Source organism: Sporosarcina sp. P26b, assembly GCF_002743245.1.
Taxonomy (GTDB): Bacteria; Bacillota; Bacilli; order Bacillales_A; family Planococcaceae; genus Sporosarcina; species Sporosarcina ureae_C.
Map to the genome: position 1 here is coordinate 1 of NZ_PDYW01000005.1, position 214,575 is coordinate 214,575.

Consider the following 214,575-nt stretch of genomic DNA (forward strand, 5'->3'; position numbering starts at 1 on the left):
AGTACACTGCCAGGGAGGTAAACGTATAGAAATCATACAAGGATTTCTATACAAAAAGGGTTCGATCATCAAAAACCGATGATCGAACCCTTTTTTGGCTCACTTCTGGCTAATTATGTCCCAGCCTCTTTTTACGTTTTTACGTTATGTAAAGACCAAGTTCAATTTTCCTTCTTTCAGTTCCAGTGAAGCATCGAACTTATTGCCATCTGCGGAGGTAAATCCTTTGATGACGTTAGTCTTACCTTTGGTACATAACAATTTGACTTGTGGGACGGTCAGTTTCTTTTTCAAGAACAGACCTGGAAAAGTTTGTTTACAACCGTTTTTATAGTTACTGCAGCCGAAAAACTTTTGATGTTCAATAATCATGCCTTTACCGCATTTTGGACAAGGTGCAACTTCAGTTCGGGTGTACGAGCTCCTTCCTGAAGAAGGGCGTGGCGGCAGCACGATATCAATCGTTTGTTTTTCTAATTGGACGGGTACATCTTCAATCAGCTTTTGTATGAACTTTGTTACGCTGCCGAGGAAGTGCTGCCCCGTACCTTCACCATTGCCGATTTTCTTTAAGTATGTTTCCCACTTTGCGGTCATGGAAGGGCTGGCAAGCAGGCTGCCTTCGATTGTCTGGCAGAGTACGCGTCCTTTATCTGTAATGGATACGATATTCTTGTTTACAGCGATGTATCCGTGTTTTTTGATAGTCTCGATGATGCTGCTTCGTGTTGCTTCTGTTCCGAGACCTTCAATTTCCTTCAGAATATCCGTTTCGCTTTGATCTTCCACTAATTTCCCGCACGTTTTCATCATGGCGATGAGTTGACCTTCCGTATACGGTTTCGGAGGTTGTGTCGCGCCTTCTTTTATACCGATTTCACTTTGAACCGTTTCTTCTTTCGCAAGTGGCGGTAGGGTAGGTTCTTCTGCATCTTTTGCTTTGTTGGGTGCAGCAAAAAGTTCCTTCCAGCCTTTATCGCGCTCTGTTTTACCTGTTGTGAAGAATGGCAATCCGTTGACGTCTGTTATCACTTTCGTTTCAGTATAAAGATAATCCCTATGGAACATGGAGAGTGTAGTGCGTATAACTTCTTCATACAGATTGCGCTCGAGTGGTGACAACTTTGTCAGTGCGGCAGGAGTCGGCAGTTTTTTAGTCGGGATGATCGCATAGTGTTCTTGTACTTTTGAACTGTCAACATAGCGTTTTTTGGGTGTACGTGAAGCAACTTCAAACGGATGTTCTATTAACTTTTGGTAATCTTCAACCGCCTCAACTAAGTAGTTGAATTCACTGGGCGTGATATGACGTGTATCGGTTCTTGGATACGATACTAGTTTTTTCTCGTAGAGCGTCTGCATCGTTTTTAACACGGTTGCGGGACTTGCTTTCCAGCGTCTGTTGGCTGTTGCCTGCAACGTCGAAAGAGAGTGCAGCTGTGGCGGCGGTGTTCGTTTATCAGTATTCGTCAGCTCGCTAATTACACCAGGCGTCCGCTTCGTAATATTGCGGCTGTTTAATGCTTCCGCAATTAATTCACGTTTTGGTTCCTTGAGTTTTGCTTTTCCTTTATACGTACCGTGTTCCGCAGTAAAAATGGCTTCCGCTTCAAAAAATGGTTCAGACACGAAAGTTTCAATTTCGCGTTGACGTTGGTAAATTAAATATACTGTTGGCGATTGTACGCGGCCAATGGGAAACACTTCTTCAATTCCTTTTGCCTTTAGCAGAAGGGTATATAACCGAGAACCATTCATTCCAACTAACCAATCGCTAATTTGACGGGCTTTCGCTTCCTCGTATAGTTGCAGGTCTTTCTTGTTGTCACGTAAATTTTCAAATCCTTTACGCACTTCATCTGCTTCCAGCGAGTTAATCCACAGTCGCTGGATCAATTGATTGCGGGTACCGGTCATATAGTAGATCGAATAAAAGATATTTGATCCTTCTCGATCCACGTCACAGGCATTGATGACAGTATTCGTTCCGCGAATCAATTTCTTCACGACCTGAAACTGTTTATATTTCCCCTGGGCTACCTGAAACTCATAACGCTCGGGTAAGATGGGCAAGCTCCCAAGCGACCAACGTTTCCAGGATGGGTTGTACGTGTGCGGTTCTTTTAATTCCACGAGATGCCCGACACCCCACGTCAAAAAAGCCCCTTCCGGAAATGTCGGGCACGGATTGATTTCCATATAGCCGTCATGTTTTCGAGAAGTGAAAGCATCGGCATACGCTTTTGCCTGGCTTGGTTTTTCGGCTAGGATTACTGGTTTCATGGGGCACCTCTTTCAGATATACAAAGATTAGTTATCCTATAATGATAGCTTATTCAAGGGCGGAGGGCTAGTCTGTAAGTATATTGTTATAGGATGCCTAGTTTTCATTGAACTCAGAAATATTTTGGAACCTAGTGCTCCCTATAAGTACTTCGATATAAAAAAATGTGCGGAATTTATTACTACAAGGAAATACAGCTAAAATAGACGTGCAGGTTATCGCATAATGTAGTGTTTGATTAATTTATTTGAAAGAGAAGCGTGGAAGTCTTCTTCAAGTAAATCATCGTAAGGGTTACTGGGGGATTTTCGTAGGTTCTATACTCCGTAGGTCTTTAGCAGATAGAAAACGGGTACAATTCGGATATATGTATAGATCCGAATTGTACCCGTTCGTACGCTCAAATTATTAAATTGCCGTATGTGAGCTTGTACGTACGATAGGGTGAAAGGGTCGAACGAGTCATGAGTCTGATTCGTTTATTTATCCCTACTTTAGGTACATGATTGCAATAAATCATGCCCAGCCATTAATTTCGAACTAGATAATCAAACGCACTCAAAGCAGAAGTGGCGCCTGATCCCATTGCAATAATGATTTGTTTGTGCGCGCTATCCGAGCAGTCTCCTGCAGCAAATACGCCAGGCACGTTTGTTGCACCGCGCTTATCGACAACAATTTCGCCGAACTTATTACGTTCAACTGAGTCGCCTAGCCAGTCGGTGTTCGGTACGAGACCAATTTGAATGAAGACGCCAGCTAATTCGATATGATGTTCTTCATTTGTGGCACGGTCAATGTACGTAATTCCATTTACACTATCGGTACCTGTAATTTCTTTCGTTTGAACATTTTTCAGTACAGTGACGTTCGAAAGGCTATGAAGACGATCTTGTAAAACAGAATCGGCTTTCAACTCTGAAGCAAACTCAAGAACTGTAACATGCTTTACAATACCAGCAAGGTCAATTGCTGCTTCAATGCCAGAGTTTCCACCGCCAACGACCGCAATATCTTTGCCTTCAAACAATGGACCATCACAATGTGGGCAGTATGCGACCCCTTTATTTCTAAATTCGGCTTCGCCAGGTACACCAATGTCACGCCAACGGGCACCTGTTGAAAGGATAACGGATTTACTCTTTAGAACAGCACCGTTTTCCAGTTCGATTTCAATTAGGTCTTTCTTTTCCAAACGTTTCGCACGCTGTAAATTCATCACGTCTACGTTGTACTCTTTCACGTGTTCTTCAAGACTTGCGGCAAGTTTTGGACCTTCAGTGCGAGTAACACTAATAAAGTTTTCAATCGTAGCCGTGTCCAAAATTTGACCACCAAAACGATCTGCTACAATACCTGTACGAATCCCTTTACGCGCCGCATAAATAGCAGCACTTGCACCTGCAGGACCGCCTCCGACGACGAGCATATCAAACGGCTCTTTATTTTCAAGTTCCGAAGCGTCTGGAGCACTCCCCATTTTGCCAAGGATTTCTTCCAGTGATATACGACCGCCTGAGAATTCTTCCCCGTTTAAAAATACCGTTGGAACAGCCATGATTTTTTTGCTTTCAACTTCTTCTTTGAATGCCGCACCGTCAACCATCGTATGAGTTATGTTAGGGTTTAGGACACTCATAATGTTGAGAGCTTGGACAACTTCAGGACAGTTTTGACAGCTCAAACTTATATACGATTCAAAATGGTATTTACCTTCAACTGCTTTGATTTGATCCATAAGCTTTTGATCAACTTTTGGAGCACGTCCACTTACTTGTAATAAAGCAAGAACTAATGAAGTAAATTCATGTCCAAGTGGGACACCTGCAAAAGTGATGCCAGTATCTTCTCCGATACGATTTATACTAAAACTAGGCGTTCTTTCCAACTCAGTTCTCTCTACTTTAATGTGGGGGGACATCATTTCTAATTCATTCATTAAACCGTTCATGTCATTAGAAACTTGATCAGACCCCGTGCTAACTTTCAGAAGCACGTCATTTTCCATCATTTCGAGGTATTGAGCTAATTGTGCTTTTATATCTGGTTCTAACAAGATTAATCATACTCCTCAATATTTTTATCTTTTAAAAAAAGCGGGGATGCCCCCGCTGTTTAAATTAAATTTTTCCTACAAGGTCTAGGCTTGGTTTAAGTGTTTTGCTGCCTTCTTCCCATTTTGCTGGGCAAACTTCGCCTGGATTGTTACGAACATATTGAGCTGCTTTTATTTTGCCTACAAGAGTGCTTGCGTCACGACCGATGCCGTCAGCATTAATTTCTGCTGCTTGTACAACACCATCTGGGTCAATAATGAATGTACCGCGTTGAGCAAGACCAGCTTCTTCATCTAACACATCAAAGTTACGTGAGATCTTTTGTGATGGGTCACCAATCATAATATATCTAATGCTGCTGATTGCTTCTGAGTGATCATGCCATGCTTTATGTGTAAAGTGTGTATCTGTTGAAACAGAGTACACTTCTACGCCAAGTTCTTTTAGTGTTGCATATTGATTTTGAAGGTCTTCTAGTTCAGTTGGACAAACGAAAGTAAAGTCAGCTGGGTAGAAGCAAACAACGCTCCATTGACCTTTCAAGTTTTCATCCGTAACGTCGATAAACTCTCCGCTACCTGCATTGTAAGCTGAAGCTTTAAATGATTCTACTGTTTTACCAATTTGTGACATAAATAAATTCCTCCTAAATGATATTTATAGCTAGTTTTGGCCATATTGCTAAAATCTAAACCGCATTCACTATAAAAGTTAATCGCCATCAACTAACTATAATAATTCTAATTACATAATCATTATCGTATAAGTATAATTGTTTGTCAACAGTTACACTTTGAATAGGGGATATCATTGATATGTAATGTGTATTTTAAAAGGTTTTACTATTATGAACTACCTGTATTGTTATTGAAAAGGGAAGTTTGTAGCCTTGGATGTAGTTACTATATTATCAATTAAAAAACCTGTTTCTCGATTGGCTCTTGTTTTACAAGTTTATTGAAAACATTCAGTACTAACCTGATTGATTATAGTTAATTGGATCGGATCTTATGGAGGGGAATTGTTTAGAAGGTAGTAGAGGAGCTAACAAAAGAGCGTACTAAAGAAGCGATTAGATCAAATGCTTTTCTAAACGTTGTAACCTTTTCATATTTCATACGACTACTAAATAGAACATATATAAAGGAGCGTGTCTTTCATGAAATTGAATAAAATTATCCCGTTTGCGCTGTCTGCATTGCTTGTAGGAAGTGTAGCGGTGCCTGGAATGACTTTTGCAAAAGAGAATGTGAAGACAGAAATGACATCGGATTTAAAAGCTTTTATTAAAGTGGAAGGAACAATTGAAGGTGTTGAGAAAAATGATGGCTTGACTCTTTATACACTTGATGGAAAAGAAGAACAATTCGTATTGGCTGTGAATGAAGAGACGCTCATTTACGATAATGCCGGAAAAAAGATCAAACTGAAAATAGGAGATAGCGTATCTGCGTATACAGATTCGAATAAACCAATGATCCTGATTTTTCCTCCGCAGTATACACCTGATGTAGTCATTGTGGAAAAGAGTGAAGAAAGCACGGCGGTAGTTGGAATATTTGACGATGAATTGGTCGATCCATACTTGAAATTGCAGCTAAATGTAGATGATAGTTCAGATGTTTCAAGTGCTTCAGGTGATCCAGTGAAGGTGGATGATTTAAAGGGAAACGACTTGCTAGTATTTTATAAAGTGACAACAAGAAGTATTCCTGCGCAGACTTCACCAGAAAAAGTTGTTTTGCTTGATGAGATAGAAGCAGTAGACGAGGATGCTACAGTTGAGCAGATTATCGAAAATGATCAGTACATGGTCGATGGTGTGAAGATGGTTCCTCTACGTCTGCTTGCCGAAAAACTTGGATATGCAGTAGACTCTACGGGTGTTGGTGCCATAGTATCAAAGGGGGCACCATCTTATACGATTACCCGTGGTCAGAAGGAATACGGCTATAATAAATCATTGATGAAGTTTGAAGTAGCGCCAGAGCTTCTCGAACCGAATAAAACGTATGTCCCAGTGGCGCTTATAGAAGAAATGATGAAGTGAATAAATAGAAAAAAGGGAGATGCTCACGGGCTTCTGCCTTTTTCGCTATGTACACGGAGTTACTAAATTTCTAAACAAAGATATTTGGCTTTCCTAGTTTTCATCATGTCGCCTATACGTCCTAGCTATTTATCGCAGCATTAGAACGAAGGTTTTGACAGAAAATATAAACAATTTACTTAAATCTATTGACAAAGATCTCAAGGATATGTAATATAACGTTCAATAGTATATCGCAGACTAAGAGTGGAACTAGTAGAAATGTTTTGTGTCTTTGTAGAGAGCTGATGGTTGGTGGAAATCAGTAGGCGCACATTTTGAACTCATCCATGAGTCACTCCCTGAAAGTTTTACAGTAAGGGATGTCGGTTTCCTCCGTTAATGGGATAGACAGTGATGGCTGTCGATAAGTGGATTTGTCTCATAGGCAGATCAATTAGAGTGGTACCGCGAGTATAACCTCGTCTCTATATTTCGATATAGAGGCGGGGTTTTTTGTTGTTATTTTTTTATAAAAAGGGAGTGCATAGAGATGAGTAGAAAAATTTGGGTATTTGATACGACATTACGCGATGGAGAACAGGTGCCAGGGGCTAAATTGAATCTATATGAAAAAGTGGAGATTGCGCAACAACTCAAAAAGCTTGGTGTCGATATTATCGAAGCCGGATTTCCTGCTTCGTCTCAAGGAGATTTCGATGCGGTGAAAGCTGTCGCGCAGAGGGTAGGCAATACAAACGAGATCATGATCACTGCACTGGCACGCGCAGTCCAAGCAGACATCGATTCAGTATATAACGCAGTAAAGTACGCAGAAAATCCGATGATTCATATGGTGCTGGGTACTTCAGATATTCATGTGGAGAAAAAGTTCAATAAATCAAAAGATCAGATCCTTCAAATAGGTGTTGATGCAGTAAAGTATGCAAAGTCATTAATGCCTCAAGTACAGTATTCAACAGAAGATGCTTCACGCTCAGAATTCGAGTACTTGTGGCATACAATCGAATCCGTCATGAAAGCGGGCGCTACGATGATCAATGTACCTGATACAGTTGGCTTTGCGGAGCCGGAAGAATTTGGGGCATTAATTTACAAATTAAATGATCGCATGAAAAACTTGAACCCAGATGTACTATTAAGTGTCCATTGTCATAATGACTTGGGTATGGCGACTGCCAATACTTTAGCGGCGGTGAAGAACGGTGCAGATAAAGTAGAGTGTACAATTAACGGAATTGGGGAACGAGCAGGAAATGCGGCACTTGAAGAAGTAGTAATGGCATTGAAAACAAGAAGCTCCATTTATAATGTCAATACACAAATCAACACGAAAGAGATTATGAATACATCACGTCTAGTATCTAGCTTCATGGGATTGGATGTGCAAGTGAATAAGGCGATTACAGGAGACAATGCTTTTGCCCATTCGTCCGGAATACACCAGGACGGATTATTGAAATCCCGTGATGCGTATGAAATTGTTCATCCAGAAGATGTAGGACTGGATGATATGGAACTGATTTTAACAGCGCGGTCAGGACGCCATGCGGTGAAAAATGCACTTGAAAAGCTTGGATTTACTCATATGAAACCTGAAGAATTTGAAGGGATTTTTGAAGGGTTCTTACTGTTGGCAGATATGAAAAAGGAAGTATATGATCATGATTTGTATATCATTGTAGAAAATTATTACGAAAAACATGATCAAGACAATGTAACAAATTACAGCGATCATTTCTTTGAATTTGAAGATCTGCAAGTTGTTAGTAACTCAAGTTTCCCATCAGCAAGCGTTAAGATTCGCAAAGGTGAAGAAGTCTTTAAATCGAGTGCTGTTGGAACAGGCCCGATTGATGCGCTATATTCCGCCATTGCAGAAATTACAAATATCCAAGTGAAATTGATTGGATACGATATTAGCAGTGTTTCAAGGGGTAAAGATGCGTTAGGAAAAGTGAAAATCACCATTTCGCATGAAGGAGAAAACTATGTCGCAAAAGCAGCAGACACGGATATTTTGAAAGCGAGTGCACTAGCTTATATAAACGCGATTAATAGTGTCATTGTAGCTGGTATAAAAGAAACGACTATGAAAACGCCTATTGTAAGTATTTAATTCAATATGAAAAGGCAACTATCCGCGGATAGTTGCCTTTTCTCATGCGTAAATATGAAACAAGTATTCCTGTCCATTCTTTACAGGATCCTGTGCAAATTTATAACCGTGGGCGATCGCTTCTTCCGGTACGTTGCGGAAAGAGCCAGGACAATCGGTGATGACTTGCAGTAACTCGCCGTTATTCATACCGTCAAGTGTTTCTAAAGTGTAAATTACAGGGTAGGGACACGACTCGCCGCGCAGATCGAGTGTGAAGTCCGCTTCTATTTCAGTTTGCATGTATATTCATTCCTCTCTTTATTGTTAGCTTACGATGGTAGCGTTTTTCTCCATACACCGTTAATGCATAGAGTCCACCAAGCATGAGCAGCGTAACAGAAATTGCGCCAATTGGGCCTAATGTATCGAGTAAATTGATTTTTGCACCGCTCTTGACCAATACATTATAGACACCAAGGTGATCCCAAGCATAGGCAAGGAATGTTGCCCCGATAATATTGCCCGCAAATACTGGCAAGAACAGTAACTGTCCTTCCATCAAGCGATACATCATACCGGTTTCACAGCCTGACGCCATAACGATGCCAAGTCCGAATAATATGCCGCCGACAAATGTGCTAAGTGCTGCAATTTGCGTGATTGGCGTTAAGTCATAGATGGAAATGACAATGATCGTCAAAATAGAACTGACGGCCATACCCAGAATAATTGCTTTTGCCATAATACTACGTCCGACGAGAAATAAATCACGGAATGCAGACGTGAAACAAATTTGGCCCCGTTCAATCAAAATACCAAAGGCCAGGCCGAAAAGTGCACCAAGGCCAAGCAGTTTTTGTCCGGATGCAAAGAAGTATATAGTGAGTCCGATGTAAAGGACTGCGATTGTTCCACCGACATACGGTTGGATTACACGCTTTTTAAGTTGTGTCGGCTTCGCGTTCCCGCGAATCAAGGAAGGCTTGCCTTTCCACCAACGTGTCTTCGTCAGTTTGGCTCCGAAGAAAGTACCGATGCCTGTTGCCATTATGAAGATCCATGAGTGAAAAGAGAATTGAGGAACGCCTGTAAAGAATGCAGCTAGATTACAGCCGAGTGCCAAGCGTGCACCGAATCCTGCAATAATTCCACCAACTAATCCTTGTACATAACGACGTTTTTGCTGCGGCAATCGGATTTTGAAACTATTGCTAAGCAACACCATAATGAGTGCGCCCGCGAACATTCCCCAGACAATCCAGCCATCTGGTCGGTTCCATGTCGCTCCCTGCAGATGTACCATGTCAAAATATTGCCAGCCTGAGATATCGACTCCAAATATTAATAAGAGATCGCCTCCCAGTCTTGTAAATTCACCAGTTACTGCCCAAACGGTCGAAGTTAAGCCGAAATATACTGCACTAAGAATACCAGCTATCAATAAGACGAGATAAGGGTTCCAATAGCGTTGGAAAATAGGTTGAATCATTTTTTTCATTGGATCGTTGCCCCTTATAAAAGTTCTTTTTCTAGTGTATTCCTAATTGTACAGAAATCAAGTAATAATATACTAATATCAAATAAAACATACGATTACCAGCTTCTATAAAGTGAAGTGGTAATCGTATGTTTTATTTATCAATAACTTTCAAGACCTTGCGGATATCCGCGCGCTCTTCAGGTCGAGGCACATGTTTTGGGTAACCAATCATCAAGGTTCCAACAATTTTCTCATCTGATTTCACATCAATAGCGTCCTTAAATACAGGATCATGTGTCCAGTCGTTCGTACGCCAGATCATGCCGATACCACGTTCCCATGCCGCCAACTGGAAGTTCTGTATCATTGCAGAAACCGCAGCGTAATCTTCATCCCAACGCTTTTTACGTGAATCTTCGGGCATGATGACAACTAAATGCAATGGTATAGTGCGGAAGTAGGCCGCTTTGTTTTTTGCTTTATCTGTCACTTCTCCATCTCTCTTCTGAGAAGTTAGGAATGCTTCTATAAATTTCTCTTTGCCTTCATCCGCATATAATTGGAATCGCCAAGGTTCTGTCAGTTTATGATTGGGTGCCCATTTAGCTACATTCAGTAATTCGATGATCTCGTCTATATCGACTGGGTCAGCACTAAACTTCTTGATCGAGCGTCTACCCATGATCGACTTTTCTACGTCATTCTTTGCTTCATAGCTCATAATTGAAAACTCCTTTTCAATAGATAAAATCCCGCTAAATGAAAATCATTATCATCTACTATACTACCATAAAAAACCCCGCAAGAGCAAAGTAAGCTCTTACGGGGTAAAGATCTTCTTATTTTAAGTAATAAATAGGGGAACCAGGACCAAGATCGATACCTAGTAACATCCAAATGATTAACGTGATACTCCAGAATAGCAAGAAGAACATGGAATAAGGGAACATAACGGAAACGAGCGTACCGATACCCATTTTCTTATCATACTTTTGCGCAAACGCGATGATGATCGCAAAATACGTCATGAGCGGTGAAATGATATTCGTTGAAGAATCCGCCACACGATACGCCATTTGCGTCAATTCAGGAGAATAACCAAGTTGCATCATAATCGGTACGAAGACTGGCGCCATCATGGCCCACTTCGCGGATGCACTGCCGATAAATAAGTTGATGAACGCCGCAATGACGATGAACATCAGTAATAGGGGTATTCCTTTTAAATTAATACTGTCAAGGAAGTTTGCGCCGTAGACTCCTAATACCAAGCCCATATTCGACTCAGAGAAGAATGCAACGAACTGACTCGCTGTAAACGACAGAACAATGAACATACCCATAGCAGCCATCGTCGTAGACATCATAGCTGCGACATCTTTATCATTGCGAATTTCTTTCGTTACTTTACCGTAGACGAGACCCGGTACGAAGAACATGAACGCGATGATCGGCACAAGCGATTTCATGAACGGCGATTTGATGATTGGCATATCCGCTTCATCCCCACGCAATGGAGCACCTGGGAAAGCGACAAGAAGTGCAACGAGTATTCCTGCCACTACAACAGAAACACCAGCCAAAATCAAACCTTTCTTTTCTAGACGAGTTAGTTTTTCAACTTTCTCACGGAATTCACCAGTATATTCACCAAGACGTGGCTCCACAATCTTTTCCGTAACCCACGCACCGACGAATGTCAGAACGATAACGGAAAATGCGATGAAGTAATAGTTCATGGCAATGTTCATACCTTCTGCGTACTCGGGATTGATGATCGCTGCAGACATAATGGTTAATTCACCAAGCAATGCATCGGTACCGGAAAGAAGTAAGTTCGCACTGAACCCACCCGAAACTCCGGCAAATGCTGCGGCTAGACCTGCAAGGGGGTGTCTTCCAAGCGCCGCGAACAATACAGCACCTAGTGGCGGCAAAACAACGTATCCTGCGTCAGAAGCAACACTAGACATTACCCCTGCAAACACTAGTCCGAGGGTGATTAAACGTTTTGGTACGGACATGACAAAGCCGCGAAGCAATGCACTGATCAAGCCCGATCCTTCTGCAACCCCGATACCAAGCATCGTAATCAATACGACACCAAGTGGAGCAAAACCGATGAAGTTATCGGTCATATTCGTAATGATATAGTGTATACCCTCACTGCTAAGGAGATTATGTACTTCAATCATTTCGCCTTCTTTACCTGGATGCTCTGCGCTAACACCGAAGTACGAAACGATTGCGGAGATGACGATTACTAGTAAAGCCAAAAGGGCAAACAATGTAACCGGATGCGGCAAGCGGTTGCCGGTCTTTTCGATCATATCCAAAAACTTCTGGAAAAAACCTTTTTTCTGCGTATTCATGATGATCTCCTTTCGCTTAAAGAATGCTATTCTAACTATCACGAAAAAGTATTAATTTTTCAGACAAAGTCAAGTATATAAGAGAATTGCATTTAGTTAAATGCTTTATTGAAATAATTAAATTGGAAGATTGTTGCGAGTCTTGGGAGAAGGGTGAATAATAAAAAAACGAGAAAAAACCCACCTATAATTAGATGGGTAGAAAGGTATTGTGAACCCTTTTGGTTTACGTTAGAACTCGAAATATTTGAATCGTTATCGTTAGGTCTACAACTTACTTTGGACGTCTCTCTTTAAAACCACGTTTGAAAATCTCTTGTACATTATTGATTGTAACGTAAGCATCCTCGTCCACACTCTCCAAAATCCGTCGTAGCTGTACGATTTCCCCTTGGTTAATGATAATGTATAAAATTGCTTGTTTCTCAAGCGTATAACCGCCACGACCTTCAAGAATGGTGACCCCTCTACCCATCGTAGTGAGCAATTCCTTGCGAATGTCTTCCTGGTGTTTTGAAATAATCATTACAGCTTTTCGATCATCTGCACCGTCTACGATCTTATCAATTACTTTTGCCCCTACATATACCGCTACAAGTGTGAACATTGCCTTTTCTTTACCAATAACAAAAGCAGACAATAAAATGACAGTAATGTCGATAACTAGGACCGCTTTTCCTACACTCCAACCTAGCCACTGCTGAAGCATGCGGGCAACTGTAGTGCCACCTCCAGAAGTTCCACCGACACGGAAAATCAACCCAAGGCCGCCACCTACAAATAAACCAGCGAATAAAGCAGCAAGTAAAGTATCATGGCCCAACTGTTCTCCCCAGTTCTTTGTCAGTTCAAGGAAAATAGACATGAAAATGATTGTGATGACAGTATAAATAATTGTTCGTTTGCTGAAGAACCTATACCCAATCGCAACGAGCACCAAGTTAAGTATGAAACTGACAACGCCAGGTGACCATTCAAATAAATAGTATGTAATGATCGTAATCCCGATGACGCCACCTTCAGATAGCATATTCGGAATCGCAAAATAGTTAATTCCAATTGCGAAGATGAATGATCCTACAATCAAAGCGGCGTAATCCAGTAGTCTTCGTTGCATTCAATCACCCTTCTTTCGAAAAAAGCGACATACTATAGTATGCCACTTTTGTACTTTTATAGATTTTCAACTGTAAAGGTACTATACCTATCGTTCAACCTATTAAAACTTGTAAATTACCAAACACGGGTTGATACTCTTAGTGGTCAGTCAGCATCAATGAAAATTCCTTTAATAACAGGTACACCCTTATCATCTTTGCCGTCATACGTACCGTAAACGGAAACGTCGAAACCTTCCAGAATATCCGTACGTTCTCCAAGTCGGATATCCTTCACATATATGATTTCATCTGAAGATTCGTCTGCAGCGCTTTGTACAGCATAAACTCCTTGGTCAATAGCTGCTACCTTCCCAAGAAACTTCACTTTGGAATTGATGGGTACTTCATCGTTAGCGAACGCGGCATACTCTCGTTCGACTGTATCTTCTTTAAGACCTTCTTCCACACCGTCACTTGTCTGTTTTGTCGGTGCTGTTTCTTCGGTTGGTTCAGTAGATTCAACCGCTTCTTTCGGTTCGTCATTACTACAAGCTACGAGAAAAGCAGCAATTATCATCAGCATAAATAATTTTTTCATGTAAAATCGCCTCCATTAGTAATCATAAGGAACTTTTGCGCAAAAGAAAACCTTTGACTTCAATTGGAGTCATAAAAAGTTTGTGGGAATAGACTATAACAATCGGGTAAACGTAAATAGAAAGGGTGGGGGAGTGAACAAGCTATTTACAAAATCAACTTTCGCACTGATAGTATTAGTTGTGATTTGGGGTGTAAGTTGGCCCATTTATAAATTATCAATTGTTTATGCACCACCGTTATTATTCTCAGGAATGCGTGCACTGCTTGGTGGTAGTCTGATCATATTACTGATGTTCAAGCTACGTGACAGATTACAATGGCGTCAACATTGGCGAAAGTATAGTATTTCAGCTTTGTTTAACACCATCCTATTTTTTGGTTTGCATACGATAGGACTACACTACTTACCGGGTGGGTTATTCTCGGTACTCGTATACTTTCAGCCGGTTCTTCTTGGTTTATTTGCTTGGATGTGGTTGGGAGAGACTATGACGCCAATTAAGGTAACAGGATTATTGATTGGGTTCATCGGCATTATAGTAGTTAGCGCAGAACATTTTACAGCCCAGCTTTCCATACTAGGCGTGGTATTGGGCGTGCTGACGGCATTCTTTTGGGCACTGGGCGTTGTGTATGTCAAGAAAGTCAGTGAGGAAGTCGATGCATATTGGATGGTCGCGATGCAATTTACTATAGGTGGCGTAGTCCTGCTTGTACTTGGTTCCCTGACAGAGAGTTGGTCTGCGATTGAGTGGGAATCGATGTATCTATTCGGCCTCGGATTTGGTGCGACGATGGGAATTCCAGTAGCTTACATCATTTATTACTCTCTCATTCGTGCTGGAGAGGCAAGTAAGGTAGCGGTGTTTACCTTTTTAGTTCCAGTCATTTCAGTGTTCATCAGCACCGTATTTGTCGGTGAACCGATGACGCATACGTTATGGGTTGGCTTGTTGCTCGTCGTTCTCAGTATCTGTTTCGTTAATTATCGTAAGAACGAACCTGTTATACTGCTACATACAGAAAACGAGGAGTGATGGATATGAAAGCAGAAGAATGGATTGAATATTTACAGTTGGAACCTCATCCTGAAGGAGGATTTTATAGATCGACGTATCGGTCGGATCTAAATGCGAATTGTGCGCAAGGTGAGCGACCTATGTATACGAGTATTTATTTTCTTCTTCGTTCAGAAGATGTATCCCATTTTCATCGTCTGCAGTCGGATGAAATCTGGTATTTTCATGGGGGCAGCTCATTAGCGGTACATATGATTACGCCTCAAGGGCTGTATGAAGAGGTATCAGTGGGTCTTGATCTACACAAAGGGGAAATGCCACAATTTATCGTGCCGAAAGATACAATCTTTGGTTCATCGGTGAAAGAGCCTAATACGTTTGCGCTAGTTAGTTGTATGGTATCGCCAGGGTTTGACTTTTCAGGTTTCGAGTTGTTTGAGCGGCATGATCTATTGAAGAAGTATCCTGAATGCGAAGAGATTATTAAAAACTTACGTAAAAACGATCAGAAGTGTGATGCTTCTGATCGTTTTATTTTAACTATTTTTAAATTATCGGGATTATAGTTTTTCAATCGCTTCTGTAATTGGCGTCGATCCACCGATTACCTGAAATTCCTTGCCTATTGTGGAGTCGTTTTCTAGACAGGCGAAGATAACTTCTGCGATATCTTCACGTGGTACTTCTTTAGGCTCGACAGTAGTTGCGGCTTTTACTTTGCCCGTTCCTTTGTCGTTTGTTAAAGCGCCTGGATGAATCATCGTATAGTCAAGGTCAGTCGAGCGTAACCATTCATCTGCATAGTGTTTTGCGACAACGTACGGAGCAAATGATTCCGGTGCTTCCTGGATCGCTTTACGTGTTGTGTCATATGAACTAATCATGATGAAGCGTTTTACATCGGCTTTCTGCGCTGCTTGTATAGTTTTAATAGCGCCGTCAAGGTCGATCATCATAGTTTTATCTGGACCTGTTTTGGGACCGGAGCCTGCTGTGAAGACGATCGCATCTACGCCGTCTGCTGCTTTTACGATGTCGTCCACTTCGCCTTCAAGATCTACAAGCACGGTTTCTGCACCGATTTTCTCAAAATGTTCTGCTTGCTCTTGCTTGCGGATCATGGCTTTCGCTTTCAGTGTATCGCTGTCTTGAATCAATGAAACTAACTGTTTTCCGATCTGACCGTTTGCACCTACAACTAAAACTTTCATGTATTTTCATCCTTTCGATATATAAATATAATAAATGTACCTTCTTACAGTACCCGTAATATCCAAGTCCAAAACTGTACAATGTTTTTCTGGTTGCTATAATACGTGTACGATTACTTATTTATTAGGAGCAGAATGATGAATGTAAAATTAATGTGGCGCCAAATATATCAATCGGAAGCGGCTAGAATTGCCTTTATTGCAATCTTGACAGCTCTGACCGGCGAGTTGAAAGTGATGCCGTTTGACGACGAGATGTTCCGTTTTGCGCTGGGCGGTATAGTATTCTTTTTATTAATCCTTATTTATCCACCTGTCTCTATTTTGCGCACGGGATTTGTTACAGCAGTTACGGTAGTAATATTTCGTGTAATGAAGGAACTATGGCTTGGTGCTGATTTGCTTGAGAGTTTACAAATGCATGTACCTGTCTTTTTGTTTTACTTTATCGTGGCGGTAGGCTGGCATTTTGTCGGTCTTGAAAAGTATAAATCTTTACCACTTCGACTAGGTGCCTTAGCTTTCGTATTTGAAGTAGTGAGCAACACATCAGAGCATGCACTGCGTAACTGGTGGTTACATAGTTCACTGCTTACTGGTAAGGAGTGGGGGATTCTAGTGGGGGTCGCATTATTGCGAAGTTTCTTCACGGTGGGATTATATAGTTCAGTGGCAATATCAAAAGAGAAGCAGCGTGTAGAGGAGATGCTTGGGGTAGGTTCGGAGTTATATGCGGAAGCATTGTATTTACAAAAGTCCATGAACCATATAGAACTAATCACTGCATCGAGTCATGATTTATATCGCAAGCTCAAAAAAGAGAATCAACCCGAACTTAGCACCCAAGCGTTACACATTGCACAGGAGATCCATGAAGTGAAAAAGGATTCTCAGCGAATTTTGGCAGGGTTATCAAAGTGGACAACACGGCAACAAGTAGAAGTGTTTTACCTGTCTGATTTACTCGAAATGGTTGTTACTGCGAATGAAAAGTACAGTGAAATGATCGGTAAGAAATGCACGTTGGAAACAGTAATTGATGGGGACCTTCAAACAAGCCAACATGTCCCTTTGCTCGCTATATTAAATAATTTGACAGCGAATGCTGTAGAGGCCATAGATGAAAAAGGTCAAGTACTCATTACTGTCGAAACCGATGAAGAGTGGGTGCGCTTTAGTGTATGTGACACAGGAAAAGGAATTCCTTTTGAACATGAAGACATCATATTTGAACCAGGGTATACAACGAAATTTACAGATCAAGGAACAGCAGCAACAGGTATCGGGTTATCGCATGTCTGTGCAATTATCGAAAAAATGCAAGGTGCAATTGTGGTAAAGCGTCTCGATCAAGGACTGAATGTACTAGTGGAAATCCCTATGAAATCCATTATGGAGGAGATAGAAGCATGAGATATTTTATCGTAGATGACGACAAAGCAAGCCGTGTGATGCTGAAAAATATTTTGGCAGAGCAAGAAGGAATTGTGATTGGTGAGGCGGAAAGTGGAGTGAAAGCCATTCCTCAAATACTTTCCCTTGCACCAGACGTCGTATTGATCGATTTATTGATGCCTGAACTTGACGGGATCGAAACAATTCAACAGTTGAAAACACAAGGCTATAATGGACAATTCATTATGCTGAGCCAAGTAGTGAACAAAGAAATGGTTGGCGAAGCCTATGAAGTTGGTGTCGAATTCTTCATACATAAGCCAATCAATCAAATAGAAGTGCAAAGCATCGTGCGACGTACAGCGGAACAGTTACGTCTGAAAAACTCCTTATTAACGATTCGGGAATCGCTGGCACAATTCGGTTCTGTTGAACAACCTACAGCACAGCAATCAGTGAAAGATGTTGTTCTAAAGAAGCTACATGATATGGGAATCTTCAGCGATAGCGCGAGTCGCGACATCGTAGCCATCATGGAAGTCTTGAACGGGCAACGAGCTATTCAATTACCGCCTCTAAAGGAACTATATGAAGCTGCGTTGATAAAATTGGGGGTGCCAGATGGAGACATCTCTAAAGAAAGTAAGGCGATGGAGCAAAGAATCCGGCGATCAATTCTTACGGCAATGGAACATTTAGCATCACTTGGCGCGGTAGATTATACAATCGATGAATTCGAATACTATGCCCCACGCTTCTTTGATTTCCAAGAGATTAGTCTGAGAATGAAACAGATTCAAGAAGAAACTATTGACATAAGGCCTGCTAAAGTGAACAGTAAGAAGTTTCTGCATGTATTGTATATGGAGACAATAGAGAAACGAAAATAGTTTTTGTAGGATGTTGTAGAATTTTGTAGGGCTCCCGTAAGATATGAATAAGTTACTGAAAGAAAGCGTTTTCAGAGAACATCTAAGGGGGATTATCGATGAAAAAGATATTTAAATTGTCTTTGGCTTACCAAATATTAATTGGATTGGTTTTAGGTATTGCAGTCGGTGCAATCTTCTATGGTAATCCTAATGTAGAGAGATACTTACAGCCAATTGGCACGATGTTCATCAATATGATTAAGATGATTGTGGTACCTATTATTATTTCCACGCTAGTAATCGGGGTAGCAGGTACAGGTGATATTAAGAAATTAGGTAAACTTGGCGGTAAAACGCTTTTATATTTTGAAATTGTAACAACGATTGCGATTATTGTTGGACTTATGTCAGCTAATATTTTCAAGCCGGGTGAAGGTATCGATATGTCTTCTCTTGAAAAAGGTGACATCTCGCAATATGTAGAAACGACAGAAGAAGTGCAAAATGGCGGCTTCATGGATGTGTTAGTCGGCATCGTACCAAGTAATATTGTAGACTCGATGGCGGATGGCGATATGTTGCCAATCATTTTCTTCTCTGTATTATTCGGATTAGGTGTAGCGGCAATCGGTGAGCGCGGCAAACCGGTACTGGATGTTTTCCAAGGAGTCGCAGACGCAATGTTCTGGGTAACGAATATGATTATGAAATTTGCACCGTTTGGCGTATTCGCGTTAATTGGTGTAACGGTATCTAAATTTGGTTTGGAATCACTCATTCCGATGGGTAAATTAATGGTTCTTGTATATGCAACGATGATATTCTTCATCATCGTCGTGTTGGGCGGGATCGCGAAGATGGTCGGCGTGAACATCTTCCACTTAATGAAAATCCTAAAGGATGAGTTAATTCTAGCATTTTCTACATCCAGTTCAGAAACAGTGTTACCGAAAGTGATGGAGAAAATGCAAAAGTTCGGTTGTCCAAAAGACATCGTATCTTTCGTAGTACCGACTGGCTATTCGTTTAACCTAGACGGATCTACACTTTATCAGGCATTGGCGGCAATGTTTATTGCACAAATGTATGGAATCCAGTTAAGCATTACGGAACAAATTACATTGGTGTTAGTTCTGATGATTACGTCTAAAGGAATTGCGGGCGTCCCTGGTGTTTCATTCGTCGTGTTACTTGCAACGCTCGGAACAGTGGGCATTCCGCTTGAAGGATTGGCGTTCATCGCGGGTATCGACCGTTTGCTAGATATGGCACGTACAGTAGTAAACGTAGTCGGAAACGCACTTGCAACAGTAGTAATGTCGAAGTGGGAAGGTCGCTTTGGTGAGGATACTGAGAAGGTAGAACGCGAACCACAATTTGTCTTTGCAGAAGAGAAGTTAGTTTAATGGAAGGCTGTCCTCGTGAGTGAGGACAGTTTTTTTGTGGAGTTTATGATGTCGGGCAGGCATTGTGACGGCATTCAATTGTAGGAATGCTCGATTTGTTATATGATTAACAGTATGAAATAACAAGAGTGCGGTTTTTACTAAGGAGGAAATGAAGTAATGAGCAATCAGCAAAATGATTTTACGAAATGGTATATCGACACAATCCAGAAAGCGGATTTGATGGATTATACACCAGTGCGCGGATGTATCGCGTTTAAACCGGACGGCTATGAGATCTGGGAGCATATTCAGGATGAAATGAATCGTCGCTTTAAAGAGACGGGTCACCGTAACGCTTATTTCCCAATGCTCATTCCGGAGTCATTTTTTGAAAAAGAAAAAGATCATATCGAAGGATTTTCTCCAGAATTGCCATGGGTAACAGAAGCAGCGGGTGAGAAATTGGAAGAACGTTTGGCGCTACGTCCAACGTCTGAGACGATGATTGGCCATTTGTATTCTGACTGGATCAAGAGCTACCGTGATCTTCCAGTACTGATCAACCAGTGGGCAAACGTATTCCGCTGGGAGAAAAAGACGCTACCATTCATTCGTACGTCTGAATTCTTGTGGCAAGAAGGACATACTGCACACGTAGATGAAGAGGAAGCACGTCATGAAACGATGCAAATGCTGGAAATCTACAAAGAAGTTGTTGAAGACTTACTTGCGATTCCAGTATATGACGGTCAAAAAACACCGTCTGAGCGTTTTGCGGGTGCCATTGATACATTCTCGATTGAAGCGATGATGAAAGATGGTAAAGCGGTACAAGCCGGAACTTCACATTACCTTGGCACAAAGTTTGCGGAAGCATTTGATATCAAATACTTAACAAAAGAAAACAAGCACCAGTTCGTTCATACAACATCTTGGGGAACGTCCACACGCTTGATCGGTTCTGTTATCATGGTACATGGTGACGAGCAAGGTCTCGTATTACCTCCACGCGTTGCACCGACGCAAGTCGTGCTAATTCCAGTAGGACCTTGGAAGAAGAATCCGGCAATCATGGAAAAGCTGGATGAAATCTATGCAGAATTGAAGTCTAAAGGTATTCGCGTACGTCTTGATGATTCAGACCAATCTCCAGGCTTTAAGTTTAACGAGTATGAATTAAAAGGTGTTCCGGTACGTCTAGAACTTGGACCACGTGATCTTGAAAATGACCAAGCGTTGATGAAAGCGCGTGACGGTGGTGAGAAAGTGGCTGTTAGTCTGGCTGAAGCTGTTGCTAGCATCGAGCAAGAATTACAGACGATGCAGAAGCGTTTGCTTGAAAATGCGCGTACGTTCCGTGATGAGAATTCTCATACGAACATCGATACGCTCGATGAGTTAAAGAAGCATATTGAAGATAGTGCAACTAACGAAGAGATCCCTGGTTGGATTCTTGCAGGTTGGTGTGGCGATGATGCATGTGAAGAGCATGTGAAGGATGAGACGAAGTTTACGACACGTAATATTCCGTTCGATCCACCAGCAGAGAAGTCCACTTGTATTAATTGTGGAAATGAGTCGAAGCATACCGTTTGGTTTGCACGTTCTTACTAATAGAGAAATCAAAAGCTGTCCCACGAAGTTTTCGTGGGACAGCTTTTTTCAGTGATGTTTAGTTGGAATGCTGTAAGAGATGACTTTGTGAGTGCGATGGGATGGAAGCCCAGCTGGCGGACGTTTTCCCATGGGCCCGCGGTGAGTCAACCGGTTCGCTAGTGCAAAAATGTGCTCCTAACGCTTCGCTTTGGAATTAGCGTGTAAATTATTGTTTTGTCTTAAATTATTTAAGTTCAATACGGTTTACAACACTTACTTCAATGCACAATAAATAGTATCATCCACTCGCATTGCGAGGGATTGGCGCGTAGGAGGGGCGACTCCGAGAGGATCAGTGGGACAGGTGAAACACCCGCCGGAGCGCAGCGTAGGGGTGTGGTTCACCGCCCACCCTCCGGAAATGAAGTGACCCCTCCGTAGCGCCAATCCCCAACCCAACACCAACGTTCAGCCAATCCCTCTGAAGTTAGTCGTCCAGTTTCAATCCTTTCAACGCATCTGCGAATGGATTGTTTATCGGCTCGTCTTCGTCGTTCTTCTTCAAATACTTCTGCACATCGCGCTTGTTTACTTTGCCTTTTGATGCTTTCTCGCGCCGTTCTTTGAACACCGATAGCTTTTCGCGATAGCCGCATTTGCATGTGAAGATCTGACCATCACCTTCACCACGAAGCTCCATCTTCTTCTTACACTGTGGACAGCGTGCGTTCGTGACGCGTGAGACGTTTTTACGATGGCCGCACTCACGATCTTGACAGACAAGCATTTTGCCGTGTTTGCCGTTTACTTCTAGCATCGGCTTGCCACAGTCAGGACATGATTTTGTTGAGATATTATCATGCTTGAACTTCGCTTCACTAGCTTTAATTTCCGATACAATCTCTTTCGTATAGCCTTTCATCTCATTGATGAAAGCTTTCTTTTTCAGCTGGCCTTTGGCGATTTTCTCTAATTTTAGTTCCCATTCAGCCGTTAGTAAAGGAGATTTTAGTTCGTCTGGTACTAATTCGAGTAATTGTTTCCCTTTATTGGTTACGTGAATATCTTTACCGCGCTTTTCAATTAGGAAGGAGTTGAATAATTTCTCGATAATGTCCGCACGTGTTGCGACCGTTCCGAGTCCGCCTGTAGATTTCAATGTGTCTGCGAGTTTCTTATCCTGTGTGCCCATATATTTCGTTGGATTTTCCATGGCGGATAAAAGAGTTGCCTCATTGAAACGAGCGGGAGGCTTTGTTTGACCGGATGTTTCTTTAATAAGTTTGATGTCGAGCTTATCACCTGCTGTTAGTTTAGGAAGCAATTGCTCTTTTGCATCTTGTTCGATTTCATCTTCATCAAATTGGTTGTCATAGACTTCTTTCCAACCCGCGACTAGAATGGTTTTTCCGCGCGCTGTGAATTTCTCGTCTGCTATTTTTGCATGAACTGTCAGCTGTTCGTATTCATGCGCAGGGAATAAGACAGCCAGGAATCGTTTGACGACTAAGTCATAGATTTTTCGTTCACGGTCCGATAGTTTGTCTCGCAAGACGATTTCTTCAGTCGGAATAATTGCGTGGTGATCAGATACTTTGCTGTCATCAACAAATGATTTGTTCACTTTGATCGGCTTCTTTAATATCTTGTTTGCAAGTGACCGGTATTCTCCTATGCCGACGGTCTTCAAGCGTTCAGGAAGCGTTGCAACGAGATCGCTTGAGAGGAAACGAGAATCCGTTCGTGGATAGGTCAGTATTTTATGTTGCTCATATAATTTTTGCATGATATTCAATGTGTCTTTTGCTGAGTAGCCAAACATTTTATTGGCATCTCGCTGTAATTCCGTCAGATCGTAAAGGCCTGGGGAGAATGTTTTTTTGGCTTTCTTTTCGACATTTTCAATAATTGCAGCTTTGCCGTCCGCTTTTTTGACGATAGCCGACAGTTTATCCCGATCGAATGAACGCGTGTCACCCGTTTTGGAGTCTGCCCATGTCAATTTCAAGTTAGTATCGGATTGAGCCTCGATACCGTAGAATGTTTTTGGACGGAACGTATTAATTTCATCTTCGCGCTGCGCAATGATTGCGACGACAGGCGTCTGAACGCGACCGCAGTTGAGTTGCGCATTGAATTTTGTAGTTAAGGCACGCGTAGCGTTCAGTCCGATGTACCAGTCGGCTTCAGAGCGTGCGACGGCTGCTTCGAATAGATTTTCGTAGTCTTTGCCAGGTTTCAAGTTGGCGAACCCGTCTTTAATTGCTTTGTCCGTGACGGAGGAAATCCATAGACGTTTTACTGGTTTATTGACCTTTGCCTTTTCGATAATCCAGCGTGCAACGAGTTCTCCTTCGCGTCCTGCATCTGTTCCAATAATAATATCAGAAACGTCAGGGCGTACAAGCTGCGACTTCACGGCATTGTATTGTCGGCTCGTTTGTTTGATGACCGTCAGTTTTAAATCCTCGGGCATCATAGGTAGATCATCAAGTTTCCATGTTTTATACTTTGTATCGTAGTTTTCAGGATCAGCGAGCGTCACTAAGTGTCCGAGTGCCCATGTCACGATATATTTATCGCCTTCCAAATAGCCGTTCCCTTTTTTATTGCAGTTCAGCACACGGGCAATATCCCGTGCAACAGATGGCTTTTCCGCCAGTACTACACTTTTTTTCATATGATAAACTCCTTTTTTATATACATATCGAAGAGCTCCTCCAAGCGAATAAGGTGTTGGAAAACCTTATGCTATCTGAAGGAGCTAGTAGTAAAAAGTGTAAACTAGTACTTGAGTTTCGTCAATTAAGCTATATTTGATCGTCGGGAATCAATGAGGAGAATGATAGACTTGTTTCAATCCCGATTCTCTTATAAGTTAAAAAACGCGACTGAGCACATACTTTTTTTGTATACTAGGCATACTACTATAGAAACGAGGGATTTCCATGTCAGAATTAAAAGATCGTTTAATGGCCGATATCCGAACTGCAATGAAGGAAAAAGACACTATGAAGAAAGGTGTCATTAATTTACTGCGTGCAGGTCTACAAAATGAATCGATTGAATTAAAGCGCGAACTGACGAAAGAAGAAGAAATCAAAATCGTTCAGCGTGAGCTTAAGCAAACAAAACAATCGCTTGATGAAGGTCTAAAAGCTAATCGTGAAGATATCGTGGAAGCAGAAAAAGCGAAAATTGCAATTGTGGAATCTTATTTGCCGAAACAGATGAATGTGGAAGAAGTAAAAGAGTTAATTGCTTCATTAGGTATTTCAAAAGAAGCGTCAATGGGTCAGACAATTGGTGTTGTAATGAAGGAAGTGGCGGGACGTGCGGAAGGAAAGACCGTATCGCAGGCCGTGAAAGAGTATTTGCAAAACTGAATTATGGATAAAGAGCCGGTTGACATAAGTTACTTGTCGACCGGCTTTTTCGCGTTTGTAAATGAAGCGCGTAATATATATACTACATCGTATTCTTTTAATTCATCCAAGTAATCATCTTTTTGTTCGTAGAAATCACTGGACAATGCACTAGTCGGTGATCCTGCCGTCGTGGAAGTATAAATGAGACCTGCCAACAACATGTTATCTGAAAGTGGCAATCCTTCTTGCGGATTTGTGTTGAACAGTGACGCCATGTCCTTTAACTCTTCCAACTCTTCCTGATTACTGACACTTGCGGAACCTTTTGCATCACTTACACTCGCGGAGAATAATAGTTCCTGTTCGAGTGTTTGTGTGACTGTCATGATGATACTACCTTTCGTAGATTCGCCAGGCAAAGGAGTTTTTAACTCGCTTATAGGCTCAGCCACTAATTTTCCTTTTTCGTACTTTTCCACCCAAAGAGAAACGTCCGTATACGTCTGATCTGCTGTGTAATCGAACACAAACGCTGTGTTTGTTGCTGTTTCAAGTATTTGTTTTTCACGATCTGTAAGTTCAGGTATCGTCAATTTATTCGTGTCGGTTGCAGCACATGCACTGAGAACTAATAGGCAGCTTAAAATCATTATACTTGTCCATTTTTTCATCGCCTAGGCCTCCTTCTCTATATAATTCATTATAGCATTTTACCGTACTGCCCGTAATAGTTACGTGTTTTTATAGCTTTTAATATAAATGTGTCCAAATTTATCGAATAAGTAATACTTGAATATAAAAGACATAAAAGTTCGGATGGATATTATGGAATTGAAATGACTGTTACATCATATGTAATATAGTGTTTCCAAGGTTTTATCCATTTTAATTTTGAGAAAACGCCACAAATTCAAAGGATGAATTGAATGGATTTATTAGATGTTTTATTATAATTTAAAATAAAAAAGATATTTATTTTATAGACCAATCTTTACTATTTAATAAAACATGATAATGTTGAAAGAGAACAGCCTGCTTGCTTGCTAATAGAAAAGTAGGTAAATGATAAAATGGAGTGGTAATTTTGTTAAAAAGTGCTATGATGGAAAAACAAAAACAACAAGATGGAATTATGCAAATTCCTGAATGGTGGACTTGTCCAGAAGGGCATGAAGAATTACAAAAAGCTGCACATGCGTTAGGCAAGAAAGAATTGCTGCCGCGTGCACTTATTTCTGATCAAGAGAGAAGTTATCCACGTGAAAGTTTACGTGAAGTTGCGAAGTCTGGTTATTCGGCTGTTACCATCCCGGTTGAAGCGGGTGGTCTGAAAGACGGATTCACAGCATTTGCAGTACTTTCCGAAAGCTTTGCGCATTATTGCCCATCTACGACGATGTGCTGGGTTATGCATATGACTACAGCACATACGATCTATGAAGCGGGAACAGAAGAACAGCGTCAGCGTCTATTACCACGCTTGCGTGAAGGACAAATCGGTGGCCTAGCGTTTAGTGAACGAGCGACAGGGGGTCACTTCTGGAATATCGGTAGTAAAGCGATACGAAATGAAAATGGTTACTTGCTGGACGCTGAAAAGTCATTCGTCACAAGTGGTGGAGAAGCAGACTTTTATTTAGTTGCAACGACATCTCCTGAAACGGATAATCCGGATAATTTAATGTTTTTATTGGTCGAAATTGATCAGCCGGGAGTTGAAGCATTCCCGTTCGATGCAATGGGATTACGCGGAAACGCAAGTGGTCCGATGAACTTTAAAGATGTGCAAGTAGCTCTTGAAAACCGTATTGGTGGCGAAGGTGGCATGGGTTATTTCAACGATAACACAATCGACCCTCTTTTCTTACTAGGTTCAGCAGCTTGTTGGGTTGGTATTGCACAAGGCGCTTTGAATATGGCTACAGACGGTGCTAAACGCAGAGTCCACGCAGATACAGGATCATCTGTTACAGATTATCAAGTCATTCGTCATGAGTTGGCGAAGGCGCAGATTAAAGTAGATAGCGCACGTAGTATGTTGTATCGTACAGCAGAAGCGCTAGATCGTTGCAATACGGAAGGCAAAGAGTTATCCGAGTGTTTGTACCCGTTATGGCAGTTGAAGACGCATGCGGCAGACATGGTAATTGATGTTACCAATATGGCGTTGCAAGTGTCAGGTGGCCGCGGTTATATGACAGGCCAAGTGGAAAAGTTCGTGCGTGACGGTCGTGCTGGTGCAATCATGGGACCAACAAACGAAGTGCTGCGCGAATGGATCGGTCGTACAATGATAGAAGTTCCTTGGATGGATTAATTAAATCAAAAAAAACAGTCACCGGCAGAATTTTATCTGCTGGTGACTGTTTTTTATTTAGGCGTAGAAGTGAAAGGCAAGTAGGTAGCGTTTCACCTTTCACTTTTGATTCTTTCTATCTTCACTTCAACAAACCTTGTTCTTTCAAGAATGCTTCTGCTACTTCGTCAGCTTTCGCACCTTCAGAGTTCACTTGGTAGTTCATCTCGCGCATTTCATCGTCTGTTACGATTCCTGCAAGACTGTTCAACGCATCTTCGAGTTCAGGATACTTCTTCAGCGTATCTTTTCGAAGTAGCGGTGCGCCTTGGTATGGCGGGAATAGTTCTTTATCATCTTCGAGCACCGTCATATCATATTCCCGAAGTTCGCTGTCAGTCGAGTAGGCATCCATCAAGTTGATTTCGCCTGCTTCGATTGCTTGATAGCGTAGTTTCGGTTCCATTGTTTTAATGGAGGAAAACGTTATGCCGTAAAGCTTTTGAATTCCAAGATAGCCATCTTCACGATCATTGAACTCCAGTGTAAATCCTGCTTTTACTGCATTTTCCACAGAAGCTAGATCGGACATCGTTTTTAGCCCGTACTCTTCTTGGAATGCTTTGGAAACAGCGAGAGTATAGGTGTTATTGAACGACATCGGTGTCATAAGTGTCATATCAAACTGTTTGTCAAGTCCTTTTCGTGCTTGCTCATATACTTCATCGCGGTCATTGCTGACGGCTTCTTCTTTCAAGAACTCCGATATAGCAGTGCCTGTAAATTCAGGATACAAATCAATGCTTCCTGACTTCAACGCATTAAATACAAATGAAGTTTTGCCGAGCCCTGGCTTTAATTCGACAGATAAATCTGTTTGGTCTTCGATCAACAACTTGTACATATTAATAAGAATTTCAGGTTCTGCACCAAGTTTTGCTCCTATCACTAATTCGTCCTTCTTGCTGCCTCCTATGAATGGTGCGGCAATCATCAAGACGGCGGCAATCACAAAAATTGTAAATGCCGTAATGGCTTTTTTGAATGAAAGACCTTCAAATATCTTCAATACGAAATCAAAGAACAATGCGAGTAATGCGGCTGGTATTGCACCTAGTATGATTAACGAAGGATTATTCCGATCGATTCCGAGTAATATTAAATCTCCGAGTCCACCTGCACCAATCAATGCTGCAAGTGTCGCAGTTCCGATGATGAGCACCATCGATGTACGGATACCCGCCATAATGATCGGCATGGCTAGTGGTAATTCGACTTTCATTAATCGTTTTCGCGTGTTCATACCCATTGCGGTAGCAGCTTCGCGAAGGGAAGGGTCGACTTCTTTAATACCGGTATACGTATTGCGTAAAATAGGCAGCAATGCATAAACTACTAGCGCAATGATGGCCGGCACTTTTCCGATGCCGAATAGTGGGATCAATAACCCTAGAAGTGCCAGTGAAGGTATCGTCTGCATCACAGCACTCACTCCGATGACAGATTCCGCTATTTTTCGCCGATTGGTTAAATAAATCCCCAATGGCACAGCGATCAGCACAGCAATGAGTAAGGAAATTAATGAAATCTGAATATGTTCAATGAGTGCTTCAAGTAATTGTCCACGACGGTCTTGGAAAACATCAAGGAAATTATTCATTGGATGCTCCTCCCTTCACCGCTTGTTCAGCCAAGAAACGAAGAATACCTTCTCGGGTAACCATTCCAATCACTTGTCCATCCTGTTGGATCGCCACTTGATCTTCCGAAGCCAAAAACTGAAGCAATGGGCCCCATTCGGAATTAATTGGAATTGCAAAGGATAGTGACAGGTCTGTTGGAATATCTTCTATATGGTCCCTGATAGAAAATGTTTGTGCAGCAGCGGAAGCTGTAAATTCACGTACGAACGGTGAAGCAGGTTGAATGAGAATTTTCTGAGGTGTATCTACCTGTTCGATTTTTCCTTCGTTCATGATGCAGACACGATCTCCTAGTTTAAACGCTTCCTGTAAATCATGCGTTACGAATACAATGGTCTTTTGGATTCTGCGCTGTAATTCAAGCAAATCATCCTGTAGCTTCAAACGGCTGATTGGGTCTAAGGCGCTGAATGGCTCATCCATCAATAGAATCTCGGGATCTGCAGCAAGTGCACGCACGACACCCACCCGTTGTTGTTGACCACCGGACAGTTCATTCGGTTTACGCTTCCTATAAACATCGGGATCGAGACCAACCATTTCAAGTAATTCAGTTACACGTTCACGGACTTTCTTTTTCTTCCAACCGACGAGTTCGGGTACAACTGCAATATTTTCTTCAATCGTCATATGAGGGAATAAAGCGATTTGCTGTAGCACATAGCCTATTTGCCAGCGCAGCTCATGGATTGGGTAGTCACTAATCCTCTTATCGTCAAGCCAAATTGTGCCTTTTGTAAGTGGGATCAGCCTGTTGATCATTTTGAGTGTTGTGGTTTTTCCGCAACCACTGGGTCCGACCAAAACAAGAAACTCTCCCCGTTTAATTTCTAGATTCACTGAATTCACGACTAAATGTGACATATCATAACTCTTCGAGACTTCTTCAAAACGAATCATTAACATCCCTCCTTTGTTGTTATAATTTTCACATATCACCAGAAAAATAGAAAGTTATATCACTTTAAACAGAATAATAAAAGTTGTGAAGTGTAATATGCTTTTCATTCTCCGTTCATCTGCACAAGATACGATATAAGTATAAAGAAAAATACGGAGGCGCTTGATATGAAAATCGCGTGGAAAGAAATGAAGAAAAGTAAAGCGAAGTTCTTGATTCTAGGATCCATCATATTTTTAGTCAGTTTTTTGACATTTATTATTTCAGGATTAGCGAATGGATTATCACAGGACAACGCGGCGTTGATCAAAGAATTACCGCAAGGGCAGTTTTATTTGGATAAGGATGCAGACACTACGTATAATCTTTCAAAAATAGATGCAGAAGTACAGAAACAAATTCTCATCGATCAACCCGATGCAACTGCATTTTCGGTTCAGATGGGCTTTGTCAATGATTCGGAAGACAAACAGCATAGTGTTGCGTTCGTTGCATCTACCGGCTCGCAGCTGTTTGAAAACGTCAAAGAAGGCGAGATTGTACTGGATAGTACATTGAAAGAAGATGGCATTGAAGTTGGGGACGTCTTAACAAATAATCAATTTAGCGGTGAATTTGTCGTCAAAGGGTTCGTTGACCAGCAAAAATATAGTCACGCACCTGTCGCTTTCATCGACATGACTAACTATCAAGAAATCTATCGTGTAATGGAAATGCAGACGATTTTCATTCCAGGCAAAGATACACCAACACTAAGTGCACTAGATTCATTTTCCAATAAAGAATTTCTGAATGCCATTCCAAGTTACAGTGCGGAACAGATGTCGTTAAATATGATTGTTTGGTTCCTTGTGATCATCAGCGGTATGTTGTTTGCGATTTTCTTCTATATGATGAACGTGCAAAAAATTGGTTTGTACGGAATATTAAAAGCAATCGGCATGAAGACTATGTCATTATTTAAGATGATTTGGTATCAAATGCTTGTGATTACAGCTATTTCACTCGTGCTTTCCATTGCGCTCAGCCAAGCATTTAGCTTTATTGCCCCTGATGGCATGTCATTCCATTTAACAATGGATACCGTCTTGATGCTGTCGGCAGTATTTATGGTAGTCGGTTTTATAGGAGCAACAATTTCTGGATTCCAAGTGAAAAGAATCGAACCACTACAAGCGATTCAACAAGGAGAGATGTAATATGTCTACCTTTACAATTGACGAAGTGAAAAAAACATTTTCTAACGGTGAAATTGAAGAGGAAGTATTAAAGGGTGTAAATTTATCGTTAAAAGAAGGAGAGATCACAGCGTTGGTCGGCCCTTCAGGTTCTGGTAAATCTACCATTCTGACGATTGCGGCTGGATTGCAGAAAGCTTCCGGTGGTGAGATTTTATTCGAAGGAAAAGATATGACAAAAATGAGCCAAGAAGAAATTCGTCATATACGTGCGACAGACTTTGGATTTGTTTTTCAGTCTTCTCACCTAGTTCCGTTCCTAACCGTAGAAGAGCAATTAGAGTTGATGCTCGATGTATCGGAAACGAAAATGAGTAAAAAAGAGCAGACTACAGCCATAGCAGATATTTTAAAGTTAGTCGATATGGAACACCGTAAAGATGCGTATCCTTCTTCGTTATCTGGGGGAGAACGTCAGCGTGTGGCAATTGCGCGTGCAATCATTCATCGTCCTAAAATCTTATTTGCGGATGAACCAACAGCAAGTCTTGATACTAAACGCTCAAAAAGTGTCATGGAATTACTGCAGGAATTAACGCGTACACTGAATTTAACGACGCTGATGGTGACGCATGATGAAGAAATGCTTCCTTACGCAGATCGTATTATTACGATGCGTGACGGCTATATAGTGGAATAAACAATCGACGGCATGACGCCGTCGATTGTTTCGCATTCTGTCACATTTAGTTTAGGCAAATGAACTACTTACACGACAAGGTTTAGTGTTAAACGAAAATGAATATCAGTCATAATCGGGTAGACTGGCATATACAAGTATGATAAGTTAAAAGTGGTATATATGCTAAATAATAGGAAAAAGGAGGAGTGGACATGAAAAGAACAACGGGATTAGCCCTAGGCTTTATTGTCGTAGTTTGTTTAGTCGTTATAGCATTTATGGGCAACCAAATGCGCATGAATAAAGACCAAGCACCAGAAACTACACAGGTAAAAGCTCCGACAGAAGAGGTAGCTGGAATTCAGCACAACCCGCCTTCAATGGACGATGTTCCAGAAGGTAAAGAAGGAGAAGCGATCAAACGCGGCTTCGATTTATTTGATGATACGTCCAATGTCTTACGTTCCGAAGCCGCTTCAGTAGAAGACGGGCTCGCACGAGTGAACGAATTATCTTGTACAAGCTGTCACGCAGGTGCCGGAACTGATGAAGGTGTTTCGTCCATGGTCGGGATGTCCGCAGTGTATCCGATGTATATCGGAAGATCTGGCCAAATGGTTACATTGGAAGAACGAATTAACGGTTGTATGGTAAGAAGTATGGATGGACAGAAATTTGCTGATGACGATGAAGACTTGGATGCAATGGTTGCATACATGACGTATATCTCAGAAGGAATTCCAGTAGGTGCAGAATTAGATTGGCGCCACCAAAACACTCTTGACGATCTACCGACACCAAACGTAGAGAATGGTGAGGACTTGTATCAGCAATCTTGTATTGCATGTCACGGTGAAAACGGTGAGGGAATTGGTTCCAACACAGGCCCGAAACTATGGGGCGAGGGATCATTTAACGACGGAGCAGGAATTGCACGTATGACTAAAATGGCGGGTTATATACAGAAAAACATGCCGGTTGGTCAAGAAGATTCTCTGTCTGACCAAGATGCAAGTGACTTGGCAGCATATGTCCTATCAAAAGATCGTCCTGAATGGAAAAATCACGACAAAGATTGGCCAGACGGCGGCCGTCCGAATGATACAATGACTAAAGAACGCCGCGATCAAATTAAAGATGGAACGATCAACTGGGACGAAGTATTAGCGAAACCTGAAAAGAAATAAGCTCTTCAACGCGTCTGTCAGATAAAGTGGCAGGCGTTTTTTTCTGTGGTAAACTAGTGGAATATAGAACAGAAAAGGGGAAGATATCCATGCAATCACCATTTACATTTGTACACACTGCACCGACGAATGTCTCAGGAAAAATGCCTGCACTATTTTTACTTCATGGAATGGGGAGTCATGAAGAAGACTTGCCGCAGTTAGTCAAAGACTTTAAAGAAACACATCATATTTTCAGTTTAAGAGGACCCGTCGTACATGCACCAGGCTATGCATTCTTCACGAATGAAGAAGAAGGCAAACCTGAACGGAATGTATTTGATAAAGTATTAGTTTATATTCAATCATTTATTCGCGAAGCCATCCAGGAGTACGATCTTGATCCAGAACGTTTAACAGTCGTTGGTTTTAGCCAAGGAGCCGTGTTAGCACAAGCACTTGGATTAACTCTGATCCCATCACTTCGTGGCGTAGTAGCCCTTAGCGGGTATGTACCCGATTTCGTAAAAAATGAATATGCTATACAATCAGTAGAAAATCAGCAAATATTCATTTCTCATGGCGACTTTGATTATGTAATTCCTTCCCAATCAGGAGTCGAAAGCAAGGAATATTTCGAATCACTTGGTGCGAATGTAACATTCAAGACCTATCAAGACGGACATGGAGTTACACCCGAAAATCAACGAGACTTGGTGACGTTTATTCAGTCACTATAATGAGTTGGTCCGATGAAGATTAAACCGTTTTGGGCAATTTTATTGGTAATTGTGCTTATGTGGGCTGGTAATTATATATACGCGGAAAAACATAAGCTCAAGCATCCGGTCTTTCTAAATCACTATCTGGATTTAAACGCGGACTACGAACAGTATATTCCGTTTTATTTTATTACAAATAAAGAAGATACGTCTTTCATTCAAACGGTAGAATTAGGAAGTATTCGTGGAATGCCAGATCAATTCCGTGGAGATAATGGAATAGAAGAAATGGAACAATTCGGTAGGTATTCGCTAAAGAGAGTGTATATCCAATTTAATCCTGAAACATATGTGACTCCCAGTGAGACGAAGAAGTTCGATGAAATGATGGTCTACTTCTCGGAAAATCATACAACGAACTATCCAATAGGGCGAATCGTTTTCCAACCCGAAAAAGAAGAGCGTAATCCTTTGTCCTTTAAGTCGGGCTCATCCGGTGAGTACACAGAGACACGTCTGAATGTGACAGAAGCATTAGCACTAGAATCAGTAAGTACAGCATTTGATGACGCGTTACAAGATCGATTTCACATCAAATTGCAAAATGCAAATAGTAATGAAACCGTACAACCCAATCCAGTAATAGAAAACGCCGAGTGGAATAAAGCGACAGGTAGTGATGTGCGTGAGGTGAATTTTCCTTTGCATTTGGATAAAAGTGACTGGCTGACCGTGAAAAGTTACGCTGAACCTTCACTGCATGCCGCCATGGACGTGAAGATTAATTTGTCTGGTACGACGGAAACCGGCAAACCATTTACTGCACAAGTCGGTCATCTCCAGTACGAACCGGATTTGACGAAAGATTCCATTCAACAAATTATTGACGAGCGAGTGGAGGTGGCCCATCATGAATAAAGCATTCAGGCTGTTTTTCTGGGGCTATCTCTTCGTATTCTTTCGTTTACAAATAGGTATCGACATACTGGCAGCACCGATCGGTTACTATATGATTTATTCGGGAGCAGGACTACTTGCCGAACGATTTCCGATAGCGAAAAAAGTGGAACTTACTGCGTTTATTGGCATGTTGATTTCAGTGCCTGGTGTTTTTGTGAACTTAGGCGAAGTCACAAGTGGTGGTTGGACGTTGTATGCAGAATTCCTCTTCGTCTGGAAAGTAATCGTTGTATATTACTTGTTCAGTACTTGGAAATCCATGACACAACAAACCGGTCAAGCGCATATTCGTAATCGTCTACACATGTCCTATATTTGGTATGTGAGTATTAATTTCTTGATGATGCTGATGACTGCATTTTCATTGAACTTTGGCGATCATGCTTTTTCCACACTTTTTATCGCGACTAGTTTTGCAGTTGTGGCGATGGATATTATTCTTCTATTCCTTATCGCAGCTTTGCGTAGAGTGGATTGGTTAGAATATGAAACAAACAAGACTTCACTAATCCAGTGATGTCTTGTTTGTTTTTCAAATCAATATCTAGTTAATCAACATTGTTCCCTTTATTACACCCGTTTTAACCGCGTTCTAGTTCTCATCGTAAACCGCTGCAACATAGCAGGCCAAGTCATCCCGAACAATACCAAGAATATTCCAAGAAACTGCAGCAGCGTTAGTCTTTCACCAAGCAGCAACATCGAAGCAATAATCGCCACAGGTAACTCCACAGCACTCAAAATGGAAGACATACCGGCACCCACTTTCGGGACTCCGACTGAAAACAGAAATATAGGTAGAACAATGCCAAACACACCTAAAATAGCACCGTAAATCCATAATCCATCGCCTAGCATTCCATTCCATAAAATTTCCGGAGACTGGAAAAATGTAATCGCGATTGCTGCATAAAATGACATCAAAAACAACCGCGTCACGACATCCATCCCAGGAACGGGCTTTTGATTTGCCGTGACGAATGCAGCGAAACTAAATGCCGCAGCAATTCCCCATGCCCATCCTTGCCACGGAATACCGCTCAAGTCTACATCTATCAAGCCTGCAGCCAGAATGGTCCCGCCAAATAAAAACAGGAGTGACACGATTTCGGACTGTTTTGGTAAACGCTTGGCTAATACACACTCATACAACATACCGATCCATGTGAATTGAAACAATAGGACAACTGCTAGCGATGCAGGCATATACTCTACCGATTTGCCGTATACGGTGCCTGTAATCGCAGTAAATAATCCTGCAATCAACACTGGAAAACTACCGCGAAATGTTGGTTTAGAGCGCTTAACAACAATAAATATAATAAGTGCCAAAAGAAATCCTGTATAATATTGGCTCGTCACTGCTTCTGAAGCGGTGAAGCCGTCTTGAATTGCTAATTTAATAATTGTCGATAAAATTCCATAACTAGCAGCCCCAAAAACAACGAGTAGCGGATACATCCACGGTTTCATGTACACAACCTCCATTTCCATCGGATCATAGTATATCACGGAAATAGTCTTTCAGATTGTGTGTTATCCATCTCATTTCCCGGGAAATATCGACAACTACTGCGGACGAATGTGGAAAAGCCGTACAATGCAATTTGCACCGTACGGCTTTTATTAGCGAATCAGTGGGGTGCGCCGTAGTCATCCGACAAGCTGCCGCCACTTAAGCGAGGGGAGTGGTTGATCTTTTCCTTCATCATATCTTTTCTTTGGTCGGGCAACGAGATGGAATCGACCGTTTGCATATCTTCATGCAAATCGAACAGACTAACTGTATTCGTTCGTAGATTTTCGGGATGTGTTTGAATCAGACGATACGTATTCGGATGATAGTGAGGGGCACTATTTTCTTTAGATACCATATCAAATCGCCTCCTATTATGCTTGACGAACCATTTTCAGAAGCATATGCGCCAAGGTATGTTGCTCTTCTTTAGAACCTGAATCCCATAACTCCTGCAATAAATACTGTTCACGGTTACGAGGCTCTTCATTGCGTGATAAATAATTGGCAATAAACGCAGTCGTTTTCGCCAACTGCTCATCGCTTAAGCCAAGACTTTCACCTTTTTCTACTTTGTCAGCAAGATAACCTTTAAAATGATTGAAGTTCTGCAAAATTTGCTCTTTCTTTTCCTCACCCATTTTCGAGATTTCGGCTTCTACGTTGTCTTTTACTCCCACTACTCAACCACTCCTTTTCATCGTGATAACTTTAGCTTGTGCAAGGAGTGAAGAACTATGCATGTGTTAGTTATATGTAAAGTATGTTAAACCATGTGTGAAAATAGTCCTCGATGGGTAGAAGTAAAGCAGAGTGTTAACAAAAGGAGGTGCAAAAATGGCTGATAAACAATATGTGGGTACGTTTCACTCTCTCGATAATGTCCTTTATAAAATAACAGAACTTGAAGCGCAGGGTTTTAAAAAGAATCATATGTGTGCAGTTTCCAACGTGCGCGATGATTTAAAAGTTTTAGAAAGTGATTCTGAAATTGAATTGATTGGACTACAAGACGGTTCAGTTTGGGATCATGCGCGCCGTTTGTTTAATAGTAAGGACGAAATGTTAACGATATTTATTAAAATGGGTTTTTCGAAGCAAGAATCAAAAACATTCTATAATGATTTAAAAGAAGGCGGTATTGCCTTGTTTGTCGATCATTTAACAGATGGGGAACGGACGGAATCTGTAGACTTGCATGATAGTGCTGGACAGCAAACGGATAGCGGTGAAAATCTGGATAGTGATCCAAATGAAGAAGTAGGGAATCCTATTCCAAATAGCCCTCGAATAGGTACAGACCAGTTGTAAAAAAGAAGGATCTCCCATTGTAATGGAAGATCCTTCTTTTTTAATGGGCGTGAAAAAGCCTGCTGATTGAGCAGCAGGCTTACTGTACATAAATTACTTTTCAGGATGCGCTTCGTCATCGCTGAAATGTTCTTTCGCTTCACCAATTTTTTCTTGTGCAGCCCCTTTTGCCTTATCCCATTTACCTTCAGCTTGCATTTTTGTATTGTCAGTTAAATCGCCAACTGTATCTTTTACGCTCCCTTTAAGCTTGTTTCCCATGCCTTTTAATTTATCTTCTGTACCATGATCTTTGTTACTCATACTATCTCCTCCGTTTCGTTGTTACTATATAAATACCCACTTTTCGAACGTGAAAACATGTTTTTATAAACGCCACATATTGGGAAGAACCGGAAACCTTTTTAGGCTCCGGTTTTCAAGTGTCTGCAAATGTCTGGCATTACGGTTTACTGTTCATTCCTGCAAGGTGACTAAATTGCTCCATAAGTTTTTCCCGTGACTGCTTATTTCGCATGAGATATAGTGCGCCAAGTCCGACAGCTGTCATCGCCATTTTGTTCATTTGTCCAACACCTCCGACATACAGTATGGTGCATATTCCGTGTAATATACAAAAAACTAAATATAAAGCAATTGCTTATCTGATTATTTCCTGTTTAATTGACGTTATGATGATATAATTCCAGTATTCGCATTAAACGGACAGGAAGTGTCAACATGAATATACAAGCTAAATCGACAATTCGCGACTTACGATTTTGGCGGATTGTCATTGGTCTCGGTATCGCATCTGTGCTAATCTTTGCTGCGATGTATGCCATCCAACCTTTATTGCCTATATTAACAAAGCAATTTAACGTTTCTGTATCCACTGCGAGTTTGGCCATGTCCATCAACACCATCGGACTGATTTTAGGGCTTGTAGTTCTGGGGTTTTATTCCGATCGTCTTGGTAGATCCGTTTTTGTGAAAGTATCCATTTTACTTACTGCGCTTTTATTCATTCCGATGTTTTTGACTGACTCGTTCACTGTCATACTCATACTGCGATTCCTGCAGGGCTTTGCTATGTCTGGGGTACTTGCGGCAGCACTTGCTTATATCAATGAAGAAATCCATGAACGGTCTGTTAGTTTGGCGACTGCTTTGTATATTTCATTTAATGGGACAGGAGGAATGCTCGGACGTTTTGTGACAGGTTATTTGGCGGAACGTTGGTCGTGGGAACTATCGCTTCAGTTATTAACCGTTGTCGGCATAGTGGTATTTGCTATCTTGGTGTTCTTCTTGCCAAAATCTGCGTACTTCGAGCCAAGTGTAGAGTCGATAAAAAACGATATTCAGGGCTTCGGCTATCATTTGAAGAATCCTGCCTTGCTCGTTGTTTTGGGCTTGGGTATTGTGCTACAACTCAGCTTCACAGGCATGTGGACTTTCCTACCGTTTCATTTAACTGCATCACCTTTTAGCCTGACGCTGGATGAAGTGTCTTATATCTACTTTGCCTATGCATTTGGTATTATCGGGGCTCCAATGGCTGGTTCAATTGCAGTCAAGTATGGTATGAATACTGTGCGCTTTACGGGTGTCCTCTTGTTGGCTATCGGTTGCCTTCTGACTATTGCCGTCAAATTACCTTTGATTATTATCGGATATTGTATAATTTGTTTAGGCTTCTTTTCAGCTCACTCTTTGACAGCGGCTTCAGTCAGCAAGGAGGCGACGCATCATAAAGGAAGTGCGGCGAGTCTATACTTGGTATCTTATTATGTAGGTATGGCAGCGGGTAGTACGCTTGTAACGCCGTTGTGGCAATTTGCGGGTTGGACTGGACTTGCGATGTTTTCGGCTGTCGTACCGGTCGTCTACGTATTGATGATCCGCTTGCGGCGAAAGGTGTTAAGTCGTGCGTGAAGAGTAAACTGGATGCAAGTTGTTATCCAAGTATCGCTTATTTATCATAATTTAGTAGGTTTGAAAAAGTTTATAGGTAGGGAAAACAAAAGAAGTACAAGTAGCGAGCCAGTGACTTTTCTAATACAAAGCCATGTGCTAAATTAGAGAAAAACCTGTGATCATACTATCGAAGTAGCTAGGTTGGTTTTCGACATAGAGGGCTCTACAACGTATACTTAAGCTAACTACATAAAATTTTACGGAAGGGACGTGAAGCTTTGACGAAAAAGGTATGGTTTCAGGTCGGTGTCGGCGTCTTATTGGCGCTATTGATCACCAAGTACTTTTTAGAAGTAAATTATATTTTTAAGCCTGTTGGTATTATCTTACAGACCATTATTATGCCATTGATCTTTGGCGGACTTCTTTATTATATTACAGTACCCATTCAACATTACTTGGAAAAGAAGAACATGCCGCGATGGGGAAGTATCATTACGATTATGCTTATACTTGTAGCTGTTATTTGGATTTTAGTTGCAATTATTGGTCCAATGGTTACGAAACAAGTGAATAACTTAGTGGATAATGGGCCTACTCTTACTCGCCAAATTGAGCAACTAAAAGATCAAGTTCTTAACGAAAAAGATAATCTCCCTGAAGGATTGCAGGATTCTTTGAATTCGGCAGTTGAATCGATTCAAACGTTCGCTGTAACATTTGGAAAATGGCTCGTGCAATTTGTCCAGTCATTCATCCAGGCAGTAGCTTTACTTTTGCTCGTGCCATTCTTCTTCCTGTTTATGTTGAAGGATCATGAAAAATTGGCACCAAGAATTTACAATCTGTTTTCGGGAAAACGACGTTTATGGGTGAAGAAAACGTTAGAGGATATCGATCACATTTTGCGTTCGTATATTCAAGGCCAATTATTAATTAGTGCAATACTAGCAACACTTATTTTGATTGGGTACTCCATTATCGGATTGCAGTATGCTTTATTGTTGGCAATTCTAGCGTTGTTCATGAATATTATTCCGTTTATCGGGCCATGGATTGCGGTAGCGCCTGCTGTAATAATTGCGTATTTACAGGAACCGAAGTTAGTTATTTGGGTTGGAGTCGTTACGTTGGTCGCACAGCAAATCGACAGTAACTTAATTACGCCGAACGTTATGGGGAAATCTCTTGATATTCATCCACTGACCATCATTACGGTGTTGCTAGTAGCGGGAAGTCTCGCAGGATTCCTAGGCATCCTAGTAGCTGTACCTGCTTATGCGGTAGGTAAAGTCATTGTGCAAAACATCTATGAAATGCGAAAAGAAATTAGTGAAGCCGCCACGAAGAATGTATAGCGGCGAACCCGCCTTCTAGTCTTCAGACTGGAAGGTTTTTTGATGAATAATTAAAACAAAATTGCACATCCTAACGAAAACGAGAGGATGTAGCATATGCTGACGGAATTTCCCGTTATTCATACCAATGTGTGGGATGCGATATGGGGTGTGCCAGTCGTTTTGATTGTGGTACTGCTTGCTAAGTGGTTATTTAAAGTACCGCTTACTTGGCTCTCGACGGTATCCACAGTAGTTGCGCTCGGCTTGTCGATATTTATTAGCCATCCGAAAAACTTATCTGCCGGAATCTTCATGGGATTTTTTTATAGTGGTGCGGCAATGGGGATCATCTATTCGATCAAACAATCCTATCATGCCTATCGTAAACGTTAAAAGCAGGCCTTCGCGTAATGAGCGAAAGCCTGCTTTTTCATGGTAATGGACAAAATCCACAGCGCATCAATCCTGGTACATCTTTAGAAAAACAACAAGTTTTGCGTACAGTGGTGTTTAATAAAGCGGACGGTTCTGATCCATTCAAATAGCTTGCGAAACGTGAGTGATCGGCGATACCCGTCCATGTGGTGTCGTCTTTTAGTATGTCTAAATCTTCTCTCGCTTCCATTTCCGATCCAGGATCAGACAATAGCACATGATACTGCCATAGCCAGAAGCCGAAGATGTTTTCCCATAAGGTTAAGGGAGATACGGAGACAGCTGTACGCAATGACGCAATCACTGCGTGTGCATCATCCAGAATCTGTCTAATATGCGATTGGCGATCTTCGTCATCAATCATTTCCCAATCTGAGCTATCTGCAAAAGTGCTGATCGTTTTATTGCCGAACTCTTCTAGAGCGCCAAATTGTAAATCTTCCGCTGATCCGTTCCACATTTCGTCATACGCAGCGAGATTATACAACTGCATAGCGAAAAACATACCGAGTCTGCGAACGAAGAACGAAGTAGCGACGACTTCATTTGGACTTTGACTGACGGTTTGGATCACTTGTACAATACTCTGTACTTTCGAAGGGTCCAGTACATCCGCTAGTGTAAAGACGGGATGTGCTGGTGGATTCAGGTAGATGCTGTAACTATTCAATTCTCTGATTTGGTCTGATGTAAGTGTAGTCATGGTTTCAGTATAATCAATTATTTTGATAGAAACAACTTGAATGCTATGCCTGCCCAACCAGTTTCCTAGGCCTTTACATACAATAGGCAGTGAAGAGGTGGTGAAGGGTGGAGACCCAAGAATTGGCTCGTAATGAATCATTTGAGGTGGAGCAAAGAGAATGGAAGATGCGGCAACGTAAAGAACGCGGCAAGCAGTTGCTGACGATTGTGTCGCCGATATTCTTGCTAGTATTATGGGAAATAATGTCGAGAACAGGTATCTTGGATATTCGTTTTTTCCCACCGCCTAGTACAATTGTGCAAACTTTCTATGACATGATTGTGAGCGGTGCGATGGCGAAGCATGTTGGCGTATCGTTGTATCGAATATTCATCGGATTTCTGGCAGGTGTAATACCAGGTGTTATTGTCGGTTTGCTGATGGGATTATATTCACCGATCCGGCATTTTGTACAGCCGATTGTTATGGCGCTTATGCCTATTCCGACATTGGCGTTATTGCCGATCATTATTATTTTATTCGGAATCGGGGATTTGTCGAAAGTCGTGACGATTGCAGGCAGTGTGTTTTTCCCAGTTGTGATCAACACAGCAGCAGGTGTACTGAACATTGATAAGATTTATTTGGATGTTGCGAGTAACTATCAAACGAGCCAGTGGAATTTCTTCTTCAAAATTGCCCTTCCCGGTGCGTTGCCTGTCATGCTCGAAGGAATCCAGATGGGGCAGGCGATTGCGTTGTTGACGATTGTGGCGGCAGAGATGATGGGAGCGACTTCAGGGATTGGTTATTTGATATGGACGTCCTATAAGGCCTTTTTATTACCCGAAATGTATGTGGGATTAATTCTGATCTCATTTTTCGGTTATTTATTCTCGCTTTTACTGCGTGCGCTTCAAAATAAGTTACTGCCATGGAGGTGAGGGAAATGGAGGGGAAGCCTAAAATTTCAGTAGATGGATTAATGAAATCCTTTTATAAGAAACAAGACAGTGTCGTCGCGCTTGAGAATATTTCCATGACTGTAAAAGACGGTGAGTTCGTTTGTATAGTCGGACCGAGTGGATGTGGCAAGACGACATTACTGCGGATTCTTGCTGGACTTGAACAACCAAGTGTTGGCACTTTTACGATTGAAACAGAATCGAATGATCGGCCTCTGCAATCAATGGTCTTCCAAGAACGTGGGGTTATTCCATGGCTGACGGTACGCGAAAACGTCGCCTTTGGTTTGAAGATGCGTAATTTGCCGAAAGCATTCATTGCTGAACGAACGGACTTTTATTTGAAGAAGACGGGATTGGAGCGATTCGCTTCGCTATATCCAAAGGAATTGTCTGGCGGAATGAAACAACGGGTGAGTATTGCCAGGGCATTCGCAAACGATCCGGAGATTCTATTGATGGATGAACCGTTTGGCGCGCTCGATGAACAGAATCGCTTTATTTTGCAGGAAGAGTTATTGAGTATTTGGGCAGAGACGAAAAAGACGGTGTTGTTCATTACGCATAGTATCGATGAAGCATTGTTGTTAAGTGATCGAATTCTATTGATGGGCGCACAGCCAGGAAAAATTATCGAAGAGATTATCATTGATAAACCTAGACCGAGAAAGATGGAAGATATTCGGAAAGATCCTGAAATGGCAGCGAAATTCATTGAGATTTGGCATCACTTGCAAGAAGAAGTACTGAAATCGAGAGAATAAATGATAAAAGGAGAGATGATGTGGGGAAGTGGATGAAAAAGGCAGGTTTATTCAGCGTATTGTCAGTTGTATTGATAATGGGTGCGTGCTCTCCAAAAGAAGTTGTGAAGCCTGTAGCGAACGATGATAAGCCTATATCCGGTGACTTAGCTCCGCTTGAAAAGCAGGCGAAGGTATTCATTGCGGAAGATGGGGCTGCTTCTGGAGCAGGTTTCTATATTGCGAAGGAAAAGGGGTATTTTGACGACTATAATATACGTGTAGATTTTGCGGACTTTGCCAACAGCGATGATATGTTACCTGCACTAGCTGCCGGAGAAGTGGATATCGCGGGTGGCGTTTCTACAGCATCATTCTTCAACGCGATTGCCCAAGGAATCGATGTTCGGATTATCGCAGATAAAGGCCATAATATGCTTGGCAAGTCCTACTTCAGTTTCGTCATTGGTAATCATATGGTTGATGAAATCAAGGAGTATAGCGACTTCAAAGGAAAGAAAATTGCTGTGTCATCAAGAAATTCGATTGATGGGTATATCTATGAAGAAATGTTAAAGCACGCAGGTTTGACAGAAGACGATGTGGAATATGTCCATATCGCAGACTTTGGTGCGATGCTTGGAGCAATTGATTCAGGAACAATTGATGCTGCATTGAACATTGAACCATTGATCGCACAAGGAATCCACAAAGGTTTCCACGTACGCTTCGGGGACGCGACAGACTATGCACCCGAGTCTCAGATCGCCATGGTATTGGCTTCACCGCAGTTCATGGCCAATAAAGATCTATCGGTGCGCTTCATGGCAGCCTACCTTAAAGGAGTGCGTGACTACAACGACGCGTTCTTTAAGGATCAAGGAAAAGATGAAATTATCGACATCATGGTGAAACATACGGCTTTGAAGGATCATGAATTATGGGAGAGAGTATTCGTAACAGGGCTCGATCCGAACGGTAAGATGTTCATCGACGATATTAAGAAGCAGTATGAGATGTACAAAGCTAATGGCGCTATACGTGGGGAAATCGACTTTGACAAGTCTGTAGATCCATCGCTAGTCGAGCGTGCTATTAAGGAGATAGGGTTATATGAAGAGTGATAGGTAGACAGCTGTCCAGGAAGTCATGATGGGTGTGACTTCATGGACAGTTTTTTGATGTGGAATTAGATAGGCTGGCAGGAGGATTAGCGCTCGGACGTGTTTCGGATGGGACGCCAGCTGGAGCTTCCATCCCATCACACTCACAATGTCCCTTACCATTCGCAAAAGAGGCTCCAATTACAAATTCATCTATAATCTGACAGAAATTCGTGCTAGAATAATACGACTGACTAGCGGAAGCATGGTGAAAGAAATGAGAAAATACATAGGCGAAATCGGATTGACAATCACCGCCATTATCTGGGGGAGCGGCTTTGTGATGAGCGCGCTCGCTTTGGACTACTACACACCGTATCAAATCTTAGCAGTACGCTTCACAATTGGCGCACTATTACTAGCACTCGTATTCCATAAGCGGCTACGCCAACTAAACAAATCCATACTATGGCAAGGAACAGTGCTCGGGATCTTGCTGTACGCAGCATTTGCCCTGCAAACAGTAGGACTTCAATTCACAACACCTTCAAAAAATGCCTTTCTAACGGGTGTGAATGTAGTGATTGTACCGTTTATCGCATTTATCCTATATAAGCGAAAGCTCGACAAATTTGAGTTAGGTGGTGCCGTTTTGGCACTCATCGGAGTAGCAGTATTATCGTTGCAGTGGTCTTCAAGCATAAATATAGGAGACCTGCTGACACTTGGTTGCGCCGTGATGTTCGCATTCCATATCTTCTACACAGGACGATTCGTCAGTTCGGTGGATCCTATTTTGCTGACATTATTGCAAATGACGGTTGCCGCGGTGATCAGCTGTATCACGGTCATTGTAATAGGTGAGACTTCATTCTCGATGGATTCGGCAGCCTTAAGTTCAGTATTGTACTTGGCAGTATTCTCGACGACACTAGCATTTTTGATGCAAACCGTTGCACAGAAGCATCTGTCGGAAACGAAGGCTGCTATTATTTTGTCAACGGAGTCCGTGTGGGGGATGGTCTTTTCCGTGGCCCTAGCTTACGAATTACTGACATTTCGAATGTTTCTCGGCGCATTGATTATCTTTATCGCCATTTTATTATCTGAAGTCAGACCGCAATTATTGCGAAAGCGCATCCCACCACAAATTAAAGAACGTAAAATATGAAAAAAAGGGTTGTCCAACGTGTCATAAACTGACTATCGGACAACCCTTTTCTATGGATTTTTAGTAGCTAATGCAGTTTGATAACTATGCAACGACATGCCTCCGATAATTACTAGCACGCCTACTAATGAAAGAACGCCAGGTAATGGCAAGCTTAGCAACAACATCTCACCAAGCATGGCGAAAATTAATTCGACAGACTGCGTAGCTTCAACTGCCGCTAGTTTTCCTTGATCATGTTGCACCATATCGGTTGCCATGAAGAAGAGAGAGGTGGCTATAACGCCTGAACTCACCGAGACAATCAATGACTGCACCACTTGGCTTGTAGAAGGCAATCCGACCGTCGACCAAGCATATAACGCAAGGATTAACCAAATCGGTATCGTCATCAGTGTCATCGCAAGTACACGTTGGAACATATCAAGACGTCCGCCTACTAGGTTCATCATTTTTCGATTACCAAGTGGATAGGCGAATGCTGCAATGACAAGCGGCAACGTACCGAACATAATAGTTTTCGTCGATACGCTACTCGCATGTGGAATCTGGATCAACACGACACCCACTAAGATGACCAATGAAATTACCAACGATGCTGCAGGAATACGGTGGCGGATTGTGCGGAATCCCCCTGTTTCCGTCTTCGCTTGGAACGTGAAGAAGGGTGCTAGCAAAACCCCAGCCACAATCGTCATTTGCCATGTTCCTGCAACAAGCCATCCCGGACTATAGCCAGCTGAAAACGTCAGCGGACCATAGAATAGAACGAATGCGACGAAACTCCAAATGAAAAAGGACCAGGAGGCAACAGTCATTTCCCGTTTGACGCCATGCAATCCTCTACGCATCGCTACAATGACGAGTAGAAATGGAACCATGAAGAAATAGCGCAGTGAAGCACTCCACATCCAGCTACCGCCATCCAGTTCCATGGATCGATTCAATACAAATGTCACCGCAAAGAATAGTGCGGATAAAATGCCAATCCAAATTGCTTTCATACGCTTAACCGCGTTGTTCTTGAAGTTTCAATGTCTCGATAATAACTTGTGTAGCTTTCACCATATTGTCTGCTGAGATGAATTCGTATTTACCGTGGTAATTTTCGCCGCCCGTAAAGATATTTGGCGTTGGCATTCCCATGTAGGAAAGTTGGGAACCATCTGTACCCCCACGAATGGGTGCGATTTTCGGTTCAATATCAAGACTCCGATAGACATCCGCTACTACATCGACGATTTCCATTACAGGCGTAATTTTCTCACCCATATTGAAGTACTGATCCGTTACTGTTAGCTCTACCGCATGTTGACCGTACTTTTCCTGAAGCTGTGTAGCAGTATCTTGTACAAGTTGCTTGCGAGCTTCAAAAGAATCTCTATCAAAGTCACGGATAATATATTGGTAGGTCGTTTTTTCTACAGAACCATCGATATTCATTAAGTGAATGAAGCCTTCATAATGCTCCGTTTCCTGCGGAATTTCGTGTTGTGGCATTGCTTGCTGGAATTCTGCCGCGATTAGCAAGGAGTTGACCATTTTATCTTTAGCTGTTCCTGGGTGGACATTCGCACCGTGGAAAATCACTTCAACACCTGCCGCGTTAAAACTTTCATACTGTAGTTCCCCAAGTGGTCCGCCGTCCATTGTATAAGCAAAGTCAGCGCCAAAACGTTCTACGTCAAACTTATGTGGACCAAGCCCAATTTCTTCGTCAGGTGTGAAGCCTATGCGTACCTTCCCGTGTTTGATTTCAGGATGCTCGACTAAATAGTGCATCGCTGTCATGATTTCCGCGATTCCAGCTTTATCGTCAGCACCTAGTAAAGTTGTGCCATCTGTCGTAATCAGGGTATGGCCAATGTAGTTGTTGAGCTCTGGAAATGCTTGTACGCTCATAATTGTTGATTCGTTTAATGAGATGTCCTTACCGTCATAGTTATCAATGCGTTGTGGGTTGACGTTCGTACCCGTGTAGTCAGGAGCTGTGTCGATATGCGCCAAGAAGCCGACCGTTGGTAATTGTTTTTCCGTGTTTGATGGCAGCGTACCAAATAGGTAGCCGTTTTCGTCGACTGAGATGTCTTCGAGACCAATATCAGTCATCTCTTTTTCGAGTACCCGCAACAGGTCCCATTGTTTTTCTGTGGACGGTGTTGTGTCCGAAGTAGCGTCGGATTGTGTGTCGATTTTAGCGTAGCGTGTGAGTCGTTCGATTAGTTCTTCTTTCATAAAGCAAGCTCCTCTCCAAGATGCGAATTAATGTTTTCATTTTAACAGAAGGGTGTGAAAATTACGCTTAAAAGGAATAAAAAAAGAACCGAGAATTTCGGTTCTTGGGGAATTATAAAGGTTTAGTTAGTGTTGGGGATGGGGTTTGCGCTCTAGGCGGGTCGCCGCTCCTTGTGCAAAGATTTGCACCAAACGCTTCGCTATTACTCGCAAAAGCCGTCCATCGCTACGGCTCTCGCTCGAATCCCTTGCATAGCAAGTGGTTGAAACTTACCGCTCATTATTAAAATTAGTTTTGATCTAGACCTTGATCTGTCATTGAACTTAAATAAGTTGAAACACAACAATAATTCACACACTATCTACAATGAGCGATATAAGTATCCCCACTCGGTAAGTAGGATTGAAGCGGAAGCTCGGGCCACGCCCTCAGGAAAGCGTCTCCAGCTGGAGCTTCAATCCCTTCGCACTCACTAATTAGCTTACATCTTTAAAGTGTTTAATTTACGACAATCAAGCAAATATATTAATCGTAGTGATGATGATCGGCATCGAGACGACGTCTATGAGGAAGGCGCCTACGATGGGGACGATCAAGAAGGCCTTGCGTGACGGACCATAGCGTCCTGTGACGGCTGCCATGTTCGCCATCGCATTTGGCGTCGCACCCAAACTATGGCCTGCGAAACCAGCGATCATAACGGCTGCGTCGTAATCCTTACCGAGCAAACGGAACAGGACGAAGATCGCAAACAACGCGACGAAGATCACTTGTACAAAGACGATTAGCAACAATGGAAGTGCCAAATCTGCAACTTCCCACAGCTTGATGCTCATTAACGCCATCGATAAGAAAATACCGAGTGAAACGTCGCCGATCAAATTGATGCTTGTCATATGAACCGCATCTTCCTTCACGCGATCCACAATATTACGAACGATAACTGCAACGAACATCGCGCCTACATAACCTGGCATGACGAAACCAGTGGCACTAGAGAACAGATCCCCGATAAATGTACCGCCTGCGATACAAAGAGTAATCAATAACGTCTGTGTTAGGAAGTTATCTGTGTTGATTGGTTTTTCCAATGATTCCACGGAATATGCTTTTTCATGCTCGACTTCCGTAGATTTTAAATCATATTTATTGATCAAGTATTTAACGATTGGACCACCGATTAGACCGCCTGCTACGAGTCCGAAGGTTGCTGCTGCAATACCAACGGATAGGGCTGAATCAATCCCAAGGCTCTCTAATGTTTCCCCGTAAGCAGTAGCACCACCGTGTCCGCCTTCCATCGAGACAGCGCCAGCCATCATACCGATCAACGGGTGTAATCCAAATATATAGGACATGGATACACCAATGACGTTTTGGATCAGTGCTAAGAAGCCACAAGCTACCCAGTAGATCATCAATAGCTTTCCGCCTAGACGAATCAAACGGAAACTAGCACCCAGACCGACTGTTGTGAAAAATGTCAGCATGAATAGATTTTGCAATGAAGTATCTAAAGAAAAACTCACTAAATCAAAGTACTTCAAAATAGTCGCTAAAAACGCGAATAGTAAACCGCCGACAACAGGGGCAGGGATACAGAATTTCTGGAGAAAGCCGACTTTACGGACTAACATCGTACCCAGTGTTAGGAGAGCTAACGCTAAAAACAGCGTAGAAATTTGATTTAGCTCAATTGTCATGTGATTCGACCTCCCAGCAATGCAAAGATTGCTTCATTTGTAAGATAGGCCCCCAGCTTAACCGTTTGATTATGATGATCAAGTGACGGATTTATTTCGGAAATGTCGAATGAAAGTGTTTTCTCATGCGATGCCACCGTTTGAATGAAAGAGCGTACAATCAACGGATCTAATCCGAAGGGAGATGGCGCACTTACACCTGGAGCGAACGCAGAATTCAGGACATCCGAGCACAATGTTAACAAAATAGCGTCTTGTTTATCAATGAATAACTGTATTTTTTGCAATGTATCGTCTAAAGGACTTGTCGAAATTTCTTGTTCTGTGACATATGTCACGCCTTTTGCATCGGCTTCTGCGAATAATGCGTCTGTATTGCCAAATTCTTGAATACCTAGCACAAGGTAGTCAACATGCGGATCGGCGTCGAGCATCTGCTTGAACATCGTGCCTGAAGAAGGTTGTTCATCGTAGCCACGCAAGTCGAAGTGAGCATCAATATTTATTACACCAAGTTTTGCGTCAGGGCCTAGGAAGTCTCGAACTCCTGTATAATGGCCGTAAGCGGTTTCATGTCCGCCACCTAAAATAACGGGCTTCGTATGATGGAGAAGGCTCTTTTGAACGACTGTGCCTAATTCAGCTTGCGCTTGTTCTAGCTGACCGTGCTCACATATGACAGTGCCTACATCAATTATTTGACGGTCAGCAGGCAAACGCCAAGGTAGTTTCGCTAGTTCGTTACGTAGGGCATTCGGTCCTTCTGCAGCACCGAGTCTGCCATTATTTCGACGTACACCTTCTTCGGAAGAAAATCCGATGAGGGTACATGTTTTATTGGTAGCGCTTTCTTTTAATTCGGAAAATTGGATGATTTGATGCATTCGGAATGCAGCTCTGTCGGTCTCACTATCGGTACGACCTGACCAGTATTTTTCATTTGATGGAATTAACAATATACTTCACCCTTTCCAACGTGATATTCTTACTATACTGGTTTGTATTTATTAATTCTAATACATGTTTTTCATATATTCATGCATGCAGGCTATAAGTGGAGGTGAGATGAATGGAATTCAAGCAATTGCGGTATTTTGTCATGGTGGTGCAGCAATCCAGCTTTTCTGAAGCGGCTAAAAAACTTCATCTTTCGCAGCCTTCGCTCAGCAAAGCGATCAAGAATTTGGAGTTAGAAGTCGGATTTCAGTTACTCGAACGAACGACTAAACGTGTCCAACTAACGGAATCAGGTAGCGTAATTTATGAGCGTGCCTTGCAAATTCTTCATGAGGCAGATATTTTACAACAAGAGATTAAAGAGGTGAAGTGGACAGGCAATGGAAGTGTGCAGATCGGGATGATTGAATCCGTGAAGAATTGGCTTCCTTCTATATTACTTGCATATCGCCAGGAGTTTCCATCGATGCATGTGAAGTTAATAGAAGTATTAGGCCGTGGAGATGTTGAGCGAGCGCTCCGTCAGTACGCTGTCCATGTCTGTTTAACCAATCAATTTATAGAAGCTTCGGATATTGTCTCGATACCTTTGTATCGAGAGCAATTAGCAGTTGTCATGCATCCTGAACATCGTCTGGCGAGCAAGGATTCCATTACGCTAGCCGACTTAGAAGATGAGGCATTCATTGTCACGAGTGTTGGGTTGCAAACGAGACAAGATATATTTGCTGCGTTTGCCGAAGAAGGCGTGCGAATGAATATATGTTACGAAGTAGAGCGCTTTGAAACGATTGTAGAACTTGTACGGGAGAATATTGGAATTTCGATTATTCCACAAAAGTATTTTGCGCACGGGCCTGATCCGACCATTGTCATTAAAACAACCAATTCAAAGACGTTAGCCCGTACAGTGTATCTAACTTATTTGGAAAAGCGTTATATGCCACCAGCTATTGAGGTGTTGATCGATAGTATGCAAATGCGGCGAGATTCCTCTGTAAAGTCGAAAGAGGGAGGGGAAACTGAATGAATAAATTTTTATTCGGCATATTAGTCGTTATTACGACCGCTTTAATGGGCTCGTCATTTGCTATTGGGAAAATTGGATTGGAATACTCTTCACCGCTGTTGCTAGTGGCAATGCGGTTTACGATTGCAGGCGTCATCATGGCCGTGGTAGTAAAGATATTAAAAAAACCACACCCGAAAACATTTGGAGAGTGGAAGTGGCTTGTGCTGATTGGTTCATTGCAGACAGCTGCGGTCATGGGATGTATATTTATGGCGCTTCGGACGATCACGTCAGGTGAAACATCTATTTTAACATTTACAAATCCGTTGCTTGTCGTTGTCATCGGGACGCTAGTATTGAAAATACATTACCGCTTGCAACAATGGATTGGTGTTGTTTGTGGTTTGTTTGGGATATTCATTACAATGGGCGGTCATTTAGACTGGAAGATTGGTACAGTGTTAGGGTTTTTATCTGCTGTAGCGTGGGCTTGTGCGACATTGCTCGTCAAAGTACATGGGCATCGTTTTGATACGTGGGTAATGACTGCATATCAAATGCTATTTGGCGGATTGATCTTATTTGTAGCGAGTTATGTACTTGAAGAACCGTTTTTCATAGCGAATCCATTGTCATTAGCGATTTTAGGATGGCTTGCGATTGCCGCATCCATTGTACAGTTTTCTATTTGGTTTTATTTATTACAGACAGGAAATCCCGAGAGAACGAGTGCGTTTTTGTTTTTGGCACCATTCTTCGGGACGTTGTCGGGATGGGTTCTGTTGGATGAGAAGTTATCCATGTCATTGATTTTAGGAGGTATGCTCATCAGTTTGGGAATATTCCTCGTGAACTGGCGTAGCAAACGAGAGCTTAGAAGAGGACTAGTTGACTTGCCATAGACGACAATAAGCTTGAAGCTCGCTGAGAAATGCTTGGACTTCATTCGTCTTAGAACGAGTGCCTGTATAAAAAGCACGTTTAATTGGCGCGACTTTATAATCCAATATGGTTAGATCACCTTGTGCGAGCTCCTGTTTGGAACTGTGGCGCGACAAAATAGCGATGCCCAGCCCGCTAAGAACGGCTTGTTTGATACTTTCTGGCGAGCTCATAATAGTAGGCTGTACTTGGACTCCATACTGTTTAAGCGATTGATCAATTAATAGACGACTAGGATCTTCCGTATCAGGTAAAATCCAATGTGTATTTTGCAAATCTAGGATGGACGAGCTTCTCTTACGTGCAAGCGGGTGTGTAGCAGAGGCAAGAAGTACTAGTTCGTCTTGCATAAATGCTTCAGCCGATGGTAGGTTGTCCAGATCACTGCAACCAACGTCGACTTTATGACTTTTCAGTAATCGCGCAATGTCAGAAGAAGGAGCAGTTGTTAGTTCGAGCCGCATATCGGGATACTTCGCGTGTAGACGAGTGAGTACGTCTGGTAAAATAGCTTGCGAAATAACTGGTGAAGCACCAATACGTAAAGTTCCTTTTAGTGAGGTTGTTTGCGTTAAATCTATATTTGTATGATTAATCAAATCAATCATCTCCAATACACATTTTTATAGTGAATGACTTGTAGTTGTGACTGGTTTTTTTGTGAAAAAATAGCCTTGCAATAATCTGCAAGGCATCGAACACACCATTATTGAACTGTATAATTTTTGTGTGCGACGACAGTCATGTTGGAAGCTGCTCCAATATTTTCAGCGTCTTGTTCAGAAATTTTTACGATGACGGAGTTTTCAAGGATTTTGTGTATAGTCCCGGAAACTTCATAATCATTACGGTTGAAAGATATGACTTCGTCTACATACCGTGATGCTACAAAATCAGAAACTGGACGATCTTTTCGTGGGAATGCCAATCGAATCAACTCCTTCAGTAGTGTGGAATTTAGTCTGTCGCAATTTGTCAGTAAAACAAAACGGAAAATGCGTACAATAGCTTACTAGATCTAGTATAACACATTTCGGGAAATTATTCATCATACTAGAACTTTGTCGATTGGGCAAGTATTTTGTATAATCATTTGATGAAGTAGAAAGTATTGATCGTTATAGATAGAAGCTGACATGTTATACTACATCATATAAACCAATTGGTTGACATTATACCTCTGGGGGTATATTATTAGGATAACATATAGGAGGTTGAGCGATATGGAGTATGATGACAAAGTCAAAAATCGTTTGAAGCGTCTAGAGGGTCAAGTCAAAGGCGTCTTGCGTATGATGGAAGAGGGCAAGGACTGTAAAGAAGTGATCACGCAATTATCAGCCAGTCGTTCTGCTATTGATCGTACAATTGGCGTAATCGTTAGTTCCAACTTGATTGCCTGTATTGAAAACTTAGACGAAGCAGATGAACGTACACATGAATCTATTATTAGTGAAGCCGTGGATCTTCTAGTAAAGAGTCGATGAGCAACATCACTTGACTCTTTTTTTTACAGCATATAATATACCCCCATAGGTATTTATTTAAAATGATTTTCAAATAGAAGGGGACGAGAGCATGACAGAGCAAAAGAAAACAACGATTGTATTATTTAGTGGGGATTACGATAAAGCGATGGCGGCTTATATTATCGCGAACGGCGCAGCGGCATATGATCATGAAGTAACAATTTTCCATACGTTTTGGGGATTGAACGCATTGCGCAAAGATGAACCGATTAAAAGTAATAAAAGTTTCATTGAAAAGGCGTTCGGTAAAATGATGCCGCGTGGAGCAGATAAAATGGGATTATCGCAAATGAACTTTGCAGGAATGGGTCCTAAGATGATCAAGCAAGTAATGAAAAAGCATAACGCGATGACATTACCACAACTGATCGATATGGCAATAGAGCAGGACGTACGATTGATTGCCTGTACGATGACAATGGATTTGCTAGGACTGAATGAAGAAGAGCTTCTACAAGAAGTGGAGTATGGCGGTGTGGCAGCTTACTTAGGTGAGGCGCAAGATGGTCAAGTGAACTTGTTTATTTAATTTTTTTATACAAATAAATACCCCTGGGTGTATAGGAGGAGTACAATGATTCAGTCAGATAACGTGTTAGATGCAAAAGGACTTGCTTGTCCAATGCCGATTGTGAGGACGAGAAAGATGATGAAAGAGATGGATGACGGTCAAGTGCTCGAAGTCCAGTCGACAGATTCAGGGACCACGGCAGATTTACAGGCATGGGCGGAAAGTGTGGGGCATCAATACGTCGGTAATGTGAAAGAAGCTGATGTATGGCGCCACTTCGTACGAAAAGCGGGTCAGGAAGATCAGTCACAAAAAGAATATCCAGTTACAGTCGACAATAATGAGTTGTTAGATCAACTGCAACATCCAGATGCTGTGTTACTAGACGTTCGCGAAGAAGCAGAATACGCATTTGCTCATATACCTGGTGCCCTATCCATACCTCTTGGCCAATTGGATGAACGAATGTCGTACTTCAGTAAAGACAAGAAGCTCTTCGTTGTATGCCGAACAGGTAACCGCAGTGATATGGCATGTCAAAAACTAGTGGCAAAGGGTTTTGAAGATGTCACGAATGTAATTCCTGGTATGTCAAAATGGAATGGTGAAATAGAAAATACAGTAGGGGGTATGAATAAATGAGAATCATTCAATCAAGTGAAGTAGCAAAGCGCGTTATTGCGAAAGAGTCATTATTCATTTTGGATGTTCGAAATGAAACTGCATTTGAAGATTGGAAAATCGAAGGTGACCAAGTGCGCTATTTAAACGTACCGTACTTTGATTTATTGGATGGCATCGAAGAAATTGAAGACCAATTGCCAAAAGATGAGGAGATCCTAGTAGTCTGTGCTAAAGAAGGTTCGTCCGTCATGGTGGCGGAAATCCTTGAAGAAGCAGGCTATTCAGTAGGCTATCTTTCAGGAGGAATGAAAGCGTGGAGCGAGTATTTGGAGCCGGTGAAGATTGCCGATTTGAAATCAGGTGGTGAGCTCTATCAATTCGTCCGTCTTGGTAAAGGGTGTCTTTCCTATATGGTCATATCAGGAGGAGAAGCGGCAATCATTGACGCGACGCGGATGACAGATGTGTTTATGGACTTTGCTACGCAACGCGGTGTGAAGATCACAAATGTACTCGATACGCACTTGCATGCGGATCACATTTCAGGTGGTCGTCAGATTGCAAAAGCAACGGGGGCAACGTACTGGCTACCGCCAAAAGATGCAGAAGAAGTCGTATTTGAATATGCTGCATTAGAAGGCGATACGTCGATTCAAGTAGGTGATACTAAAATTGATATTCAAGCACTTTATTCGCCAGGACACACTATTGGTTCGACTTCATTTATTGTCGATGATAGCTATTTGATGACCGGTGATATTCTGTTCATTGATTCGATTGGACGTCCGGATTTGGCAGGATTGGCAGAAGATTGGGTAGGCGACTTACGTGAGTCCTTGTATAGTCGTTATAAAGAATTGTCAGAAGAACTAACGGTTTTACCGGCTCACTTCATGATTATAGATGAGTTGAATGAAGACGGCAGCGTGTCGGAAAAGCTTGGCGTGTTGTATAAGCAAAACCACGGCTTGAGCATTGAAGATGAAAAAGAGTTCAGAGAATTAGTCACGGGGAACTTGCCTCCGCAACCGAACGCGTATCAGGAAATACGACAGATGAATATGGGGAAAATCCAACCTGACGAAGAAACGCAACGTGAGATGGAGATTGGCCCGAATCGCTGTGCGGTACGGTAAATAGTTATATTAAATCAGCTGTAAAACAATAACCCACATTAAAAGGAGAAGATAAATATGAGTTCAACAACATTTTTAGACGCAAAAGGGCTAGCGTGTCCAATGCCGATCGTACGTGCAAAGAAAGCAATGAAGGATATGCAAACAGGAGATGTTCTGGAGATTCATACGACAGACAAAGGATCGGTATCCGACCTGACAGCATGGGCGGCTTCTGGTAATCATGAAATAAAAGACCAGCAACAAGAGTCCGATGTCTTTAAATTTTGGATCCAAAAAGGGTAAACTTAGGGTAGAGGGAATGGCTGTCTCCCTCTTTCATCAGGAAGAAGGGAGAACATCATGACCATTCCATTTATTATTACGATCTTCCTCATTGGACTCGTCGGCTCGTTCCTTTCCGGAATGATGGGAATCGGGGGCGCGATTGTCAAATATCCAATGTTGTTATTTATTCCTGCACTACTTGGTTTTACTGCGTTTACACCACATGAAGTAGCTGGTATAACTGCAGTTGAAGTATTCTTTGCGTCACTTTCAGGAGTTTTGGCGTACCGAAAAAGTAATCTGATTTTGAAGCCACTTGTTCTTTATATGGGGATTAGTGTGTTGATCGGCAGTGTGATCGGCGGTGCAGGTTCCAGTATGCTATCAGAAGCGACTGTAAATATCGTCTATGGTATTCTGGCTGTGCTTGCGGCAATTATGATGTTTATTCCGAAAAAGGGGTTGGATGATCAGCCGATTGAAGAAATTACATTTAATCGCATCATAGCTTCCAGTGCGGCATTCATTGTTGGATTGGCAGCAGGAATCGTTGGAGCTGGTGGTGCATTTATCATGGTACCGATTATGCTCGTCATCCTAAAGATCCCAACACGCGTTACAATTGCTACATCATTGGCCATCACATTACTATCATCAGTAGGTTCGGCGTCAGGTAAATTTTTCACTGGGCAAGTGCCGTACGGACCTGCTCTCGTCATGATAATCGCAAGCATTATCGCAGCTCCAATCGGTGTGAAAGTCAGCCGTAGAGTAAACACCAAAGTCCTACAAAGCATCCTTGCCGTTCTCATCATGGCATCGGCCGTGAAGATTTGGTGGGATATATTCTAATAAAATCAACATCGCCAGAACATCGTTCATTGAACATGTTTCTGGCGATTTTTAGTGAAGTGGCAAGTGGAAAAACTTCAAACGTCACTAACATTAGATTAACGGCGGTTTCACTGTTCCATTTTTCATGTCAACATGTCAAAACTTATACTAATTTCAAAACATTCTATTAAATTACCTTGCAATAGACTCGGAATAGCCGTATACTATTTTTCAACGATGGAAAACGAATAGACACACTCTTATCAAGAGCGGCGGAGGGATTAGGCCCTGTGATGCCCGGCAACCGGCGAAAGCAAAGGTGCTACTTCCTACAAACTATAAGTAGTTTGGAAGATAAGGGAGGAATAAGCGAAAGCGCAGCCCTCTTCTTATTAGGAAGAAGGGTTTTTTGTGTACCTAAGCTCCCTCTTGCACTTTTCGAGTGTCTAGTTCCAGAGGGCAGCTGCTCGGGACGTTTCGGTCTAAACGAAAAGGAGAAGAACACTCCTTTGTGTTCAGCCCTCCAACGCCTGTCGCAGCTAGGCGCCCTCTGCCACTTTTCGAGTGTTCCATCGATACATGATAAAAAGACATGATAAAAAAGGGGAATGGTTATGACGAATTTACAGCCAGAAACGATTTTATTACATGGAGGGCAAAAGCCGGATCCGGAGTCGGGTTCACGTGCGTTGCCAATTCATCGTACGACTTCTTATGTATTCAGAGACACGGAACATGCTCAAAACTTATTTGCCTTAAAAGAAGCAGGCAATATCTATACACGTATCACGAACCCGACAGTAGCTGTTTTCGAAGAGCGCGTTGCACAGCTTGAAGGAGGGACTGCGGCGGTTGCGTTGTCTTCCGGAATGGCGGCCATTGCGTTCTCTATTATGAACATTGCCGAAGCTGGCGATGAAATTGTTGCAGCTAGCAATCTGTACGGTGGTACATACAACTTATTTGCTGTGACATTACCGCGTTACGGTATTACTGTAAAGTTTGTTGATGCTTCTGACCCGAAGAATTTTGAAGCAGCCATTACGGATAAAACAAAAGCCTTGTTTGCAGAAACTATCGGTAACCCAAGCTTGCAGGTTCTGGATGTGGAAGCTGTTGCGAATATCGCGCATGAAAATGGGATTCCATTGCTTGTCGATAATACATTCCCATCTCCATATGGCTCGAATCCGATTGAATTCGGTGCGGACGTTGTTATTCATTCAGCAACGAAATGGATTGGTGGGCATGGTACGACAATTGGTGGAGTAGCGGTCGATGCAGGTAAATTTGACTGGACGCAAGGAAGATTCCCTGGGTTCACAGAGCCTGATGAGTCTTACCATGGCTTACGTTACGGTATCGACACTGCAGCGGCTGCTTTCGCAACAAAACTGCGTGTGCAATTGCTAAGAGACTTTGGTCCATGTCTAGCTCCTGACAGTGCATTCAACTTGTTGCAAGGCCTAGAAACACTTCATTTACGCGTACCTCGCCACAATGAAAATGCGCAGAAAGTGGCGGCATTCCTGCAAGGTCATGATGCAGTAGAATGGGTGACATATACGGGTCTTGAAGATCATCCTACAGCGGAACTGGCTACTAAACACTTGAAGAACGGGTACGGCTCCATCATTGTATTTGGAATAAAAGGTGGTCGCGATGCAGGTCGCGAAGTTATCGATAATGTGGAGATTTGGTCTCATGTCGCGAACGTTGGGGATGCAAAGTCGTTGATCATCCATCCAGCTTCGACTACACATCAACAGTTATCGGCAGAGGATTTGAAAAACTCGGGTGTAAGCGAAGAACTAATCCGTCTATCAGTCGGATTGGAATCGGCAGAGGATATTATTGCGGATTTGAAACAAGCAATTGAAAAAGCAACAAATTGATATACAAAAAAGGAACACCTCGCAAATTTGCGTTGGTGTTCCTTTTTTTACTTGCGTTTTATTCGTTTTCGTTCATCCTTCAATGATTTGAACAGGGAAGTAACCATCATAATCAGTATAATGGAGAATGGCAAAGCGGCAATAATAATGACGTTTTGCAATGCGTCCAATCCACCCACATAAAGTAGGATAATTGCGATGGAAGATTGAATGACACCCCATACAATTTTTAAATTATTAGGCGGAGTCAATGAACCGTACGACGACTGCATGCCGAGTACAAATGTAGCCGAATCCGCTGAAGTAATGAAGAATGATGTAATCAGCAAGATGGCAATGATGGAAATCACAAATGACCAAGGTAGTCCACTGAACATCTCAAAGATTGTCAGTTCAGTTGCGCTTGAAGCCAGGTCGATAATGCCTGCTTTTTGTGTTTCGATCGCTGTAGTACCGAATGCTGCGAACCAAACCATACTCAATACTGTAGGTACAACCAGTACGCCTATCATGAACTCGCGAATCGTTCTGCCTTTTGAAACGCGTGCAATGAACATACCGACAAATGGTGACCAAGCTATCCACCAAGACCAGTAGAAAAGCGTCCAGTCATTGAGCCATGAACGATTTTCAGGCGTCAGTGGTGCTGTACGGAAACTCATTCGAATCAGATGTTCCAAGTAACCTCCGATAGAATCAGTGAACATGTTGAAGATTAATAATGTTGGGCCGAGCGCGATAATGAAGATTAACAAAGCTAATGCCAATATCATATTGGTATTGGATAAAATTCTTATTCCTTTTCCAAGTCCACTCCATGCGGAAATCATGAATAATACCGTCACTATTGCGATGATGACGAACTGTGACCAGAATCCAATTGGGATATTGAATAAGTAATTGAGTCCGGCGTTAATCTGAACCGCACCGAATCCAAGTGATGTAGCTACACCAAAAACAGTAGCGAATATCGCGAATACGTCAATAACCGTCCCTAGTTTTCCGTCCACACGATCACCAAAGATTGGACGAAGTGTTGCGGAGATTAAGCCGGGTTGCCCTTTACGGAACTGGAAGTACGCTAATGCTAAAGCCGTCATACCGTAAACGGACCACGCATGGAATCCCCAGTGGAAAAATGTTTCGCGCATTGCTTCTTTATAAGCGGCTTTCGTTTCAGGAGCTGTTGTAGCAGGGTCTACTGCATAATGCGATAGTGGTTCTGCTGCCCCATAGAATACAAGACCGATCCCCATACCTGCTGAAAATAACATAGCAAGCCATGAAAATAATGAAAATTGTGGTCTATCCGTGTCTTTCCCCAATCGGATTCTACCGATCGGACTGAATATTAAATATACTGAAACGAAGAACAACATGGAAACAGTCAGTAAATAGTACCAACCAAATGAATCTGAAATAAAGTTCTTTATAGTAGATGTGATTTCTTCGAAGTGCACGGGCGCAATCACGCCGTACCCGACTGCCAATACGACAGCCACTAACGTAATATAGAATGATATCGATACTTTTTTCATATGTCCTCCTTATATTTCATGTAGTCCCACGTTGGAGCTGAATAATTGCATCGTCTTCGTAAAATTACAGACATACACTTAATACTACCCACATTCGTAGCGTGTAAACGTTAAAATTTTTACATGTCCTTTACGGTCTTATTACTACAATGATTCATAGTAAGAAAAATTTTTCTCACGCACAGATGCGGGATTCGACTATATACTGGATTATTTTTACGGAACTTCGTGTCGGATGCATTGTGACAGTGTACAACACTTGGTGAAGAATTTCCACGTATAGCAGTGTGTAGTGTTCGTGTAACGTAGAAAGTACAGCCGTGTTATACTAAAGAAACAAAAGATATGAGGAGGAGACTACCATGCAATATTCACAACCTAAAATGCTTCAGCTTGTAAAACATAGTCCCGAGTTGAACAGACGTTTGAAAGAAATCATGAAAGAACACGAACTTGAAAAAAGCTTTGCTTTAAAAGCACTCTATCACGCAGAAGTGAAAGACGGCGGAGTGTACCAGCGAGATTATCAGGAACTGTAAGCTTTTACTCGATGATATGGCTTGAAATAAAATAAACAGTATTCAAAAAAAGACCAATGAAAGAAATCTTTCATTGGTCTTTTATACTATTCTTTTAAAATAACAAAAAGTAGCAAGCAAGCTTGTGATATACTATTGTAAAATTGAATAGAATATTTTGGTTCTTTACATTACTGTAAAGATGAAAAAGGAAACAGGTGAAATTCCTGTACGGTCCGGCCACTGTAAATGGGAAGTATCTTCAGAATACCACTGGTGAAAAACTGGGAAGGTTGAAGATATGATGATCCATAAGTCAGGAGACTTGCCAAAATAACATGCGTTACGCCTCCCAGGAAGAGGTATGCATATTGTATTGGATGTAATAAGTTAGTAGCTGAAGTCCGTCTATACATAGTGCCCTTGTCTCTTTCTGGAGGCAAGGGCTTTTTTGTGTTCAATTTACCAAACTAGGACGAGGGGGAATTGATTTGTTTAAGCGTTATGTATCCATCATGGCAAGTGTTTTACTAGCAGTAACGATGCTGTTACCTGGAAGTAGTTCAGTTGCTTTAGCTAATACGGAGGTTCAGCAGACTAACACGAGCATGCAAGCTGCTACTTATACGATAGATATAGAAGTAGAAGGCTTGGCGGGTGTGATTTTAAAGGAACCGATTCAAATTACAGAGGGACAAAATGCAATAGATGCGCTGAAGAAAGCATTGGATAGTAAAAGCATAGACTACTCAATCACAGAAAGTGAATGGGGAGCTTATGTATCTTCTATTAATAATGAAGAAGCAGGTTCTTTAGGACATTGGGATGGCTGGATGTACTCGGTTAACGGTAAGGAACCAAATGTCGGTGCATCGGCTTACGTACTAGAGCAACAAGACAAATTACGCTTCTATTATGGACGTTACGCAAGTTTATCTACGTCTGGAAGTATCCAGACAGGCTCAGATTCATCAATTACGGTAAATTTAAAAGGCGATACGTTTACTGATCATGCAACGAATCCAACAAATTGGGTTAGCAATCAGTCGAATGTGGAAATCATTTCAATTACGAAAAAATCAAATCAACAAATAGTCATTCATTTCAAAGGAACATTGGATCAAGGATTCTTTCAAATTACTCCTATAGACAAGGTGACAGTAGGGGGAGGCGCGAATTCATTAACTGTTGAAGTTACTGAGGAATTAACACGAACTCAAGATGCAATTCAAAAAGCGGCAAAACAAATGATGCAAGGTCCAATCCAAAGTGAATGGGAAGCAATTGGATTAACAAAAGCAGGTTTTGATATTCACGCTGATTATGAAGAATCATTTTATAGCAACTTTGAGGATCAAATCTTAAAGAAAACAGGAAAAGGTCGTCTGAAAATAACGGATGTTGAAAGAATAGCAATGGCTGCCGTCGCCATTGGAAAAGATCCAAAGAATGTAAAGCAATTTGACTTAATCGAGAAGATTTACAACAGTGAAAACTGGACTTACCTAGACTCTGATAGCATGACGTATCAAGGTAATAATGGTCCAATCTTTGCACTCATTGCATTGGATACAAAAAACTATTCCGTACCAGAGAATGCCCGTTGGAATCGTGAAAAGATTGTTGCTGAGCTATTGAGAACACAATTAGTAGATGGATCATGGAGTCTTGCAAATGATCCTCCAGGAAAGACTAGCTATGACATTACTGCCATGGCGCTAATAGGATTGGCTCCTTATACGGATCAACCCGCTGTTAAAAATGCAGTGGAACAGGCAGTAAACTTTTTATCAAAGAACCAAGGTGCAACTGGCGGGTTTAATGAGGAGTTTGTAGGCGGTATTTCAAGTGAAGCTACTTCACAAATAATTATTGGATTAACAGCAAATAACATTAATCCTCAAAGTGAAATGTTCACTAAGAATGGTATCAACTTGATCGATCATCTTTTAAGCTTCCAAGCTGAGGATGGTGGTTTCAAACATACAATTGGTGAAAAGGGTTCAAATGGTATGGCAACTGAGCAGGCACTACAAGGTTTAGTTGCGTATGACTTATTTATAAAAGGTGAAGGACGTCTATATGACTTTTCGAAAGAGATTTCACAGACCAACCCTGAAATTGAACAAAATACGGCTATATTAAAAGGTCTATTGAATGGTAGTCTATTAAACATTCAGAAGAGTAAAGATAATATCTGGTCTCCTATAGCACTTGAAAATGCACAAGCCAAAGAAGGATACTTCATCGTTCAAGCTGGAGAAAATGGTACTAAAAAAGAAGTGAAAGTACCGAATGGAACGAAAAAAGTATTCTTAGTCGATAACGATCGTTCATATAAGGATTTTGATATTGCTGTAGTTACGCCGAACAAACCATGGACAATCACATTTAATGAAACGGTAAAGGATTCAGTAGATAACCTTTCAAAAATCTACGTTGAAGATATCCAAGGTAGTAAAGTTCCAGTAAATGTAACGGCGAATGGAAATAAAGTGACTGTTACACCACAATCGAACTATACAAGTGGACAACTTTATTCATTATTTATTGTTGAACCGGTATCGGATAAAGATACAACACTTAAACAAGCAACACGTAAACTATTCATCATCCAATAAGACACTTTTTAAAAGAAGAACATAGGAGGTATGCGTTATTTCTATCATCAAAAATTTCACGAAAATAACAGCAGCATTCGCATTGGCGAGTGCAGCTGTCCTCATGCCGATTGCTCCTTCATTTGCAGAGCAACCGACGCCGATCTATGAAAATCAATCTACACAGACATTACAGCACTCTATTACCATCTCTTCTACAGAGATACCGATGCCTCTTTCTACTGTGGAAGTCCATGAAGGTGACACAGTTCTAAGCGTATTAAAACGCAGCGTAAAGGCTAACGACATAAAAATGAAATATAGAGGCGGCGATGGCGAGACCGCTTATGTTGAATCAATTAATGAAGTAGCCGAATTTGACCGCGGACAAGGCAGCGGCTGGATGTACAGCGTCAACGGTACCTTCCCGAATCGTGGAGCCGGTGTCATTAAGCTTATCCCTGGCGATAAAGTGGAATGGAAATATACGACGGATTTAGGTAAGGATCTAAACGCGGATCTATTCCCGTTCCGTGAAGACTTGGAGCCTAAGATTTCAGTATCAGGAGTGACTTCCGGAACAACCGTTACGAAGTCTACTCTTTCTTTCCAAGTGAACGCAGCTAGTTATTTCGGCACAGCACTTCAGCCGACTGCTACTGTAAATGGTAAGCAAACAGTCGTGACGGGAAATACAGTAAACGCAGTATTGCAAAATGGTGAGAATACTATCGTTTTGAAGGCGACGGATGCGAAGAATGATTCGGTTACGAAAACAATGAAGGTTACGTACGCGCCAACTGCGAAACCTGAACCGAACCCTTCACCAAATCCAAACCCAGTACCTAACCCAAACCCACCAACGGAGCCACCGGTAGTGAAGCCAGAACCGGAAACACCGTCTGCTAAAGATTATGCTCAGCTTGTCACTTCAGCAATCGACAAGGCAAGTGCGCAGATGCTTTCTAGTTCGATCGAAAGTGAATGGCAGGCAATCGGACTTGTGAAAGCAGGTAAGAAAGTTCCGGCTTCTTATAATAAAGCGTTCTATGAAAACCTGAAGGATCAAGTGACAAGCCGATCTGGCAAAGGCCGCATGAAGATTACGGATGTAGAACGTTTAGCGATGGCAGCCGCAGCAATCGGTATTGATCCGATGAACGCAGACGGCAAAGGATTTAATTTAATCGATAAAATCTTAAATAGTGAAAAGCATTTGACAGGCGCAGATAGCCTGACGTATCAAGGGAATAACGGTATTATCTTCGCGTTAATTGCATTGGATGCTAGAAATTATCAAGTGCCAAGCCATTCAAAATGGACGCGTGAAAGTCTAGTTGCAGAACTATTGAAACATCAGAAAGACGATGGTTCATGGAGCCTGTCAACGAGTAAAGAAGGATCAACGAGCTATGATATTACGGCAATGGCGTTAATCGGAATTGCACCGTATACCGATCAGCCGAAAGTTCGTCAAGCGATGGACCGGGCAGTGAAGTTCTTGGCGGATGCACAAGGTCCAACAGGTGGTTTTGATGAAGCATTTGTTGGTGGTATTTCCAGTGAAGCGACGTCACAAGTCATTATCGGCTTGACTGCGAATCAGATCGATCCACGTATGCCCATGTTTACAAAGAACGGCATCAACTTGATCGATCACCTATTGAGTTTCCAAACATCTGACGGTGGATTCCAGCATACAGCAGGTGATAGCCGATCGAATAGCATGGCCACAGAGCAAGCTTTGCAAGCATTAGTAGCATTTGATTTATTCACGAAAAATAAAGGTGTATTGTACGACTTCAAAGATGTACCGGTTCTTCCGGCTCCAAAGCCAGATCCTGAACCAACACCTAACCCAGATCCGAAACCAGATCCAGAACCAAAGCCAGAACCCACTCCGACTCCACAGTTTACGGATGTTACAGGGCACTGGGCAAATGAATATATTAATCAGGCGGTTGAGCAAGGAATCGTAAGCGGTTATGAGGATCATACGTTCAAGCCGAATCAATCATTGACGCGTGCTCAAGCGGTATCTATCATTGTGCGGGCGCTGGACTTGAAGACGGATAAGAAAGCACCATTCTTGGATACGCAAAATTATGCGTCAAGCACGCAAGCACAAATTGCGGCTGCCTACCATAATGGTATTGTGAATGGAAAAGACGGTAAATTTATGCCGGCACAAAAAGTAACGCGTGCTCAAATGGCATTGATGTTATTCCGTGCGTATGAAGTGAAGAACGGTGAAGCGTATACGATTAAGCAAGTAGCGCCTTTCCGTGATATTCATTCATACAATATGGAAGCGATACGGGCGATGACGATGCTATATGATTTGAATATGGCTAAGGGAGAAAAAGGCAACTTCATGCCAAGTAACTCTACGTCTCGTGCACATGCAGTAAAAATGTTAATCGAGTTTTTGAATACAAAATGATCAGGCAATCTTGCATCCACGTGGTGCAAGATTATCTGTCTTTATCGTAGATTGTGTGGAGAGAGAGGGGAAGGGCTGTGGGCAATGGAATACAGGCAATTCACCCTTTCGTAATGTTTTTCTATTATATTTGCATAGGATTTTTTGCGATGTTTTTTAACCACCCGCTCTTTTTGCTGGGGGGCAGTCTTTCATTGATTGCAGTCAATTTATCACATGACGGCGGTCGAGCTATGAAGCAGTGGGCACCGTTGATGATCGTGATGACGGTAGTTATTATTGTGATCAATCCGTTCATTAATTCAAGAGGGACGCATGTGTGGTTTTATATTTTCAGGAAACAAGTGACGTACGAAGCGACGCTATATGGTGTCGTGACGGCACTGTCGCTGTTGATGATACTGCTAGTCTTCGTTTCGCTAAACAATGTGTTGAATGGCAATAAATTATTATACATATTTGCAAGAATCTTACCACGTACCGCTTTTTTGATTATGATGTCGATTCGTTTCGTACCTTTATTGAAACGACGTTTAACGGAAATACAGGATGTACAACGGTTGAAAGGAATGACTATGACACAAGGGACGTTGCGTGAAAGAGCAAAGAGTGGCATGTCGATGTTGCAAATTCTGTTGTCGTGGTCATTGGAAGAAGCTGTAGAAACAGCAGATTCGATGAAAGCAAGAGGCTATGGTTTAGGTAAACGACGACCTTATATCCCCTATCGCATGACGAAATCTGATACGAACTGGTTGAGCTATTTAGTTATATTCTTTGCTTTATGTGTCACGGGTGGGGTGATGGGCTTTGGAAAAATCATGATTTATCCGGAACTAGGTACATTGCATTTGTCGTTCTCTGATTGGATAGTATTCATTTGCGGAATGGCCATTGCGTTGTTTCCAGTATTTGTAGAGGGGAGAGAACAACTGAAATGGAATTATTCAATTTGAAGCACGTCTCGTTTTCTTTTCCTACTACAGATCAGCAAGTGCTATCGGACGTCACACTTTCCGTTAATGAAGGAGAATTCCTCGTTATTGGCGGTGCTAGTGGCAGTGGCAAGACGACTTTATTGAAACTGTTGAAGAGGGAATTGACGCCTGTCGGGAAGCTCGAAGGTGATATTTTGTATAAAAATAAACCGATCAGCGAGTGGGAAGAGAGGCAGATGGTCGAACAAGTAGGCTATGTGTTCCAAGATCCGGACAATCAAATCGTCATGGATGAAGTGATGCAGGAGATTGTCTTTGGGCTAGAAAATTTAGGGTATTCAACGTTTGAAATGCGCAAGCGTGTAGCGGAAATGGTGCATTTTTTCGGAGTAGAGGACTTGCTGAATGCAAAACCTTCCGAGTTGTCTGGTGGCCAGAAGCAATTATTGAATCTATTATCCGTCCTGCTCATGAAGCCCCGTGTACTATTACTCGATGAACCGACATCACAACTTGATCCGGTGGCGGCAAAAGAATTGGTGCTGATGCTAGAGCGATTGAATAAAGAAACTGGCATGACGATCGTATTGGTGGAGCATCGTTTGGAAGAATTATATGCAGTGGCAGATCGTGTCGTTCTGATGGAATCAGGAAAGATTCGATATGAAGGGAATAGTCGACAAGTAATCGGTAATCTGTACGCAGAGGAAGCGTCGCAGTTCTTTCCGTATGTACCTGCTTTTGCACGGCTTTATATGGAAATTGAAGAAAATCCCGTTGTCTCTGCAATACCGCTTACGGTGAAAGAATGTAAACAGTGGATTGGCCGGGAAGAGCGGCAGATCGTGCCTGTTGAATTGCAATCTACCCTATCTAAGAAGCAAATAATACTTGAAATGGATGATGTGTTTTTCCAATATCAAAAGAAAGCGCCTTTTATCTTGAAGAGTTTTACGTTGCGTATTCAAAAAGGCCAGTTCTTTGCGATGGTCGGAGGAAATGGTAGCGGGAAGACGACTGCATTACGTGCAGGTCTTGGCAGTATTAAACCCCAGCGAGGCAAGGTGCGTTTACTTGGGCAAGACATGAAGAAGATGAAGGATTCTGAGTGGCTTGGGAAAATTGCCTACTTACCGCAAAATCCGCGAACGTATTTTGTTCAGCAAACGATTGAAGAAGAGATGCAAACGATTGGGGAGCGCTTAAAGCTATCCGATACGAAAGAACGTATGAATCGTCTGCTTGAGTCGTTTGGGATTTCCCATTTACGTGCGCGTCATCCGTATGATTGTTCAGGTGGCGAAGTTCAGAAAGCGGCCCTTGCCTGTATTTTGATGGGTGAGCCTGAAATGTTGTTCATTGATGAGCCGACTAAGGGGATGGATCCAGTGTCTAAACGACATCTCGGCGAGTTATTATATGGGTTGCAGCAAGACGGACTGACTATTTTCATGGTGACACATGATATCGGCTTTGCAGCGAGTTATGCAGAGCGATGTGCGATGATGTTCGACGGTGAAATAGCAGCAGACGGTACACCAGATGAATTATTCAAAGGCAATTATTTCTACACGACGGCGATTAATCGAGCGACAAGGGAAACTAGGCGGCCGGAAGTGTTGACGTATGAGGAGGCTGCTGCCACATGGGGCGTTCGCGAAAGTATTTATTGATAGTATCGGTCATATTATTGGCGTTACTCGTGATTTCAATTGTCTTCTTTCATTATAAAGCCTATCTTCTATTGAGTATGATTATGATTGCGGCGATTATGATACCTTTCTTTGCTCGTTTTGAGTGGCGGGATGTAGGGGGAAGGGAAGTCGTTTTACTAGCCATGATGGCAGCTATTGCAGCAGTCGGGCGCGTGCCATTTGCAGGACTTCCGAGTATCCAACCGACTTCATTTATTATCATTATGGCAGGATTGGTTTTTGGGGCGGAGTCGGGCTTTATCGTTGGAGCAGTGGCGGCGATTGTTTCGAATTTCTTCCTAGGACAAGGTCCATGGACGCCTTGGCAGATGTACGGATGGGGCATGATGGGGATGACAGCCGGATTATTGCGTAACACGTCATGGATGAAAACGTTATGGGGGAAATGTACATTTGGTTTCATCTGGGGCTATATTTTCGGTTGGATCATGAATATGTGGGTGATTGTTGGAAATATCGAATCGCTGACGTGGAGTTATGTCGTTGGAATCTTCGTTTCGAGTGTCTACTTTGACTTGGCGCATGCTGTATCGAATGTGTTTTTCATTGTAGTGTTTAGTGCCAGTTGGATGAAAATCTTGCGACGAATTCAGGGGAAGTATGGATTGTTGCAGGAACAGCCTGGATAGGAGAGGCTGAGACAAAACCTAATGAAATAGAAAAACCGCGTGAATCCAATTTACCAGCACATTGGGTTCACGCGGTTTTTATTTTGTGCTTATTGTTACTTGGAATAGATTTACTGCTTAAGTCTCAGCACTTTCAAAATGACGATTTACTAGTGCTACATTCTAAATTTAAGGATGATTAATCGGGTGATCCTCTTCAGTCAATGGATTCTTTTTTGCATTGGCATTTTTCTTCTTGGCCGCGTCGTTTTGTCCGACTACATCAAAATCATCGGGACTCAGGTCATAACCGAAACCATATTCCTCACGCATGTTGTTAGCATTGTTCTTGCTGTTCTTGTTGTTCTTGTTCTTGTTTGGCATGTTTGTCACCTCCGTTATAGAAGTGTGGCTCGTTTTTGAAGGATTATGCATGGGCTATGAGCGGTTAACGACGCGCAATGAGCGGTTACTGGTCGTCTATGAGCAGTTAAGCGGATCTATGAGCGTTAGCGCACTGGCTATGATCACTTGCAGGTTTCTAAGAGCGGATGCGGCAAAGCAATGAGCGCAAAGAATTTCATTCGAAAACTTCTTAAGAATTTCTTCATATTTATCCTCGTTCTTTGTTAAGAGTTGGGTGATAGAATGAAGTTATCAGTGAGACGAGGTGACGGACGTGGCGGAATTTACAGTGTTGGTCGCGGATGATGATAAGGAAATTCGTGATGGAATTGAGATTTATTTGAAAAATGAAGGATATCATGTGTTGAAGGCGGAAGATGGACTAGAGGCATTGGCGTTACTACAAAATAATGAAATTCATTTGTTGATATTGGATATTATGATGCCGAATATGGATGGGATAACGGCGACGTTCAAAATACGGGAAATGCAAAATATTCCGATCATCATGCTAAGTGCGAAAGCGGAAGACTCGGATAAGATTCACGGACTTTCGGTTGGCGCTGACGATTATGTCACGAAGCCGTTTCATCCATTGGAACTCATGGCACGCGTGAAATCGCAACTTCGCCGATATGTACGGCTTGGGACGTATGAAGGACAGAAAGTGATTGAAGTCAATGGTCTCGTCTTAAATGAAGAGGCGAAGGAGTTGACGGTGGATGGGACACCGGTTCGGCTGACTCCGATTGAGTTCAAGATTACGGAACTTCTTATGAAACATCCAGGACGTGTGTTTTCGATCAATGAAATATATGAACGCGTATGGAATGAACAAGCGTATAACGCGGAAAATATAGTGGCGGTGCATATTCGGAAAATCCGGGAGAAGATTGAAGTAGATCCGAAAAATCCGCGTTACGTGAAGGTGGTGTGGGGTGTTGGCTATAAAATCGAGAAATAAAAGTGGAATAGTTTGGTCACTGTTTGCGATTGCACTCGCATTCTGCACTCTTATATACTGTGCTTCATTTACGATTGATTTATTCATCAACGGTTTGGACCGAATAAGTTTAGCTACCGATTACTTTGTACGAATTATAAGAGGAGGAAACGCGTGATGAATAAAAATATAAAGCTACTCATTTGGTCAGCGCTTGTGACGCTTGTGTTAATCGCATTGCCGTCTATCATTCATTATGGACCGCAGTTGATTGGGAAATCGTTTACTGATCAAGATGACTTTAAATATCGAATGGAGCAAGTGTACACGAATCTGTCTGAGTCTACTCTGAATCCCGTAGACTTGAAAAAGATGGAGAAGGAACTATATGTCTCAGATGGTGACATCAGTGAGTATCGCGAGCGATATGGTACGCTACCTGAACAGCTGGACAATATCCAGCAACAGTATGCAGATAAGATCACAGAAGCAAAAAAAGATCAAAACGAAACATTGCTGTTAGCGCTCGTCAAAGAGCGGAATATCAAACTAGACGATATTAAGAAGAACTTTGAAAGCGATAGTTATGTAAAAGATAAAATTCGTGCGGAAAAAGCTCAAAAGCTAGAGCGCGCAATAAATGAAACGCAAAGTTATCAAGAAACGAATATTCCAATTGCTTATGATCTAGTCAACACAGAAACAGGCGAACGTTTTACTAGAGGTGATGTCGAAGTGACGTCGCTGTTCACTGAACAATTCAACGATGCACGAGGTTATTTTAAAGCAGATTCAGCTCAGTTTGATAATGGCTATGAATATCCAATGGAGGAAGGAATATCATTTTCCGACGAGGAGATTGCGACGATCAGCAATCCTCCGCAATATTTTGAAGGGACTATTATTATTCCATCAGATGCAGCTGTGTTAGGTTCGCTTGCGGAAGAAAACGATAACTTTATACGTGGGAAGTATATGATCTATGCGCTGTGGGTTATAGGAGCATTAGCGCTGGTGGCGTTGTTCACAGTTATAAAGTTCCGCAAAGAATGGGTGCTTGAGTCGCGATTCGCAACGATGTATAGTCGTTGGAAAATAGATGTGAAAGTAATCCTGTTGTTGCTGACGGGAAGTATATTGGCTCTTTATATACAGTCGGCTATTTACAATGCAATGTATCAATTAACCAGTTTACGACTAGGTGTCATAGGGAACGTAATCGTTAGTTTTGTGCTATTGGGTATTCTATTTACTGCGTTACTGGCATTCCAAGCGACTCATCTAGTTGAACAATATCGGAAGTCGGGAGCACTAGAAAGAGCGTTTCGAGAAAGCTATAGTATGCAATTCATCCGTGATGTACGGGACGTATTCAGCAACCGGTCGATCGGTATCCAGCTGTCCTTACTACTCGTTATATTTTTTCTAGCCGGAATAGGGTTCGTAGGTGGGTTCATGGATCCGGCGCTCATTGTCATTTACATTTTTTGTGTACTGTTTGTTGCCATACCTGCCTTATTTATTTTTGTAAGAAGGGCAGCCTATTTGAATCGGATATTGGCTGCGACAAATGATATGGCGGCGGGTCACCTGACGCAGGCGATTCCAGTCAAAGGCAAATCGCAACTTGCGAAACACGCAGCCAATTTGAATAATTTGCGTGAAGGTGTGCGTGTCTCAATTAATGAGCAAGCAAAAAGTGAACGCTTGAAAACAGAATTGATCACGAATGTTAGTCATGATTTACGAACACCGCTAACTTCTATTATTACGTATACGGATTTATTGAAAGACGAAACGTTGTCGGCAGAAGACCGTGCGAAGTATGTCAGCATTCTAGATCAGAAATCACAGCGCTTGAAAACGCTTATTGAAGATTTATTTGAAGTCTCGAAAATGGCAAGTGGTAATTTGGAAATGGTCAAGCAAAGGGTGGACTTGAATCAGTTGATGCAACAGGCATTGGCGGAACATGCGGAAGAGTTTGCTAAGTCAGATTTGCACATCCGAACTATTTTACCTGACGAACCGGTCTTTGCGATGGTGGACGGTCAAAAATGGTGGAGGGTGCTCGACAATCTGCTGATCAATGTGTGGAAATATTCATTGCCGGGAACGAGAGTGTACGTCAATCTACAGCAAGTTGGATCAAACGCACGCATTATCTTAAAAAACGTCGCTAGATATGAGCTGGGAGATAATACAGATGAGTTATTCGAGCGCTTTAAACGGGGCGATGAATCTAGAAAAACGGAAGGTTCTGGTCTAGGATTGGCAATTGCGCAATCTATTGTCGAGCTACATGGAGGACGAATGGAAGTGGAAGTCGACGGAGATTTGTTCAAAGTAACGATTGATATCATCGGTAGTTAAATGGACACAGAACAAGATGGGAGGAAATTCCTGTTTTGTTCTGTTTTTAAAATTTTAAAAGGATTACGTTTTGTTTGTGGCGAATAAGGGTAAGTATAGGGAGTGCAGTCTATCTATTATTGACCGCATGAAAGGGAGGAATGGTTATATGACAATCGTTGATGGAAAGTATCCAAACAAAAGAGATCTAACTCCAAAAGTTAAAGAGATGGATGAACAAACAGATGCAGTTGAAGGCGTAGTAGTACCTGATGAATTGCCACTTGCGGATCCAGCAGATTCTGATTCAAGCGAATCGTTCAGGGAAAACGCTCAAGATGACTCAGGAGAACATAAACCATCCGCTTACAGTCAAAATAAATCACCGAGCCAAAACTATCATGATCTGACACCGGGTGAGAAATTCCCTTATGGAGATCAGGAAGAATATAATCGTGAATACAACACCGAAGCGCATGACCAGTGGAATCAGCATAAAAATATCAAAAAGCAAGAAGAAAATCAATCGTAAAGTCAGCCTGCCTAAATGCAAGGCTGTTTTTAGATTAGAAGAAGAGGTGGAATGAATGGGTGCATTGCAACAGTTTTCAATGGCAAGAGGGTTTACATTAGGCCTCATTAAACGAGCGGATGAACATGCGTGGGACGCTCAACCAGAGGGCTTTTCTAATACCGTTCAATGGAATGTAGGACATATTTATTCATTGACTGAGGATCTTCTTAACCGTTCAATGAATGACTACCCAGTCGATAAGTTGGAATGGGCAGAGTTTTTTGCGCCAGGAACGAGTCCATCTACTTGGCCAAGCAGTCCTCCAGCAAAAGAGGAGTTAATCGTTGCGATGAAAGGTCAAGGCAAGCGGATTTCGCAACTGAGCGAACTACAGCTAACGCATCGATTGAACACACCCATTTCTATCGGCAAGTTCATTACGTTGGAAACCGTCGATGAAGTTCTGCAGTTTCTAACATGGCATGAAGGTATGCATGCCGGTTTGATTGATGGCCTACTTAAGGCAAATAAATAAAATTAAATATAGCTGTTCAGGAGATCGTAATGGATTTCTTGAACAGCTTTTTTGTGTTGGGTTAGGGATTTATTCAAATAGTAGGTAAGAAGCAAGTCCATTGTCCCCACTACGGCGCTGGTGGATGGCTTTCGCGAGGAGACATAGACAGGAAGTGCGCCTGTCTTTGTCACCTCGCTACGCCTACCACAGTAGTCGCCTTCGTTAGATTATATGTAGGGCAGTTCCTACACTTCCTTCGCAAGAAATACATAATAGATATCACGATGTCACTGACCTTCTTTCTATTAGAACCACAACCGAAATAAATACCACTCAGTAGCGCAGGCACAACTGCGGGGTAGGCCGTGGCCATGAGACAACTGGCAGCACCACCGCCAGCTGGCTCATGGCTGGAGGCAATCCCCCACGTGCCTGCGCGAGTCCAGAAAGTGGACACTCACTAATTGCAGTCCTCAACAACCAGTCGAGCCACGCCCCAAAAATAAGTATCAAAGACCCGTAGCCGCATAGTCTCTTCGCCAACCAAGCTTGCAGGTTGGGTGAGTTACACAATTTAGCATTCTTAGAACCACAACCAAAATAAATCCCCCACGTGCCTGCGCGAGTCCAAAAAGCAGACGCTCCCTGACTTCATAACCCAACAACCAGTCGAGCCACGCCCCAAAAATAAGTATCAAAAACCCGCAACCACATCGTCAACGTTCTTCCGCCAAACCGTTCCTAGTTTCGATACCTACTCACACTCAGCCCTAAGTCTGAGTTAGAAATCCGCTATGGGACCGTCGGAGAAAGCGGGAATTCATTATAAACTAAGGTTACAAATGAAGGGAGGACATCAACATGAAGAAAATTGGTTTATTCTTGCTCGGCATTATCGCAGGCCTGGCAGCCGTATTGAATCTTGGATCCATCGTCGTGCTAGCTGTGACAGGGGCAATCGCGCTCGTTAGCTACCACTACTGGAGAAAGAGTCACTCGATGTTCGCGAAAGTATTTTGGATGACAGTCCTGGTTATTAGCGTCATCAGCTCAATTTCAAACGTCGGTGCATTCATCGGTATCATCGCAGTAATTGGAATCTACTACGTATACCGCAAGTGGAACGACCGTAACGTAAACCCGAACGTCATTTCGGATGATCCATTCACAAACTTTGAACGCCAGTGGAACGAACTTACAAAATAAAAGGAGAGATGCAGTATGAACGCATTTTGGCATAGAGTAAAATATACCGTACAAGAAGATCTCAATAAGTGGATGGACAAGCCACAAAGGAAAGAAAACCCGCTAGAAATGCTCAATCAATATTTTCTGGATGCGCAAAAGCAGACTGCGGAAATTGGTAAGTTGTTGGAACGTCAAGGGAAACTGAAAGAGGAATTGGAAAATGAACGTCAGGATGCAGAGTTAATGGCGATGAAGCGTCGTCATCAATTAGAACTTGCTGAGGAGACAGGAGAAGCTGAATTAATTACGTTTGCGCAAGAAGAAGTGGAAGCGTATGAAGGACGGGTAGCGCGTTTATCGGCAAGCATTCAAGATGCTACACAAGAATTGCTTTCATTGGAACGGAAATTCGAAGAGATGAAGCACCGTGTGAAGGACATGCGTGTTCGTCAACTGCAATTGATGGGCAAAGAGAACGTTACGCGTGCGAAGGAAAAGATGGATCGTTTTGTTAAGCCGGATCAATCATTTTCCACACTCGATGACTTGCATTCATACATCGAAAACCTGGGTAGTGGCAGAAGAACGACGCAATCCCACTCATCGATGGAACAACGATTAGATTCATTAGAGAAATCTAACGCAAAAACTCAAGATATTGTGTAAACTGTAAGAGGAAGCATCACGCTTCCTCTATCGAGAAGGGAGAGAATGGAATGGCTAAAAGGGATTCAACTAAAGTTTCGGTCTACTTGCTTGCTCTATTGGCGATTGCTTTCGTCGAATCGATGCTGTTTTCAAATGGCAATTTCATCTTCCTCCTTCTCGGTTGGGGATTTCTTGATTATGGATATCGGAAACGCGGAAAGTGGACAGCGATAACAGGGATTGTTTTCATCGTCATTGCGCTCCTGACATTGTGGAGTGTGCGACTGCTGATTTTAGTAATTGTCTTGTATATTATTATGAAATTATGGAGAGGCACGCCTGCTAGCGAAGTGTTCGGTAATCTACAGAAACCGAGAGAGAGACGGTCGCAAGGTTTGTGGAGAAATCGATTGTTTTCCATACAGTCAACACCCCTTTCGACGTACGAGTGGGAAGATGTGCATATGCAAGGTTTTTTCGGGGATGTACATGTCGATGTAACGGATACGGTCTTGCCAAGAGGAGCTTCGTTCATTTCGATTCGGCAAATCTTCGGGAAGGTTCTGATTGAATTGCCCTATGATATTCCGGTTCGAATTCATTATGCAACATTATACGGCGAAGCAGAACTTCTAGGAAATGCACCGCAGCAGCTATTCAATGAAAGCGTGCAAGCGTATGATGGATATGAAACGAAGCGTCCGAATGATCCTGAGTTGATTATTTCGGTATTCACTTGGATTGGCGATGTGGAGGTGCGTAGAAAATGAAGGCAATCATTGGTCGCACCATTCTATTGACGTTGACATTCAGCGCAATCGTCGCGGTCTTTTTCTATTTTTTCATTGATGTCACGCTCGTAGAATATCAGTATTTGTTGTTCAATATGGAAGCTGCGGATATGCCCCTCATTGCTTGGTTATTTTCGACGATTTTCATTATTAGCTTGGTGATTGCGGGTTGGATTGGACAGAACGGCAGAACAAAAGAGAATATTATTATCGGGAAATTGCAGGATCTTTACGCAAAGCAGGAATTTACGAAGTCGAATAAAGTGAAGAGGAAGACTAACCGCTCGATTGAACAACTATACGAGGTACTAGAAGCGCAGCGAAATAGTTTGCGCCGTATTACGGATGAACGAGTAGAGACGCAAGACAAACTCATTCAAGAACGTATAATACAAGAGCGCCAGCGATTAGCAAGGGAATTGCATGACTCAGTGTCCCAGCAATTGTTCGCGGCTTCGATGCTGTTGTCGGCACTTGCGGAACAGGCGGAAGAAGGCCCGATTCACAAGCCGTTACTGCAAGTGGAGAAAATGGTTCAGCAAGCACAACTGGAAATGCGTGCGTTGCTTCTTCATTTACGTCCGGCTGCTCTGCATAATCAGACGCTTGCGAAAGGTCTGGAAGAATTATTAAGTGAATTACAGCAAAAAGTGACGTTTGATATTACACATCGTTTAGAGGATATCGAGTTGTCTAAAGGTGCGGAAGATCATTTATTCCGGATTGCTCAGGAAACGTTATCGAATACGCTTCGTCACGCAAAAGCGACAGAAGTGGAGATTTTATTAATCGAACGAGATGGGCTGGCGATTTTACGCGTGCAGGATAATGGCGTCGGATTTAAGCAAGATGACGGCAAAGGCGGTTCGTACGGTTTGCAGAACGTAAAAGAGCGTGCGATTGAGATTGGCGGTAGTTGTAAGATTGTCTCGGTACCATCTCAAGGGACGATTGTGGAAGTGAAGTTACCGATTTTGAAAGGGGAGCTGGCGGATGATTCGAGTGCTGTTGGTGGATGATCATGAAATGGTGCGCATTGGCGTATCGACGTATTTGCAAATGCAACCGGATATCGAAGTGATTGCGGAAGCAGAGAATGGCCAGATCGGAGTAGTGAAAGCGCTGGATTTGCGACCGGATATTATTTTAATGGACATGGTTATGCCAGTCATGAACGGTGCTGAAGCGACGGCTGCGATTATCGAGAAATGGCCCGAAGCGAAAGTGATTATTGTCACCAGTTTCCTTGATGATGATAAATTATATCCTGCACTTGAAGCGGGAGCTGTCAGTTATATTTTGAAGACGTCTAATGCGAAACGTGTGGCAGATGCTATTCGAGATACAGTGCAAGGACAAACGGTGCTTGAGCCTGAAGTGACATCGAAAATGATGACGAAGATGCGCGGTGGTCAAACACATGCCTTGCATGAAGATTTAACCGACCGCGAGCTGGAAGTGTTGTTATTATTAGCTAAGGGCAAATCCAATCAGGAAATAGCGGATGAACTGTTCATCGCGTTAAAAACTGTGAAGACCCATGTCAGTAATCTATTATCCAAATTGGAAGTTCAAGACCGCACACAGGCGGTTATTTATGCGTTTCAAAATAAATTAACGAATTGATAGTCTACAAGTAGAAGTCGCCACATATGAGTAGATAGACGGTGAAGTTGTGGATAAGCATTGATTTCAGCAGGAATAAACTGAAATTACGAACTTCTCCACAAACTATCCACGCGCAATGTGTATAAGTATTCAGTTATATGCAAAATAAAAAAATATGCACATGTGGATAGAAATATTTTTCGGAAACTTATCCACTGTTTGTGTCGTCATGGTAGACTGTATAACAGAAAATAGAATAGCAGAAGGACAGCCTTCGCGGAAAGAGAGTCATATGGAATTATTTGATTTAATTAAAGCGTTGATTTTAGGATTCGTAGAAGGAATGACTGAATTCGCACCCGTATCTTCAACAGGTCATTTGATTATTGTTGATGATATGTGGCTGAAGACGGAAGAGTTCTTAGGAAAGTATCCTGCCATTACATTTAAGATTGTGATTCAGCTCGGATCCATACTAGCTGTAGTCGTTGTATTTTGGAAACGGTTATTTAGTTTAGTCGGTTTGTATAAAGTAGATAGCAATGTCAAGATGAGTGAGCGTTTCAATTTGCTTCACGTTATCGTAGGTATGTTGCCGGCTGTCATTTTCGGTTTTGCGTTTAAGGACTTGATCGATGATTATTTATTCGGCGTGGAAACAGTTATTTTTGCGCTAGTCGCCGGTGCATTTTTGATGATTGCAGCGGATAAGTTTGGACCGAAAAATCCAAGTGTGGTGTCATTGGATCAGATTACATACAGACAGGCATTCACAGTTGGGCTTGTTCAGTGTTTGTCGTTGTGGCCAGGATTTTCCCGTTCGGGAGCGACGATTTCCGGCGGTGTGTTGTTCGGGATGAATCATCGGACAGCAGCTGATTTCACGTTTATCATGGCGGTTCCGATCATGATGGGCGCGAGTCTTGTGTCGGTGTTGAAGAACTGGGAGTATATGTCGATGGATGACATTGGTTTTTACGTGGTTGGTTTCTTGAGTGCGTTTGTGTTCGCACTGATTTCAATCCGTTTCTTCCTGAAATTGATTTCGAAAGTCAAGTTGATGCCGTTTGCGATTTATCGTATCGTGCTAGCAGTGATTTTGGCTGCAATTGTGTTTTTATAAGAAGTTAGACGACCTTTGTGTAAGTGGCAGAGGTCGTTTTTTTTGTGGGATGGAATTGGAAGGCTCAAAATGTGCTTGGGTTAGGGATTTGCGCTCTAGGCGGACGCGTTCGGGAGGGTGGGCGGTGAACCACACCCCTTCGCTTCGCTCGCCGGGTGTTTCACCTGTCCCACTGATCCTCCCCGAGTCGCCGCCTGCCGCTTCAATCCCGGCAATATAAGTGGGTGATAGTTATCGAAGTTCATTCAAGATTGTGTTGTGATTATTTCTGTTTTTGACCTTAGATAAGTTTAAGGAAAACAATAATTTACATTCTACTGCTAGTGAGTGTTCTAAATCCTTCTACTATAAAAGTAGGATGGAAGCGGAAGTTGGCGGCGACTCCCGATGGATCAGCCCGATCAGGTGAGACAACTAAAGGAACGCAGTGACTAGTTGGCTCACCGCGGGCCCATGGGAAAGCGTCCGCCAACTGGAGCTTCCATCCCCTCGTACTCTCAAACTTACTTACCACTCCTAAGCGCTTACTAATTTACTCCCCTATTCTTAAAGCATTGTATACTTCTTCCCAACTTCCGCAATCTCCGCTGAACCACTAAACGTTTTTCCTGCTTCATTCAATATCTCATTGATATCACCATGATGCGGCAAGTGGGTGAGGATGAGCTGCCCGACTTCGGCTTGCTGCGCCAGTGCGCCTGCTTGACTGCCTGCCATGTGACCCGGTGACTTACCTAGATGCTCTTCGTACAGGTTAGCTTCGCAGAATAGAATGTCCGCGTGTTGTGCGAAAGGCACGAGCTTGTCCGACCATTCCGTATCTGCTGTGAAAACTACTGACTTGTCATCCACTGTGAACTTCATTGCGAGGCAGTAGACCGGATGGATTGTCGGACAAAACGTAACCGTAAATTGACCAATTTGAACGGATTCATTTTCCCGAATTTCGATACCTTGCGTTTGTTCTTTATACGTTAACTTCGCAAATTCTTTCCTATTCCGCGCATGACTATAAATCGGTAGTGGTGGGGAAGGTTGTCCTAAGTAGTATTGAATCAATCGGCTATATTGCAGGCTTCCTATGTCTGCGATGTGATCCGCGTGGTAATGGCTGATGACGACTGCATCGAGTTGGTCGAGTTCGATGTAATTTTGCAAGGAAGATAGTACGCCGCTGCCGCAGTCGAAAAGGCAATGGAATCCTTCGTGTTCAATGAGAAATGAAGAGGTGGCGCTACTTGCTTTTGGATAGCCGCCCCAGATACCTAATGGGATGATGTTCATGTGAATTCCTCCTGTTTGGTTGTTTTAGTATTTTCATTGTAAGTGAAGGATGGATAAATGTCGTAAAAGTATGTGTTTTTGAGGATACCGACTCTAAGCGCCACCTTTCACTTTTGGTTCATCCAGTTCCAGGTGGCAGAGTCTCGGGTCATAAGTCAAAGCTGCTGTGCGGCAAAAAACGCCGCTTCGCATCTTCGCCTTATGCCTGCCGACTCTAAGCGCCACCTTTCACTTTTGTGTCATCCAGTTGCAGCGGCTAGGATCTCGGGTCATAAGTCGTGCTGGTCGTGAGGCAAAGAGCGCCTCAAGTCCAGCCCGTCTTATGCCTGTCGATCCTGACGAGCCGCTTTCACTTTTGTGTCATCCATGCGATAATAGAGAAAATACACTTTGAGGATGACGATATGAGTAAATTAGTTGAAATACAGTTGAATGCACAGGGCACGGTGGCTTTGAAGAAGGGGTATCCGTTGGTTTTGAAGGATGCTGTGATGAGTAGTGAGATTCAGGCGAAGGAAGGTAGTTTGATTCGTCTGACGGATCGGTATCATAAGTATTTGGCTACGGGGTATTATGGAATTCAAAATAAAGGAATCGGCTGGGTGCTGACTTCGAATGAAAGAGAAGAGATCGATTTTGATTTCTTTGATCAAAAAATGGCAACGGCTTTTGAACGACGTGAGGTATACGCGGAAGATCCGGATACGACGGCTTATCGTTTGTTCAATGGAGAAGGCGATGGAATTGGTGGTTTGACGATTGATTTCTTCGACGGTTATTACATGGTCAGCTGGTATAGTGAAGGTATTTATGCGTTCCGTCACCATGTCTATAATGTGTTGGACAAGCGTGGCGATTATAAAGCGGTCTATGAAAAGAAGCGCTTTGATTCGAAAGGGCAGTATGTCGAGCAGGATGATTTTGTCAAAGGAACGCCTGGAGATTTTCCGATTATCGTCAAGGAGAATGGCATGAACTTTGCGATTGATTTGAACGATGGCGCGATGACAGGTGTATTCTTGGATCAGCGTGATGTTCGCGAGACGATTCGTGATAACTACTCGCAAGGTCGCGAAGTATTAAATACATTTTCTTATACAGGCGCGTTTTCCGTGGCGGCTCTACTAGGTGGCGCGAAGAAAACGACGAATGTCGATTTGGCGAAGCGTAGTGTCGCGAAGACGATTGAACAGTTCAGCGTCAATGGCATTGACTATGAGCAGCAAGATATCAAAGTGATGGATGTCTTTGATTATTTCCGTTATGCGAAGCGTCATGACATGAAATTTGGACTTGTTGTGCTGGATCCACCGAGCTTTGCACGTTCGAAGAAATATACATTTAGTACAGCGAAGGATTATCCTATGCTAATGAAAGAAGCGATCGCGGTTACAGAGAAGAATGGTTATATCGTAGCTTCTACGAATAACGCAAGCTTCAGTATGAAGAAGTTCAAAGGATTCATTGAGCAAGCATTTAAAGAGATGGATATGCGCTATAAAGTAGTGGAAGAGTCTTCGTTACCAAGAGATTTCCGCACACCGCGGGACTATCCTGAATTTAATTATTTAAAAGTAGTTATTGTGCAGAAATTACGTTAATTCGTCACAAAAACGTTTGGTGACAATGTCAATATTTCCTAGTACGATGGATGTAACGAAGTCGTAAAATGGGAGGTAGACATATGAAACAAATACTTGCGCTGTTGGTGTTAGTATCTGTCTTTTGGATAACTGGTTGTTCCAATGTGTATAGTCAGGAAGACGGCTACCGGATGGCCATCATCAATCAAGGATTCCCTGTGCCGAAAGAAGCGTATGAAGTGAAAGCTGAAGATTGCATAGGAGAGATTTCTAAATCAGCAAAGTATAAGCTAAAAGGAATCGGTGACGCAGACGGCAATCCACCAGATCATTATTTACGCACGATTGAGGACTGGGGATGGACGGAAATGGTGGAAGACCGAAGAGGATCTATCCATTTCTATGAAAAACAAGGCAAGATCATGTCGCTCAATATTAAAGAAAATATTTTTGATGTCTTTGAAATGACGAGCGCAAAAGAATCATAAGTTAGGTGGCGAGAGTATGGAGATGAAAAAACCGAAGCTCGACATAGAGAAACCTGCTGTAGCAAAAGTGTTCGATGTGTTGGTTATCGCTTTATTCGCTGCTGCTCTCGTCTATTTGCTCCTGCAGTGGAGTCAATTACCCGAACGAATTCCTGCACATTTTGGTGCGGATGGTGAAGTGGATCGCTATGGAACGAGAATGGAATTACTGCTGTTGCCGATTATTGGTATCGTCATGTGGGTGGGCATGGGGATATTGGAAAAGTATCCGCATATGTATAACTACATTAATTTGCGGCCTGATAACATAGAAATCCACTATCGTTATGGCGTGCTGTTTATGAACGTCATCAAAAACATTTCAACCCTGTTGTTTGTCTTTTTGATCTGGCAAATGACAGACATTGCCTTGGCCAAAATCGCTACGTTGAACATGCCCATTTTTATCATGATCTTGGTACTGCTTTTTGGTTCAATGGGTATATACTTTTATAAAGCCATGAAATTATAGAATATCCATTACGAAAATCCAAATACTCTGCCAACAAATGAATCTATTAATCACCTCTTATCGTATACTCATGATAAGAGGTGATTTTTTATGAAATGGAAACTATTAATTGTCGCTTTACTGGCTTTTCTAGTTCTACCGATGACAGCAGGAGCCGTAGATTTTAGCATTCCGGATGTGAAAATCAATGCGCAGTTGGAAACTGACGGCACTGTTCGAGTAGAAGAGAAGCATACGTATGATTTTGACAGTGAATTTAATGGAATCATTCGAGAAATTCAACCGAAAAGAGGGGCTTCGATTGAAGGCTTTACTGCTTATGAAAAGGGTAAAGAATTAGAGATCGAAAAGCGCGGTACAGAATATCGAGTACATCGCAAAGGAGACAGCGAAGTCATCACGTTCGATTTGCAGTATACGATTACCAATGGAATGGAAATGTATAATGATGGTGGACAATTCCTTTGGCCATTTTTTGACAGCCGTAATGAAACAGATTATGGCAATATGACGATTACTATTGTACCGCCTGCTGATGCGTCTGATGTGTTGTTCATCGGATACGACAGTGCGGAAGGGACTGGTAAGGTACAGCCTGATGGAACGGTTGTATTTTCGTTGGGAGAAATTGATGCCGGGGACAATGGTGATATCCGCGTTGTCTATGAACCGTCTTTATTTCCAGGAATGACCGCAAGTGATCAAGATATTCGCCCATCAGTGAAAGAGGATCAGGAAACGGCAATTAGAAAACGTGAAGAGTTCATTCAAAATCAAAGGACTACCGGTATATTTGGTAGTGTCAGTGTTGCGGTCGGTATTTTAGGAGTGGGTCTGATTGGATTCTTTGCGAGTGCCAGAAGAAAAAGGTATAGCAAGGAAGCGCAATATGAAATGGATGCGAATGGTTTCTACGTTCCTTCCAATAATATGAGCTTACCAGCATTGCTTCTTTTCAAGAATGGCGTAGCTTCCGTAGAGTTGATGTCCGCGGCGTTGCTTGATCTCGTACGCAAAGGGCATGTAAAGCAAGTATCGGATGACGAGTTTGAGTTGATCGATGCGAACGTCAAACTAGAGCATGAGAAGCAGTTGATTCAATTACTATTTTACCAAATCGGACAGGAGAAAAAATTTACATTGAATGAATTGAATAGTTATACGAAAGAAAAGAAGAACTATGAAGCATTCGATAAAAAGTTTACGATGTGGAAAGATCTTGTAAAAGAAGAATTGAATCAGTATGAAATGAAGGTAAAGACAACGAAGGAGCGTGTGATCCTGAGCTTGATCGGGGTGCTTGGCATCGGATTCGCTATCGCTTTTGTTTATTATGAGCTGTACGCGCAACTGGTGTTAGTAGGGATGTTGACGTTGGTAGCTTTTGGCTTCGCACTGTTTTATAGTCCGTATAATTATGAAGGAACTTTGCTGAAGCTGGAGTGGGAGCGAGTGGATAAGTGGATGAAGGAACTGGATACGAAGAAGTGGGAAGGACTCTCACTTGATGATCGATTCCGTGTGTTGATTTATGGTGTAGGGGTGAAGAATCCAGAGTTGGACGCGTATTATAAAGACTTTGTCAGTGCTCAGAAGCAACTGGATCAGAATCGTACAAAATCACGACACGATACGGGAGATGCGTATTATGGAAGTGGCTACTATGAAGGCGCCGTCTACAATCCGGTGTTTCTCGCAGGATCATTCAACCAAGCTTCGTCGAATGTATCAAACAACGCGCCTAGTAGCGATAGTAGCAGCAGTGGCGGAGGAGGAACCGGTGGAGGCGGCGGTGGTTCGGGTGCGTTTTAAGGTGTGTAAAAGGAGAGAACAGAATGAGCAAAACAATAGTTTGGTTCCGAAAAGATTTGCGTTTACATGATCATCCAGCATTGGTGGAAGCGGCTGCACATGGAGAGGTGTTGCCCGTTTTCATTTTACCAAAAGTGCGTCATGCGGCATCGGATTGGTGGCTGCATCACAGCTTACTAGAAATCATCCAGCGCTTTGAAGACCAACAGATCCAATTTATTGTCAGAGAAGGACAACCTGTTGAACAGTTGATGAAATTGATAGAGGAAAGCGGAGCGGATCAACTAACTTTCAATGAATTATACGATCCGGAAAGCCGGGAAGTAGAGCGTGAATTGGCAGAAGCTTGTGAGAGACAGCGCGTTCAAGTACGTTCATTCCAAGGGACACTCCTTGTAGCGCCTGATGTGATTTTTAATAAAACCAATCAGCCGTATAAAGTATTTACTCCGTTTTGGAAGCGACTACGGCAAGAACCGATCGCAGCACCGTTTGCGACACCTGAACTTATACCGTCTACTGTGAAATACTATTCATTGTCTTCAGGCGAATGGGGCCTTTTATCGGCTAATCGTTGGTATGACAAGTTAATGAATCATTGGCAACCTGGAGAAGTAGCCGCTATGGAGCGATGGGAAACGTTTCGGGACAGTGGATTATATGATTATCTAGTCGGGCGAGACCTTCCTGCGCAAGCTAGTGTTTCACGATTGTCTCCTTACTTGGCGTGGGGAAATGTTAGTGTGCGTTCGTTATGGCACGGGGCGATTGCTGCGGCAGATGATGTTGGTGATCAGCAAGTAGAGGCTTTTATCCGTCAATTGGCGTGGCGTGACTTTGATAATTATCAGTTGCTATATTTCCCTGAGATGATAACGAAACCTGTGCGACCGGAGTTTGAAAAATTTCCGTGGCAACCCGCAGATAGTCGGTTAGAGGTATGGAAAACAGGGCATACCGGTTATCCATTAGTCGATGCGGGGATGCGTGAATTATGGGAAACAGGTTATATGCATAACCGAGTACGAATGGTTGTAGCTTCATTTTTGATTAAGCATTTATTGATCGATTGGCGTGAAGGTATGGCGTGGTTTGAAGAAACTCTTGTGGACTTGGACATAGCAAATAATGCGATGGGATGGCAATGGGTGGCGGGCAGTGGCTTTGATGCCTCACCGTACTTCAGGGTGTTTAATCCGATTCTTCAGGCAAAGAAATTCGATGAAGACGCACAGTATATAAAAAAATGGCTGCCCGAGTTAACGGACATGCCGGTAAAGTTTGTATTTGAACCTGCGGAAGCGCCGGATGACGTGCTAAAAGCAGCGGGAGTTACAATCGGTACGACCTATCCAGCTCGGATGGTGGATCATCAAGCTGCCCGTGCGCGCGCATTGGCAGCGTATGATACATGCAAAAACACTTAAATTTCATCAATGGATTCAAGCAGATGAATATGTTGTAAATGTAGCTTGTCAGCCCAAATGAATGCGCCGTATCCACCTAGATAAAATTCGGTATTAGGATGTTTACCCGCAAAATCATCCAACTCCTGCATGAGCTGTGGATTCTTTTCAAACGGAAATGTAGTGGAAGCTGATAGCAATACCTTGACGGGCTTGATCTTATCAATAAGTGACTGAATAGCACCTGGAGCTGGTGACGAACCGATCATCGCTGTACGCCAGCCCTTGAGCATTAATTGTAATAAAAAAATATGCACCGGAATTTCATGCGATTCATTAGGGAGGCACGCGCCTAATAATATAGGGGAGTCCTCACGGTATTGGAAGTTGCGTCGTAGCTGGACGAGTTGATCTCGTACGACCAGACTAGACAAAGCTTCCTGATACTCGTCCCACTCACCACTTGCCCAGTGATCGCCTACTTCTTTCAAAAAAGGAATGACGATTTGGCTTAGGTAGTGTTCAAGGCCCAATCGATGATAGGCGGCTTGAAGGGAAAAGTTTAATTCTAATTCATCGCAATTTTTCCCGTGAAGCAATAAATCATTCAATATATCCTCTAAATACGTATCTTCGGAATTTGATGGCATGTCGGTTTTCTTCTGGGACTTGGCCATTTCGGCTGCCTGTGATAGTGCAAAGCCATCTTCTGCGTAACGTTTCATCAGTAAAAATAACCGAATGTCATCGTCATGATAGATTCGATATCCATTATCGAGACGATGTGGAATCACAATATCATAACGTTCTTCCCATTTCCTCAAGACTTGCCTCGACAAGCCTGTTTGATCTGCAACCTGTTTAATTGTATACGTCGGGGTTTCAGATGACGGCTTCAAAGCAACCAACCTTTCTTTATACTAGAATGAACAATGACCAATCGCCTTGTTCTACATGTCTAACATTATACATAGATTTGACGAGACAAGTCAAATCTGTTATTTTTACATTGTAGGAAGGTGTATAAATGAAAACTAAATACATTGTGCAAGGCACCTGGATAGGTATTGTAACAGGGATTCTCCTCGCTATTGTCTTGAAAATGGTGCAAGCGATAACGGGTGACAAAGTATATACACTGTTACTGAACGTAGATTACATACCCATCGTAAAAGAGTATCAATTTCCAGAAGTAATTGAAGTGTTTTTTCATCTCATCGTTTCAGTCGTACTCTGTATCATACTCGTGATCCTGTATGACAAGAGTAGGGGTTTCATACATAACCATGCGATTCTGTTCCCTCTTCTAGTGAATGTCGCCATAGGGTTGTTATTGTATCCGACGACATCATTTTCTGACCGAACGCCAAGTGTTACAAACATAATTTCTTTGTTGTGGTGGGTCGCTGGTCATGCATTATACGGTTTCGTTGTAGGGGTTTTGATAAATAGGAAACCGAAAGAATAGAATAGGCCTATTCTAATGACGAACTCTAGTATTTGGAATTATTTATGTGTATAATTAACTAGTATACAACATTGTACAAAGTCTAAACAACCTAGAAAATAGCAGTTTGTTCGTGTCAGTTGAAGAAAAAGGAGAATACTACTATGTGGATCACAAAAAGACGTAAGACATTATCATTAATACAACCTATTTCCTCTGTCCCTGTCAAATTGCAAGTATCTACCAAAGAAGTTCAATTGCAGTTGGATGCGATTCAATTAAGAGAGCGGGATCTACAACTATTACGTGCACTAAAAGAACCGATGAGCGCTCGGATCGATGAAATTGTAAAAGCATTTTATTCAAGTGTGACTGCAGTTCCTAAGCTATCTCAGATGATTAAAAAGAACAGTACGACGGAGTATTTGAGTAAAACATTAGCCGTACATCTCGGTGGACTATTCGACGGTGTAATTGATGAAGCATATTTGATCAATCGCAGTAAAGTGGCGAATGCACATTTGCGAATTGGACTGGAACCGAAATGGTATATCGCAGCTTTTCAAAACTTGCATTCTACGATGCTCGACATATTATTTGATCTTGAATTAGATCGTGCGGAAGAGCAAGAAATGATTGTGGCATTAAGCAAAATATTGAATTTTGAAAAGCAGTTGGTTCTTGAAGCGTTTGAGAAGAGTACAAATGACTCAATCCGTGCAAACCAACAAGAAATAAAAAATAGCGTCAAACAACAAATTGGCAGCATTGCGCTTAAAATCGAGGGGAAGTCTGAGTCTACATACGCAGTAGTCAATGATTTGATTGAGCAATCTGCTACACTAGACGGAAAAATCCAAGAAAGTATCGTACGTTCCGAAACTTCTGCCAATCAAGCGCAATCGGGAATCGAGCAGATGGCGCAGATGGTTGTGACATCGGAGACGATTGTTAAAGAAACGAAAGGCATGGCAGAATTAGTTGAAGAATTGAACCGTGCCTCCATTCAAATTGAAGAGGTTGTACAACTAGTGAAAAACATTGCTGATCAGACGAATCTGTTGGCACTCAACTCCGCAATTGAAGCGGCACGTGCGGGCGTTCATGGAAAAGGCTTCGCAGTCGTTGCGGATGAAGTACGAAATCTTGCCGATCAGACGAAACAGTCGACAGATAATATTGCGCAACTTGTCGCGCAGTCAAAAGCAAAGACGCAAGCCGTTCATGTTGCCATTGATACGGTCACGAAGTTTGCGGATATGGGCATGAAAGAGACTGAAACAACGAGAGAAACATTCCAAAACATAACAGATACAGTCCATTTGACGATTGATGATATCCGGCATTTTTCAGACCATATGAAAAATCTGCAAGACGTTATTACATCGATTGGTGGCGTTTCAAAAGAAGTAGTTTCAACTTCTTATGAATTAGAAGAAGCAATAGATGTCCTATAAAAGGAAGTGAGCATGAATGTTTTTAGCTTGGAGCGAAATTAAAAAGAATAAACTACGGTTTTTACTCATTACGTCGATTTTGCTATTGGTATCGTTCCTCGTGTTCTTCCTATCAGGTCTAGCTAATGGATTAGCTAGCATGAATAGGGAAGCGATCGACACATGGAAAGTAGATGCTGTTCTACTGACGGAGGAATCCGATAAGAGCTTGTACGAATCGGCGCTCAACAAGGAGGTAGCCGATGAGCTAGGCGCGAAAGAAACGGCTGTTGTCAGCCAAATGGGTGCCATTGCGAACAACGGTGACACCAAGCAAAACGTTATGCTCTTCGGTATTGACCGAGATGAGTTCATCAAGCCAAAAGTCAGTGAAGGGGACCCAACGTTTTATGTTCAAAACGGTGTGGTAGCGTCGGACGTGTTGAAAGATGAAGGCTTTAAGATCGGCGATACGCTGGAGCTATCTTCATCTGATACGGAACTGACGATTGTTGGCTTTACGGAAAAGGCTCGTTTTAATGCATCACCTATACTTTACATGAAGTTAAATGATATGCAGAAGATCAAATTTGGAGACGCGTATACAATGAATAAAGATATTGTCAACGCGATTGTCGTCAAGGATAAAGAGTGGGATCAACTTTCATTGCCTGATAATACAGAGATTATTGAAACGGAAACGTTTATCGAGAACCTACCTGGTTACACTGAGCAAAATTTGACGTTAACGTATATGATCTACTTCTTATTCGTCATTTCAGCCGCAATCGTTGCGATTTTCTTGTACGTATTGACTGTGCAGAAAATCAGCATGTTCGGTCTGATGAAAGCGCAGGGGATTTCCAGTGCGTATTTGGCACGATCGGTTATAGCGCAGACTTTCATTCTTGCGCTAATCGGGGTTGTCCTCGCATTCGGTCTGACATTACTTGCGGGAAGCTTCCTGCCAAATGCCGTTCCTATCATGTTTGATATACCTACCATGATGATTTATGGTTTGGTCTTAATAGTAGTGGCGATTCTCGGAGCCGTTATTTCGGTTTGGACGATTATCCGAATTGATCCGCTCGAAGCGATAGGAGGATAAACGATGGTACTAGAATTACGAAATGCGAAAAAGACGTTCGGTGAAGGCAATACGCTAGTCGAGGCGATGAAAGAGACCAATTTTGTAGTCGAACGTGGCGAATTGGTCGCAGTCATTGGTCCATCCGGTTCAGGTAAAAGTACGTTCCTGACGGTGGCTGGCGGTCTGCAAACTCCAAGTGAAGGTCAAGTGATCATCAATGGTAAAGAATTATCGCAGCTGAATGAAAAGCAGCGTTCTAAAATTCGCTTGCAGGAAATCGGTTTTATATTGCAGGCTTCCAATCTCGTACCGTTCTTAACTGTTGACGAGCAGCTGGAATTGCTGAATAAAGTGAAGAAAGACAATATGTCAAAAGACGAGCAACGTAAGTTATACGAGGATTTAGGTATTACCAAGTTGCATAAGAATTATCCTTCCGATTTATCGGGCGGTGAGCGGCAACGTGTGGCGATTGCCAAGGCGCTGTTCAGTAAGCCGGCGATTCTTTTGGCAGATGAGCCTACAGCTTCGCTCGATTCTGATCGGGCATTTGAAGTAATGGAGTTGTTGCGAAATGAAACGAAGTCCAATCAAACGGCGACCATTGTCGTGACGCATGACGTACGGTTGATCAAGTACGTAGATAAAGTGTACAAGATGACGGATGGTGTGTTGAAGCTGGAGAGTTCGGCTGAGGCGGATGTGACTGAGTAAGTGTAGTGCTAGGTTTTTAATGAAATAAACGCTTCGGACTGCCGTTTTAGGGCTTTCCGAAGCGTTTTTTCGTCGGTGGATTGTGTGGGTTAGGTCGTAAAATTGTGGTGGTCGCTCAATGGAACTGGCTGAACGCTCTATGTGGCGTTTTATCCGCTCTATATTACTGGCTATCCGCTCTATGTGACTCGCTCTTCGCTCTATCCAGCAAGTTAACCGCTCATAGACCACACATAAACGCTCTAAGGAGAATAAGAGACATCAAACAATCAGCCAAGCAAACCTGCCACGATCTTCCGCGCGGCCGTAATATCCTTCGTCCCATGCACCAACATCCGACCATCGCGGAATAACACGAGGCGATGGTCGTTATAATCGCAGGAAACCAAATAAGGATTTTGCTTTAAATTAGAAACAATATCGCGAATGGAATTAGCAAATGGTATCAGCTCAACTTGTCGATTTTTCGGCCATGTCAGTTGTACCGTGTCGCGTCCGCATAGTACAGCCGTACGAACCACTTCATTGGCAGACAAGTAAGGATAGACAGGGGTATCTGAGCAACTTGGACAATTCGGTTTCTTCATGCTTTGTACGTTCATGGCAGCGCGCTCGCCTGTCCAGAGATCGACGGATTCGAGACGGGGTCCCATTGTTGCCCCCGTGATACACTTCAGCAGTTCTGCGGTTTGACGGGCGGCAGTCGTGACGACGATGGGCGAGATGACGCCGACTGTATCGCATGTCAAAGACTGTGGCGGCAACGCTTCGAGCAGACAATGTAAGCAGGGCGCTCCTTCTTTTACACCGATAGGAAATGTCAGCCCATAGCTACCGACGCAAGCGCCCATGAAGAAGGGGATGCCGAGTTGTAATGCGGCGTCGTTTGCGAGTAATCGAGTTTCGATATTATCTGTGCCGTCGAGAATGAAATGATGGCCTTCGAATAATTCGAGGACATTTTCAGGCGTGACATCCGCCACAATCCCACGAACTTTCACGTCGCTGTTGATCACGCGCAATCGGCTTTCCGCAGCGATTGCTTTCGGTAATTGATCGATGACATCTTGTTCTGAGTATAATTGCTGTCTATGAAGATTAGTCCATTCCAAAATATCGCGATCGACAATGGTCAGTTCGCCGACGCCTGCCCGCACTAGCATCTCCGCTCCTGAAGAGCCAAGAGCACCCGCTCCTAAGACAAAAACTTTTGCTTCGCGTATACGTTGTTGTCCAATTGGTCCGATGGGTGCAAACAGTTCTTGCCGAGAATATTTACTGCTCAAGTCGTCACAAGCCCTTCAGTCGGACTGCTAGCCACGCCATAATCACGAACTGGCATACGTCCAGCTTTATAACCGAGACGTCCCGCTTCAATCGCGAGCTTCATTGCCTCTGCCATCATGACGGGATTGGCGGCTTCCGATACGGCTGTGTTCAGCAATACACCGTCTGCGCCGAGTTCCATCGCGAAAGCGGCGTCTTTTGGAGAGCCGACCCCTGCGTCAATAATGACGGGTACATTGGACTGCTCAATGATGAATGACAAATTCAACGGATTCAGAATGCCTCTGCCTGAACCGATTGGCGCAGCGCCTGGCATGATAGCGTGAACGCCTAATTCGCATAGTTTTCTTGCAAGTACTACATCGTCTGACGTATAGGGTAGTACAATGAAACCTTCCTCTAACAGCATTTCAGACGCACGTAATGTTTCCACTGGATCAGGAAGTAATGAACGGCTACAGCCGATGATTTCCACCTTTACCATGTCGCAAAGTCCCGAAGCTTTGGCGAGACGTGCGATATGTACGGCTTCTTCCGCTGTGCTGGCGCCTGCGGTATTCGGAAGCAATGTATAGCGCGTTAAATCAAGTTGTTCGAGAAAATTGGGTTGCGATGCTTCAAAAATATCCATGCGTCGTACTGCGAACGTCAGGATCTCTGCTTCTGATACCGCCACTGCTTGCTTTTGAATATCAAATGAAGGATATTTCCCCGTGCCTAGTAATAAACGTGAAGAGAATTCTTTATCTGCAATTTTTAACATGTTCATCCGCCTCCTACAAAATGTATGATTTCAATTTGGTCTCGGTCCATGATCGGTGCGTCGTAGTGATCTTTCTGCAAAATTTCCTTGTTTTTCTCCACGATCAAAATACGATCGCCAAGTCCTAAGTGCTCAAGTAACTGCTGGATCGTCCCTACTTCAGGAATGACGGGAAACGATTTGCCGTTCAGATCAATCATTTTCTCCATGAGATACCTCTCCTTTTCTATAACTCTGCAAAGTTTTCAGTGAACGCATAGGGGATAATACAGCGACGCCTGCCACGTGGTTTTGCTGTAAATTAGGTAAGTGATGCGGCTGAATTCCACCGATAGCATACACAGGAATCGAACTATACTGTGCAATAGAAAACAATTCTTCCGTTCCACGCGCTGGCAGCCCAGGTTTCGAAGGCGTTTCAAAAACATGCCCGTACAATAGCCAGTCTGCTCCCTCATTCATAGCTACCTTTGCCTCTTCCAATGAATGAATCGAGCAACCGAAAGAGAGCTCGGGGAATTCTCGATATGCATCCTGTAACGACATACCATAGCCAGTCAGTTGCACTTTTTTAAGCTTCAGTCTTCTAGCCAAGTGAGGTCTGGCATGAAGAATGAGCTTGTCGAGTGGGAATTCAGCACTTGCAAGACGCGTAACTAAATCTACTAGCTGTTCATCTAACTTGGACTTTTCCCGCAAGATAATAGCATCAAGAAACGGTGCTGTGTGCAGCAAATGTAGTGTCAGTTCATCCACCGAAAGACGGTCGTCAGTCACGCCAAGTAACTTCATTCATTCCCCTCCAATAGAAAAAACCACTTCCCGAATCGGAAAGTGGTAGAAATGTCGACAGAAATACATAAGTAACGACTCGCCACTTCCCTCCGCAGGTGCTAACCTGTTCAGGTAATAAGGGTTTCAGAGCCACACTCTTTTCTCAGTCCTTGTAAAGGATTCCCCTAATGGTCAAAATATTTGGTTTTCAGAACTAGCCTATCACGTGTACGGTAGAATGAAAAGCGTTTCTTTTACAAAAGCAATAAAGCATCCAAATCTAGAATTTCTACTGCTTTCATACTGGGCTGGCGAATCCAGCCAGACTCTTCGAAAGCGCTTAATTTTCGACTGATTGTTTCAGGTGTCGTCCCTAGGTGAGAGGCTAGGTCTTTGCGACTCATTGGTAGTTCGACTATCAATTGTCTTTGTTCTTCTGATAAGTCAACTAGGTAAAGGGCAATACGCGTTTCTGCTGATTCCATACCGATTCGTGCCGCCCGTTGTTCCGTTCGGGCAAGGCGGGAGGAGAATTCCTCCAACATCTTCAATGAAATCGCGGGGTGCTCTTGTAGAAGTTGCTGCATTTGGTCCCGTTGAATAACACATAGTTCTACGGGTTCAAGTGTTTCTGCATAGGCGTCATGAGGTTTAGCATCAAATAACGATAGCTCGCCTGTGAAATCTCCGGGTTGTAGTATTCGTACGATTTGCTCTTTGCCGTTTTCTGATAGGCGATATATTTTGATCCGTCCTTTGTGCAATATATACAAGCCTTCGGAGCGGTCGCCTTCATTGTAAATAATTTGTCCACGCGGGTAGGGGGTGCTTCGCGCAAGTTCTACAATGTGCTTCATCTGATCTTTTTCCAAGTGATTGAACAGTGGAACAAGTGATACACACATTCGATGATCGGTCGTGTCATTGTGGGGCTGCTGACTCATTCACTTTCACCTCGCTTACATTTCGTTTGGACGCTTTGTCACTAGTATAGCGTATTAATCGAATGGCGTTCAATATGACAAGAAGCACACTTGCTTCGTGGATAAGCATGCCGGATGCTAGGAAGACTTTGCCTAGCAGTACACCGATTAGCAATAAAACTACTGTGCCAACTGCGAAAAATGTGTTTTGCTTCATATTGTTCACAGTCGCTTTCGATAATGCATAGGCGTGGGCGAATTGATCTAGTCGATCCGCCATCAAGACGATATCCGCTGTTTCCATGGAAATGTCTGTTCCGCCTTTACCCATTGCCAGCCCGATATCTGCAGTGGCGATTGCCGGCGCATCATTGATTCCGTCACCTGCCATCGCTACTCGATGTCCTTGCGCTTTCAACTTTTGGACAGCGGCTACTTTGTCTTCAGGTAACAGCTCTGCATAGACGCTGTCGAGACCAAGTTGTTCGCCAACGAGTCGGGCAGTGTGTACATTGTCGCCCGTTAGCATAATCATTTGTTTAATACCATTTCTTCGTAGTTTAGCTAGGGCAGCCGCGGCTTCTGGACGGATTTGATCCGCTATGGAAATAATACCTGCGATTTCTCCACCAATACTGATGAACACGGCTGTGTTACCTGCCTTTTCTCGCTTGGATGCATACTCTTCTATAGTTGGAGAGATAGCTATACCTTGTGAGATCATCAGCTTCCGGTTACCAGCTGCCAGTTGCTGGCCATCTACTTCAGCAAGAAGTCCGTTACCTTTAATAACTTGTGCGTCTTGTGCTTGATGTGTTAAATGAATCATGCGTTTTTTTGCTTCACGAACGATCGTTTGACCGAGATGGTGTTCAGACATCAGTTCAGCTTCTGCAGTTAAACGGAGTAACTCTTCTTTGTCGATGCCAAAGCTATGGATGTCAGTAACTTCTGGACGTCCTTTAGTTAAAGTACCTGTTTTATCAAAGACGACAGTGTCGATTTTCGCCAATTGCTCCATCACGTCGCCACCTTTAATGAGCACACCATGACGGGCTCCGTTACCAATTCCAGCTACGATCGAGACGGGAGCTGAAATGACGAGGGCACCAGGACAAGCGATGACAAGGAATGTTAATGTCATTTCGATATTGCGTGTGAATATATAGACGATAATCGATAGGATGACGATGGAAGGTGTATAAATATTGGCGAATCGCTCTAAGAATTTTTGAGTTTTCGACTTCGCTTCTTGTGCTTCTTCGACTAGCTCGATAATACGAGCGAATGCTGTATCGTCACCTACACGTTCTGCAATTATTTCAATATAGCCATTGTCTACTAACGTACCGCTAAATACTTGATCATCTAGTGATTTCGATGCGGGTACCGATTCTCCTGTGATGGCTGCTTCATTTATAGAAGCATTTCCTGAAACAATCGGACCGTCTACCGGAACTTGTTCACCTGAGCGAACGATTACCCGATCACCGATTTCTACGTCATCAACAGCAATCGTCAGTAGTTTTCCATCCCGAAGGACACTCGCTTCTAGCGGGGCCAGATCGACAAGTGCTTTGAGGGAAGACCGCGTTTTCTCCATTGTGCGAATTTCAAGTAACGCTCCGAATAAAAATAAGAAAGTAACTGCTGCGGATTCTACATATTCGCCGATAAATAGGGCACCGATGACTGCGATCGTGACGAGGAGTTCAATACTGAAAGCTTTCATTCGAATAGCTTTCCACGCTTTTATGGCAATCGGAGTACCCGCAATGATAGTGGCAGCGATTAATGTAATCTGACGCGCGTCATGAAAGCCCGCGAAGTGCAAGATGATCGCTACACCAAGCAACATCGCGGATAAGGAAGTGATGCGCACAGTTTGTTTTGCATTCATTTGAATACCTCCTTTTTATGAGACTTTTTGATTGAGAACTGGATAGCCAAGTTTGACAATCAATTCCTGCAATTCATTGGCTTCTACGACAGATTCATCAAACTCGACCCGAACTTTACTGGAGTGGAATAATACTTTTACTTGCTGTACGCCTTTCGCTCTGGATAGGGCACCTTCAATTTTCTTAACACATGATGGGCAGCTAAATGGCTCCATTAAAAATACGACTTTTTTCATTTTCCTCATCCTTTTCGTTTGTATTTATTATCTTAAGTATAAGAAATTTTTGTGTACACTGCCTTGACCTCTGTCAAGATTCGTCAAACAAGACTTTTTCTTCTGACCAAAGTGCTTTATACTGGATAAGTAGTACAACATTTATGAATAGAGGAGAATCGTACGGATGAAATTAACCTATTCTGGTAAAACGAAAGACGTCTACCGCTTGGAAGATGGCCACGTGCTATTGAAATTCAAGGATGATGTAACAGGGGAAGATGGTGTATTCGATCCAGGTGCTAACACTGTAGGCCTGACAATTGATGGTGCCGGAAAGTCCGGACTTCGCATGACACAATACTTTTTTGAGAAATTGGCGGAGCAAAACATACCGACACATTACATCGATGCCGATCTGGACGAAGTAACGATGACGGTGAAGCCTGCTACGGTCTTTGGTAAAGGATTAGAAGTGATTTGTCGATACCGTGCGGTCGGAAGTTTCTTGCGCAGATTCGGTGCGTATGCTGAAGAAGGACAAGTACTCGACGCTTTCGTGGAAGTGACATTGAAAGATGATGAACGTCAAGATCCACCTATTTCAGAAGATGCTTTGGCACAACTTCACATTTTGACGCATGAAGAATACGCAACTCTTAAAGAATTAACTCAGCAAATTTCTGAAGTAGTCCGATCAGAGATGGCAGAAAAAGGTTTAGAGCTATATGATATTAAATTAGAGTTTGGTCGCGATCCTGAGCGAAATATCATGTTGATCGATGAAATTTCAGGAGGCAATATGCGCGTCTATCAAGGCGATACATATATTGCACCAATGGAATTAGAAAAGATATTATTTTCATAAAATTCAAACGGAAACGAAAATGTTTCCGGTTTTTTATATTCTCTCTCAGGCTATACGCTGACTGGCTTAGTCGAGCTTTACTTTTTAATCAAATAAATAAAATGATATATTTACTATTGACAACGTTTTCAGAGTTTCCTATAATAGCAACCAGTGTCACAGGCGACACATAGTTTGCTTCTTCACCAGTGTGGGAACGTTGGTTGGATGAATGCGTATGGTAGTAAATTTTAGATAATGAAAGTGTCTTTCATATCAGCGAATTTTTAATATATCTGCTGTTTCCATGAACAAAAGCTCCCCGCTTTTGTAAAGGCGCTCTTTTTTGCTCTTCATACCGCAAGGCAGAAAGATAGCACCCATAGTAGCCAGCACGAATCTCCATTTTGGCTTTTCTACGTAAGTACCCTTGCTATATCCGCTAGATTCATAACGAGAATCTGCCGAGTGTATGTGCTCGGTCCGTAAAACCTCACATTGATGACTATTCGACGAACGTATTGTAAGTAGATCGTGTTCTCGGGTAACGAAGCGCACATCTTAGAAATTGACAGATGATGAATACTTGAACAACTACATGTAAGAGAACTTGGAGGAGAAACTGTTTGGACAAAAAACACAAAGTTTCGATTGCAGGGCTAGATCCGAACGATCCGTATTCATTTCGTATTCCGACTGTAGACGATGGAAAGTTCATCTGGCAGCTCATTAAAGATACGAACGTACTAGATTTAAACTCTTCCTATAGCTATTTGCTGTGGGCAGACCAATTCAGTGACACGAGTATTATCGTAGAAGATCACGGAAAGCTTGTAGGCTTCATTTCAGGCTTTATTCAACCAAAAGCGCAAGATACATTGTTTATTTGGCAAGTCGCAGTCGATGAATCAGTACGTGGTAAGCGCATAGCTTCGCGTATGCTGCATTCGATTTTGCAAAGTGATGCATGTCGGAATATTCGCTATCTAGAAGCGACCGTCACACCATCTAATGAGGCGTCCACTAAGTTATTTACAGGCTTAGCACGTGATTTGGAGACGGAATGCACGATTACGGATGGCTATACGAAAGATCAATTCCCTGGTGGCGGGCATGAATCAGAAGAACTGTTCCGCATTGGACCATTCTGAGAAACAAGCCGATTGCCGCAACATGACACTGGAAAATACAGAATCTAACGGAGGAATTAATTACACATGGTACTGACAAAAAGTCAGCAGATAATGGAAGTATTCGAAAATCAGGAGTCGCAAGTGAGAAGTTACAGCAGAAGTTTCCCAACAGTATTCAACAAAGCAAAAGGCTATAAGATGTGGGACACCGAAGGTAAAGAATATATCGATTTCTTCGCCGGCGCAGGTGCTTTAAACTACGGCCACAATAACGATAAGATGAAAGAAAAGCTGATTGAATATATTCAAGACGATGGAATTTCACATAGTCTGGATATGGCAACGACGGTCCGAAAAGAATTTCTTGAACGATTTAACGAAGTGATCTTGCAGCCAAGAAACATGGACTATAAAGTGATGTTTCCTGGACCTACCGGGACGAATACAGTCGAAAGTGCACTAAAAATCGCCCGCAAAGTAACGGGACGCCAAAATATTGTGAGCTTTACGAACGGTTTCCACGGTATGACACTCGGTGCGTTGTCCGTAACTGGAAATTCCTACAATCGCGGTGGAGCCGGCGTACCGCTTAACAATACGACTTCTATGCCGTTTGATACATTTTTAGAAGAAGGTCAATCATTGAACTTCCTGAAAAAGTATTTAGCCGATGCAAGCAGTGGCTTGGATCTACCGGCAGCTATGATTGTCGAAACGGTACAAGGCGAAGGCGGCATCAATCCTGCAAGCTTTGACTGGTTGCGTGAAATTGAACGCCTCTGCAGAAGACACGATATTCTACTAATTGTCGACGATGTACAAGCGGGTTGCGGACGAACTGGTACGTTCTTCAGTTTCGAACCAGCTGGCATTAAGCCTGACATCGTGTGCTTGTCAAAATCCATAGGGGGCTACGGTCTACCGTTAGCACTTACGCTAATCAAACCGCAATATGACGTATTCGGCCCAGCCGAGCATAACGGAACATTCCGCGGTAACAATATGGCAATCTTGACAGCGACAGAAGCTCTATCGTATTGGGAAACAGATGAATTCGCTAAATCGGTACAAGAAAAATCCAAGCTCATTACGAAGCGCATGGAAACCATCGTTGAAGATTACCCACAATTAAAAGCTACAACACGTGGTCGCGGCTTCATGCAAGGAATCGTCTGCGGTGAAGGCAAGGAAGACTATGCGGATAAAATCTGTGCCAAAGCATTTGAAAAAGGTTTGATCATTGAAACATCGGGTCCTGAAGGCGAAGTCGTCAAATTCCTCGGTTCATTGATCATGGACGAAAAAGGAATCGACCAAGGATTCGATATTCTAGAAGAAGCGATTGAAGAAATTGTGCAGAACTAAAGGAGAGAATACGCATTGATTGTACGTACATTGGATGAAATTATTGGTAGTGAAAATGAAACAAAGGCAGAAACATGGGCAAGTCGTCGATTCTTGCTGAAGAAAGACAATATGGGCTTCTCGTTCCACGAAACGATTATCTACGCTGGAACGGAAACACATATCCATTATCAAAACCACCTCGAAGCAGTATACTGCGTAGCGGGTGATGGAGAAATTGAAACGATTGCGGACGGCAAAGTGTACCCGATTAAAAACGGTACGATGTATGCGTTGAATGAACACGATGACCATTATTTACGTGGCGGTAAAGAAGATATGCGCTTGATTTGTGTCTTTAACCCACCACTCGTCGGAACGGAAACACATGATGAAGACGGCGTATACCCGTTGATTGAAGATTGATTTGCAGTTTAGGCACTCTGGGGATGATTCCTTGGAGTGTTTTTTTATTTGGCTAGTTGGTTGTGTGAGTTGGGGGATTGGGATTGGGTCTCTTGGGGAGAGGGGTGGGTTGGTAGGTAGGCTGGCAGGCAGGCTGGCTGGCGCTCATAGAATCGTTTGAGCGCTCATAGTTCGTGGTTGTGTGCTCTATTCACTGGGTTAAGTGCTCTATCAAGTCCCGCAAGCGCTCTATCCACATGGTTGGTCGCTCTATCGGGCACGTTATCCGCTCATAGGCACCCGCAATAAAATGTTAGAAAGCTGTAAAAGTGGGTACACTACACACTATGAGTTCATTATCCAAGTGGCAATGAACGGGACGATATAAAACTTACATTAGGAGGAATTTAATTATGTGGAAACTATCAAGTGTAGTGTTGGGCTCCGCATTACTCATGGCAGCTTGCGGTGGCGGGGCAGATGAGGAAAAGGAGCCGGTGAATGGCAGTGGTGATCCTGTCGTGGAAGAAGAGGAAATGGCTGAGCCAGAAGTGATGGCGCCGGTCATGAATGTAGATGGGGAAGAGATCGGTACGGTGACGCTGACGCAAGGACCGTCCGGAGTAGCAATGGATGTGGACGTAACAGGCCTTGAGCCAGGCGAACACGGCATGCACTTCCATGAAACGGGCGTTTGTACAGCGCCAGACTTTAAAGAGTCTGCAGGCGGTCACTTTAACCCGACGGATAAAAAGCATGGTTTGGAAAATCCCGATGGACACCACGCAGGTGATTTGGAGAATTTAGTGGCGGATGAAGACGGAAATGCAAAAGTTACGATAACGACAGATGCAGTTACGCTTGAATCAGGTATGGATAATTCTTTGATTGATGAGGATGGTACTGCGTTAGTTATCCATGAAGGTCCGGATGATAACGTAACGGATCCAGCGGGCGACTCAGGAACACCATTTGCTTGTGCTGAGATTACGTCTGAGAATATGAAGTGATAAGCAAGTAGGATGTCCCGGGGTTTTGGGGCATCTTTTTTATGTTGTATGGACTTGTTTAAGTGCAAGTGCAAGTGCAAGTGCAAGTACTTGGGAAGAGTGAGTTACTTAGTGAGTACGTGGGGATGGAAGCTCCAGTTGGCGGACGCTTTCCCATGGGCTCTCGGTGAGCCAACCAGGTCGCTTTGCTCCCTTTTGGTTGTCTCTCCTTTCGAGCTGATCCTGCGGGAAGAGCCGTAACGAAGAACGGCTTTTGCGAGTAAAAGCGTAGCGTTAGGAGCACATCTTTGCTTTGACAGGTGAAAAACCCAGCGAGCGAAGGGGGTGTGGTTCACCGCCCACCCATAGGACACGCGTCCCCTCCGAAGCACCAATCACCACCCCAAATCCCACCGCCAGCCTCTCCAATTCACCCAATTGAACACAAAAAAAGAACGCCCTCCCGGAAAGGGGCGTTCTGTTGATTATCGCACTACCGCGATAATCCCTTCTTCATCATCCAGCTTCAGCTGAATGCCTGCTGCCATCGGATCCTGATCGAGATACTGCTCGATCCAAAGGCGAAGCGCCTCGACTAGACGAGAGGTATCCAAATGATGCATCTTGCCGTTAAGCTCCGCATCTGCTGAAAACCCAGTGTCGTCATCGTAGGCAAGTTCGACTTCCACGTCGTCTGGCATTGCACGTGACTCTTTTGCAATCAATACACACACCGCATTCACTACGTCTTGTTCGTAGATTATCTGTTGTTCCATTGATTCATATCCTCATTGCGCTTACGCTCTTTCTCTTTGAAGATCGCGAAAATCTTCCGAACCATGTAAATGATGAAGACAATCGCTAACACGTTGATCAGCAAGCCCATGATGGATCCAAGCATACCCATATTTGCAAACAAGCTACCGAATAGTAGACCCGCTAGTCCACCAACGAATAGACCTTTCATCAAGCCGCCACCCATACCGCCTGGCTTCTTAGCTGTTTTGCCTGCCGTTGCTTTATCATTGCTTTGATTGGTATCTTGTTTCTTTTCTGCTTTATTCGGTTGCACACGGTTAGGTGTACTGAAACTCTTCTTACCAGACTTATAGCCACGAGCTTCGGCCGTAATTTCATCTTGGAAGATGATGTTCCCAATCGGCGACAAAATCAACGTCGCGGCTAGGAAAAATGCAGCAAATTTTTTCAATTGAAATTCTCCTTTAATGCTGTAATGAAGGTCTTGGGTTGACCAAAGCCCTTGTCTCTATTTTACTGGATAACTTGCCGTAATGAAAGGAAATCCCCTTACTTGGCGAAGAAGTTTTCCGTATAAAATGGCTGTTCTTTGTCATTGAAATCCACACCGATCCCAAGGAACTGATAGTCACGGATTAATATGTTTTCCCGGTGACCTTTGGAATTCATCAGCCCTTCATGTGCAAAAATACTGCTAGACTGACCATATGCTAGATTTTCACCCGCACTAACGAACTTAAGGCCTTGTTTTTTCATGCGATCGAAAGGGGATTCGCCTTGCAGGTTTTCATGACTGAAGTAATCTTGCACTGCCATATCAGTACTATGCAGACGGGCAGTGTCAGATGCCAGTTGATCCCATGTTAAAATAGAGCGACCGTGGCGCACTCTGGCCGCGTTCGTCAAATCAAATAATTGCATCTCGAAGCCTTGGCGCATAGCATCGTTTTGTGGTGCGTAGAGCGCAGATTTACCTGACTCTAGCGAATTCGCGATCAATTGAACCGCGGTGACGGTATTTTCTTTATGAAGATCATAAAAAACGTACATATAAAGACCGTCGGAATGAAAAACATCCATGCCTTCATCGTCCTGCAACTTATAAATATTGGTACCTTTACGTATTTCCGTAATCGGTTCACCCAGTCCTTCACGTATTGTTTCTTTCGGCACACCGTATTCAATGCCGATAGATGAAGCGATGAGACGGTCGTTCGTGTAGATGGCGTTGACTCGACGTTTAATATCATACGACAACATGACGAAATTCTGGTAGTTATCATGGAATGTCAGCCATTCCGTGCCATATTCATTGACGGATTTCCGTTGCGGATCACCGAGCTTTTCTTTCACTTGTGCTTCTGGTGTGCCAATTTCAATATTGTGGATGGAAATAATGCCCGTTGCAGGTGCATCAAGCACGGGTTGGGCGACTTCATCCGGGGGGCTGCTTCCGACGGCTTTGTCGGAAACGAATGTAATTAAATCGGTGATCGATTGTTTTGTATAGTCAAGCGCAGATCCAACTACTTCCTCGTTCAGTACAGTTTCTACTTTGGCGTCAACTGGGTCGAGAAACGATAAGTCCACGTATTCTGATACGGGACCTTCCCAGAAGGGCTTGAATGCGTAGAGGAGTACTGCGAGAAAGAGTAACTGAAACAGGCGTTTTATCATAAGAAACTCACTCCTCTTTCACATTATACTCTGTTTGTACCTCGGCAATACAGCGGTAACTATTAATTGTTGAAAATTATCCGCCAGAGTAGCAGGAAAAAGGGTATACTAAAAAAAGAATGGAAAGTCTGGAAGGAGTGGATGGCATGTTCGGTGGTTTGAGCAGTATACCTTCCTGGTTTTATATTGTCGCATTTGCGGTCGTCATATTGTTTGTCCTGATTACGGAATGGAGAACAAGATGAGCACTGAATTTCATTAGAAAGAAGGAAAAACATGTTAACATTTGAAGAGAAACAGCAGATTATAGAAGAGTTCCCAGAGTTAGTGAAGAAAGAAGTATCGATGAAGCGCTTGAACTATCATTATGAAGAGTCTTTGTATGATAAAACAGTCGTCGTGCAGCACTTGCATCCGAATGGTAATGCATTTGTCTATGTGGCAGACGTAGAAGGCTATGAAGCGGATGACCGCGGTCTAGTTAACGTACGTGATTACTCTGCGGATGAATTCCGTGCAGTGATCCGCGCAGCGGTTGAAGGATTGGCGACTGAGGTACAAGAAGCAGATCCGATCGCAGAAACATGGCAGAACTCGAATGGCCAGATGTTGACACTTCTTGAGGAAGACGGCTTCTTTAACGTCTATCACGAAGCGAACTTGGAAGAGGGCTTTGGCGATTATGGCGAGGCGGCAAGCTATTTGAAAGAAGAAGGCTTTTCCGTCAAAACGAAATAACGGCAACAGGGGTGATATCGAATGAAGGGTAAGACAGTCGCGATTTGGCTTGTTGTGGTGTTGATTGTAGCGGTAGTGGGCGTCGTATTGATGGTTCAGGCTACGTTTAAAAATAATCCCACACAGAAAAATCATCAGTCGATGGACAATCAGTCGTATACCGAGATCGGTACATTCGGCTGGCAATAAAAATAGCCTGTCAGGAATTCTATTCCCGACAGGCTGTTTTTATTTTGCGCTATATTTCTGGCTGTTGGAACGGTATAATCCTTTGCCAAATGGCAACCACCAGTTCCACTTACCAAACAGTTTCATCAAACTAGGTACTAGCAACAGTCGGATAATTGTCGCATCAATCGCAACAGCGACCGCGATTCCTACTCCAATTTGCTTGACGGGCATTACATCTGTAAACGCGAAGGCGCCTGTAAGCACGATCATGATGAGCGCGGCCGACGTGATGACTTTACTAGTCGTCGCAAGTCCTTCGACCGTAGATTTGTCATTATCGAATGACTGTGCAAACTCTTCTTGCATCCGTGAGATCAAGAACACTTCATAGTCCATACTCAAGCCGAACACGAGACTGAAGACGATAACTGGGATGATGAGCGCTACGGTACCAGGATTTAATCCGAAATGACCGTACTGGAATATATACACGAGTATACCGAACGTTGCCGATAACCCAAGAATATTCATTAGGATTGCTTTCACCGGAATGACTAATGAACGGAACGCGAACATTAGGATGAAGAATGTTGAAACGATGATAATTAATAATACGTATACGATGTGATCCGCTATTTCATCGAAGATTTCCTGATTGAAACGCGGTTCACCGCCTAGCAAGATGTTGAAGCCAGTATCTTTCTCTGACCAATCACGAATCCAGTCTTGTGCTTCATTTGAGCTACCGGCAGCGCCCAACGTAACGGGGATAAATAATCGGTTGCCGCTGTCCGTGAAGTTCTTCAGCACGGGATTGAGTTGATCGTACATTTGCGGAATACGCAGCGTTTGCTCCCATTCCTTTACAGTATCTATCCCACTGAGCGTAAAGACGGTCGAAACTTCTTTAACTACCGGATCATTCGTCAATTGATCTTGCAACGTAATCATATCCGCCAGACCTTCAGTCGTTTTCCAGCTACCATCCCGTTCAGCAATGAGGAACACGGTACTCTCGTCACCTAAACCAAATGTATCTTCCATTTGTTCAAATGCTACCCGTGTATCAAAGTTTTTCGGTAACGAGTCGATCTGCGGAATCGTCAATTCCATGTTCTTCACCGGAATAACCGCAATTGCGAGTAACACAAATGCTACGATCGCAATGGTTACCGGACGTTTGATAACAGCGTTCGCAAACTTTCTCCAACCGTTCGCATCTTCGTTACGTTCTTTCAGCAAACGTCCCTTGTGAATACGTTCACCGAGCATCAACAAGACGGAAGGCAATAAAGTAAGTGATGAAACGACTGCCATTCCAACGACAATCATGCCGCCAAGTGCAATATTCATGAAAATATCCACCTTAATGAGCAGCATCGCACCGAGTCCAATAAACACACAAACCGCAGAGAATATAATGGAACGGCCAGCAGTACGGATCGTCATGATGATCGATTCCTCGACGCTACGTTTCTTAAGTTCTTCTCGATACCGACTAATGAACAACAACGCAAAGTCTATGGACAGAGCGAGACCGAGCATCGGCACGATATTCAGTACGAAAATGGATAGGTCAACCGTGTTGCCAAGCAACGCCAAAATTCCGAGAGTGGAGACGACGGTGCCGATGCCGACAATTAATGGAACGAAAGAGGCAACGATTGTTCCAAATGCAAACAACAACACGACGATCGCAATCGGTAAACCGATCGCTTCCGCTGTCATCAAGTCTCGTTGGCTCGCTTGATTGACATCGTGTTCAAATGCCCCTCCACCAGTGAGTGTTACGCCAGCTTGACCCCCGATTTCGTCGCGTATATCCTCGACGACTTGCGGCATATCGTCAGGTGCCGTATCAAATTGCAACAAGGCATAGGATAAATCTTTTGTATACTGTTCTTTTTCCACAAGAGGAGATACGATATCGGACATGACACCGAGCTTTTCTAGCTGATCAAGTGATGCATCGATTTCTGCATCGGACTTTCCGTCAAATACTAAAAATAATGACTCGGCAGGCAAACCGAAGTCTTCCGAGACGATTTTCATGACGTGTTCATGCTCGCCATCTACACGGAAGCCGTCTCCTGCAAGCAAACTAGGCAATTGAATGGCGAAATAGGTCATAACACCAAATAGCAAAATCCAAAACATGAAAATCCATTTATACGATTGCGTCACAAACTTCCCGAATCTCTGCAAGGCCATTCCTCCTCAAACGATGTGTGAAATCATGTAAATTCATTTCTATGTTTATCATAGCAACGAAGTGCCAGAAGATGTTGCGAAAATATGGAAAGAAACGCACAAAAAAACCACTCCCTAAAAGGAAGTGGTTTGTATAGTTAAATTAGTTTTTAGTTACGTTAGTAGCTTGAAGTCCGCGTTGTCCTTGTTCGATCTCGAAAGACACGTCTTGACCTTCTTCAAGAGTTTTGAATCCGTCACCTTGGATAGCTGAGAAGTGTACGAATACGTCGTCGCCATCTTCACGTTCGATGAAGCCATAACCTTTTTCTGCGTTAAACCATTTTACTTTACCTTGTTCCATGTTTGTTTCCTCCTCGTGCACACTCGTGTACACATTGTATTACTATCCTTGCTCAATTTCTCAAAAACGGTCGAGATAAAATCGTAGACCAGCGTCGAACAAAAATAATTCTTCTTTATCATAACAAGAAAAGGGAGATAAAGCAAGTTGAAGGATTCCCTTACTAGATTCACTGTTTGCCTTTTTACTTTGATTATAGGAAAAGTGTGAATATTTTATAGACGACCCCGGCCATTAAAGCGGAGATCGGCATCGTGATAATCCACGTCAAAACAATCTTTTGTGCGACTCCCCATTTCACACCTTTTAAGCGTTGCGCTGACCCGACTCCCATAATAGAAGAAGAGATGACATGCGTCGTGCTGACAGGCAAATGAAGAAGTGTGGCACCGAAAATAATGACTGCAGAGTTCAAATCAGACGCAATCCCGTGAATCGGACGGATTTTCATAATCTTGCCGCCAACGGTTTTAATAATCTTATACCCGCCGATTGACGTCCCGATTCCCATCGCAGTCGCCGCTGCAATCCGTACCCATAACTGGATATCATCGGTGGTCTGCAATTCTGCCGCGATCAAAGCCATCGTAATAATCCCCATCGCCTTTTGCGCGTCATTCGTACCGTGTGTAAAGGATTGAATCGCAGCCGTTCCGATTTGCATGTAGCGGATACGACGGTTTGCTTTAAATAAATTACGGTTCTTTAATACCGTACGTAAGATGGTCATGACAAGAAATCCGCCGACGAGTGCAATGATAGGGGACAGTAACAGTGCTTGAATGATTTTAATGAATCCGCTGTAATTCAGAATACCAAATCCGGCTGCTGCAATCGCTGAGCCGGCAATAGATCCGATCAGTGCATGCGAAGAGCTAGAAGGAATTCCGAAATACCACGTGACTAAGTTCCAGATAATCGCGGAAACGAGTGCTGCTAAAATAACGAGAGAACCATTTTCTAATAAGAATGGATCGACGATATCTTTCGTGATGGTCTTCGCCACACCTGTGAATGTCAGCGCACCGACAAAGTTCATCGTGGCGGCTAGCATAATCGCAGTCCGAGGTTTCAAAGCGCGTGTCGATACCGAAGTAGCGATCGCGTTGGCTGTATCGTGAAAACCATTAATGAAGTCGAACGCCAATGCAAATACCACGACGAGAATGGTTAGTATGAGAATCGTATCCATTGGTTAGGACCCCTTATGCGTTGCGCATGATGATGGTTTCGATATTGTTTGCCACGTCTTGACAAAAGTCTGCCGTGTCTTCCAACAGTTCATACAGATCTTTCAATTGAATGATACGAATTGGATCTTTTTCACGAATGAACATTTGCTTAATGGAAGTCCGCAACACTTCGTCGCAAATCCGTTCATACTCTTTGATTTGCACAGCATGCGTACGCATTTCCACTAGCTTTTTCTTCGTCAGCAATTCCATTGCCAAAACGATTTCATCGGTACTTTTCATAATGTTGAGAATGAACTTCTGCATGTACTCATCGATTTCAATGAGAGAAAACATCTCGAGATTAGCAAGGAAATGCTCCATGCCATCGAGGATATCATCCATTGCAATCGCGATGTTCAAAATATCTTCCCGTTCGATCGGTGTCATGAACGATGTATTTAATTTCGTGATTAATTCATGAATCAATGTGTCACCAGCTGTTTCGTATTCCTTCATGCGAATGCTGACATCCTTTAAGTCCGAGACAGAATCGACTTTAAACTCGTTCGCATAGTGCATGGATTCTTGCACATGCTTGGCGATGTCCAATAACGCTGTAAAAAAAGGATCGGGTTTACGTGGACCTAGCATCTAAATTCCTCCATCTATTGTTGACATCGATAGTTATTACATCATACAAAAATCGTGTGTAAAAAGATAGCGAACGGTGTAGAATTTGAGCGGAATTTATTTGGATTTTCAATTAATCCTTAGTTTGTCCAATGATTGTTAAGTTATCGTTAAATTCTACTAAATCTATTGAAAATAAATTGGGACATGAGATGATCGGCAATAAAGCATTATAAAAGCCGAAAGGAGATCAAAATGAAGAGTAATGTGGCTTCTTCGATAAAAAGGCTAGCGGAATTATTTATCGTCTCTCTTAAACTAGGATTGACCTCATTTGGTGGACCAACCGCGCATTTAGGTTACTTCCATGAAGAGTATGTGCGAAAACGTAAATGGATGGATGAAAAAGGGTATGCGGATTTAGTAGCATTAGCGCAATTCCTTCCAGGTCCAGCAAGCAGTCAGGTAGGGATTGGAATCGGTGTGGCACGTGCAGGGGTAGTCGGCGGCTTTATTTCCTTTCTAGGTTTCACAATGCCCTCTGTCGTGGCGTTGATCTTATTTGCTACGCTTCTAGCGGGTTCAGATATTAGTGATGCAGGCTGGCTCCATGGATTGAAGATCGTGGCGGTGGCGATTGTCGCGCACGCGGTCCTCGGCATGGCAAAGAATTTAACGCCAGATAGTAAGCGAAAAGCGATCGCATTATTAGCACTCGTTGTCACGCTCTTATGGCAAGCGGCTTTTACGCAAGTTGGAGTGATTATAGTAGCGGGTTTAGTAGGGTTATGGTTGTTCAAAGCTCAGGATTCGTCAGATGCTAGTTCCTCGAAATTCCTCGTGTCAAAGAAAATGGGAGTTATTTGTTTAACATTGTTCTTTACTTTGCTTGGCATGTTGCCGTTGCTTCGGGAACTGACAGGATCTTATTGGATCGCGTTATTCGATAGCTTTTATCGGTCGGGTGCGCTCGTATTTGGTGGGGGACATGTTGTCTTGCCTTTATTGGAACAGGAGCTGGTACCGGCTGGATGGATTGGAAATGAATCATTTTTAGCAGGTTATGGTGCGACGCAAGCGGTTCCAGGACCGTTGTTTACGTTTGCAGCCTATCTTGGAGCCGTGATGAACGGTTGGCAAGGTGGATTATTCGCAACCGTCGCGATTTTCTTGCCTGCCTTTTTATTGATCGTCGGAGCGCTGCCTTTTTGGGACGTTTTGCGCAATCATCCGAAAATCAAAGGTGCGGTCATGGGTGTCAATGCTGCAGTCATTGGAATACTTCTTTCGGCGTTATATAATCCAATCTGGACGAGCTCGATTTTGCGGGCCGAAGACTTTGCATTGGCGGCCGTTTTATTCAGTATGCTGACTTTTTGGAAGATGCCTCCATGGATTGTCGTGCTAGCCGGTGCGGTAGGCGGAGCTTTATTGTCTATATAGTATAAAAGTAACCAAATGCAACTACTTTTGTTATACTAAATGAATTCTATAGAAGAAGTGGGTTATGTACATATGAAAACTTCATTACAAAAAAAGATTCCTATGCCAACTGTTTGGCTCGTTATATTGCTCGGTTCGTTGTCGGCATTCGGTCCGCTGTCGATGGATATGTATTTGCCAGGATTGCCTATTGTGGCGGAGGATTTAAATGCTTCGACTTCACTTGTTCAATTAAGTCTGACGGCTTGTCTGCTCGGCTTAGGCGTAGGACAGCTCATTTTTGGACCGTTAAGTGATATTTATGGCAGACGGAAACCGCTTGTCATTACGCTTAGCGTGTACGCAATCGCTTCCGTTCTATGTGCGTTTAGTCCGAATATCTGGATTTTCGTTGCACTGCGTTTCGTTCAAGGTTTAACAGGCGCTGCTGGAATTGTAATTGCGAGAGCTTGCGCACGTGATTTATATGTAGGAAGTGAATTAACAAAATTCATGGCGATGTTGTCGATCGTCAGTGGATCAGCACCGATACTTTCGCCGATAATAGGCGGTGTTGTGCTGAATTATGCTTCGTGGCCAACGGTGTTCTTGTTACTCGGAGTCATCGGTTTGTTGATGTTTTTATCCACAGCATTTTTCTTGCCGGACACGTTGCCGGTTGAAGCACGTTCGGAGAGTGGAATGCTGGCAGTCATCAAGACGTTTAGTGGTCTACTGAGGGATAAGTGGTTCTTAAGCATTGCATTAACGCAAGGTTTGATCATGTCAAGCCTATTCGCGTACATTGCGGGATCTCCGTTCGTTTTACAGAACATTTATGGTATCACTGCGCAACAGTTTTCTCTGTTTTTCGCAATGAATGGTATCGGAATCATTACAGCGGCACAAGTGACGGGGCGACTTTCGGGTAGAATTCACGAGTTGAAGTTTCTGCGCGCAGGTGTGTTGCTTTCATTCACAGCGAGTATTGTACTTTTGTTGACGGTCTGGAATGAATGGCCGCTTGCTGTAATTGCGACGGCTTTATTCTTTATGGTGTCGAGTGTTGGTTTGGTGTCGCCTGCGGCATTTTCGCTAGCGATGCAGAGTCAAGGGAAGTCAGCAGGAAGCGCGTCGGCGTTTATTGGACTGGTGCCTTTCATCGGCGGTGCAATAGTATCGCCACTAGTAGGACTAGCGGGAGACAGCTCGGCGTGGCCGCTTAGTATTATCGTATTGACATGCAGTACCGCGGCGTTAGTGATTTATTTTGCAGTGGTTCAGAAAGCGTTTCGGATGCAAGGAGTTTGAGCGGATAAGGCTGGCAGTGTGATGGGGTAGGGGGATTGGCGCTTCGGAGGGTGGGCGGTGAACCACACCCCTTCGCTTCGCTCGCAGGGTGTTTCACCTGTCCCACTGATCCTCTCGGAGTCGCCCCTCCTACGCGCCAATCCCTTGCAATGTAAGTAGAAGACACTTTTTTTACGCGTTAAAGTACGTGTTGTAATCAATTTTGAACTTCAATACTAGAATTTAAATAAGTTAAGACAAAACACTACTTCACACCCTACATACAGTAAGTGATCTAAGTACCCCCACTATAAAAGTAGGATGGAAGCGTCGCCCAACTGGAGCTTCGATCTCCTCGTACTCACCAAGTAACTCACCTCCAATCCTTTTTAATTCAAATTTGCGCGAAAATAGGGCATGATAGAGATAGAGAGTCTGATTATTACTTTGAGAGGTGGATGTAAAGATGGAATATCGTATTGAGCATGACACGTTCGGAGAAATACAAGTACCAGCAGATAAGTTATGGGGAGCGCAGACACAGCGCAGTAAGCACAACTTTAAAATCGGCGGGGAACGCATTCCGCTTGGTGTAATCCAAGCCTTTGCCCATTTGAAAAAATCAGCAGCAATCGCAAGTCATTCATTCGGCAATCTATCCGAAGTCAAAATGAAAGCTATCAAAGCAGCAGCAGAAGAAGTCATTGAAGGCAAATGGGACGAGCACTTCCCGTTAGTCGTTTGGCAAACAGGAAGCGGTACGCAATCGAACATGAATATGAACGAAGTACTCGCTAACCGTGGAAACCAGTTGCTTGAAGAGTGGGGCGAGGAAGAACGCCTGCACCCGAATGACGATGTCAACAAATCACAGAGTTCGAATGATACGTTCCCGACAGCACTTCACGTGGCGGGTGTAATTGCGGTAGAGCGCGAAGTATTGCCGGCAATTGATAAATTAGCAGCAACACTTCAGAAAAAATCTGAAGACTTCACGGACATTATTAAAATTGGTCGTACGCACTTGCAAGACGCGACGCCATTGACGTTAGGTCAGGAAATCAGCGGTTGGCACAGAATGCTTGAAAAAACGCACAGCATGCTAGAAACTAGTGTCGAGACGATGAAAGAACTCGCAATCGGCGGTACAGCAGTCGGTACAGGGCTGAACGCACCAGCTGGATTCGGTGAGAAAGTTGCGGAAGAGATTTCGAAGTCAGTTGGAATCGACTTTACATCTGCACAGAATAAATTCCACGCATTGACGAGTTATGATGAAGTTGTCTACACACACGGCGCGCTAAAAGCATTGGCAGCAGACTTGATGAAAATAGCAAATGACGTACGTTGGTTAGCAAGTGGTCCACGTTCAGGTATTGGCGAAATTACGATTCCTGAAAATGAACCAGGCAGCTCGATCATGCCAGGTAAAGTGAATCCAACACAAAGTGAAGCGTTGACGATGGTTGTGGCTCAAGTTATGGGTAACGACGCGACGATCGGCTTCTCTGCAAGTCAGGGTAACTTCGAATTGAACGTCTTCAAACCAGTTATTATCTATAACTTCCTACAATCAGCGAAATTATTGGCTGACGGTATGATTAGCTTCAACGATAACTGTGCAGTTGGAATTGAACCGAACCGTGAAGAAATCGATAATAAAGTAAAGAATTCCTTGATGCTAGTTACAGCATTGAATCCACATATTGGCTATGAAAATGCGGCGAAAATTGCGAAGAAAGCTCATACAGAAGGTACTACGCTGAAAGAAGCGGCACTATCTACTGGTTTATTGACAGAAGCGCAATTTGACGAATATGTAGATCCAAGCAAAATGACGGGCAACTCATAATTGTCATGAATTTGTACTCTTGTTTTTCCCGCAAACCTTGTATACTAAAGGCATAACGTCTATACGAAGGAGTCAGGAATATACATGAAAAAGAAGTTACTTGCAGGACTGGCGGCGCTGACTTTAGCGCTTGCGGCATGCGGAAACGGCGCTACAGAAAAGCCTGCTGAAGTCGATCCGAAAGACGTACGGGCAGAAGCAGGACATGACCACGCAGAACATTTGCCAAACGGAGACTTGCAAGAAGTGACCGCTTCAGCGGATATCTTGCCTTCATTTCTAGATGATAAGCCAGAAGATATGCGTATGGTCTATCAAGTAGCGGCCAATGCAACGGACATTTTGGAATACATGCCTTGCTATTGCGGTTGCGGAGATAGTGCCGGACACAAGAGTAATATGAATTGTTTCTTGGATGAAGTGCGCGAAGACGGCTCGGTCGTCTGGGATGATCACGGCACACGTTGCCTAGTTTGTCTGGAGATCGCAGTGAAATCCGTACAAATGAAGCAAGACGGCAAGTCGATGAAAGAAATCCGTGACGCAATTGATACAGAGTATGGTAATGGGAATTACGCGAAACCGACGGATACTCCAATGCCTGCTTAATCGATAATATAGGCTGCAGATTTACTCTTTAATGGGAGTGGATCTGCAGTTTTTTTGCGTTTGATCATAGATTGTGGGTAAGCGCTCTATCAGACAGTTTAAGCGCTCATAGAATGGCTGTAACTGCTCTATAGCAAGCTGAATTCGCTCATAGTTTTGACCTAAGCGCTCTATACACGCATGTAACCGCTCATAGCCGGATATTTGAACACCCGAACAACCGGAACACCCAAACACCGGAACACGCACCCAAACACATAGGTCATTCGTTTCATTGGAAAGGTAAAAGGGTATGGTATAATTTAGTTAAATTAGGCAGGAGGGGATTCTGATGATTCATTTTGTACAGTTCGAAGAGCAGTATATACCGAAGATGGCCTTATTATTAGCAGCAAGGCATGCAGATGAACGACAACGTTTTCCGTTTTTGCAGGAACGTTTTGAACATGTCGAGCAAGCGGAAGAACGTTTACGTGAAGAATTGGAGAAACCTTATACGGGAGGGCTCGTGACGTTGCGGGATGAAGAAGTCATTGGCTATCTACTATACGAATACCGTCAAGACGTTTCACATGGACGTACGGTGTATGTTGGATATCCATCATTTGTCATTCATGAGGACGAGCATCCAAGACTAGCACGGTTGATGTACACAGAAGCTGGTGCGGAGTGGGTTCGTAATGGCTACTTCGAACATATCATGGATATACCGGTCGGTAACGATGAATTAATTCTTGAAATGCTGGAGCAGTCGTTTCATTTCGAACAGCGCTTTGCGGCGTTGTCGCTTGAACATTATCGTGCACAGCCTGGAGAGAATAGTCTCGTGAAGATGAAGGAACTGGTGGGGAACGAGCAAAAAGTATTGCACAAGATGGCGCCGTGGAATAGTTTGCATCAAGCGAAAGCGCCAGCGTGGAAACCGATTACACAAGAGGCGTTAGATGCGGAGCGCGATGTATTTGCAGCGTATGAAGGCAAGGAAGGCACGCGTAGCTGGGTTGCAGAACAAGACGGTGCACCTGTAGCCTTTCATCTATTCACACCGGCGGACGCGCGTCATGCGATGACAATACCGGATGAGTCGGCAGTGCTGGTTCAGGCGACGACGAATATCGAGATGCGTGGCCAAGGGATCGGTAAGTCGATTGCGAACCACAGTTTCACTCAAATGAAAAACGCGGGCTATCAATATGTCATGACGGATTGGTTGACGGCGAATCATTTGGCGTCGTATTTCTGGCCTAAGCTAGGATTCCGTTCATATATGATTCGTATGGCGCGTACAGTGGATGCACGCATCTCATGGGCGGACGGACAATGACGGGCGTGAAGTTCGTCACATCATGGAGTGGCGGCAAGGATTCGGCACTTGCAACGTATCGTGCAATCCAAGAAGGAAATACGCCGGCTATGCTGTGGACGATGTTCGAGAAAGAACAGCCACATTCTAAATCTCACGCATTGCCACTGGAGATTGTTCAAGCGCAGGCGAAGCAGATGGATATCCCGCTGATGATTCGAAAAGCAGACTGGGCAGGCTATGAAGTACAATTCATAGACGCTATGCGCGTTTCGAAAGCACATGGTATTCACAAAGCCGTATTTGGAGATATTGACTTAGAAGATCATTTGTTGTGGGTACAGTCCATGTGTGCCAAAGTGGGTATGGAAGCGTATCATCCACTTTGGGAAGAACCGAGACGTAAGCTACTCGAGGAATTCATTGCGGAAGACTTTGAAGCCTATGTAGTCGTCGTCAATACTAAAATGATGCCTGCTGAATTTCTCGGCAGACGTTTCACGATTGACTTATTGGATGAACTTGAAGCGCTCGGCATCGATAGCTGTGGGGAGTCAGGAGAATTCCATACGGTCGTCGTGGATGGACCGATTTTCAAGGAACGTATCCCTGTGAAGATGAGCGAGACTATCGAAAAAGATGGCTATGTATTTTTGAAATGTGAGATAGAACAAGAAACTTCCACAGACTGAGAGATCATCTGTGGAAGTTTCTTGTTTCCGGAATAAAAGTAGAAAAAGGAGTGGACGTTTGATGAAAACGAAGAGAATCCGTACACAAGAAGACCTTCAAAAGTCTTTTGACATACGAAAAGCGGTATTTGTCCAAGAACAACAGGTTCCAGAAGAGGATGAGTTTGATGAATTTGATGTGCTGAATGAAGTATGTGAACATATTTTAGTAGAACATGAAGGACAAGCGATCGCATCAGGCAGATTAAGAGTTGTAGATGGGATCGGGAAGTTAGAACGCATTTGTGTGCTAGCCACTCATCGAAGTCTTGGCGTTGGAAAGGTAATTGTTCTAGGCTTGGAAGAAATCGCAAATGACAAAGGGATTGAGCGGTTGAAGTTGCATGGACAAACGCATGCAGAGGAGTTTTATCGTAAACTTGGATACGAGACTACATCTGATATATTCATGGAAGATGGCATACCGCATATTGTGATGGAGAAAGTTCGCTCTATAGTTTGAGGTAGGATTTGTTTTGTACAAAAAAGCCCCTACTAGTAGAAGATAAAATCTACTAGTAGGGGCATTCGTCGCATGATTAGCTTATTTACGTAATTGAATTTCGATATTGATCTTTACTTCATCACTTACGACCACGCCGCCAGTTTCTAGTGCAGCGTTCCATGTTAAACCGAATTCTTTACGGTTAATCGTTGTTTTACCTGTAAATCCAGCAGCTTCGTCTCCACTCATCGGATCTTTAGCCATACCTTCATACTTTACATTGAACGTGACAGGCTTTGTTGTATCTCTAATCGTGAAGTCGCCAGTTAAGTCGTACGTATCTTTAGAAGTCTTCTCAATTTTTGTTGCTTTGAATGATAATTTCGGGTAATTTTCTACATCGAAAAAGTCAGCTGAACGTAGATGATTGTCTCGATCGGCTTTACGTGTATCAATACTGTTCGCGTCAATTGTGAAATCGATAGACGCTCCTGTTAAATCTTCTGGATCTGCTTCAATGTTTCCTTGGAATTCGTTAAATGTACCTTTTACGTTTGAAATCATCATATGTCGTACGGAAAATTCTACTGTGCTGTGTGCAGTGTCAACGTTCCATTTTGCTTTTGTCATATAAATCTCCTCCAATAATGTGTGTTTTTATTTTAAAATCCATTAACTCCATTTAACAAACCAGCAAAAACCAAACATTTAGATAGTATTTACTTCAACCAGTTTTTCGCTTTCTGCGCGACTTCCTGCGTCAAGCTATGACCATGAACCCAAGCAGTTGTCACATCTGCACCTCTTTCTTTAAAGAGACTGATCACGCGCTTGCTTTCGGATTCAGGTACAATTGGATCGCCTTCGCCTAGTGAAAGGAATATTTTCACATCGCTGAAATCTTGTTTTTTTTCTATATCTGCAGGATACAGTGGTGCGAATAAGGCTGCTTTTTTGAATGATTCTGGTTGCTTGAGCATCATTTGAATCGCAATATTCGAACCGTTTGAGAACCCGACTAGCACGATATCTTCCATTTTGAAATCATACTCTTTTGCTTTTTCTTCAATGAACTCATACAGTTCATTGCCGCGGAACTCAAGATCTTCCCAGTCGTACTGCCCTTCACCGTGGCGTTTAAAGAATCTATTCATGCCATTTTCCTGTACATTGCCTCTGATGCCTAAAACGTTGTATTCGGGATTGAGTAGTTCGGCAAGAGATACTAAGTCCGTTTCTGTACCGCCTGTGCCGTGGAGCAATACAAATACCGGTGCGCCTTTTTTCTTTTCATTGTAAATATATTTCACTGTTCTACAACTCCTCTCAATAGATATCAAGCCGTTCTACTGTAAATGACTTGCCTATTTCCCGCTAATCATTACTGGCAAGTCTGCTTATAGTATTTTTTCCTATACTATATTTCCAATTTCGGAAGCGGAGTTTCGTATTCTTGCCTTTTATGTTCGTATTGCTCCGGTAATTTCAGCATCGTGCCTAGCGATTTCATGTCTTCATCAATATCAAATCCAGGACCATCTGTTGCGAACTCGAATACGATCTTTCCTTTTTCCTTGGTATAGATGGAGTTGAAGTAATTTCTGTCCTTTACTACAGTGACCCCGAATTCTTCATCTTGTAGTACGGACTGCCATTCTTTCAATGCATCCTTATGCGGCACGGACCACGCGATGTGGTGGACAGTTCCGATGCCGAATCTTCCAGCAGGCTGCGGAGGAATGGTCGTAATAATATGGTGTTTTTCCTTGCCAACTGTTTCAAAGTGTTGATTCTGATCATCTATAGTTAGCTCATGTAATCCCATGAGGCCAGTTAGAAGATCTTTTGTGCCTTCAGGATTTCCGGACAATAAAACCGCACCGTGGAAATCAACAATATCATAATGATCTGCAGCAATTTCACCTTCGACCATTGCGAGCTCGAGTCCATGAATATCATCGAACTCGAGTGTGTCTTTACCGAAAAGCTGTGTCATTTCAATGGAGATATGTTGAGCAGTTAAATGCTCTTTCCAATAGTCCATGCTGCCTTTTGGTATTCTAAAAGCAATTCGTCCGACCTGACCGCTACCTTTTCTACCTTGATTAGTATTTGTCCAAGGGAAGAATGTAATGACCGTACCAGGAGCAACATTATGATCTCCGAAGTACAAGTGATAGACGCTTGGATCTTCAAAGTTTACCGTTTGCTTTATGAGACGGAGCCCCAAAACATCCCTGTAAAACTTCAAGTTTTCATTAGGATCTCCTACAATCGCTGTAATATGGTGGATCTTTTTAATTGCTTCCATTTACAAAACTCCTTTTAAAACTGTTATGAACGTGTTGTATCGAATGGGCGAATCTGTGATTCAATATATTCACGCTTAGGCTCAAGGAACGGTGGAAGGGATAGGTTTTCACCTAATGTTTCATATAGTTCATCTGTCATGAAGCCTGGTCCATCTGTTGATAGCTCGATCAGAATATGACCGACGCGTGTGTAAAGCGCTTCAAAGTAAAAGCGGTCTACATGACCGGAATGTTGCATACCCATTTCGTCATATTTAGCTTCCCAGTTTTTAATCGCTTCATGGTCTTTCACTCTGAACGATACGTGGTGAACTTGTCCATATCCTTGACGACTTGGTGTTGTATCATCATTTCGTAAAATGACCTGTCCGCCGTTGCCGCCTTCACCTACATCAAACAGCGTGACATTTTCTTCTTCAAGAATTGGTTTCATACCGTATACTTCCGTCAGCATTTTCTTGAAATCTTCAAAGTAGCTAACTGTGATTTCAATTGGCCCTAAACCATAAATCGCGTGCTCTTCAGGTACGGGTCCATTTTTCCAAGGCTTGCCGGGTGCTACGCCTTCATTATTCTCATCAGAGAACAGTTGATATTTCTGTCCGTCTACTTCTTGGAAAGGTAGTACTTTTTTGCCGAATAGCTCTTGAATACCATCGTTATCTATACCAAACTCTTTGAAACGCTCTAGATAAAATTCAAGTGCTGCGTCATTAGGTACTCGTAGTCCCGTTCTAGAAATCGAGTTCGTTCCCGATGTTCCTTTCGGGTTGTTCGGGAAGTCGAAGAACGTCATGTCAGTCCCTGGCGAACCGACATCATCCGCGAAAAATGTATGATACGTGTGGATGTCATCTTGGTTTACCGTTTTCTTAACTAATCGCATGCCTAGCACGTTTGTGAAAAAGTCATAGTTTCTCATTGCGTTATCTGTCATTGCGGTAACGTGATGAATACCTAGTAATTCGTTTGTCATGTTATAAGACCCCTTTTTAAATTATGTTTAGTTGATATATTATTAATTCGAGATGTTAGTTGTGAAAAAAACTAGATTTACCATTACATATTTTGTGCATGTAAACCTAACTTTTTTAATTGTGTAATTAGTTGTTCTTTTTCTTGTATATCTAGTCCACTAAATATTTCTTTGATCGCCTTTTTGTGAGGAGGGAAGATTTCGTTCATCAGCTCCATCCCATCCGTTGTAATGGACGCATGTGTGACACGTCGATCTTTTGGACAAGGCTTTCTTTTGATTAAGTTTTTCTTTTCTAGTTTATCTACAACGTAGGTGATACTACTACTAGCAATCAATACTTGCTCACCGATTTTTTGTATCGGTTGATCACCCTTACTATAGACTAATTCTAAAACGGCAAACTCTGTTGGATTTAATCCGGAGCGTTTTATATCTTCTTCCACACGCACCTTAATGGATTGCAATGCTCGAGTTAAAACAATGAATGCCTTTAGAGACAAATCTTCTTCATAAACTTCTTTATTTTGATTGTCCATGACGCTCTCCTTTTATCTCGAATTCAAGGTAATCATATAATATTCACTTTATGATGTCAACCCATACGTTTGTACAAGATCTCTACTACGTAAAAAGTTTGCATCATTTCAAATGGAAAAGGTGTAAACGAAAGGGGAGGCTAACGGTACGTAGTGAATAGCCTCCACACACTATCATCTATTAGTAGATTCTAATACATCGTGGTGTTAAAGCGCAGCATCGTTTTGGAAGTTCATGACAAAGTGAGACGCGTCATTGTACACTCCGAAAACGTATCCTTGGTCTTTGAAAAAGTTCAAAACTCCAGGAAGTGCTTCTAAAGTTTGTGATTTTTCGTGCATCAATACAATTTCTTTATCAGAAGTAGTGTCTTGTTTGATGTTTTGTATTATTTGAGAGGGATTGCCGGGAAGTTCCCAATCATGCGAATCGATCGTCCAATCCCAAATTTTAATATGTGCCTCAGCTAGTTGTTTTCGTATTTGTCCGCCGTTCAATCCAGGCGCTGATCCATAAGGAGGGCGAACTAGACTAGGAGTAGTTCCTGTAATTTTATGAATTAGATCTAGTGTTTCAATCATTTCGGGTACAAACTGTTGATTCGTATAAAGTGCTTGATAATTGTGAGTCATACTGTGGCCGCCTATATAATGACCTTCTTGTGTTGCACGTTTTACGCTTTCCTGAAGATGTTCTTTCTTCAAGTTACTGCCTTGCATGAAGAATGTAGCTTTGGCACCATGTGCATCCAAAACATCTAAAAATTGCTCAGTCCATTTGCTTGGACCGTCATCAAATGTTAAATACACTACTTTTTCTGTTTTTTCCTCTTCTACAGGCGGCTCCGTGTTTTCTTCAGCTGGCGTTTGCGTTGGTCCTTCAGAAGATATCTCTGTTTCTTCTTCGGTAGGTGTTTCTGTTTCATCGGATTCTATTGTAGGGAATATTTCAGGTTCAGGACTAGATTCTTCTGGCGGTGTAATAGGTTCTGGCTGATCATTTGATGGTGGTGTTTCGGTTGGTGCTGGTTTGGTTACAGGTTGATCCGGTGTACTAGGTACTTCACGGAAAGAGTATGACGTCCCAACAAAAAGAACAGTACCCGATAGAACGAGAAGAAAAATCAGAAGCAGAAAATATCTTTTCTTCAGCTTTCTTCTTTTCTTTCCGACTTGTTGATGCAACGTATTCATGAAATTTACATCTCCTATCATTATGTGTTCAATTGACTATCTTATGTATGTATATAAATTCCTTTGCTTATAGGAAGAACAGCAGACGAAATCCATCATCTGCTGCTGTTAAATAACTTACTGAATATACGCGTCCCCAACTAGGGCATCCTGTAAAATATGTGAAGGGATTTCAAATGTGACGACTCCCATATAACCTGGTGCTACTTCGTACTGATCGAAAGAAATGACGAGTGTATGATCCGCAGTAATATAGAAGTCTTGATTTGCTTCGATTGAACTGAATTCAACGTCCGCTCCTTCAATAGCTAAATACGCAGTGTTCTCATATTCTTCCATTTGTCGCTTCATCTCTTGTTTAATATACGTATTGATGATCCCGACATAGGAATCGTCTTTAAAGAGACTTGGTAATGTAAGAAGGATATTATGTCGTTTATCAATCGTATCGTATTGCATTTCAGTGGAAGAGGATCCAGCCGTAGTCGTTTCATAACGCGCAATGGATAGGATTTGTTCTGTATCCGTTTTTACTTCATAACCTGAATCCATGCCTAAATGTCCGCTACCCGCCTCTTCCAGTCTGGCGATCTCTTCCTCAAATTTCGTAAAGAGCGCTCTGTTTTCTTCGATATACTTTTCATTTAGGGCAATTTGTAATCCTTCGTTTTCTAAACCATCGATGGCCGGCGTTTCCATGTTTGCTTGATACGTTTCCTTTTCCATTGTTAAGGTTTCTATCGTGAAAACTTGCACGATCGAACCAAGAACCGGGATGTTCACTAGCGAATTGGCGAAAGTTGGACTAGCATTAATACCACCAACGAATAAAGCCGCCGCCGCAGCTACACTGAGTGACCAATTTCTCAGTGGAGAAGGATTCTTTTTTGAAAGTTTAGCTCTTTGAATTGAATCTTTCACTAAATTATCTAATTCGGGAGGAATTTCAATATCGTCATATTCTTTCTTCATTTTGTTCATCCGTTTCATTCCAAATCCCCCTTTTCAATTTCTATCCGCAGTTTTTTTAAAGTTCGGTAAAGCCTGGTTTTCACGGTATTACTGTTTTCATCTAAAATGGCTGCTACTTCGTCAATCTTCAAGTCTTCAAAGAAGCGTAAAATAATCAACGACTTTTCGTCTGGAGAAAGAGTCTCTAGCGCATCTAATAAATCTATATCAGTTGGTTCATCTTCAGCTTTTGGTAAATAGCCATCTAGAACTTCGTCATCCATCACCATCATCCGTTGATGTTTACGAATGAAATCGATGGATGTATTCACGAGTATTCGATAAAACCATGTCTTTAAGTACTTAATTTCCTCGAGGCGATGAATAGATTTTAACGCTTTGAAAATCGAATCTTGCACAATATCCAACGCATTTTCTTTGTTTTTCACATAGCTATAGGCGAGCCGATAATGAGCATTTTGGTTTTCAATTAAAAATTGCTCCACCTGCTCCATTTTTTTATTTTTTGTCATGACAAAAGGTTCACCTTCTTCAATTTTAAACATGTCGCGATCACGTCTTACTCTTTTGACGGACAGCTTCTGCAAAAAGTTTGGATTTTATTTTAAAAATAGACAAGAATAAGCTGATCACATGCTGTTGAGAGCAAGAATTATTTTTCTTGTTTCGTAACTGCTATACTCATGACTATACCAACGGATAAAGGAGCAATGTATTTTATGAAGAAATATATAAATGCGAATATATACGGTGACCCAGATTCCCATGAGTTTTTAGTGAAAGATGGTCAGTTTACCGCAATAGGTAATGATCTAGATAACGCAGATGAAGTAATTGATCTGCAAGGACGTTTAGTATTGCCACCTTATGTGGACCCTCATTTACATTTGGATTATATCTTTTCGGGACTAGGCGAAGGAAATGCAAATGTATCCGGAACATTATTTGAAGGCATTCAGCGTTGGAGTGATAATAAGAAATCATTGACTGAAGAAATGGTGCGTGAACGTGCGATAAAAGGAATTCAAAAAGAAGTGAGTAAAGGAGTTCAATTCATTCGTACACATGTAGACATTACAGATCCAAATTTAACGGGAATGAAAGCATTAGTTACACTGCGCGAAGAATTGAAAGACCTCGTTACATTACAACTCGTAGCTTTTCCTCAAGAAGGATTTTTTAGATATGAAGGGGCAGAGCGTTTAATGCAAGAAGCGCTTGAAATGGGTGCGGACGTAGTAGGGGGGATTCCTCACTTTGAAATTTCGTATGAGCATGGCGTGGAGTCATTGCGACGTATTGTCGACATGGCCGTAAAGCATAACGTGATGATTGATATTCATTGTGATGAAAACGATGATCCAAATAGTCGTTTTTTAGAAGTGTTAAACGCGCTCGTTATGGAAAAAGACTACGGTAAGTATACAACGGCTAGTCATACATGTAGCTTCGGTTCAGTCGATAATAGCTATGCCAATAAAATGTTAGGTCTTTTTAAAGAATCACAAATTAATTTTATTTCTTGTCCAACTGAAAACGCCCATTTACAAGGACGCGGCGATAGCTATCCTAAACGTCGTGGCTTAACTCGAGTCAAAGAGCTATTGAATAACGGAAACAATGTGGCGTTTGCGCAAGATTCCATAGCGGATTACTGGTATCCGTTAGGCAATGGGAATATGATGAATATTTTAGACAATGGGATTCACTTAGCGCATTACACACATATTGACGAGATCAATAAGGCATTGGATTTGATCACGTATTACGGTGCAAACATTATGAGAGTAAATGATGCGTATGGTATTGAAGTAGGGAAGCCTGCCAACTTTATCGTGTTGGATGCACAGGATCCGTATGAGGCTATTCGTGAGCGAGCAGAAGTGCTGATGTCTGTGAGAAATGGTGGCTATCTCTTTAAGCGTGAACCGCGGAAAAATGAAGTAGAAGTAGATTTTTTAAAGCAATCGTGAAATTCTATGACCATTCTTAAAAGTCCTCCTCAACATGCGTTGAGGAGGACTTTTATGTGATTTGAAATTTTGATATTGGAGATGTGTGAATAAACTATGTTACACAATGGCCCGGATTGAGACGTAGTAATTCTTACACCATAACTCCACCTTAGTTTTATTATTTTATGTACTTTATATTATCCATTAAACCCCAAACGACAGAATCCTTACTCAAATTAAAAGAGGTACTACATACGAACACTTGATTATATTCAGAATGGTTGGATTAATCTTGCAAGTTAATGCAGATAATGCTACATTGATGGTGTCGTTCTCTACCTGACTTGCAAATGTCGAGTAGATTTGTAAGTGTAAAATCTAAGTGGATGAAATACTACTATAGAAAAAGTTTATTTTATTAGGGGGACAATGAATAATGATACAAATCGGTAAACATGATCATGTTGGAAGTTTTTTAAGAACAGATGCCATTAAAGATGCGAGAAAATCCTACATACATGATGAATTGACGGCACAGGAACTGCGGCAAGTTGAAGATGTAGAAATTGAAAAATTAGTAAAGAAACAAATTGATTTAGGAATAAAGGCCATTACAGACGGTGAGTTTAGACGTTCATGGTTTATGCATGACTTTTTCTGGGGCTTAGAAGGCGTTTCATTTGAAGCGGTTGAAAAAGGTTATGATTTTGTCGGACAAACAACTAGGGCGGAATCCTTTAAAGTAACAGGTGAAATTTCATTTGGAAATCATGAAATGGTAAATGATTTAAAATTTCTAGCTGACTTAGTTGAAGAGTATGGGGATGGATCACAATTTGCAAAGTATACGATTCCTGCGCCAACCATGTTTTTCCAACGAGTCCTTACAGAGAAGGAAAAAGAAATCTATCCAACTATCGAAGATTTAGCAGCTGACATAATTAAAGTATACCAAGATGCGATCCAGGCTTTCTACGATGCCGGTTGTAGATATTTACAGTTTGATGAGTGTATCTTATCCGCATTAGATGACCCAAAACTAGCAAACATTATGGAGAATTTCACAGGATTAAAATTAACAGACACAACAGATTTATTCGTTAGGGTGATTAAAGAGTCATTAAAGAATAAACCAGAAGATATGATTGTGGCGACACATATGTGTAAGGGAAACTATAAGTCTGCTTATTTATATACAAGTGGTTATGAAACTGTTTCTAAGTATTTCGATGAGCTTGGTTATGATGTGTACTTATTGGAATATGATGATGAACGTTCAGGCGGTTTTGAACCGTTAACGAACATCAAAAATGAGGATACGCAAGTGGTATTAGGGGTCGTAACTTCGAAAACTCCAGAATTAGAAGATGCAAATGCGATGAAAGAAAAAGTGAAAGCAGCTTCGGAGCATTTCCCATTGGAACGTTTATTAATATCACCGCAATGTGGATTTGCAAGTACCGAAGAAGGAAACAGTCTATCAGAAGAAGAGCAGTGGGGGAAAATGGAACATATTATTAAGCTGTCGAAAGAAATCTGGTAATATGTAAGAAATTTCAAATCTACGTCAAAACACACACACTTTTTACTTCTACGTGAAAAGCGTGTGTGTTTATTTTAGATTTTAAATAAAATTTGATCATGCTACCATTGATGATAAAAATTGCATCTTGTCACTTCCCTAACATACTGGCCCGATTGCGGTATGGACACGATTCTTTGTACAGCAAACGCACCCGTTAATTTAAGACTTGTCATCTGATACAGCCATATATCTTGTGAAATATGCTGCTAAAAACAACAAAATAATGGATATGAACCAACTTGCTAACCCCATAAAGTTAAACCAATATGCGAATAAAGCTACTACACCTATAAGAAGGAAACAGATTGATGTTAATGCGGTTTTAATACCTGTGACACCAGCCTTTTTCCTCTTTTTTATCACAACGAAAACAGAGGTGATAAGGGCAATTATTAATATTATAGATAAAATAATGTGTATCATCTCATTTACCTCCACCTTTACAAAATGTTCGACAATCTGGCCCGATTGCGGAACATCATCATGGTCCTGGTCCAGCTCCATAGAAAACAAAATAAGCAACTACTTACTAATATTATTATCATCGCTATGGGCTTGAAGTTTAAATTCGGGCTTTGTGTATCTGTCTATATTTTACAATACTACGCAATCTTACCTACTATCTCAATATCTTTTCCAAATTATTTAATCAATCATCATCTACTATCGTTCTAAACATTCTATTTATCCAAGTTGAAGAGGTCTTTCACATAATATCACCACATTCTTTAATCCGACTAACATTGTCTAGTTGATGATCTAGTAGAAATCACTGGAGTTATCTAAATCTTCGGATATGGTGTATGCTAGGGAAGTAATACAAAAAAGTTAATAAATTGAAAAATAAAGCAGTCTTTTTTGGTAGAAACTTGTCTTCATTTTAATGAGGGAAAATGTATTCTAAAAAACCTTATAATAGACTCTTTGTAAACACTCTAAAAGGTTTATATAAAATGGGCCCGTAACTATGAAATTGATGAATCTTGATATCAAATCATTGGAGGGAACTTTATGAACATTACAGTAGTAGGAGCAGGGCACGGAGGTACAACCATCGCAGCAGATTTAAAAATGAAAGGTCACTTGGTCACCTTATTGAAAACATCCAAGGGGCTGCATACTGAACATTTCGATCATATTGCGCGAAGTAAAGGCGAAATCACATTACTAGATCATTCCGTAGAAACTACTGTGCATCTCGATTTAGTCACGACGGATGTTCAATTGGCTATTACAAATGCGGAAATTATTATTATATATGTGCAGACAAATTACCATGAGGACGTAATCAAACGAATTATTCCATTCATGATTGAAGATCAAATTGTGTTGCTGGAACCAGGTTACTTATCTACTGCCTATTTCTTAAAACACGAAAAAGAGAAAAGTTTCACGATCGTAGAAGCACAAAGTTCTCCAATTGATTGTCGAATTGTAGAACCTGGGAAAGTGAAAGTTTTATTCAAGAATGTGCGAAATCCTGTAGCGATATTTACCAATCGCAATGAAAAAGTAATACAGGAGAAATTGAATACACTAGACTATAACTTCGTGTATTTGAATTCGATTATCGAAGCGGCTCTTCATAATCCTAATTTAATTGTTCATACAATCGGTGGGATTATGAGTATTCCTCGCATTGAACATACAAAAGGTGATTATTGGATGTATAAAGAAGTATTTACACCGCATGTTTGGAACATCGTCAACAGTTTAGATGATGAAAAAATGAATGTTCTGGAAGCGATTGGGGCAGAAAGATTACCTTATGTGGAAGCGTGTAGGTACCGTAATTCTGAAGATCTAACTATTGATGCGAAAGAAGCGTTTCTGACGTACGCAAAGAACAGTTCGCCAGAAGGTCCGTTTGTAGCGGATTCCCGATTTATTACAGAAGACGTACCCGAAGGCTTAGTTTTATTAGAATCTCTCGGACAAATGTTGGGTATTAAAACACCTACTTGCAGTAGCTTGATCGATATCGCTTCTGCAGCGTTAAACGTAGACTTCAGAAAGAATGCCAGAACGGTGGAGTTACTTGGCAAGGGAAATCTGGAGAAAATAATTGGTTTCACGAATCATGACTTTATGATACCAGCGTAAGAAACGACCAAATACACAGATTTATATTTTAAAAGACCCCCTTACAGATAGAAAGCATTCTGCGAGAGGGGTCTTTAATTTGATTTATACTGTTATGCATGAATCTAGAGGGAAATGAATTCAAAAAACTTTGAAACTATTTCTGTAATTCTACGTCTGTACGGCATACTACTAGATTATGGAGAGGATGAAGTCGAATGAAGAATAAAATCATAGCGGTACTCGGTGCGATTTTGCTAGTATGCAGTGTGCCTTTATCAAGCGCAGCTGCAGGTGATTCGGGGTTTCCGGATGTTCCCGCTACGAAACATTTCGCGGAAGCAGTGAATGACTTGGCGTCACGTAATATAATTGGAGGTTATCCAGACGGTACATTCCGGCCAAACGACTCTATCACGAGAGGGCAGGCGGCTGCCATTATTGTGAAGATGACGAAACTGCCTACTACGACTATAAAAGATCCAAAATTCCAAGACGTTTCGACTGCAAATGGCTATTATAAAGCGATTGCGGTATTAGCGGAAAAAGGAGTCATCAACGGCTATGGCGACGGACGATTCGGACCAAACGATTCGATTACGCGTGCGCAAATGGCTTCGATCATCATCAAAGCGTTTGAATTGCCACTATATCATGATCCGGATTATGGATTTTTAGATGTTGCACATAAAAATGGCCACCGTGAAGGAATATATAGTCTGTATCAACTCGGGCTTACAACAGGGACGTCTCCTACGACATTTAGTCCAAACGCTTCCATTACAAGAGGTCAAGCGGCGAAATTACTAAAAGCGGCGGAAGATGTAAAGCCTGGAATTCTTACGATGCATGCAAAAGATTTTAAATGGAAGAGATTCAACAATGTCAGCAAAACAAATTCGAATGTATTCGATGTCGTGGCAGACAGTGAAATTCCAAGCCTGCCCAATTTGAATACAAAGATTCATATTGTTCCAAAGAAAGAAGGAACGGCTACACTGACTTTTTCAGGGGTTGCTTCATCCGAGACATCCGATAAAAATTATAGAAAATACTATGTACATGTCAAAAAAGTGAATGGTGCATGGGATATTTCATTGGAAGAGACGGCAGATATCTATTCCACACCTGTAGAGCTGTGGAAGTATTATGAAAGAAGAGAAAATAACGAACCGTTCATAGATGCTAAAGCGATTACCCTTTCGACAACGGAAGGAGAACTGGTGAATGATCGCGTAGGATTTAAGCGATGCGAAAATCAGTCGTTGCAATATTGTAATGCCATCCAAATGGATCAGCCGGGCGAATTTATTGCGACGGTTACGTATGCTGACGGCGTGAAAACACGTTATTATATCGCATCGACTGAAGTAAAAGAACAATTTTATTATTCCGTCCATGTCACGTCAATCAAACCGAATGAAGTGCTGAGCATATGGGAAGGCGCTAAACTGGGCAAGCATGTGCTGCCTAAAGGAAGTGAACAGATTGCGACGGTGACCCGGGACCCGGGGACGAATGTGTTCCGTATCACACCGAAGAAGCCAGGAGATTTCTTTGTCGACTTCCCGGAAGCTAAGGGAGTGTCGCAGGGAAATCACAGGGTGTACGATGGTATCCGGGTGAGAGTAAGTCAATTTGGCCCTTACCTGCATGTAGACGCAACGGTTAGTGAAGAAGATGATATGATTTTTAATTAATAGAATATTAAGGAGCAAAGCAGGCATGGATCACATGTCTGCTTTTTGGTGTTTGCAAAAAAATATCTCGAGCGGCATAGTCCTATGCTACACTATAATTAATAGAAAAGTCTGACTCGAACTTAGGGAGGGCATGCAGATGAACGTGATTGAGATGAAGCAAGTGACGAAAGCTTTCGGTGCGCATCATGCGTTAGATGAACTGGATCTATCGGTAATGAAAGGGGAAGTATTCGGCTTTATCGGGCCGAATGGGGCAGGAAAGTCGACAGCGATTCGGGTGTTGCTTGGCATGCTCCGTAAGACGAGTGGGACGGCGACGGTTTTTGGTGAAGATGTATGGCGCGATGCGGTGAAGATTCATCGTCGTATTGCGTATGTGCCAGGGGACGTAAATTTATGGCCGCAGCTGACGGGCGGGGAAGTGATTGACTTATTCGCAAGTCTTCAAGGGAAAATGAATACGCAAAAACGTGATAAATTACTGGCGCGTTTTCAGCTAGATCCAACGAAGAAGTGTCGGACGTATTCGAAAGGGAATCGACAGAAGGTTGCGCTCGTAGCGGCATTTGCTTCGGATGCGGAGTTGTTTTTACTCGACGAACCTACGTCTGGACTCGATCCGTTAATGGAAAAAGTCTTTCAACAATGCGTGGCGGAAGTGAAGGCGGAAGGGAAGACAGTGTTGCTGTCGAGCCATATTCTATCCGAGGTCGAGAAACTGTGTGATCGAGTCGGTATTATTCGGCAAGGTCGGCTAATCGAGTGCGGCACATTGAATGAACTGCGACATTTAACACGTATGCAACTAACCGTGGAAACGAGAGTTCCAATAGAATCGCTCGCTTCCTGGCAAGGCGTCCAAGACGTAGTACAGACGGAAATGGGTTGGACATTTCATGCAGACGCTGAAGAGATGGAATCGATTATGCAGAAGTTGAGCAGTTACGGCATACAAAGAATAGAAAGTGCACCGCCAACGCTTGAAGATTTATTCATGCGACACTATGAAGAAACAGCGGAAAGTAGGGAGTCGTGATGAAGGGGCGGTTTGTAGGAGTCGCTCGTCTATCAATGTTCATTATCCGCCAAGACCGACTGCGATATGTATGGTGGCTTATGGGTATCATTGTGCTGACGCTCATTGTTCCACCGGCTCTTAATGAATTATATCCAACACAGCAAGACCGGGACGTGTTAGCGGAAACGATGAAAAACCCAGTGATGGAGACGATGGTCGGTCCTGGTGACCTCGCGAATTACACGCTGGGTGCGATGGTATCGCATCAGATGCTATTGATGACCGCAATCGCAGTCGCTGTCATGAATATTTTATTGATGGTGCGACATACGCGAGCAGAGGAAGAAGAAGGGCAAGCGGAGTTATTGCGGTCATTTCCAGTCGCCCGGGATTCGCAGTTGACGGCTTCGATGCTGACGTTGACCGGAGTGAATCTACTGCTAGCTTTATTGATTGGTGTGGGTCTGTCTAGTCTGTCATTCGATAGTATGGGAGTAACGGGGTCGTTCATTTATGGCGCGGCGCTTGGTGTGATCGGGATGTTTTTTGCGAGTATCACAGCCGTTTGTTCCCAACTGGCCGGAAGTTCGCGGGGAGCGGTCGGGTTGTCATTTACGGTGATGATCGCCTGCTATTTGCTGCGGTCAGGCACCGAGTGGATCCCGCCATTTGGCTGGTTGACGCAAGTTCAGCCGTACAGTGAGAATAACTGGTTACCTGTAGGTGGCTTACTCGTCGCGGGTGCTGTGTTGTTTTTATTTGCGGTGATGTTACTAGGAAAACGGGATATTGGATCTGGCTTGATTCCGTCAAGAAACGGTCGTGCGCATGCATCTGTTTTGTTGCGTTCACCGATTGGCCTCGCTTGGCGATTACAACGGACGACATTCCTATCGTGGTCCATCGGCATGTTGGTGCTCGGTGTGTCGTATGGTTCAGTCCTTGGTGATTTAGATGCGTTTTTCCAAGACAATGATATGCTCGCTTCGATGATAGTGGCGGATGAAAACAGTTCGTTAACTGCCCAATTCTTGCCCATGCTCATGGCGGTGTTAGCATTCATCAGTACGATTCCCGCATTGTTGTCGATTCATAAAGTGGTGGGGGAAGAACGTAAGTCACGTGTGGATATACTGCTTAGCCGTTCTGTTTCTAGAACTGCGTTATTTATGTCGTATCTAGTGCTTGCATGTATTACGGCTGTTATGATGTTGAGTTTTGCAGCACTTGGTTTATGGCTAGCGGGAACTACTTCAATGGAAGAACCTTTTTCTTTCCAAACGGTTTGGCAGGCAGCACTCGTCCATTTTCCAGCCATTGCGGTGTTGATAGGAGTCAGTTCATGTTTGATCGGCATTGCCAAGAAAGCGGTCGGGTTGGTTTGGCTATATCTTTTCTATGGATTTATGACGCTCTATTTAGGCGGGCTGTTCCAATTTCCTGAGTGGATGGAAAAGTTGTCACCTTTCGGATTCGTTTCAAAATTGCCGATAGAGGATATGAATTGGTTGTATGCTGGCGGGTTGATAGTTATGGCGATCTTGTTGATGATAATTGGCATCAATCGCTATACAAATCGGGATATAGAAGGATAGGAAAACAACAAAAAAACCAGACGAAGATGTCTGGTTTTTTGCATGGCTTGTATACTATAAAACTGTAGCTTTACTGCTCTTTGGTTCAACCAATAAACCACCGTCACCTTTAAGGTAGTTAATCATACCTTCTGTAGCACGATAAGCGAATGCACCAATCGTTTCTGTAGGGTTCGAGTTACCGAAGTGAGGGAATGATGATCCGCCCACGACGAATACGTTTTCCATATCCCATACTTGTGAATACGTATTAACAGCGGAGATTTCTGGGTCTGTACCCATGATCACGCCACCTGCTGCATGTGTATTGACGCTGGATGAAGTCATTTCTACATCGTCCGATACAGGAGGAGTATTGACGATATCCGCGCCCATTTCTTCTGCGATTTCAGCACATTTTTCAGCGATTGCTCTTGCCATATTGCGTTCTTGGTCTGTAAACTTAGCTGTGATTCGTAGAAGAGGATCACCGTAAATATCTTTATACGTTGGATCCAAGTCTAGGTAGTTATGCGTACGTGGTAACGTACCTTGCATACCACCAATATTTAAATAACGATGTGCATAATGAATGGATTTCTCTTTAAATTCTTTACCCCAATACGGAGTACCTTGAGGCACACGGTTATTCGAGATAGCCGCCGCACCGTCTTGGAAAATACTGATGTTAAATCCAAGAAGGAAGTCTGTAGCCGTGTTATCGATATGATCTCCATTAAAGTCATCGATTACACAACCGAGTGCACCAGCTCCTGCGAATGTATTGAGCTTCTTGTCTTCAAAGAATGCAGTAGCGGAGTTTCCGCCAGTTCCTGTGTAGTGTGAAGTGAAGTTTTTACCAATTACGCCTTTTCCAGTTTCGGAATTATATTGTTCTCCGATTCCAGATAGCATCATCAAACGGTTATTACCTGAGAAAAATGCAGCCGATACAACAAGGTCTGCCGGTTGTTCGAATTCCTCAAGAGTAAGTGGGTCAACGTATAATACGCTAGTTGCTTTTTTCCCGTCATGTAGAATGCGTTTTACGTGTGCATTGTTACGGATCTCAAAGTTTCCAGTTTTTTGTGCTGTCTTAAGAACTGTAACGATCGGATCTGCTTTTGCCGCAAAGTCACAACCGTACATAGAACAAAATGCACAAAATACGCATGCGTTGATTGTTTCGCCATCTGGATTTACATATTGTTGTGAAATCGTTGCAGCTGGCATGCGGAATGGGTGATACCCAAGATTAGCCGTAGCTTCTTTGAATAATTTGATAGGTGGAGACTCTTTCATCGGTGGGTTTGGATAATCGTTAGCACGTGGTGGTCCTAATGGATTCACTTCACCTGAGATCCCCGCCGTTTTTTCCCACTTATCATAATACGGTTCCATATCATCGTATGTAACGCCCCAGTCCTGAATCGGCATATCTTTAGGGATTCGTTCTTCACCGTACTTTTCTACGATTTTAGTACGGACTTCAAAGTCGGAGGGAAGCCAGCGATACGACCAACCTGACCAATGCACGGATGTCCCGCCTGTACCTTCGTCATAGATTGGGTATCCATTATGTTTACGCATAGGAATTGCATCATCACCTATATTGTTTCGAACGTCATCGTTTGTTTCGTTAAATCTTGAGCTAACTCATGACGTTTTGTATAACGAAGTTCGTCTTTTGAACCGATGAAATTTTTTGTGCTTCTTTCCTTACCACGTTCTAGGCAGACCACTTTATAGCCAGCTTTACTTAATTCAGCCGAGGCGATTCCTCCGGCCCAACCGCTTCCAACAACGACAACGTCTACTTTTTCTAGTTTTTCAGCCATGTATTAAACCCCTTACATTACGATTTTTGTTGATAACTTGTTAGACTAATTGGATCGCGTTTAACGAATTCGTCTTTTTCGATGATGTCTGCGTATGAAGGTACAGCACCAGGGAATTCTTGCATTTCCCAGCCAGCCATATTACGATTTCCGCCGTATAGTGGGTCAGAATATGCACCTTCCATTGTCAATTCGCGAAGTAACTGGAACATACTACCCGCATTTACGCCACGAAGTTTCACTTTGGAACACTCGAAGTCTTGCAAAACTTCGATCTGTTGCTCTTCTTCTGCTTTATCAAACGTTACATCAAAACGTTTTCTACTTTCATCATTCATTTTTCTAATTCCAGTAATAATTACTTGGCCTCTGTTTAGACTAGTTTGATCAACGGGAGGATCATTTGTTAAAAATGGTCCTTGTCTGTAATCGGAACCATTGATGCCCCAAGATCCAGCCATTTGTTTATCGATGAAGTAAGGAACTCCTAATTCAATCGCTCCTGGACCATTATCATCTTTTGGCAATATACGCTCAGTTGCTTGTTCAAGAACGACGAAGTCTTCATATCTCGAAAAGAACATACGTGCTTCAGTTAACTCTACTTTTTTCGTATCTGTTTGTACGGGTGCGCTTTTATCGGATTTAAATTGGTTAGTCAGTAGTCCACCTAACAATGAACCACCTGCGACTCCACCGACAACTAAGCCGGAATTTTTCATAAATTGACGATGACTTGTATCGGGTGCTTGTCCAGCATTGGACCCGCCTGGTTTTACATCTTTATGATCGGCCATTTTCCATCCCCCTAATTTCAAAAGTGCTTTAATGTTAAATAGATAATTTGGCGATTTGACAGTTTTACCTAATTCATCATGCTATGTCAAGAAGATTTCAATAAAACGAATGATAAACGATATAAAGTTATTGAGCGTTTATTTAATTTTTTTATTCTGATTCAATGGCTATTTCAAGCTAGAATATATAATTTAAGTAGCAATGTGAAAATACTTCTAAACCACATAAAGAGTTATATAACTAATAGGGCTATCTTTCTATTTAAATTAATACAGTGTAAAAGTTACAGAGGGGGATATCTCATACTACTTAATTTAGGTTATTAAGTTAAGCACCTGAAAATATATACATATTTTGGGTAACTTGATCCCTGAAATAGTCATTTAGCATTTAAATGATTACTTTTAACTAGAGATCTTGATTTGTAATTAAATTCAGATGTGTATATAGGTATAAAGTGATATTGACCGATTTTTGATTATTGTAATAGAATGAACATATTGTCTTTTTTAAATATTATATATTTATAGTACGTTGTATAAGTGATATGGGAATGTTCAAATGTAAGTGCTTACAACGCAAAAAGCAATAGAATAGTATAGGGAGATGATGGCTATGAGTAAGAGGCTAGGTTTATTACTAACATTATTTGTTGCGATGCTAGTAGTATCTGCTTGTTCGGGCGATGGCTCTAAGGACAAAGATGGCAAAAGTGGTAGTAAAGAAAATGAGGACAGTAAAGTGTTAACGGTAGCAATGGGATCAGATATTGTCAGTTTCGATATTCATGATCATAATAATACCTCTACTGAGTCTGTGCACGACAATATGTATAATTACTTGTTTAAAAGAGATGCAGATAATGTTGTTCAACCTGAATTAGTTGAAAGTTTTGAACAGGTAGATGAACTTACAGTTAAAATGAAGTTAAAAGAAGGTGTGAAGTTTCATAATGGAGATGATTTAACTTCAGAAGACGTGAAGTTTACACTTGAAAGAGTAGCAACAGATGAAAAGCTAAAAGAACATGCTAACTATAAGCAAATTAAAGAAGTTGAAGTAATAGATGATTTGACTTTCAATGTAATTACACATGATCCTGAGCCATCATTATTCCATAGATTGTCCAGACTAGGATCTGGTATGTTACCTAAAAACTATATTGATGAGAATGGATGGGATCACTATCTCTCAAATCCAGTAGGTACAGGGCCATACAAGTTTAAACAATGGGTTAGAGACGACAGAGTGGTTCTAGAGCCATTTGAAGATTATTACGACGGTAAAGTCGATGAGTGGGATGAAGTAGTATTCCGTGTTATTCCCGAAAATTCAACACGTGTTTCAGAATTATTAACTGGTGGTGTTGATATTGCAACCAATATCCCACCAAGTGATTGGGACCGTGTTAATGACAACGATGGTACTTCAATGAAAACAGAAGTTTCCAATCGTACACTTTTGCTAATGTTAAGATCAACAGAAGGTTATCCGACTTCTGATGTTCGAGTTAGAAAAGCTATTGACTATGCTATTGATAATGCAGCTTTAGCAGAACATGCATTAAAAGGCGGAGGAGTTCCAACGCGTACAAGAGTTGGCCCAGGAAACTTTGGTCACAACCCGGATTTGTATGATACGTACAACTATAATATTGATAAAGCCAAGGAGTTACTGAAAGAAGCAGGGTATGAAGATGGATTTGAAATGACGTTCCAATCACCACGTGGACGTTATTTACAAGATGCTGAAGTATCCGAAATGATTGTAGGAATGCTTTCACAAGTAGGTATAACAGCGAAACTGGAATTCATGGAGTGGAGTAACTTTGTAGAGATGCGTACTGCGAAAAAGAACGGCGATGCTTACTTACTGGGGTTAGGTAACTCAATGTTTGATGGAGCGTATTCGGTAGATTGGTACCGCGCGGAACGTTTCGAAGGGGAAACAGACTACAAGAATGATGAAATCGAAGAATTGCTTGATCAATCAGCTGTAAACATGGATGAGAAGACACGCGAAGAGCAAATTCAGAAAATCGAAGAAATTGCTGCTGAAGACGTGCCTCACGTAATTCTATATCAGGAATCCATAAATACAGGCGTTAGTGATCGTGTGAACTTTGAACCAACAAAAGATGAAATGATTTACGTACCGAATATCAAACGAAACTAAATAATCTACTGGGGGTTAGGGGAGCTGTATACCCTGACCCCTAGTTTATTTAAGAAGGAGGAAAGCAATGGTTAAATTCTTGCTGAGAAGAATACTGGAAATAATACCTGTTCTTCTAATTATATCTTTTATTGTATTTACTCTTGTATTTGTTGCAGGTAATCCTGTTGCTCTTATGCTTCCTGAAGACGCTTCTACTGAGGATATTATTGCACTCGAAGCCGCGCTTGGGTTAGATCAACCTTTTGTCGTCCAATACGGAAAGTATATGTTAAATCTAGTACAAGGTGATTTTGGTCAATCCTTTAAATACAATACGGATGCATTACCTTTAGTATTAGAGAGGCTGCCAGCCACATTAGAACTCGGTGTAGCAGCACTATTACTGGCTATTATTATTGCGATACCACTTGGAATATGGTCTGCCACGAAAAAGAATACTTCTATTGATTTATTTGCAACTGGTGGTGCAGTACTTGGTAAAGCAATGCCTAACTTCTGGTTGGGAATTATGCTAATTTTATTATTTTCTGTAACACTAGGGTGGCTGCCAGTTTCCGGTAGGGGAACGTTAGCTCACTTAGTCTTACCTGCTATTACGCTAGGTACTGGAATAGCGGCAGAAATGACGAGACTCATCCGTTCAAGTATGGTGGAAACATTGAGTCAAGATTACGTAAGAACAGCAAAAAGTAAAGGGATTCGGAATTTCTTTGTTGTGTATAAGCATGCATTTAGAAACTCACTAATTCCCGTCATTACAATTACTGCATTACAAACTTCTACGCTTGTAGGAGGAACATTAATTACAGAAACAGTATTTTCGTGGCCAGGTTTGGGTCAATTATTAATACAAGCTGTGAATACAAGAGATATGGCAATCGTGCAAGCAAGTGTCTTTGTCATAGCAGTTCTTGTTATCTTGTCGAATCTAATAGCTGATATTTTATATAGAGTTTTAGATCCTCGGATTAAATATAACTAAGAGGTGAATTCATGTCTAATTTACATAATCCTGCGATAAATGGCTCTGAACAAACAACACAGTCGGTAAAGAAAAGTAGTTTCCAAAGATGGATTAGAATGTTGTTGAAAAGTAAGACGGGAACGGTGGGGATGTTGATTGTATTAGCCGTTATATTTGTAGCTGCTTTTGCAAATGTTTTAGCGCCATATGATCCTGCTTTGATCGATCCTACTAAGATATTAAAGCCGCCTTTTTGGTTGGATGGTGGAAGCATTGCGAATGTGTTGGGTACAGATAATTTAGGTCGGGATATACTAAGTAGAATTATTTACGGTTCTAGAGTGTCTTTATTAGTTGGTGTTGCCTCCGTAATACTCGCTGGAATTATTGGGGTAATCGTAGGTTTATTTGCAGGATATTATGGCGGATGGCTAGATACAGTTTTAATGAGACTAGTAGACTCATTTCTCTCTATCCCGAATATTCTATTTGCGCTTGTATTCTTAAGTGTTTTTGGTCCAAGTGTCCCTACATTGATTGTTGTATTGGGGGTAACGAATTGGGTTGCCTACGCACGAATTGTTAGAGGAGAGACACTCTCTATTAAGGAAAGAGAATTTGTTAAGGCAGCCCGTTCAATGGGTGTGAAGAACAATAAAATTATAGGCAGACATGTTTTGCCGAATGTTATCTCTTCATTTATTGTCATCTCCACATTAAGTGTTGCCACGACAATTATATTAGAAGCCTCTCTTAGTTTCTTAGGACTTGGCGTACAGCCTCCTACTGTTTCGTGGGGAGGAATATTAAGCGATGGACGAGATTACTTGGCAACTAGTTGGTGGTTGGCTACGTTCCCGGGCATTGCCATCACCGTAACGGTTCTAGGTATTATTTTCTTGGGGGACTGGTTACGTGATGTGCTTGATCCCCGTTCACAAGGTCGAAGTTAAGGAGGTAAACCAATGAAGGACAATACATTATTAAAAGTGAAAAATCTGCATACGTATTTCAGAACAGAACATGGTTTAATACCTTCTGTAAACGGTGTTTCATTTGAAGTTAAAGAAGGGGAAACCCTCGCTATTGTTGGGGAGTCGGGATCTGGAAAGAGTGTTACTTCACTATCCATCATGGGATTAATTGAGCCTCCCGGAAAAGTGGAAGACGGAGAAATTTTATTTCAGAATAAAGATCTAACAAAAGTGAGTAATAAAGAATATCGAAAGTTACGCGGTAACGATATTGCAATGGTCTTTCAAGAACCACTGAGTTCTTTAAATCCGTTGTTCACAATAGGTAATCAAATTTCTGAATCTATCAAGTTACACCAGAATGTGGATAAGAAAGAAGCAAAAAAAAGAAGTATTGAAATGCTGAACCATGTTGGGATTCCACGGGCGGATAAAGTCTATGATTCCTTTCCTCACACACTAAGTGGTGGTATGAGACAACGTGTAATGATTGCAATTGCATTGTCATGTCAGCCCAAGCTACTTATTGCCGATGAGCCGACAACTGCGTTAGACGTAACAATACAAGCGCAGATCTTAAAGCTAATGAAAGACTTAGCCAAAGAAGAAGATACAGCAATCTTATTGATTACCCATGACTTGGGTGTAGTTGCCGAAATGGCTGATAAGGTAGTCGTTATGTATGCAGGCCAAGTAGTAGAATACACAGACGTATTCACATTATTCAGTAGTCCGAAACATCCATATACAAAAGGTTTACTTGACAGTACACCAAAATTCTTTGACTCGGACGAAAAGCTAGAGTCTATAAAGGGAACTGTTCCTACTCCTGATTCTATGCCAAAAGGATGTAAATTCCATCCGCGTTGTCCATTTGCAATGGATATTTGTATTGCACAAGAACCTACTTTGGATAAAATAGAAGGCCTAGCCGATCAGGATGTCAGATGCTGGTTGTATAATGATAAGGAGGCTGCTATTTAAATGACTAACATACAAACAGTGCCTCTAATAGATAAAAAGGTTCTACTTGAAGTAAAGAACTTAAAAAAGCATTTTGAAGTTCCAGACGGTCTGCGATCTAAAAAGACTTTGAAGGCAGTAGATGGCATTGATTTCACAGTAATTGAAGGAGAGACTCTAGGTATTGTAGGGGAGTCAGGCTGCGGTAAATCAACGACTGGAAATTTACTAATTCATTTGCTTGAAAAGACAGAAGGAACTATTGTCTTTAATGGACAAGATATGGATTCGTTAAATACGGAACAATTTAGAAAGATGCGAGCAGATATACAAATGATATTTCAGGATCCATTTTCTTCATTGAATCCAAGAATGCGTGTTAATGATATTATTGCAGAGCCATTAAAAACACATAAAAAGTTGAGTAGAAAACAACTACGAGATGAAGTTTATCAACTAATGGATGCTGTAGGATTAGATCGATCTTACGCTAGACGTTACCCACACGAGTTTAGTGGTGGACAAAGGCAAAGGATAGGAATCGCCAGAGCCATAGCATTGCGCCCGAAATTAATTATTTGTGATGAACCTGTTTCTGCATTGGATGTATCCATTCAAGCGCAGGTTTTGAATTTATTAATCAGTCTTCAGAAGGAATTTAACTTAACATTCATTTTCATTGCACACGGATTGCCTGCTGTAAAGTATATTAGTGACCGTATCGCAGTTATGTATTTAGGGAAAATTGTAGAAATCACAACAAAAGATAAATTGTTCAATCGACCAATGCATCCATACACAGTAAGCTTAGTTTCAGCAGTTCCCCTGCCAGATCCTTTTAGTAGGGATACTAGAGAACGTATCATTTTGGAAGGCGATATGCCAAGTAACGTGGATTTACCTTCTGGTTGTAGATTCCATACAAGGTGCCCATTCGCACAAGATAAATGTAAAGTAGATGAACCGGCATTGATAGAGAGAGAGACAAATCATTTAGTGGCGTGTCATTTCCCGTTAAATGTGGAGAATATTATAAGTAATTAATTGAAGGGAATGAAATCTGTGAAGAACTACTTAGTCGACAAAGAACATGAAATGCTTGCATTAATTGAAAGACTTGTAAATATCGATTCTGGATCTCATAACAAAGATGGTATCGATGAGGTAGGTAGAATTCTGAGCGAAGAATATAAGAAACTTAATTTTACTGTAGAGGTAGTAAAGGAAGAGAATAATGGTAATAATCTACTGATTCGGCATAGTGATTCTAAGGAAACGAACTTAATTGCTGTAGCGCATATGGATACTGTTTTTAAAGATGGCACAGCGAGTGAAAGACCATTTAAGATAGAAAATGAGCGAGCGTATGGGCCAGGTGTCATTGATATGAAGTCGAGTCAAGTTGCCCTGCTTTACGCTATAAAGGCATTGAAAGAGAATAACAAACAAAGTTTCAAAGACGTTCGTATTGTATTGAACAGCGATGAAGAAATAGGTTCTGGTACTTCGCGTCATCTGATCGAGCAGGAAGCGAAAGGGAAGAAGTATGCTTTAATTATGGAACCGGCTAGAAAAGATGGTTCATTAGTTAGTTCACGTAGGGGTGGGGGCAGATATACTTTATTTGTGAAGGGAAAAGCTGCTCACTCAGGAATAGAACCGCAAAATGGAATTAGTGCAATTGAAGAAGTTGCATATAAAGTACTCCAGTTACACGCACTAACTAATCATGATGAAGGTATAAATGTCAGTGTAGGTCTCATTGAAGGTGGAGATTCTGTAAATACAATTGCGCCTTCTGCTGTAGCGCATGTGGACGTTAGAATCAGTAAAATTGAACAGGCCGAGTTTATAGATGAAAAGATTCGTGAAATCTGTTCGAAATCAGATGTTGAAGGTACAACTATCGAGTTAACGGGTGGATTAAATCGCCCACCAATGGTAAAAAATGATGAAACGATTAGTTTCCTAGATATTATCAGGGAAGTTGGAAACAAAGTAGGAATAAATATAACGGATATAGGTACTGGTGGAGGATCGGACGCGTCCTTTACTTCTGCACTTGGTGTTCCTACAGTCGACGGATTAGGTCCAGTCGGGGGAAACCCACACAGTGTAGACGAATATTTAGAAGTACCTACCCTAGTAGAAAGAACAAATCTTCTAGCTGAGTTAATTGAAAGGTTAAGCGAAAAGTAATTACTATAAAAATACATCTACTATGTAGGTGTATTTTTATTATGATAATAATCATAGTATCCCTCATTCTACTAACGATAGAATGAACCTATTTTGTTATAATCACCATACATAGTGATTGAAAGTTTTGGACATAATTAAGTTGCGATATTGTATAACTGTATACAATATTGTATGCTTGATTTATAAATGAAAAGGAAAGGTGGTTACAAAATGGATCAATTTACAGTTCCATGTATTATCTATCGTGGCGGTACAAGTCGTGGCTTGTTTTTTCATAAGCAGGATTTACCTGAAGATCCATCCATACGGAATAAAATATTTTTAAAAGGCATTGGTTCAGAAGATGCATCTCAGATTGATGGCCTAGGTGCAGCTACGTCACATACGAGCAAAGTAGTCATCATAGAAAAGAGTCCAGATTCTTCATCGGATATATTGTATACATTTATACAATTGGGGATTGGCGATGATACAATCGACTATGAAGGAACTTGTGGGAACTTGATGGCGGCGGTTGGAGCCTTTGCGGTAGATGAAAATTTAGTAGATGTTGCAGACGGGGCAGAGCGTATAGTCGTGAAAGCTTGGAGCACGAATGTGGAAAAGTTGATCGAAATCGATGTACCTCTTATAGAAGGAAAAGCAAAAGTTATGGGCGACTATTCCATCTCGGGCATCAAATCTCCAGGTGCGAAGTATGTTGTTTCTATTCTGAACCCAGGTGGCGGGAAGACAGGCAGCACATTGCCCGTCGGAGCTAGGAAAACTAGTGATGAAATGGAGTTTTCATTCGTCGATATCGTCAACCCGTTCGTTTATGTGAAAGCGAATGATCTTTCATTGACAGGGACTGAATTAAACGCAGAAATTACGAACCATCCTGAAATTTTGCAACGGCTTGAAACGATACGGGAGATCGGCACCGTTTCTGCTGGTCTTGCGGATACGGTGCAAGATGCGCGTGATTTGTATCCGGCCATACCGAAAGTCGCTTATGTCGCAGCGCCACAGGATTACAAAACGTCTGGTGGCAAACTCATCAGAAAAGAAGAGATCGATATACTGGCACGTATGGTGTCGATGAAAAAAATGCATCGGACATTTGCGGTCAGTGGATTATTAAATATAGCGGCGTCATGTGTATTAAAAGATACGATTCCTTATGAGTTATCCACTGTGGATAAAGATATTCAAGACCAAGTGATCCGAGTCGGACATCCGGAAGGGGTAGCCGAAATTCGTGTGGGGAAAGATCCTGACTCTGAAGACATCTTATATGTAGGCTTAGATCGAACAGCGAGAAGAATAATGGATGGGAATTTATATATCCCAAATTAAAGAGGAGGAATTACGATGAGTTGGTTAGTACGTGATAAGAAAGAACATCCGGTAGTCCAGTTGAGAGAAATGCTTGAGAATGAAAAGGGGATCATTAAGATTCCAGGAGCGCATGATGCAATGGCTGCATTGCTTGCACAGAAACAAGGCTTTGGCATGATTTATTTATCAGGTGCCGCGTTAACAGCAAGTCTCGGTATGCCGGATCTTGGAATCGTGACATTAAATGAATTATCGCAACGTACACGTGAAATCACACGTGCTACTGGCATGCCGATGCTTGTGGACGTTGATACAGGTTTCGGAAGCATCTTGAATGTCACGCGCACAGTCTATGAAATGGTTGAAGCAGGGGCGGCTGCGATTCAAATCGAAGACCAGGATCTTCCGAAGAAATGTGGTCATTTAAATGGAAAGAAATTGGTGACGGCTGAAGAAATGGTCCAGAAGATTAAAGCGGCACGTAAAGCAGACGCGGATTTAGTCATCGTTGCTAGAACAGATGCGAATGGTGTGGAAGGCTTTGATGCGGCGATCGAGCGCGCAAAAATGTATCATGACGCAGGAGCGGATATCATTTTCCCGGAAGCGATGAAGACGGAAGAAGAGTTTAGAAACTTCTACGATCAGACGAAATTGCCATTGCTTGCGAACATGACTGAGTTTGGCAGAACGCCTATGTATACAGCAGAACAGTTCGAAGATATGGGGTATAAGATGGTGATTTATCCTGTGACTTCATTGCGAATTGCGGCGAAAGCAATTGAACGCCTGTATAAAGAATTGTATGAAACAGGTACGCAGTCTGCTTTGTTGGGAGATATGCAAACACGAAAAGAGTTATATGATACAATTTTATATGATCAGTACGAAGAATTGGATGAAACGATTTCCAAAACCGTACTGGACGATTTATACAAGTAAATCCAGATAACGGCAGGTGTCGATCGTATGATGACAAACAAGAAAAACTCCACAATAGATACAGTATATGAAGCGATTAAAGAGAAAATTGTAGAGATGGCCTATGAGCCGAATGAACATTTAATCGAAGAAGTGTTGTCCACGGAGTTTCAGGTAAGTAGAACTCCGTTGCGACAAGCTTTGTATCGATTGGAGCTCGAAGGATTAGTCTATAAAAAAACAACAGGCAGGATCCACGTAGCGGCATTATCAAAAAAGGAAGCAGAAGAGATCTTCTACGTACGGGAAATTCTGGAAGGGCTCATCGCACGTCTAGCGACCATCCATATTGCTGCACATCCTTCAAAAGAAGACATCGTTCATAACTTGCAAGACGTAATGCTGCTGATGCGTAATGCAGCAGAAAGTGGGCGACAAGCCGACGTTGTCCGTTATGGAAACGAGTTTCATAATATCCTCGAAGTGCATAGCGACAATCAAACCGCAGTCAATATGCTGCGCCAGATTAAAAGCAGATTGGCGAGATATCGTCGTGTCGGGGTGTATAAAGATCCTGAGTATCCAGCGACGAAGCCAGTTGATGAGCATGAAGAAATTATGAATTTCGTAACTAGCGGAAATGCAGAAGGCGCTGAAACAGCGATGCGCGCACATATTATGCGGAGTTTGCAGAATACCATTCAGGCGTTGAGTTATTTACGAGGATGATAGGAATCCATTTGATCATGATTTTATGATTGAGTGGATTTTTCTGTTATAGATCCTCTACAAAGCGTTCTAAATACCCTACAATAATAGGATGTTCATTGGTATTATGTAAATAACTAGTCATGACTAGTCTACTAACTATTAAGGGAGTGGAAGAGTATGAAAAAAACTTTACGAGTTCTAGTATGGACAGCGTGCATGTTGGCTTTATCGCTAGTTTATGCAGATTCCAATGAAGCGTCGGCGAAAGAGTTCAAAGATGTATCGAAGAAGCATCCGAACTACACGGCCATTCAAGAGATGCAAAAAGCGGGCTATATCAATGGGTATCCTGATGGAACGTTCCGCCCAAGTGAACCAGTCAGTCGTCAACACGTCGCCTCGTTGCTTGATCAAGTGTTGAAGTTCCCGCAACCGCCAACGGATAAATTGGTTTTTGCCGATGTGCCGAAAAACCATATGTACTATACGCCCATCATGAAGTTATACAACAAGGGAATCATTAGTGGAGGACTGGACAAGAAGTTTAATCCGAATGCATCCATTACACGAATCCAGATGGCGAAGATGCTCGATTTGGCATTTGACTTTAATATGAAAGAACCTGCAATTTTTGAAGATCTAAACTTCTTGCACTGGGGATACGTCCATGCAAGTGCGCTGTATGCCAATGGCGTAACGAAAGGCGATAACGGAAAGTTCTTACCGAATCAATCCGTTACACGTGCGCATTATGCGGAGTTTTTATATCGCGCTATGAAAGTGGGGAAAACGCCTTCTAGTAGTGTGGTTAGTAAAGAAAAAGCCGTTGATTTGACTATGCGCCTTCCTGTTGTGATTGAAGGAATTCGCGTTCAAGGAAAGTTGGATAAGCAAACATACAGCCAGCTTCGTTCAAAGCAGTTGCCTTATGCTACAAAAGCATTTGTCGAGGGGTTGTTAAAGGACGATTACCCGGATGTATGTACACATTGTGATTCATTTTTATTCCCAGATTTAACAATTGAACCTTCACTGCGTTTCGAATATACGCAACCAGATGCCAAGACACTTCAAGTGCACACGATTTCATTACGTAATATGTTATCGTCTGCTAGTTATGTTCATTACGTGTTCAAGAATGAATCAGGTATATGGAAAATGGACGATTATTCAGGTGAGGACGTTGGGAAAAAGAATTTTGAACTGACGAAAGAAGAAGCTAAGCGTGTAGTGGAAATGAATTATCGCTACTCTTCAAAGGTTAAGGTAACGTATGTTTCACAAGCGAAAAAGACAGGCGAAGATTATGCAACGAAAGAAAAGTATCCATTTACTGAATATAAATTCACTGTAGACACGGAAGACGGTCGGGAAACGGTTGTTGTGAATTCAGACGATGGCTTTACGTACTGATCCAAATCTATGGATAGACTAAGAGAAAAACTCCTACACCACAAGAAAGTGGATTGTAGGAGTTTTTTCTTTGCTGAATAGTTGCTCAGTTTCTATACTATTTTTTAGCATAAAGACATATAGTCACAATGATACTACTTAGTAACCTTCATGCGATTCCAAATTATAGTATATAATAATCGACTAAAAGGAAAGGACTTCATAATTTGAATGAAATAGTAGTTCCATCCTCATAAACTATTTAGCATAAGTAGTCATGTATTTAATTAACAAGCATATGGTACCGAGTATTAATTAAATGATAGAGAGGGCGTGTAACATGAAAAAATGGATAGGGATTTTAGCTATTGTGTTATTGGCGTTACTAGGACTCAAATATTACACGCTCTTTACTAGTAAGCCGCCTATTAGTCAGGAAGATGCTCCGTCGACTGAACAATTCGTCCGGCATCACTTAATGAAGACCGATGGAAGAATTGCGACGGGTTTGACATCACGGAAAGAGGAGTACTTATCTGAGACGGTAGGTTTATGGATGGAATATCTAGTGCTCGCGGATGATCAAGTATCTTTTGATCAACAAGTGGATGTGCTGAAAAAGTACTTTATGACGCCTGATGGATTGATCGCTTGGGAAGTGAAAGGGAAAAAGAAAGCCACTGCCAACGCCTTCATTGACGATATACGGATTATGAATGCTCTCTATGATGCGGAAGAGAAGTGGTCGGATTCTTCCTATCTTACAGTAGCAAAGAAAATAGAAAACGCACTTGTGGATTATCAAATCAATCAAAATATATTCGTTGATTTTGTAGATGTGAAAACGAAGGAACAAGGACAACAACTCACGCTGAGCTATTTAATTCCATCTGCAGTAGACAAAATGAAAGCCTGCGACAAGGAGGCGTATGAGCAAACACGTTCATTATTAACGAACGCGCCAAATAACTCTCTCGGCTTTTTGCCCAAAACATACGACCTGTCGACGCATAGTTATATATTTGAAACAGAAGCGAATATGATCGATCAGCTATATATGGGCTATCATCGTGCGCAGTGGGAAGGGGACGTTTCTAAATTAGTGGAATTTGTCCGTCAGACATACGCGGATGAAGGGAAGTTATTCGGTCGATATGATCTGAATGAAGGAAAGCCCATAGTGGAGTTTGAAGCTGTATCGGTCTATGCGCTGGCGATTCTACTTGCGATTGAAACTAAAGAGGATGAGTTGGCGGTTGCGCTTTATAAAAATATGAAAGCGATGCAGCAAACGGATTCGAAACAGCCTTATTACGGAGGTTATATTGATGTAGCTTCAAAAAGTACGCATCCGTTTGATAATCTTTTAGCCTTGATTGCTGAAAGGAAGGGGTATGATGAAGGGATTTTTTAAGCAAGAAACTAAAACACTGCTGTCGCTTTCATTTTTAGTAATCGGCATGCAAGCTGCGGTATTTTACTTTGTGCAACAAGGGCAGACGGGAATGTTGCTGTCCGTTTTCTTACTGTTACTGACGGTTTTGGCGCTTCTAGCGGGTCCGGTCATTGCGTTGATGGGCAGTGTGTTTTCCATTTTCATCATGGGCACGTTGTTGATCATACTCTTTTTACGGCCGGATACATTCATTAGACCATTGACGGTTTCGTTGGCAGAGTTGCTGATTTTCGGCTTTGTGCTGTTGTTGACAATTCTAGTGGCGGGTGTCATTCATGATCAAATCGTCCAACAGAATCACTATACACGTAAATCGGAGAAGGAATTGCGGGAGTTGGTTGCTGTGGATTCTGAAACAGGTTTCGATAATCGTCATCGTATGGAAAGTGAACTAGACATGGAGGTTGCTAGAACCAATCGGTATGGCGGCGCGTTTACGCTCATCGTATTAAAGATGGATTTCCTTGAAGAATTCCATAATCTTTACGGAGACAAAGAGCACATGTATTTGCTAGCTTCTCTCGCGGATCATATGCAGTCCGTCATCCGTTTAACGGATAGGAAGTTCCGCTACGACGACGATCGCTTTGCTCTATTGCTAACACATACGGATGATGGGTCCATTGATATCGTGTATGAAAAGTTAAGGAAGTCGCTACAAAATCATCAATTACTTAATGAGAAGTATGTCACACTGACGTTTCGTGTAGCGCATGAAATGTACATGAAAGAGAAGAACATGCGAGGGCATGTGGAATTGATTGAGCGACTGGAAAGTGAGATGTTGGCTCGTGAACTATAAACTTCTAGTTTTCGTGTCGTTCGTGCTGTTGCTGATTCCTATTCCCGCACAAGCGGATTCATCTGATCGTCTTTTATTGCTGTATATGACTGCTAACGGAGAAATGAATGACCGTGTTGTTATGGCGGAAGCGAATCTAACGGCTTTCGTCGACGCGATCGATGTGATTGCAGCTGAAGACATCGAGCCGGGGACTGTAGAAGCCTACCAACATGTCGTGCTATTCGGCGATACCATCGGGACAATTCCAGAAAATCTACAGCGCGAAATGCGGCAGTTCAACGGAACGGTACTGGCATTTGGATATAATGCGGATCAACTGCCACAGTTTCAAAAGTGGGATTTCCAGGAGGATCAACGCATCGCTAGTGTCGAAGGGCAACTGCTCGATGCAGTGAAATCCATTGTCCACGCGAGTCCGCCGAAAAATGCGACACGACTAGCGGAAGCAGAAACAATTGAACAACGTATACCATTCATCGTGCAGCATGAAAATATTTCATTTATTGCTACAACCGCATTCAGCACAGAAGAAAAGTATATTTTGTCACGTGCGCTCTATGATGTTTTTGATATAAAGCCGCCGCCGACACATCCAACATATATTCAGCTTGAAGGCATTACGCCGATTTCTAAAGTTCAAGATATTCGAGAAGCGGGAAGGTATTTGGCGGAGCGTGACATTCCTTTCATCCTATCCGTCAGGCCAGTGCATGTGAACGCAAAGACCTCTGAAAAGGTGGATTTGTCTTCCAATAAAGAGTTAGTAGAAGAATTGAAATCACTTCAGGCAAGCGGCGGTATCGTGATTGTCAATGGCTATAATCATAGCTACCGTTTAAATGAACAGTTTATCGGTTACGAATTTTGGGATATGAAGCTGAATCAACAGATTGGCGCTTCACCGATCGACGACTTGCCGTCACCTATTCAACCTCCTACCCTATTTTCGTCGGATCAAGCCTATGCGAACTATCGCGCGGCAGATCTACAGGCAGAATCAAATATAGTTCATACAAAACAGCGACTCTCAATTGAAAGTCTGCTAGACGTTGGGCTTTATCCGTTAGGTGTGGAAATTCCGCAGTATACGATGAGTGCGAATGGATACGTAGCTACTTCCGAGTACTTTAATGCGATGTTCGGCAGGATGCAAGTGAGCGATACGGACGGCCGCTTGATCAATATGCCACTATTTATCACAAAGCCGGGAAGATTGTCGGGCATGACGCTGTACCCGGAAACAATCGGTTATGTCAATGTAGATAAGTCGGAGCCGTTTGAAGACATGGAGCAAACTATAAGGAACGTGCAAGCGGTACCTGGTTCAGCAATCGGCGGATTGTATCACACCTATATCGGTGCATCGTATTTGCCTGAAATGGTTCGGCTTATGGAATCGGTGCCTGGCATGGAGTGGGTGGAATTTTCCCAAATGAATCTTAGCGTGCAAACACCTGATAGTAAAATTCGCTACACAGAAGAAGGCGTACAATCCACGTCCACTATTACAAAACGGCAGAAGCTGGTGAAGACGATTAAGGAAAATCCAGTCAATGCATCGCTCTGGGTGATCGTCGTCGTGGTTGTGTTATTTCTAGTAGCGTTTGCGGTGTATGTGCTCAGTCTGCGGTTACGATTAAAAAAACGTCTGTTTGAGGAGCGTGATCAGCTTGATTAATATACTGTTTTATACATCGTTATCATTAATCTGGATCATGTTGCTTTATCATATGTTCCTCATGCAAGGCGGGTATCGGCATTATCGTTCATTTGAAAAAGTCATTCCGCAATGGGAAAAAAACATGGGAGAGCTGCCAACTGTCGCAGTTTTTATTCCTGCACATAATGAAGAAGTTGTCATTGCACAGACGCTAAAGGCGATGTCACGACTTTATTATCCGAAAGATAAGCTTGATGTGATCGTCATCAATGATAATTCATCCGATAGAACGGGAGAAATTGTACAAGAATTTACGGAGAAGTTTCCTTTCATTCGTATGGTTGTAACAGAACCACCGAATAAAGGAATCGGTAAGTCTTCTGCGCTAAATGAAGCGCTGGCTCAGTCGGAAAGCGAATTTATAGCGGTTTATGATGCCGATAATACGCCCGAACGGATGGCGGTTTGGTATTTGGTCATGGGGCTGCTGAATGATCCGAAGGCGGGTGCTGTTGTCGGGAAATTCCGTGTCATCAATGCGAAAGAAACATGGCTGACGCGTTTCATTAATATCGAAACAATTTGCTTTCAGTGGATGGCACAGGCTGGACGCTGGAGATGGTTTAAAGTGGCGACGATTCCCGGTACGAACTTCGCCATTCGCCGATCTATCATGGAGCAGCTTGGTGGCTGGGACGTCAAAGCGATGGCAGAGGATACTGAGCTGACGATCCGTGTCTATAATCTTGGCTATCACATTCGCTTCTTCCCAAAAGCAGTCACATGGGAACAGGAGCCTGAAACGCTGAAGGTTTGGTGGAATCAACGCTTACGCTGGGCGCGTGGCAATCAATACGTCGTGCTGAAATTCATGACACAGCTTTTTAAATTAAAACGTAAACGCATCGTCTTTGACCTGTTTTATTTCTTCTTTACTTACTTCTTATTCTTCTTGGGTGTCATCATTTCGAATACGATCTTCGTCGCCAGTCTGTTCTTCGATATCCAGTTAGGTATCGGAAATGTCGCGCTTGTATTATGGGGACTCGCGTTCTTACTATTCATTGCGGAAGTGACGATTGCGTTGAGCATTGAACGAACCGAAATGACCCGCAAAAACTTCTTTTATATCTTTTTGATGTATTTCACGTATTCGCAGATGTGGATTATCCTTGTCATGCATGCGCTTTTTCTAGAAACGAAACGAATGATTCTCGGGCAAGAAGCGCGTTGGTATAAGACGGAGCGCTATGTCCGCAAGAAACCGGGGGAATGACGATGAAACCAGTACTCATGTTGCTGTTGGCGTTGGCTTTGACGTTTACATTCACGGCTACCGACAGTGAAGCGTCTCTTCGTATAGAACAAATTCAGATTGACGCAGACCGTTCGACAACAACGCGGCAACCTATAACGAATAAAGTCATTGAATTACAGGGGCCTGAACAACAAGTGTCGTTCTTCTATGAGATGAAATCAGATAGTACGGAACGAGATCAGGAATTCGTTTTGCGCTTTCAAAATTCTGAGCTATTGATGGCTCCTTCGTCGCTCACTGTGCAAGTCGATGGCAAGCCGATCACTTCGCAGCCATTAAATGGAGAGAAGGAATCCAAAGAGTTGGTGATTCCGTTACAGAAAGAAGCGCTTACGCAAGGAGTGCACGAAATAACGGTACAATTTTACGGCGTCATCAAGGAAGGCATTTGTGTAGAACAAGGCACATCCGCTAACTGGTTGGCGATTCAAGTAGATTCCTATTTACAACTAAGTGGACAGCAACCGTCTGACAGATACTTGGCGGACTATCCTGCAGCATTCATTGGGAAAGGGAAGTACCCCGTCGCGATTATCATTCCGCAGAAAGCATCGGTCGAGACGCTCGACAGCGCATTAAAGGTAGGTGCGTTCTTGTCTGAATCGACAGACGAGAAATTCCCTATACAAATCAAGCGCGAAGATGATGTGGAATCATTATCGTCAAATGTGATAATTATGGGTGCTATAGATGAATTCTCAAGCTCCGCTATGAAGAGTCTACTAAAACAAGCTTCTTTAACAGCGGTTGAAAATTCCATGATTTTGTCCTACGAAACCATAACGGACGGCGAGGGTCAAGTCGACGCATTACTCGCTATTTCAGAAACTCCAGCAGCGCTAGGGGAAAGAGTCTCTGTACTGACAGAACCGAAGTTATATGAACAGATGACAGGTAGACAGTTCCGCGTTCGTACGATGCCGGTTCGTCATTCCAAAGAGACGGGAAACACAGTGAAACTCAGTCAATTCGGCATAGAAGATATAACACTGAATGGTTCGAATCGTGAGAGCCAGCAATTTTTTCATTACACACCGTTCGCCATGGATAAAAATCGTCAGGCTGTACTTGAATTGCATCTGAAGCGCTCAGCGCGTGATACAAGTGAAACGACCGCAACAGAAGAAGTGTTTAGAGGACCTATCGAATTAACGGTACTCGTCAATGATGTACCGCATTCAATAAATTTGGATGACATGAGTGATCCGCAAGAGGGGGTCTATTCCGTGCAGTTGCCGATTGATAAGAGTGCAATGAAAGAGAATCGCATGATCAGTTTGCAGTTGCAGGCCAGTGGATTGATGGCGAAAAACCCATGTGTGACGACGGATCATAATCGTTGGATTTATATCGAAAAGGATAGTTTTATCACATTCCCGAAAGAGAAAACGGATAGCGAGAATTCTCCTTCCATTGCACAGTTCCCATCTCCATTCGTGGATGAAGCAGATGAGGCATTAGTCGTTCTACCAAAGACTACTGTCGCTGATGATGAACTCTTGTATTTATATCGCAAGCTCTATGTAAATTCACACCCGATGAATTGGAAGCTCGCGGATGGCGAAGAATTGAAGGAAGAAGAATTGAAAAGCCAGCACGCGTTATTTATGGGTGGTCCTAGTGTGCAACCGCTGTTGAAAGCGAAGCAAAAAGAGCTTGCTGTGTCGTATGCTACAGGTAAGCCGGATCTGGCAGCGCTCGGTTTCATGGAAGGTTCATCGAAGTCGGTCAGCTTTATACAAAGAAGTTTGTGGGGCAATTCGAATCGTGCAATGATGGTGATCGATTCATTGACGGCTGAGTCGCAGATTGACCGTCCGCTTGTGGATTTCTTACAGTTGACGGATGACGTGGCGACTGTGGCCGTGTTGTCGAATAATCGTAAAGTCTACACGAATGCCTCTCAGATCGAAGCTGCGAATAGTACGGCGGGTAATAATACCGCAAAGGCATCTGCTAGACCTTCCGTTGGCTGGTTGGTAGGGTTTGGCATATTGTTGGCAGTAGCTATTGTGAGTGTGTTCGTCGTGTTACGTCGACGCCGGCGCGGAGTAGAATAAAGGAGTAGGAGGGTAACATGGAAGCCAACACTTGAGGTTGTAATGTACAACTACGAAAACGTTCCACTGGATTGAATACTCCCAGTGGAACGTTTTTAGTGGATAAGTAACAGATTATTCTAATAATGTATATCAAACTAGTTAGTTACTTGGTAGTATGGTAGTAGGAGACTGTCGATGAATAAAATATAAAGGGAGTGAAAGCATGAAGAAGATGTTCAGGATTGGTTTATGGACGTTACTGTTGCTTGCTTTGTCGTTTGTTCATGCCGGAATCAATGAAGCGTCCGCAAAAGAGTTCAAGGATGTATCAAAAAAGCATCCGAACTATGCAGCAATCCAAGAAATGCAAAAAGCGGGATTCATTAATGGCTATCCTGACGGGACTTTTCGTCCGAATGAGCCGGTAAGTCGTAAGCATGTGGCGGTGTTGCTGGATAAAGCGCTGAAGTTGCCACAGCCTTCTACTACGCAAGCTGTTTTTACAGATGTGCCGAAAAGTCATGCGTATTATACACCGATCATGAAGTTATATGATCAAGGAATTGTAGGTGGCTCCAATGGGAAGTTTAATCCCGAAGCTTCTGTTACCCGTATCCAAATGGCCAAAATGCTGGATTTGGCATTTGAATTCAATATGACAGAGCATGCGGGTTTTTATGATCTACTTGTGACGCACTGGGGATATGTTCATGCGAATGCATTATTCTCCCAAGGGGTAACGAAAGGGGATAACGGACAGTTTAAGCCGAATGACAAAGTGACGCGCGCGCATTATGCGGAATTCCTGAATCGCGCCATTGCCGCACGAGCTGCTCAGCCGGGTGGTGCAAAGATGAATAAAGACGACGCCTTGGACAAATTAAATCGATTAACCTCATCAATTGAACGTGTTTTCGTGCTAAGCAAAGAGAACAATCAAACGTTCACTAAAGCCCGCCCAGAATTTCTTCAATACGCAACGGCAAGATACGTGGATGACGTCATTGCAAAAGTGTATACAGGAGAGTTTGACTATTTGCAGTATGTAAATCATCCGTTGCACTCTGAAGTACGTTTGCGATTCGATTTCTCGCAACCCGACGCAGATGTACTACATGTTGAAACGATCCAATTCAGAAATATAAACGACGACACGGGCGGATTTGTGCACGCTGCATTTACGCGAGAAAAAGGACAATGGAGAATTGCCGATTACGATGTCGAGTATCCGGGGACTAAGAATTTCCAACTGACAGTAGACGAAGCGAAGTTTGCGATTGAAGACGAGTATAAGCGTCATGGTTTCCAACAGGTACAAGTGAAATTCGTGTCAAAATCTCAAGTTACAAGTCAAGACTATTCCACTCATGAACCTTATACATTAGATCAGTATAAGTTCACGGTGGATAGCAATATCGGTCGCGATCATGTGACGTTCCATTCCGATAGTGGTCTGATGTATTGATGGTGTGTTACACAATCGTAGACTAAGGTGAATTCAATTCTATGTAGAGTTTATCGTGTTGTCTGAACTATAATATAGTCTCCTAATCGATACAACAAATCAAAAAGCGGTTCACTGAAATTACTCAGTGGATCGCTTTTCCTTACTCAATCATTAGTATTAAAAGAAAAATAGAAATAATAGAATATTTGCTATTGACAGATTTCAGTATTCAGAATAGTCTAGAATTAGAAAGCGCTTACAAAAATGAAACATACGAAGGGGAGATGAAATGCATGGGAATGCTTTCACTACGTAACATAGTTAAGGTGCTTAAGCGATAAATGACAAGCTACAATGATTTTTTTATGTCATTGTTAAGGTGCTTAAGTGACGAAGAGTAATTAAGATAAATATGCTGTTGGTTTTATTAGTGAATAACAAAATTGCTTTCAACGTATTCAAATAGATACTAATCAAAGGAGTGAAAAACATTATGACAAATGATGTCAACGTGGAACAAACGCCAAATGAAGAGCTGAAAAAGAAAAAGAAGTTAAAAATGCCTCACTTACTCTGGATTATGTTCAGCTTATTGTTACTAGCAAGTTTGGCTACATATGTAATTCCAGCAGGGAACTTTGCTGTAGATGAAAATGGGGTAATACTAGGAGACCAGTTTGAATATATAGGTCATCAAACGCCTGTAAGCCCATGGAAGATGATGATGTTGTTCCTAGATGGATTGAATCAATCAGGTACTATTATTTTCCTTGTACTAGTTGCCGGTGCTACAATCAGCGTTTTATTGGCGTCGGGTGCAATTGATAATATTTTAAACTGGGCTATTTTCAAACTGAAGGATAAAGGATTGGGTCTTCTTGTAAGTGCGATGTTCATCTTAATCGTATACATCGGTGGATTTGCTGGAAGTGACGCATTGATCGCATTGGTTCCGATTGGTGTAATCTTTGCTAAGAAGCTAAAGCTCGATCCACTTGTTGCTATTGGAATTACAACTTTCCCAGCTTTGATTGGATTCGGTACCGGACCACAGGGGCTATTCATTCCTCAAATGATGATTGAAATTCGTCCTTATTCCGGATTTGGTGTCCGCTTTATGCTCATGAATTTCTTCATGATAATCGGATTATTGTATCTAATGCGGTACATCAAAAAGATTCAGAAAAACGAACAGTCCTCTTTAATGTATAAAGATGGCTGGAGAGCCAATTTGATTGGCAAGATCAATCTTGAAGATGAAATCAAGGAAGAAAAACTTAAATTGACAAGCATTTTTGCGTTGGTCGCGTTCATTGTTCAATACTTAGTGATTATAGGTTACTCCGCGTTTGGTGGAGATCCCGAGTTCCTTTACAACTTTATCATTGTGATTAATATACTTACAGCTATTGTAATTGGTTTATTGACTCGTATGTCATTCGATAATTTAGGCGAAAGCTTCTCGAAAGGCCTAGCTGCCATGGCATTTATAGCCTTCATCATCGGATTGGCTCGCGTAATGTCACTGATTTTGACACAAGGTAATATCTTGGACACGATCGTTGCTACGTTGACAGCACCATTGATGAATATCAACAAGAGTTTCGCGACAATAGGAATTTCCATGATTGTTTCGTTACTCAATCCGCTCGTCCCGTCGGCTACAAGTAAGGCGGCTATCTTAATACCGATCATTCAGCCAATTGCTGAAACACTAGGTCTAACAAAGCAAGTTGCAATTCAAGCTTTCCAGTTCGGAGATGGATTCACGAATATGGTATCACCTGTTCTTGGTTGGACGATTGGTTCTTGTGTATTGGCTGGCGTTTCATTCTTTAAATGGGTTCGTTGGGTATTGCCTGCTGTGATTCTATTCTTACTTCTAAGCTTTGTTATTTTGTATATCATGACCACTGTTGGTTGGACAGGCGGAGCTATTTAAATTAGTGAACATAAAAAAGATTGAGGGAGGACGAAATACATGATAACTTCAACAAATGTAAATGAATATGTAAAAAACAAAGCAAGGGAACTGGAACCGGAGACGATCAAGGTGCGAACATACTTGTACGAACGTCCGGAGTTGAGCAGTAAAGAATACGAAACATCCAAGTTTCTAAAAGAAGAAATTACGAAGCTGGGATTAGTAATTGAAGATGTACCGGGGAGTACAGGATTCACTGCTTTGCTTGATACGGGTAGGGAAGGGAAGACACTTGGCATACGGGCGGATATTGATGCACTGCCTGTAACAGAGAACCCGATGAATATGGCGGGACCAAGAAAGTATTTCTCGAAGAATGAGAATGTCATGCATGCATGTGGACATGACGGGCATATGTCCATCGTCTTATCCACTATCAAAATTCTCGAAAGCATGAAAGACTCTCTAAGTGGAAAAATATACTTCATCTTTGAAGAGGGAGAAGAAATCGGGAGTGGTATCGATGCTATGATCAAGCATCTTGAAGGCAGGGGCATTGAAGCGATCTATGGAAACCATTTGGCATCATTCATGGATAGCGGTACACTCTGCGTAGATGAAGGACCGAGAATGGCAGGTGCAATTTTAGTTGATTTTGCCGTGCATGGTAAAAGTGGGCATGGTTCTCGTCCCGACCTTTCCATCAACCCATTGTTCGCAGCTGCGAATATTTTAGTTGGACTGACAAACGCATGGGCCAATCAGATTGACGTAACAAAGACCGTGACACTCGGTCTGACTCAAATACATGGCGGAACTGCACTGAATATTATCCCTGAAAAGATTGATATTGGCGGCTCTTTACGTTTCTATGATATGGATGAGGGAAGAAAAGCATTGGAGCTCATGAAAAAAGTAATTGATTTGACTGCCCAAGCACATAATTGTCGAGTGGAATTCAAGGAGATATTTAAAATTGCATCTGATCCCGTCATGAATGATAAACAATTGGCAGAGCTTGCCCAGAACGGCTTTGAAGAAATTTTACCAGGCTCCGTCGTTCACGATATCAAGTGGTTTGCGTCTGAATCATTTAATAAGTATTCAAAGATTTCTCCTATTGTATTTGTGTTTGTCGGTGTGCGTGATGAAGAATACGGTAGTGGTGCGGAACATCATAACGATCAATTCGATATAGACGAAAATGCGTTGGTAAACGGTGTGATGGCAACAACTAAATTTGCTGTAGACTTTTTAATGAAGTAAACAGTAAACATCAATAAAAGGGAAGTGCTGATTATGAAATACGATTTTACAACTAGAATCAACAGAAAAAATGCAGGTTCACTGAAGTGGAATCAAATGTATGAATGGAATCCAGATGTGTCTGAAGAGGTAATACCTTTATCCGTAGCGGATATGGAACTGAAAAACCCGCCTGAAGTAATTGAAGGGTTGAAAGAGTATCTGGATGAGGCTGTACTTGGATATACAGGACCTACTGATGGGTTTTTGAATGCTGTCGTCAATTGGCAAAAGAAGCGTCATAATTGGGAGATTAAAAAGGAATGGATAGTGAATACGGCTGGCGTTTTGCCTGCTTTTTACACAGCGATTCGCGCATATACCAATGTAGGAGACGGTGTCATTATCTTCCGACCGGTGTACTATCCATTTGGTGCAGCCATTGATGATAATAAACGCACAGAAGTGAATGTGCCTCTGTTGTATCAGGATGGAGAGTACACAATTGATTTCGAGGCGTTTGAAAAGGCGGCTGCTGATCCGAAGAACAAAATATTGATCTTCTGTAGTCCGCATAATCCGGTAGGCCGCGTATGGAAGAGAGACGAACTTGAAAAGGTAGCAGAAATAGCAGTAAAACATAGTCTATACGTAATCTCAGATGAAATTTGGTATGACTTTGTTATGCCAGGCTATACGCACACCGTGCTAGCCACTGTAAATGAAAAATTGAATGATTTACTCATCACCTGTACAGCGCCATCTAAATCATTCAATCTAGCAGGCATGATGAACTCTAGCACGATTATTTCGAACGAGGAATTACGTGAGAAGTTCCGTCATGAGCTAGGGATCGTCCGCGGAGACCTAGTAGGAATCCTAGGGTATAAAGCGTGCGAACTAGCGTATACGAAGTCTGAAGCATGGCTGGATGAATTATTGAAGCTACTAGATGTCAATCAGCGACTTGTACATGAATACTTCAAAGAGAACTTCCCGCAAATCAAAGCACCATTAGTGGAAGGGACGTATCTTCAGTGGCTTGACTTCCGAGAGCTGGATATGACGAACGAAGAGTTGGAAGAATTCTTGCATATGGAAGCTGAATTCTTTACGGACGAAGGATACGTATTTGGAGAAGAGGGCAATGGATTTGAACGAATTAATATTGCTCTGCCAACAGATGCACTTGAAGAAGCGCTGCATCGTTTAGGAAAAGCGCTACAAAGGAAAGTAAAGTAAGAACAAAAGCAGTGGACTGCCGCATAATCGGCTGTCCACTGCTTTTTACTAGTATAATTCTTTTGCATGGAGCAGTTTCAGATCGGTTTTGAATAAAAAAAGCACTAGGAATATAATAAGTAGCATGCCTTGTGTAAAGACTGAGATCGCAACTGTGGCGTTCAGGATGAAAAAGTGCATGAAGGCAGGGTGTTGCGACTTCATATAAGGACACCGAATAGTTGCGTATAGTTTCTGAGATGAATGATGAATCAATGAAAAACCGGTGTACCAGATGCATAAGGTACGCCGGTTGTCATAGTTGCACATGAATTACAGGTCCGATGAAGCGACCACTTCTCCCGTTGCATGATCAGTAAAAATGATTTCCATATCTACATCTCTGTTCGGTTGAGTTTTCATTATGCATCAAAACTATTGAGAGCGTTTACACTATGCGCAAGCGCTGATCCTGCTTTTAGTGCCGTCGCAACAAAGATAGCCTCTGCCACTTCTTCTTTCGAGATATCCATCTTTTTAGCGTTGGCAATGTGAATTTCGATACAATATGGACAACCCGTCACGTGGGCAATAGCGATGGCCATAAGTTCTTTATCTTTTCTATCGATCAATCCGGGTTTCATAGCTGCTTGATCGAACTGATTAAATGCACGGAATGCTTCTGGACTTAGGTCTTTGAATTCCATGAACCTTCCTAGATTAGACTTTTTATAAAGATCTTCATTATCTGCACCATCATAGGATTGGAGGGCATTCAAACCATGGGCCATAGCAGAACCTGCCTTTAGAGACGTAGCAACGAGTACCGCTTCCGCTAGTTCTTCTTTCGTGACATCCAGCTTCTTTGCTGAAGTTACGTGTGTATCGATACAGTAAGGACAACCTGTTACATGTGCAATGGCGATTGCCATCAATTCTTTTGTCTTCTTTGGGATCAATCCATCCGCCATCGCCAACTGATCAAATGCAACAAATGCCTTAAAGGTATCGGGTACCAGCTTGGCCATTTCTGGCAGTCGTTTCATATTGGATTTTTGATACAAAGTGTCTTGGTTCATAGTTTCTCCTCCCTAGATGTGGTGATACATTCGATAGATGAGTAGATTTATCCAGTTACTGTTTGTAGTTGAGTAACAGATAGATAACAGACAAAAACTAAATGTTGTCAGTGTCTTTGTACTAATCAAAATACTCTACTCATTTATAAGTTTAGCACCTTAACTGTATGGGGGCAACTGTTATTTACCCTCACAAAGAGGTTTTCATACAGATTATGCTAGAATATAGATACTGCTATTTTTACTAAATAAAGCAAGTCGTGGGGTGATATTTTGGAAAGGGAAAAGTTGTTTAATGAACTGATGGATACTTTATATGAAACGTCACGGATGATCAGTTCTTACGAAAGTGTTCCGAGAACTTATGGAACGGATGATGAACTGTATATGGTAGAAGTTCATACACTCAGTTTAATTGGAGATCATAAAAAAATCACCACAACTGAAATTGCTGAGATTACCAATCGTACTAAAAGTGCGGTATCGCAAATGGTAGAAAAAATTATAAAAAAAGGATTGGCTGTTAAATACCGCAATCCGAATAATTACCGGGAATTGATTATTGAGCTTACTGATCAAGGTAGAATCGTGCATGAATACCACAGGAAGCTAGACGAAGCAGAATACGGAAAGCATTTAATGAACCTTAACGACTATGCAACAGAAGACTTTCAATCGTTCATCGACATTGCTAAAGTATTTAATCGTGGAATGGAGCGAGCAATGAATGGTCAGGACATAATCGAGGAGTAGAAAAAGCGTCTTTTCGGAAGCGCAAATACACGATTCTACTACAGAAAAAGAGTTATCCTTTAGATCGCAAGTGCGATGTTCAGGATAACTCTTTTTTTATAGCTTTACGATGCATCGGCATCCGGTACCAAACGTTTTTCTGTTTTCGTGACAATGAAAATACTCGCTTCATACAAGCCAATCATCGGAATCAAAATGATCAATTGACTTAAGAAGTCAGGAGGTGTAATCAATGCAGACACTACACCGAGTGTTACATACGACCACTTTCTCACTTTTTTCATCGTGGCTGACGTCAAAACTCCGATAGCGGACAAGAATAGCGCGACGATCGGTAGTTCGAACAATAAACCGATCGGCATCGTCGTCATCAATAGAAAACGTGCATATTCCTTTGCTGTGATCATCACATCAAAGTTCATTTTACCGAGCTTTACTAAGAAGTTATAGCTCAGAGGATTGACTACATAATAACCAAATGCCAGACCGCCGACGAACAAGAGCAGGATCGCAGGAGAGTAGAGGCTTAAGAAGCGACCCTCTTTCTGCGTAAGACCTGGCTTGACGAACTGCCAAAGGAAATGACAGACGAACGGGACCGATAGACCGAATGCCATGGCTGCAGAAATCGTCGTATAGAACGAAATGACTTCAAGCGGACTCAGGACGATCAGTGTATAGCCACGCGTAACGTACGGGAACCACAGATTGATCGTACTGAAAACTGCAATGAAGAAAACTAGGAATACAACGACACTTTTGATCAGCTGTTTCCGAAGATCCGTGAGGTGGTCGATGAGCGCTGGGTCTACATCTTCCTTTTCCTCTTTTGGTTCTTCCGGAGGTGGCATTCTAGGCTCTTCCGGTTTTGGTTCTGGTTTTAGTTCTTCTGGTACAGATTGTGTAGTGGAAGAAGTCTCCGCAGAGTGATCGGGTAGCGCAGCTTCTTCCTTTTTATCTAACGAATTGAGATCTTTACGGTTCTGATCACTATGCGGATCCATCATGTCACCTACTTAATTAATATCTTTTTTGTCGTTTTCGATAGTCTTGGCAGGGGTAACAGTTGTTTTGTCTTTCTCTTCATCATCACCCATAATATCTTTTGTAGCTTTCTTGAACTCTGCCAACGTTTTGCCGACTGCTGATCCGACTTCAGGCAATTTACGAGGTCCGAAGAGAATCAAGATGATAACCAAGATGATAATAAGCCCAGGTACACCAATTGCTGCTAAATTCATAAAGTTTCCATCCTTTCTTGAGTATATTAGACGAGAAATCCGTCTGTTTATATTGTTTCGAATTTCATTTTCTAAACGATACGCAAGAGGACCTACAGTTGCGGTGGTTGTTATCTCTATTATGATTGAAATTTCTTGCACCTACAACAAATAAGTTTCCCATGTACCTTAAATGAAGTGTAGACTGTTGTGAAGCGAATTATTCCCAATGAAATCGTTAAACATTGCACGGGAAAATATACGTTGCCAAGAGCCTATTCTTAAGTATACTACAGTTCTTTCAATCGCGAAATTATTACTGTCGAATTCCGTCGAAAGCCATATAATATGGTCATGCTATCAAACAAAAAACTATTGGTCAAATAGTAAGTTCCATAAAAAGTTAAGTCGCTTAAACTGTTGATAGTGTGCTGTTTTAAGGCACTTCCATCTGAATTATGACAATAGTAAAAATATAGTTAAAATATTTGGATTATTCCGTAAATAAATATATACGAATCATTTGAAACTTGGTAGAATATTAATAACAAGTAACCAACAGCCGACAAAATAAATCACTGAGGAGGAAAGATTATGAAGAAGAATAGTCGGATTTTCGTTTGGACTGTATTGATCGTTATGCTTTCATTTGTATCATTGGGTTCTGCCCAAGCAGCAACAAAGGAATTCAAGGATGTGTCGAAGAATCACCCGAACTATGAAGCGATCCATTATTTACAGGATAAAGGCTTTATAGGAGGCTATACGGACGGCACATTTAGACCGAAGGAACAAATCTCCCGTAAACACGTGGCGAAGTTACTGGATCAAGCACTGAAATTACCACAAGCCACAACAGCCGTGACGTATTATGATGTACCGAAGACTCATCCATACTATAGCTCGATCATGAAATTGACAGCGGCAGGCATTTTCAGTGGTGGAACAGATGGCTATTTCAATCCGGAAGCACCGATTACACGGATTCAAATGGCGAAAGTACTGGATATCGCATTTGATTTATACATGACGAAACAAAATTCATTTTATGATGTGTATATTGAGCATTGGGGTTACACACATGCCAATGCGCTAAAAGCTAGTGGAGTTTCGAGTGGTTATCCAGACGGTGAATTCAGGCCGGACGAACCCGTTACACGCGCGCACTACGCACAGTTTTTATACGCAGCCATCAAAGTGAAGGAAGCGCGTCCAGCTACGGATAAAGTAACAAAAGGTAAAGCGTGGGATCTCGTCAATCGGACAACGTTTGAACTGGAAAAGACGATGCGCGACGCCCGGATGAATCAGTGGAGATATTCGGATATAGAATCTACTCTACGTATGAATGCGACAAAAGCATTAGTAGACGGGGATCTGAAAGGTTACTACGATCCTAAATGCCAGGACTGCTATATGAACGTTTTACCATATATTAATAATGAGCCATTGGTACGTTTCGATTTTACACAACCTGATTCCACTACATTGAATGTAAACACAGTGGAATTCCAAAATGGCTATACGGTTGGCGGATTCGTAGCTTATCAATTTAAAAAACAAGATAATAAGTGGAAGATGAATTCGTTGAAGTATACAAAGGTCGGGACGAAGAACTTCCAGCTGACGATCAATGAAGCTAAAAAAGTGTTGGAAGCCGAGTTTACATCTTTTGGACATAAAAATATGGTAGCTAAATATGTTACAACTACTCAGCAAATTGAATTGGATCCTGTAACAGATGCGAAGTACACATTTGACCAGTATACATTCAATCTGGATTCAGATAATGGACGCTTCAAAGTGAAATTCAATTCTTCGGATGGCTTCACTTCGTTTGTGAATTAACTAAAAAAACGTGCACACCATCGATTGGGATGATGTGCACGTTTTTGTGTGAATTTTTATCGTACAATGACCAAGGTGTTGGAGTAGGGGGCGATGAAAGATTGATCTACCGATGGACTTTATTAATCCATTCCGCTTGGCAACACTTTCTTCAGACCATTGGACTCGATCACACCTGTGACCCCTTCCTGACAAAACCCATACGAACGCCAAGAACACGTCTCACAGACCACCGCAATATCTTCCGGTACTACATGCACCCGAATTCTTCTCTCGACCTCACGCCAAGGCAGCACATCACTGACCTTCAATCCAAGCTTGTGTAAAATTTCCGAATCTCTCACATAGATTCCGTCATCCTCGCAATGATAGGGTTGTCCTTCAGGAAACTTCGCACATAAATAATCAGGTCCTTTCATGATTTGAATGAACGTATCAGGCCGTTCACGTAGTTCGTCGTGGATATTGGTCATATTAGCCGTATACTCTTCGGAATACCCCATCCCACGGTACCCGAGTAAACAAAATATATGATGCCCGCGTAATTTAATCATAGAACCCCACCTTTTCCACACTGATTATTAGTTAACCAATTTTATTATTTAGTATACACATAATTGTGTGCGGGAGGGAAGTGAGAATTATGTGACATTGACTTTATGTGTATAGCTTCTATAATTAGCCAATACGAAAATAATCTGCAGAGGGGACTAGTAAAGTATGAAAGACATAAAAGTAATTATCACATTAGTACTCGTCATGTTCACATGGGGAATTAACGTATCAGCTCTCAAATATCTTGTGACCTATTTCGATCCAATTACTATTACTTCATTGCGGATCATGGTCGCCGCATTATCAGTATTCATTATCTTGTTCGTACTGAAGAAAATCCGTTTGCCGAAAAATAAGGAATGGCTCTATATCCTTGGCGGTGCGATGACCAATGTTGTATTACATCATTACTTTCTAGCTGAAGGATTGTCGAGGACCAGCGCGGCCAACGGAGGATTGATATTAGGCCTCGGACCGTTGCTGACAGCTACGTTATCCGTTCTGATTCTGAGGGAACGTGTTACATTCGTGCGATCACTCGGGTTCCTATTTGGCGGTATCGGAGTCGGAGTCATCGTCCTGGCGGGTAGTGGGACAATTGGCAAAATCTCGTTTGGCGATATTGAAATATTTCTGTCGATTGCGTCCCAGGCACTCAGCTTCATACTGATTAAAAAAGCGTCCCAAACGATGGACGCGAAGTTGCTGACAGGATATATGTTTCTGTTCGGTTCGATGATTCTTTTTATAGTTTCGCTCGTAAAGGAACCAGGTGGCTTGGGGCGCCTAGATAGCGGAACACCATCCATCTGGGCAATTTTCTTTTTCTCAGCTCTATTAGCTACAGCTGTCGGGCACATGTTATACAACTCCGCCATCGAAAAAATTGGTGCTGCACGCTCGTCGATTTTCTTAAACTTGAATACGTTCTTCTCTTTAATCGCAGCTAGTCTATTTCTCGGTGAAACAATCTACCTGGCCCATTATATAGGTCTAGCATTAATTATCGCGGGTGTGCTATTCGGCTCTGGGTCATTGGAGGCGATTATTAGGAACCGGAATAAACACGTCCCGCCTGTTGGCTAGCTATAGATATTAATTAAATACACGAACACTAATAATCTGATAACCAGCATTTTGGTTGTGGAGCTTGCTTCTACTTCGTGCATATAGAACAAAAATAATGAAGGACATTCGTGTAGCATGTATATAGTATTGCGGAATATGTGGAAGTGGTGACATTAAAGTGAGTGTGGAAAGTTGTCTATGAGAGAATCATAGACGGAAAGTATAGAGTCATTTATATTCAAAACTTTGCCGACCTCATAAAGATTTTCACCGCGTAATGGCGAGAATTTATCTATCTCATTAGGTATTGACTTTATGAATGCGGAGCTTCTCACAGGATATATGTTCCTTATTGGTTCAATTATTCTATTTGTTATTACGCTCTTATAGTATCTATTGGACTTAAGTGATTTATATAGAGAAATCCTCTCAGATTGAGCAATATTCATTTTAGGTTTGTTAGAAATAGCTGTTGGTTATATGGCATATAATTCAGTATTTGATAAATAGGTACTGCGTGTTCTTGCATAATGTTAAACTTAAACACTATTTCCTACTGATGAGAGAGAATTTATTCTCAAGGGAAGTAATTTTCCAGCACATTTTATTGAATTGATATTTATTGCAGTTATAGTACATGGCTCTGGATTTTTTTGTATTGCTATTAATAAAATAAGGAGTGGAAAAATATTGTAATTCCTCAGGTGATGAAAAGGATGAATGTCTTAAAAGGTCAACTTTGAAGCCATTCGTTTAGTAGAATTGAAAGACACTGGAGTTAATATTAAAGTGTCAAAGTTTCAAAAAGTGAATTTTTATATTAAGCGTTAGAAAATACAGAAAAATAAACCTTGATTTATCAGATAAGATTGAATATACTTTTAATCAATATAGGGAGGTAGAAACATTAAAGCTCTCAATGCTAAATAAAAACTTGAGTTATGTAATTACTAACTGGAAAAAGAAATATACTTACTTCAAGTTTTATTAATGATGTTTTTTTAATTCTCTATCAAAACGTCGTTCATCAATGCTGAACGACGGTATGGTTTAAGAACGGTGTTTAGTAATAATGAATATGAAATAACGGGGAGTGAGAGCTTTGAAGATCGCTTTAATAGGTTTAGGAAAGATGGGAAGAAATCTGGCGATTAATATTTTACAAAAAGGCTATTCTGTAACCGGTTACGATATTCTTCCCCAAGTAAAGGATCAATTGTTGCGAGAAGAAATATTTCAGACTGAAAAGTTCAAGTTTATTAGTGAATGGGAATCATTTATACAGGTAATCAAGCCTGAAGACATAATCTTAATACTCATTCCGCATGGTGAAGAAACAGAATTAATGTTAGAACAACTTTTGAAAGCCCTTCCAAAAGGTTCTACAGTACTAGAATGCGGGAATTCTCATTATAAAGAAATTGAAAAATGGAATGAGGTATATCTAAAAGCTGGTCTGAACCTACTTGATGTTGGTACAAGTGGCGGGATAGACGGTGCTAGAGAAGGACTTTGCGTAATGATAGGCGGAAACCATGATAGCTATAAACGAATTGAACCATTTTTAATCGAGATTTGCTGTGAAGGTGGACTTTTGTATACCGGTAAAACAGGTAGTGGACATTATTTAAAAATGATCCATAACGGTATTGAATACGGAATGATGCAAGCAATTGCAGAAGGATTTGAAGTATTGAATGAAAGTCCATATCCATTTGATTATAAGGAAGTGGCGCGACTTTGGAATAATGGATCAGTCATTAGAAGTTGGCTGATGGAGCTTGTAGAGGAATCATTCAGGAAGGAACCCAGATTAGAATCCATTGTCGGAAAGATGAATGCGTCGGGAGAAGCACAATGGATGGTAGAAGAAGCAATGGATTTGAATGTGCCGGTTCCAGTTACAGCCTTATCGTTAATGGTACGGAACCGATCAATGCAGGAAGATACTTTCAGTGGAAAGGTCGTGGCTGCATTAAGAAAAGAATTCGGTGGTCATGAGGTAGAGGGGAAGTGAACTTATAGTGACAGATGTATTTACAATTGGCGAAACGATGGTGATATTTCAGTCTCAAGCAATAGGTAACTTAGAAGATCTTCCACAGATATATCAGAAGATCGGAGGTGCAGAGTCCAACTTTGCTACTGGTCTAGCACGTCTAGGTCATCGAGTTTCGTATATGAGCAAATTGGGAAATGATCCATTTGGTCGTCGTATCCTAAAAAGTATTAAATCAGAAGGAATTGATACTACTCATCTCAAGATGATAGAAAATGCCCAAACGGGTCTTTTATTTAAAGAACAAAAATTCAGCGATGTCATGAACGTATACTATTACCGAAAAGATTCTGCGGCAAGCCACATGCAAAAGGAAGAACTTCCTGAAGACATCTTTGAAGGACTGAAATATCTACATGTTACAGGAGTAACTCCAGCTCTAAGCAGCTCTTGTAAAGAACTTGTATTTAAAGCGATAGAATTAGCACGCAAACATGACGTTAAAATTATTTTTGATCCCAATATTCGATTTAAGCTTTGGGACAAGGAAGAGGCATTTGAAGTCTTAAATGCGATTGCCGTAAAAGCAGATTATATTTTGGCGGGTATAGAAGAAGCGGCTTTTCTGACAAAGCAAACCGAAGTCCGCGAAATTTGCCAAACGTTACAAACAAATACACAGCAAATCATAGTCATTAAGCGTGGAAAAGAGAGTACAGTGCTGTATGAACATGGGAATTATAAAGAGATTCCTGTCGTGAATGTTGCTAATATAGTCGATCCTGTAGGTGCAGGTGATGCATTTGCAGCGGGATTCGTGCACGGCCTTTTGTTAAACTGTCGTCATGAAGAAAGTGTACGATACGGAAATAGCCTTGGCGCAAGAGTTATCCAGCAGTTTGGTGATATAGACGGTTTACCTACACTGGAAGAATTCAATGAAGGACTTAAAGGCGACTTCACATCAGACGTAAGGAGGTAGTTCGTTATATTGAGAAAATGGGATAAACTTAAAATTATTGAAGAAAACGGTGTAGTGGTGGTGTTGAGGAAAATTCACCCTGAACAGATTAACAAAGTGATCGAAACGTTGGTTAACAGTGGAATCAAGGTATTGGAAATCACAGCAGATAGTGAAAATAGTTACGATACTATACGCGACATGAAAAAGAAATATGGGGATCAAGTGCTAATCGGTGCCGGTACTGTGTTAGACAAAGAAACGGCGAAATTGGCAGCCGATGCACAAGCTGATTTTATTTTTTCACCAAATTTAGATGTAGAAGTGATTCAGACAGCGAATCGATATGGCTGTATTTCCATCCCGGGTGTATATACCCCTACAGAAATCGTAACGGCATATACCGCAGGGGCAGATTTAGTTAAAGTTTTCCCTGCTACGACATTAGGGCCGAGCTACTTTAAAGATTTACAAGGTCCACTAGCTCATATTCCTATGATGCCAACAGGTGGAATAGGGCTGGAGAATATGGGTGAATTCCTAGCGAATGGGGCTATAGCTATTGGGGTAGGAAGCTCACTTTTGAACAAAAAGCTTATTGACACGGGAAACTACGAGGAGCTTGGTGAGAAAGCAAGAAGCTTTGTAAACCGATTTAATGAGGTGAAAGCATGCGAATCAAGGAAATAGAAACGTTCCGAGTTCCCCCGAGATGGCTTTTCTTGAAGATTACAACTGATGAAGGCTTAGTTGGTTGGGGTGAACCAATAGTAGAAGGGCGTGCTTCCACCGTAGAGGCATGCGTTCATGAACTGAGTGAATATTTGATAGGAAATGACCCAATGCGAATTGAAGACATTTGGAACACACTATATCGTTCGGGATTTTATCGTGGTGGACCTATCCTGATGAGTGCGATAGCGGGAATTGATCAGGCGCTTTGGGATATTAAAGGGAAATTCTATAATGCTCCTATATACGAACTTATGGGAGGTGCTTGTAGAGACAAGGTGAAAGTATATTCTTGGATCGGTGGAGATCGTCCTTCAGATGTACTGGAACAAGCAAAAAAGGCGAAAGAAAATGGTTTCCAGGCAATTAAGATGAATGCAACTGAAGAGCTTCAAATTATAGATAGTTATTCGAAAATTGACAATGTTCTAGAAAGGGTGGCTTTGATTAGGGAAGGGTTAGGTTCTGATTTTGGAATCGGAATAGATTTCCATGGACGTGTGCATAAACCGATGGCAAAAATTTTGGCGAAAGAGCTTGAACAATTTCGTCCAATGTTCATAGAAGAACCTGTCTTAGCTGAAAATAATGAAGCGCTCAAGGAAGTTGCTAGACATAGTAACATCCCTATTGCAACAGGTGAGAGAATGTACTCTAGATGGGATTTTAAGAAAATCTTGCAGGAAGGATATGTAGATATTATCCAGCCGGACTTATCACATGCGGGTGGAATTACCGAATGTAAAAAGATATTTTCGATGGCGGAAGCCTATGATGTAGCAGTAGCTCCTCATTGTCCCTTAGGCCCAATAGCTCTTGCGGCATGTTTACAAGTTGATACCACAAGCTATAATGTTTTTATTCAAGAACAAAGCCTGGGCATTCACTACAATAAGGGGAATGACGTGTTGGATTATCTGAATGATCAATCTGTCTTCAAATTCGAGGATGGATATGCCAAGAATCTTACAGCACCAGGACTGGGAATTAGTATTAATGAGTCCTATGTAAGGGAGAAACAAAAGGAAGGGCATAACTGGAAAAACCCAATTTGGCGGCATGAAGATGGGACGGTTGCGGAATGGTAAGCCCTTACGAAAAGAATATAAATAATGAAGAAAAAAATGCGTTGGCAAATTTGGCGGTTTCATTAGTTGAAAATAAAACTGTTATAGGTTTAGGATCTGGCTCAACCATCGGTTTTTTTCTAGAGCATTTAGCATTGCGAATGAAAGAAGAAAAATTGGAGCTGAAATTCATTGCTTCTTCTAATAAGATTGCAAAGCAAGCGAAAAAACTGAACCTTCAACTTATTGAGATTGAGGATGTACCTTTTATTGATCAGGCATTTGATGGTGCAGATAGAGTAGATCTGAATAGCAATCTAATTAAAGGAGGTGGAGGGTCACTTTTTCGTGAACGACAAGTATTGCTGAAAGCTGAGCAACGGTATATTTTAGCGGATTCCTCAAAATTCACAAATAGTCTTTTGGGTCAAATCATCCCTCTAGAGATTGTACCGTTTAATGCATCGTTTACAATTAAAAGAATTGAAAGTTTGGGGTACAAAATTGCATTAAGAAAAGATGGGGACAACAATTTTATTACCGACAATGGAAACTGGATTGTAGATGTATCGAAACAAAAAAGTGTATCACCAGCAGATATTTATGAGCAGCTAAAACTAATATCGGGTGTCGTGGAAATTGGTTTATTCCTAAATGAAGATTATCATATATTAAAAACCTAACTAATCAAGTGAGTATAAACCTAAAAACCGAACCTAATACCAAATATTACGAATCAAATGAAAGCGCTTGCTTTAAGCGATAGCTTGGAATGCCATTCATTATTACAAAATGAGGAGGAGTTATATTGAAAAAGAATTTAATAATGATATTTACTTTATTGCTAATGAGCGTATTAGTAGCAGCTTGTGGAAATGGTGAGAGCGACAGCACTAAAGGAGCTGGGGAAGCATCAGCAGACTCTGGCGAAACAAAGAAATTAAGAATAAGCCTTGGTTTAAATGATAAAACACCTCTATATAAAAGTTCTGAAAAGTTTAAGGAACTTGTAGAGGAAAAAACAGATTCACTGAACGTAGAAATTTATCATTCTGGTCAAATTGCAGATGACCGTTCTGCGATTGAGATGTTGCAATTTGGTACGTTGGATATAACAATTCCTTCTACGGCTCCATTTACTTCGTTCGTTCCTGAATATGGTGTGTTCGACTTACCGTTTACACTGAAGAACACAGATGTAGTAGATAAAGTATTGCAAGGAAAAATAGGTGATGAGCTTGCAGAAAAAGCTAGTGAACAAGGTGTTAAGCAACTGGCTTGGTGGGAAAATGGATTCCGTCAATTAACGAACAGTAAAACTTCGGTTAAGACATTGGATGATTTGAACGGGTTAAAGGTTCGTACTATGGAAAACGATATCCATCTAGGTGCTTGGAAAGCAATGGGGGCAAATCCGACTCCAATGGCATTTACAGAGTTGTTTACGGCGATGCAACAGAAAACAGTAGATGGTCAAGAAAACCCATATCCAACAATTTTATTGGAAAAATATCCTGAAGTCCAAAAGCATGTGACGGAAACTAATCATATTTATTCGCCATTTATTTTCTTGATCAGCCAAAAGACTTGGGACGGCTTGACAGAAGAACAGCAGGAAATTGTAGAAAGTGCAGCGCTAGAAGCTGGAGAGCACAACCGAAAGCTTTCGCGTGAAACAGCAGCATCCGCACTAGAAGAACTAAAAGTGCAAATGGAATATAGCAAAGTTAGTGATGCTGAATTGGAAAAGTTCCGTGAAGCTGTGAAGCCTGTCATAGAAAAGTATAAAGAGAGTATTGGAGAAGATTTCGTAGAGAAGTATTTAAATGAAGTCAATAACGCTGAATAAATGAAAAGTCCACAAAGAAAAAAGCAAGTTAATCACTATTAACTTGCTTTTTTTCAAAAGCAGGTGGGAGGAGCTATGATATGCCAGTCTTAAGATGGATCGATCATAACGTGGAACGAGTGATATTGTTCTTGTTGTTGTCAGTCATGACAATTGTAATTATACTGCAAGTCTTTATGAGATACGTTGTTGAAAGCTCTTTGACATGGTCTGAAGAGTTAGCACGATTTTGCTTTGTCTGGCTCATTTACATAGGGATTAGTTATGGGGTAAAACGAGCAAGACACATTCGTGTGGAAGCGCTATTATCTGTATTTAAAAGGCGAGGTAAATATGTCATTAACATGATAGCGCATCTTATGTTCTTGTTCTTTGCATTAATTGCAGTCTACTATGGCTTTACAATTTACCAGGCTATTAAAGGTACCGGTCAGGTAGCACCATCAATCAGAATCTCCATGTCGATCATGTATTTAGGGATGCCCATAGGAATGCTATTAACTTCAGTTCGTTTGATTCAAAGAATATATATAGAAACCAAGCTATATCGATCCAATGAAGAAATAATTGATAACGATATACCGAGATTATAAGGAGGGTGATAGAATGGGTGTCTTAATATTTGTATCTTTTGCAATCCTACTGATACTTACCGTACCTATTGGAATTGCCCTGGGTCTGTCTGCAGTAATTGCCCTTCTCATTGACGGATCTATTCCGGTAGAATTCATAATAAAAGAATTGACAACATCTACAAACTCATTTCCTCTATTAGCAATCCCATTCTTTATTTTAGCGGGTGAAATTATGGGGAAGGGCGGTATTTCTATCCGTCTGATTGCTGTAGCGGAATCCTTAGTTGGATCTGTTACAGGTGGTTTAGCTATGACGGCCATTGTCACGTCCATGTTCTTCGCAGCTATTTCAGGTTCGGGACCTGCGACTGTAGCTGCTGTTGGTGGTCTGATGATACCGGCCATGGTTAAAAAGGGGTATGATATCAAATTCTCGACGGCCGTTATTGCATCAGCGGGTTCGATAGGTGTCATAATACCGCCTTCAATTCCAATGGTCATGTATGGAGTTTCCGGAAGCGTATCTATAGGCGACATGTTCATGGCAGGTATCGTACCGGGCATCATGGTGGGTCTAGGATTAATGGTTTACGCATATTACTATTCCAAAAAAGCAGGTTATAAAGGTAGTACGGATAAAATCTCCTTCAGCCGTATTTTGAAACAAGTCTGGCTGGCCAAATGGTCATTGTTGATTCCTGTTATTATTTTGGGCGGAATCTATGGTGGGATCTTTACACCCACAGAAGCTGCTGCAATAGCAGTGTTTATTGGGTTCATAATTGGCGCATTCGTTTATAGAGAATTAAAGTTCAAGGACATCTCAGATATCTTCGTCGATTCTGCGCTAATGACTGCTACCATCTTAGTTATTGTGGGTAGTGCAACAGGGTTTGGGAAGCTGTTGGCAATGGAGCAAATCCCAATAAAAATTGCGGATTATATGCTATCACTTTCTTCAGAACCCTTCATCATTATTTTATTAATCATTGTACTTTTGCTAATCGTAGGATGTTTTATGGACACGATTGCAGCAATCATCATTCTGACACCGATCTTGTTACCTATAGCAACGCTTGTCGGCTTCGATCCGATTCACTTTGGCATCATCATGATTATTTCATTGGCAATTGGCTTCATTACACCTCCTGTGGGAGTAAACTTATTTGTCGGTTCTAGTATTTCAGGAGTTAGTATGGAGTCATTATCAAAAGCAATCGTACCGTTTATCATCTCAATGATATTTGTTTTACTGGTTGTATCATTTATTCCAGGTTTATCGTTACTATTTCTAGATTAATATTAAATAGGAGTGAACAATATGTTATTTCCTCAAATGCGTAGCAGAATAAATCCTTACAAAGATAACGTGCAAGGGAAAGCGAATGAACCCATAACAGTGGCAGGTCTTTTGGACAACGCCAAGAAAATCCTAGGTCCTCTTTATGAAGGTGGTACACCGGATTGGTCGTTAGAGAATGTCGTACTACGATTGGAACAAGATGCTCCTCGAATTGCAATTATAGGGGGCTCTGCTGATCATCCAGCTCATATTATGGACTATATGACCTCCTCACGCGCGGCTATCAGGATCTGGCAAAACGGTGGTGTCCCATTTTACTTTTCAACTCCAGTCATGTGCGATGGTACTGCTCAATCCAATCAAGGTATGAGTTACTCATTGCAAAGTAGAAATGCTGTTGCCCAGATGATCGTTAATCAGCTCGAAGCGCATAGTTATCATGCAGCATTCGTCATCCAAGGATGCGATAAACAGCCTCTTGGCGTTGTTAGTGGCTTAGCCCACTTAGATCGACTCAGACAATTTAGAGGTGATGCGCCATTCTTTGCAACATTTGCACCTGCACACGTTCTGCAAGGTGGTACTATTCCTGAAGATGTTCTTAAAAAGTTGAATGCTGTATATGACAAGGCAATTGAAATGAAACATGAGGAGATTGCCGAAGACTTACGGGACACCATGAATTACATTCTTCAATGTTCTTCCAACACTTCTTTCCAAGGAGTATTCGAGAGAGCAGTTGAAAGAGGAATCATTACAGAAAAAGAGCATAAATATCTCGAAATTCGTTTAGCTGCTGCCACTTGCGATACAAAAGGTGGAGTTTGTGCATTCAATGGTACAGGAAACAGTTCGCGCCACCTGGTTGCAGGTATGGGACTTGTACATCCAGCATTGGAGCTATTGACACAACCACCGAATCAGCAACAGGTCAATGAAGCAATCGATGCGATGGCTACCATGATCAATAAACCTGAATTTGGTGTGTCACGACTGGTGAAATCCAATATTAGAAATGCTGCACGCATTCATAGTGCATCCGGTGGTTCTACAAACTTAATGATGCATATGGTAGCTGCCATGATTTATGCAGGTTATGAGTTTACACTTTTTGATATCGAAAAGATCCTCAAGGAACAACCTATACCTGACCTCTTTAATTATTCATTAACAGAGGGAAGAGATATTTTCTCATTAGCGATGCAGTGCTGTGACGATACGAGCCGTGGCATGGAAACGTTATTTTATGAGCTATTGAATAACGGTGTAGATATGGATCAGGATACGTTGACTGTAACGGGTACATCGTGGAGAGACCGACTAGAATATAGTGAAAGTTTACCAGCCGATAATATTAAAGAAAATGCTGTCATTGTTAGTAATCCTAAAAGACTTTTTAGTGGGGTAGATGTACTCCGTGGGAATTTCTTCGAGAGCGCAGTTGTGAAAATTAGTGGAATGCCAACTCCTCAACTAAATCAGTTTGACGATAAGATGGCTTTCGTTTTGTTCTTCGATAATGAAGATCATGCAAATCAAAGTCTCTTAGACTCCAAATTGATTGATAATATGAAAGACAATAAACTGTTCAGTTATGAAAAACTATTGTCAGTAGTTAAATACAATGCTTCAGATGAATATGAAGAGCTAAAAGAGCTTGATTATAATGCGCTATTCGAAGAGATGACAAAAAGAAGCATATTAAAGATTGCGCTCGTCATTGCGGGACAAGGACCTCTTGCATTTGGTATGCCTGAAATGTTTACACCGATGCAACATATTAATGCAAGTCGCACGTTAAAGAGAATCTGTACTGTTATCAGTGATGGACGTTATTCAGGGGTGACGTACGGTGCTGCCATTGGACATATGACACCTGAAGCGATGGACGGTGGTGGAATTGGTTATCTACAAACTGGAGATATCTTGCATCTTCAATTACGAAAGCACTATATTGACTTAGTGAAAGAACTCGATACTCAAGTTGTATATGAAGATAATATCAAAGATAATGAGACTCGAAAGCAATTATTCGAAGAACGATTAACCAATATGAAACGACGTCAGAAGTTAGTAGCAGCGGTAAATCGAATGGTAGGACATACAGATGCTTCTAAAGGTGTAGTTCCAATCCAAGTCTATGAAGAAGCAGATGAAACCTACGTGAAATAATTGCTAATAAGCAATGAAAAGGTGAGATAGATGAGTCTTGTTCAATCTGTAGTTAGGGCAATTAAAATTTTGGAAGTCTTTGATGAAGTGAATAAAGAACTTAGTATAAAGGAAATTAGTGCGAAACTGGAACTTAATAAGAGTACAGTACATGCTTTATTGAAGACCTTAAAGGAACATGGGTATATCACACAAAATGAACAAACTGCAGATTATTCGTTAGGGTGGAAACTATATGAGCGTGGAAACCTATTGCTTAGTCAACTAAGTCTAAAGCAAGTTTCGTCCCGTCATTTATATACGTTAAACAGAGCTACAAATGAAACGGTCCACTTGGTGAAGCGGTTGGATCAAGAGGCTATTTATATCGATAAAATCAACGGTAACAATACATTGGTCATCTATTCAAGAATCGGAAAGAAAGTTCCGCTACACTGTAGTGCGGTAGGCAAGGTATTGGTTGCGTATTTGCCGAAAGACAGCCTTACAGAGCTATTAGAAGGATATGAATTCATTCAAGCTACTGAAAACTCCATACAAAACCATACAGATTATATGACAGAGCTAGCCCAGGTTAAGAAGCAAGGATACGCGGTGGATGATGAAGAAAATGAGTATGGAATCATTTGTTTTGCTATGCCGATTTATGATCATAAGTATGATGTAGTAGCAGCGGTTAGCGTATCTTCACCAAAAAGTAACTTTACAAAAGAGAAAGAGAATGAATACTTAAAGTTATTAAAATTATGTGCGGATAGCATTTCACAAGAATTAGGTGCAAATTTAACTACTAAGGAGAGTTAATATGAGATACATTAAATTCCATCAAAATGGAGAGATCCATACGGCATTAGTTACATTACAAGAAGAGGTATATATAATCGAAGAAGAAAACTATACGGATTTCTATTATAAATTACAAGAGTCGAATCAAACGGCGAATCAATATCTAAAGGATGAAAACATTCAAAAGACTGACTTGTCATTCGACGATTTAGAACTGACATTGCCGACTATACCTGACGAAGTATGGGCGGCAGGTGTAACTTATCAAAAGAGCAGAGAAGCAAGAAATTTTGAAACGAAGAAAGAAGATGAGGAGGATCTAACGTTCTATGATCTAGTGTATGACGCCAAACGTCCCGAAATCTTTTTTAAGTCCACGGCGCGCAGAATCATTGGGCCAAATAGTGATGTTTATATCAGAAGTGATTCGAATTGGCAGATCCCTGAGCCGGAACTGACTCTAATTGTAGGCAAGGAAGAGGATATTATCGGTTATACATTGGGTAATGATATGAGTTGCCGAGATATTGAAGGGGAAAACCCTCTCTATTTACCACAAGCTAAAGTGTGGAAGAATTCGGGTTCAATAGGTCCCGCGATTTTAATGCCTGAAGGAATCGAAGATCCTTACTCGATCGATATCACGTGTAAAATTTACAGGGATAATGAATTGAAGTTCGAGGGTACTGCTTATGTCAATCAATTAAAGCGGAAGCTTGATGAACTGGTTCACTATTTAGTCTATGACAACGATATCTTGGAAGGAACAGCGTTGATGACAGGTACTTGTATTGTACCGCCAAACGATTTTACTTTACAGGATGGGGACACGATTGAAATCTCGAGTGAAAAGATTGGTATCTTGCGGAACGGTGTCAAAGCTCAAAAGAAAATGATTTCGATTCATTAATAGGAAAGGTGGTAAGCCTATGAAGGGAATCATTCCTCCCGTTGTGACGTTACTGGACGAATCAGGTCAAATTGATATGGAGAAGAATAAAAGAGCGATAGATAAATTAATTAGCCACGGAGTGCATGGTGTAGTGTTGTTAGGAAGCTCTGGGGAATTTCCTCACTTCTCACTGGAGGAAAAACAGCAATATCTGAAGCAGATTATTCCGTATATTGACAATCGTATTCCTGTTTTAGTGGGGACAGGCGGGACAGTAATGGAAGAAACCATTGAATTGTCAAAATTCGTTCAAGAGTTAGGTGCTGAAGGAGTGCTTGTTGTGAATCCGTACTATTGGAATCTGTCGGATGAGCAAATGTACACGTACTTCTATGAAGTAGCAGGCTCATTGTCCATAGACCTGTATTTATACAATATTCCACAACTGACTGGCCAAGAGATTCCGGTGGAAGTCGTAAAACAACTCGCGGAGAATATACAGAATATTCGAGGGATAAAGGAAACCGTAGCAAGCATGACCCGTATTCGGACTGTAATTGATGAAGTAGCTAACAAAGTAAATAATTTCCATGTGTATAGTGCTTTTGATGAGCATCTATTAGATGCTCAACTGTATGGAGCCTCAGGAAGTATTAATGGATCTTCAGTCTTTCTGCCCGAAATTTCATTGAATCTATATGAAGCTATACAAAACGAAGACTTCACTGAAGTAAAGAGACATCATATATTAATTTGCAAGTTGATGGAGATTTATAGCTTGCATCCTTCCTTCTACCTAACGATGAAATTGGCTGTACATGAACGTTGGTTTGTGAATCAGGCGATTGGTTATCGGAAACCATTTATAAATAGTGAAGCTCATTTATCTGATACTATCAAGTCTATTATTTCAGAGTATGCTGGAAATGAAGATTAATATAGACTGGAGCGGTTTCTGATCTGATAGATATTCACTATATGTTGTGAAGAAATATCCAATAAGGAGTGAAGATTATTATGGCTTTTAAAGTAGTTATCACTGATTATGAATTTGACAAATTGAATTATGAAGAAAACGTATTTAAGGAAAGCGGCCTTGATATACATTTTGTCAAAGCTCAGTGCCGCACAGAACAAGAGGTAATTGAAGCAGCTAGAGATGCAGATGCTATCATAAACCAATACGCTCCACTAAACGCTAAGGTTCTGAATGAGTTAACGAATTGTAAAGTCATATCGAGGTACGGGGTGGGAGTGGATACGATTGATCTTGAGGTATCTAAACAGAAGGGTATCGCAGTTTGCAATGTTCCGGACTATGGAATAGAAGAGGTTTCAAATCATACGTTGGCACTCTTGATGTCTTGGTCAAGAAAGATCGTGGAATTAAATAATGCGGTAAAGAATGGAAGTTGGGACTTCAGTATTAGTCCGCCTGTTTATCGTTTTAAAAATCGCGTATTTGCAGTGATCGGTTTCGGCAAGATTCCAAGGCGTGTAATTGAGAAAGTTCAACCTTTAGGCTTCACATTAGTAGGATATGATCCGTTTGTTTCAGCAGAGGAAATGGCGAAATACAATGTAAAGAAAGTAGATCTTGATGAAGCGTTAACACAATCTGATGTTATTTCACTTCATGTTCCGCTTGTCAAAGATACACATCACTTGATTAACCTCAGTAATGTTAATGATTTAAAAGATGGTGTCTTTATTCTAAATACAGCGAGAGGTCCAATTATTGAGACAGAGGCATTAATCCAAGGTTTGCGTAGCGGTAAAATTGCGGGAGCAGCGCTTGACGTTGTAGAAATTGAGCCTGTACCAGAGGATCATGAATTATTGGAATTTTCCAATGTCTACATCACGCCTCATAGTGCCTTTTACTCAGTCGAGGCAGTGGAGGAGTTACGTACTAAGACTGCTAGGAACATTGTCGAAGCCTTGGAAGGATCAGTACTTACATACCAAGTGGTGTGAAAAATATTAAAAGAGATATTTATTTTATCATAGATATCTCTTTTATTTTTGAATAGGGGAGCTTTTTATGGCAACTTTTAAAATTGAGTCGGAACAATTGGAACAACTTATAACTGAACGTTTAGTTGAAAGTGGCATATCACTCGAGCATGCAAGTATTGTTGCCGATGTGTTGGCTTTCGCTGATACACGTGGTGTGAAATCCCATGGAATTATGAGATTACAGCATTATATTGACAGAATACAAGAAGGCGGCATTAATAAGGATGCCCAAATTACTGTAGAAGCAGTGAATGATGTAATCGTTAAAGTGGACGGTGATAATGGGTTAGGACATGTCGTGGCAAAAATTGCTATGAATGAAGCCATATCTATTTCTAGGGAAAAGGGCATTGGTGTATCTATAGCTTCTAACTCGAGTCATTCCGGAGCGCTTGGCTATTATGCAGATCAGGCAGCTAGGGAGGGAGTGATTGGTATCACTTTCGCACAGGCGGATGCTCTCGTAGCACCGTATGGAGCTAGATCTGCATTTCTTGGGGCTAACCCGCTGGCGGTAGGAATCCCACATGAAGACCGTCCGATTGTACTAGATATGTCTACGAGTAACGTGGCATTCGGGAAAGTCATGATTGAAAAGGAACGAGGAAATAAGATTCCTATGGATTGGGGACTTGATGAACACGGTGTTCCAACAGATGATCCAGACAAAGTTAAAGCTTTGCAGCCTATGGGTGGAGCGAAGGGCTACGGACTTGCTATCCTTGTAGACGTTCTTTCTGGTATTTTATCAGGAGGGCAATTTGGTAAGCATATTAAACCAATGTACGGGGATTTAAAGGAAAGTAGAAGGTTAGGTCAGTTTTTCCTGGCAATCAATCCGGAGTTCTTTGTTGGCCAAGAATACTTCCTCGATATGATGAAGCGGTTTGTAGAAGAACTGCATGCATGTGAACCAGCCCCTGGGCACACTAAAGTATACGTTCCTGGAGAAAGATCGATTGAGAATCAGATGAGGGCAAATTTAGAAGGCATTGAAATTGAAGAAGATATGTACGAAATTTTGACTGGAAAGAAAAGATCAAATAAAAATACTGCGTGTAAATAACCGTGATTCGCGTGGATGTATGAAGTATCTCGTCTCTCAAGATCATCCATTATAACAGCAACATATCCAGTCGGACAAAATGTTCTGAATTTAACAAAATTAATTATTGTAACTTCAGTTTTTTTGTGATAAGGTTGTTTTAAGGTTTTATATAAAGAACTGGGTTCTCTATATAAAACCAGGAAGGCGGTTATCGAATTGAGCAATAAGTACTGGGTACCTGCTATCGAAAGGGCAGATTTGTTACTTAGAGAAATTAGTAAACATCCAAATGAATTACGGTTAATAGATTTATCGAAAAGGCTAGAGATAAATAAAAGTTCTCTTTATTCCTTACTGAACACATTAGAAACATTAGGGTGGATTATCAAGACTGCTACAGACAGTTATAATCTAGGTCCAACCCTTGGTACTTTTAATTCAATGTATTTGAGTCAATTCAATTTGATACAGAGCTTCTATAAAGAAGCACAAGAGGCTGTGTCCAATATTCAAGAACACATTCAATTGGGTACGCTTGAAGGTAATGATGTTGTGTACTTAGGAAAGGTAGAGGCGAAGACAAGGGTTCAGCTTGTTACGGAGCCAGGTATGCGTTTCCCGGCTTATGCATCTGCTGTAGGAAAAGTTCAATTAATTAATCACACGGCAGAAGAAATAGAAGATCTATTTCCTATTAAAACGTGGGATAAAAAGACTGAATTCACAACTTCTAATATTGAAGAACTTTGTAGCAAGGTATCGTTAGCAAAAACGAAAGGTTATGCGGTTGAGAATCAAGAGTCTGCTTTAGGTTTTCACTGTGTTGCTGCGCCTATCTATAATTTTGAAAAACAAATTATTGCAGGTATCAGCTTTACGATGCCAACGAATAGCTGGGAAGATAAATTTGAGGCAGCAAAAGAAGAGATTATCAAACTTGCAGCCAATTTATCGAAACTAGCCGGATATCAAGAAGTGTCAAAGGAAGCTACAACACTATAATTATACAACTACTGGGAGGAATAGAAATGGTTACTAAAAATAATAGTGCAACGTTTAAGAACTTTATTAATAATGAATGGGTTTCATCACAGTCGAATGAAGTACTAGAGAGTATTAGCCCTATGAATAAGAACGAGGTTGTAGGCTTCGTACAGAAATCAACTCAAGAAGATCTGGACAAGGCATTCAAAGCTGCCGAGGGTGCTAAGAGTGCATGGAGAAAGATTGGTCAACATGCAAGAGGGCAGTTTTTGTTTAAAGTAGCAGATATCATCGAGCAGAATATTGATGATATCGCAGAAACTGCTACTAGGGAGATGGGAAAAACGCTTCCAGAAGCAAAAGGTGAAACAGCTCGTGGCGTTGCAATCTTAAGATACTATGCAGGAGAAGGCATGAGAAAGAATGGGGATGTCATTCCTGCTTCTGACAAAGATGCTTTGATGTTCACGAGGCGCGTACCAGCTGGCGTAGTGGGAATCATTACTCCTTGGAATTTTCCAGTAGCGATTCCGATTTGGAAACTGGCACCTGCTCTTGTGTACGGAAATACTGTTGTGTTCAAACCAGCGACAGAAGCTTCAGTTACTGCTGCCAAGATTATCGAATGTTTTGCAAAAGCCGGACTACCTAAAGGTGTCTTAAACTTCATCGTAGGTTCTGGATCAGTTATTGGACAAGGGATGATTGAGCATTCCTCTTTGAACGCAATTACTTTCACAGGATCAGAAAATGTAGGGAAATCAGTAGCTAAAGGGGCTGCAGAAAGTGGCGTAAAATACCAAATTGAAATGGGTGGAAAAAACCCTGTAATAGTTTCCAAAGATGCGGATCTTGATAATGCGGTAGAAGCAGTAATAAGCGGGGCTTTTCGTTCGACAGGGCAAAAATGCACTGCCACTAGTAAGGTCATTGTAGAAAGCGCTATCTATGATGTATTCAAAAAGAAGTTGCTCGCTGAAACAGAAAAAATCACAGTAGGAAACGGATTAAATGATGGAATCTGGATGGGACCATGTGCTAGTCAGAGCCAATTCGATACAGTAAAAGACTATATTGAAATCGGTAAGTCGGAAGGTGCGACATTGATTGCTGGCGGCGAAGTTCTAAGCGGTGATGAATTCGATAATGGATTCTATCTAACACCTGCAATTTTCGATAATGTCAAAGCAGATATGCGAATTGCACAAGAAGAAATTTTTGGTCCAGTTATCGCATTGATTGAGGCAAGCGACGTGGAAGATGCAATCAAGATTGCAAATGATACAAAATTTGGACTGAGTGCTTCTATCTTCACGTCCAATATAGGTTCATTGATGGAGTTCATCGATGAAATTGAAGTCGGTCTAGTTCGAATTAATGCTGAAAGTGCTGGTGTGGAACTACAAGCACCATTTGGCGGAATGAAAGGCTCAGGCTATGGGTCACGTGAACAAGGAGAAGCAGCACAAGAGTTTTACACGGAGATCAAGACAGTATTTATTAAGGCATAAAAGTTATAGAACCCAAATTATCCATAAAGGAAGGTATTTACTATGATGAATGAATCCCGGAAGTTATTAGAAAGTCTAGGTTATCCGTCCACTGACTCGAAGGAATTACCGACATCCACGAAGCGGTTCCCAGATGGGGCGCAGTATAGAATCGAACTACCAAGTACTGAAGGTCCTGTTGCCTTAAAAGAGACTTTAAAAGAACTTGACCGTCTTGGGATTACAGTTCATAGAATTTCTCAAGGAAGCGGTATAATGCTTCAAACAGATGAAGAAATCAAAGAGATGTGCGAACTTACTGCTGAGCGTGGAATTGAACTTAGTTTGTTTGTAGGTCCACGTGGTACATGGGATATCAGTGCTCAACCTTTCACTTCGGGAGGGAAATCGATAGGTAATCGCCATGAAGGTGCGGATCAGCTCGTTTATGCGATGGAAGATCTTAAGCGTGGTGCAAATTTAGGGCTGCGCGGTGCACTTGTAGCAGATGAAGGACTAGTACTTTTGACGAAGGAAATGAAAAAGGCAGGACAACTGCCAGAGGACTTCATTGTAAAAGCTTCTGTTCAAATTGGATCGGCAAATCCTGTGTCCGTAAAATTAATGCAAGATATTGGAGCTGATACGTATAATGTACCAACGGCTTTGACTCTATCAAAGTTAGCGTCTATTCGTCAGGCAATTGATATTCCGATTGATCTGTACATCGAAGCACCGGATAATTTAGGAGGATTCCTTCGCTATTACGAGATTCCAGAAATCATTCGTGTTCTTGCACCTGTATATATTAAGTTTGGCCTACGTAACCATCCAGACGTTTATCCTTCTGGTCAACAGTTTGAGGCTCTGAATAATTCATTGGTCAAAGAGCGTGTTAGAAGAGCCTCTATTGGCATTCAAATGATTGAGCGGTACTGCCCTGAAGCGAAAACTTCAGAACTAGGTGCTGAGGGACTTGGCATTGCCAAAGTGAATACTTCAAATGTTTCTAATTAACAACCTGAATAATTGATGCGAATGAAACAGTAAATATGGTAGATGATCCTGGTAACTATTTGCGCCAGGATCATTTACTAATACCTTCTATTACAGCGGGAAGAAAGGTGAAGGTGGCTATGGGATATTCTTTTAAAGGTTATATGAGAAGCGATGGTTCAGCGGGAACTAGAAATAATATAGGGATTATCAGCTCAGTCATTTGCTCAAGTACTGTGACAAATGAAATTGCGAGTAAGATTGATTATGCGGTACCGATTGTTCACTCTAATGGTTGTGCACAATTAGGCGATGATTTCAGTGTCACAAAAAGTATGTTATCGGGAGTTGCAGAAAATCCAAACTTCCACAGTAATCTATTAATAGGCTTAGGATGTGAAACCAATCAAGTGACTGGTTTATTAGCGGCTATACCTAACGTTAAGCCGATTGATGGATTTAGCATTCAGCAAATGGCGGGTGGAACTAATACAGTTGCTAAAGGTGTTGCGATTGCCAGCGAATGGTCTAAAGACATCACTAATGAGCAAAGAACGGACCTACCAATTTCTAAGCTGAAAATCGGGGTCATTACAACGGATATGGACGAACAGACATTAGCAATAACTACTCCAGTTGTAAGCGCTTTAATTGATGAACTATTAGAAAACGATTCGACGGTTATTTGCAGTCTGACCAGAACACTTGAACCGAGTGGCAAGATTCTTGCTACAAAAACTAAAGATACGCGATCAAAGGAAATGCTGAAAACACTGAGTGAAGGTCTTAATCGCCGTAGATGGGAAAATGATGAAGGCTATGCACTTTCAGTATTCTCTGATGAAGAGAAGAGCCTTGCTGCGCATGAAGCGAGACTATTAGGCTCTAAGGATTTGGTAGAATTTTTAAATATCAACGAAAAACCGTCCAATAGAGGATTATATCTTTTAAAATCATCTGACAATATTGTCGAAACGATTTCCAACTTCGTTTCGGTAGGATGCAATGTGGCGCTCATTATTTCAAAAGAAGGAATCCTAACAACTTCCAACGTTATCCCTTGTATTAGCCTAGCACCCTGTAATGAGAGTCAGATTCATCGTGATCATGTAGACTTTTATATAGCGCGAGGCAATGAAGAGAAACAAACAGTTACCCTTTTAGAAAAATTACTTCAAGTAAGCTCAGGGGAACTAACTGCATTAGAAGAATATGAATTAGGGGAATTTGCAATCCCGCATATTGGTACAACGTTCTGATGAAGGGGAGAGATAAGCATGGAAGTTAGTTACAACGCTTTAAAATTGCATCCAAAAGATAATGTGGCCGTTGCGTTAAAGCGGATTAGTGAAGGTGAAATAGTATTGATCAGTAATTTCGAAAGTAATCTAGTTGCCTTGGAGGAAATTCCCTACGGTCATAAAATATCGTTACATGTTATAAACGAAAACGAGGAAATTAAAAAATATGGAGAGTGTATGGGCAAGGCTACAAATGAGATTCTTGTAGCTTCTCATGTTCATGTACATAACGTTCGTGGTCTAAACGAAAACGAAAGACTGGAAATTATTAATCATGTAATGGAAGCCTAGAATCATAATCTTCTGCATACGGGGGAATCAAACATGAAGACATTCGACGGATATCGTAGACCTGACGGCAGCATTGGCGTCAGAAACCATGTGATCGTAATCAATACAGTTGGGGAATTAAGTGCACTTACTAGGAAAATAGCCAATTTGACTCCGGGTGTTATCCCAGTTATTCATCACGGAGGGGTAGCTCAATTCCCGGAAGATCATACACAGACATTACGAACGCTAGTAGGTACTGCTGGTCATTCTAATGTAAGCGCCACACTGGTAGTAGGCACAGAAAATGATCCAATAGCGCAAGAAATTTATAAAATTTTAAAGAAAAAGGGGAAGCCAGTCCATACAGTTTGTTTAAATAAGAACCAGAAAATACCGGAAATCCTGCATGAAGGAAGATCCTGGTTGTTGACGGCTTTAGAAAATAGTAAAAAAGAAGTTCGTGAGCAATGTGATATTACTGAACTAATTGTTGGATTAGAGTGCGGAGGATCAGATGCATGGTCCGGAATCACAGCCAATCCTTCTATAGGAGCATTTTCCGATATGATTGTCCGCGAGGGTGGTACAAGCGTCCTAGCAGAAACTACTGAAGCGATTGGAGCTGAGCATATTTTGGCAAGCAACGCGATAAATCGTGAAGTGGGAAGAGAGTTCTTGGATATTGTTCGAACTTACGAGCACCGAATAAAGCAGACCGGGGAAGATATCCGTTCCGCGAATCCAACCCCGGGCAATATGGCGGGCGGACTAACTACACTTGAAGAAAAGTCGCTTGGCTGTATAAAGAAAGGGGGCGGCACGCCTCTAAAAGAAGTCATTTCATATGCAGGAAAACCGACTGAGAAAGGTTTTGTGTTTATGGACACCCCTGGGTATGACGTTGAGTCGGTATGTGGATTAGCAGCAGGTGGTGCACAGATAGTGCTGTTCTCTACTGGTAAAGGATCCCCGACAGGCTCACCAATCGTTCCGGTTATTAAAATCGGTACAAACCCTAAAGTTTATGAGATCATGTCCGAACATATCGATATTAATGCAGGTAAAATCATAGACCAAAACAAAAGCATAAATGATATTGGTAAAGAGATTTTTGACAAAGTCATTACTGTATCCAATGGGGAAAAGACTGCAGCCGAGAATGAACTAAATCAAGAATTTGCCATTTGGAGACTAGCTGAAAGTATATAAGTAACCTTATTGCAGCTGAAGAGAATTAAAGTAAAATATTAGAAGGTGTGGAAACTTATGATAAAAAAGAACTTGGAGAGAATTCCTGGAGGTATGATGGTCGTACCTCTTCTTCTGGCAGCAGTTATTAACACATTCTTCCCTGAACTTCTGCGAATTGGTGGCTTTACTCAAGCGTTGTTCGTAGATTCTGTCCCAGTTTTAGCAGCGCTCTACCTTTTGACCGCGGGGGCCCAATTAAATGTTAGAAGTTTTGGCGTGAGTGTTGCAAAAGGTGCTACACTTCTTGGGATAAAGTGGTTTGTTGCCGGAGTCTTTACTTTCTTAGCATATTTCCTGGCTGGTCCAACCGGTTTGTGGCTCGGTTTAGCTCCGCTTGCAGTTATGGCAGCTATGTCTAATAGTAATGGAATTGTCTACATGGCAGTAGCTTCACAATATGGTAATAAAGAAGATAAAGCTGCTTATTCTGTACTTGTATTAAATGATGGGCCCCTTCTAACTATGGTAGCTTTATCAATATTCGGAGCTATGGGATTCGTTGAAGGAATGTTTTCCGCGACTGCTTTCATTACAGTATTGCTTCCGTTAGTTATTGGAGTCATCATCGGTAATACAGATATGGAACTAAGGGATATGTTGGTGAAAGGATCAGATATCATCATCCCTTTCCTATCATTCGCATTGGGTATGGGCATCAACTTAACGGATGTTGTAAAAGGTGGCTCGAGCGGCATTCTTCTTGGTGTTGCTACAGTCGTATTCACTGGAGGAGCAGCTTACCTGGTATTTAAAGCGTTGGGGTGGAATCCCATCGTCGGAGCCGCAGAAGGAACTACAGCGGGAAATGCAGTCATGGTACCCGGTGTCATTGCTGCTGCCAATGCATCGTTTTTGAGCGTTGCACCACTGGCTACTGTTCAAGTTGCAGCCTCGGCTGTTACAACAGCAATTCTGATTCCGATTGTACTTGCATTATTAGTGAAATACACAAAGGTTGAAGGTGAATCTATAGCTTTAGAAGATCAAGAAACTGTTCATCAAATAAATAGTGCAATAAGTGAGAATAAGGAATTTGCATTTGCAGGGAAGATTGCCGATATGGATGTTAGTAAGGTTTCGACAGAATCGTATGACAAAGGATCGCCTCTAAGAAAATAGTACTAGGCATTCTAATAATAATTTTTTACATATTTTTATGGTGTGGAACAGTTTTGCTGATTTATAGTTATTCAAAAGATGGCTCACAATGAAACCAAGGTATTAATCTTGAAAACTCATTGTGGGCTGTCTTTTTTTTATGAAAAATAATGTTTCGAACGATTGAAATATAAACAAAAGAGATACAAATGAATTTCATAATTCAAAGCTTTGGTCTTAACCTTTTCAATGCATCAAAATGAAGTGCCACCACAAAATCTGTATAATGATAGTCGATTAAACGATCTGTGATCGGTGTTAGATATGCATTTGTCGCAATCTATAATAAGTTTACAAATGCAAAAAAATGCACGCTCGAAAAGGAGAACTGGGCATTTACAGACTAGATGAAATTATACTGGAACAGTTATACAGTCATAAGACAAGCGTTAGGCTACGACACTAGACGGTTCCTTAACAGAAGAATAATTCACATTGTTCAAAAGTGATGCGAACCTACCTTATAACCCGAAATTCTAGAGACGAAACACTATATAAATAACTCATTCCTTACAAAACATTTACACAACCTTCTCTGTATATTAATAAACTTCCCGTAGAGTAGAAGTTGATTACAAATACAGGAGGTTGTTTATTGTTGAAGAAAATCGTACCCGTAGTAGCACTATCGGCTGCATTAATTGGTGGAGCCATCTGGACTGGGAATTATTCAGCGAGTTCGGATGATGAAGTGAAACAGGACGACGCACCGGAGATCAAGAATGTCATATTTTTGATTGGGGATGGCATGGGGAGTTCCTATACATCCGCTTATCGTTACTTCAAAGATGACCCGACTACCCCTGAGATAGAATTAACAGCGTTCGATCAACATCTAGTTGGACAACAAATGACGTATCCTGATGATGACGAAGAGTCAATTACAGATTCAGCGTCCGCAGCAACGGCTATGTCGTCAGGTATTAAAACATATAATAATGCCATTGCAGTGGATAAAGAGAAAGAGCGTGTGCAAACTGTCCTCGAAGCGGCAAAAGAAGCCGGGAAATCGACTGGACTTGTAGCTACTTCTGAAATTACACATGCGACACCTGCAGCTTACGGTGCCCATAATGAAAGTAGAAAGAATATGGATGAGATCGCCGATGATTATTACAATGAACGCATCAACGGTGAGCACACAATCGATGTCCTTCTGGGCGGTGGAAAAAAACACTTTGTCAGGGAAGACTTGAGCCATGCGCATTCATTCGAACTGGATGGATATGGATATGTCACAACAAAAGAAGAATTATTGAAGAATAAGAATGATAAAATACTTGGATTGTTCGCAGATGGCGGCATGTCCAAAATGATCGACCGCACGGCAGAAACACCTTCATTGGAAGATATGACAGAAGCGGCGATTGAGCGACTGAAGAAAAACGAAGATGGATTTTTCCTTATGGTCGAAGGAAGCCAAGTCGACTGGGCGGGGCATGATAATGATATTGTCGGTGCGATGAGTGAAATGGAAGACTTCGATAAAGCGTTCCAAGCAGCCATCGAATTTGCTAAACAAGATGAGCATACATTAGTCGTGGCGACTGCGGATCATTCAACTGGCGGATTTTCCATAGGAGCGGATGGCGTATATGATTGGTCAGTTGATGTGATCAAAGCAGTGAAACGCACACCGGCATTCATTTCGCAACAAATTGCAAACGGTTCAGATGTAGAGGAGACATTGACACGCTACATCGACCAAGAAAGTTTACCTTTAGAACAGAAAGAAATAGAAGCAGTTCAAGCAGCAGGTACAGAGGCAAGTGATATTGAAACGGCTATCAAACAAATTATCGACACACGCTCCTATACGGGTTGGACAACCGGTGGACATACAGGTGAAGATGTACCTGTTTATGCATATGGACCATCTAAAGAGCGCTTTACAGGGTTGTTAGATAATACCGATCATGCGAATATCATTTTTGAAATTATTGCGGGTAAGAAGTAAGGCTATGTACTCTGAGATGAATGAAAGAAAAACGCCTTCCTATCGTAAAGATGGGAAGGCGTTTACTTATGGTTACTCGAAACTCCAATACTTTGATTGCTATGGCTCATAGTGCAATAAAATTGAAACATATACGATAGAGCGGGAGTAGCGAAGAAGTAGCGTAAGCGTGTTATGCAGTTTCATCTTAGATAAAGGAAAGTAAATATCAAAAAAACCTAATCCCTTTCTAAACGTATAATCTACAGTATATTGTATACTATTAACTTAGGAGGGATACAGATGAATATTCAAGACGCGCTAACGATTGGAGATTTGACGAAGAGTATAATTGTTGCTGGATCCGAAGGTATAACACGTAAAATTACCTCCATAGAAGTAATGGAAGTTCCTGAAGTAGTCAGCTGGGTTACATCAGGGATATTAGTAATGACAACGTTTTATTCGATTAAAAATGATAAAGAAAAGCAAATAGAAATTGTTCAGACGTTGATTGATAAAAATGCAGCAGGTATTGTCATTAAACTTGGCCGATTCGTAGATGAATTGCCGGAAAAGATGTTAGCCCTTGCGAACAAAGAAAATTTCCCTATCATTGTCATACCTAAAAGTGTTTCGTATATCAATGTCCTAGCCCCCTTATATGAGCGGCTATACAAAGAGAAACAGCTAAAGGAGAATTCCTATCAACCGCTAATAGACTTTGAATCCAAATCTTTTGCCTCACTCTCAAAGGCAATGGAAGAACTGAGTGTAATTATCGGAGGTCCATTATATATAGAAGATGTACAATGTTCGCTACTCTATTGTACGAAAACATTTCTTCCAAACGGCTGGCGCAATTCCAATGCCTTATTTTCTAGACCAATCCATACGAATTATGTAGAGCTTTCTGAAGAATGGAAGACATCACTTATACAAACCGGTGGAACATTGCTGAAAATAGATGGCTTTCGGAATATCTTGGTCATGCCGTTATTATCTAACAAATATGTCTTTGGGATGCTTCATATACCGTATACGGAAAAGCTTCAAGCCGGCAATAGTCCAATCGAAAATCTGAAAGAGACCGTGGAAAAGATAGAAGAGTTATTTATGAATGAACAGCTATACCTACAAAAAAAGCGAATTGAGCATCTTAAACGCCTGGAGCAATTCAACCAAGCGGATGAGCAAGAATTTAAATTGAAAGACCACTTCATTATTCGCTTTCATGCAAGCTGGTTTGAAACACATAGTACGCTAGCACATTATGTAATTGATCATTCAAATATAGTATTGAAAGATCTACTATCTAGTATGGAAAACATTCCTGAATGCACTTTCACATTGTTTGAAAAGCATGGTCACTTCTATGCATTAGTAAATTGTACAAAAAATAACGACATGTCTGTTATGAATTCACTTAAAAAATTAGTAACAGACGGCAATCATTCCCTAACAATTGCAGTAGCACTAATAGAAAAAGACAGTAGGGCGTTGGTAGATAGTATTCGTTTGGTGGATAATACCATGGAAGTTGGACAACTAATTAGAAAAGAAGAGAACTTCTACACCTACGATCAATTAGGCATATATGAAATTCTTATTAATATAGCGTCTCAAAATGTAGTGAAAAACTATACCAAAAGTATTTTAGAGCCATTATTTGTCGATCAAAATAAAGAGTTACTTCACACTCTAGAAGTATATTTGAATGAAAATGGTAATATTACAAAGGCATCGGAAAAATTATTCATACACCGAAGAACACTGACTTTCCGGTTGCAGAAAATACAAGAACTATTGCAAATGAATATTGATGACGCAGAAAACCGTTTCATTCTGAACTTTTGTCTCCGAATAAAATCCTTAGATCGATAGACGTCTTTGAACGTCTATTTTTTATGGTGTAAATTATGTGCAATGTAATCAACTGAATATTGCACACTACTAACATTACATTGAATAGTCAAATTATTTATAGTTAGTTCAAAGGAGTGGTGGGAATGTTGGGAATTATTCGAGTGCTTACAACGGATGATGAAAAGATCTTGCTCGAGCATGGAAGACACATGTGGGAAACGGATCAAATTCAAACGCTTACTAGATGTATTCAAGATCAGCCAAATGGTATTTATGATCGTCAGACAGAAGCAGAAGCTGTCCCGAAGATCATTTCTCTCGCTCAAGAACTCATCAGCGAACCTGGAGTGGATGCAATAACAATTAGTTGTGCAGCCGATCCAGCGTTACAAGAGTTAAAGGAAATAGTCGATTTTTACATAATGGGTGCTGGTGAATGTGGAGCAAAGGCGGCTATGCAAGCAGGACGAAAAGTTGCAGTGATAGGAATTACGGATACGATACCGAAAAATATCAAAGATGAATTAGGTGGACATTTCTACTCCTATTCACATTCGCAAAACTTACAAAAAACTACAGACCTATTTACAGAACAAGCAAAAGTAGAATTACTAGCACTTGCGAATAAAGTAGTGAATTCAGGGGCGGATGTCTTATTATTTGCCTGTACCGGATTCTCTACGATTCGACTGAAAGCATTTTTATCAATGAATATTCATATACCCATCATTGATTTGGTAGAAGCACAGGCAATCGTATATAAGCAATTTGCAAAGGAGGATAAGGGATGAATACAAAGACAAAAACATTTGATTTACCGTTTGTTATTTTCTCGATTATCATTTCAATATTTGGCGCAATAATCGGGATGCAGTTGATTACTTCTTTGGGAATCACACCGAATACGTCGATTATCGGTGCATTGGTTGCGATGCTCATAGCTAGAATACCAATGCAGATGTTTTATAAGTATCGTTCCATAGAGAATCAAAATCTTATTCAGACTTCCATATCTGCAGCAACTTTCGGAGCGGCAAATAGCTTGCTCATTCCGATTGGTCTCCCATTTGTAATGGGTATGCCAGAGCTGATTACGCCGATGCTGATCGGTGCAGGTCTGGCTTTGTTCATCGATGTATTCATTCTCTACAAAGTATTTGATTCAAAATTATTTGGAGCCAACGAAGCATGGCCGCCAGGTATTGCGACAGCTGAAGCGTTAAAAGCTGGGGACCAAGGTGGTTCAAAAGCCAAATTCCTTGGTATCGGTATTGGAATAGGCGTAATCGGTTCGTACTTTGGTATCGCGATGTCAGCTTTTGGTGTGGCATTCATCGGAAACATTTGGGCGTTACTCATGTTTGGTATTGGCCTATTACTTCGCGGCTATTCCATTCCGATGTTTGGCGTGGATTTAAATGAATTTTATATTCCACACGGCATGATGATTGGTGCGGGCTCAGTTGCTTTACTGCAATTTGTCATCACGCTTTGGGAGGCAAAGAAACAAAAGAATACACAACGTGAAGAAGAGGGTGACTATAGCTACACGCGCTCAGATAATGATGTGAAAAAAGGATTTGGTATCGGTTTTCTACTATATTTAGTGGCGGCTCTTATTTTAGCGGTTATTGGTGGAATCATCGGTGATATGACTGTTACACAAACGATTATGTTTGTACTGTTTGCCGCATTTGCCGCATTAGCTAGTGAGATTATCGTTGGAATTGCAGCCATGCACTCTGGTTGGTTCCCGGCATTTGCGGTGACATTGATTTCCTTGCTGATCGGTATGATGTTAGGCTTCCCACCGATTGCACTTGCGTTACTTACTGGTTTTACAGCTGCAACTGGTCCAGCGTTTGCTGATTTAGGCTATGACTTTAAATCAGGTGCAATCTTGCGTAGTCATGAAAAGAAAGCAATTGAGATATTTGGTCGCAGGCAACAATTAAAAAGTTCATTAATCGGTTTTGGTGTAGCGATTGTCATGGTAGCACTTTTCCATGATTCCTTCTTCGCGCAAGACCTTGTACCACCAGTAGATCTTGTCTATGCCACTACGATTGAAAGCGGCTTGGGCGGAAATGTTGGTATGTTACTTCTTTTATGGGCAATTCCAGGAGCGATTATTCAATTAATTGGTGGCCCTAAAAGACAAATGGGTATCTTATTCGCCACGGGGCTATTGATTGTGAATCCAATCGCAGGCTGGGCTGTACTTGTAGGTATAACGATTCGATTTATTGTATTGAAAGTAAAAGGTCCAGAAGCAGAATCTGCAATGTACACCATGGCAGCAGGATTTATCGCTGGAGACGCGATCTATAGTTTCTTCACATCACTATGGAAAGTAAAGTAATGAATTGGAGGAATACTTGTGACGATACGAACACTTACAAAAGCTGATGCAATTAATGGAGTGTATGGAGGCTGTATTTTAGGCGGAGGTGGGGGTGGCTGGATTTCAGATGGTTTAGAAAAAACAGAGCAAGCCTTTACTCTCGGCTCTCCACAACTTATCACGATAGATGAATTAGAAGATGAAGATTATGTTGCATGTGTATCACTAGTTGGTGCACCCTCCGCAAGAGATGTGTATATCAACAGTGAACAGCTTGTCTCAACAGTAGAACGGGTTCAGAAAGAATTTTCAAGGCCGATTAAAGCACTCATGACAAATGAAAATGGGGCTGCCACCACTATAAATGGCTGGCTTCAAGCAGCTGCAACGGGACTTCCATTCTTGGATGCACCATGCAACGGTAGAGCTCACCCAACTGGTTCCATGGGATCTCTGAACTTATCAGAAGAGGAAGACTACGTGTCCGTTCAAGCATTTGCGGGTGGTGAAGGGGATCGACGAGTAGAAGGTGTCATCTCTAGTACGCTGGACATTTCATCCAACGTTGTGCGGTCAGTCTCGGTAGAAGCAGGTGGTATGGTAGGGGTTTGCAGAAACCCTGTATCTATTAGTCATATTAAAGAACATGCCGCGGTTGGTGGCATTTCTCAAGCCATTGAACTTGGTGAAGTCTTCTTCTCAGTAGAAGGTCCTGATCGAATTGAAGCGGTAGCTGCACATTTAAAAGGTCGTGTCATTCATTCAGGAACAATCAGCCGATTTGACTTACAAGCAGTAAAGGGATTTGACGTCGGTTTTGTACAGGTAGATGATCTTGAAATGACATTTTGGAATGAATACATGACAGTGGAAATGAATGGCGAAAGAAAAGGCACATTCCCTGATCTCATTATGACATTTAACTCAGAAACAGGAATGCCTGTTGTCAGTGCAGAGCTAGAAGAAGGAATGAAGATTGCAGTAATTTCGGTACCGAAAGAGCATTTAAAATTAAGCTCAACGATGTTCAATGAAAAATTATTACGTGTGATTGAACCGATTATTAACAAAACTATTATTTGAAAAGGATGATCACCTATGTCATTAAAATATACAATGGACGTTATGGAAATCTTAGATGATATCAATGCGAGCGGGAGACAAGTAGTCGATCTATTCGAGGGATTTGAACATTGTGAAGCTTCTTATGAAACAGTTACAGGCGCTAAAGGTTCTACAGACTTTGTGAAAATCGTTGTCAGAGGAACAGAAGGTAAGCTTAGCGGTGGAAAAGCTCGAACACTAGGAATCGTTGGTCGTTTAGGTGGAATAGGTGCCCGTCCTCACAGAATAGGATTTGTATCAGATGGAGATGGAGCAGCGGCCGCGGTCACGATAGGCGTGAAACTCGCTAATATGTCAGTAAAAGGCGACCGTTTACCTGGTGATGTCATTATCACTACACATATCTGTCCAACTGCGCCTACACAACCACACGAACCAGTAGATTTCATGGGATCACCTGTAGATATCCTAACGATGAACCAATATGAAGTAGTTCCTGAGATGGATGCGGTAGTTTCCATCGACACTACAAAAGGAAATCGTGTATTTAACCATCGTGGTATTGCACTATCGCCAACTGTGAAATCAGGCTATGTTCTGAAATTTAGTGATGAGTTACTACGAATCATGGAAATGACAACAGGGGACCTACCTGTAACATTTGCAGTGACGACGCAGGATATTACACCTTACGGAAATGATGTATATCACATCAACAGTATTCTACAGCCTGCAGTCGCAACCGATGCACCTGTTGTAGGCGTGGCAATCACTGCTAAAACGGCTGTGCCAGGTAGCGGAACGGGTGCAAGTCATGAAGTGGACGTAGCGCAAGCAGTCCGATTTACGATCGAAATTGCTAAAGAATTTACAAGAGGTCAAATAGAACTCTACGATAAAAAAGAATTCGAACGTTTGGAAATGCTATATGGTTCCATGAAGCATCTTCAAACATTAGGAAATGAAGAAAAATGACAAAGAAAATCGTAGGTGTTTTGACAATCGGACAGTCGCCGCGAACAGATGTGACGCCATTTATTCAATCCGTTCTGGGATCAGACGTCACCATTATAGAAAGTGGGGGATTGGACAGTTTGACGGACGAAACTATTCATTCTGTTGAACCTGATGACACTGATACAACTTATATTTCCAGAATGCGAAATGGTCAGTCCGTGAAAATTGGGAAAAGCAAACTCCTTCCTTTATTGCAAAAAGAATTAACCGAACTGGAGAGTAAAACGGATATTACATTAATGTTATGTACGGGTGATTTCCCAACATTGCGCACGACACGACCTATTATCTATCCGGATCAAGTGCTAAATGAAATGGTTAGCGCTATATCACCATCATGCTCAATCGGGCTGATCATTCCATTAGAAGAGCAAAGAGAGAAATTACTGGCGAAGTGGAATCAGCAAGGACTGAAATTCTTTACAGAAGTGGCATCACCCTATGAAAAAAGTGATATCGCAGGTGCTGCCCTTGCACTGCAAGAGCAAGGGGCAAGTATGATTGTACTTGATTGCATGGGCTATGGTGAAGAACATAAATTGGAGGCTGTAAAGGGCAGTGGGCTACCGGTGACCTTGCCGCGTACATTGGTTTCCCAAATCCTGTCTGAGTTTGTGTCTGAATAGACCCGGTTTTCCGGGTCTTTTTTACATGGGGGGTAGTAACATGCCAATTATCGCTTTATTCTTGCTCAGTATACTGTGGGGCTCGACATTCTATTTCACCAAGCTATTGCTGCCAGACTTCCATCCCGTGTCTATTGTATTCTATCGCTGCTTATTCGGTGCGCTGACGTTATTGCCTTTTTATCTAATGAAAAAAGGAAAAGGGAAGTTTACATGGGACGTGGTTCCTCTACTGTTGGGAATCCCTTTACTTAGTGCAGGGATTCCGTGGATACTCATGAGCATCAGTTTGCAGAACTTAGACACGACGATCAGTGCTGTATTAAATGCAACGGGTCCAATATTTGGCGTGCTAATCACTATATTTTTACTAAGAGAACGAGTGGAAAGGCCTGCAGTTCTTAGTGTCATAGTTGGATTTATAGGAATCTTTATCGCTTTTGCTATTGGTTCAGCGGAGACGAAGAGTTTCCAAATAGGAAGTGCTGTTGTACTACTCTTAGCGGTAAATTTTTATGCTTTATCATCAGTTTTAACAGGGAAGTATTTAGCGAAGTACTCGGTTGTGACGATTTCTCTTTGTTCCATGACAGCTGGTATTCTCTTTTCAGGTCCCATAATGTTGGCAGTGGATGCTAACAGTCTATCTGGATTTACAGACAGCCAAAACTTCTATTGGTTTCTCTTACTAGGTGGAGTCAACTCGGGCATAGGAAATTTATTGTTTTATTATATAGTAAAGTCAGGCGGAGCCATTTTTGCGCTATCGATTACGTATTTAATGCCTATTACGACAATCTTATTAGGCTATTTCCTATTGCATGAGCCAGTAGGGGCGGGAACGTTTATTGCGTTAGTATTTGTGTTATATAGTGTATATTTATCAAAAAGAAAGGGTGTAGCAGAATGAATAATTTTCAACAAACAGTTTCTACGTTAATGGTAAATAACTTTGAAGTGACAAAAGACATTAATGCTTTGGTGCTGATGGATATGAGTACTGAGGAGTTGGGGAAGAAGTTTACAGATGCGCTGCAAAAGGATGGCTGGAAAGTACGCACGTATCTTATGGAAGATCGTACTAGGTCTGGAGAGGAACCACCGCAAGAAGCTGCAGATGAAATGTTGAAATATGATTTAGTGTTCTGTTTAACGAAACATTCATTGACACATACAGTCGCTAGAAAGAATGCCAATACTCATGGAATCAGCGTCATCACAATGCCAGGTATTACAGAAGATATGTTTTTACATGGTGCGATGTCTGCAGATTACAGTCGTGTGGAAAAAGAAACGCTTAGTATGACAGACAAATTAACAGATGCCCATACGGTCACTATTGAAACGGGAGCTGCACATGAGCTAGTCATTCCAGTAAACGGGCGTGATGGAGTGCCGAGTACAGGGGTATTCCGTGGACAAGCGGCGTCTGGCAATCTGCCATCTGGTGAGGCATATATTGCACCGCTTGAAGGTGAAGCAGAAGGAACAATCGAAATAAACGGATCCATTTCAGGTATTGGGCTAGTGGCGGAGCCTATTGTGTTAACGATAGAAAAAGGTCGCTTAATCGCCGCTAGTGGACAGGACGGAAAGAAATTGCTGGAACTGCTAGGCGATGGAGACGGACGATACTTATGCGAACTAGGCATTGGAACAAATCACGCAGCTCGTTTAACCGGCAATATTCTTGAAGATGAAAAAGCCTATGAAACGATTCACGTCGCATTTGGTTCCAATCATACATTTGGTGGAAAGGTTAAAACGAATGTGCATATAGATTGCGTAACGAAAAATCCAACAGTGAATTGGAAATAAAGTTCAGTAAAAACTAAAAGTGGTCAAAAAACCATGCAAAAAAAGAAGTTACAGCTCAAAACACGAGCCGTAACTTCTTTTTTTGTGCGCGAATTTAAACAAGTAAAAATTAAATTTTAAAAAGCAGTATCCTTTTTGAATAATTCTTCTATATGACTAATGAAAGAACAAATCATCAAGCAACTACACAGGAGGCACAGAATAATGAAATAAAATAGCCTACATATCAAAATACCATTCTCCCCACAGTTTGCAGCAATTGTGGGTACAAATGAAGCGCTGTTTCTACAGCAACTGCATTACCGATTGCAAATATCTAAAAATAGTAACGACGGTCATAGATGGGTGTATAACACGTATGAAGAGTGGACGCATGAATTTCCGTGTTGGAAGATGCATGTGGTGAAGAGGCTAGTGAGAAAACTGGAAACGGACCAATTGATCATTACTTCTGAATACATTGAACTACTCCCACTTTCACTACGTTTAGAAGAGGGAGATTCCTAAGAACACCAGCGTAACCACTAGTTATGGATTAGGCGATCCCCGCAGTCCCTGCGGTTCGAAGTCTTATGGCTTCGTTTTTAAGGTTTATACTTGCGTTCAGATCCCGGTCATGATGGCATCCGCAATTCGGACAGCCCCATTCACGCAAGGCAAGATGCTTCACGTCTTGGTTTCTAGCCCCACATCCCGAACAAAGCTGGCTGGAAGGAAATGTTTTTCCAACGACTACCACGTGTTTGCCATACCATTTCGCTTTATATTCAAGCATGGAACGAAACTGTGACCAGCTCACGTCGCTTATTGCTTTCGCCAATTTGGGATTTTTGAGCAGTTTGGCTACTTGCAAACCCTCGATTCCGATGACATCGTGGTTTTTGATGATTTCGGTTGATCGTTTATGGAAGTAATCTTTTCTTTTATTGGCGATAGTTTCTTGAATGCGTGCGACTACGATCCGTTGTTTCTGATAATTTTTCGCATCGCTCAACAGACACTTTCTTTTACGAGCCGATTCCTTCCGTCTTGAAAGAATCCGCTCTGCTTTCGTTAATTTTTTCTCCATCGAGCGAAAGAACTTTAGGTTTTCGTATACCGTTCCGTCTGACAAGACAGCGAAATCCTTCAATCCGACATCTATCCCTACGACAGAGTGAGTCTTGGGCAGTTCGGACATTACGGTTTCCACCAAGACGGATACAAAATATTTTCCAGTGGCAGTACGTCGGATGGTCGCATTCATAATTCGTCCATCTACTTCTCGACTTTTGGCGAGCTTTACCAAACCGAGCTTAGGAAGTTTAATCGCATGACAGACAATGGCGATATTGCCGTTTGTTTGTCTGGTTGTGTACGATTGAACATGATGATTTTTCGATTTAAAGCGTGGGAAAGCATTTTGTTTTTTGAAAAACCTTTCAAAAGCGTCCGCTAGATTTTTCAAAGAAGACTGAAGAGAAATACTATCGACTTCTTTCAACCAAATCGTATCTTCTTGCTTTTTTAATTGCGTTAATTCAGCAGAACAGATGCCATAAGAAAGTCCTTTGCCGGTTTCCTTAAAGGTGTGTTCCCACTTGAACAAGAAGTGATTAAAGACAAACCGGCTGCAGCCAATGGTCTTGGCGATCAACACCTGCTGTTCTTTCGTTGGATAGATTCGGAACCGAAACGCTTTGTGGATCAGCATGAAGTGCACCTCCATCATTAGGGAACGTATGTTTCCATTATAGCAGACTGATACACTTTTTGGCTAGCGCAACCGACATTCATCTCCTGCTTACTCATTGGGCCGTGCCCGATTCATTCCTTGAAACGGGAGTCTTCTGTTGGTAATAAGATAAAATGCCAATGGATCGCACGAAATGGTATCGAATTGATTACGAAAAGCTGTCACAGACGTGCGGCGAATTTGTACCCTTCGAGCAGACGGGAACGGTCGATGGAGTCGAACAAAAACGTCTGCCTGAGGAGAACATAATGCTCCCAGCAATAACCAAAGAACTTAAACAAACGACAAAGAATAAAAGAGCGAGCGAGAAAGATCTCGCCACTATTTCTTCTGTCATTGAGTATTTAAACCAAAAAGCTTCTAAACGATTCAGGCACAATACGAACACGACGATGGACCTTCTTCATGAGCGGATCGAAGAAGGCTACACACTGGATGATTTCAAATTAGTGATTGATACGAAAGTAGCGCAATGGCTTCATCACCCACAATTCCGTCACTACTTACAACCATCCACATTATTTAAAGCAGAGAAATTTGAAAACTATTTGAATGAAACCCCAGTTGAAATGAGTCGAACGATTGTATTGGATTACGTATCACCCACATTAGATTTTGAAAAAGGAGAGAATGCATATGAGTTACGAACTTGCTGAAAAAAGCTTACTAGGTGCGATGTTTGAAGAAAATTATTTAATTCTCGATAGTCTCATGCAAGCGAGATTTTTCCAAGGACATGTCAATCAAACGATCTACACTGTTATGCGGGAATTGGCACAGGAAGGGAAATCAGTAGACTATATTACCGTTCTGACGAGAAGAGAACCGAGTGAGCTAGGGGGAGTCAATTACGTATATGGGCTCAAACGATTTGCGAATGTCGTACGTTTTGATGAATACGAAGAAATGATCATAGACCAATGGAAAAAGCAAGAAACGGCACGGCTATTACGGCAAGCGATTGAGCAAAGTTGGAGCACGGATGACATACAGCATGCTTTAGGAGAACTAGAAGAACTCCAAGGCGGTAGAGAACTGACTACTTTAACGGAACATTTACTCGCACAATATGAAAGACCGTTCAAACCGGAAGAAAGAGAGTCTGGTATCTCGACAGGGCTTCGCGATTTGGATAAAATTCTGAACGGCTTTCAAAGTTCTGAATACATCGTCGTCGCGGCTCGACCATCGATGGGGAAGACGGATTTGCTAAACCAATTTGCGCTGCAAGCGAGTCAAGATGGACATATGCCGATCATCTTCTCGCTTGAAATGAGTCGCAATTCGATGATTGACCGAATGATCGCTTCGACAGGTGAATACAATCGCTTACGCATGCGTAATCCGTATAAATACTTCACTGAACCACAAAAAGATCGATGGACACCCACGCTGAATTACTTGAACACTGGTGGAATCCATATTGATGATCGAAGCACAATGACCGTTAGAAAAATTAAAGCGAAAGCACGCAATATCATCAGAACGAATCCAACCAAACGTCCGATAATCTTCATTGATTATCTACAATTCATTCGTCCTGAAGGTAATATCATCAATCAGACGGTGGCAATCGGACAGATCAGCAATGAATTAAAAGCGATGGCAAAAGAATTCGACTGTCCCGTCGTCGTTCTATCGCAGCTATCAAGAGCATCTGAAACGCGTTACGACAAACATCCCGTCATGAGTGATTTACGTGACTCAGGAAATATTGAACAAGATGCTGACGTCATCGCGCTTCTCCATCGCGAAGATTATTACGCCAGAGATCAAGCGCCGACAAATATAATGGAAATCGAAATTGCCAAACACCGCAACGGACCAACCGGCAAGATCAAGACCATCTACAGCAAAGAAACTGGCAAGCTATATGACTTCGATCAAGACGACTACGAAAGGGGAGAAAACAGATGATCACCGTTCAAGAGATGTTCGATTACGCACTAGAAATGGACTTGTCACACTTGGCCCACAGTATTTACTGGGCCTTACTGACAGAACGCATCACTTTTCTAGACGACAGTGAAAAACTAAAAGGAATAGAATTCGACGAAGTGGAAATTAAGCGATTGATGGAAAAAAACGACTTGAATATCGGCAAAGTAAAATTATTTGTCATGGACGGCCCTGAAGACTGGTACGTCTTTTACCTGGCAGAGCATTCACTGGATGCTTATCGATTACATGAAGAATTATTTCGCGAACGACAACGCAAGATCACACGAGCTGATCGATTGATGACCCGCTATATGACCTTTGTGGAAACCGGTACCGAGGAATGCTTGTATGAACATAAGAAAGAAATCATTACGTACCCAACATATGTCGGCCACGCGAAGGCGGGAGAGCGGACTTTGTATCGAATGGTTGGGGGGATCTGATGACGAAGTCTACATATATACATGGGAATTAGCGTGGGCTGCAGATAGTATCGAGAGTGTATAGGGACATGATACCGGTTCTAGCCAGAATATTGAAAAGTTATATTAATATAATTGAATCGTAATGCCCATATATATAACTTCCTATAAATGGTACATTTTACATAAGGGCTTTCCCTAACTCTCATAGGCCAATCGGCTGTCAAAGGAGCATGTAAAATGAAGATAGAAGAACTGAAATTAACCGATTGGATGAAAAAAAACAAGATTATGGCACTGATTTTTGGACTAGCTGCTGGTCTTGGACTCATTGCACAAGTCATTCTTCAGTCGACTGCAATCATCATTACATCAGTTGCCATACCATTCGTGATCGCACTGCTGTTTTTTGTAGTGATGGGTAAATCAAGATTCATTACGAAGCAATTCCCTTATATCTTGATCTTTTTGAATTTCTGTATTTCGATGAGTCTCATTCTTTTCTCGGGTGCTAACTTAGGAACAATCGGTGTTATTTATCTCGTGTTAGTGCTAGGTGCCGTTCATGGGAGAATGCTGATCATGGGTTACGCGTATGTACTGAGTTTGATCGCAATGATCTTTAACCATGTGTATTTCATATCGCCTGACTTAATAAATGGAAGCGGTTCCAATCTTCTGCTCCTCCATTTCCTCGTCGCACTTTCTTTGTTTTTATTAGTGAGACAGAACGGTCGTGTCTTTAATCATGTAGAAGAACTTCTCGCACTCACGTCGCAGAAAGCCGAAGAAGAACACGCGCTTTCTGAGAAACTCGATGCGGCAGTCACGAAAATCACGTCTAATTTGGCATATCTTCAAACGAATGCTGAACGATCCACGATTTCGCAACGCGAAATGTTAGAGGCGGTCAACGAAGTGAGTTCAGGCAGTCAACATCAAGCCGATCATATTTCAGAGATTGCTGAAAACGCGGAACAAACACATGAAGCCATTCAAGAAATTTCGACAGGGCTTTTAGTGCTTGGCGATAAAACAAATGACGCAGGCGCCAAAGCAGAGCAAGGATCTGCACATATGTCTCAGTTAAAAGACAGTCTCGATACATTCGCGGAATTCTTTACAGATTTGAATAATACGTTCGGTATCCTGACGAGTAAAATTAATGAAACGAATGCATTTGCGAGTTCAATCAAACAAATTACCGAGCAAACGAATTTATTGGCGTTGAATGCATCGATTGAAGCCGCGCGTGCAGGACAACATGGTAAAGGATTTGCGGTAGTTGCGGATGAAATCCGTAAACTTGCTGGTTTGACAGATGGAACGTTGAAGAAAATCGATACTAACCTAGTCGAGTTAAATAGCACGAACGCAATCGCTGTGAATAAGCTAGGAGAAGGATTGAAGCAGTTGACGATGCAAAATAGCGTGGCGGATGAATCAAGTGCATCCTTTGTGGCGTTGCACCACGTTATGTCCGCATTGCAAAACGAGTTGACCGAATTTATACATGAATTTGACGTCATTACGGGTCGAACATCGACAATTCGCAAGCACACAGTCGAGTTTGCTGCGGTAGTGGAACAAAGTACGGCAACAGTAGAGGAGTTAAATGCGACGCTGACTGAATTGACGGAAGAACAATCAGAAATCGCGAAGTATATTACAGAAACACATGATGAAGCAGTCGCCATTCGTAGAACCTAATGTAAAAGACGTTATCTCTCAAAACAGGGGAGGTAACGTCTTTTGCATGCAATCTTGGTTTCCAATAAAAACTATTATGCCAAATAGAGAGACAATTGACATGATTACTATTAATATAGATTAAGTAGGTTATCTATGTAGAGTAGAAAATGTATTTACATATACACAAGCAACTGAGAAGATACTATTCATTAGAGGTGTACAAATGGGCTTATTTTTCACGGTGATTTTACCGATCATTGCAGTATTCGCAGTGGGATTCTTATTACAACGAGTCAAAAACTTAGATATCAAATCGATCTCATCTCTTTCCATTTACATACTAACACCAGCGCTCGTCTTTACTTCGTTGTATAAGGCGGATTTTAATTCGAGCTATACGATGATCTTGATTTACATGTTCGCACTTTTTTACGCCATGGTGTTTCTGAACAAAGTGTTGGCGAAAATCCTCAAATGGGATAAAAAAGTAGAAAGCGCCTCGATACTGGCGACGGGTTTCATGAACTCGGGAAACTATGGCTTGCCCGTAGTGTTGTTCAGCTTAGGAGAAAAAGCGTTACCGTATGCCATCTTCATCATGGTCATCCAATCTCTCCAAAACAACTTCTTCGGTGTCTATTATGCATCGCGCAGTACGAGTGGCATGATGCGCTCGGTTAAAATGGTCTTCAAAATGCCGACTACTTATGCAGCTATTTTCGCTTTCATTTTCCAGTACTTTAAGATAACCGTACCGGAATCCATTATGTCTACGACTTCCATGGTAGGGGATGCAGCAATTCCTGTCATGATGGTCATGCTCGGCATGCAACTCGGATCGGTCATGAGCAAGAAGCCAAACTGGCAAGTAGTCATTTCAGGCGTTGTATTGAAAATGTTCATAGCGCCGATACTCGCTTTCATTTTCGTGCTATTCGCAAACGTGGACCCTTTAGTAGGCACCGTCCTCATCATTATCTCCGCAATGCCTACAGCGGCCACCACAACGATGTACGCCATTGAATTTGACACGGAACCGGAGCTGGTCTCGACGATTACCTTGTTCTCTACGGTGTTGAGTGTGGTGACGTTGAGTATATTGTTGAATGTTATTATTTGAATGAAGTAGCTTGAAAAGGATTCATAAAATCGCAAAATAAAAAGAAGTTGGAGCCCGAATTACATTGGCTTCAGCTTCTTTTTCGTTGCAAGTCATTCCTGTTCTAATTTCGGCAAGTGAATGGTGAAGGTGGTCCCTTTACCAATCTGAGTTTGCAACAATAAGCTTCCGTTATGTTCTCTAACAATCTTTTCACTAATCAACAATCCTAACCCTGTTCCATCTTCTTTTGAAGACATAAATGGATCACCTATCTGACGTAGGATCTCATCGGGGATGCCTGGACCATTATCAGACACATCGATCGTCACGTGATCAAGATCATCTTTCACACGGAGTATGATGGTTCCCGTTTCCATAGCTTCGATCGCGTTTTTGATTAAATTAATAAACACTTGTCTTATTTTCAGTGCATCGCCGAAAATCAGCATTTCGTTATGACCGGAGTCCATATGGATGTCAATGGCTTTCATCTCCATATCCGATTCCATTTGCGCTTTAAGTTGTTCGATTAACGTTGTAATGTTGATGGTTTTTTGATCTTCTACATGCGATTCAGCTAAAGATAGAAATTCAGATGCGGTTTGCTCAATCTCTTTTAATCCTTTTTTGATCTCGTCAAGATGTACTTGACTGGCCTCATTCTGACCGCCACTAGTTAAATCAAATAACTGTAAACGTCCTTGAACGACAGTAAGTGTGCTGCGAAGTTCGTGGGCGATAATAGAAGCTAATTTTCCAGTGATGTCCAATTTATCTCTACGTGTATCATGGCTTCGTAATTCGTTTTCCAACTGCAGTTGTGTGGATATTCCTATGAACGGAACAGGTTGTTTTTTATACAAATGCGAAGGTAAGAAATTGGTATCCGTCATATGGTATTCATGCGTTTGCAAAAGTTCAGTCAAGAGCGAACCGGATAAAGATAAACTGTCGTATGCGCACACATTGATGTAATTTTTCGTGATATTCGCGACTCTAGAGAAAAAATCATCAAAATTTTGTTCATGTAAGGCTACAGAAGGAATCAATGTTTTTATATTTTGAGGCCGCCACGTCACCAAACCCCACCCGCGGAGAACATTTCCTTCTATAATATGCGGATCAAAAAAGTTATTTAAATTCTTTAAAACAGCTTCTGCATTAAAGTTATCATGCGTTTCATATGCCATATCGGTATCGACAAAATAAATATGATCCATTTGCTCTTCCGTATAACCCGCATTTCGAAGATTCTCCTTAACTGCAGCGAAACTCGTGGGTTGATCGACATATAAAATGATGTGGTTTTTATCCAATCCTTCAGCTACATAGGAAGTAGCATGTTCTATATACTTGCTACGATCTGTGTACGTATACACCACATGGCCAACTAGTAAAGACTCTATGCCTTTAGTAAGTTCCATTTTTCTATTAGCATCGATTGAATGTGTGATATAAAAAACTCCTCTCTGTATAACAAATATAATTATAACATCTTATTTACTATAATGACCTATAACTTTGTAAGATTTTAGTATGTTTAGTGTATTTTGTGAAATGACGGGTATTGAAACACGCTTCCAATGTAGTGCTTTTGATTCAAGCAATTACCTGTTTATTAAAAACTTTTATCTTAAGTTCATAAAATGGTTTACATGCACGATAAATGGGGTATCGTAAGCAAACAAAGTCCATAAACTAGAAAGTAGGTGCCTTATGCTAAAACTATCAAACGCTGCATTACTCGAAGCCTATGAGCGAACAGAGAAAATACGTGTAGAGCCAGCATTTATTGAACTACTTAAAGAAGAAATACAACGTCGTGGTATCTAGATGCCGTGGCGTTTTTTTATTTATGAATAGGTCGAGTGTGTTGAGTGGGGCAAGGCGCGCTGTTTTAAGAAGATGCCGTTCATTCCTTTCATTACATAATAAGAAAAGCTACGATACATAGAGGACTAATATAGAAAAGATTGGAGGGAGTGTCATACGGAATCGTCAATTTGAAATCTTGCTGTATTTATTGAAAGTGAAAAAAGTAACCCATAAAGAATTATCCGAGATGTTTGAAGTGAGTGTCAAAACGATTCAACGAGATGTGGATAAATTATCTATGATGGGCGTCCCCGTAACGTGTAAACAAGGAAATCAAGGTGGGATCTATATAGAAGAGAGCTATAAATTAACCGAAAGCTTCTTCACGAATGAAGACTTGCAAACGATCACTATTGCATTGTCGATGTACGATAGCATCTCTTCAAACCGCAATAAAGATCAGGTCATGAAAAAACTGGCTCTTATTTCACCGGAGTTGATTGATTTATTGGAGACGGATGCAAATGATTATTTCGTTGTGGATTTTGCAGGAGAAAAAATAGACATGACCGAAAGTGTATATAAGAAAATCAATCATTGCTTGGATGAAGAAGTATTACTTGCAATCACATGCGGTGGTGAGCAGATCCTGGTCGCGCCGATTAGTTATGTATTACGGCCGGAAGGGTTATACCTATACGCTTACGACGAGGACTATCTATTGATTGACATCTCTACAATTAAAAAAGCACAGTGTACGAAAATAGAATTTGAAAGAACATTTATTCCTTACAAAGAAAATACACAGTTCATTTTCAAATAAGACATTAGGTATCCTATTACGATTGGTATAGTTATTTTCGGAGGGATTTCCAATGAAAAATAACGTATATGAAAGCCAATCAATTAATGGACTCATCCTGACGTTTTCCATTCCAGCGATCTTTTCTTTACTCATAGAAATGATGACAGCGGTCGTGGACACTTCCTTTGCGGGACACTTAGGTAGCCAAAGTGAAAGTGCATTGACCGCAATGGGGTTATTATCCACACTGATGGCGGTATTTGTCGCACTTCAAACACTGTTTGCAATTTCTACAGCTATTATGATCTCTACATACTTAGGTCGAAACGACAAAACAAAACTGAATAATTATTTCAAGAATGGCTTCATCATGACGATCGTCGTCAGCGCCAGTACGTCATTCCTCGTCTACTTATTCATGCATCCCATATTGTCGATGCTTGGTGCCGAGGCGGAAGTATACGAACTGGCGCAAGATTATTTACGCATTATCATAATCAGTAATATATTCAGTGCGATCGGGTATACGCTAACAAGTGTCATACGCGCATTCGGAAATCCAAAAGCGGAAGCCGTCATCATCGTTCTATCTGTTGTCATCAACGTAGTAGGTAACGCCATCCTGACATTCGGTTTAGAGCTCGGAATGGTCGGGATCGCACTCGGAACACTCCTCAGTGAAGTAGTGTGCGCACTGCTGGCTGTCATATATCTCGTGAAAAACCATAACTGGTTTACATCCAATCCCATTTCGCCAAAAGCGTTTATCACAATGTCGTATAATATGTTCAAAATCGGATTTGCCCAAACGACGATTCAACTATTAGCAGGCGTGACAGCTTTCATCGTCAATTATCAGTTGCTGACAGTAGGGGGCAACGCACATATTGCGATGTGGAATATTGCCAATAAAATGTACATGCTACTGTTGATGCCAATCATTGGGATCACACAAGCCGTTCAAACGATTATTGCGTACTTCAACGGAAAAGGCGATGAAGATAAAAAACTTCTCGTCGTAAAGAAAACCGTACAGTATTGTTTCTTCTACGGAATCGGAGTCACAGCGATCGTATTCTTAGTAGGAAAATATATTCTCGTGCTATTTACAGGAGATCAAGCAATCATCGACTCAGTCATGTCGATCATCCAAGTGATCTTCATCACATTTCCGATTCTCGGCGTGACGTATACAATCATGACGCTACTTCAAGTGACAGGTAGCGAAATGAAAGCCGTCGTCATCGGAGTAACGAGACAAGTCGTTTCCGTCATACCGCTTGTGATCGTCTTGCCGTACATCTTCGAGAAATATGATATTTTCACAATCAGTCCATCTTTCTCAATTTTCTTTGCGATTCCGCTTGCGGATATACTGACTCTTGGAATAGCTCTGTACTTCTTTAAAAGAGCAAAAAGTGTCACTAGTGAAGATCACTGATGTTTTCTTCAGAAAGAGAAATTTGGATTGTTTAATAGAAACACAACTTTTATCGTGATGCGGTGAAAGTGAAGGACTTGGAATTAGCGCTCAAATGTTTAATTTGTTTCTCAACAAGGAAAGTTAGAAAGAAAAAGGGGGTAGTCCGATGATGGAACCTGTACTTGCGTATAATAATTGGACATGGGTTCGCATGGATGCAGCCACTCAACAGGAGATTAATGCGTCCCCGGATATCCCACTTGCCAGCAAACGCTGGGCCATGTCGTTGAACGAACGTCAAAATAGCAATCTAGAAATGGACGGAACTGAGGAGGGGAAGGAATCGATGTGGGGATCCGTTGTCTATTCCCAGAACGTTGAAGTCCGCAGCGAAAAGACCATTCTTCATTATTACCTTACAAAAGATACCCTTATAACGTCGGGGATCAATACAGCGTTCTTCACAGGTGCTGCTGAACAGCAAGTACTGAAATACATGGACAAAGCAGAGGATGCCATCGAAGGGTTCATGGTGCTCATCGGAGAAATTACGAACGTATTCCTACAAGAAATCGATAGCTTTGAAGACCGGATGCATGATTTACTGTGGAGCGTCAAAGCGAAGAATGATGAGCCGGTCTTTGAACAGATTATGGACAATCGGTTCGAAATTCTAGTTTGGAAAAACCTCGTCATTCCGTTCATGGAAATTCAAGAAGCCACAGTGGAAGCATTCGGAGACGACATCATGGAAGGGGATTTCTACAAGCGAACCTGTCGGCGTATCCGACGATGCCGCCAGACGATCCGAGAATACAACGAAGAAATAGGACAACTGGTCGATCTTGAATCGATCATTTCCTCCTATCGAGGCAATGAAATCGTCAAAACATTGACCGTCATCACGATGCTCTTCACACCAGTAGCCGCTTGGGGTGCCTTATGGGGAATGAACTTCAGATTTATGCCGGAACTCGATTGGAAATATGGCTATGTAGGAGCAATTCTCGTCATCATTCTGTCTACGTGGGGGTTATATTACTACTTACGAAAGAAACATTGGATCGGTAGTGTATTGAACAGCTCGAAGGATAAGAATTTTTAGTGAGATAGGTTATCGATAGCGCATATAATTCTGCTTGCAGATAAATAGATTTTCTGGTTGGATTTATTTCCTTCTAGGACAGCGAATTGGGTCATTAGTGAAAACAACGAGAAGTAAGGATTTTGCTGTTTTCACTTGCATCGGTATAACGAAAACACTTTTAGGGAGGGAATTCATTGAAAATTTATGATCAGATGAAGCAAGTGCTGGAAGGAAGAGAAGGGGATATTATTACTGCGGGTGATTTGAAGCGCGAACTTCAATTAATGCATGGTACAAATCCAAGTAGCGTAATCCCATCAGATTTTTGCTATAACCGCTTTAATAATGGCATTACATTTACTAAACATCTATTCGTGTACCTAACGAAAAGTACGTATAAGTACATTGGAGAATATGCCAAATACACAGGAATGATTTTCCACAAGTCAAAAAGCACGCAGGAAGAAGTAGTGATTGGGGAATGGAAGGATGGGGTGAAAACACTCTATCCAGCAGACTTGCAGAATCGCGATACGATTAGTCCCGAACAGATTAAGAATTTGTATGAAGAATATATTCGTGTATTACGTTTTGAGTTACAAGTTTTGTCGTGCCAACCAACAGAATTACGCCATCTGATTGGAAGGATTGGCGAATTGTATTGTGCCATGATGACGGACGGACAACTCGCCCGTGAAACGAATCAACATGGCTTCGACGTAGTGAGCCAAGGGCGGTTGATTAGCGTCAAAACGACTGCTCAACAGAGTAATAGCTTTGTAGTATTTAATAAGAATACGTTCGAGAAGTTCGACGACGTATTTGTTGTCCAATACCGCGATGATGACTTTCACATTCTGTACTATGGATCAAAAACGCCAGTTGAAGACATTGCGCGTACGTATAAAAATATGTATGAAGTGGATTTAGAGAAATTGAAGAAGTTAGATTGGGGGAAAGACTACAAAAGGATGATGAGTACAATTTAAGTAGGTATCTTACATAATGATTTATTAAGGAAAGGTGCTATTGGCAAAATAGCACCTTTTTATATTAACTATTTATTATTTACATACTTCGATTCAATTAATGCCACAATCGCATCGCCCACTTCAATAGTCGAAGCACTACCACCTAAATCCGGTGTCAAGGCAGACTTCGTCACCAACAATTCTTCAATCGAATCCAGCAACAACTTACCCAAATCCTCGAATCCAAAGAAGTCGAACATTTGACTAGCTGACCAAATAGCCGCTAACGGATTCGCAATATGCTGACCTGCAATATCCGGAGCCGATCCGTGAATCGGTTCGAACATAGAAGGGTACGTCCTTTCAGGATTAATATTCGCCCCTGCAGCCAGTCCCATTCCACCAGCTAGTGCAGCGCCTAAATCCGTCAAAATGTCCCCGAATAGATTCGACGTAACGACCACTTCGAATCGTGCCGGATCTTTAATCATCAACATCGCAGCCGCATCGACCAAATAGCTCGCCGTCTCCACATGTGGATACTCTAGACTTACTTCTTCAAATACTTGATCCCAGAAAACCATCGAATAGTTCAATGCATTGGCTTTACTAATACTAGTCAGCGTCTTCCCAAGATCTGATGCCGTCTCAAATGCATACCGAATGATCCGCTCCGTACCTTTACGAGAGAACACCCCCGTCTGCAACACCACTTCTTCCGGCTTACCTTTAAACAACCAATCACCAGCTCCAGCATATTCACCTTCACT

General features: G+C 41.8%; 207 protein-coding genes, 3 riboswitches and 1 other annotated feature. Of the genes, 143 read left to right on the forward strand and 64 right to left on the reverse strand.

Features of this window, described 5'->3' with window-relative positions:
• Positions 1–144: 144 nt before the first annotated feature.
• From CSV69_RS06840 to ahpC, 3 genes are all read right to left on the reverse strand, one after another.
• A complete protein-coding gene (locus CSV69_RS06840) occupies positions 145–2,283 on the reverse strand; it encodes a type IA DNA topoisomerase (protein WP_099693011.1) in 2,139 nt (712 codons plus the stop codon).
• A 530-nt stretch (positions 2,284–2,813) separates the two neighbouring features.
• A complete protein-coding gene (gene ahpF / locus CSV69_RS06845) occupies positions 2,814–4,343 on the reverse strand; it encodes an alkyl hydroperoxide reductase subunit F (RefSeq protein ID WP_085427819.1) in 1,530 nt (509 codons plus the stop codon).
• Between the two features lie 61 nt (positions 4,344–4,404).
• A complete protein-coding gene (gene ahpC, locus CSV69_RS06850; RefSeq protein ID WP_085427820.1) occupies positions 4,405–4,974 on the reverse strand; it encodes an alkyl hydroperoxide reductase subunit C in 570 nt (189 codons plus the stop codon).
• A gap of 526 nt (positions 4,975–5,500) precedes the next feature.
• Between ahpC and CSV69_RS06855 the strand changes: the two genes are divergently transcribed.
• Entirely contained in the window at positions 5,501–6,391 is an 891-nt protein-coding gene (locus tag CSV69_RS06855; RefSeq protein ID WP_099693012.1) for a stalk domain-containing protein, read from the forward strand.
• Positions 6,392–6,624: 233 nt separating this feature from the next.
• Positions 6,625–6,863: a binding site (T-box leader), on the forward strand.
• Positions 6,864–6,923: 60 nt separating this feature from the next.
• Positions 6,924–8,510 carry a 2-isopropylmalate synthase gene (locus CSV69_RS06860; protein ID WP_099693013.1) on the forward strand — a complete coding sequence of 529 codons (1,587 nt, stop codon included), beginning with the start codon at positions 6,924–6,926 and terminating at the stop codon, positions 8,508–8,510.
• A gap of 42 nt (positions 8,511–8,552) precedes the next feature.
• Here CSV69_RS06860 and yedF read toward each other — a convergent pair whose 3' ends face one another.
• The 6 genes from yedF to CSV69_RS06890 all read right to left on the reverse strand — a co-directional run bounded on the left by yedF (position 8,553) and on the right by CSV69_RS06890 (position 14,042).
• Positions 8,553–8,792, reverse strand: coding sequence for a sulfurtransferase-like selenium metabolism protein YedF (gene yedF / locus CSV69_RS06865; protein WP_199170401.1), 240 nt, complete (start codon positions 8,790–8,792; stop codon positions 8,553–8,555).
• Positions 8,782–9,990, reverse strand: coding sequence for a selenium metabolism membrane protein YedE/FdhT (gene yedE / locus CSV69_RS06870; protein WP_099693014.1), 1,209 nt, complete (start codon positions 9,988–9,990; stop codon positions 8,782–8,784). The genes yedF and yedE overlap by 11 nt, the downstream gene beginning before the upstream one ends.
• Positions 9,991–10,123: 133 nt before the next feature.
• The gene (locus tag CSV69_RS06875) at positions 10,124–10,693 is read right to left on the reverse strand and encodes a nitroreductase family protein (protein WP_085427824.1); all 570 of its coding nucleotides are present in this window, start codon (positions 10,691–10,693) and stop codon (positions 10,124–10,126) included.
• A gap of 118 nt (positions 10,694–10,811) precedes the next feature.
• Positions 10,812–12,344 carry an AbgT family transporter gene (locus tag CSV69_RS06880; RefSeq protein WP_099625336.1) on the reverse strand — a complete coding sequence of 511 codons (1,533 nt, stop codon included), beginning with the start codon at positions 12,342–12,344 and terminating at the stop codon, positions 10,812–10,814.
• Between the two features lie 274 nt (positions 12,345–12,618).
• On the reverse strand, positions 12,619–13,461 hold the full coding sequence (locus tag CSV69_RS06885; RefSeq protein WP_085427826.1) for a YitT family protein: 843 nt from the start codon (positions 13,459–13,461) through the stop codon (positions 12,619–12,621).
• Between the two features lie 146 nt (positions 13,462–13,607).
• Positions 13,608–14,042: a hypothetical protein gene (locus CSV69_RS06890; RefSeq protein WP_099693015.1), complete on the reverse strand. Its 435-nt coding sequence runs from the start codon at positions 14,040–14,042 to the stop codon at positions 13,608–13,610.
• A gap of 133 nt (positions 14,043–14,175) precedes the next feature.
• On the opposite strand from CSV69_RS06890, the gene CSV69_RS06895 reads away from it, so the two are divergent.
• Together CSV69_RS06895 and CSV69_RS06900 are read left to right on the forward strand one after the other, a co-directional pair.
• On the forward strand, positions 14,176–15,081 hold the full coding sequence (locus CSV69_RS06895) for a DMT family transporter (RefSeq protein ID WP_099693016.1): 906 nt from the start codon (positions 14,176–14,178) through the stop codon (positions 15,079–15,081).
• Positions 15,081–15,629, forward strand: coding sequence for a cupin domain-containing protein (locus CSV69_RS06900; protein WP_099693017.1), 549 nt, complete (start codon positions 15,081–15,083; stop codon positions 15,627–15,629). The genes CSV69_RS06895 and CSV69_RS06900 overlap by 1 nt, the downstream gene beginning before the upstream one ends.
• Here the strand turns inward: CSV69_RS06900 and CSV69_RS06905 are convergent.
• Positions 15,624–16,274: an SDR family oxidoreductase gene (locus tag CSV69_RS06905; protein ID WP_099693018.1), complete on the reverse strand. Its 651-nt coding sequence runs from the start codon at positions 16,272–16,274 to the stop codon at positions 15,624–15,626. The two genes, CSV69_RS06900 and CSV69_RS06905, sit on opposite strands and share 6 nt — an antisense overlap.
• 138 nt (positions 16,275–16,412) lie before the next feature.
• On the opposite strand from CSV69_RS06905, the gene CSV69_RS06910 reads away from it, so the two are divergent.
• From CSV69_RS06910 to proS, 4 genes are all read left to right on the forward strand, one after another.
• The gene (locus tag CSV69_RS06910; protein WP_233192339.1) at positions 16,413–17,687 is read left to right on the forward strand and encodes a sensor histidine kinase; all 1,275 of its coding nucleotides are present in this window, start codon (positions 16,413–16,415) and stop codon (positions 17,685–17,687) included.
• Entirely contained in the window at positions 17,684–18,559 is an 876-nt protein-coding gene (locus CSV69_RS06915; RefSeq protein ID WP_099693020.1) for a response regulator, read from the forward strand. Before CSV69_RS06910 ends, CSV69_RS06915 begins: the two co-directional genes overlap by 4 nt.
• Positions 18,560–18,666: 107 nt before the next feature.
• Complete coding sequence (locus CSV69_RS06920; protein WP_369823942.1) at positions 18,667–19,947, forward strand: cation:dicarboxylate symporter family transporter; 1,281 nt, start codon at positions 18,667–18,669, stop codon at positions 19,945–19,947.
• A gap of 159 nt (positions 19,948–20,106) precedes the next feature.
• Positions 20,107–21,543, forward strand: coding sequence for a proline--tRNA ligase (gene proS, locus CSV69_RS06925; protein WP_099693022.1), 1,437 nt, complete (start codon positions 20,107–20,109; stop codon positions 21,541–21,543).
• 469 nt (positions 21,544–22,012) lie between these two features.
• On the opposite strand, the gene CSV69_RS06930 is transcribed toward proS, so the two are convergent.
• Entirely contained in the window at positions 22,013–24,205 is a 2,193-nt protein-coding gene (locus CSV69_RS06930) for a DNA topoisomerase III (RefSeq protein ID WP_099693023.1), read from the reverse strand.
• A gap of 268 nt (positions 24,206–24,473) precedes the next feature.
• Between CSV69_RS06930 and CSV69_RS06935 the strand changes: the two genes are divergently transcribed.
• Positions 24,474–24,911, forward strand: a complete 438-nt coding sequence (locus CSV69_RS06935; protein ID WP_085427835.1) for a GatB/YqeY domain-containing protein — start codon at positions 24,474–24,476, stop codon at positions 24,909–24,911.
• A 29-nt stretch (positions 24,912–24,940) separates the two neighbouring features.
• Here the strand turns inward: CSV69_RS06935 and CSV69_RS06940 are convergent, their stop codons facing one another.
• Positions 24,941–25,564, reverse strand: a complete 624-nt coding sequence (locus tag CSV69_RS06940) for a hypothetical protein (RefSeq protein ID WP_085427836.1) — start codon at positions 25,562–25,564, stop codon at positions 24,941–24,943.
• A 428-nt stretch (positions 25,565–25,992) separates the two neighbouring features.
• Here CSV69_RS06940 and CSV69_RS06945 point away from each other — a divergent pair, with 428 nt between their 5' ends.
• Complete coding sequence (locus tag CSV69_RS06945) at positions 25,993–27,210, forward strand: acyl-CoA dehydrogenase family protein (RefSeq protein WP_233192340.1); 1,218 nt, start codon at positions 25,993–25,995, stop codon at positions 27,208–27,210.
• A 121-nt stretch (positions 27,211–27,331) separates the two neighbouring features.
• Here the strand turns inward: CSV69_RS06945 and CSV69_RS06950 are convergent, their stop codons facing one another.
• Positions 27,332–28,849 (reverse strand): ABC transporter permease/substrate-binding protein, encoded by a 1,518-nt coding sequence (locus tag CSV69_RS06950; RefSeq protein ID WP_099693024.1) that lies wholly within the window; start codon positions 28,847–28,849, stop codon positions 27,332–27,334.
• A complete protein-coding gene (locus CSV69_RS06955; RefSeq protein ID WP_085427838.1) occupies positions 28,842–29,792 on the reverse strand; it encodes an ABC transporter ATP-binding protein in 951 nt (316 codons plus the stop codon). The genes CSV69_RS06950 and CSV69_RS06955 overlap by 8 nt, the downstream gene beginning before the upstream one ends.
• 168 nt (positions 29,793–29,960) lie before the next feature.
• Here CSV69_RS06955 and CSV69_RS06960 point away from each other — a divergent pair, with 168 nt between their 5' ends.
• The 6 genes from CSV69_RS06960 to CSV69_RS06985 all read left to right on the forward strand — a co-directional run bounded on the left by CSV69_RS06960 (position 29,961) and on the right by CSV69_RS06985 (position 35,018).
• Complete coding sequence (locus CSV69_RS06960; RefSeq protein ID WP_099693025.1) at positions 29,961–30,992, forward strand: ABC transporter permease; 1,032 nt, start codon at positions 29,961–29,963, stop codon at positions 30,990–30,992.
• Between the two features lies 1 nt (position 30,993).
• Positions 30,994–31,671: an ABC transporter ATP-binding protein gene (locus tag CSV69_RS06965; RefSeq protein WP_099625348.1), complete on the forward strand. Its 678-nt coding sequence runs from the start codon at positions 30,994–30,996 to the stop codon at positions 31,669–31,671.
• Positions 31,672–31,865: 194 nt separating this feature from the next.
• The gene (locus tag CSV69_RS06970; RefSeq protein WP_099693026.1) at positions 31,866–32,840 is read left to right on the forward strand and encodes a c-type cytochrome; all 975 of its coding nucleotides are present in this window, start codon (positions 31,866–31,868) and stop codon (positions 32,838–32,840) included.
• 89 nt (positions 32,841–32,929) lie between these two features.
• Positions 32,930–33,559 (forward strand): alpha/beta hydrolase, encoded by a 630-nt coding sequence (locus tag CSV69_RS06975; protein WP_099693027.1) that lies wholly within the window; start codon positions 32,930–32,932, stop codon positions 33,557–33,559.
• 12 nt (positions 33,560–33,571) lie between these two features.
• Positions 33,572–34,459, forward strand: a complete 888-nt coding sequence (locus CSV69_RS06980; RefSeq protein ID WP_099693028.1) for a hypothetical protein — start codon at positions 33,572–33,574, stop codon at positions 34,457–34,459.
• The gene (locus tag CSV69_RS06985) at positions 34,452–35,018 is read left to right on the forward strand and encodes a hypothetical protein (protein ID WP_085427843.1); all 567 of its coding nucleotides are present in this window, start codon (positions 34,452–34,454) and stop codon (positions 35,016–35,018) included. The genes CSV69_RS06980 and CSV69_RS06985 overlap by 8 nt, the downstream gene beginning before the upstream one ends.
• A gap of 53 nt (positions 35,019–35,071) precedes the next feature.
• Here the strand turns inward: CSV69_RS06985 and CSV69_RS06990 are convergent, their stop codons facing one another.
• The 3 genes from CSV69_RS06990 to CSV69_RS07000 all read right to left on the reverse strand — a co-directional run bounded on the left by CSV69_RS06990 (position 35,072) and on the right by CSV69_RS07000 (position 36,658).
• The gene (locus tag CSV69_RS06990) at positions 35,072–35,974 is read right to left on the reverse strand and encodes an EamA family transporter (RefSeq protein ID WP_099693029.1); all 903 of its coding nucleotides are present in this window, start codon (positions 35,972–35,974) and stop codon (positions 35,072–35,074) included.
• 161 nt (positions 35,975–36,135) lie between these two features.
• A complete protein-coding gene (locus tag CSV69_RS06995) occupies positions 36,136–36,375 on the reverse strand; it encodes a hypothetical protein (RefSeq protein ID WP_099625353.1) in 240 nt (79 codons plus the stop codon).
• 16 nt (positions 36,376–36,391) lie between these two features.
• Positions 36,392–36,658 (reverse strand): DUF3243 domain-containing protein, encoded by a 267-nt coding sequence (locus tag CSV69_RS07000; RefSeq protein WP_085429050.1) that lies wholly within the window; start codon positions 36,656–36,658, stop codon positions 36,392–36,394.
• Between the two features lie 196 nt (positions 36,659–36,854).
• On the opposite strand from CSV69_RS07000, the gene CSV69_RS07005 reads away from it, so the two are divergent.
• The gene (locus CSV69_RS07005; protein WP_099693030.1) at positions 36,855–37,328 is read left to right on the forward strand and encodes a general stress protein; all 474 of its coding nucleotides are present in this window, start codon (positions 36,855–36,857) and stop codon (positions 37,326–37,328) included.
• Positions 37,329–37,421: 93 nt separating this feature from the next.
• Here the strand turns inward: CSV69_RS07005 and CSV69_RS07010 are convergent, their stop codons facing one another.
• Together CSV69_RS07010 and CSV69_RS17250 are read right to left on the reverse strand one after the other, a co-directional pair.
• Positions 37,422–37,631 (reverse strand): CsbD family protein, encoded by a 210-nt coding sequence (locus CSV69_RS07010; RefSeq protein WP_099625355.1) that lies wholly within the window; start codon positions 37,629–37,631, stop codon positions 37,422–37,424.
• A gap of 139 nt (positions 37,632–37,770) precedes the next feature.
• Positions 37,771–37,893, reverse strand: a complete 123-nt coding sequence (locus tag CSV69_RS17250) for a hypothetical protein (protein WP_255396859.1) — start codon at positions 37,891–37,893, stop codon at positions 37,771–37,773.
• 155 nt (positions 37,894–38,048) lie between these two features.
• Here CSV69_RS17250 and CSV69_RS07015 point away from each other — a divergent pair, with 155 nt between their 5' ends.
• The 3 genes from CSV69_RS07015 to CSV69_RS07025 all read left to right on the forward strand — a co-directional run bounded on the left by CSV69_RS07015 (position 38,049) and on the right by CSV69_RS07025 (position 40,960).
• Positions 38,049–39,245 (forward strand): MFS transporter, encoded by a 1,197-nt coding sequence (locus CSV69_RS07015; protein WP_099693031.1) that lies wholly within the window; start codon positions 38,049–38,051, stop codon positions 39,243–39,245.
• A 260-nt stretch (positions 39,246–39,505) separates the two neighbouring features.
• The gene (locus CSV69_RS07020) at positions 39,506–40,585 is read left to right on the forward strand and encodes an AI-2E family transporter (protein ID WP_099693032.1); all 1,080 of its coding nucleotides are present in this window, start codon (positions 39,506–39,508) and stop codon (positions 40,583–40,585) included.
• A gap of 96 nt (positions 40,586–40,681) precedes the next feature.
• Positions 40,682–40,960: a hypothetical protein gene (locus CSV69_RS07025; protein ID WP_232319513.1), complete on the forward strand. Its 279-nt coding sequence runs from the start codon at positions 40,682–40,684 to the stop codon at positions 40,958–40,960.
• Positions 40,961–40,997: 37 nt separating this feature from the next.
• Here CSV69_RS07025 and CSV69_RS07030 read toward each other — a convergent pair whose 3' ends face one another.
• On the reverse strand, positions 40,998–41,705 hold the full coding sequence (locus CSV69_RS07030) for a hypothetical protein (protein ID WP_085429052.1): 708 nt from the start codon (positions 41,703–41,705) through the stop codon (positions 40,998–41,000).
• A 167-nt stretch (positions 41,706–41,872) separates the two neighbouring features.
• On the opposite strand from CSV69_RS07030, the gene CSV69_RS07035 reads away from it, so the two are divergent.
• The 4 genes from CSV69_RS07035 (at position 41,873) to CSV69_RS07050 (ending at position 45,669) form a co-directional block, all read left to right on the forward strand.
• Positions 41,873–42,631: an ABC transporter permease gene (locus tag CSV69_RS07035; RefSeq protein ID WP_199170403.1), complete on the forward strand. Its 759-nt coding sequence runs from the start codon at positions 41,873–41,875 to the stop codon at positions 42,629–42,631.
• A 5-nt stretch (positions 42,632–42,636) separates the two neighbouring features.
• The gene (locus CSV69_RS07040) at positions 42,637–43,416 is read left to right on the forward strand and encodes an ABC transporter ATP-binding protein (RefSeq protein ID WP_085427851.1); all 780 of its coding nucleotides are present in this window, start codon (positions 42,637–42,639) and stop codon (positions 43,414–43,416) included.
• A gap of 32 nt (positions 43,417–43,448) precedes the next feature.
• Positions 43,449–44,519, forward strand: coding sequence for an ABC transporter substrate-binding protein (locus CSV69_RS07045; protein WP_085429053.1), 1,071 nt, complete (start codon positions 43,449–43,451; stop codon positions 44,517–44,519).
• Positions 44,520–44,775: 256 nt separating this feature from the next.
• Positions 44,776–45,669: a DMT family transporter gene (locus CSV69_RS07050; RefSeq protein WP_085429054.1), complete on the forward strand. Its 894-nt coding sequence runs from the start codon at positions 44,776–44,778 to the stop codon at positions 45,667–45,669.
• 50 nt (positions 45,670–45,719) lie between these two features.
• On the opposite strand, the gene CSV69_RS07055 is transcribed toward CSV69_RS07050, so the two are convergent.
• From CSV69_RS07055 to hutG, 4 genes are all read right to left on the reverse strand, one after another.
• Positions 45,720–46,673 carry a DMT family transporter gene (locus CSV69_RS07055; protein ID WP_099693033.1) on the reverse strand — a complete coding sequence of 318 codons (954 nt, stop codon included), beginning with the start codon at positions 46,671–46,673 and terminating at the stop codon, positions 45,720–45,722.
• Between the two features lie 4 nt (positions 46,674–46,677).
• Entirely contained in the window at positions 46,678–47,904 is a 1,227-nt protein-coding gene (gene pepT / locus CSV69_RS07060; RefSeq protein ID WP_085427853.1) for a peptidase T, read from the reverse strand.
• Positions 47,905–48,417: 513 nt separating this feature from the next.
• A complete protein-coding gene (gene gltS / locus CSV69_RS07065; RefSeq protein ID WP_099625359.1) occupies positions 48,418–49,608 on the reverse strand; it encodes a sodium/glutamate symporter in 1,191 nt (396 codons plus the stop codon).
• Positions 49,605–50,564 carry a formimidoylglutamase gene (gene hutG / locus CSV69_RS07070; protein ID WP_085427854.1) on the reverse strand — a complete coding sequence of 320 codons (960 nt, stop codon included), beginning with the start codon at positions 50,562–50,564 and terminating at the stop codon, positions 49,605–49,607. The genes gltS and hutG overlap by 4 nt, the downstream gene beginning before the upstream one ends.
• Before the next feature lie 113 nt (positions 50,565–50,677).
• Between hutG and CSV69_RS07075 the strand changes: the two genes are divergently transcribed.
• Positions 50,678–51,595: a LysR family transcriptional regulator gene (locus CSV69_RS07075; protein WP_099693034.1), complete on the forward strand. Its 918-nt coding sequence runs from the start codon at positions 50,678–50,680 to the stop codon at positions 51,593–51,595.
• Complete coding sequence (locus CSV69_RS07080; protein ID WP_099693035.1) at positions 51,592–52,479, forward strand: DMT family transporter; 888 nt, start codon at positions 51,592–51,594, stop codon at positions 52,477–52,479. The genes CSV69_RS07075 and CSV69_RS07080 overlap by 4 nt, the downstream gene beginning before the upstream one ends.
• Here the strand turns inward: CSV69_RS07080 and CSV69_RS07085 are convergent.
• Both CSV69_RS07085 and CSV69_RS07090 read right to left on the reverse strand, forming a co-directional pair.
• Entirely contained in the window at positions 52,462–53,118 is a 657-nt protein-coding gene (locus CSV69_RS07085; protein ID WP_158232619.1) for a substrate-binding domain-containing protein, read from the reverse strand. The genes CSV69_RS07080 and CSV69_RS07085 overlap by 18 nt on opposite strands.
• Before the next feature lie 107 nt (positions 53,119–53,225).
• Positions 53,226–53,447, reverse strand: coding sequence for a DUF2187 family protein (locus CSV69_RS07090; RefSeq protein ID WP_085427858.1), 222 nt, complete (start codon positions 53,445–53,447; stop codon positions 53,226–53,228).
• A gap of 295 nt (positions 53,448–53,742) precedes the next feature.
• On the opposite strand from CSV69_RS07090, the gene CSV69_RS07095 reads away from it, so the two are divergent.
• The 7 genes from CSV69_RS07095 to CSV69_RS07125 all read left to right on the forward strand — a co-directional run bounded on the left by CSV69_RS07095 (position 53,743) and on the right by CSV69_RS07125 (position 59,315).
• A complete protein-coding gene (locus tag CSV69_RS07095) occupies positions 53,743–54,006 on the forward strand; it encodes a metal-sensitive transcriptional regulator (RefSeq protein WP_099693037.1) in 264 nt (87 codons plus the stop codon).
• Between the two features lie 91 nt (positions 54,007–54,097).
• Entirely contained in the window at positions 54,098–54,577 is a 480-nt protein-coding gene (locus CSV69_RS07100; RefSeq protein ID WP_099693038.1) for a DsrE/DsrF/DrsH-like family protein, read from the forward strand.
• A 45-nt stretch (positions 54,578–54,622) separates the two neighbouring features.
• Positions 54,623–55,201: a sulfurtransferase TusA family protein gene (locus tag CSV69_RS07105; RefSeq protein ID WP_085427861.1), complete on the forward strand. Its 579-nt coding sequence runs from the start codon at positions 54,623–54,625 to the stop codon at positions 55,199–55,201.
• Entirely contained in the window at positions 55,198–56,319 is a 1,122-nt protein-coding gene (locus tag CSV69_RS07110; RefSeq protein WP_085427862.1) for an MBL fold metallo-hydrolase, read from the forward strand. Before CSV69_RS07105 ends, CSV69_RS07110 begins: the two co-directional genes overlap by 4 nt.
• 57 nt (positions 56,320–56,376) lie before the next feature.
• Complete coding sequence (locus tag CSV69_RS07115) at positions 56,377–56,604, forward strand: sulfurtransferase TusA family protein (protein ID WP_085427863.1); 228 nt, start codon at positions 56,377–56,379, stop codon at positions 56,602–56,604.
• A 57-nt stretch (positions 56,605–56,661) separates the two neighbouring features.
• Positions 56,662–57,438: a sulfite exporter TauE/SafE family protein gene (locus tag CSV69_RS07120; RefSeq protein ID WP_085427864.1), complete on the forward strand. Its 777-nt coding sequence runs from the start codon at positions 56,662–56,664 to the stop codon at positions 57,436–57,438.
• Positions 57,439–57,677: 239 nt separating this feature from the next.
• Positions 57,678–57,781, forward strand: a riboswitch (SAM riboswitch).
• Between the two features lie 253 nt (positions 57,782–58,034).
• Entirely contained in the window at positions 58,035–59,315 is a 1,281-nt protein-coding gene (locus CSV69_RS07125) for an O-acetylhomoserine aminocarboxypropyltransferase/cysteine synthase family protein (protein WP_099693039.1), read from the forward strand.
• Positions 59,316–59,362: 47 nt separating this feature from the next.
• Here CSV69_RS07125 and CSV69_RS07130 read toward each other — a convergent pair whose 3' ends face one another.
• Positions 59,363–60,853, reverse strand: coding sequence for a glycine betaine uptake BCCT transporter (locus CSV69_RS07130; protein WP_099693040.1), 1,491 nt, complete (start codon positions 60,851–60,853; stop codon positions 59,363–59,365).
• A 362-nt stretch (positions 60,854–61,215) separates the two neighbouring features.
• On the opposite strand from CSV69_RS07130, the gene CSV69_RS17015 reads away from it, so the two are divergent.
• The 6 genes from CSV69_RS17015 to CSV69_RS07160 all read left to right on the forward strand — a co-directional run bounded on the left by CSV69_RS17015 (position 61,216) and on the right by CSV69_RS07160 (position 69,696).
• A complete protein-coding gene (locus tag CSV69_RS17015) occupies positions 61,216–61,392 on the forward strand; it encodes a hypothetical protein (protein WP_099625366.1) in 177 nt (58 codons plus the stop codon).
• A 141-nt stretch (positions 61,393–61,533) separates the two neighbouring features.
• Positions 61,534–61,718: riboswitch (cobalamin riboswitch) on the forward strand.
• 144 nt (positions 61,719–61,862) lie between these two features.
• A complete protein-coding gene (locus CSV69_RS07140; RefSeq protein WP_099693041.1) occupies positions 61,863–63,992 on the forward strand; it encodes a DUF4430 domain-containing protein in 2,130 nt (709 codons plus the stop codon).
• An 82-nt stretch (positions 63,993–64,074) separates the two neighbouring features.
• Positions 64,075–66,414: an S-layer homology domain-containing protein gene (locus CSV69_RS07145; protein ID WP_158232620.1), complete on the forward strand. Its 2,340-nt coding sequence runs from the start codon at positions 64,075–64,077 to the stop codon at positions 66,412–66,414.
• A gap of 113 nt (positions 66,415–66,527) precedes the next feature.
• Positions 66,528–67,370 (forward strand): energy-coupling factor transporter transmembrane component T, encoded by an 843-nt coding sequence (locus CSV69_RS07150; RefSeq protein WP_255396863.1) that lies wholly within the window; start codon positions 66,528–66,530, stop codon positions 67,368–67,370.
• Positions 67,352–69,025 carry an ABC transporter ATP-binding protein gene (locus CSV69_RS07155; protein WP_099693044.1) on the forward strand — a complete coding sequence of 558 codons (1,674 nt, stop codon included), beginning with the start codon at positions 67,352–67,354 and terminating at the stop codon, positions 69,023–69,025. Before CSV69_RS07150 ends, CSV69_RS07155 begins: the two co-directional genes overlap by 19 nt.
• Positions 68,998–69,696: an ECF transporter S component gene (locus tag CSV69_RS07160; protein WP_099693045.1), complete on the forward strand. Its 699-nt coding sequence runs from the start codon at positions 68,998–69,000 to the stop codon at positions 69,694–69,696. Before CSV69_RS07155 ends, CSV69_RS07160 begins: the two co-directional genes overlap by 28 nt.
• 168 nt (positions 69,697–69,864) lie before the next feature.
• Here CSV69_RS07160 and CSV69_RS07165 read toward each other — a convergent pair whose 3' ends face one another.
• A complete protein-coding gene (locus CSV69_RS07165) occupies positions 69,865–70,059 on the reverse strand; it encodes a hypothetical protein (RefSeq protein ID WP_099693046.1) in 195 nt (64 codons plus the stop codon).
• Between CSV69_RS07165 and CSV69_RS16785 the strand changes: the two genes are divergently transcribed.
• The 5 genes from CSV69_RS16785 (at position 70,058) to CSV69_RS07190 (ending at position 74,424) form a co-directional block, all read left to right on the forward strand.
• A complete protein-coding gene (locus tag CSV69_RS16785) occupies positions 70,058–70,243 on the forward strand; it encodes a hypothetical protein (protein WP_158232622.1) in 186 nt (61 codons plus the stop codon). The genes CSV69_RS07165 and CSV69_RS16785 overlap by 2 nt on opposite strands.
• Positions 70,244–70,354: 111 nt before the next feature.
• A complete protein-coding gene (locus CSV69_RS07170) occupies positions 70,355–71,044 on the forward strand; it encodes a response regulator transcription factor (protein WP_099625371.1) in 690 nt (229 codons plus the stop codon).
• A 156-nt stretch (positions 71,045–71,200) separates the two neighbouring features.
• On the forward strand, positions 71,201–73,396 hold the full coding sequence (locus CSV69_RS07180) for a sensor histidine kinase (protein WP_099693047.1): 2,196 nt from the start codon (positions 71,201–71,203) through the stop codon (positions 73,394–73,396).
• Positions 73,397–73,544: 148 nt separating this feature from the next.
• On the forward strand, positions 73,545–73,907 hold the full coding sequence (locus CSV69_RS07185; RefSeq protein ID WP_085427877.1) for a hypothetical protein: 363 nt from the start codon (positions 73,545–73,547) through the stop codon (positions 73,905–73,907).
• Between the two features lie 55 nt (positions 73,908–73,962).
• Positions 73,963–74,424 carry a DinB family protein gene (locus CSV69_RS07190; RefSeq protein ID WP_085427878.1) on the forward strand — a complete coding sequence of 154 codons (462 nt, stop codon included), beginning with the start codon at positions 73,963–73,965 and terminating at the stop codon, positions 74,422–74,424.
• A 169-nt stretch (positions 74,425–74,593) separates the two neighbouring features.
• On the opposite strand, the gene CSV69_RS16630 is transcribed toward CSV69_RS07190, so the two are convergent.
• Positions 74,594–74,863 carry a hypothetical protein gene (locus CSV69_RS16630; RefSeq protein ID WP_143560807.1) on the reverse strand — a complete coding sequence of 90 codons (270 nt, stop codon included), beginning with the start codon at positions 74,861–74,863 and terminating at the stop codon, positions 74,594–74,596.
• A gap of 404 nt (positions 74,864–75,267) precedes the next feature.
• On the opposite strand from CSV69_RS16630, the gene CSV69_RS07195 reads away from it, so the two are divergent.
• The 6 genes from CSV69_RS07195 (at position 75,268) to CSV69_RS07220 (ending at position 79,764) form a co-directional block, all read left to right on the forward strand.
• Positions 75,268–75,612 (forward strand): lmo0954 family membrane protein, encoded by a 345-nt coding sequence (locus tag CSV69_RS07195; protein ID WP_085427879.1) that lies wholly within the window; start codon positions 75,268–75,270, stop codon positions 75,610–75,612.
• A 15-nt stretch (positions 75,613–75,627) separates the two neighbouring features.
• Positions 75,628–76,260, forward strand: coding sequence for a PspA/IM30 family protein (locus CSV69_RS07200; protein ID WP_085427880.1), 633 nt, complete (start codon positions 75,628–75,630; stop codon positions 76,258–76,260).
• Positions 76,261–76,310: 50 nt separating this feature from the next.
• Positions 76,311–77,012, forward strand: a complete 702-nt coding sequence (gene liaF, locus CSV69_RS07205; protein WP_099625373.1) for a cell wall-active antibiotics response protein LiaF — start codon at positions 76,311–76,313, stop codon at positions 77,010–77,012.
• Positions 77,009–78,052 (forward strand): sensor histidine kinase, encoded by a 1,044-nt coding sequence (locus CSV69_RS07210; protein WP_099625374.1) that lies wholly within the window; start codon positions 77,009–77,011, stop codon positions 78,050–78,052. Before liaF ends, CSV69_RS07210 begins: the two co-directional genes overlap by 4 nt.
• Positions 78,027–78,659, forward strand: coding sequence for a response regulator (locus CSV69_RS07215; protein ID WP_085427882.1), 633 nt, complete (start codon positions 78,027–78,029; stop codon positions 78,657–78,659). Before CSV69_RS07210 ends, CSV69_RS07215 begins: the two co-directional genes overlap by 26 nt.
• Positions 78,660–78,933: 274 nt before the next feature.
• Positions 78,934–79,764, forward strand: coding sequence for an undecaprenyl-diphosphate phosphatase (locus CSV69_RS07220; RefSeq protein WP_085427883.1), 831 nt, complete (start codon positions 78,934–78,936; stop codon positions 79,762–79,764).
• Between the two features lie 546 nt (positions 79,765–80,310).
• Here CSV69_RS07220 and CSV69_RS07225 read toward each other — a convergent pair.
• Positions 80,311–81,048: an MBL fold metallo-hydrolase gene (locus CSV69_RS07225; RefSeq protein ID WP_099693048.1), complete on the reverse strand. Its 738-nt coding sequence runs from the start codon at positions 81,046–81,048 to the stop codon at positions 80,311–80,313.
• Positions 81,049–81,452: 404 nt separating this feature from the next.
• On the opposite strand from CSV69_RS07225, the gene CSV69_RS07230 reads away from it, so the two are divergent.
• The 5 genes from CSV69_RS07230 to CSV69_RS07250 all read left to right on the forward strand — a co-directional run bounded on the left by CSV69_RS07230 (position 81,453) and on the right by CSV69_RS07250 (position 86,869).
• The gene (locus CSV69_RS07230) at positions 81,453–82,649 is read left to right on the forward strand and encodes a class I SAM-dependent rRNA methyltransferase (protein WP_085427885.1); all 1,197 of its coding nucleotides are present in this window, start codon (positions 81,453–81,455) and stop codon (positions 82,647–82,649) included.
• An 83-nt stretch (positions 82,650–82,732) separates the two neighbouring features.
• Entirely contained in the window at positions 82,733–83,119 is a 387-nt protein-coding gene (locus CSV69_RS07235) for a hypothetical protein (RefSeq protein ID WP_099693049.1), read from the forward strand.
• A gap of 16 nt (positions 83,120–83,135) precedes the next feature.
• The gene (locus CSV69_RS07240; protein WP_099693050.1) at positions 83,136–83,630 is read left to right on the forward strand and encodes a DUF1648 domain-containing protein; all 495 of its coding nucleotides are present in this window, start codon (positions 83,136–83,138) and stop codon (positions 83,628–83,630) included.
• A gap of 90 nt (positions 83,631–83,720) precedes the next feature.
• Positions 83,721–85,442: a DUF2207 domain-containing protein gene (locus CSV69_RS07245; RefSeq protein ID WP_099693051.1), complete on the forward strand. Its 1,722-nt coding sequence runs from the start codon at positions 83,721–83,723 to the stop codon at positions 85,440–85,442.
• Between the two features lie 23 nt (positions 85,443–85,465).
• Positions 85,466–86,869 (forward strand): cryptochrome/photolyase family protein, encoded by a 1,404-nt coding sequence (locus CSV69_RS07250; RefSeq protein ID WP_099693052.1) that lies wholly within the window; start codon positions 85,466–85,468, stop codon positions 86,867–86,869.
• On the opposite strand, the gene CSV69_RS07255 is transcribed toward CSV69_RS07250, so the two are convergent.
• Positions 86,866–87,756 (reverse strand): MerR family transcriptional regulator, encoded by an 891-nt coding sequence (locus CSV69_RS07255; protein WP_085427890.1) that lies wholly within the window; start codon positions 87,754–87,756, stop codon positions 86,866–86,868. The two genes, CSV69_RS07250 and CSV69_RS07255, sit on opposite strands and share 4 nt — an antisense overlap.
• 119 nt (positions 87,757–87,875) lie before the next feature.
• Between CSV69_RS07255 and CSV69_RS07260 the strand changes: the two genes are divergently transcribed.
• From CSV69_RS07260 to CSV69_RS07275, 4 genes are all read left to right on the forward strand, one after another.
• Positions 87,876–88,316 (forward strand): hypothetical protein, encoded by a 441-nt coding sequence (locus CSV69_RS07260; protein WP_099693053.1) that lies wholly within the window; start codon positions 87,876–87,878, stop codon positions 88,314–88,316.
• 143 nt (positions 88,317–88,459) lie between these two features.
• Positions 88,460–89,752, forward strand: coding sequence for a globin-coupled sensor protein (locus CSV69_RS07265; protein WP_099693054.1), 1,293 nt, complete (start codon positions 88,460–88,462; stop codon positions 89,750–89,752).
• 16 nt (positions 89,753–89,768) lie between these two features.
• On the forward strand, positions 89,769–90,839 hold the full coding sequence (locus CSV69_RS07270) for an ABC transporter permease (protein WP_099693055.1): 1,071 nt from the start codon (positions 89,769–89,771) through the stop codon (positions 90,837–90,839).
• A gap of 3 nt (positions 90,840–90,842) precedes the next feature.
• Complete coding sequence (locus CSV69_RS07275) at positions 90,843–91,535, forward strand: ABC transporter ATP-binding protein (protein WP_085427894.1); 693 nt, start codon at positions 90,843–90,845, stop codon at positions 91,533–91,535.
• Between the two features lie 269 nt (positions 91,536–91,804).
• On the opposite strand, the gene CSV69_RS07280 is transcribed toward CSV69_RS07275, so the two are convergent.
• The 7 genes from CSV69_RS07280 to CSV69_RS07310 form a co-directional block, all read right to left on the reverse strand.
• On the reverse strand, positions 91,805–92,821 hold the full coding sequence (locus CSV69_RS07280) for a ThiF family adenylyltransferase (RefSeq protein ID WP_099693056.1): 1,017 nt from the start codon (positions 92,819–92,821) through the stop codon (positions 91,805–91,807).
• The gene (locus CSV69_RS07285; protein ID WP_099625385.1) at positions 92,818–93,591 is read right to left on the reverse strand and encodes a thiazole synthase; all 774 of its coding nucleotides are present in this window, start codon (positions 93,589–93,591) and stop codon (positions 92,818–92,820) included. The genes CSV69_RS07280 and CSV69_RS07285 overlap by 4 nt, the downstream gene beginning before the upstream one ends.
• The gene (gene thiS, locus CSV69_RS07290; protein WP_085427897.1) at positions 93,588–93,794 is read right to left on the reverse strand and encodes a sulfur carrier protein ThiS; all 207 of its coding nucleotides are present in this window, start codon (positions 93,792–93,794) and stop codon (positions 93,588–93,590) included. The genes CSV69_RS07285 and thiS overlap by 4 nt, the downstream gene beginning before the upstream one ends.
• Entirely contained in the window at positions 93,778–94,377 is a 600-nt protein-coding gene (locus CSV69_RS07295) for a thiamine phosphate synthase (protein WP_099693057.1), read from the reverse strand. The genes thiS and CSV69_RS07295 overlap by 17 nt, the downstream gene beginning before the upstream one ends.
• 70 nt (positions 94,378–94,447) lie before the next feature.
• Positions 94,448–94,556, reverse strand: a riboswitch (TPP riboswitch).
• A gap of 57 nt (positions 94,557–94,613) precedes the next feature.
• On the reverse strand, positions 94,614–95,303 hold the full coding sequence (locus CSV69_RS07300; protein WP_085427899.1) for a Crp/Fnr family transcriptional regulator: 690 nt from the start codon (positions 95,301–95,303) through the stop codon (positions 94,614–94,616).
• Positions 95,281–97,182, reverse strand: coding sequence for a heavy metal translocating P-type ATPase (locus CSV69_RS07305; protein ID WP_099693058.1), 1,902 nt, complete (start codon positions 97,180–97,182; stop codon positions 95,281–95,283). The genes CSV69_RS07300 and CSV69_RS07305 overlap by 23 nt, the downstream gene beginning before the upstream one ends.
• 15 nt (positions 97,183–97,197) lie before the next feature.
• Positions 97,198–97,419 (reverse strand): heavy-metal-associated domain-containing protein, encoded by a 222-nt coding sequence (locus CSV69_RS07310; RefSeq protein WP_085427901.1) that lies wholly within the window; start codon positions 97,417–97,419, stop codon positions 97,198–97,200.
• Between the two features lie 166 nt (positions 97,420–97,585).
• On the opposite strand from CSV69_RS07310, the gene CSV69_RS07315 reads away from it, so the two are divergent.
• From CSV69_RS07315 to CSV69_RS07335, 5 genes are all read left to right on the forward strand, one after another.
• The gene (locus CSV69_RS07315) at positions 97,586–98,266 is read left to right on the forward strand and encodes a phosphoribosylaminoimidazolesuccinocarboxamide synthase (protein ID WP_085427902.1); all 681 of its coding nucleotides are present in this window, start codon (positions 97,586–97,588) and stop codon (positions 98,264–98,266) included.
• A gap of 605 nt (positions 98,267–98,871) precedes the next feature.
• On the forward strand, positions 98,872–99,396 hold the full coding sequence (gene ectA, locus CSV69_RS07320) for a diaminobutyrate acetyltransferase (protein WP_085427903.1): 525 nt from the start codon (positions 98,872–98,874) through the stop codon (positions 99,394–99,396).
• Positions 99,397–99,462: 66 nt separating this feature from the next.
• Complete coding sequence (gene ectB, locus CSV69_RS07325; protein WP_099693059.1) at positions 99,463–100,743, forward strand: diaminobutyrate--2-oxoglutarate transaminase; 1,281 nt, start codon at positions 99,463–99,465, stop codon at positions 100,741–100,743.
• Between the two features lie 15 nt (positions 100,744–100,758).
• Positions 100,759–101,148, forward strand: coding sequence for an ectoine synthase (locus CSV69_RS07330; protein ID WP_085427904.1), 390 nt, complete (start codon positions 100,759–100,761; stop codon positions 101,146–101,148).
• Positions 101,149–101,540: 392 nt separating this feature from the next.
• A complete protein-coding gene (locus CSV69_RS07335) occupies positions 101,541–102,137 on the forward strand; it encodes a superoxide dismutase family protein (protein ID WP_085427905.1) in 597 nt (198 codons plus the stop codon).
• Between the two features lie 464 nt (positions 102,138–102,601).
• Here CSV69_RS07335 and CSV69_RS07340 read toward each other — a convergent pair whose 3' ends face one another.
• The 3 genes from CSV69_RS07340 to CSV69_RS07350 form a co-directional block, all read right to left on the reverse strand.
• Positions 102,602–102,892, reverse strand: coding sequence for a DUF2653 family protein (locus CSV69_RS07340; protein ID WP_085427906.1), 291 nt, complete (start codon positions 102,890–102,892; stop codon positions 102,602–102,604).
• The gene (locus tag CSV69_RS07345; RefSeq protein ID WP_085427907.1) at positions 102,877–103,326 is read right to left on the reverse strand and encodes a hypothetical protein; all 450 of its coding nucleotides are present in this window, start codon (positions 103,324–103,326) and stop codon (positions 102,877–102,879) included. The genes CSV69_RS07340 and CSV69_RS07345 overlap by 16 nt, the downstream gene beginning before the upstream one ends.
• Positions 103,327–103,424: 98 nt before the next feature.
• A complete protein-coding gene (locus CSV69_RS07350; protein WP_232319514.1) occupies positions 103,425–104,552 on the reverse strand; it encodes a CAP domain-containing protein in 1,128 nt (375 codons plus the stop codon).
• Positions 104,553–104,671: 119 nt separating this feature from the next.
• Here CSV69_RS07350 and CSV69_RS17255 point away from each other — a divergent pair, with 119 nt between their 5' ends.
• Genes CSV69_RS17255 through CSV69_RS16790 form a run of 3 tightly spaced genes read left to right on the forward strand, consistent with a single transcriptional unit; the run spans position 104,672 to position 105,479 of the window.
• Positions 104,672–104,797 (forward strand): hypothetical protein, encoded by a 126-nt coding sequence (locus CSV69_RS17255; RefSeq protein ID WP_255396860.1) that lies wholly within the window; start codon positions 104,672–104,674, stop codon positions 104,795–104,797.
• 31 nt (positions 104,798–104,828) lie between these two features.
• On the forward strand, positions 104,829–105,290 hold the full coding sequence (locus CSV69_RS07355; protein WP_085427908.1) for a hypothetical protein: 462 nt from the start codon (positions 104,829–104,831) through the stop codon (positions 105,288–105,290).
• A gap of 21 nt (positions 105,291–105,311) precedes the next feature.
• Positions 105,312–105,479: a hypothetical protein gene (locus tag CSV69_RS16790; protein ID WP_157129966.1), complete on the forward strand. Its 168-nt coding sequence runs from the start codon at positions 105,312–105,314 to the stop codon at positions 105,477–105,479.
• Positions 105,480–105,518: 39 nt separating this feature from the next.
• On the opposite strand, the gene CSV69_RS07360 is transcribed toward CSV69_RS16790, so the two are convergent.
• The 4 genes from CSV69_RS07360 to CSV69_RS07375 all read right to left on the reverse strand — a co-directional run bounded on the left by CSV69_RS07360 (position 105,519) and on the right by CSV69_RS07375 (position 109,841).
• Positions 105,519–107,672, reverse strand: a complete 2,154-nt coding sequence (locus CSV69_RS07360; RefSeq protein WP_199170402.1) for an MMPL family transporter — start codon at positions 107,670–107,672, stop codon at positions 105,519–105,521.
• Positions 107,673–107,814: 142 nt separating this feature from the next.
• Positions 107,815–108,015 carry a cold-shock protein gene (locus tag CSV69_RS07365; RefSeq protein WP_009766462.1) on the reverse strand — a complete coding sequence of 67 codons (201 nt, stop codon included), beginning with the start codon at positions 108,013–108,015 and terminating at the stop codon, positions 107,815–107,817.
• 193 nt (positions 108,016–108,208) lie between these two features.
• Positions 108,209–109,207, reverse strand: coding sequence for an inorganic phosphate transporter (locus tag CSV69_RS07370; RefSeq protein ID WP_099693061.1), 999 nt, complete (start codon positions 109,205–109,207; stop codon positions 108,209–108,211).
• A gap of 13 nt (positions 109,208–109,220) precedes the next feature.
• Positions 109,221–109,841 (reverse strand): DUF47 domain-containing protein, encoded by a 621-nt coding sequence (locus CSV69_RS07375; protein WP_099693062.1) that lies wholly within the window; start codon positions 109,839–109,841, stop codon positions 109,221–109,223.
• Positions 109,842–110,075: 234 nt separating this feature from the next.
• Between CSV69_RS07375 and chrA the strand changes: the two genes are divergently transcribed.
• From chrA to CSV69_RS07410, 7 genes are all read left to right on the forward strand, one after another.
• Positions 110,076–111,263: a chromate efflux transporter gene (chrA, locus tag CSV69_RS07380; RefSeq protein WP_099693063.1), complete on the forward strand. Its 1,188-nt coding sequence runs from the start codon at positions 110,076–110,078 to the stop codon at positions 111,261–111,263.
• A 39-nt stretch (positions 111,264–111,302) separates the two neighbouring features.
• On the forward strand, positions 111,303–112,553 hold the full coding sequence (locus tag CSV69_RS07385) for a multidrug effflux MFS transporter (RefSeq protein WP_085427913.1): 1,251 nt from the start codon (positions 111,303–111,305) through the stop codon (positions 112,551–112,553).
• Positions 112,554–112,998: 445 nt separating this feature from the next.
• A complete protein-coding gene (gene fumC / locus CSV69_RS07390; RefSeq protein WP_085427914.1) occupies positions 112,999–114,384 on the forward strand; it encodes a class II fumarate hydratase in 1,386 nt (461 codons plus the stop codon).
• Positions 114,385–114,468: 84 nt separating this feature from the next.
• A complete protein-coding gene (locus CSV69_RS07395; protein ID WP_085427915.1) occupies positions 114,469–114,993 on the forward strand; it encodes a PCYCGC motif-containing (lipo)protein in 525 nt (174 codons plus the stop codon).
• Between the two features lie 331 nt (positions 114,994–115,324).
• A complete protein-coding gene (locus tag CSV69_RS07400; protein ID WP_233192342.1) occupies positions 115,325–116,317 on the forward strand; it encodes a GNAT family N-acetyltransferase in 993 nt (330 codons plus the stop codon).
• Positions 116,314–116,988, forward strand: a complete 675-nt coding sequence (locus CSV69_RS07405; RefSeq protein WP_085427916.1) for a Dph6-related ATP pyrophosphatase — start codon at positions 116,314–116,316, stop codon at positions 116,986–116,988. The genes CSV69_RS07400 and CSV69_RS07405 overlap by 4 nt, the downstream gene beginning before the upstream one ends.
• A 61-nt stretch (positions 116,989–117,049) precedes the next feature.
• On the forward strand, positions 117,050–117,490 hold the full coding sequence (locus CSV69_RS07410; RefSeq protein WP_099625398.1) for a GNAT family N-acetyltransferase: 441 nt from the start codon (positions 117,050–117,052) through the stop codon (positions 117,488–117,490).
• A gap of 81 nt (positions 117,491–117,571) precedes the next feature.
• On the opposite strand, the gene CSV69_RS07415 is transcribed toward CSV69_RS07410, so the two are convergent.
• From CSV69_RS07415 to CSV69_RS07450, 8 genes are all read right to left on the reverse strand, one after another.
• Positions 117,572–118,102 (reverse strand): YceI family protein, encoded by a 531-nt coding sequence (locus CSV69_RS07415; RefSeq protein ID WP_099625399.1) that lies wholly within the window; start codon positions 118,100–118,102, stop codon positions 117,572–117,574.
• 89 nt (positions 118,103–118,191) lie between these two features.
• Positions 118,192–118,782: an alpha/beta hydrolase gene (locus CSV69_RS07420; RefSeq protein ID WP_099693065.1), complete on the reverse strand. Its 591-nt coding sequence runs from the start codon at positions 118,780–118,782 to the stop codon at positions 118,192–118,194.
• Positions 118,783–118,889: 107 nt separating this feature from the next.
• A complete protein-coding gene (locus tag CSV69_RS07425; RefSeq protein ID WP_099693066.1) occupies positions 118,890–119,783 on the reverse strand; it encodes a VOC family protein in 894 nt (297 codons plus the stop codon).
• Positions 119,784–119,806: 23 nt separating this feature from the next.
• Positions 119,807–120,760, reverse strand: coding sequence for a ring-cleaving dioxygenase MhqE (gene mhqE, locus CSV69_RS07430; RefSeq protein ID WP_099693067.1), 954 nt, complete (start codon positions 120,758–120,760; stop codon positions 119,807–119,809).
• A gap of 83 nt (positions 120,761–120,843) precedes the next feature.
• Positions 120,844–121,299, reverse strand: coding sequence for a MarR family winged helix-turn-helix transcriptional regulator (locus CSV69_RS07435; protein ID WP_085427922.1), 456 nt, complete (start codon positions 121,297–121,299; stop codon positions 120,844–120,846).
• 207 nt (positions 121,300–121,506) lie between these two features.
• Positions 121,507–122,190 (reverse strand): polysaccharide deacetylase family protein, encoded by a 684-nt coding sequence (locus CSV69_RS07440; RefSeq protein ID WP_232319641.1) that lies wholly within the window; start codon positions 122,188–122,190, stop codon positions 121,507–121,509.
• Positions 122,191–122,610: 420 nt separating this feature from the next.
• Positions 122,611–123,483: an anti-sigma-V factor RsiV gene (rsiV, locus tag CSV69_RS07445; protein ID WP_099693068.1), complete on the reverse strand. Its 873-nt coding sequence runs from the start codon at positions 123,481–123,483 to the stop codon at positions 122,611–122,613.
• Positions 123,480–124,010 (reverse strand): RNA polymerase sigma factor SigV, encoded by a 531-nt coding sequence (locus CSV69_RS07450; RefSeq protein ID WP_099693069.1) that lies wholly within the window; start codon positions 124,008–124,010, stop codon positions 123,480–123,482. Before CSV69_RS07450 ends, rsiV begins: the two co-directional genes overlap by 4 nt.
• Positions 124,011–124,184: 174 nt before the next feature.
• Between CSV69_RS07450 and CSV69_RS07455 the strand changes: the two genes are divergently transcribed.
• On the forward strand, positions 124,185–125,438 hold the full coding sequence (locus CSV69_RS07455; RefSeq protein WP_099693070.1) for an amidohydrolase family protein: 1,254 nt from the start codon (positions 124,185–124,187) through the stop codon (positions 125,436–125,438).
• 418 nt (positions 125,439–125,856) lie between these two features.
• On the forward strand, positions 125,857–126,963 hold the full coding sequence (locus tag CSV69_RS07460) for a 5-methyltetrahydropteroyltriglutamate--homocysteine S-methyltransferase (RefSeq protein ID WP_099693071.1): 1,107 nt from the start codon (positions 125,857–125,859) through the stop codon (positions 126,961–126,963).
• A 201-nt stretch (positions 126,964–127,164) separates the two neighbouring features.
• Here the strand turns inward: CSV69_RS07460 and CSV69_RS07465 are convergent, their stop codons facing one another.
• Positions 127,165–127,509 carry a hypothetical protein gene (locus tag CSV69_RS07465; RefSeq protein ID WP_233192343.1) on the reverse strand — a complete coding sequence of 115 codons (345 nt, stop codon included), beginning with the start codon at positions 127,507–127,509 and terminating at the stop codon, positions 127,165–127,167.
• A 507-nt stretch (positions 127,510–128,016) separates the two neighbouring features.
• On the opposite strand from CSV69_RS07465, the gene CSV69_RS07470 reads away from it, so the two are divergent.
• The 4 genes from CSV69_RS07470 to CSV69_RS07485 all read left to right on the forward strand — a co-directional run bounded on the left by CSV69_RS07470 (position 128,017) and on the right by CSV69_RS07485 (position 133,403).
• A complete protein-coding gene (locus CSV69_RS07470) occupies positions 128,017–129,108 on the forward strand; it encodes an NAD/NADP-dependent octopine/nopaline dehydrogenase family protein (RefSeq protein WP_099693072.1) in 1,092 nt (363 codons plus the stop codon).
• A gap of 197 nt (positions 129,109–129,305) precedes the next feature.
• Positions 129,306–130,787, forward strand: coding sequence for an S-layer homology domain-containing protein (locus CSV69_RS07475; RefSeq protein WP_099693073.1), 1,482 nt, complete (start codon positions 129,306–129,308; stop codon positions 130,785–130,787).
• A 139-nt stretch (positions 130,788–130,926) separates the two neighbouring features.
• Positions 130,927–131,826, forward strand: coding sequence for an ABC transporter ATP-binding protein (locus CSV69_RS07480; protein WP_085429059.1), 900 nt, complete (start codon positions 130,927–130,929; stop codon positions 131,824–131,826).
• Positions 131,826–133,403, forward strand: a complete 1,578-nt coding sequence (locus tag CSV69_RS07485) for an ABC transporter permease (RefSeq protein ID WP_085427932.1) — start codon at positions 131,826–131,828, stop codon at positions 133,401–133,403. Before CSV69_RS07480 ends, CSV69_RS07485 begins: the two co-directional genes overlap by 1 nt.
• A 54-nt stretch (positions 133,404–133,457) precedes the next feature.
• Here CSV69_RS07485 and CSV69_RS07490 read toward each other — a convergent pair whose 3' ends face one another.
• From CSV69_RS07490 to CSV69_RS07495, 3 genes are read right to left on the reverse strand one after another with little or no spacing between them, the layout of a single operon-like run.
• The gene (locus tag CSV69_RS07490; protein ID WP_369823941.1) at positions 133,458–134,972 is read right to left on the reverse strand and encodes a GMC family oxidoreductase; all 1,515 of its coding nucleotides are present in this window, start codon (positions 134,970–134,972) and stop codon (positions 133,458–133,460) included.
• A gap of 17 nt (positions 134,973–134,989) precedes the next feature.
• Positions 134,990–135,220, reverse strand: coding sequence for an FAD-dependent oxidoreductase (locus tag CSV69_RS17395; RefSeq protein ID WP_335696108.1), 231 nt, complete (start codon positions 135,218–135,220; stop codon positions 134,990–134,992).
• Positions 135,221–135,237: 17 nt separating this feature from the next.
• Positions 135,238–136,017 carry a gluconate 2-dehydrogenase subunit 3 family protein gene (locus CSV69_RS07495; RefSeq protein ID WP_099693074.1) on the reverse strand — a complete coding sequence of 260 codons (780 nt, stop codon included), beginning with the start codon at positions 136,015–136,017 and terminating at the stop codon, positions 135,238–135,240.
• A gap of 616 nt (positions 136,018–136,633) precedes the next feature.
• Here CSV69_RS07495 and CSV69_RS07500 point away from each other — a divergent pair.
• From CSV69_RS07500 to CSV69_RS07590, 19 genes are all read left to right on the forward strand, one after another.
• A complete protein-coding gene (locus CSV69_RS07500) occupies positions 136,634–138,193 on the forward strand; it encodes an ABC transporter substrate-binding protein (protein WP_085427934.1) in 1,560 nt (519 codons plus the stop codon).
• A gap of 67 nt (positions 138,194–138,260) precedes the next feature.
• Positions 138,261–139,178, forward strand: a complete 918-nt coding sequence (locus CSV69_RS07505) for an ABC transporter permease (protein ID WP_085427935.1) — start codon at positions 138,261–138,263, stop codon at positions 139,176–139,178.
• A gap of 11 nt (positions 139,179–139,189) precedes the next feature.
• Positions 139,190–140,113 (forward strand): ABC transporter permease, encoded by a 924-nt coding sequence (locus CSV69_RS07510; protein ID WP_085427936.1) that lies wholly within the window; start codon positions 139,190–139,192, stop codon positions 140,111–140,113.
• 12 nt (positions 140,114–140,125) lie between these two features.
• The gene (locus CSV69_RS07515; protein ID WP_099625414.1) at positions 140,126–141,118 is read left to right on the forward strand and encodes an ABC transporter ATP-binding protein; all 993 of its coding nucleotides are present in this window, start codon (positions 140,126–140,128) and stop codon (positions 141,116–141,118) included.
• Positions 141,119–142,141: an ABC transporter ATP-binding protein gene (locus CSV69_RS07520; RefSeq protein ID WP_085427938.1), complete on the forward strand. Its 1,023-nt coding sequence runs from the start codon at positions 141,119–141,121 to the stop codon at positions 142,139–142,141.
• 9 nt (positions 142,142–142,150) lie between these two features.
• Positions 142,151–143,296 (forward strand): M20 family metallopeptidase, encoded by a 1,146-nt coding sequence (locus tag CSV69_RS07525; protein WP_232319643.1) that lies wholly within the window; start codon positions 142,151–142,153, stop codon positions 143,294–143,296.
• A gap of 213 nt (positions 143,297–143,509) precedes the next feature.
• Entirely contained in the window at positions 143,510–144,637 is a 1,128-nt protein-coding gene (locus CSV69_RS07530) for a PrpF domain-containing protein (protein ID WP_099625415.1), read from the forward strand.
• A gap of 15 nt (positions 144,638–144,652) precedes the next feature.
• On the forward strand, positions 144,653–145,561 hold the full coding sequence (prpB, locus tag CSV69_RS07535; protein ID WP_099693075.1) for a methylisocitrate lyase: 909 nt from the start codon (positions 144,653–144,655) through the stop codon (positions 145,559–145,561).
• 30 nt (positions 145,562–145,591) lie between these two features.
• Entirely contained in the window at positions 145,592–146,269 is a 678-nt protein-coding gene (locus CSV69_RS07540) for a GntR family transcriptional regulator (protein ID WP_158232624.1), read from the forward strand.
• A 159-nt stretch (positions 146,270–146,428) separates the two neighbouring features.
• The gene (locus CSV69_RS07545) at positions 146,429–147,664 is read left to right on the forward strand and encodes an S-layer homology domain-containing protein (RefSeq protein ID WP_099693076.1); all 1,236 of its coding nucleotides are present in this window, start codon (positions 146,429–146,431) and stop codon (positions 147,662–147,664) included.
• Between the two features lie 319 nt (positions 147,665–147,983).
• Complete coding sequence (locus CSV69_RS07550; protein WP_099693077.1) at positions 147,984–149,057, forward strand: glycosyl hydrolase family 8; 1,074 nt, start codon at positions 147,984–147,986, stop codon at positions 149,055–149,057.
• Positions 149,041–149,901, forward strand: a complete 861-nt coding sequence (locus CSV69_RS07555; protein ID WP_085427944.1) for a GGDEF domain-containing protein — start codon at positions 149,041–149,043, stop codon at positions 149,899–149,901. The genes CSV69_RS07550 and CSV69_RS07555 overlap by 17 nt, the downstream gene beginning before the upstream one ends.
• Positions 149,891–151,582 carry a DUF2334 domain-containing protein gene (locus CSV69_RS07560; RefSeq protein ID WP_099693079.1) on the forward strand — a complete coding sequence of 564 codons (1,692 nt, stop codon included), beginning with the start codon at positions 149,891–149,893 and terminating at the stop codon, positions 151,580–151,582. The genes CSV69_RS07555 and CSV69_RS07560 overlap by 11 nt, the downstream gene beginning before the upstream one ends.
• Positions 151,575–152,840 carry a glycosyltransferase family 2 protein gene (locus CSV69_RS07565; RefSeq protein WP_099693080.1) on the forward strand — a complete coding sequence of 422 codons (1,266 nt, stop codon included), beginning with the start codon at positions 151,575–151,577 and terminating at the stop codon, positions 152,838–152,840. The genes CSV69_RS07560 and CSV69_RS07565 overlap by 8 nt, the downstream gene beginning before the upstream one ends.
• Positions 152,841–152,842: 2 nt before the next feature.
• Positions 152,843–154,942: a cellulose biosynthesis cyclic di-GMP-binding regulatory protein BcsB gene (locus CSV69_RS07570; protein ID WP_158232625.1), complete on the forward strand. Its 2,100-nt coding sequence runs from the start codon at positions 152,843–152,845 to the stop codon at positions 154,940–154,942.
• A 205-nt stretch (positions 154,943–155,147) separates the two neighbouring features.
• Entirely contained in the window at positions 155,148–156,389 is a 1,242-nt protein-coding gene (locus CSV69_RS07575) for an S-layer homology domain-containing protein (RefSeq protein ID WP_099693082.1), read from the forward strand.
• A 475-nt stretch (positions 156,390–156,864) separates the two neighbouring features.
• A complete protein-coding gene (locus tag CSV69_RS07580) occupies positions 156,865–158,313 on the forward strand; it encodes an AbgT family transporter (RefSeq protein ID WP_198166149.1) in 1,449 nt (482 codons plus the stop codon).
• Between the two features lie 39 nt (positions 158,314–158,352).
• Positions 158,353–159,561, forward strand: coding sequence for an amidohydrolase (locus CSV69_RS07585; protein ID WP_085427949.1), 1,209 nt, complete (start codon positions 158,353–158,355; stop codon positions 159,559–159,561).
• A 33-nt stretch (positions 159,562–159,594) separates the two neighbouring features.
• A complete protein-coding gene (locus tag CSV69_RS07590) occupies positions 159,595–160,782 on the forward strand; it encodes a MalY/PatB family protein (RefSeq protein WP_085427950.1) in 1,188 nt (395 codons plus the stop codon).
• Positions 160,783–161,183: 401 nt separating this feature from the next.
• Here the strand turns inward: CSV69_RS07590 and CSV69_RS07595 are convergent, their stop codons facing one another.
• Positions 161,184–161,840: a carboxymuconolactone decarboxylase family protein gene (locus CSV69_RS07595; protein WP_085427951.1), complete on the reverse strand. Its 657-nt coding sequence runs from the start codon at positions 161,838–161,840 to the stop codon at positions 161,184–161,186.
• A gap of 303 nt (positions 161,841–162,143) precedes the next feature.
• Between CSV69_RS07595 and CSV69_RS07600 the strand changes: the two genes are divergently transcribed.
• Positions 162,144–162,593: a MarR family transcriptional regulator gene (locus tag CSV69_RS07600; protein WP_143560808.1), complete on the forward strand. Its 450-nt coding sequence runs from the start codon at positions 162,144–162,146 to the stop codon at positions 162,591–162,593.
• A gap of 104 nt (positions 162,594–162,697) precedes the next feature.
• Here CSV69_RS07600 and tatC read toward each other — a convergent pair whose 3' ends face one another.
• Together tatC and tatA are read right to left on the reverse strand one after the other, a co-directional pair.
• The gene (gene tatC, locus CSV69_RS07605; RefSeq protein ID WP_085427953.1) at positions 162,698–163,597 is read right to left on the reverse strand and encodes a twin-arginine translocase subunit TatC; all 900 of its coding nucleotides are present in this window, start codon (positions 163,595–163,597) and stop codon (positions 162,698–162,700) included.
• A gap of 12 nt (positions 163,598–163,609) precedes the next feature.
• Positions 163,610–163,834: a twin-arginine translocase TatA/TatE family subunit gene (gene tatA, locus CSV69_RS07610; RefSeq protein ID WP_085427954.1), complete on the reverse strand. Its 225-nt coding sequence runs from the start codon at positions 163,832–163,834 to the stop codon at positions 163,610–163,612.
• A 573-nt stretch (positions 163,835–164,407) separates the two neighbouring features.
• Here tatA and CSV69_RS07615 point away from each other — a divergent pair.
• Positions 164,408–165,661 (forward strand): S-layer homology domain-containing protein, encoded by a 1,254-nt coding sequence (locus CSV69_RS07615; RefSeq protein ID WP_099693083.1) that lies wholly within the window; start codon positions 164,408–164,410, stop codon positions 165,659–165,661.
• Positions 165,662–165,783: 122 nt separating this feature from the next.
• Here CSV69_RS07615 and CSV69_RS07620 read toward each other — a convergent pair whose 3' ends face one another.
• Positions 165,784–166,215, reverse strand: coding sequence for a DUF1284 domain-containing protein (locus CSV69_RS07620; protein ID WP_099693084.1), 432 nt, complete (start codon positions 166,213–166,215; stop codon positions 165,784–165,786).
• A gap of 166 nt (positions 166,216–166,381) precedes the next feature.
• Here CSV69_RS07620 and CSV69_RS07625 point away from each other — a divergent pair, with 166 nt between their 5' ends.
• The 32 genes from CSV69_RS07625 (at position 166,382) to CSV69_RS17135 (ending at position 201,319) form a co-directional block, all read left to right on the forward strand.
• A complete protein-coding gene (locus CSV69_RS07625; RefSeq protein WP_085427957.1) occupies positions 166,382–167,302 on the forward strand; it encodes a DMT family transporter in 921 nt (306 codons plus the stop codon).
• A 1,075-nt stretch (positions 167,303–168,377) separates the two neighbouring features.
• Positions 168,378–169,301 carry a phosphogluconate dehydrogenase (NAD(+)-dependent, decarboxylating) gene (gene gnd / locus CSV69_RS07630; protein WP_335696109.1) on the forward strand — a complete coding sequence of 308 codons (924 nt, stop codon included), beginning with the start codon at positions 168,378–168,380 and terminating at the stop codon, positions 169,299–169,301.
• 7 nt (positions 169,302–169,308) lie between these two features.
• Positions 169,309–170,265: a sugar kinase gene (locus CSV69_RS07635; RefSeq protein ID WP_232319518.1), complete on the forward strand. Its 957-nt coding sequence runs from the start codon at positions 169,309–169,311 to the stop codon at positions 170,263–170,265.
• A 9-nt stretch (positions 170,266–170,274) separates the two neighbouring features.
• Positions 170,275–170,934, forward strand: a complete 660-nt coding sequence (locus tag CSV69_RS07640) for a bifunctional 4-hydroxy-2-oxoglutarate aldolase/2-dehydro-3-deoxy-phosphogluconate aldolase (protein ID WP_085427959.1) — start codon at positions 170,275–170,277, stop codon at positions 170,932–170,934.
• The gene (dgoD, locus tag CSV69_RS07645) at positions 170,916–172,064 is read left to right on the forward strand and encodes a galactonate dehydratase (protein WP_085427960.1); all 1,149 of its coding nucleotides are present in this window, start codon (positions 170,916–170,918) and stop codon (positions 172,062–172,064) included. Before CSV69_RS07640 ends, dgoD begins: the two co-directional genes overlap by 19 nt.
• Positions 172,058–172,726, forward strand: coding sequence for a ribose 5-phosphate isomerase A (gene rpiA, locus CSV69_RS07650; protein ID WP_085427961.1), 669 nt, complete (start codon positions 172,058–172,060; stop codon positions 172,724–172,726). The genes dgoD and rpiA overlap by 7 nt, the downstream gene beginning before the upstream one ends.
• A 125-nt stretch (positions 172,727–172,851) precedes the next feature.
• A complete protein-coding gene (locus CSV69_RS07655) occupies positions 172,852–173,892 on the forward strand; it encodes a TRAP transporter substrate-binding protein (protein ID WP_232319519.1) in 1,041 nt (346 codons plus the stop codon).
• 80 nt (positions 173,893–173,972) lie between these two features.
• A complete protein-coding gene (locus CSV69_RS07660; RefSeq protein ID WP_085427962.1) occupies positions 173,973–174,485 on the forward strand; it encodes a TRAP transporter small permease in 513 nt (170 codons plus the stop codon).
• Between the two features lie 13 nt (positions 174,486–174,498).
• Positions 174,499–175,767 (forward strand): TRAP transporter large permease, encoded by a 1,269-nt coding sequence (locus CSV69_RS07665; protein ID WP_085427963.1) that lies wholly within the window; start codon positions 174,499–174,501, stop codon positions 175,765–175,767.
• A gap of 21 nt (positions 175,768–175,788) precedes the next feature.
• Positions 175,789–177,942 (forward strand): dihydroxy-acid dehydratase domain-containing protein, encoded by a 2,154-nt coding sequence (locus CSV69_RS07670; RefSeq protein WP_085427964.1) that lies wholly within the window; start codon positions 175,789–175,791, stop codon positions 177,940–177,942.
• A 30-nt stretch (positions 177,943–177,972) separates the two neighbouring features.
• On the forward strand, positions 177,973–178,746 hold the full coding sequence (locus CSV69_RS07675) for an IclR family transcriptional regulator (protein WP_099693085.1): 774 nt from the start codon (positions 177,973–177,975) through the stop codon (positions 178,744–178,746).
• Position 178,747: 1 nt separating this feature from the next.
• Positions 178,748–179,638 (forward strand): fumarylacetoacetate hydrolase family protein, encoded by an 891-nt coding sequence (locus CSV69_RS07680; RefSeq protein ID WP_099693086.1) that lies wholly within the window; start codon positions 178,748–178,750, stop codon positions 179,636–179,638.
• A gap of 19 nt (positions 179,639–179,657) precedes the next feature.
• The gene (locus CSV69_RS07685) at positions 179,658–180,557 is read left to right on the forward strand and encodes a dihydrodipicolinate synthase family protein (protein WP_099662279.1); all 900 of its coding nucleotides are present in this window, start codon (positions 179,658–179,660) and stop codon (positions 180,555–180,557) included.
• A gap of 80 nt (positions 180,558–180,637) precedes the next feature.
• Complete coding sequence (locus CSV69_RS07690) at positions 180,638–181,597, forward strand: C-terminal binding protein (protein ID WP_099693087.1); 960 nt, start codon at positions 180,638–180,640, stop codon at positions 181,595–181,597.
• Between the two features lie 67 nt (positions 181,598–181,664).
• Positions 181,665–182,705 carry an ureidoglycolate dehydrogenase gene (allD, locus tag CSV69_RS07695; RefSeq protein WP_099693088.1) on the forward strand — a complete coding sequence of 347 codons (1,041 nt, stop codon included), beginning with the start codon at positions 181,665–181,667 and terminating at the stop codon, positions 182,703–182,705.
• 198 nt (positions 182,706–182,903) lie between these two features.
• The gene (locus CSV69_RS07700) at positions 182,904–183,689 is read left to right on the forward strand and encodes an IclR family transcriptional regulator (protein ID WP_099693089.1); all 786 of its coding nucleotides are present in this window, start codon (positions 182,904–182,906) and stop codon (positions 183,687–183,689) included.
• A 20-nt stretch (positions 183,690–183,709) separates the two neighbouring features.
• Complete coding sequence (gucD, locus tag CSV69_RS07705; protein ID WP_085427971.1) at positions 183,710–185,182, forward strand: alpha-ketoglutaric semialdehyde dehydrogenase GucD; 1,473 nt, start codon at positions 183,710–183,712, stop codon at positions 185,180–185,182.
• A 45-nt stretch (positions 185,183–185,227) separates the two neighbouring features.
• The gene (locus tag CSV69_RS07710) at positions 185,228–186,178 is read left to right on the forward strand and encodes a U32 family peptidase (RefSeq protein WP_085429064.1); all 951 of its coding nucleotides are present in this window, start codon (positions 185,228–185,230) and stop codon (positions 186,176–186,178) included.
• Between the two features lie 35 nt (positions 186,179–186,213).
• Positions 186,214–187,416: a UxaA family hydrolase gene (locus tag CSV69_RS07715; RefSeq protein WP_085427972.1), complete on the forward strand. Its 1,203-nt coding sequence runs from the start codon at positions 186,214–186,216 to the stop codon at positions 187,414–187,416.
• 18 nt (positions 187,417–187,434) lie between these two features.
• Entirely contained in the window at positions 187,435–187,749 is a 315-nt protein-coding gene (locus tag CSV69_RS07720) for a UxaA family hydrolase (RefSeq protein WP_099633991.1), read from the forward strand.
• 33 nt (positions 187,750–187,782) lie between these two features.
• Entirely contained in the window at positions 187,783–188,940 is a 1,158-nt protein-coding gene (locus CSV69_RS07725; RefSeq protein ID WP_099633992.1) for a UxaA family hydrolase, read from the forward strand.
• Between the two features lie 57 nt (positions 188,941–188,997).
• The gene (locus CSV69_RS07730) at positions 188,998–190,101 is read left to right on the forward strand and encodes a 2-keto-3-deoxygluconate permease (RefSeq protein WP_099633993.1); all 1,104 of its coding nucleotides are present in this window, start codon (positions 188,998–189,000) and stop codon (positions 190,099–190,101) included.
• 634 nt (positions 190,102–190,735) lie between these two features.
• On the forward strand, positions 190,736–192,097 hold the full coding sequence (locus CSV69_RS07735; RefSeq protein WP_099693090.1) for an alkaline phosphatase: 1,362 nt from the start codon (positions 190,736–190,738) through the stop codon (positions 192,095–192,097).
• A gap of 282 nt (positions 192,098–192,379) precedes the next feature.
• On the forward strand, positions 192,380–193,960 hold the full coding sequence (locus CSV69_RS07740; protein ID WP_099625439.1) for a PucR family transcriptional regulator: 1,581 nt from the start codon (positions 192,380–192,382) through the stop codon (positions 193,958–193,960).
• Positions 193,961–194,085: 125 nt separating this feature from the next.
• Complete coding sequence (locus CSV69_RS07745; protein ID WP_099625440.1) at positions 194,086–194,733, forward strand: aspartate/glutamate racemase family protein; 648 nt, start codon at positions 194,086–194,088, stop codon at positions 194,731–194,733.
• Positions 194,730–196,304 (forward strand): OPT/YSL family transporter, encoded by a 1,575-nt coding sequence (locus CSV69_RS07750; protein WP_099625441.1) that lies wholly within the window; start codon positions 194,730–194,732, stop codon positions 196,302–196,304. Before CSV69_RS07745 ends, CSV69_RS07750 begins: the two co-directional genes overlap by 4 nt.
• An 18-nt stretch (positions 196,305–196,322) precedes the next feature.
• Positions 196,323–197,369: an S-methyl thiohydantoin desulfurase domain-containing protein gene (locus tag CSV69_RS07755; protein ID WP_099625442.1), complete on the forward strand. Its 1,047-nt coding sequence runs from the start codon at positions 196,323–196,325 to the stop codon at positions 197,367–197,369.
• A gap of 15 nt (positions 197,370–197,384) precedes the next feature.
• Entirely contained in the window at positions 197,385–198,326 is a 942-nt protein-coding gene (locus CSV69_RS07760; protein WP_099625443.1) for a DUF1177 domain-containing protein, read from the forward strand.
• Positions 198,323–198,994, forward strand: a complete 672-nt coding sequence (locus CSV69_RS07765) for an AroM family protein (protein ID WP_099625444.1) — start codon at positions 198,323–198,325, stop codon at positions 198,992–198,994. Before CSV69_RS07760 ends, CSV69_RS07765 begins: the two co-directional genes overlap by 4 nt.
• Positions 198,995–199,034: 40 nt before the next feature.
• Complete coding sequence (locus tag CSV69_RS07770; protein WP_158232627.1) at positions 199,035–199,904, forward strand: DMT family transporter; 870 nt, start codon at positions 199,035–199,037, stop codon at positions 199,902–199,904.
• Positions 199,901–200,812 carry an aminopeptidase gene (locus tag CSV69_RS07775; protein WP_099625446.1) on the forward strand — a complete coding sequence of 304 codons (912 nt, stop codon included), beginning with the start codon at positions 199,901–199,903 and terminating at the stop codon, positions 200,810–200,812. Before CSV69_RS07770 ends, CSV69_RS07775 begins: the two co-directional genes overlap by 4 nt.
• Positions 200,813–201,073: 261 nt before the next feature.
• The gene (locus CSV69_RS17135; RefSeq protein WP_143560362.1) at positions 201,074–201,319 is read left to right on the forward strand and encodes a hypothetical protein; all 246 of its coding nucleotides are present in this window, start codon (positions 201,074–201,076) and stop codon (positions 201,317–201,319) included.
• A gap of 28 nt (positions 201,320–201,347) precedes the next feature.
• On the opposite strand, the gene tnpB is transcribed toward CSV69_RS17135, so the two are convergent.
• A complete protein-coding gene (gene tnpB, locus CSV69_RS07780) occupies positions 201,348–202,505 on the reverse strand; it encodes an IS200/IS605 family element RNA-guided endonuclease TnpB (RefSeq protein WP_099693091.1) in 1,158 nt (385 codons plus the stop codon).
• Between the two features lie 161 nt (positions 202,506–202,666).
• Here tnpB and CSV69_RS07785 point away from each other — a divergent pair, with 161 nt between their 5' ends.
• The 5 genes from CSV69_RS07785 to CSV69_RS07805 all read left to right on the forward strand — a co-directional run bounded on the left by CSV69_RS07785 (position 202,667) and on the right by CSV69_RS07805 (position 207,722).
• Positions 202,667–203,203 (forward strand): conserved phage C-terminal domain-containing protein, encoded by a 537-nt coding sequence (locus CSV69_RS07785; RefSeq protein WP_158232628.1) that lies wholly within the window; start codon positions 202,667–202,669, stop codon positions 203,201–203,203.
• Positions 203,184–204,464 carry a replicative DNA helicase gene (locus tag CSV69_RS07790; protein WP_158232629.1) on the forward strand — a complete coding sequence of 427 codons (1,281 nt, stop codon included), beginning with the start codon at positions 203,184–203,186 and terminating at the stop codon, positions 204,462–204,464. Before CSV69_RS07785 ends, CSV69_RS07790 begins: the two co-directional genes overlap by 20 nt.
• A complete protein-coding gene (locus tag CSV69_RS07795) occupies positions 204,461–204,931 on the forward strand; it encodes a hypothetical protein (RefSeq protein ID WP_099693094.1) in 471 nt (156 codons plus the stop codon). Before CSV69_RS07790 ends, CSV69_RS07795 begins: the two co-directional genes overlap by 4 nt.
• A 219-nt stretch (positions 204,932–205,150) precedes the next feature.
• Complete coding sequence (locus CSV69_RS07800; RefSeq protein ID WP_099693095.1) at positions 205,151–206,620, forward strand: methyl-accepting chemotaxis protein; 1,470 nt, start codon at positions 205,151–205,153, stop codon at positions 206,618–206,620.
• Positions 206,621–206,825: 205 nt separating this feature from the next.
• Complete coding sequence (locus tag CSV69_RS07805) at positions 206,826–207,722, forward strand: AEC family transporter (protein WP_085427981.1); 897 nt, start codon at positions 206,826–206,828, stop codon at positions 207,720–207,722.
• 92 nt (positions 207,723–207,814) lie between these two features.
• On the opposite strand, the gene CSV69_RS07810 is transcribed toward CSV69_RS07805, so the two are convergent.
• Positions 207,815–209,128: an ATP-binding protein gene (locus CSV69_RS07810; RefSeq protein WP_099693096.1), complete on the reverse strand. Its 1,314-nt coding sequence runs from the start codon at positions 209,126–209,128 to the stop codon at positions 207,815–207,817.
• A 292-nt stretch (positions 209,129–209,420) separates the two neighbouring features.
• On the opposite strand from CSV69_RS07810, the gene sda reads away from it, so the two are divergent.
• The 5 genes from sda to CSV69_RS07835 all read left to right on the forward strand — a co-directional run bounded on the left by sda (position 209,421) and on the right by CSV69_RS07835 (position 213,823).
• Positions 209,421–209,537: a sporulation histidine kinase inhibitor Sda gene (sda, locus tag CSV69_RS07815; protein ID WP_099693097.1), complete on the forward strand. Its 117-nt coding sequence runs from the start codon at positions 209,421–209,423 to the stop codon at positions 209,535–209,537.
• Between the two features lie 175 nt (positions 209,538–209,712).
• Positions 209,713–210,342 carry a helix-turn-helix transcriptional regulator gene (locus CSV69_RS07820; RefSeq protein ID WP_255396864.1) on the forward strand — a complete coding sequence of 210 codons (630 nt, stop codon included), beginning with the start codon at positions 209,713–209,715 and terminating at the stop codon, positions 210,340–210,342.
• A 52-nt stretch (positions 210,343–210,394) separates the two neighbouring features.
• A complete protein-coding gene (locus tag CSV69_RS07825) occupies positions 210,395–211,765 on the forward strand; it encodes an MATE family efflux transporter (RefSeq protein ID WP_099693099.1) in 1,371 nt (456 codons plus the stop codon).
• A gap of 148 nt (positions 211,766–211,913) precedes the next feature.
• Positions 211,914–212,852 carry a magnesium transporter CorA family protein gene (locus CSV69_RS07830; RefSeq protein WP_099693100.1) on the forward strand — a complete coding sequence of 313 codons (939 nt, stop codon included), beginning with the start codon at positions 211,914–211,916 and terminating at the stop codon, positions 212,850–212,852.
• Between the two features lie 176 nt (positions 212,853–213,028).
• Positions 213,029–213,823: a DUF7225 domain-containing protein gene (locus CSV69_RS07835; protein ID WP_099693101.1), complete on the forward strand. Its 795-nt coding sequence runs from the start codon at positions 213,029–213,031 to the stop codon at positions 213,821–213,823.
• A 68-nt stretch (positions 213,824–213,891) separates the two neighbouring features.
• On the opposite strand, the gene CSV69_RS07840 is transcribed toward CSV69_RS07835, so the two are convergent.
• On the reverse strand, positions 213,892–214,575 hold a 684-nt coding region (locus tag CSV69_RS07840; RefSeq protein WP_255396862.1), incomplete at its 5' end, for an isocitrate/isopropylmalate family dehydrogenase.

Coding starts and splice junctions, on each gene's coding strand:
- CSV69_RS07405 (WP_085427916.1), top strand. CDS start 116,314: ATGACGGGCGTGAAGTTCGTCACATCATGGAGTGGCGGCAAGGATTCG.
- CSV69_RS06880 (WP_099625336.1), bottom strand. CDS start 12,344: ATGAATACGCAGAAAAAAGGTTTTTTCCAGAAGTTTTTGGATATGATC.
- CSV69_RS07025 (WP_232319513.1), top strand. CDS start 40,682: ATGCTGACGGAATTTCCCGTTATTCATACCAATGTGTGGGATGCGATA.
- CSV69_RS07585 (WP_085427949.1), top strand. CDS start 158,353: ATGATAACTTCAACAAATGTAAATGAATATGTAAAAAACAAAGCAAGG.
- CSV69_RS07100 (WP_099693038.1), top strand. CDS start 54,098: ATGACAGAGCAAAAGAAAACAACGATTGTATTATTTAGTGGGGATTAC.
- CSV69_RS07180 (WP_099693047.1), top strand. CDS start 71,201: ATGAATAAAAATATAAAGCTACTCATTTGGTCAGCGCTTGTGACGCTT.
- rsiV (WP_099693068.1), bottom strand. CDS start 123,483: ATGAAACGGATGAACAAAATGAAGAAAGAATATGACGATATTGAAATT.
- yedE (WP_099693014.1), bottom strand. CDS start 9,990: ATGAAAAAAATGATTCAACCTATTTTCCAACGCTATTGGAACCCTTAT.
- CSV69_RS07530 (WP_099625415.1), top strand. CDS start 143,510: ATGGATCAATTTACAGTTCCATGTATTATCTATCGTGGCGGTACAAGT.
- dgoD (WP_085427960.1), top strand. CDS start 170,916: ATGCGAATCAAGGAAATAGAAACGTTCCGAGTTCCCCCGAGATGGCTT.
- CSV69_RS07040 (WP_085427851.1), top strand. CDS start 42,637: ATGGAGGGGAAGCCTAAAATTTCAGTAGATGGATTAATGAAATCCTTT.
- allD (WP_099693088.1), top strand. CDS start 181,665: ATGGCAACTTTTAAAATTGAGTCGGAACAATTGGAACAACTTATAACT.
- CSV69_RS07750 (WP_099625441.1), top strand. CDS start 194,730: ATGAATACAAAGACAAAAACATTTGATTTACCGTTTGTTATTTTCTCG.
- CSV69_RS07500 (WP_085427934.1), top strand. CDS start 136,634: ATGAGTAAGAGGCTAGGTTTATTACTAACATTATTTGTTGCGATGCTA.
- chrA (WP_099693063.1), top strand. CDS start 110,076: ATGAAGAGTAATGTGGCTTCTTCGATAAAAAGGCTAGCGGAATTATTT.
- CSV69_RS06985 (WP_085427843.1), top strand. CDS start 34,452: ATGAATAAAGCATTCAGGCTGTTTTTCTGGGGCTATCTCTTCGTATTC.
- CSV69_RS07305 (WP_099693058.1), bottom strand. CDS start 97,182: ATGAATGCAAAACAAACTGTGCGCATCACTTCCTTATCCGCGATGTTG.
- CSV69_RS07115 (WP_085427863.1), top strand. CDS start 56,377: ATGAGTTCAACAACATTTTTAGACGCAAAAGGGCTAGCGTGTCCAATG.
- CSV69_RS07240 (WP_099693050.1), top strand. CDS start 83,136: ATGGAGATGAAAAAACCGAAGCTCGACATAGAGAAACCTGCTGTAGCA.
- CSV69_RS07275 (WP_085427894.1), top strand. CDS start 90,843: ATGGTACTAGAATTACGAAATGCGAAAAAGACGTTCGGTGAAGGCAAT.
- CSV69_RS07660 (WP_085427962.1), top strand. CDS start 173,973: ATGCCAGTCTTAAGATGGATCGATCATAACGTGGAACGAGTGATATTG.
- CSV69_RS07745 (WP_099625440.1), top strand. CDS start 194,086: ATGTTGGGAATTATTCGAGTGCTTACAACGGATGATGAAAAGATCTTG.
- CSV69_RS07505 (WP_085427935.1), top strand. CDS start 138,261: ATGGTTAAATTCTTGCTGAGAAGAATACTGGAAATAATACCTGTTCTT.
- CSV69_RS06960 (WP_099693025.1), top strand. CDS start 29,961: ATGAAAATCGCGTGGAAAGAAATGAAGAAAAGTAAAGCGAAGTTCTTG.
- CSV69_RS07550 (WP_099693077.1), top strand. CDS start 147,984: ATGAAAAAATGGATAGGGATTTTAGCTATTGTGTTATTGGCGTTACTA.
- CSV69_RS07000 (WP_085429050.1), bottom strand. CDS start 36,658: ATGGGTGAGGAAAAGAAAGAGCAAATTTTGCAGAACTTCAATCATTTT.
- CSV69_RS07220 (WP_085427883.1), top strand. CDS start 78,934: ATGGAATTATTTGATTTAATTAAAGCGTTGATTTTAGGATTCGTAGAA.
- CSV69_RS07475 (WP_099693073.1), top strand. CDS start 129,306: ATGAAGAATAAAATCATAGCGGTACTCGGTGCGATTTTGCTAGTATGC.
- CSV69_RS07350 (WP_232319514.1), bottom strand. CDS start 104,552: ATGATAAAACGCCTGTTTCAGTTACTCTTTCTCGCAGTACTCCTCTAC.
- CSV69_RS07545 (WP_099693076.1), top strand. CDS start 146,429: ATGAAAAAAACTTTACGAGTTCTAGTATGGACAGCGTGCATGTTGGCT.
- CSV69_RS07230 (WP_085427885.1), top strand. CDS start 81,453: ATGAGTAAATTAGTTGAAATACAGTTGAATGCACAGGGCACGGTGGCT.
- CSV69_RS07120 (WP_085427864.1), top strand. CDS start 56,662: ATGACCATTCCATTTATTATTACGATCTTCCTCATTGGACTCGTCGGC.
- CSV69_RS07540 (WP_158232624.1), top strand. CDS start 145,592: ATGACAAACAAGAAAAACTCCACAATAGATACAGTATATGAAGCGATT.
- gltS (WP_099625359.1), bottom strand. CDS start 49,608: ATGACAATTGAGCTAAATCAAATTTCTACGCTGTTTTTAGCGTTAGCT.
- CSV69_RS06955 (WP_085427838.1), bottom strand. CDS start 29,792: ATGATTCGTTTTGAAGAAGTCTCGAAGAGTTATGATATGTCACATTTA.
- CSV69_RS07300 (WP_085427899.1), bottom strand. CDS start 95,303: ATGAGTCAGCAGCCCCACAATGACACGACCGATCATCGAATGTGTGTA.
- CSV69_RS07525 (WP_232319643.1), top strand. CDS start 142,151: ATGAAATCTGTGAAGAACTACTTAGTCGACAAAGAACATGAAATGCTT.
- proS (WP_099693022.1), top strand. CDS start 20,107: ATGAGCAATCAGCAAAATGATTTTACGAAATGGTATATCGACACAATC.
- CSV69_RS06935 (WP_085427835.1), top strand. CDS start 24,474: ATGTCAGAATTAAAAGATCGTTTAATGGCCGATATCCGAACTGCAATG.
- CSV69_RS07710 (WP_085429064.1), top strand. CDS start 185,228: ATGAATGAATCCCGGAAGTTATTAGAAAGTCTAGGTTATCCGTCCACT.
- CSV69_RS07775 (WP_099625446.1), top strand. CDS start 199,901: ATGAATAATTTTCAACAAACAGTTTCTACGTTAATGGTAAATAACTTT.
- CSV69_RS07400 (WP_233192342.1), top strand. CDS start 115,325: ATGATTCATTTTGTACAGTTCGAAGAGCAGTATATACCGAAGATGGCC.
- CSV69_RS06885 (WP_085427826.1), bottom strand. CDS start 13,461: ATGCAACGAAGACTACTGGATTACGCCGCTTTGATTGTAGGATCATTC.
- CSV69_RS07520 (WP_085427938.1), top strand. CDS start 141,119: ATGACTAACATACAAACAGTGCCTCTAATAGATAAAAAGGTTCTACTT.
- CSV69_RS07250 (WP_099693052.1), top strand. CDS start 85,466: ATGAGCAAAACAATAGTTTGGTTCCGAAAAGATTTGCGTTTACATGAT.
- CSV69_RS06980 (WP_099693028.1), top strand. CDS start 33,572: ATGAAGATTAAACCGTTTTGGGCAATTTTATTGGTAATTGTGCTTATG.
- CSV69_RS07080 (WP_099693035.1), top strand. CDS start 51,592: ATGAATAAATTTTTATTCGGCATATTAGTCGTTATTACGACCGCTTTA.
- rpiA (WP_085427961.1), top strand. CDS start 172,058: ATGGTAAGCCCTTACGAAAAGAATATAAATAATGAAGAAAAAAATGCG.
- CSV69_RS07195 (WP_085427879.1), top strand. CDS start 75,268: ATGAAGAAAATTGGTTTATTCTTGCTCGGCATTATCGCAGGCCTGGCA.
- CSV69_RS07590 (WP_085427950.1), top strand. CDS start 159,595: ATGAAATACGATTTTACAACTAGAATCAACAGAAAAAATGCAGGTTCA.
- CSV69_RS07690 (WP_099693087.1), top strand. CDS start 180,638: ATGGCTTTTAAAGTAGTTATCACTGATTATGAATTTGACAAATTGAAT.
- CSV69_RS07030 (WP_085429052.1), bottom strand. CDS start 41,705: ATGACTACACTTACATCAGACCAAATCAGAGAATTGAATAGTTACAGC.
- CSV69_RS07245 (WP_099693051.1), top strand. CDS start 83,721: ATGAAATGGAAACTATTAATTGTCGCTTTACTGGCTTTTCTAGTTCTA.
- CSV69_RS06975 (WP_099693027.1), top strand. CDS start 32,930: ATGCAATCACCATTTACATTTGTACACACTGCACCGACGAATGTCTCA.
- pepT (WP_085427853.1), bottom strand. CDS start 47,904: ATGAAAGAAGAACTAATCGAACGACTCACACGCTACGCTAAAATCGAC.
- CSV69_RS07670 (WP_085427964.1), top strand. CDS start 175,789: ATGTTATTTCCTCAAATGCGTAGCAGAATAAATCCTTACAAAGATAAC.
- CSV69_RS06900 (WP_099693017.1), top strand. CDS start 15,081: ATGGATATGAAAGCAGAAGAATGGATTGAATATTTACAGTTGGAACCT.
- CSV69_RS07805 (WP_085427981.1), top strand. CDS start 206,826: ATGGGCTTATTTTTCACGGTGATTTTACCGATCATTGCAGTATTCGCA.
- CSV69_RS07575 (WP_099693082.1), top strand. CDS start 155,148: ATGAAGAAGATGTTCAGGATTGGTTTATGGACGTTACTGTTGCTTGCT.
- CSV69_RS07485 (WP_085427932.1), top strand. CDS start 131,826: ATGAAGGGGCGGTTTGTAGGAGTCGCTCGTCTATCAATGTTCATTATC.
- CSV69_RS07035 (WP_199170403.1), top strand. CDS start 41,873: ATGCGGCAACGTAAAGAACGCGGCAAGCAGTTGCTGACGATTGTGTCG.
- liaF (WP_099625373.1), top strand. CDS start 76,311: ATGGCTAAAAGGGATTCAACTAAAGTTTCGGTCTACTTGCTTGCTCTA.
- CSV69_RS07790 (WP_158232629.1), top strand. CDS start 203,184: ATGAGTTACGAACTTGCTGAAAAAAGCTTACTAGGTGCGATGTTTGAA.
- CSV69_RS06940 (WP_085427836.1), bottom strand. CDS start 25,564: ATGAAAAAATGGACAAGTATAATGATTTTAAGCTGCCTATTAGTTCTC.
- CSV69_RS06855 (WP_099693012.1), top strand. CDS start 5,501: ATGAAATTGAATAAAATTATCCCGTTTGCGCTGTCTGCATTGCTTGTA.
- CSV69_RS07215 (WP_085427882.1), top strand. CDS start 78,027: ATGATTCGAGTGCTGTTGGTGGATGATCATGAAATGGTGCGCATTGGC.
- CSV69_RS07385 (WP_085427913.1), top strand. CDS start 111,303: ATGAATTCTATAGAAGAAGTGGGTTATGTACATATGAAAACTTCATTA.
- CSV69_RS07010 (WP_099625355.1), bottom strand. CDS start 37,631: ATGAGTAACAAAGATCATGGTACAGAAGATAAATTAAAAGGCATGGGA.
- CSV69_RS07415 (WP_099625399.1), bottom strand. CDS start 118,102: ATGACAAAAGCAAAATGGAACGTTGACACTGCACACAGCACAGTAGAA.
- CSV69_RS06990 (WP_099693029.1), bottom strand. CDS start 35,974: ATGAAACCGTGGATGTATCCGCTACTCGTTGTTTTTGGGGCTGCTAGT.
- CSV69_RS07075 (WP_099693034.1), top strand. CDS start 50,678: ATGGAATTCAAGCAATTGCGGTATTTTGTCATGGTGGTGCAGCAATCC.
- CSV69_RS07760 (WP_099625443.1), top strand. CDS start 197,385: ATGTCATTAAAATATACAATGGACGTTATGGAAATCTTAGATGATATC.
- CSV69_RS07260 (WP_099693053.1), top strand. CDS start 87,876: ATGAAAACTAAATACATTGTGCAAGGCACCTGGATAGGTATTGTAACA.
- fumC (WP_085427914.1), top strand. CDS start 112,999: ATGGAATATCGTATTGAGCATGACACGTTCGGAGAAATACAAGTACCA.
- thiS (WP_085427897.1), bottom strand. CDS start 93,794: ATGGAGAAAATGATTGATCTGAACGGCAAATCGTTTCCCGTCATTCCT.
- CSV69_RS07055 (WP_099693033.1), bottom strand. CDS start 46,673: ATGAAAGCAATTTGGATTGGCATTTTATCCGCACTATTCTTTGCGGTG.
- CSV69_RS07365 (WP_009766462.1), bottom strand. CDS start 108,015: ATGGAACAAGGTAAAGTAAAATGGTTTAACGCAGAAAAAGGTTATGGC.
- CSV69_RS07730 (WP_099633993.1), top strand. CDS start 188,998: ATGATAAAAAAGAACTTGGAGAGAATTCCTGGAGGTATGATGGTCGTA.
- CSV69_RS07150 (WP_255396863.1), top strand. CDS start 66,528: ATGTTTTTCTATTATATTTGCATAGGATTTTTTGCGATGTTTTTTAAC.
- CSV69_RS07285 (WP_099625385.1), bottom strand. CDS start 93,591: ATGAACATGTTAAAAATTGCAGATAAAGAATTCTCTTCACGTTTATTA.
- CSV69_RS07595 (WP_085427951.1), bottom strand. CDS start 161,840: ATGAACCAAGACACTTTGTATCAAAAATCCAATATGAAACGACTGCCA.
- yedF (WP_199170401.1), bottom strand. CDS start 8,792: ATGCAAACTGAAATAGAAGCGGACTTCACACTCGATCTGCGCGGCGAG.
- CSV69_RS06910 (WP_233192339.1), top strand. CDS start 16,413: ATGAATGTAAAATTAATGTGGCGCCAAATATATCAATCGGAAGCGGCT.
- CSV69_RS07370 (WP_099693061.1), bottom strand. CDS start 109,207: ATGGATACGATTCTCATACTAACCATTCTCGTCGTGGTATTTGCATTG.
- CSV69_RS07410 (WP_099625398.1), top strand. CDS start 117,050: ATGAAAACGAAGAGAATCCGTACACAAGAAGACCTTCAAAAGTCTTTT.
- CSV69_RS07715 (WP_085427972.1), top strand. CDS start 186,214: ATGGTAGATGATCCTGGTAACTATTTGCGCCAGGATCATTTACTAATA.
- CSV69_RS07310 (WP_085427901.1), bottom strand. CDS start 97,419: ATGAAAAAAGTCGTATTTTTAATGGAGCCATTTAGCTGCCCATCATGT.
- CSV69_RS07360 (WP_199170402.1), bottom strand. CDS start 107,672: ATGGCCTTGCAGAGATTCGGGAAGTTTGTGACGCAATCGTATAAATGG.
- tatC (WP_085427953.1), bottom strand. CDS start 163,597: ATGGATCCGCATAGTGATCAGAACCGTAAAGATCTCAATTCGTTAGAT.
- CSV69_RS07295 (WP_099693057.1), bottom strand. CDS start 94,377: ATGAAGTTACTTGGCGTGACTGACGACCGTCTTTCGGTGGATGAACTG.
- CSV69_RS07425 (WP_099693066.1), bottom strand. CDS start 119,783: ATGGAAGCAATTAAAAAGATCCACCATATTACAGCGATTGTAGGAGAT.
- CSV69_RS06860 (WP_099693013.1), top strand. CDS start 6,924: ATGAGTAGAAAAATTTGGGTATTTGATACGACATTACGCGATGGAGAA.
- CSV69_RS07665 (WP_085427963.1), top strand. CDS start 174,499: ATGGGTGTCTTAATATTTGTATCTTTTGCAATCCTACTGATACTTACC.
- CSV69_RS07460 (WP_099693071.1), top strand. CDS start 125,857: ATGATACAAATCGGTAAACATGATCATGTTGGAAGTTTTTTAAGAACA.
- CSV69_RS07680 (WP_099693086.1), top strand. CDS start 178,748: ATGAGATACATTAAATTCCATCAAAATGGAGAGATCCATACGGCATTA.
- CSV69_RS07160 (WP_099693045.1), top strand. CDS start 68,998: ATGGGGCGTTCGCGAAAGTATTTATTGATAGTATCGGTCATATTATTG.
- ectB (WP_099693059.1), top strand. CDS start 99,463: ATGGTACTGACAAAAAGTCAGCAGATAATGGAAGTATTCGAAAATCAG.
- CSV69_RS07570 (WP_158232625.1), top strand. CDS start 152,843: ATGAAACCAGTACTCATGTTGCTGTTGGCGTTGGCTTTGACGTTTACA.
- CSV69_RS07130 (WP_099693040.1), bottom strand. CDS start 60,853: ATGAAAAAAGTATCGATATCATTCTATATTACGTTAGTGGCTGTCGTA.
- CSV69_RS07435 (WP_085427922.1), bottom strand. CDS start 121,299: ATGGACAATCAAAATAAAGAAGTTTATGAAGAAGATTTGTCTCTAAAG.
- CSV69_RS07395 (WP_085427915.1), top strand. CDS start 114,469: ATGAAAAAGAAGTTACTTGCAGGACTGGCGGCGCTGACTTTAGCGCTT.
- CSV69_RS07450 (WP_099693069.1), bottom strand. CDS start 124,010: ATGTTTAAAATTGAAGAAGGTGAACCTTTTGTCATGACAAAAAATAAA.
- CSV69_RS17395 (WP_335696108.1), bottom strand. CDS start 135,220: ATGGCTGAAAAACTAGAAAAAGTAGACGTTGTCGTTGTTGGAAGCGGT.
- CSV69_RS07165 (WP_099693046.1), bottom strand. CDS start 70,059: ATGCCAAACAAGAACAAGAACAACAAGAACAGCAAGAACAATGCTAAC.
- CSV69_RS16790 (WP_157129966.1), top strand. CDS start 105,312: ATGAAGGGTAAGACAGTCGCGATTTGGCTTGTTGTGGTGTTGATTGTA.
- CSV69_RS07740 (WP_099625439.1), top strand. CDS start 192,380: ATGAATATTCAAGACGCGCTAACGATTGGAGATTTGACGAAGAGTATA.
- CSV69_RS07045 (WP_085429053.1), top strand. CDS start 43,449: ATGAAAAAGGCAGGTTTATTCAGCGTATTGTCAGTTGTATTGATAATG.
- CSV69_RS07155 (WP_099693044.1), top strand. CDS start 67,352: ATGGAATTATTCAATTTGAAGCACGTCTCGTTTTCTTTTCCTACTACA.
- CSV69_RS07455 (WP_099693070.1), top strand. CDS start 124,185: ATGAAGAAATATATAAATGCGAATATATACGGTGACCCAGATTCCCAT.
- CSV69_RS07795 (WP_099693094.1), top strand. CDS start 204,461: ATGATCACCGTTCAAGAGATGTTCGATTACGCACTAGAAATGGACTTG.
- mhqE (WP_099693067.1), bottom strand. CDS start 120,760: ATGACAAACGAATTACTAGGTATTCATCACGTTACCGCAATGACAGAT.
- CSV69_RS07095 (WP_099693037.1), top strand. CDS start 53,743: ATGGAGTATGATGACAAAGTCAAAAATCGTTTGAAGCGTCTAGAGGGT.
- CSV69_RS06840 (WP_099693011.1), bottom strand. CDS start 2,283: ATGAAACCAGTAATCCTAGCCGAAAAACCAAGCCAGGCAAAAGCGTAT.
- CSV69_RS17250 (WP_255396859.1), bottom strand. CDS start 37,893: ATGAACAAAATGGCGATGACAGCTGTCGGACTTGGCGCACTATATCTC.
- CSV69_RS07050 (WP_085429054.1), top strand. CDS start 44,776: ATGAGAAAATACATAGGCGAAATCGGATTGACAATCACCGCCATTATC.
- CSV69_RS07005 (WP_099693030.1), top strand. CDS start 36,855: ATGGCTGATAAACAATATGTGGGTACGTTTCACTCTCTCGATAATGTC.
- sda (WP_099693097.1), top strand. CDS start 209,421: ATGCTAAAACTATCAAACGCTGCATTACTCGAAGCCTATGAGCGAACA.
- CSV69_RS07125 (WP_099693039.1), top strand. CDS start 58,035: ATGACGAATTTACAGCCAGAAACGATTTTATTACATGGAGGGCAAAAG.
- CSV69_RS07800 (WP_099693095.1), top strand. CDS start 205,151: ATGAAGATAGAAGAACTGAAATTAACCGATTGGATGAAAAAAAACAAG.
- CSV69_RS07580 (WP_198166149.1), top strand. CDS start 156,865: ATGACAAATGATGTCAACGTGGAACAAACGCCAAATGAAGAGCTGAAA.
- CSV69_RS07225 (WP_099693048.1), bottom strand. CDS start 81,048: ATGAACATCATCCCATTAGGTATCTGGGGCGGCTATCCAAAAGCAAGT.
- CSV69_RS07810 (WP_099693096.1), bottom strand. CDS start 209,128: ATGGAACTTACTAAAGGCATAGAGTCTTTACTAGTTGGCCATGTGGTG.
- CSV69_RS07720 (WP_099633991.1), top strand. CDS start 187,435: ATGGAAGTTAGTTACAACGCTTTAAAATTGCATCCAAAAGATAATGTG.
- CSV69_RS07015 (WP_099693031.1), top strand. CDS start 38,049: ATGAATATACAAGCTAAATCGACAATTCGCGACTTACGATTTTGGCGG.
- CSV69_RS07685 (WP_099662279.1), top strand. CDS start 179,658: ATGAAGGGAATCATTCCTCCCGTTGTGACGTTACTGGACGAATCAGGT.
- CSV69_RS07355 (WP_085427908.1), top strand. CDS start 104,829: ATGTTAACATTTGAAGAGAAACAGCAGATTATAGAAGAGTTCCCAGAG.
- CSV69_RS06930 (WP_099693023.1), bottom strand. CDS start 24,205: ATGAAAAAAAGTGTAGTACTGGCGGAAAAGCCATCTGTTGCACGGGAT.
- CSV69_RS07480 (WP_085429059.1), top strand. CDS start 130,927: ATGAACGTGATTGAGATGAAGCAAGTGACGAAAGCTTTCGGTGCGCAT.
- CSV69_RS07270 (WP_099693055.1), top strand. CDS start 89,769: ATGTTTTTAGCTTGGAGCGAAATTAAAAAGAATAAACTACGGTTTTTA.
- CSV69_RS07110 (WP_085427862.1), top strand. CDS start 55,198: ATGAGAATCATTCAATCAAGTGAAGTAGCAAAGCGCGTTATTGCGAAA.
- CSV69_RS06970 (WP_099693026.1), top strand. CDS start 31,866: ATGAAAAGAACAACGGGATTAGCCCTAGGCTTTATTGTCGTAGTTTGT.
- CSV69_RS07210 (WP_099625374.1), top strand. CDS start 77,009: ATGAAGGCAATCATTGGTCGCACCATTCTATTGACGTTGACATTCAGC.
- CSV69_RS07615 (WP_099693083.1), top strand. CDS start 164,408: ATGAAGAAGAATAGTCGGATTTTCGTTTGGACTGTATTGATCGTTATG.
- CSV69_RS07315 (WP_085427902.1), top strand. CDS start 97,586: ATGAAATTAACCTATTCTGGTAAAACGAAAGACGTCTACCGCTTGGAA.
- CSV69_RS06875 (WP_085427824.1), bottom strand. CDS start 10,693: ATGAGCTATGAAGCAAAGAATGACGTAGAAAAGTCGATCATGGGTAGA.
- CSV69_RS07335 (WP_085427905.1), top strand. CDS start 101,541: ATGTGGAAACTATCAAGTGTAGTGTTGGGCTCCGCATTACTCATGGCA.
- tatA (WP_085427954.1), bottom strand. CDS start 163,834: ATGAATTTAGCAGCAATTGGTGTACCTGGGCTTATTATCATCTTGGTT.
- prpB (WP_099693075.1), top strand. CDS start 144,653: ATGAGTTGGTTAGTACGTGATAAGAAAGAACATCCGGTAGTCCAGTTG.
- CSV69_RS07185 (WP_085427877.1), top strand. CDS start 73,545: ATGACAATCGTTGATGGAAAGTATCCAAACAAAAGAGATCTAACTCCA.
- CSV69_RS07515 (WP_099625414.1), top strand. CDS start 140,126: ATGAAGGACAATACATTATTAAAAGTGAAAAATCTGCATACGTATTTC.
- CSV69_RS07830 (WP_099693100.1), top strand. CDS start 211,914: ATGATGGAACCTGTACTTGCGTATAATAATTGGACATGGGTTCGCATG.
- CSV69_RS07340 (WP_085427906.1), bottom strand. CDS start 102,892: ATGGAACAACAGATAATCTACGAACAAGACGTAGTGAATGCGGTGTGT.
- CSV69_RS07600 (WP_143560808.1), top strand. CDS start 162,144: ATGGATACTTTATATGAAACGTCACGGATGATCAGTTCTTACGAAAGT.
- CSV69_RS06890 (WP_099693015.1), bottom strand. CDS start 14,042: ATGAAAAAATTATTTATGCTGATGATAATTGCTGCTTTTCTCGTAGCT.
- CSV69_RS07765 (WP_099625444.1), top strand. CDS start 198,323: ATGACAAAGAAAATCGTAGGTGTTTTGACAATCGGACAGTCGCCGCGA.
- CSV69_RS06950 (WP_099693024.1), bottom strand. CDS start 28,849: ATGAATAATTTCCTTGATGTTTTCCAAGACCGTCGTGGACAATTACTT.
- CSV69_RS07470 (WP_099693072.1), top strand. CDS start 128,017: ATGAACATTACAGTAGTAGGAGCAGGGCACGGAGGTACAACCATCGCA.
- CSV69_RS07785 (WP_158232628.1), top strand. CDS start 202,667: ATGGATCGCACGAAATGGTATCGAATTGATTACGAAAAGCTGTCACAG.
- CSV69_RS07105 (WP_085427861.1), top strand. CDS start 54,623: ATGATTCAGTCAGATAACGTGTTAGATGCAAAAGGACTTGCTTGTCCA.
- CSV69_RS06915 (WP_099693020.1), top strand. CDS start 17,684: ATGAGATATTTTATCGTAGATGACGACAAAGCAAGCCGTGTGATGCTG.
- CSV69_RS06995 (WP_099625353.1), bottom strand. CDS start 36,375: ATGGTATCTAAAGAAAATAGTGCCCCTCACTATCATCCGAATACGTAT.
- CSV69_RS07770 (WP_158232627.1), top strand. CDS start 199,035: ATGCCAATTATCGCTTTATTCTTGCTCAGTATACTGTGGGGCTCGACA.
- CSV69_RS07675 (WP_099693085.1), top strand. CDS start 177,973: ATGAGTCTTGTTCAATCTGTAGTTAGGGCAATTAAAATTTTGGAAGTC.
- CSV69_RS07825 (WP_099693099.1), top strand. CDS start 210,395: ATGAAAAATAACGTATATGAAAGCCAATCAATTAATGGACTCATCCTG.
- CSV69_RS07495 (WP_099693074.1), bottom strand. CDS start 136,017: ATGGCCGATCATAAAGATGTAAAACCAGGCGGGTCCAATGCTGGACAA.
- CSV69_RS17015 (WP_099625366.1), top strand. CDS start 61,216: ATGCAATATTCACAACCTAAAATGCTTCAGCTTGTAAAACATAGTCCC.
- CSV69_RS07265 (WP_099693054.1), top strand. CDS start 88,460: ATGTGGATCACAAAAAGACGTAAGACATTATCATTAATACAACCTATT.
- CSV69_RS07490 (WP_369823941.1), bottom strand. CDS start 134,972: ATGCGTAAACATAATGGATACCCAATCTATGACGAAGGTACAGGCGGG.
- CSV69_RS17255 (WP_255396860.1), top strand. CDS start 104,672: ATGGAAAGTCTGGAAGGAGTGGATGGCATGTTCGGTGGTTTGAGCAGT.
- CSV69_RS07625 (WP_085427957.1), top strand. CDS start 166,382: ATGAAAGACATAAAAGTAATTATCACATTAGTACTCGTCATGTTCACA.
- CSV69_RS06945 (WP_233192340.1), top strand. CDS start 25,993: ATGATGGAAAAACAAAAACAACAAGATGGAATTATGCAAATTCCTGAA.
- CSV69_RS07235 (WP_099693049.1), top strand. CDS start 82,733: ATGAAACAAATACTTGCGCTGTTGGTGTTAGTATCTGTCTTTTGGATA.
- CSV69_RS06905 (WP_099693018.1), bottom strand. CDS start 16,274: ATGAAAGTTTTAGTTGTAGGTGCAAACGGTCAGATCGGAAAACAGTTA.
- CSV69_RS07510 (WP_085427936.1), top strand. CDS start 139,190: ATGTCTAATTTACATAATCCTGCGATAAATGGCTCTGAACAAACAACA.
- CSV69_RS07465 (WP_233192343.1), bottom strand. CDS start 127,509: ATGGAGCTGGACCAGGACCATGATGATGTTCCGCAATCGGGCCAGATT.
- CSV69_RS07375 (WP_099693062.1), bottom strand. CDS start 109,841: ATGCTAGGTCCACGTAAACCCGATCCTTTTTTTACAGCGTTATTGGAC.
- ahpC (WP_085427820.1), bottom strand. CDS start 4,974: ATGTCACAAATTGGTAAAACAGTAGAATCATTTAAAGCTTCAGCTTAC.
- CSV69_RS07190 (WP_085427878.1), top strand. CDS start 73,963: ATGGGTGCATTGCAACAGTTTTCAATGGCAAGAGGGTTTACATTAGGC.
- CSV69_RS07620 (WP_099693084.1), bottom strand. CDS start 166,215: ATGATTAAATTACGCGGGCATCATATATTTTGTTTACTCGGGTACCGT.
- CSV69_RS16785 (WP_158232622.1), top strand. CDS start 70,058: ATGTTTGTCACCTCCGTTATAGAAGTGTGGCTCGTTTTTGAAGGATTA.
- CSV69_RS06965 (WP_099625348.1), top strand. CDS start 30,994: ATGTCTACCTTTACAATTGACGAAGTGAAAAAAACATTTTCTAACGGT.
- CSV69_RS07725 (WP_099633992.1), top strand. CDS start 187,783: ATGAAGACATTCGACGGATATCGTAGACCTGACGGCAGCATTGGCGTC.
- CSV69_RS07555 (WP_085427944.1), top strand. CDS start 149,041: ATGAAGGGATTTTTTAAGCAAGAAACTAAAACACTGCTGTCGCTTTCA.
- tnpB (WP_099693091.1), bottom strand. CDS start 202,505: ATGCTGATCCACAAAGCGTTTCGGTTCCGAATCTATCCAACGAAAGAA.
- CSV69_RS07200 (WP_085427880.1), top strand. CDS start 75,628: ATGAACGCATTTTGGCATAGAGTAAAATATACCGTACAAGAAGATCTC.